This window comes from Pseudarthrobacter sp. W1I19, from assembly GCF_030817835.1.
Taxonomy (GTDB): Bacteria; Actinomycetota; Actinomycetes; order Actinomycetales; family Micrococcaceae; genus Arthrobacter.
In genome coordinates, this window is the sequence record NZ_JAUSZR010000001.1 from 4014509 (window position 1) to 4240387 (window position 225879).

Sequence of the window (225879 nt, forward strand, 5' to 3'; positions counted from 1 at the left end):
GCCGGGCTGTAGCCGCCTTCCATCACGGCGGAGGTCAGCAGGCCAGTGGTGGTGACGATGGCGACGGTGGCCGAACCCTGCGCTGCACGAAGTGCCAGGGAGATCACGAAGCCCAGCGCGATGATGGGCAGGCCGAGGTGGTCCAGGGTCTGGGACAGGGCCGCGCCGATACCGGAGGTACGCAGGACTTCGCCGAATACGCCGCCGGCGGCAACCACCATCAGGATGGAGGCGATGGGAGGCAGCGCGCCTTCGAAGATTTCACCGGTCTCCTTCAGCGACCAGTTGCGGCGGACCGCCAGCAGGAAGAAGGACAGTGCGACGGCGACGAGGAGGGCAAAGAACGGGTTGCCAACGAATGCCGCCAGGCCGTACCAGGAGTTGTCCTTGGGGATGGTGAGTGTGCCCAGGGTGCCGATAAGGATCTGCACAATGGGAGCGGCAATAAGGAAGATAATCAGGCCCGGACGCGGCGGTGCGATGGCAGCGGCACCGGGACCGTCGTGGCCCACCTTCACCAGCGAGTCGGAACCGAATTCCTCAACCTGTGCCTTGACGGACGGGAGGAGCTCGTAGTCCTTGCGGTTCATGATGCTGGCAACCCAGTAGGACAGGAAGCCCAGCGGAACGCAGATGGCCAGGGAGATGAGGGTGATGAGTCCGATGTCGGCGCCGAAAACGCCGGCGCCTGCCACGATGCCGGGGTGCGGCGGGACGGCGACGTGGATGGAGAGCATAATGCCGGCCATGGGCAGGCCGAACTTGACGGGGTGCACGTTGGCGATCTTGGCGAAGGCGTACACGATGGGGACCAGCACGATGATTCCGACTTCGAAGAACACCGGAATGGCTACCAGGAAGCCGACGGCGGTGAGGGCCACGGCCACACGCTTGGCGCCGAGCTTCTCGGTGAAGTGGGCTGCGAGCGACTGGACTCCGCCGGACACTTCGATCATCCGGCCCAGGACGGCACCGAGGGCAATCAGGAGTGCCACTTTGCCCATGGTGCTGCCCACGCCGTTGGCCACAACGGTGAAGACGTCCTTGAGCGGGATCTGCGCGGCGACGGCAACCATGATGCTGACCGTGAGCAGGGCAACGAAAGCCTGGATCTTAAAGCGGATGATCAGCACCAGCAGCACGGCGATGCCGAGGGCTGCGATGGTCAGCAGCAGCGGGGTTCCGAGTTCCACGGCGGGTTTGATGGACGGGGCATCAGCCACCCGCGCTATGAGCGGGCTCATGAGGTGGTTCATGACAGGTGTCTCCTTTGACGAGCCAGTCTTCCAGAAGACGGGCGATCAGGCGCTGGTTTTTTCTTAGGGGGAACGCTGGGAGGTACGGCGACGGCGGAAGGGGGACCGCCGTCGTCGTACGTTTCGGGGGAGGTTGCTTACTGCTTGGTGCGCTTGGTGGGGGCGACCACCTTGATGACTGCGGAGTCGTCGGCGGCGGCGAGGCCCTGGGCCTGGCCCAGGAGGTAGAGCTGCTCCGCGGCTGCGGCAACCGGGGCGGCCAGGCCTGCGGCGCGGGTGGCCTTGCCCACGATGCCCATGTCCTTGACGAAGATGTCCAGGCGGGACAGGACCTCGGCGCCTTCCTCGTTGTAGGCCTCGAGGATGCGGGGACCGCGGTTGGAGAGCATAAACGAACCGGCGGCACCGGCTTCAAGGGCGGCGAGCGTCTTGGCCTGGTCCAGCCCCAGCGCGTCGGCGAGGGCCATGGCCTCGGCGGCGGCGGCGATGTGCACGCCGCAGAGCAGCTGGTTGACGGTCTTCAGGGCCTGGCCGTCGCCGGGCTTGTCGCCCACCACGGTCAGGGTGGAAGCCAGGAGTTCCAGCGCGGGGGCTGCCTTTTCGCAGGCTTCGGGGGAAGCGCCGACGACGATGAGCAGGTCGCCTTCACCGGCGCGCTTGGGGCCGCCGGACAGCGGGGCGTCCACGAGCTCGACGCCGTATTCGGCCAGCTTGGCGACGGTGGCGGGGATGGCTTCGGTGCCTACGGTGCTGCCCAGGATCACGACGGCGCCCGGCTCCAGCACGGAGGCTACGCCGTTCTCGCCGAAGAGGACGTCGTTGAGCTGCTCGCCGTTGCGGACGGCCAGGAGCACGGCGTCGGCACCCTTGGCGGCTTCGCGGGCGGTGCTGAACGTGGCGATGCCGGCTTCTTCAGCGAGCTTGAGGCGGGGCTCGGCGATGTCGAAGCCGTGGACGGTCAGCTGGGACGCGAGGCGGGTGGCCATGGGCAGGCCCATGGCGCCGAGGCCCAGGACGGTGACGGTGTAGTTGCTGGTCATGGTGTTCTCCATTGAATTTTTGCGGGACTGGTGTTGGCGGTGACTGAGCTGCGTCGAAATCCAGGTTTCGACAAGCTCAACCACCGGGGGTTTCGACAAGCTCAACCACCGGTTAGAAGGTGTTGCTGAGTTTGCGGGTGACGTCGGCGAGGGACTGGTCGTCGCCCACGTTGCCGGCGAAAACGATGTACGGGATGCCCCTGGCGGGGCCGTCCACCGGCTCCCAGAGCGAAACGATGCCCGGCAGCATGGGGCCGCGGACGATCGCGTGGCGGATTTCCAGGCCGTGGGCAGCCACATCCGAGGACGTGATGCCGCCCTTGGCGATGACGAACCGCGGCGGGAAGGTCTTCAACGTCCGGTTCACCACGGCGACGACGGCGGCAGACACCGTGCGTGCCATCCGCAGGCTTTCGGCGGGGTCGTCGGTCTTGATCAGCAGGCGGCTGGTGTGGACGATGACGTCTCCGGCGCGGAGGGCGTCGACGACGGTGTCCACGGTCTGGTCCAGGTAGGCGTCGGCAGCGGATTCGGTTTCGGCGGAGAGGAGTTTCTCGACGTCGATCTCCACGATGCGGGCGGCGCTGTGCTGTTCGGTGAGGGCTTTGAGCTGGCGGGTGGTGACCCCCACATGGGACCCGACGACGATCAAGCCGCCGGCTTCGGATGGGGTGTTCCCGGCGTAGGCTTCAGCGCCGCTGAGTTCGGTCCGGATCTCCTGGCCGATGCGCGCGCGGCCGAACGGCGGGCCAACACGGTAGAGCAGCTTCTTTCCCCGGCGCTCAGCTTCTTCCAGGCCGAGAGACAAGGCACGGAGGTCGTTTTCGGTGACGATATCGGCCACGATGGGGGTTGAATCCGTGGCGGCTTCGATGGCGTCGGCGATGGCGTTGGCGCTGGTCTGTGCACCGTCGGCAGGATCCTGGGCGGCTGCTCCGGCGCGGATGGTGTTGAGGTCCAGGACGATCACGGATCCGGCGGCGAAGCGTCCCTGGGACTTCTCCTGGACGTAGTCGGCCATCACGGAGGTGGTGAAGCCGAAGGTGGCGTCCTTCGCGAATTCGGTCTCGGACACCGGGGTGAGGGTGCCTGCTGCCTCGCCGGTGCCGCGCATGTAGTGGACGCCGCCGATGGTGACCCGTCCGGCGTCGGGGAAGGCTGGAACCAGGACCACGCCGTCGGTCTTTTCCCCGCTGGCCTGGGCCACGGTGGCGGCGATGACGTCCGGCTCCAGGGGGTAGTGGCCGCGCAGGGTGGAATCGCTGCGGCTGACGAAGCCGAGGCGGAGCTGGGCGGGTGACCCAGCGGCGGCGAGGGCGTTTCGGACCACTTCCTCGTTGCGGGCCGCTGCTTCTGCGGGGTCCAGGCTGCGGGTGTTGGTCAGGACGTAGACGGCGGGTTTGGACTGGCCGAAGGCCCAGATGAAGTCATCGACGTCCCAGCGGGTGAGCACGGGCAGGTCTGCCACGGACTGGGTTCCGGTGGGGTCGTCGTCGAGCACTACCAGGACCCGCGGTGTCTCTGCGTTGGAGGCGGCCACGGCGTCAGCCACGGTCGCGGCGGGAATCCGGACCTCGGCCGGATAGGCGGCCAGAACGTCTGCTTCAAGCTTCACGGTGCACTCCCTTGTGTATGGGTCCTCGGAACCTGGTGGAACTGTAAGATGTCTGACATCTTGCATTTGAATGCTAGTGTGGCACAGGACATAAAGACGCGCAAGTAGACTTGTCTGACATATCCGCAATGGCAGTAATGGGGGCAGCAGCATGGCAAGGAAGTCGCTGGTAGGCCAGGTGGCAGATGAGCTCCTGGACCGCATCATTGCAGGCGAATTTCCGCCGGGATCACTCGCCCCCGGAGAGCATGAACTCAGCGCCCGGCACGAAGTCAGCCGCATGACCGTCCGCGAAGCCATGAAAACCCTCGAGGCGCAGCACATCCTCAGCGTGGAGCGCGGCCGCGGCACGTTCGTCAACCCGCTCAACCGGTGGGCCTCCCTGGAAGCGGTGCTGCGCGCAGCGTCAGAGGGCAAAAACGAAGCCGAAGCCTCCGTCCAGCTCATCGAACTCCGGCGGATGCTGGAGACGGGCGCCTGCGAACTGGCGGCGGGACGGATCAGCGACAGCGACATCCAGACGCTCTTCGGCCATGTGGCCGCCATGCGCGCCGCCCACGAGGTGAACGATGTTGCCGCCTTCGTGGAAGCTGACCTGGCTTTTCACGACCTGATCCTGCATGCCTCAGAGAATGTTTTTGTGGCCGTTTTGTTCGAGCCGCTTCATCGCGTGCTGGAGAAGCGGCGCACGGAAACTTCGGCCGTGCCCCAGATCCAGGAGCACGCCATCGGGCATCACCAGAACATCGCTGAAGCCCTCGAATCCCGGGACCCCGCACGCTCCCGCGAAGCGATGGACGCGCACATGCAGCAGACCCTGAACGACCTCAAGAACCTGGTGTTCGAGGCCAAGTAGCCCCGGCGCCAGGGTCAGTCCGCCGGTGGGGCCGTGGTTCCGCGGACCACCAGTTCAGTTGCCACTTCCAGGGCCGTCGGCGTTCCGGAGGCAGACTGGTCCTGCTGTTCTGTCAGCATCCCCACCGCCATCGAGGCCAACTGCGCCAAGGGCTGCCGTACCGTAGTGAGGGGTGGCGACGTCAGGGCGGCCTGGGAAATATCGTCAAAACCCACAATGCTGAGGTCCTGCGGGACACGCAGCGAGCGCTGCGCCGCAGCGTTCATCACACCAAGGGCCTGAAGGTCACTTCCGGTGAAGATCGCGGTGGGCGGTTGGGCCAGGTCCAGCAATTCCCCACCGAGCCGCATCCCCGATTCGGTGCTGAAATCGCCGTCCTGTACCAGCTCAGGCAGTACTGGCAGCCCGGCCTCGTGCAGCGCAGCAGCATAGGCGGCATAACGTGCGCGGCCATGTCCGGGACTGTGCTTGCGGCCGGTAATGATGCCGATCCGCCGGTGGCCCTGCCCCAGCAGGTGGCCAACTGCCGCCAGGGCGCCCGAGAACGACGCCGGGCTGACGCTGGGGATGGCGAGTCCTTCCGCACCCTCGGGGTCGATGGCGACGGCGGGAATCTTCAGGGTCCGCACCACACTAACCAGGCGGGAGCCCTTCCGCGGAGCCAGCAGGAGCACGCCGTCGAGCCGGTTCACGGACGGCTCCCGCAGCTTGCGCCACCGCTCCGGCGTTACGTGCCCGGCACGGGCATAGGCCACCGCATATCCCAGCCGATCGGCTGCCGCTTCCACGCCTTCCATCAGTTCCAGCACCCAGGGTGAATCGAAGTTGTTGACCACCAGCTGCAGGAAGCCCGGCTGGGCGGGCGCCGCCGCGCGCTTGGAGTAGTCCAGCTCCTCCAGGGCCTGCTGCACCCTGGCACGGGTAGCTTCGGAAACGTGGGTCCGGCCGTTGAGCACCTTGGAAACGGTGGGCACCGATACACCTGCCGCGGCCGCGACGTCAGCGATCTTGGGACGCGGAGTGGCGGTCACGGGGGCAGTCCTCATGTGGTTGCGGCGGCAAGTTGCGGAGCAGTGGTGCGGCGGGCGGGCGAGACATCCACGCGCACGGGTCCCACGATAACATTTCCGCTTTCCTCCGAACCCAGTGGAGACGTGGCGAAAAGGCCCAGTTCGGCGCCTATCCACTGGCCCTTGACCACATCGAAGTCCCAGCCCTGGACCTCCCACGGCTTCCCGGGTCCGGAACGCCAGGCGAAAGTGGCGCGGGGGGCTCCGTCGGTGCGGATCTGCAGCTCTATCCGGGGGCCCGGCAACGCAATCCTTCGGCCCAGCCGCTGCTCGTGCGGACCCTCACCTCCGGTGCCATCGCCGAGGACATAGCCTTCATCTGTCCTGATGATGCCGAGCCAGGCGTACTTCAGGCCGAGCACCACCACTCCTGCCCGGGTCCCCACCGGCACATCCTGCAACTCCAGGGAGGTAGTGAAGGTGGACGGTGTGCCCGGCAGGATCTGTCCCAGCACGTTGGGCAACTCCTGCAGGTTCACCGGATCATTGGCCTTCGGCTTCAGGACAAGGTGCCCTCCCCCGCACTGGTGCGCCCAGTCCTCCTGCGGATTCGCCTGCCAGTGCCATTGCGGCCCCAGCCGTGGCGAGGAGAAGTCGTCACTGGCGGGAGGCGACACATCCTGGGCAAAAGTACCCAAGGGGTAGGTGTGGGCGGGCACCGGGGTGCCGGGTCCGCCGTCGGGATTCCGCTCCCCCATCCAGGGCCAGCCGTCCTCGGTCCACCCCATGGGCTGCAGGTGCACTACGCGGCCGTATGGCCCGCGGTCCTGGAAATGCAGGAACCAGTCCTCGCCGCGGGGACTGGTGACCCACGCGCCCTGGTGCGGGCCGTTCACCTCGCTGCTCCCCTGCTCCAGGACACGCCGCTCCTCATAAGGCCCGAACGGGGACCGGGAGCGGAACACTGACTGCCAGCCGGTCGCCACGCCGCCGGCCGGCGCAAAGATCCAGTACCAGCTGCCGCGCTTGTAGAACTTCGGCCCCTCCAGTGTGGTGTAACCCGGCAGGTCCGCCCCGTTGATCACGTGGGTTCCGTTGTCCAGGAGCCTGCCGGCTTCCGGGCTCATGCGGTGGACCGTGAGCCGGTTCTTGACTCCGATCCGGCTCTGCGCCCAGCCATGCACCAGGTAAGCCTGGCCGTCATCGTCCCAGAGCGGGCAGGGATCGATGAGCCCGCGGCCGGGGTAGAGCAGGTGCGGCTCGGTCCACGGGCCCTCCGCCTTTTCCGCGCTCAGGACGAAGATGCCGTGGTCCGGATCAGGATAGAAGATCCAGAAGCGCCCGTTGTGGTGGCGCAGCGCCGGGGCCCACACGCCGCTGCCGTGCCGGACGAGTGAATAGTGGCTGGCCTGCGGCAATTGGGTCAGCGCATGGCCGATGTGCTCCCAGTCCACCAGGTTCCGGGAGCGCAGGACCGGCAGCCCGGGCACGCGGTTAAAGCTGGAGGCAATGAGGTAGTAGACACCGTTGACCTGCACGGCGTCGGGGTCCGGCCAGTCGGCGTTGAGGATGGGATTGCGGTAGACGGGGGTGGGGATCCGGGTGGTCATGGTGTCCTGTCGGGAGAGCCGGGGTTGATGAGGGGGTGCTGGTCCAGGAGTTCCAGGGCACGCGCGGCCGTGGACACGGGCCCGTCATGGATGACGGCGTGCAGCGCCAGTTTCAGCGGGTTGCGGTGGTCCACAACGGCGGGTTTGGCCCACGCCACCGCCGGTCCGGCGCCAAGGTAGCCCTCCGCCCGAACGAACCACGGCAGGATCTGGCCTGCCTCCTGAGCCAGGAGCACCGTCACGGGTGCGCCGTCGATGACCAGGCTGATGGACAACCAGCGCGATCCGGAACCGTGGGCGGCGCCTCCGCCGCTCCCTGCCTCGGACAGGACCAGCGCCTCGCCCGCACTCTCCGGAAAGCGCCAGAAGATGCCGCCGTAGCCGGCACCTTTCCTGCCTTTGACGGCCGACGACGACACTTCCAGCCGCTGTACGTCCACCGCCGGGACAATCACCGAGGACAACGAAAGGGCCCAAGTTGCGGCTCCGGTGTTGCGGAAATACCGGATGCGGCGTTGTTCAACGGCTAGTTCCCGGCCGTCCTCGGCGAGCCACGAGACCCGGCCTGATTCCTCCACGCCTTCCGCAGGCTGTGTGCACTGCCAGCCCTTCGGCATTTGTGTTCCGTGGTTAGGCAAAAGCATCGGGCCGCCGGCGGCGGTGTAGGTGGAACCGCCCCAAAAGTTGGTGCCGTTCACATCGGAAAAGGCAACGGAGAGCCCCAGGTGATGCGGGTGGTCTGAGGGTTCGGCGTCGGTGACAACCACACCCGCCCGTGAGCGCAGCGGATGAAGATAAGGCCGCAGGGCAGTGTTGTGCGTGGCAAGAGGATGCTTTTGGGGCGCAACGCCACGTGCCGCTGCAGGGGTATCGATGGGAATGGCCAAGCGGACCTCCAGTGAGGGGCAGTTCCAGGATGTGGGCATCAGCATACGCAGATCAGAAATAAATCGGCAAGCACGAGAGAAAGTTTCTGTCCCGCGATGTCGCCCCAGTTTCCAAAAACGTGTTGACAGTCACACTATTCTCTTGCTAGAAATCGTTTACTGAGTTTTGCTTTGTGGGCAGCATCGCTTGGACGTGTAGCCGTTCCCGCAGTCACAGGGAGCGACTTTCTTCCAGAAACTTTCCGGACATCCAGCACAGAAACCACTACCTGGCGGTGGTGGAAAACCCTTTAGAGAGGCGTCATTCAATGATGAAGACAGTTGGCACACCGATCTCCCGCAGGCTGGTTTTGGGCGCAGCCATCACTGCTGCCGGACTGGCCTTGAGCGGTTGCGGAGGAGGTGCGGCCCCCGCGGCCGGCGGAGATGTGGAGCTCAACTTCGTGTTCTGGGGTGATGCCAACCGGGCCAAGGTGACGGAGGAGGCGCTGCGGATCTTCGAGGAGAAGAACCCCGGAATCAAAGTGAAAACCGAGTACCAGGACAGCGGTCCCTATGCGGACAAGCTGGCTACCCGCTTCGCCGGCGGAAACCCGCCGGACGTGCTGGCCATGGCAAACCGCAGCCTCCTGGAGTACGCCCAGCGCGGCACCCTGGCGGACTTGAAGAACCTTAAGGAACTCAATCTCGGTAAAGTGCCGGACACGGTGCTGAGCCGTGGCGAAGTGGACGGCAAGCTCTACGGCCTCGCCACCGGCGTCACCACCATTGGCATGGTGGTCAACAAGACCATCACCGACCAGGCCGGCGTCACCATCCCCGACGACAAGACGTGGAGCTGGGAAGACTACGCGAAGTTCGCCACCGAGGTGACGCAAAAGACCGGCGGAAAGGTCTATGGTGCCGGTTACGACGTGTCCACCGAGACCGGGCCCATCATGCTTGCCAGGCAGCGCGGCGAGGATTTCTACACCAAGGACAACAAGCTGGGCGTCAGCGAGGAGACCATCCGCGACTGGTTCCAGTACAGCGTTGACCTGCGCAAGGCTGGGGGCTACCCGCCGGCCGGCTTCTTCGAACAGATTGGCGGCTCCCCCGCGCAGTCCTACCTGGCCAAGGGCACGGTGGCCTCACAGATCATCCCCATCAACAACTACAAGGGCTACAACGACGCTGTTGATGGAGACGTGGTGCTGCTGCGTATCCCCGGTGAGACCTCCGGCGAGCGCCGCGGCTACTCCGCCGACCCCACCATGCTGTGGTCCATTGCCGCCAAATCCAAGCATCCCAAGGAGGCTGCCAAGCTCCTGGACTTCCTGACGAACGACGCCGACGGCGCCGCCCACACATTGACGCAGCGCGGTGTTCCGGTGAATCCCGAGGTTGCTGAATCCATCACCTCCAAACTCAGCGAGGACGACAAGAAGTTTGTTGACCTGATGGCCGACATCCAGAAGGACGATCTCGCCCCCGCCTACGTGTACCCCAAGGGTGCCAGCGTTGTGGCGGACACCCTCAAGCAGCTTGCCACCGAGGTGGAATTCGGCCGTGTAACCCCTGCTGATGCAGCGAAGACCTTCCTTGAGAAGAGCAATGCAGCCATCAATAAGTAGGCGCACTGGCCTCTTTTCACAGTCCGAAGCCGCCACATCCACCACCGGCACCTCCGACGATAGGAGCCTGGCGCCATGTCAGTGCTGACCAAACAAGCCCCCGGCGCGGCCCCCACCTTGGCCGCGCGGGGCGGGAAACCCGGCCGGGCACGCCTCAAGCGCAAGAACCAGCGTTCGGGCTACCTCTTCCTGCTGCCATGGTTCATCGGCATGCTGTTCACCATCATCCCGTTCTTCGCTTCGCTCTACCTGGCGTTTACCGACTACAACCTCTTCACGGAGCCGAACTTTGTGGGCCTGGCCAACTTCCAGGCCATGTTCGAGGATCCGCGCCTCCTGCAGTCCCTGAAGGTCACTTTCATCTACACCTTCGTGTCAGTTCCCATCTCGCTGGCCGTTGCCCTGCTGATAGCCCTGGTGCTGAACCGTGGCCTCCAGGGCCTGGCGATCTACCGCTCCGTGTACTACCTGCCGTCCCTGCTGGGCGGGAGTGTGGCGATTGTGATGCTGTGGCGCTACATCTTCGGCAACGAAGGCATCGTCAACGGTTTCCTGCGCCTCCTGGGAATCCAGGGCCCGGCCTGGGTCACCGACCCGGAATTCGCCCTGGGGACCCTGATCGTCCTGAACGTGTGGACCTTCGGCTCGCCGATGGTGATTTTCCTGGCCGGGCTCCGGCAGGTCCCCACCATGTACTACGAGGCCGCTGCCATTGACGGCGCATCGCGGTGGCGCCAGTTCCGCAGCATCACCCTGCCGCTGATCAGCCCCATCATCTTCTTCAACCTCATCATGCAGCTGATCGGGTCTTTCCAGACCTTCACCCAGGGCTATGTGATGAGCGGCGGCACCGGCGGGCCGGCGGATTCCACCCTGTTCTACAACCTGTACCTGTACCAAAAGGGCTTTACGGAGTTCGAGATGGGCTATGCCTCCGCCATGGCGTGGCTGCTCCTGATGATCATCGCGGTTTTTACTGCCATCAACTTCATCGCATCCAAGTTCTGGGTCTTCTACGACAATTAAGGCACCGCTATGGCTCTCCTCGAACTACCTCTCAAAAACAAGCAGAAGAAGGAAGCACCTGCAGAGGATGCTTTGACGGGCACCACAGGCACCCGCTTCTCCCGGCACCTCATCCTGTGCCTGGTTGGCCTGGTGATGCTCTACCCTCTGCTGTGGCTGATCTCGAGCTCGTTCAAGCCCAGCAATGACATCTTCCGGCAGCTTGGGCTGTGGCCTGAAAACTGGGACTTCAGCAACTACGCCCAGGGCTGGACCGCCCTGGACCAGCCCTTCCATGTCTACCTGATCAACTCACTGATCGTGGTGGTGTTCTCGATCGTGGGCAACATCTTCTCCTGTGCCCTGGCTGCCTACGCCTTCGCCCGGATGGAGTTCACCGGCCGGAAGCTGTTCTTCGCGCTGATGCTGGGAACCCTCATGCTCCCCGGCCACGTGCTCCTGGTGCCGCAGTACATCATCTTTTCGCAGCTCGGCTGGCTGGACACCTACCTGCCGCTGATCGTTCCCAACTTCATGGCCACCAACGCCTTCTTTATCTTCCTGATGGTCCAGTTCATGAAGGCGCTGCCCAAGGAACTCGACGACGCAGCGCAAATCGATGGCTGCGGCCCATTCCGGACCTTCCTGCGAGTCATCCTGCCGCTCTGCGTACCGGCGATGGCCACCACCGCCATCTTCACGTTCATCTCCACCTGGAACGAGTTCTTTGGTCCCCTGCTGTACATCCAGAACCAAGACCTTTATACAGTTCCCCTGGCGCTGCGGGCCTTTATGGACTCCGAAGGCCAGAGCATGTGGGGACCCATGTTCGCCATGTCAGTGGTGTCCATCGCCCCGATCATCGGCTTCTTCATCGCCGGGCAGAAGTACCTCATTAACGGCATCGCCACCACCGGCCTGAAGTAGCACAGGTCTGAAGTAATGCAGGCCTCAAGCAGCGCAGCCTGAAGTACTGCAGGCCTGCAGCGGCGCCGTCCGAACCGGGAACGGACTGAACCACAGACCGGGAACCATCTCCGCACGCATCATCAGCACATCAACCATCCCTCATTGAACGTGCCCGGGCCGGAGGCTGCCCGCGCACAAAAACAAAGGAGTTTTTGTATGAGTTTGCGACGCCTTCTCGGCGCGGCCACCGCCGTCGCCCTCCTGGGAAGCCTGACGGCGGTTCCAGCCGCCACCGCTGCCCCGCCCAATACCCTGCAACAACCAGGTGCCATCCCCGCAACTCCCGCACCGGCCGCTGACGCCGCCACGGAGGCGATGTGGAAGCAGACCCCGGACGGCTTCGCTGCGCTGCCCGGCTACGGCCTGGCCGGAACCACCGGCGGGCAGTCGGGGCGGATTGTCACCGCGTCCACCATCCAGGAGCTACAGGACTTTGCCGCGGCGCCCGAACCGCTGGTCATCTTCATCAGCGGCAGCCTGAAAGCCACGGATTACATCAAGATCCCGGTGGCCGCGAACAAGAGCTTCATCGGCACCGGCGCGGGCGCGGAGGTGGTGAACGCCGGCTTCAAGCTCATCAACACCTCCAACGTCATCTTCCGGAACTTCACCATCCGCGACGCCTATATTCCAGGCGACTGGGACGGCAAAACCCCGCAAAACGACCGCGACGGCATCCAGATCGACACCACGCACCACGTCTGGGTGGACCACATGAAGATCCAGCGAATGGGCGACGGCCTGATCGACACCCGCAAGGACTCGGACCTGGTCACCTACTCCTGGAACGTGTTCGCGGACAACAACAAGGCCCTGGGCGTGGGCTGGACAGCCAACGCCGTAACCCGTATGACCATCCACCACAACTGGATACGCAACACCACACAGCGGAACTTCAGCCTCGACAACACCGCTGCAGCGCACGTCTACAACAACTACCTGCAGGACATCGGCCAGTACGGCATGATGGGCCGCAATGCCGCCAAGGTGGTCCTGGAAGCCAACAGCTTCAGCGCCGTCCAGGACCCGATTGTGGCCAAGGATCCTGCCACCGAGGTGGTCAACCGGGACAACGTCTTCAACGGCACCCGCGGCCGCAAGGACAGCGTGGGGACCGCCTTTGACCCATCGCAGAACTACAGCTACCAAAAAGATGACGCTGGCCGCGTACCGGAAATTGTTGCCGCCGGCGCAGGCCCGCGGGAGAACAACGCCCCAAACAACACCACCAACATCACCGTTGCCCTTGATGGAACCGGCGACTTTGGCAGCCTGCAGGCCGCGATCGGCTCCATCCCCAGCGGCAGCACCCTCCCCCGCACCATCACCGTCAAACCCGGCACCTACCGGGAATCGGTGAACATCTGGGCGGACCGTCCGAACCTGACCCTGCAGGGCGCAACAGCCAACCCGGCCGACGTCGTCATCAGCTACGACCTGCCGGCCAACGGCGCGAAGTTCTTTGGCGGCACCTGGGGCGCGGGCGGCAGCGCCACCCTTAACGTCCTCGCCGAGGGCACCACCATCCGGAACCTCACCGTGGAAAACGCTTATGACGAGGCCGCCAACGGAGGAAGCCAGGCGCTCGCCGTTCGGACTGTGGCGGACCGGGTAACGTTCGACGGCACCCGCTTCCTGGGCAACCAGGACACCTACCTGGCGGACACCACCGGCCGCGACGCCACTGCCCGCACCTATCTCAGGAACTGCTATATCGAGGGCGACGTGGACTTCATTTACGGCCGGGGAACGGCGGTCCTGGACAGCTGCACCATCCATTCCCTGGACCGCGGCAGCGACACCAACAACGGCTACATCGTGGCCCCGAGCACCAAGAACTCCAACCCGTACGGCATCCTGATCGCCAACAGCACCCTGACCTCCGATGCCGCCCCGGGCACCGTCAGCCTCGGGCGCCCCTGGTTCGCCAGCAGCGATCCGGACGCCCACCCGATGGCCGTCATCCGGGACTCCGTCCTGGGCAGCCACATCGCGGTCCGCGGCTGGGCCGACATGAGCGGGCATGCCTGGACCGAGGGCAGGTTTGCCGAATTCAACAACACCGGCCCGGGCGCTTACGTCAATGAATTCCACCCGCATCTCAGCCCGGAAGGGTCCGCCAAGTTCACCGTGGAAACCTTCCTCGGCGACTGGACCCCGGCGGGACGTGGTTGAGATGGCTGAAGCATCGGGAATGAGCGTCCGACGGCGGAGCCTCCTTGCGGCGGGCCTGGCAGGTGGCGCTGTGGTCGCGTCCGGCCTGCTGGGCCCGGCAGCCAGGGCCGGGGGGCCCGTGGGACTGGACGCCGCCGTCGGCTCCAACGGCTTTGCCGAAGCCGGGCTTCCAGTGGGCCAGGCTCTTGGCGGTAACGCCTGGGCCGGAGCACCGACGGGCTATGCCGGCGTCGCAGCCCATGGCCGCGAAGGCGCTACCGGCGGGACAGGAGGGGCTCTGGTCCACGCATTTACCCCGGACCAGCTCCGCACCTATGCCAAGAGCCCTGACCCGCTGGTGGTGATCCTGCACGGCGAACTGGCCTTCCCTCATTATGAAAAGCTGACGGTGACATCCAACAAGTCCTTCCTGGGGGCTGGCGTTGGAACTGCAGTGGTGAATGCCGGGTTCAAACTGGTGTACGTCTCCAACGTGGTGTTCCGGAACTTCACCGTGCGGGATTCCTACATCCCGGGTGATTTCGAGGGAAAACGCCCCGATAATGACCGGGACGGGATCCAGATGGACACCTCCACGCACGTCTGGGTGGACCACATGCACTTCACCCGGCTGGGCGACGGCCTGGTGGACATCCGGAAGGACTGCGACAACGTCACCCTGTCCTGGAACGTTTTCTCAGATCACAACAAGGCGCTGGGCGAAGGATGGACCTCCAACGTGGTCACCCGGCTCACCCTGCACCACAACTGGATCCGGAACACCCACCAGCGCAACGCCAGCCTGGACAACACCGCGGCGTCCCATGTTTACAACAACTACCTGGAGGACATCTCCAGCTACGGGATGCTGGGGCGCAACGCGGCCCTGCTGGTGGTGGAGGGCAACTACTTCCGGGACGTCCGGAACCCGCTCCATCACCAGGGGACGGGCGGTGAACTGGTGGCGCGGGACAACATCTTTGAAGCATGCACCGGCAACACCGGCCAGGAACGCGGGCCCGCCTTTGATCCATCGGCGGCGTATTCCTACGAGCTCGCGCCAACACCGGCTGTGCCGTCACTCGTCCGCAGCTTCGGCGGTCCGCTGGGCGGGACGGCACCCGCGGCCGCACGCGTCATCACCGTGGCCCTGGACGGCAGCGGGGATTACGCAAGCATCCGGGCGGCCGTGGGGGCGATCCCTTCCAACAACGCCGGTCCGGTTACGGTGCTGGTCCAGCCAGGCACCTACCGAGAGCCCGCCGTGATTTGGGGCGACAGGCGCAACGTCACCTTGGCGGGGGCCACCGGAAATGCCGCCGACGTGGTGCTGACCAACAGCGAGGGCGTCACCCTGCTCGTGGCCGCTGACCAAACCACAGTCAAGGACCTGACGGTCACATCGGACACCCCGCAGGGCGGCAACGTCCTGCGCACCACCGGCAGTAACGTGTCCTACTCCAACGTCACGGTTCTCAACGGAACATCTGGATAAGGGCTGGCCAACGTTCTTGAACTGCTACTAGTCTTCAAGAACGGCCCGCAACCGGGAGCCCCAAGGCAATCACGAGGAGCGAAGTTGTCCAACCACACGTACAGCATTTCTGAAATTGTCGGCACGTCGGATCAGGGAGTGGACGACGCCGTCCGCAACGGTATCGCCAAGGCCTCCCAGACACTGCGCAACCTTGACTGGTTCGAAGTGAAAGAAATCCGGGGGCACCTGGAAGACGGCAAGATCGCTGACTGGCAGGTGACCATCAAGCTCGGCTTCCGGCTCGAAGAACAGTAATTTCGAAGACAACTGACCCGCAGTAAACGTCGCGAAACCCGAAACACGGACGTTATCTGCGGGTCAGTTGGGGTTAAGCAGGACCTAGTTAGCCGAGACAGTGCCCGCTGTCCGCCGCCGCCACACGGTGGGGACGCCGTCGAACGCTGGAAACACGTGGCCTTCGAAGAAGGACAGCACGGTGTGCGGATCGTGGTCGGGGCTCCAGAGACCGGACACGGGGCAGTGTGAGCCGGTGGCGGTGGAGGGAGTGCCGGCGGGCGAGGCCTGGCGTTCCTTGAGCAGTGCGATGCGTTTCATCGTTGAGACCATCCTTGGGTAAGCAGTTCGTGCTTCCAGCCTAGGAAGGCGGCAACAGCTTCCCAATGGGCTCCTGGCCAGAATCAGCGTGCGGAGCTGGCCAAATGTACAGCGACGTTTTACTCGCCGGTTTCCACAACGGCGGCCGGAGCCTCCGCCGTCGGAAACTGCGGCTGCCCGTTGCCGGCGTCGGCGTCGGCTCCAAGGCTGCCCAGCAAGGCGAGGGCATCCGACGACGGCGAGCCGGGCCGGGCGGAATAGATCCGAAGCGTCTGGTCGGGATCGTCCGGGAGGACGAGGCTTTCAAAGTTCAGTTCGAGGTCCCCGACAGCGGGGTGGTGCAGGCGTACTGTCCCGGCGGACCGGCTGGCCACGCGGTGGCCCGCCCACCATTGCCGGAAGTGTTCGCTGTTGACCGCCAGTTCACCCACCAGCTGGTTGGCCTGCGGGTCATTCGGGTGCCGGCCAACATCGAGGCGGAGCGCTCCTGCGGCCTCTGCGGCCACCGCCTTCCAGTCGCGGAACAGGTCCCGGGCGGCGGGGTCGAGAATGAGCCAGCGGGTGAGATTCCTTTCCGCCGCCGGCAGCGCCGGGAACTCCGTGAAGAGCAGGAAGGCCAGCCGGTTCCCGGCCAGTACATCGCTGCGGCGCCCCAGCACCATGGCCCCCACGCCGCCCACAGCTTCCAGCAGATGGCGCAGCGCAGGGCGGACGGCCTGCGCCGGTTGCCCGCCCGCCCGCGGTGCCGCGGCGCAGTTCTCCAGCAGGTCCATCATGTGCGCGTGCTCGCTGCTGCTGAGCCGGAGTGCCCGGGACACGGCGTCCAGTACCGTGCGTGAAGGGTGGATGTTCCGGCCTTGCTCCAGGCGGACGTAGTAGTCCGTGCTGACTCCCGCCAGCCGGGCCACCTCCTCGCGCCGCAGTCCCGGCACCCTCCGGGCACCGGATGCGGTCCCCGCACCGATGTCCTCCGGGCTCAGCCGGGACCGCATGGCTTTGAGGAATTTTCCGAACTCGGCGCTTTGACCCATGCAGACCATTGTGACCCGCGCAGTCCACCAGGTTCTACCGCCGGCCACCCGCTTTCCACAACGAAGGTAGGACTGGCAGTCCTAGGAAAAACAAGATCAGCCTTGCTTACTGACATGGCGGCTAAAAGTGCATAGGCTCAATAGCGAGCCAGGCGGAAACCGCTTTCTCATGGTCGAGTCCACGGCACCCACCCAGAATCTTTCAAGGAGCCCCTATGTCAGAGCTGACACTGAACAACGGCATCACCGTCCCCCAACTTGGTTTCGGTGTTTTCCAGGTGCCGCCGGAAGACACCCAGCGGGCCGTCGAGGACGCCCTCGAAGCGGGGTACCGCCACATCGATACAGCCGCCGCCTACCGCAACGAAGCAGGCGTAGGGGCTGCCATCGCGGCCGCCGGTATCCCGCGCGATGACATCTTCATCACCACCAAACTTCGGAACGGCGAACAGGACCGGGCGCAGGCGGCATTCCAGAACAGCCGCAAAGCCCTCGGCCTGGATTACGTGGACCTGTACCTTATCCACTGGCCGGTCCCGTCCCAAGGGCTGTATGTTCAGGCCTGGAAGGAAATGGAGCGGTTGTACGAAAACAACGAGATCCGTGCCATTGGGGTATCCAACTTCCTCGCCGAACACCTGGACAAGCTGCTGGAGTCCGCAGAGATCACTCCGGCCGTCAACCAGATCGAACTCCACCCCAGCTACCAGCAGGCGGAATTGGCGGACAAGTGCAGGAACCTGGGCATCGCCGTCGAGGCTTACAGTCCCCTGGGCCGGGGCGCGGACCTGAACGGCAATGCCGTGACCAGCATCGCCAATGCCCACAACGCCACCACCGCCCAGGTGGTCCTCGCCTGGCACCTGGCCGCCGGGAACATTGTGATCCCGAAGTCCAGCCAGGCCTCCCGGATCCGGGAAAACTTCGCCGCCTCAGGCCTCACCCTTTCCAGCGAGGAGATCGCGGCGATCACCGCCCTGGAGTCCGGAGCACGCCTTGGCTCCGATCCCGCCGTCGCCTCCTTCACCCAGCTGTAGCAGCACTCAACCCAAAGGATCCAACCATGCAGTACACCCACCTTGGCCGCTCAGGCCTGAAGGTCTCCCGGCTCTGCCTGGGCACCATGAACTTTGGGCCGCAGACCGAGGAGGCCAATGCCCACAGCATCATGGACTCCGCGCACGGGAACGGCATCAACTTCTTCGATACCGCCAACGTGTACGGCGGCGCCGGGCACCGTGGCTGGACCGAAGAAATCATCGGCCGCTGGTTCGCCAAGGGCGGCGAGCGCCGCGAGCACACCGTCCTGGCTACCAAGCTTTACGGAACCATGACGGACCGGCCCAACGAATCAAAGCTGTCCGCGCTGAACATCCGCCGCGCCCTGGATGCGAGCCTGAAGCGCCTGCAGACGGACTACATCGACATCTACCAGTTCCACCACATCGACCGGGACACACCCTGGGACGAGATCTGGCAGGCCATCGAGGTCGCCGTGCAACAGGGGAAGATCCTGTACTCCGGGAGCAGCAACTTCGCGGGGTGGCACATCGCCCAGGCCCAGGAAGCTGCCCGGCGGCGGAACTACACCGGACTTGTCAGCGAGCAATCCATCTACAACCTGTTCATGCGGCAGGTTGAGCTCGAGGTCATCCCGGCCGCCCAGCAGTACGGACTGGGACTCATCCCCTGGTCCCCACTCCAGGGCGGACTGCTGGGCGGCGTCCTGAAGAAGGAGCAGCAGGGCGTCCGGCGGAGCGAGGGGCGCGCCGCCGAAACGCTCAAGAAGCACCGGGACCAGATCCAGCAGTACGAGGATTTTGCCGACGAGCTGGGCCAGGAACCCGGCGACATCGCCCTCGCCTGGCTGCTGCACCAGCCCGCCGTCACCGCACCCATTGTGGGGCCGCGGACCCAGGAACAGCTCGACACCGCAATCCGGGCCCTGGACGTCACTCTCGACGCCGATGCCCTCAAGCGGCTCGATGACATCTTCCCCGGGCACAAGACGGCGCCGGAAGACTACGCGTGGTGAACCCACTCGTTCACGAGGCCTATACTGTGGCGCCGAAAAGCATCCTTTTCATTGGCGGCACCGGGGTCATCAGCGCGGCGGCGGCACAACGCGCCGCCGCGCTGGGCCACCGGCTGACAATCCTCAACCGGGGCCAGTCCACCAGGCCGGTCCCGGAAGGGGTGGAGACCCTGTCCGCGGACGTCCGCGACGCTTCAGCGGTCCGGGAGTCCTTGGCGGGCCGGGAGTTCGACGCCGTTGCGGACTTCATCACTTACACCCCTGAGCAAGCCAAGGCCAGCCTGGACCTGTTCGCCGGCCGCACCAGACAGTACGTTTTCATCAGTTCCGCATCCGCCTACCAGAAGCCGCCAACCCGGTTGCCGATCAGGGAGTCCACGCCGCTCAAGAATCCGTTCTGGCAGTATTCGCGGGACAAGATCGCCTGCGAGGAGCTGCTCTTCCAGGCCTATCGCGAGCAGGACTTTCCGCTCACGGTGATTCGGCCGTCCCACACCTATGACCGCACCAAGATCGCCATGGTGGGCGGCTGGACGGACATCCACCGAATGCGTGCCGGACTGCCGGTCATGGTGCATGGCGACGGCACCTCGCTCTGGACACTGACCCACAGCCGGGACTTCGCCAAGGCGTTCGTGGGGCTGCTGGGACGCCCGCAGGCAGTGGGCGAAAGCTACACCATCACCTCGGACGAGTACCTGCCCTGGAACCAGATCTACCAGCTGTTCGCCCGGGCGGCAGGGGTTCCGGAACCGGAACTGGTCCACGTCGCCTCGGAGACCATCGCCGCCCACAGCGACGAGCTGGGCCCGAACCTGCTGGGCGACCGCTCCCACTCGGTCATTTTCGACAACACCAAAATCAAATCCCTGGTGCCCGACTACTGCGCAACCATCCCCTTTGCTGACGGCGCGCAGGAGATCGTGGACTGGTACGACGCCAACCCTGATCTCCAGGTGGTGGACCGGAAATTTATGGACCTTAGCGACCGGTTGACCGGCTGGGCCCGCGGCGGAGCCTGAGCTGCCCGGAGCCCCGCCGGGTCGCGAGTCCCGCCAGTCATTTCTACAACGTTCTAAATACCGTCTTTTGCGTTGTCCCGCAAGGGCTTGTTTTCTTCGTACACCTCACACTAGGTTACTGGGGAAGCGTTTTCCCATCCGAGATTTGAAAGGATTCACTGATGAATCCGAGCCGTACCCCCGCGCGCGTCCTGTCCGTCGCCGCCGTCGGAATTGCCCTCACGTTCGGCTGCCTCACAGCCCCGGCCTCCGCCGTCGGCCCCTCTCCCAAGCCAGGCACGCCCGGCATCCAGCTGGACCACCTGGACCGCGGCCTGGTGGCCGCCAAGACATCAGAAGGAGTGTTCCTCAGCTGGCGCCTGCTCGGCCACGAAGCCACCGGCTCCTCCGCCACGGGCGTCACCGGCACGGACTTCAATGTCTACCGGGACGGCCAGAAGCTGGCAACCGTCACGGACAGCACCAATTTCCAGGACACGGCCGGAACCGCAACGTCCGAGTACCAGGTGCGTGCCGTCGTCGGCGGCGTTGAACTGGACCGCAGCGCCACCGCCACGTCCTGGGGCGGCAACTTCAAGGACATTCCGCTGAAGAAGCCGGCCGACGGCGTCACGCCCGCCGGCCAGGCCTACACGTACGCCGCCAACGATGCCTCCATCGGCGACGTGGACGGCGACGGCCAGTACGAGTTCGTCGTCAAATGGGACCCGAACAACTCCAAGGACGTCTCGCAGGTGGGCTACACCGGCAACACCTACGTGGACACCTACAAAGCTGACGGCACCCTGCTCCACCGGATCGACCTGGGCGTCAACATCCGCTCCGGCGCGCACTATACCCAGTTGCTGGTCAACGATTTCGACGGCGACGGCCGGGCCGAGATGATGATGAAAACCGCCCCCGGGACCAAGAGCACCAACTTCAACGCCGACGGCAGTGTCGCCTCAGAGAACTTCATTTCACTGCTGCAGCAGGACATCAACGCCGGCTACTCAAACTCGGATGACTACCGGATGAGCGCCGCAGACTACTACCAGCACATGGTCAAGACGTTCCAGGGCTGGACCGAGCACCCCGAAGTCAAGGCCGGACACTGGCCCGCCACGCTCGAGGAAGCGTTCGGTATCTCGAAGAAGTACCAGTACCCGCTGTCCCAGGCAGACGCCGAGGCCTTGACTGACTACTTCATGGACGTCTATGCCCCGTCCCGCAGCGCCCGCAACAACCTGCGCGCCTTCGAAGGCTTCATCGTCTCCGGCCCCGAGTACCTCACCGTGTTCGAGGGTGCCACGGGCAAGGAGCTGAAGACGGTTGCCTACGAGCCGGGCCGGCACGACGACGGACTCATGTGGGGCGACTACGCCATGGCCCGCATCGAGCCGGGCAACCGCGTGGACCGCTTCCTGGCCGGGGTCGCCTACCTGGACGGCAAGAAGCCGGCCGCGGTTTTCGCCCGAGGCTACTACACGCGCAGCACGCTCGCCGCCTACACCTGGGACGGGTCAGATCTCGCGCCCGTGTGGAATGTGGATTCAGGCTGGACGCCCATGACCAACCCGTTCAACGATTCCCCGCACGGCCGCGACGGCACCGATCCCGAGCTCGGCAAGTTCACAACCCAGGGCTTCCATTCTTTGAGCGCCTCTGATGTGGACGGCGACGGCAAGCAGGAGATCGTCTACGGCTCGGCCACAATCGACGACGACGGGTCCCTGCTGTACAGCTCGTTCGACACCCTGCCGGCCGGCAGCGCCGTACCCGGCGAAGAGGCGCGCCTGGGCCACGGCGACGCCATGCACGTCACCGACATCGACCCGGCCCGTCCCGGCAAGGAAATTTTCACCGTCCACGAAGGTGCCACCTACGCGCCCTACGGCTACGCCATGCGTGACGCCGCCACCGGTGACGTCCTCTTCGGTGCCTACTCCGGCAAGGACACCGGCCGCGGCATGATCGGTGACGTGGATCCCACCGTTCCCGGCATTGAGAACTGGGCCATCGGCATGCAGTCCGCCGACGGCGACAAGCTTTCCACGTCCACTCCGGGCACCAACATGAGCATCAAATGGGCTGCGGACATGACCACGCAAATTGTCAACGGCGCCGGGGACCAGACGCCCACCATCGATGACTGGAAGCGCGGCAGGCTCCTCACCGCAACGGACACCCGTACCAACAACGGCACCAAGGGCACACCAAGCCTGGTGGCGGATGTAGTGGGCGACTGGCGCGAGGAACTGCTGGTGCGGACGGCGGACAGCTCCGCGCTGCGGATGTACCTCAGCACCGAGGTAACCAACCACAAGCTCTACACGCTGATGCATGACCCCCAGTACCGCGCAGAGGTTGCCCGGCAGAACACCGCCTACAACCAGCCCGCCTACACGGACTTCTACTTCGCCTCGGACATGGATTTCGGCAATGTTCCCCTGCGCGCGGCCTGGCTGCCCGGCAGCGTGAAGGCACTGCAGCATGTGCTGGAGGACCTGGTGGAGTCTGGAGACGTGGCGGGGCCTGTGGGCAGCCAGCTGGCTGCCAGCGTGCAGCAGGCAGCGAAAGCAGTGGAAGACGGCGATGCCGGCAAGGCAGCACAGGCGCTGAAGCGTTTCGTGGATTTCCTCGGCCAGCAGAAGGGCCCTGACAAGGTGTCCGACACCGCCCGCGTATCCCTGACGTACAACGCAGAAAATATTCTGCGGGCCTTCGAGGGGTAGGACGGCCGGATAGGGGAGAGACTGTTGCAATGACACTTGCACCGCTGATCAAACTCAACGACGGTAACTCCATCCCCCAACTGGGCCTTGGCACCTGGCCGCTGGACGACGATCAGGCGGCCACCGCCGTCGTACAAGCCCTGGAAACCGGGTACCGGCACATCGATACTGCCGCGAAATACGGCAACGAGCGCGGCGTCGGGAACGGTGTCCGGGCCAGCGGTGTGGACCGCGGGGACCTGTTCATCACCACCAAGCTGGACGGCCAGTACCAGGGCAACGACCGCGCCGTTGAGGGGCTGGACGGTGCGCTGGAGCGGCTGGGGCTCGACTATGTTGATCTTCTCCTGATCCACTGGCCGCTCCCCCAGCGCGATGAATATGTGTCCACGTGGAAGACCTTTGAGCGGTTGCAGGCGGAGGGCAAGGTGCGTTCCATCGGCGTTTCCAACTTCAAGCGGGCCCACCTCGAGCGGCTCATGGCCGAAACGGAGGTGGTGCCGGCGGTGAACCAGATCCAGCTCAGCCCGGCTATTACCCGGGCCGCGGAGCGGGAGTTCCACGAAAAGCATGGCATCATCACGGAGTCTTACAGCCCGCTGGGTGGATCCGGGGCCAGCCTGCTTGATGCTCCCATCCTGTCCCAACTGGCCGAAAAACATGGAAAAACGCCCGGTCAACTGGTCCTGCGCTGGCATATTCAGCACGGACTTGTAACGATTCCGAAAACAGCAAATCCGGAGCGGATGGGGGAGAACCTGGACATCTTTGATTTCGCCCTGGATCCGCAGGATCTCGCGGAATTGGCCATCCTCGACGAGGGTCCGGGGGCAGGCAATGATTCCGACGTGACGGGGCACTGAAAAAGGCCTGAACTGCGCTTTTTGTTATCTTCGGGGTTGGCAAACAGATAGTAAGCATGATTACTATTGAGGCAGAAGGATGAAGTGCTTCCGGGATCCGGAGGCCTCCTTTACTTAGGAAGAGGAACGAAAAATGGGATTTATTGCATTTCTGATTCTCGGACTTATTGCTGGTGCGATCGCTAAGGCGATCCTTCCGGGCAGGCAGGGTGGCGGCTGGCTCGTCACGCTCGTCCTGGGCGTCGTTGGAGCACTCCTCGGCGGTTGGATCGGCGGAATGATCTTCGGCAGCGGACTGCAGGAGTTCTTCTCCCTGCAGACGTGGCTGCTGGCCATCGGCGGCGCACTCATCGTGCTGCTGGTCTACGGCCTGGTCACGAACCGCGGCGCGCGCCGCTAAGCGGAGCGCAAGCCAGGGAAACCGGCCTGGGGACATCATCCCTGGGCCGGTTTTCCCTTTCCCGGCTTCTGGGTTTCCTGGGCCGGAACTGAAAACCTTCTCACGGAGCAGGAGTTCATCATGAAAAACAAACTTCTTTTGGGTATCGGAATCGCCACCGGGTACGTTCTCGGATCCCGGTCGGGCCGGGCCGCCTACGACAAGCTGAAGGCGCGGGCTGCCGGTATCTGGGACAGCAAGCCTGTCCAGGACAAGGTGACGGTCGCTACCGAGGCCATCAAGGAAAAGGCCCCCGAAGTCGCGGATCAGCTCACAGAAGCGGCCCGCCGTGCAGGCACCGTGATCGGTTCTGCAATGCACCGCGACGGCTCTTCCGGCAACGGCAAGCCTTCAACGTCCGACGGCGGCACCTCAGCAGGTGCTCCTGCCGGCACTTCAAGCGGGCTTGGCACGTCGGGTACCGCCGGCACCACTGGCACGGCCTCTGCAGCAAGCACTCCGGCCTCGGCCGAGGGCCTTGATGACAGCCATATCCCTGCGCACAGCACGCACCCGGAGACGCTCAACCTGGATACCTCCAGCGGCGAAGGGCAGTCCAAAGCGTAGGTATCCGACTGCTCATGACTAGGCATATCCCCTGTGACAAGTGGCCAGCCACGCTCATGTGCTACAACTAGATGGTTTTGCTGGCCGTCGCGATCCTTGGGGGACGCGGCGGCCGGCGGCGTTTAACCCGACTGGTGTTTTCAGCTGGCGGGAGTTTTGACTGCCTGGCCCCTTCAACTGGCATCTTCACTGGTCTGCAACTTGGGCTCAAAAATGCTGCAGTTGCCGTTCGCCCCGGAGTTTTCCACATAGCATCCGTTGCAGCCACTTTTGTCAGTGCCCTTTGGCAGAGTTGACCTATGGAAGCCATTGGGGAACGGCCAGAGCAGTACGACGGTAACGTCGTGGTGCTCGAACGGGCCGGGGTTACTACCCCTGCTGCCCCTTCGGGCTTTGACGATCCCACAGCGGTCGGCTCCGGTTCCTTCACCGCTTCCAGTCCTTATGCACACGCTGACTACGACGACGGCGCCCCGCTTAGTCCCGGCTGGCCCCTCCACGCTGTACCCACCGAGCCCACGCCGGCTGATGGCGAACCGGCCGCGCCAGCGGAGACTGACTCCGCACCGACCGGACCCGCGGAGGCTGCTTCAGCACTCACCGGGACGGCGACAGGGCCGGCTCCGGCAGATTCCCTGCTTGTTGGGGAGCCGTTGGGTCTGGCGGAGCTCGGCAGGCTCGTGGCCCAGGCTGCTGCTGCCGCACCGTCGGTACTTGCCGGGGCCAGCTATGTTGAAGCCGCCAAATACGCCAGCGACGTGGAGGAAATTTCCCGGTCGGTGGAGTACCTGCAGATCCTGTCTGCCGGGACCGTGGACCGGACCCGCACCCAGGCCATCGCCGCCGCGGACGCCGCCCGCGCAGGCCGCTCCCGCACCCGCACCGGCCCCGGCACCGGCAAGGGCTGGGTCACCGGCTGGGACAATGGCGTCGAGACCCTCAACGAAGTCAAAGCCCTGAACGAAACAGACACCAGCTGGCCCGGCCAACCAGCAGCACGCCTCACCTCACCGGCCGATGACGGTTGCGCCAATGCCGCAGAGTCCCTCCGGCTCCTCTTGCGGATTGGCAAAAGCGAAGCCAACCGCCGCCTGGCCCTGGCAAAAGACATCCTGCCCGCCACCACCCTCACCGGCGACACCGTCCCCGCAGCCCGCCAGCACCTCGCCGCCGCCCTCACCCCCACACCCACCAACACCAGAACTGGGACCTCCAACACCGAAGCCAGCACCAGCACCGAGGACAGCACTGGCCCCGGCAGCGAGGACACCATGGGCATCGACGACGGAGTGCAGGGCACAGCCGCTGCCTGCCCGGCGGTCTCGTCCCGGGCAGGGACGATCATCGCCCTGACCCTGAACCGGCTCCAGCACCTCACCACACCCGAGAAACTGGCCCTGATCGAAGAAAACCTCACCACCACCGCGGCCACAGCGGACCCGGACTTCTTGGCCCGCGTCGCCCGCCGCTGGGCCGACACCATCGACGCCGACGGCACCGAACCCAGCGAAGAAGCCCTCCGCCACACCCAAGGCGCCTTCATCCGCAAACCCCGCCACGGCCTGCACCACCTCGAAATCTTCGCCACCACCGACCAATACGAACACCTCCTCACCGTCATGAACACCGCCACCAACCGCCGCACCACCACACCCATGCACGGCACACTCACGGCAGCCGCCTCAGCGACCGGTGCCGCCCTGGCAGCGACCACGGAAACCAAGGTTGATGGCACCGGCACAACGGGCAGCCAGGAGCACGCCAGTCAGCACGGATCAGACCAGGACGGGGTTTGGAACGAGACCAACGCCGGCCCGGACCTGGACCGCCGCACCCGCCCGCAAAAACAACTCGACGGACTCGTCAGCGCCGCCAAAACAGCCCTGGCCACCGAAGCCCTGCCCACCACAGGCGGCAACCGCCCCCAAATCATCGCCACCATCAACTACCAAGACCTCCTCCCCCACCACACCAGCGCCACCAACACCCCCACAGGCACAGAAACAAGCACCGGCACCAACGCCCCGGCCAGCACCCCGCCAGGTCCCGGCACCAACGCCCCGACCAGCACGGACACCACGACAGGCACCGGCACGGGGAACTTTGTCTTCACCGGGCCCGTCGCCGCCGCCACCCTGCGAAAAATCGCCTGCGACGCCGACATCATCCCCGCACTCCTCGGCACCCACGGCGAACTCCTGGACCTCGGCCGCAAAACCCGGCTCTTCACCCCAGCCCAACGCACCGCCCTCACCACCCGCGACCAAGGCTGCGCCTTCCCCAACTGCACCATCCCCGCCCCCTGGTGCGAAGCCCACCACATCACCTACTGGTCCCACGGCGGCCCCACCAACATCGACAACGGAGTCCTCCTCTGCAGCGGCCACCACCACCTCATCCACAAAGAACAATGGACCATCACCACCACCAACAACACCCCCTGGTTCACACCCCCAAAACACCTCGACCCCCACCAAAAACCCCAACAAAACACCTACTTCAAACCACCCCCACCACCCCGCGAATAAACCACGCGGAGGAACCCGCGGTCCTCCGAGCGGCAACAAAAGAGGCGCCGAAAGCGGTGCACTACTGGGAGCGGAAAGTGCCAACCACTACAGTTCCATCCAGCTCCTCAGAGTGGACAGTCCCCGCGGCCAGACCCGCCGCGGCCATGACGGAGGCAGTTCCTGCTGCCTGGCGCTCACTGGTTTCAATGGCGAGAAGACCGGTGGAATCCAACCACTCCGAGGCTTCGCCGATGATCCGGCGGTGGAGGCTCAAGCCGTCCGGGCCGCCGTCGAGCGAGATCCTCGGCTCGTAGATCCTGGCCTCGGGCGGCATGGTCGGCAGCACGTCCGTGGGCACGTATGGAGCATTCACTACAATGAGCTGCACCTGTCCCCTGAACCGGGAGGGAAGCGCGGCGTAAAGATCCCCTTGATGAACCTGCCCGCCTACCGGCGCAAGGTTGCGGCGTGCGCACGCCACCGCAACGGAGTCAATGTCGGCGGCATGAAGTTCCTTCACCGGCACCTGGGAGGCAACCGCAATACCAACAGCTCCGGATCCACAACAAAGATCGATTACAACGCCAGCCTCCCCACCCATAGCGAGGCGTTGCTTCAGCAGGGCCACGGCCTCAGAAACAAGCAGTTCGGTGCGCCGGCGCGGGACAAAGACACCTGGCTCAACGGCAATGCGCAGTCCGCTGAAACCCGCCCAGCCAAGAATGTATTCAAGCGGCTCACCGGAAACACGGCGGCCAATCCATTCGGCGAGCTCATCGCGGTCGGGCGTCCCGGACAACAGCAGCTGAGCTTCTTCTTCGGCGAAAACGCAACCCGCCGACCTCAGCACGGTGACAATGTCGGCAAAAAGGGGACGAGCAGGTAATGCCGGACGCGGCATGGGAACGCCTTTCGGTGGGCCTGCAGGCACTCGCGTGTCTTCCAGCGGCCTATCCGAACTGGCCGTAGCGGCCCGGGCGGCACACGAAGGGAGCACCCGAAACTGTTGAAGCAGGAATGGGCCTCACCTCCTTTTGCCATGGCTGAAATCCAATGCTAAACCGTAGTTCCCTTGAATGCGGTCACTTTGTTGGCAGGATGGAGCCATGACTTCCCCCGCCCATCACCCCATCATCTGGACCGGCGCCTACACCCCCGACGGCGGCGGCCGCGCAGAAGGGATCGGAGCCTTGTCCGCCCACCCGGACGGGACGTTGGAATGGCTGGGCACGGCAACCAAGGCGGATTCGCCGTCGTTCGTTGCTGTCCACCCCGAGCTGCCCGTGGTGTACTCGGTGGCCGAGCAGCGCAAAATGGTGCAGGCCTTCCGGCGAACAGGCGAGTTCAGGCTTGAGCCCCTGGGCGACCCGCAACCCGCCGGAGAAGCGACCTGCCACGTGGCAGTGGACCCCCAGGGGCGCTTCCTCACCGCCACGTGCTGGGGCGACGGTCAAGTACTTCTCTACGAACTGGATTCCGACGGCGGCATCACGGCCCGATTTCCCGCGCCCGCTTCAGCGGATCCACACTCCGCCCAGACCCCGGGTGAGCCCCGGCAGAGCCGCGCCCACGCCAGCCTCATGTTGCAGGACGGCCGGATCATGACAACCGACCTCGGTCACGACACCCTCCGCATCTGGAACTACCTGCCGGGATCAGGGCTGGAAGCAGACCACGAGGTCGCGCTCCCCTTCGGCTGCGGACCCCGCCACCTGGTTCAGCACGCCAGCGGCAACGTCTTTGTGGTTTCCGAATACTCCATCGAGGTTTTTGTGGTCCGGCCTGAGGCAGGGACATTTGAACTCGTTTTCCGGGGCCCGGCGACCTCCGGCGGCAGCAAGTTGGATGACTCCGCAGCGGAGATCTGCCTCGACGGGCAGGGAAAGCACGCATACGTGGGCGTCCGTGGTTCCAACCTGGTAAGCGTGCTGGACGTCGCTGCCGAAGGGACGGAGCTGCTGCCCGTCCAGGACTTCCCCAGCGGAGGGAATTGGCCGCGCCACCACATCGTGAGAGGTAAATGGCTCCATGTTGCTCACGAACGGTCGGACAACATCGCCACATTCGAGCTGAACCCAGCCAGCGGTCTCCCCGGTCCCTTGATCCACGATCTGCAAACCCCGTCACCCACTGCCCTCGTGCCTTCTCCAGGACTATAAGGCCAGCAGACAAGATCCCGCCCGCCAACATCAAAGAACAGGTGCCGAGGCTTTTCCTAAACGCTGGAGTTATTCGGTGCAAGCGCTTACAGTTGTGACGTGGTTCACAGGTCAAGCCGGCCTTGTTGACCCGTCGGTCTCATGCCAAATCCCTTGCCCCGGCAAGCCTGTACAGCAGCGCAGCTACCAGGAAAGGTCTCTTCCTTGAAATTCCGCACCCTCCAAGGCGCATCCCCATGCGCCAGAACAAGCAGCTCCTCAACCGCCACACCTCATCACACAGGCAGCCGTCCCATGAACGGCGGCGCCCGGACTCCAAGCACAGCCAGAACCACAACACGCACGGCGGCTGCCCTGGTGGCCGCGATGGTTGCAATTTCTGCCTCGGTTCTTCCCGCCCAAGCCGCCCCGGGCAACAATGACCCCGGCGGGAATGGCCAAGGCAACAAAAACCCGGGATCGGCGTCGGCGCACAGCCTGCGCGCGCCAGTCACGGACGAGAACTTCTACTTCGTCATGGCTGACCGCTTCAGCAATGGGAGCACCACAAACGACGACGGCGGACTGGGCAGCGATCCCTTGGTGTCAGGTTTCGATCCCACCAAGAAAGGCTTCTACAACGGCGGCGACCTTACGGGCCTACTGGACAAGATCGACTACATCCAAGGCTTGGGCACTACCTCCATCTGGCTGACCCCCAGCTTCAAGAACAAGGCAGTGCAGCCCGAGGACAAGTCGGCCGGCTACCACGGCTACTGGGTCACGGACTTCACCCAGATCGACCCCCACCTGGGCACCAACGAGGAGCTCAAGGCACTGATTGACGAAGCCCACAGCCGCGGCATGAAGGTGTACTTCGACATCATCACCAACCACACGGCTGATGTCATTGGCTACGAGGGAGCCGCGCGCAAGGGATACACCTCCAAGGATGCAGTGCCCTACAAGACGGCCGACGGTCAGGAGTTCGATGACCGCGACTACGCGGGGACCAAGACCTTCCCCAAGCTCGATGCGGCCACCTCGTTCCCCTATATACCCGTCCTGGAACCAGGCGAAGAGCACCTGAAAGTTCCGGGCTGGCTGAACGATCCCACGCTGTACCACAACCGCGGCGACACTACTTTCGTGGGCGAGGACTCCTTCTACGGTGACTTCTTCGGCCTGGATGACCTCTTCACGGAGCATCCCAAGGTGGTAGACGGGATGAAGGACATCTACAAAGCCTGGATCGGCGACTTTGGCGTGGACGGCTTCCGGATCGACACCATGAAGCACGTCAACAACGAGTTCTGGCAGGAATTCGGCCCGGACGTGCTTAACTACGCCAAAGAACAGGGCAAGGACGAATTCTTTATGTTCGGCGAAGTCTTCGACACCACCAAGAGCTTCACCTCGCAGTTCACCACCCGAAACAGCATGCAGGCAGTGCTGGACTTCCCGTTCCAGGACGCAGCGCGCAACTTCGCCTCCAAGGGCCAGGACGCCACCGCGCTGGAAACGTTCTTCGCCGGTGACGACTGGTACACCGATGCCGATTCGAACGTCTACCAGCTCCCCACTTTCCTGGGCAACCACGACATGGGCCGCATCGGCAGCTTCATCGCCGCAGACAATCCCGGTTCAACGGATGCCGAGCAAGTGGCCCGCGACCAGCTCGCCCACGAACTGATGTACTTCTCCCGCGGCAACCCGGTGATCTACTACGGCGACGAACAGGGCTTCACCGGCCCGGGCGGGGACCAGGATGCCCGGCAGACGCTCTTTGCAAGCCAGGTGCCGGAGTATCTCGACGATGACCTGCTGGGCACGGATGCCACGCACGCTACGGACAACTTCAACCCCGGGCACCCGCTGTATGCCAAGATCAGCCAGCTCGCAGGGCTGACCAAGGAGCACCCGGCACTGCGCGACGGCGCCCACCAGCACAGGTACGCTTCGGACGGTCCCGGCATCTACGCCTTCTCCCGTACCGATGCCGAGGACCAGCGCGAGTACGTGGTTGCCCTGAACAACAGCGAGCAGCCGCAGACCGCGGAGGTGCCCACCTACATCGCCAAGCGCACCTACACCAGGATCTACGGTGAAGGCGCGGACGAGGCCAAGACCTCGGCAGAGGGCAAGCTCACTGTCAGCGTTCCCCCGCTTTCCGCCGTGGTTTACCAGTCCTCCGGCCGGATTCCGCACTCCAAGGCGGCGCCCGCCGTCGTCCTCCAGGAGCCGGCCCCGGCCCAAGGTGACAACGGGCGGATTCAAGTGACGGCCGACGTCGACGGTTCCTCGTTCTACGAGGTCACCTTCGAGGCCAGGACAGCGGGTGGCGGGTGGAAGCCCATCGGCACGGACGACACCGCGCCGTACCGGGTGTTCCATGACGTGGCGGCCTTGGACGCCCGCTCGTCGGTGGAGTACCGCGCCACTGTTCTGGACAACGGTGGGCACACCGCAACCTCACAGAGCCGCGCAGCAACCGTTCCCGCACCGGTCCTCACGCTCCAGAAGCCCGTTGAGGGCAGCAGCGTGAAGGGCTCCGTGGAGCTCAGTGCCACGGCGGACCCGGAAAAGGCGAGCCACGTGGTGTCCTTTGAACGCAGCGTTGCTGGCGGTGATTGGACTGCGGTAGGTTCAGACGACTCCTCGCCGGTGTACTCGGTGAAGGATGACGTCTCGGGCCTCGGGGACGGAACCCAAGTGCGGTACCGCGCCACCATGGCCGGCCCGGGTTTCAACGTCTCCAGCGAAGTCCGGACCGTCACCGTCGGCCAGGCGCCGCAGCCGGATTCGGTCACAGTGGCAGGTTCCCTGAACCAGCTAATGGGCTGCGAAGAATGGGCGCCCACGTGCACCCAGGCCATGATGACTCTGGATCCGGCGGACAACATCTGGCGCCTCACGGTTGAGCTTCCCGCGGGAAAGTACGAGTACAAGGCCGCGCTCAACGGCAAGTGGGATGTGAACTATGGAGCTGACGGCGCCTTCAATGGACCGAACATCGTGCTGGACCACCCTGGCGGGCCGGTCACGTTCCGCTACGACAACAGTACCCACGTGCTCAGCGCAGTGTACGGGTCGCAGCAGCCGCAGGCCGTGTCGGTGGCCGGGAGCCTGGGGGCTGAGCTGGGCTGCAGCGCCGACTGGTTGCCTGAATGCGACCAGGCACAGCTGGCACTGGATAAGGCCGACCTCGTGTGGAAGCTGACCGTGCCGGATCTTCCGGCGGGCAGCTACGAGTTCAAGGCGGCGCTGGACCGGTCCTGGAACGTCAACTATGGCGCCAACGGCGTGCCGAACGGCGGCAACATTCCGTTTACGCACGACGGCGGCCCAGTCACCTTCCGTTACGACCACTTCACGCACCTGATCACGGCGGGGTAATAACAGCGTGGGCCCACATCCGCGGGTTCCCTGGCCGAGCTTGAGGCATGGGCGCGGGTGGTGGGCCCACGTCCGCGGGTTCCCTGGCCGTGGGCCCACATCGGCGAGGGACCCGGCCTGAGCTTGCGAAGGCTGGGAGCCGGTGGGGCCTTGCGAGGTTAGGCTGCAGATGGGGATTTGTGGCCGTTCCGAGCCATCGGATTGGGCTAAAAGTGACCTCGCGTTGTTGCTGGAGGATGGCTTTCCGGCAGGCCGTCAACCCTTGACGGCGTGCCCCATGCTCGTGACGAGCCGCCGCACCGCATCCTCTGCCGTTGGTGGAGGGCCAAAGACTTCGGCCTGCCGGGTTGTGTCGGCAACGTACTTGCCGGTCTGGAACCAGCCCATCATGGCGGCCAGATCCTTCGCCATCGGGTTGACCGGTGCCATCAGCGCACCCGCTGCCCGCACCACGCCAACGGGAACAGTCTGGACGCGGATCTCCTCACCGGTCAGCCGCTCCGCGATGTCGGCGAACTCCTGCATGGAGATGGGCCTGTCCCAGCCGATATCGATCCGCTGGCCCTCCACGCCCGGAGCATCAACGGCGTCTGCGAGGTACCCGGCCAGATCCGAAGTGAGGACAAAGGTCAGCGGGATTCCCGGCGAGCCAAACCATCTGACCTTGTGCTTGGTGATGGGGTCACCGCCAAACCGGGTCACCTGGTCCAGGAAAGCGCCGGGACGCAGTGCCACAAACGGGACGCCCAGGGCCTGCAGCCTGTCCTCCATCAGCCGTTTGTGCCAAAAATGCGGCACCTCCGGCGTCTGGTCGCAGGTGAGGATGCTGGTGAGGACAAACCTGCCGATCCCGGCACGCTTGGCAGCATCAGCGAGGTTCGAGTTGCCCACCGTGTCGATCTCCGGGTTGTCGCCCTTCCGGTGCCTGGTATAGCCGGCGGCAGAAGTGATCACCGCATCGGCGCCGGTCATCGCGCGGGCCAACGAGTCCGCGTCCATCATGTCCCCGCGTGCAATTTCCACCCCGGAAGATTCCAGCCGTGAGGCATCCGAGCCCGGCCGGACGAGTGCACGCACCTGCTTCCCCCGGTTCAGCAACTCTGTGACCACCTGGCCGCCCACCATGCCGGTGCCGCCTACAACGAGTACTGGCCCTTCACCCATCGTCCTCTCCTGACTGTTGACCCTGGCTGTATACCCAGGCAAAACCCGGGCAGCACGACTGGCTCCCTAGCCGCGCAGGGCTCCCTCCACCGCCGACAGCAGCGAGTTGAAACGCGCGTTGGCGGGAAGGTCATCCAGGAAAACGGGATGACCGTCCGGTCCCGCCAGCGGAACCTGCCAGTTCGGGTACAGGGCTTCAGTGGTGCCCGGCTGGTTCTGGACCCGCCGCTCGCCCACGGCATCCACCAGGGCAACACCAAGCAACACAGACGGCGCCTGGGCCAGCAGCAAGTGCAGTGCCTCGATGGTCCTCTCTTCACGTCCGGCCGCTCCCCCGGGCCCGTCCTCGGGCAGGTACCCGCGCTCCCGGAGCAGGGCAAACATTTTCTCCAGCGAGGCGTTATGCTCGGCCCGCTCCTCCGCTTCCGGACGCTCCAGCAGGCCCAGGCCGCTGCGCAAGGCCACGTGGTCTCCGGCGAGGTAGCCGGCAGTGGGCGGGAGGTCGTGGGTGTTGACGCTGGCGAGCGCCTGCATGCGGTACTTTTCCGGCGCAAGGGGCGAATCGCCGTCGTACTCAAACCACAGGATGGAGGTGCCCAGGATGCCGCGGGCGGCAAGGTAATCCCGGACCCACGGCTCGAAGGTCCCCAGGTCCTCCCCGATCACCACGGCCCCGGCACGCTGCGCCTCGAGGGCAAGGATGCCTATCAATGCCTCGTGGTCGTATTTCACGTACGCGCCATCGCCGGGAGCGTTTCCGGCCGGGATCCACCACAGCCGGAAAAGGCCCAGAATATGGTCCACCCGGACACCGCCGGCGTGGCGCAGCACGGTGGCCAGCATGTTCCGGAACGGAATGTAGCCGGCCTCCGCCAGCCGAGCGGGGTGCCAAGGCGGCTGGCCCCAGTCCTGGCCCTGCTGGTTGTACATGTCCGGGGGCGCGCCCACGCTGGTTCCCGGTGCCAGGACGTCGTGGAGTGTCCAGGCGTCGGCGCTGCTATGGTCCACGCCCACGGCGAGGTCATGGACCACACCGAGGCGCATGCCGGACCGGAGCGCGGCCCGCTGGGCTTCTTCGAGCTGTTCGTCGCAGATCCACTGGAGCCAGCGGTGGAACCCGATCCGGTCCGCCAGCCGTTCCCGCAGTGCTTCAGTCTGGGGTGTGCCCAGTGCACGGGCGGGATCGGACCAGAACGGGTCCCCGGCCGGCAGGTCCTCGCGGATGGCGGACCACAGGGCAAAGTCGTCCAGGCCCTTGCCGGAAATCCGGCAGAACTCGTCGAAGGCGGCCTGCCGGGCTGGCGGCCGGCGCGCATGGTAGAGCAGCTCGAGTGCTTGGAGCTTCGCGGCGTAGACGGCGTCGCGGTCCAGCCGGTTGCCATCTTTGTTCAGCCCGGCCACCTCTTCGTGGAGCTTCTCGACCGTGGCGCGCTTGCGCGGCTTGAGATAGGCCACTTCGGGGATGGCCTCGATGCGGATGTACAGCGGGTTGAAGAACCGACGGGTGGACGGCGAATACGGCGACGGCTGCACGGGTGGAACCGGCTCGGCAGCGTGCAAGGGGTTGACCAGTACATAGTCCGCCCCGCGGGTGCCGCTAAGGGCGGCCAGGTCAGCCAGGTCCGAGAAGTCGCCGATGCCCCAGGACCGCTTGGAGCGCACGGAATAGAGCTGGGTAGCCAGTCCCCAGCCCCGGCGCTCCTCCAAGGGAGCTGCGGTGGTCAGCCGTGCGGGCACCACTACCAGCGTGGCGGACGCGCTGGCACCTTCGGATTCTGCATGCAGGGTGTGCCATCCCAGCGGCAAATCCTGCGGAAGGGCGAAGGTCGCCCGTCCGGTAGCAACGCCGTCGATATCCCGCGGCTGGACCCAAAGGTCCTGCTGGACGCCAACCCGGGACCCGGCACCGCCCTCAAGGGCGATGGTCAGCTGTGCTGTGGCGCCGTCGCGCACGTGCACCGGAACCTGCGCAGGCTCGCCCTGCTGGATTACGACGGCGGGCGGCAGCATGCGCCGCCAGGGCGCCAGTTCGGCTTCCGCCAGTGCCGCCTGGATGAGCTGGTTGGTGTCCGCCCGCACCCCGAGGGAGCCGAGGACCTTGATTAAGGTGTCTTCGGCGACGGAGTGCGGCAGCCCGTCCCAACCTTGGAAAGACGTTCCCACCCCGTGCGCATCAGCCAATTGCTGGAGGAGGTGCGGGTCCACGGGCTCCCTGGCAGCAGCCTCATAGACTCCTCCATCTGCAGCGGGCGGTAAGCCCGGCGTGTCCGCGGGCGCGGGCAATGGTGGGAAGTGCTGCTGGTCTGAAGCCGTCATTCGTGTCCGCCTCGTCTGGTGTGATGTGGCCCGAACTTACAGTGCTGCCTGTTGCACCGGGCGTTTGCACCCCGCGCACAACCGTTGGTTCAGATTATTGCAGGCGGCCGCACAGGTGAAACCCAGGCTGGTTTTGTCGCTTGGAGAGGCCGCTTCAGGGCTCGAAGTGAGTGGTGACCGTGCCCGAGCTGACCTGGTTCAGGATGTCCCCGGCGAGATCACGCAGTTTCCGGTTGCGGTGGCTTGAAGCCTTGGTGAGGACGGCCATCGCTTCTTCCTGGGAGCACCTGTTTTGCGCCATCACCACACCACAGGCCAAATTGATAACGGTGCGGTGTTCCAGGGCTGCTGTGAGGTCCTCCGCCAGGTTCTGGGCATCAGCGATCCTCAGGGCCAGCCGCACCGCCCGTCCCGCCAGTTCGGCAAAACCTTCTGCCCGGCGCACCACGGCGTGCGTGAAAAGGCCCGGTTCGGAAGCGAAGAAGTTCAGTGCCGCCGCATGGCTGTTGTCCAGCGCGAGGGGAACTCCCAGCACGCTGGCGCAGCCATTGTCCTTCAGGAGCTTCTGGTATTGAGGCCAGCGGGTGTCTGTTGCCACGTCCGGGAGGACTACCGGCTTCATGATTTCCAGGGCTGTCAGGCACGGCCCCTGCCCCAGTTCCTGCTCGAGCTTGTCCAGCAGAGTTGCGCGCGGGCTGCTTCCGGCGACGGTGGCACTGCGCTTGCGCTGCCGGAGCGTCACGCCGCATTCAATGAGTGAACCTGCGGTCTCCCCCAGGGTCGAGGCGGCGAGGACGGACAGGTCGCCAAGGAACGCGCTCACGTTGGCGCTGCCGATAATCATGTCGTGCAGCTTGACGAACTGCTCGTCGCTGCTGGGAGTGTCCATCCCTCAATATAAGCGACTTCCGCTCCTTCCGGCGCTCCATAAAACGTCACACCCGGACCGGTGCGTTACTCCAAAAGTCGAAAAGCGAAGCTCTAAGGCGGAATTCTGCAGCAGCACCGCCGATCTGTGTAGCCTCGTGACGATAAAAGGGCACGTGTCAAAAGCTGCATGCCAAAGAAACTGTGAGGAGACCGGAAAATGAGCCTCAGTGAACTGCGGGTGTTCGGGCGGTCAGGCACGCCGATCAGTCCGCTGACCCTGGGCACCATGAACTTCGGCGAGGGAACCGGCGGCCCGCCCGGTGCCCCCACCGGGGCCGAGGAGAGCATCCGGATCATCCACTCCGCGCTGGATGCCGGCATCACCGCCATCGACACCGCCGACGTCTACTCGCAGGGAGAGTCGGAGCAGGTTGTGGGGCGGGCACTGCGCGGCCGCCGGGACGACGTCTTCCTGGCCACCAAGTTCCATGGCCAGATGAGCCCCAATCCTGCCCATTCCGGCAACTCCCGGCGCTGGATCACGCAGGCCGTCGAAGGCAGCCTACGACGGCTGCAGACTGACCGGATCGACCTGTACCAGGCGCACCGGCCGGACTACAACACCGATGTCCTGGAGACGATCACCACCCTCAATGACCTGATCAGGCAGGGAAAGATCCTCTACTACGGCACCTCGGTATTCACCCCGGCGCAGCTGGTGGAGGCCCAGTGGCTCGCCACCACCAACCACCTCATCCCGCCGCTCGGCAACCAGGTTCCCTACTCCATGCTGGTGCGCGCCAACGAACGCGACGTCTTCCCGATCACCCAGCAGTACGGGCTCGGCGTGCTGGCCTACGGTCCGCTGGCAGGCGGCTGGCTGTCAGGCAGCTTTGTGCTGGAGTCCGGCACAGCACCGACCCGGGTGCATTCACTGCCCGGCCGCTACGACATTTCCGGTCCGTCCAGCGAGCGGAAGCTCCTTGCCGCCGATGCCCTGGCGCGGCTGGCCGACAAGCTGGAGCTGTCGCTGGTGGATCTCTCCATCGGCTTCGCGCTGACGCACCCGGCCATCAGCAGCGTGATCATCGGGCCGCGCAGCGAGGAGCACCTGGCCGCCTACCTGAAGGCCGCGGACGTCCAGCTCGGCGAGTCCGTCCTTGATGCAATTGACGACGTTGTGCCCCCGGGCACCAACTTCGTGGAACGGGACGCGGGCGCCATCGTCCCGTCGATTGAGTTCGCAGAATTACGACGGCGTTAGTCCAGTCCCGCCTTCGGCCCGCCTGAGCTGAGGCCCGCCTGAGCGCGAGCCCGCACTGCCGGCGATCCCCGTGGTGGAACACCTGATGCCGGCATCCCGGCCCGCCGCACCTGTCCCCACTGCAGGGGTAAGGGTGCTGGAAGATTCCCTTTTCTACGACGCTACCGGACGACCTCCACCGGCCGCCCGGCCTCGCCCTTGACGGAAGGGGGCAAGGCTCCTACGGTCAATATCGAGAGTCCAGAAGTGTGATTTCAAGGCCGTCCAATGCCAATGTCCGAAGAGGAGCGGCGGCTCCTCAAGGAGCTGGAGCTCCGGCTGATAGCCGACGACCCGCACCTGGCGATGGAGTTGCTGTCCGGGTACCCGTCGCGCCGGTTCAGGTCAGGTGTCTACTACGGTTCAGCCGCGGGTTTGCTCGGCCTTGTCCTCTTTATCGCGGGTGTCAGCGGGCAGATCATCGGAATTGCCATCAGCGGAATCCTTCTGATGGCTCTGGGCACCTACCTCGCGGTGCGGAAGCCCAGGCCCCATCGCGGGGGCCGGCATGGACGGGCGGGGTAGCGCGGACGGAAGAGGTAGCCGTTCGCCATCTTCGTGATCCCCCTGCCCGGACGCACGTGGCAGCAGGAAAACCAGCCCGGCCAGGACGGCGGCCGCCCCAGCCCAGCCCGCGGCCGGGAGGCGCTCCCCCACCACCAGCACGGCCAGCACCGCTGCAACCACTGTTTCAACCAGGGAGAGGCCGGTGGCGGTGCTCGCGCGGATCCGGGCCAGGCCCCACCCGAACAGGATGTACCCGGCAAACATCGGGACAATGGCCATGTAGGCTCCAACGCCGACGTTCGTCCAGGATTCGACCAGTGGGCGTCCGGTCAGGAGGAGGACCGGCATCAGGAGCACCCCGCCCACTCCGAAAACCGCGCCCATGGCGGCCCGTGCCGACAGTCCGCCACCGATAAGGCGATGCGCCGCCCACGAATAGAGGGCGTACGTCACGCCCGCAACCAGGCCCAAAACGATACCCGCGGGCGTCGCCCAGGAATCCAGAGCGGATTCCGTGCCGGCGCCGCTCGCGCCATCAGCACCGCCGGGCCTGTGTCCGGCAACCGATAACAGCCCCGCGCCCGCGACGCCGAGCAGTGCTCCGGCCAGCCACCGGCGCGTGAGCGGCTTCTTGTCGGCAAACCGCTCGATGACCGCTGCGGCCACGGGAGCCGAGCCAATGGAAACCACGGTTCCCACTGCGACGCCGGCAAGATGCATGGAGGTATAAAACGCCAGGGGATAGACACCAACGGCCAGCGCACCCAACGACACCAGCGGCCATTGCTCCAACAGCAGCCGCCATTGCCCACGGATGGGCCTGGCTGCATAGGCTGCCTGCAGCAGACCGCCCACACCCATGGCCACGGCACCAATGGCCAGCGGGCTCACTGCCGGAGCAAAGGTAGCCGCTGTTCCCGTAGTCCCCCACAGCACCGACGCGGCCAGCACAAAAACGGCACCCCAGCGTGCCCCGGGCAGGCGGTCAGGCCCGGTCAGGCTGTGGGGCCCGGACAGGCTCGTCCCCGAAAGCACTCGGCTGTTCCGCCCACGCCCGCCGCTGGGTCCGATCTGCCGGGCAGAGCGTCCGGTGGAACCCGTCACAGCTCGTCCAGCATCTGCGCGGCAATCGTTCGGCCCTGCAGAAGCCGCGCATCTCCGCCTTCGAGTCCCGCCCGTACCATGGCGCCTTCCACCAGGAAGGCAAAGTGGGCGACAAGATCCGGATGGCGTTTGTCCTGCTCCGGCAGAAGCTCTCCCACGTGCCTGGCCAGGAGTGCCTCAACTTCTTCCTTGTGGTGCCGGACCGCCAGCCGCCCCGGGCTTCCAGCGGGCAGTTCTGCCGCCGCGTTAAGCAATCCGCAGCCGCGGAACCCATGCTCATAGGCGAAGTTTGCGTGATCCACATAGGCGTCAAAGACGGCCAGGACCCGTTCACGGGGCCCGGAAGCGGCGTCAACACGCGCCCGGTACAGGGCGAGCCACTCTTCGTGCCGGGCTTCGAGGTAGGCGGCCACCAGGTCCTGCTTGGAGGCGAAGTTGTTGTACAGGCTCTTTTTCGCCACACCAGCCTCGGCCGTGATGGTGTCGATTCCCGTGGCACCGACACCTTGGGCATAGAAGAGCCGCGCGGCGGCCTCGAGCAACAGTGCACGGGCACGCCTTTTTGATGACAGGGGTACGTCAACCGGGGACACCGCAGCTCCTTGAACCAGGGGTAGGTAGGCCAGTCTACCTACCCCTGGCTGCCGAGCACGATACCTCCCCGGGATTCGTGATGGAACGGACCAGTCAGGCGTAACCTGAAGGCGACTTCGGCGCTGAGGAGACGGCAATGGGTTCAATGGATGGGCGCGTGGCCCTTGTTACCGGTGCCGCGGGCGGGCTGGGGAAGGCGGTAGCGGCCGGGCTGGCGCGTGAAGGCGGCGCGATCGTCGTCGTCGGACGCTCCATTGCCAGGGCGGAGGAAGCCATGGCAGGCATCCGCAGCCAAGTGCCGGACGCCAGGCTCGAACCACTGGCGTGTGACCTGTCCGTCCAGTCCTCCATCCGCTTGGCGGCGGCAGAGGTCCTCTCCCGGCACGAACGGCTGGACGTGCTGGTCAACGCTGCGGGCGTGTTCCGGAAGGAACGCCAAGTGACTCCTGACGGGCTCGAGCTGACCTTCGCCACCAATGTGATGGCCTATTTCCTGCTGACCACCCTGCTGCTTGACGCACTGAAGCGCAGCGGAGTCGGCGGCGCTCCCGGAGGCGGGCGCATCGTGAACGTGGCATCGAGGTACGGCAGCACCAGACTGAACTTCGACGACCTCCAAACCGCCAACGGCAAGTACAGCTACCTCCGCTCCACGCCGCCCACCATGCTGGCCAGGGTCCTCCTCACCCAGGAATTTGCCGAACGGCTCCGTGGCACGGGCGTGGTGGCAAACGCTGTGCACCCCGGACTGGTCAAAAATACTGGCCTGCTGCAGGACGTGGGCGGCCCGTTCCGCTGGATCACCAATGCCATCGGCGCCCCTGCCGAAAAGGCTGCTGACACCCCAATCTGGCTTGCCAGCGCACCCGAACCCGCCGAGGTTTCTGGAAAGCTGTGGGCCAAAAGGAAGGAACTTCCGACGCCGGGGATGGGCTCGGACCCTGAAGCCCGGAGGCGCTTGTGGGAGGAGTGCAGCCTGCTGGCAAAACTCTCCTGACTTTCAACCCATCCATCCTGGAGGTGGCTCCGAACGATAGGACGAAGAAGTCTTTTGGGAGCGGACGGAGTAATGGACGAGCAGGACCAGCAGTCACTGACCGGCGGGGTTATCCAGGAACACAACCTTGATCTCGCCCAGCTGTGGCTCGATTACATCGCCCTGGGCGGCAACGCCACACAACAGGACATCAAGGACTACACCGCGGGACGCACCAGCCTTCCGGCGAAGGAACGCGACGTCCTGTCCCAGGCTGTCAACGAGCATCCGGATCCGGAAGGCCGGCCTCGTGAACTGCTGGCGATGGCCCCTTACAGCAACTCTCCGCTCACCGTGCCGCGCAGGGATTCCTCCGGCCCGCAATCCTGCATGTAGGCGAGCCCGGGCCCACTCTGGCCGCTGGGTTCCAGTCGGGCCGCCGGGTTCGGGCTGGCCTTTGGGTTCGGGGCTCTAGGCTGCAGCGCGGGAGTTGAGGGTGTCCCGAATACCGTTCAACGCCGGGTCCCGCAGCGACATAAACGCCGGTTTCAGGAGCGGCTGGATGATCTTGGCAGGCCCTTTGATGCTGAACTCGGCCGTGTACTTGACCACGGACCCGCCAGCCGCGGGGCTGACGTCGATGGAGTCGAATGCAGTCACCGTTTTGTTCTCACCGCGGAGCTTGATGTGGGTCTCCGTCAGTTCGATGACCTCATACTCCAGGGACTGCCGTTTGCCCCGGAACTCGGACTCGGCGTGGTACCGGTGGCCCACAGCCACCGGACCAGGCGTGAGTTTGTCCATGACCGGAGTGCTGGGATCCCACTCACTGGTGTTTTCGAACTCCCGCATGTAGGCGAAGGCCTGCTCCGCGGGCAATTTTGTTTCCACACTTCCGGTGACTGTGATCATCACCCCAGTGTAGGAACCCCATCTCCGGAAGCCCACCCCTGTCAGCGACGCGGCGCACAGAGTTGGGCGGCTGCCATCTTAAAGCACAACTTTCCATCCAACTCCTGGGGCCTGATCCACACTTCGAAACCCTCGGCGGCAGTAAAGAGGGTCCTGCCGCCGCCGGCGTCTGCCGCGATCCACAAGGCAGAGGAATCCTCCATGGCGTCATCCACCACGCCGGTCCGGACACACTGGAAATCCTTGCGGATCTCCACCGGCGTCCCAATCAACCGGCGCCAGTCATGATAGCGGTACGGCTTCACAGCGCTGTTCCTACGCCAGGCAGGACTGTTAGTGGAGGTGGCTTCCGCCATTAATGTCGATCGTGGTGCCCGTCAGGTAGGCGGAGTCCTCGGAGGACAGGAAGGTGATCACGGCTGCCACTTCCTCAGTGCTGGCGTTGCGTCCAAGCGGGATGCCGGCGTTGATGGCCGCCTCCTGCTCCTCGGTGCTGCCTACACGAATGTTGGTGTCCACCGCGCCGGGGGTGATGGCGTTGACGGTGACGCCGGTGGTGCCGAGTTCCCGGGCAAGGGCCTTGGTGAAGCCGAGGATAGCTGCCTTGGCTGAAGAGTAGGGAACTTTGCCGAAAACGCCGCCGCCGCGCTGGGCGGACACCGAGGACATGTTCACGATCCGGCCCCAGCCGTTCTCGATCATGTCCGGCAGGAAAGCCTTGGTGACCAGGTAGGTGCCGGTGGCGTTGACGTCCATCACCTTGTGCCACAACTCCAGCGTGGTCTCGAGGAACGGAACGGGCGAGGTGATGCCCGCGATGTTGGCGAGGGCACCGACGGGCGGCAGGTTGCCCGCGGCAACCTCGGCGGCGACAGCTGCCTGGGCAGCGGTGACGGATGCTTCGTTTGCGACGTCGATTTCATGGCCGAAGGCGGGGACGTTGAATTCGTTGCCGATCTCGGCGGCGACCTTGGCGGACTTCTCGCCGTCGAGGTCCAGGATCACCACCGCCCAGCCCTGGTTGGCGTAGCGGCGGGCGGTAGTGAGCCCGATGCCCCGGTCCGAAGTTGCCCCGGTGAGGACGGCGGTGCGCTGAATAGTGGTCATCATTACTCCTTGGACGTGCTGGTGGCGGTAAGCGGTACTCGGTCAAGGAGCCACATTGGTCCTTGCCCGGCACTCTCTTGCTCAAGTGATGGGGAACACACTACGGCTCTTAGTGTTAACAGTCAACCTTCGAAGTCGACTGTTGACATACGGGCATGATGGAAGTCACACTTAGGGATATCATTTGTTAACAGTCGACAGCGGCGGATTCCTCCAGCTGCTTTTCGAAAGGGAACCACTATGAGCAAAGATGCTCTGACCATGCGCGGTCCGGTCCACGGAACCAAGGACGCCAGGCGCGTAGCCGTCGGCTCCGGGGTGGGCGCGGTGATCGAGACGTATGACTTCATCGGTTTCGGCACCGCCGCTGCGCTGTACTTCGGAACTGCCTTCTTCCCCGGAAGCGATCCCGTGACGGGCACCCTCGCTTCCTTCGCCACCCTGGGCGTCGGCTTCGCGGCCCGCCCGCTCGGCGGCATCATCGGGGGCCATCTTGGTGACAAGGTGGGCCGCAAGCCCGTCCTGGTGGCCTCGCTCATCCTGATGGGCCTGGCAACCTTCGCCATCGGCCTGCTGCCCACCTACGCCGCCGTTGGGCTGCTGGCTCCGGCGCTGCTGGTCTTCGTCCGGATCGTCCAGGGCCTGGCCTTCGGCGCCGAATGGGGCGGCGCCATCCTGATGAGCTACGAGCACGCACCCTGGAAGTCCAAAGGCAAGTACACCGGCATCGTGCAGGCCGGCTTCCCGGTGGGCCTGCTGCTGGCCAACCTGACCTTCCTGGTCAGCGTGAACCTGGGCGGCGAGCTCGCCTGGCGCGTTCCCTTCCTGGCGAGCATCGTGCTCGTAGCTGTCGGCCTGATCATCCGGTCCAAGGTTCCCGAATCCCCTGTCTTCGATGAGGTCAAGGACAGCGGCGACATCGTGAAGTCCCCCATCGTTGAGGTCATCAAGACTGACTGGCGCAACATCGTCAAGGGCATCGGCCTCCGCATTGCCGAGACCGCCGGCTACGCCGTGTCCATCACGTACATGATTTCCTACCTGCACACTGAAAAGCTCGCGGACAAGACCCAGACCCTCGTCGCCCTCTGCATCGCCTCGGCCATAGGCATCATCGCCACTATGGCCTGGGCCCGCCTGACGGACCGCATAGGCCGCCGGCCCCTGTACATCTGGTCCACCGCCTTCGCCGCACTGTTCGCGATTCCGATGTTCCTGCTGGTCAACACGGGCCTGTTCATCGCCATCATCATCACCATCGTGATCTCCTACGCGGTCTGCCAGAACTCCCTCGCCGGAGCCCAGGGCGCCTGGTTCCCGGAGCTCTTCCAGGCAAAGACCCGTGCGTCCGGTGCCAGCCTGGCCTACCAGATCTCCGCTATGGTCTCCGGCTTCACCCCGTTCATCACCACCCTGCTGTTCGTCAGCTTCGGCTGGATGGGCCCGGCACTGCTCTTCGGCACGTACGCCCTGATCGGGCTCTGGGCCGCGGTGGCCACCCGGGAAACCTGGGGCAAGCGGGAGCGCGAACTGGCTGACGCAGCCACCAAAAGCACCCCCAACACGGTAAGCGTCTAATGACGGTCGTACACGACACGAACACGGAGCAAGCAATGCCAACAAACACTGTCCAGGACCGGGCGACAGCGGCCGGCGCACCCGGGAACGGAGCGGCGCATGGCCCGGTAACCCAAGAGCGCATCGCAAAGATCAGCGCGGCTGCCTACCGGATCCGGCATCACGCACTGAACATGGGCGAGGTCCAGGGCCAGGGCTATGTGGGCCAGGCGCTGGGAGCGGCTGACATGCTCGCCACGGTCTATGGTGACCAGCTGAACTTCCGTGCCGAGGATCCACACTGGGAGGCCCGCGACCGGTTCCTGCTCTCCACCGGGCACTACGCGATCGGCCACTACGCCGCGCTGGCAGAGGCCGGGATCGTGCCGGTCGAAGAGCTCGAGACCTATGGCTCGGACGATTCCCGGCTGCCGATGTCCGGGATGTCCACCTACACCCCCGGCATGGAAATTTCCGGCGGTTCCCTGGGCCACGGCCTGACCATCGCCGTCGGCATGGCCCTGGGCCTGCGCTACCAGGGCTCCGCTGCCCGAGTGTTCAACTTCCTCTCCGACGGCGAACTGGACGAAGGCTCCACCTGGGAGGCCGCCATGGGTGCGCACCACCACCAGCTGGGCAACCTCACCGCGATGGTGGACATCAACGCCCTGCAGGCTGACGGCAAAACCGACACCGTGCTCCGCACCGAACCGGTGACCGAAAAGTGGGAATCGTTCGGCTGGTACACCCAGCGCGTGGACGGGAACGACGTCGGCGCGCTGCTGGCAGCGTTCGACAACGCAGCCGCCCAGGCCGCCGCCGTCGGACGCCCCTCCGTAATCCTGTGCGACACGAAGGTGGGCCGCGGCGTGCCGCTGCTGGAGGAACGCGAAAAGGCGCACTTCATGCGCATCGAAGAGAACGAATGGCAGACCTGCCGCGAGCAGCTCACCGCCGGCTACGAAGGAAAGGCTTCAGCATGAGCACCACCACCAAGGCCGGTTCGGCACAAGCAGCTACTACGACAGCCGCGAAGCCGAAGCTGAAGACCTCGGCCATGATCGCGTCCTTCGCCGATCCCGGCCAGAAAACCAGCTCCGCGCCGTTCGGGCACGCACTGGTCAAAGCCGCGCAGGAAAACGACAAAATCGTCGGGCTCACCGCGGACCTGGGCAAGTACACCGACATGCACATCTTCGCCAAGGCCTTCCCGGAACGGTTCTTCCAGATGGGCATGGCCGAGCAGCTGCTCTTCGGCGCCGCCGCCGGGCTGGCCGAGACCGGGCTGGTGCCGTTCGCATCCACCTACTCCGTGTTCGCCGCCCGCCGCGCCTACGACTTCCTCTGCCTGGACGCGGCCGAGCCAAACCTGAACGTCAACATCGTCGGCGGGCTGCCCGGCCTCACCACCGGGTACGGCCCCAGCCACCAAGCCACCGAGGACATGGCGATCTTCCGCGGCATGCCCAACCTGACCATCGTTGACCCCTGCGACTCGATCGACATCGAACAGGCAGTCCCCCAACTCGCAGCGTCGGACGGACCCACCTACCTGCGCCTGCTGCGCGGCAACGTCCCCACCGTCCTGGACGAGTACGACTACACGTTCGAACTCGGCAAGGCCAAGGTCCTGCGCGGCGGCAACGACGTCGTGTTCATCTCCTCCGGCCTGATGACCATGCGGGCCCTGCAGGCAGCCAAGGCGCTGGCGGCACACAACGTCGACGTCGCCGTCGTCCACACCCCTACCATCAAACCGTTCGACGCCGAAACCGTCCTCGCCGAAATCAACACCGACCGGCTGGCCGTCACCCTGGAAAACCACTCCGTAGTGGGCGGCCTGTTCGAAACCGTCGCCTCCGCCGTCGTCACCGCCGGGGTAGGAAAGCGGGTGGTCCCCGTGGCGCTGCCGGACCAGTTCCTGGACGCCGGGGCGCTGCCCACACTGCATGACCGCTACGGCCTTGCCGTGGACCGCATCGTGGCGAAGGTACTGGCCGAGCTGTCATAAGCGAAGACCCGGACAGACTTTAGCTAACGCAGAAAGCACGGCACCGGCTTCAGCGGGCGCCGTGCTTTCTGCCGTACCATCGAGTTAGGACTGTAAACAGTCAACTTACAACATTGAGGACAGAGGCCATGGCAGGAGTGACAGCACCGTTGCTGGGACTGCAGAAGAAAAGCCTGCGCGAGCAGGCGCTGTCGGCGCTGAGGACCGCTATCACCAGCGGCGAGCTGGCGCCCGGCCGGCACCTGGTGGAAACCGAGCTGTCCGAGATGCTGCAAATCAGCCGGGGAACACTCCGCGAGGCCCTGCGTCAGCTCGAACAGGAGGGCCTGCTGTCTGCCGGGCCCCGCGGCCGGCTCTCCGTCCGGCACCTGGACGAAAAAGAGATTCGGGACATTTTCGCTGTCCGGGCGGCCCTTGAATCCTTGGCGGCGCGCACACTATGCGAGCTCCCGGACCGCGCTCACGTGATCCAGACCCTGCATCAGACTATTGACGTAATGGAGGCGGCCCAGGACGCGTCATTGGAGGAACGGATCGAGTCCGACATGGAATTCCATCGCACTCTCTGCCGGCTGACCGGCAATGAAACCCTTCTTCACTCCTGGGAGTCGCTTGAAGGCTCCATCCGGATGTCCATCATGTTCGGCGGCCTGGAAAAGGGCGTCAAGAATATGAGCGTAGACCGTCACCGCGAGATCGTGGCGGCCATCGAAACCGGCGACGCGTCCCTCTCGCGCAAGACCATCCGGGAGCACATGGACAGTGCCGCCGCGAACCTGGTGGCCTAGTACCCCCCGTCCGGGAATCCCTTTGAGTTGCTGACCGTTAACTGAATGTGCGGAAGAGTCCGCGCCTTCAGACGAGGGATTGAATGAACGCGAAGTTTGTATCAGTTGAAGACGACGCCGGGAAGGTCACCCGATACGCCCGCCATACAAACGGTGGCGGCCTCATCGCCCCCGGCGCAACAGTGGCCGACAGTGCACGCATCGGTCCGATGACCTATGTGGAGTACGGGGCCAGGATCGGCTCGGGCTGCCGCATCGGGCACGGCAGCTGGATTGACCGCGACGCGACCATCGGTGACCGCACGGTCATCGGTGATGGGGTGCGGATCGGCCGCGGCACGGTAGTGGGAAGCCGGGTGCACATCGGGAGCCATTCGAGGATTGGCTCCGGTGTCCTGATCGAGCACGGCGTGCACCTGCACGCCGACACAACAGTTCCCGACGGCGGGCACGTCCCGTTGAGTGCCCGGACGTACGCCCCGGACCAGGCGAAGCACCGGCCGCACCGGAAGAGCAAAGGCCGGATGGCGGCCTGAGCCGCGCTGCAACAGTTGGAGCTTGCGTCTGCCCGGGCAGGGGCGCGCCCCTCCGGCAGCCTCTTTCCTACGGCTTGAAACGGTCAGCCAGCCGCGCCTTTACTGCCGCACCACCCCACACGGCGAGCAGGAGCGCCACGAGCAGCAGGCCGGCGTCGCCCAGGTCGATGGATCCCAGCCAAGCCGTCACAGGATCCTCCAACGCAAAGGCTGCGTTGAGGAAGCCGCCCAGCGTGATCGCCGCGATGAACAAGGCGGATATAGCAGAGATGCCCGTGACCAGGGCATTGAAGCCGAGTTTGCGCTGCGGGTCGGTGAGGGCCGAGCGGTACATCCGCATCATGGCCAGCCCGTTCAGAGAATCGCACAGCGTCATGGCGGCCGTGAACGCGAGCGGCAGCGCCAGCAAGGCGAACGGCGGCACCCCGGCCAGGGACGCCGCCGTCGTCATCATCAGCAGGCCGATGGTGGTGGCGGTGTCAAAGCCCAACCCGAACAGGAAGCCGATCACGTAAACGTTCCGCGGCCGCCGCACCCGGGACAGCGGCCGGGCGAGAAGCCGCGCCACCAGTCCCTGCGGTTCGAGGTCCCGCGGATCTACGGCGCCACCGCTGCGGGAGCGGCGATAGGCACGTGCGGAGCGAGCAAAGGCCGATCCGTTGAACAGGCCAATCACCAGCAAGAACAGCCCGGAAACGCCGCTGCCGATCAGGCCAAGGACCAGGTTGCCGGTGGAGCCGTCCTGCATGACCTCCCCGACCATGGCCGCGCCCGCAATCACCAGCACACCGGCGAGCGTCACCACGGAGCTGTGGCCCAGGCTGAAGGCGAACCCGACACTCACAGGGTCCTGCCGGTCGGCCACAAACTTGCGGGTGGAGTTGTCGATCGCGGCGAGGTGGTCCCAGTCGTAGCTGTGCTTCACGCCGGCGAGATAGGCAGTCAGGACCAGCCCCCAAGTGAGGGCCTGCGCGCCGGGACTGCCTGCGCTTCCTGGGGTGCCGGTATTGCCTGCGAGCAAAAGTACGACGGCGGCGGCATGCAAGCCGGCGACCGCACCGAACATGCACAACAGGCGGGTCCGCAGCGGCAGGGCGTCCCGCTCACGGTAGAACGCGGCGATGTTCGTCATCAGTGCTTCCTCAGGTTCAGCGGTTCTTGCCCGTACCACCGCTTCCGAAGCAGGGCTGTGCAGGCGCCGAGCAGGCTGTTCAGTTCGCCCGTGCTGTTCGAGAGCGAGCGCAGCACCAGCCCGGTGGTTCCCGCCGCGCTGCGGGTGAGTGAGATACCGGTTAAGGCATCGTTTTCCGAGGTCACGCTGTGCAGGTCATCGGCGAGCGCCTGGTCCACTCGCGGGTCGATAACAACCAGCGATCCGAGGTGGCTGTACCCCTCCATAAACCCCAGCCCGGTGACATCCCCCGACGGCGGCCGGATCAGGAGGTTGTCGAGTGCCAGCAGCTGGGTGCCACCATCTGTTTCGACGTGGATCTCGTTCCGCAGCCGCACTTCCTCATATCGGAAAGCGGCTCCGTCGGGGGACCATCCCGGGGTTACCACTTCAGCCATCACCAGGGACGACGACGGCCGGACAGTAATGTGCGTCCGTTGCCGGTAGCTGGCCTCCCGGTAGGCAATCAGCTGGTCAGGCACAAGCTCCAGCCGCGCCCCCTCCCCCAGCCGGACAGCCATCCGCTGCTCAGCAAAAGACCCCGGAGTCCGATAAACCTTCGTCGCCGACTGGGTGGTGAGAACTAGTTCCGCCCTTGCTTGCACCTCGACATCCAGCAGAAAAAGATCCGCCCCGAGATAAGCCCCGCCAGGATTCACCACGACATAACAAACCTGACCAGAGTCATCGAGGTAGTGCGGCCGCAAGACTCTCAAGGCGCCTTGATGAAACTGCCGGGACGCAATGGAATGCTCCCCACGCTCACTGATGACGAGCTCAAGCCGACCCATCGAGGTTTCGACAGGCTCAACCACCGGTGATTGAGCCTGTCGAAATCCCGCCGTCGTGGTCATGACGCGAGGTCAAGCATCAGGACGTCGTGGCGTATCCAGTCGATGACCTTTTCCAGCCCTTCGTCGGTCTTGAGGTTAGTGAAGCAGAAGGGTTTGTTGCCCCTGAATTCCCGCGAATCCCGTTCCATCACATTTAGGTCCGCCCCAACATGGGGCGCGAGGTCGGTTTTGTTGATGATGAAGAGGTCGGACTTGATCATGCCCTGGCCGGCTTTGCGGGGGATTTTTTCGCCTTGGGCCACGTCGATGATGTAGATGGAGAAGTCCACGAGCTCGGGGCTGAAGGTGGCGGAGAGGTTGTCGCCGCCGGATTCGACGAAGATGACCTGCAGGTCGGGGTGCCGGGCTTTGAGTTCCTCGATGGCGGCGGTGTTCATGGAGGTGTCTTCGCGGATGGCGGTGTGCGGGCAGCCGCCGGTTTCGACGCCAATGATCCTGTCCACAGGGAGTATGCCGTTGGCGGCGAGGATTTTGGCGTCCTCGATGGTGTAGATGTCGTTGGTGATGGCGGCCATGGAGATTTCAGCGCTCATGTGCCGGGTAAGGCGCTCCACGAGTTGGGTTTTGCCTGCTCCAACGGGTCCGCCGATGCCGATCTTGATGGGTTCGCTCATTGTTTCCTCCTTGAATCCAAAAACACGGTCAGCTCATGAACATCCGGGCACGTTGGCGTTCGTGCCGCATTTGCGAAATCTCGAGTCCCGGGCTGACGGCGCCGAAGTCGTCCGGCGTCAGGTGCGGGATCCGCACGGCCGCGGCAGCGACGTCGTCGGCCGCTTGCCGAAGCAGCCGCTGCCCGGCGTTCTGGCCCAAGGGGATGGCGCGGACGGCGTTCTGCGTCAGGGAGGTGGCGGCGGCGAAAAGGTAGGCGACGAGCGCCTCCTGCAGCGGCACGCCCAGTGAACGGGCGACGACGGCGAACGCCAGCGGCTGGTGCCCCGCCGCCCGGCCAATGGTCACCAGGTCTCGGTACAGCCCCAGCTCAGCAGAAGGAAAGACCTCCGCCCCAATCTCCAACAACCGAAGCCCCATCTTGACGGAAGCCTCCCGAACCTGCCGGGGCAATAAAGAAGCAGAGAGCAGCGAATCAAGTTCAAGAACATCAGCCCCCTCATAAAGAAACCGAATGGCCAATCCGTCAGAATAGGTCAACTGCTGCGAGATAAAAGCAGACAACCACCGCCCAAAACCAGCCTCATCACGAACCACCCCGGCATCGATATAGGACTCAAACCCAAGCGAGTGAGCAAAAGCCCCAGTAGGCAAAGCGGAATCGACAAGTTGCTGCAGCGCAAGCTGATAACTCATCTAAGGCACCTCAACGGAAGGCGACCTTTTGAATCGGCGGAGGCGGGAGATAGGGGCCGCGGCGTGGCGGGCACCGCGGAGCGGGCACGGCCCCTATCTCCCGCCGAAGCCCCCAAGGCGCAAACGGTGAAACGAGCCGAAGGCGATGAATTAGTGCGAGTGTTCAGCATGGCGGAAAGGAACAGGCATGACGCGTTCCTGCCGGGAGTAAGTCACACCCACATGGATGAGGTAGTCCTCGACGGTGTGGTCGTAGGCGCACACCATGACGTCCGCTTCATATTCGGACGAGGAGTCGAAGAACTGGGCCTGGAGGTGCCGGTTGCCGAGGGAGTGGGCCACGATACCCATTTCGTGGATGCCCCGGGGTGCGATCACGAGCACGTCGGTGGGCAGCACGGACACCACGATCATGTTGGTTTCTTCGATGTGCAGGATGTCGCCGTCGCGCAGGTCTCCCGAGCTGGAGGGCAGGCGGATGCCGATCTCCTTGCCGTGGTCGGTGGTGGCGCGCTGGATGCGCTTGACCAGCTGGGCGCTGGGGAGGACCACTTTTTCCTGGTGCAGGGCGGCGTAGGTGTGCGGGTCCGGGAGTTCGTGAAGGTTGCCGAGGACTTTTTCGATGATCATGAGGGGCTCCGAAGTTGTAAGACGAAGGTCTAGAACAGGAAGTAACGCTGGGCCATGGGAAGGACGTCGGACGGCTCGCAGGTGACATCCTCGCCGTCCACCGTCACCTGGTAGGTTTCCGGGTCCACCTGGATGTCCGGTGTGGCGTCGTTGTACTTGAGGTCCGCCTTAGTGAGGGTGCGGATGCCCGAGACCGGCCGGATGACCTTTTCCAGCCCCAACTCATGGGGAACGCCGGCGTCGATCGCTGCCTGGGACAGGAAGGTGATGGAGCACTGCTGGACGGCTTTGCCGAACGCGCCGAACATCGGGCGCATAATGCGTGGCTGCGGGGTGGGGATGGAGGCGTTGGCGTCGCCCATGAGTGCGTAGGCGATCTGGCCGCCTTTGAGCACCAGCTCCGGTTTGACGCCGAAGAAGGCCGGGTCCCACAGCACCAGGTCCGCGAATTTGCCCACTTCCACCGAGCCCACGGAGTCCGCGATGCCCTGCGCGATGGCCGGGTTGATGGTGTACTTGGCCACATAGCGCTTGAGCCGGAAGTTGTCGCTGCCCGCACTGCCGTGAAGGCCGGCAGCATCGTCCCCCCGCGGGTCTTCCAATACCCCCCGCTGCTTCTTCATCTTGTCCGCCACCTGCCACGTGCGGGTGATCACCTCGCCCACCCGGCCCATCGCCTGGGAGTCCGAGGAGGTGATCGAGAAGATGCCCAGGTCCTGCAGGACGTCCTCGGCAGCGATGGTTTCGGCCCGGATCCGGGAATCTGCGAAGGCAACGTCCTCGGGGATGTCCGGGTTGAGGTGGTGGCACACCATCAGCATGTCCAGGTGCTCTTCGATGGTGTTGCGCGTGTACGGCAGGGTGGGGTTGGTGGAGGCCGGCAGGACGTTCGGCATCCCGGCGATCTTGATGATGTCCGGGGCGTGTCCGCCACCGGCACCTTCGGTGTGGAAGGTGTGGATGACCCGGCCGTTGATGGCGCGGATGGTGTCCTCCACGAAGCCGCACTCGTTCAGTGTGTCCGTGTGGATGGCCACCTGGACGTCGAACTCGTCCGCCACCGTGAGGGACATGTCGATGGAGGAGGTGGTGGACCCCCAGTCCTCGTGGACCTTGAGCCCGATGGCACCGGCGCGGATCTGCTCGGCCAGGGGTTCGACGGCGGAGGCATGGCCCTTGCCGAACAGTCCGATGTTCATGGGGAATCCCTCGGCCGCCTGCAGCATCCGCTGGATGTGCCACTTTCCGGGGGTCACGGTGGTGGCCTTGGTGCCTTCGGCCGGGCCGGTTCCGCCGCCGATCATGGTGGTGATACCGCTGGTAAGGGCCGTGGGGACCTGGTCCGGAGAGATGAAGTGGATATGGGTGTCCACGCCGCCGGCCGTGAGGATCTTGCGTTCGCCCGCGATGATCTCTGTGCTGGCGCCGATCACAATGTCCACACCATCGGTGATCTGGGGGTTGCCGGCCTTGCCGATCTTGAAGATATGCCCGTCTCTGAGGGCCACGTCAGCCTTATAGATGCCGGTGTAGTCAAGGATCACCGCGTTGGTGATCACGGTGTCGGGGATGGCGCCGCCCTGGCCGTCGTCGTCCCTGACCGCCTGGCCGTTCTGGCCCATGCCGTCGCGGATCACCTTGCCGCCGCCGAACACCACTTCCTCGCCGTAGACAGTGAGGTCCTTCTCGATCTCCAGGAACAGGTCGGTGTCTGCCAGGCGGATCGCATCGCCCGTCGTCGGGCCGTAGAGATCGGCATACTGCCGCCGGGGAATCTCGAAGCTCACTGAGTATCCTTCTCTCCGTGGCCGGGCCGGGCCAGTTTGCCGTTGACAGCGTTACTGAGCCCGTACACCTCACGCCTGCCGGCGAATTCGATCAACCGCACGTTCCGCGAGTCCCCGGGTTCGAACCTGGCGGCGGTTCCGGCGGGAATGTCGAGCCGCCGGCCGTAGGCTGCTTCCCGGTCAAAAGCCAGGGCAGCGTTGGCCTCGGCAAAATGGAAGTGCGAGCCCACCTGGACGGGCCGGTCGCCGGTGTTGGTGACGGCGACGTCGATCGCCTCCCGGCCGGCATTAGCCGTCACAGGCTCCGGCCGAAGGATGTACTCTCCTGGAATCATGGCCTGCCCCTTCACCGGATGGGATCGTGGATGGTGACGAGCTTGGTGCCGTCAGGGAAGGTCGCCTCGATCTGCACGTCGTGGATCATCTCCGGCACGCCCTCCATGACGTCTTCCCTGCCGAGCAGGGTGGTGCCGTAGCTCATGAGGTCGGCAACGGTGCGCCCGTCCCGGGCACCCTCGATCAGTTCGTAGCTGATGATGGCCACGGCTTCCGGATAGTTGAGCTTGAGTCCGCGGGCCTGGCGGCGGCGCGCCAGATCGGCGGCCACCACAATCAGGAGTTTTTCCTGCTCACGTGGCATCAGATGCATGGGGGTCCCTTCAGCGGCCAGCGGACGGCGTGGACCCAGAATAGGTTGCGGACGTTTCAGCCACGTTTCGGCGGGGTAATCCCGTCTCTCCGGCACCGGGCCTGCACCGGCTCCCCGGCTGCGCGCTGAATTTCCCCAGGTTTCGGCTCAGGGAAGGCGAGGACGACGGCGATTCGCCGGGACACGCCGTCGTCCGTCCTTAAAGGCGGGGAAACTCAGCGCCTCAGGCCGGGGAGGTGAGCGGCCTTAAGGCTGGGAGACCGGCGGACTAGCTTGCCTCTTTGAGCCGGGCGAGGATCTCGTCCGTTGACTGGACGGGCTGGCGGTAGGTGGTGGACAGGATGCGCAGCATGTCCGCCGCGTCCTGGCTGTCCTCGGAGGCCATGGCTTCCTTTGCATACGTGACCCGGATGTTGTGGGCGAAGGCGTCCGCCCCCGTCTGGGCGATGCAGTTGTGGGTGGAGACGCCGGCGAGCACCACTTCGTCGGCACCCCAGTTGCGGAGGCGGGACAGCAGGTTGGTGCCCACAAAAGCACTGTCCCGCGTCTTGTTCAGCTGGGGCAAGCCATCGATGGCCAGCCCGGGCACAGCCTCTGCCTGCTTGCTGCCGCGAAAGATAAAGCCCTGGTCGTCGTCGAGCATGTTCAATGTCCAGGTGGATTTGTCGCGTTCGTGTTCGGTGCCCACCATCAGCGCCTTGTGCCCGCTGGCTTTGAAAGCCTCAAGCAGCCTGTTGCAGCACGCCACCAACTGCTCCTGCTGCGCTGCCAGTTCCGGCGCCTCGAAGTACGCGTTCTGCATGTCGATGACAAGAAGGGCAATCATGCACGGCACCTTTCCTCGTTTTGCTTGTTCCGGGAAACGTACCCTGCCGGCGGCCGGGTGAAACTCAGGCGGGGAAACCAGCGGCGCGTAAAGCCCTAGGGCGCAGATTCCCTGATCTGCAGCTGGTACCCGGCTTCCATATGCACGCCCTGGTCCGCTGATTCCCGGCCTTCAATCCGGTCGATCAGCAGGGCGATGGACCGCTCGGCGATCTCGGCCATGCCGGGTGCAACTGTTGTCAGCGAGGGCGAGGCAAACCGGGCTTCGTCAATGTCGTCAAAGCCGGCGACGGCCACCTGCTCCGGGACTTTGATGCCGCGGATGAGCAGCTCGTGCATGGCCCCCAGGGCCAAGGCGTCGTTCAGCCCAAACACCGCATCTAATTCGACCCCCTGGTCCAGGAGCCCGGCCACTGCCGCCGCGCCCCCGTCCCGGCGCCACTCACACGGTGTCACCAGCGCCGGATCAAAGGGAATCCCGGCTGTGTCCAGCGCCCGCCGGTAGCCGTTGAGGCGAAGCCCTGGAGTCCCGCCGGACTCCTCCGGGCGGGCGCCAATGACGGCTATCCGACGGCGGCCGGCCGCCGCCAGGTGCGCGGTCAGGGCCGCAGCCGCTTCCTCGTTCTTCATGGTGACCAGATCAAACCTTGGATCCAGGATGTGTTCACCTAGCATCACCAGCGGCTTTTTGCCCAGCCGCCCGGCAATGGCATCAGCCTCCATCACCAAAGGGGTGAACAACAGGCCGTCGGTGAGCTGCCGGAACGGCCCTTGCAGGGCATTCAGTTCCGCGTCCGCCGTGGCATCGGACTGCTCCACGAGGACCCGGTACCCGCGCTGCGCTGCGGCCTTCATCAGCCTTGACGCCAGTTCCGCGTAGTAGGGGGCGGAGAGGTCGGACAGCACCAGGCCCAGCATGCGGGTCTTCCCGGAGCGGAGGCTGCGCGCCGTCAGGTTGGCCTCGTAGCCCAGCTCGGCGATGGCGTCCTGGACCCGCTGTTTGGTGGCGGGACGGATGAACTCGTAGTCATTGAGGACGTTGGAGACCGTCTTCAGCGACACCCCCGCCGCCCTCGCAACATCGTTCATGGTGACCGCCATCGTGGCTCCTTCGTGTGGTTCCGCCTGTTCCTGCAATACATCGTTGCAGAAGAAGCCGTATCGGTAGGAACCCGCCGTCGTGCCTGGGGCAAAGCAGCCCAGTTAGTCCTTCGCCTTGGCCGCCTTCGCTGCAGCCTTGGCCGCCTGCTTGCTGGCGCGCACCTTCACCAGGGACTCGGGATCAACGATGTCCGCGACCGAGAGATACGAGCCTTCCTCGCCGTAGTGCCCGGCAGCCTCCCGCCAGCCCGGCGCCTGGAGGCCCCGCTGCTTGCCCAGCAAGGCAAGGAAAATTTTGGCCTTTTGCTCACCGAAACCGGGCAGTGCTTTGAGCCGGCGTAGGACCTCGGCGCCGTCAGGATCTCCCTTGGTCCAGATCGCGGTGGCGTCGCCGTCCCACTCGCTCTGCACGGCTTCCGCGAGGGCCTGGACCCGCGCCGCCATGGAGCCTGGGAAGCGGTGGACAGCAGGGCGTTCCTTGAACATCTCCACGAAGGCCTGCGGCTCCTGGGACGTGATGTCCTCCGGCGCGATGGAACCGATCCGGGTCCGGATCTTCTCAGGGCCCGCAAACGCCGATTCCATGGTCACCTGCTGGTCCAGGAGCATGCCCGTCAGCAGCGCAAAGGCGTCCTCACTCAACAACTTGTCCGCGGCGGGATCCCCCGTGATGTGCAGTTCCATGCTGTCCATCCTCCCAGAGGAGTGCCGCCGTCGTCATGCGTCCCCTACTCGCTGGAGTTTTTGTCCGGATACGCAGCTTTTCCGCCATTTATGTCGGCGTACCTGGACAAAACTCCGCTGCCGATTATTCCCCCACCGCGAGCCGGATCATGGACCAGGACACTGCCGGGAGGGTGGCAGTGAGGCGGCCGCCGTCGGCCTTCACCGAGACGTTCTCCGCCGGCAGGACGGACGTTGAATCATCGGCGCTGGCCTGCCAGTACGGATCCTTGTTCGCGTAGGTGAGCGCCTCCACCACGCGCACATCGCCCAGGCCGGACACCACGGCGTCCAGGCCAAGCGCGTCCGTGGCCGAGCGGTTGACGGCGAACACCACTGCCTCGCCCTTCTCTGCGTCATAGGTTGCGACAGCGGACACTGCCGCAAAACCGGCCGTCTTGCCGCCACTGACAAGCGGGGATTCGACGGCGAGCTGCAGCACGGTCCCGGACGCGTGGCGGGAGGTAAGTGCGAACGGGTGGAACGTGGTCTGCTTCCAGGAGCGGCCTCCGGGCTCGGTCATGATGGGGGCGATCACGTTGACCAACTGCGCCAGGCTCGCCGAGTGGACGCGGTCCGTGTTCTTGAGCAGCGTCACCAGGAGATCACCGACGACGACGGCGTCCGCCACCGTGTAGGTGTCCTCGAGCAGGACGGGGGCCACCGGCCAGTCCTTGCCCGAGGGAACCTTGGACTCGTCGCGGCTCATGTGCCAGACGTTCCACTCGTCGAAGGAGATGTTGACCTGTTTGGTGGACTTCTTCACCGACTTCACGTGGTCTATGTGGCTCACGATGTCGTGGATGAAAGCTTCCATCCGGTGGCCGGCGGAGAGGTGTTCCTGGAGGTCGCCGAAGTCCTCGAAGTACTGGTGCGCCGAGATCAGGTCCACCAGTTCGTAGGTTTCGGAGAGGACCACCCGCTCCCATTCACCGAACGTGCTCATGGTGGGGCCGGAGCTGCCGCACGCCACGAGTTCCAGGTCAGGGTCGATCATGCGCATGCCGCGGGCGGTGTCCGCTGCCAGGCGGCCGTACTCGAGCGCGTTTTTGTGGCCGATCTGCCAGGGCCCGTCCATCTCGTTGCCCAGGCACCACATCTTGATGCCGTAGCCGTTCTCCGCCCCGTTGGCCTTGCGCCGGTCAGACAAGGCTGTGGCGCCGTCGATGTTGCAGTACTCCAACAGGTCCAGCGCCTCCTGGGTGCCGCGGGTGCCAAGGTTCACCGCCATCATGGTTTCGACGCCGGCCTTCGCCGACCACTTGGCGAACTCGTCAACGCCCACCAGGTTGGGGTCGGTGGAGTGCCAGGCGAGATCCAGCCGGACGGGACGCTGGTCCGCCGGACCCACGCCGTCCTCCCAGCGGTATCCCGAGACGAAGTTGCCGCCCGGATAGCGCACCGTTGACACGCCGAGTTCCCGCGTCAGCTCCAGTACGTCGCCGCGGAACCCGTCCTCGTCCGCCGTGGGATGTTCCGGCTCGAAGATGCCGGTGTAGACACAGCGCCCCAGGTGCTCCACGAAGGCGCCGAAGGTGCGGCGGCGGACGGGCCCCACGGTAAGAGCAGGGTCCATGGTTATTGTTGCGGCTTGGATTCCTGGTGCGGCGGCTCCGGCCGCCGGCGATTCCGATCCGGCGGGTCCAGTGAGTCCGGATGCCGCGGCGGGAGTGGTGGATTCGGTGGGTGTCACGAAAACGTCCTCGTTTCGATAAATTTACAACGTTATAGAAACCATTGTTGATGGTTGCCGAATGGGAGTCAAGCAACATTCGGGCGGCCGTCCCCGGCCGCATCGGCTGAGACCATCCCGGGTTGCACGCCGCCCACCTGCGGAAACGCCGGCACCAGGCCGTCGGTGCAAAAACCAAGTAGTACCTAATCTCAAAAACGGGTACCGGTTACGCATTCACCGCGTACGGCGACGCAATTAGGTTTTTCTCAGAGACAAGACGGGTTCTGGCTCGCGGTACTTGGCTCACGAGGGGGTGTGAGACTGGCAATGCATGCACAATACGCAAACTCCGATTTCCCGGGTCGACGGACCCGGGCACTAAGCGGGGCCGGCGACGAGGAGGTCTTCGAGACCAAGGCCTCTCCCCCAGCCGTCGCCGGCCCTCTGGTTTCCCAGCAGGGCCCCCGCCACCGCCCCCACGGGCCCGCCGTATATGGAAGTCCGGCACTCGGGCGTGCTCCACACGGCAACCCCGCAGCTGGAAACGCCGAGTCCGGTGATTCACGGCAACGCAGGCCGGCCGGCCCGCAGAGCGGGGCGCAGAACGCAATCCTGCTGGACCTGGTGACCGGCGCCGAAACGCTGCGCGACTCCCTGGAACTGCTGGCAACCGCATCAGCCCGGGCGGTTGTGGGCACGGCAGGCCTGGTGATCGAAACCGGGGTGGTGGTCCGGCAGGCGAAGCGGGCCCCGGTCATCACCGGAACGTCCGCCGAGGTCATCCGGCTCCTGGAATGGGAACAGGAGTCAGGCGAAGGCCCGGTCTGTGACGTCCTTGCCGGCGGACATCCCGTGGCGGTATTGCAGCGGAGCGGCGACTTCCGCTGGCCCCGGTATTGCCAGGAGTTACAGGCAGCCAACCTTGGCAGCGTCCTGGGCATGCGGCTCCGGGTGGACAAGGACAGCGGGACAACCACTGACGGCAGCATCCCGGGACGTGAGACCACCGCCGCGCTCTCGTTCTTCGCCCAGGACGCCAAGGCATTTCCGCTGCAGGTCATTTCCGAGGCGCGCTCCTTCGCCGGCCTTGCCGCGAAAAGCCTTCAGATGGCCCTGGACCTCCACAACGCCCGGTCAACCGCATCGGACTTGCGGTTCGCGCTGGACAGCCGCACGTCCATCAACGTTGCCTGCGGCGTGATCATGGCCCAGAACAGGTGTTCCTACCATGAAGCTTTTTCGATCCTTGCCCGTGCCTCCAGCCACCGGAATATCAAGGTGCGCCGGGTGGCGGAGGACATCCTCGAGCGGTTGCCCGAGGGTCCTCCGCAGGCGCACTTCGGCCACTAGGTCAGATGCCGCCGGCCAGCTTGTAGTAGGCGGCGTTCCAGTTCAGGTCCTTCTTGAACTGGCGGATGGTGGTTCCCTCGTCGATCGTGAGCAGCTCGGTTTTGGCGATCTCCGCGAAGTCCTCGAACACGTCCATGCCCACTTGGGTCGACAGAACGGTGTGGTGTGCGGCGCCGGCTGTGAGCCAGGCGGCAGCGGATGTGGCGAAGTCGGGCTTGGGCTGCCACAGCGCACGGGCCACGGGCAGGTTGGGCAGCGGCTGGTCCAGCGGGACCACGTCGACGGCATTGGCCACCAGGCGGAACCTGTCCCGCATGTCCGAAAGGGCGACGACAACGCCCGGGGAGGCATCGGCGTCGAACACCAGGCGCACGGGGTCTTCCTTGCCGCCGATGCCCAGCGGGTGGATTTCCAGGCGCGGCTTGCCAGCGGTCAGCGAAGGGCAGACCTCGAGCATGTGTGCCCCGAGGATCTTCTCCGCGCCCGGTTCCAGGTGGTAGGTGTAGTCCTCCATCAGGGAAGCGCCGCCGGGCAGTCCGGCGCCCATCACCTTGGCCGCGCGGACCAGGATGGCGGTCTTCCAGTCGCCCTCGGCGCCGAAGCCGTACCCGGCGGCCATGAGCCGCTGCACGGCAAGGCCGGGCAGCTGGCGGAGGGCGCCGAGGTCTTCGAAGGAGGTGGTGAAAGCGGCGGAGCCGTTGGCTTCAAGGAAGCTGCGCAGGCCGAGCTCGATCCTCGCCCCGTACCGCAACGAATCGTGTCGGACCCCGCCCGCGCGCAGCTCCGGCACCACATCGTAAAGGTCCTCATACTCCGCCACGAGCGTGTCGACGTCGGCCTCCGCAGCGCCGTGCACGGCGTCGGCGAGCTCGTTCACGGACCATGTGTTGACCGCGACGCCGAACCGCAGCTCCGCCTCGGTCTTGTCGCCTTCGGTGACGGCAACGTTGCGCATGTTGTCACCGAAGCGGGTCAGCTTCAGGGTCCGCACGGCGGCCCAGCCGGCCGCGGCACGCTGCCAGGAACCTACCTGCCGGGCCACTTCCGGGTTGGAGACGTGCCCGACGACGGTCTTCCGGGCGATGCCCAGCCGGGACTGGATGTAGCCGAATTCGCGGTCGCCGTGGGCTGCCTGGTTCAGGTTCATAAAGTCGAAGTCGATGTCTGCCCACGGCAGGTCCCGGTTGGCCTGCGTGTGCAGGTGCAGGAGCGGCTTGCGGAGCAGGTCCAGGCCCTGGATCCACATCTTCGCCGGGCTGAACGTGTGCATCCAGGCAGTGACGCCGATGACCGAATCGTCGGAGTTGGCCTCCAGCGCCGTACGGCGGATCGCGTCCGACTCGGTCAGGACCGGCTTCCAGACAATCTTTACCGGGACGGCGGAGCTGGCGTTGAGCTGGTTGGCGATTTCCTGCGACTGCGCGGCCACCTGCTTGAGGACGTCCTCGCCGTACAGGTGCTGGCTGCCGGTGAGGAACCAGACCTCATAGCCGTCAAGGGATGTGTTTGCTGCAGTGCTCATGGGTTCTCCTTGGGAGTAAGTCTTTGTGGGTGCTGCTTGGATCGGCGGCGCTGAATTACTGCCCGTAGACGTTCTGGTAGCGGGCGTAAAGGGAATCGATGTGGCCCTGGTCGATGGCTATGGGCTCGCCGAGCTGCCGGGCGATGTGGACAGTACGGGCCACTTCCTCGCACATCACCGCAGCCTTCACCGCGGACTTGGCGTCCTTGCCGATGGTGAACGGGCCGTGGTTCTGCATCAGCACCGCCGGGGAGTTCGAGTTTTTCAGCGTCTCCACGATGCCGTGCCCGATCGAATCATCACCGATCAGCGCGAACGGTCCCACCGGGATGGATCCGCCGAATTCGTCGCTCATCATGGTCAGGACGCACGGGATGGACTCGCCGCGGGCCGCCCACGCGGTGGCGTAGGTGGAGTGCGTATGCACTACACCGCCCACCTCCGGCATGTGCCGGTACACATACGCATGGGCAGCAGTATCCGACGACGGCGAAAGCGCCGGGTTGCCCCACTCACCTGTCGCATCTCCCGGCACAGGCACCCCGTACAGGTCCGTGACCACCATCTGCTCCGGCGTCAGATCCTGGTAGGAGACGCCCGAGGGCTTGATGACCATCAGTTCGTGACCGGGGACCCGGGCGGAGACGTTGCCCGCGGTCCACACCACCAGTTCATACCGGGTCAGTTCGGCGTGCAGGGCGCAGACTTCTTCCCTGACGCGGGCGATGATGTCCAGGATTCCGGTGCTCATGCGGACACCTCCACCGCAGCCTCAACAGCGGCGGCCTGCTGGCCTGAAGTTCCCACCCGGGAACCGGCGGCTCCGCCGAGGGAACCGGCAGCCTTGCGCTGGATGGCCTTGAGCCGGTGCATTACGTCGTTGCTTCCCCGGCCAAAGTAGTCATGCAGGGTCCTGTATTCCTGGAACAGTTCCTCGTAGGAGGACACGTTTTCAGGAATCGGCGTGTACACCTCCCCCGGCTCCGCCCCCATGGCGGCGGCTCCCTCCCGGATATCCGCATACTTTCCGGCCGCCACGGCAGCGTGGATGGCCGAGCCCAGGGCCGGGCCCTGCTCGGAGCCGATGGTGGACAGCTGCAATCCCGTGACGTCAGCGTAGATCTGCATCAGGAGCCGGTTCTTGAGCAGGCCGCCGGCCACGATGAATTCCTTGACCGGAACGCCGGAGCTGCGGAAGGCGTCCACGATAGTGCGGGTACCGAATGCCGTGGCTTCGAGCAGGGCGCGGTAGGTGTCTTCGGGCCGGGTGGCCAGGGTCTGCCCCACCACGATCCCGGACAGCTCGTGGTCCACCAGCACAGAGCGGTTGCCCGAGTGCCAGTCCAAAGCGATCAGGCCGTGCTCGCCAATCGCCTGCCGGCAGGCCAGCTCAGTAAGGTATTCGTGGATGCCAAGGCCCGCTGCTTCGGCGGCGTGGTGGTATTCGGGCGGCACACCGTACTTGGTGAACCAGCCGAAGATGTCGCCCACGCCGGACTGGCCGGCCTCGTAGCCCCAGAGTCCGTCCACGATGCCGCCGTCCACCACCCCGCACATGCCCGGCACTTCATGCAGTTCATTGCCGTTCATCACGTGGCAGGTGGAGGTGCCCATGATCGCCACCAGCTGGCCGGGCTCCACCGCTCGCGCAGCCGGAGCGGTCACGTGAGCGTCCACGTTGCCTACCGCAACGGCGATACCCTCGGGCAGACCAGTCCAGGCGGCAGCCTCTGCGGTGAGGTACCCGGCGGCGTCGCCGAGGCGGCCAATGGTGTGTTCCAGTTTCGCGCTGACAAAGTCCCTGAACGCAGGATTCAAGGCAGCCAGGAATTCCTCGGACGGGTAGCGCCCGTCCTGGTAAATCCCCTTGTAACCGGCAGTGCAGGCATTGCGGACATACCGGCCGCACAGCTGCCAGACGATCCAGTCCGCAGCCTCCACCCAGTGATCCATCGCGGCGTAGGCTTCGGGGTCTTCCTCCAGCAGCTGCAGCCCCTTGGCGAACTCCCACTCAGAAGAAATCAAACCGCCGTACCTGGGCAGCCACTGTTCGCCGCGTTCCGCAGCCAGCCTGTTGATTCGGTCGGCCTGGCCCTGCGCGGCGTGGTGGCGCCATAGCTTCACGTAGGCGTGTGGCCGGTTTTCGAATCCGGGCACCTCGTTCAGCGGTGTTCCGTCCGCTTTGGCCGGCACCATGGTGCAGGCCGTGAAGTCCGTGGCAATTCCGACGACGGCTGCCGGGTCAATCCCTGCCTGCGCCACAGCTGCCGGTACGGCAAAACGCAGGACGTCCCGGTAGTCGTTGGGCACCTGGAGTGCCCATTCCCCCGGGAGCCGGACAGTCTGTCCGTCGGCGCCCCGGCCCGCGACGTCTTCCGGGAGTGCATCCGTAACCACTGCATGGGGGTACTCGTACACGCCGCTGCCCAGCTCCTTGCCATCCCGTACCCGGACCACCACGGCCCGGCCGGAAAGCGTCCCGTAATCCACGCCGATGACGTAGCTGTCCGTGTCCACTCTGACGTCCATAAAAGTTCCTCCAATAGCTGCCGCAGCTTCGCGGCTCTTCAATTGTGAGCGCTAACAACAATGAAGTCAATGCCGCAAAAGGCAGTGTTGTAAAGGGATTTGCTACAAGTATCGCCACGTAAGCTGTGGGACGACTGCCATTTGGGGTAGGGACAGCATGGACTTTCACACCGGATGCCCACGGCAGGAGGGGAGCTTGTGGCCAGCGTGCAACCGAAGGATCGTTCTCAGTCCACCGCGTGGCTGGCGGGTCCGCTCTCCACGGGCTTCGGCCTGGCAGCACACTTGGCAGCCGGCGGTCCGGCACCCTCGCTCATCATCCTTGCAGCCCTGGGAGCGCTGCTCGGAATGGCTGCAGCGATGATGGGGCGTTTCAGCTTGCCCGGCTTGGCCGTGCTGCTCGCGTGCGCGGTGGCCCAGCAACTGCTCCATCTGGGGTTTGCGGCGTTTTCCGGCGGCTCCGGAGAAAGAGTTGCCGGGCACGGTCACGGTGGCAGTGTGCAGGACGTCCCGTTCCCCCCGCAGGATCCGCGATCGGGGGCCGAGGCTGCACCGACGGCCGCGTATTCGCCACACCTGATGCTCCACGCGCACGTGGCTGCGGCGCTTCTAACCTATGCCGTTATGTACTACTGGCCCGGGCTTGTCCGCTGGTCCCGCCGCCTCCACGCATCCCGGTCGAAATCCCCCGTTGTTTAGAGGTTTCGCCGGATAAGGCTCACGCCGAGGCTGGATTCAAAAGAAGTGCCGGCCAATGCGGGATCAGGACCGCCAGAACCGGGCCAACGCGGCAATATCCGCCGGTGTGGTCCGGCAGCAGCCGCCCACCATCCGCGCGCCGCGTTCCTGCCAGGCCTGGACTCCTTCCACAAGGCTGGCCGGCGGCCGTCCTTGACCGGCGGCTTCACCGGAAGCTGCGGCCGGCCCCCAGGTCTTGGTGGTGGCGTTGTAGGTTTCTCCGGAGTTGGGATATACGATAAACGGTTTGCGGGTGGCCCGCCCCAGGGCATCCAGTGCCGGAGTGACAAGCTCCAGCGGCACGCAGTTCACCCCAACGGCGGCGACGCGCGGCTCCTCGTTGCATAGCTCCGCCACCCGTTCGAGGGCAGTGCCGTCACTGATGTGCGCGCCATCCCGGAGCGTGAACGTAAGCCAGGATTCGACGTCGAACTCGGCAACCAGTTCCAGCAGCGCCGCAGCTTCAGGCAGCGAGGGCAATGTTTCGCAGGCAAGGACATCGGCTCCCGCGTCCACGAGGGCCGCGATCCGCGGCCGGTGGAACGCCTTAAAATCCTTCCGGCTCAGGGTGTAGTCGCCACGGTATTCGGACCCGTCGGCGAGGTAGGCGCCGTACGGTCCAACAGACCCGGCCACCAGCAGCGGTCCGGCCTCCGGGTTTGCGGCCAGGTGCTCGCGGCGGGCTTCGTCTGCCAGGCGGACGCTCAGGGCAACCCGCTCCAGGGCTTCGACTTCGGAAATCCCCCGGCGTGCGAACCCCAGCGGCGTTGCCTGGTAGCTGGCGGTGATGGCAACCCGCGCCCCCGCCCGGAAGTAGTCAAGGTGGACCCGCCTGACGAGTTCGGGCTGCTCCAGCAGGACTTTAGCGGACCACAATGGGTCCTCCAGATCGCAGCCATGTGCTTCAAGTTCGGTGGCCAGGGCACCGTCCAGGACCAGGTTCTCTCCGGCATCAAGCAGGCGGGACAGAACGTTGTTGCGGGGCATGGTGTCAGGCAGGGGCATCACTTCAGGCTACAGCGAAGGGGGGCGCATCAGGAGCGCGGTGCTGCCGTACTCTCCCGGGGTACCAACTGCGGGGTGACCACCGTGGAACTGACCGGCGCGCCCGCTTCGATCTCCTTCAGCATGGCATCCATGCAGCGTCGGCCCAGCTCTTCGAAGTCCTGGCGCACAGTGGTGAGGGGCGGGGTGAAGAAGCCCGACTCAGGTTGGTCGTCGAACCCCACCACGGAGACGTCGTCGGGCACCCGCACGCCGGCCTCATTAAACGCGCGCAGCACGCCGAGGGCCATTTGGTCGTTGCCCACGAACAGGGCTGTTGCAGTGCGCTCCGCTGCCAGCCGCCGCCCGATCGCGTAGCCGCTTTCGGCGCTCCAGTCACCTTCCAGCAGCAGGTCGTCCTCCAGACCTGCATGCTGCAGCGCCGCACGCCAGCCCTCGGCCCGGAGGGCGCCATCGATCCAGTCCGCCGGCCCGGCAACGTGGCCGATCCTGCGGTGCCCGAGGTCGATGAGATGGCCGACGGCGATCCCGGCGCCGCGTTCCTGATCCACCATCACGCCGCTGACGGCGTCGTTGCCCGCAGAGCCGACGGCCACCACCGGGACGCCGGGGTTGAACTCCTCAAGGATCTGCAGCGTTTCGGTGTGCGGCACCAGGACGGCGATCCCGTCCACGGACTGGTCCATGAAGTGCCGGAGGGCGTCGAATATGGCGTCCCGGCCGATGGAACGCAGCGCTGCGATACTGACGAAGTAGCCGGCATCCCGCGCGGCACGCTCGACGCCGAGCATGGTGTTGGCCGGGCCGTACTGTGAAAGCTCGCTGCCCAGCACCCCGATGGTCTGCGAGCGCCGGGTCACCAGGCTGCGTGCCGCAGTGTTGCGGCGGTAGCCCAGTTGCGCGATGGCCGCCTCCACCTTTTCGCGCGTCGCTTTGCTGACGTTGGGGTGGCCATTGACCACCCGGGAAACGGTCTGGTGGGAAACACCAGCAAGTTCAGCCACGTCCTCAAGGCGCGGCAGCCGCCCGGTGTTGCTTCTAGTCATGTCCCCATTGTGCCCGTTTAGCCGGGAAGCCACGCGCCCCACGAAAAATCCCCCGGCGGCCTCGAAAGGCTGCCGGGGGATTCCCGCTCTTATCAAAGAGTGGGCCCTGTGGGGCTCGAACCCACGACCCACGGATTAAAAGTCCGATGCTCTACCAACTGAGCTAAAGGCCCCTGCCGGGCTGTGTGGGCACCGAAGTGCCAGCCTGCCCGGCCCAATCCATTTCTGGACATTTAATACTCTAACCCATGGTTCCGGCCCCGTTGAACGCAAGCCGGGACCCGCCGTCGGGCGCGTGCGCAAAGGGTTCTGATGCTCGATTTACGGCAGGGCACAGGAGTAGCGTGGGTGGCATGAGCGAGCAACCAGGTCCCAGTCCTTACGGCGGCGCCAACCGGCACCACAAGCCCAAGCCTTTCGCCCCCGTGGACTTCGAGCCTTTTGCCGGCGGCGCGGATCCGGCACGCGTGTCCGAGGCGGCCCACCTCGCCGCCCAGGCTCTGGTCCGGCACGGCCGCGACAGCGACGATCCCGCCGTGACCGAGCGGCTGGTCAGGCTGGCCGACGAGCAGGGCCTGGAGGCCATCGCGGAGATGTGGGCGGAGAGCCCCGCACGGTCGCTTCCGGGTGCACTCTGGCGCCTCTATGCGTTGCGGGCGGCCACAGTGCAGGACCCGGAGCGCATCTCCGTGTACTTCCGCGCCGGAAAGGACACAGCCCAGGTTTCCAACGTCGTGGCCGGCGCGGCCGAGCCTCCCGGAGCAGACGAGATGAAGACGATGGCGGACGCCATCCTGTCCGGGGCGTTCGACGGCGAGTTCGACGTCGCGCTGGAACGTTCCGCAGCGTTCTGCCGCGTGGTGGCGCTCGGCCAGGCCACCCTTGCCGACGGTGCCGAGCACGGCAACGAGGCCCATGCCAGCAAGCTCACCCGCAACTCCAACCAGCTGGTGAAAACCGCCGAGGACCTCGAGCACGCTGCCAACGCGTGGCGGCTGGGCGAACTGGACTGACAGGGCCGGCCTTGTGCCCCGGAACCCGCGATCTGTCAATGTTGACTTGGGCCAACCAACGTAGAACACTGAAACTGGTGCCGAGCCGCGAAACCCCCGGGCTTCAACATTCAGCCGCCTAGAGCGGCCTACCGCCGAGAGGCGTATCCGGTTCGGCACCATTTTTATGCCCGCTTACGGCCGGGCTGGTGTTTGTTGGCCGCCTGCTGTCAGCACGTTTCAACCCTCCTTTTACAGGCCGGTAGAGTTAGCGTTGGTTGCGCCGGGGTCACGTCACACGGCAGGCAACTCCCGTCCTGAACTACTCCCGGAGACCGGTAACTACGTGAAACTGCGCCTTTTTCCCCAGGAGCCCGCCGGGCTGAACCTCTTATCGCAAATGGCGCAGCAGATTGTCCTCGGCAGCGCCACCCTCGCCGAAATCCTCGGTGTCCCCGCAGCGGAACACGGCAGGCTCGTGGAGGACATGCACAACCACGAGGCACGGTCCGCCGAACTGCATTTCGCCCTCCTGACGCACATGCGCACCAGCTTTGTTAACCCGCTGCCGCGCGAGGACATGTACGCCCTCTCGCGCTACCTCAACGAGGCCATCGAGAAACTGGATGCCGCCGCGGAACTCGTGGCCCTTTACCGGCTGGAGCGGCTGCCCAAACGGGCCGCGGACCAGTTGGAGATCATCAGCCGGCAGGCCGAGCTCACCGTGGATGCCATGCGGCGGCTCGATAACCTGGACGACCTCGAGGATTACTGGATCGAAATCCTCCGCCTGGCCAAACGTGCCGAACGGACCCACCGGGTGTGGGTGGCGGACATGATCAGCGATATGAAGTGGGCGCAATACTCCCTCAACCGCGACATCGCCAACCAACTCGTGGAAGTCACCAAGGACATGCGGCGCATCGCCACCCAGGTAGGCAGCATCATCGTCAAGGAATCCTGAGGTGACGGCAGTCGTCTTCGGCGCAGTGGTCCTCCTGGCCGCCGTGTTCGCCTTCGTCAACGGGTTCCGTGACGTCTCCACCTCCGTGGCCCTTGCCGTCCGCACCCGGGCACTCACGCCCAGCGTGGCGGTGCTGCTGGCAGCCTTCTTCAACTTCATCGGCGCATTGCTCAGCGCGGGCCTGGCGGTGGCCGTCAGCCAGGCGTGGATCAGCCTCCCTTCCGGGACGGACGGACTCAGCATCCTCCTGGCCGGCCTGGCCAGCGCCATCGCCTGGGGAGTCTTCCTGTGGTGGCGGGGCATCCCGGCCTCCACCACCCACGCCCTGGTGGGCGGCCTTGCCGGGGCCGGACTCGCCAGCCTCGCCGTGGGCGGGCCGGGTGTGGGCGGCGTGGACAACTCCCTGTTGTTCCAGGTCATCCTGCCCCTGGTGCTGTCACCCCTGGTGGCCTACAGCGGCGCTTTTATGCTGGTCTACCCCGCCACCTGGGCCGCACGGCACACGCAGCCCAACGTGGTGAACCAGCGGTTCCGCCGCAGCCAGTCCATTGCGGCGGGGGCGGTGGCGTTCGGCCACGGCCTGCAGGACGGGCAGCGGATCAGCGCCGTCCTCCTCCTTGCCCTGCTGGCGGCCGGCTATTCGGACGGCGGCAGCATCCCCGTGTGGGTTGCACTGCTTTCCGCGGTGATGATCGCGGCCGGCACGATGTTCGGCGGCTGGCGGATCTCGCACACCATCGGCCATAAAATCACCAGGATCGACCCGCTGCGCGGCTCGGTAGCCCAGATTTCCAGCGCCGTGATGCTTTTTGTGGGTGCCATCGGCCTGCACTGGCCCCTGTCCACCACACACACCGTCACCTCGGCGGTGTTGGGCGCGGGAGAGAACCAGCATTTCTCGGTCACCAACCGGAAGCTGGTGATCCGCATCGTGGGGCTCTGGATCCTCACCCCGCTGGCCACAGCCGCCCTCGCCTTCGTGCTTGCGCTGGCTCTTTCCCCGCTGCCGGGGTAAGCCGCGCGGACGGGGTCCGCCGGTTCAAAGCCGGGGACCACGCCGTCGTCCGCTGCTGCCCTGCCGTATTAGACCTGTACAGCCGGAAGCTGGTGACGTAAATTCAAAAGTAGGTCCCCAGCGCAGCTGCCGGGCCTGCCATCCGCAGCCGGGTGCAGGGCTGGGATGGTTCCGCTGCAGCATGTCGGCGGGTTGGCTGCACAGCGTGGAAAAGACCAGGCGTCATGTCTACCCCGGCTCCCCGCCACAACCTCCCTCAGCCACGCCAGATGCAGTGCGAGCTTTGCGGAACGCAACAGCAGCTGACCATCCACGCGATCATTGCGATGGGTGCAGCCAACGGCGACCTGGTCACCGTCTCCTATACGTGCAACGAATGCCGCCGGTTCCAGGAGCACCTCGCGTATGCGGCCGACGTCGCTGCGGCGCTTGGCCAGGTGCGGTGGATGGCAAAGGTCATTTTGTTCGGTGACGAGTACATCCATTGCGGATTTGCCATGGAGGAAGCCGAGTTCGAGATAGAGCGCCTGTGCTACCGGAGCAACACCGGCGGGGCACTCAACACCGTCTCGCTGCCCACCAGGGTGCTGCGCTGCCGGTGCGGCTTCCAGCTGGAAGTCCCCGAGTAGGCGGACAGTCCCCGATCAGGAGTACGACGGCGGCACCCGCCAGGCAGGTGCCGCGGGCCCTCCGCCAGGTGCGGCACGCCCGGGTTTATCCGAAGCGGCCGGAGACGTAGTCTTCCGTGGCCTTCTGCGTGGGGTTGCTGAAGATGGTGTGCGTGTTGCCGATTTCGATGAGCTTGCCGGGCTTGCCGGTGCCCGCGATGTTGAAGAACGCGGTGCGGTCCGAAACGCGGGCCGCCTGCTGCATGTTGTGGGTCACGATCACCACCATGTACTGGTCCTTGAGCTCGTTGATGAGGTCTTCAATGGCCAGGGTGGAGATGGGGTCCAGCGCGGAGCACGGCTCGTCCATCAGGATCACCTGCGGCTCCACGGCGATGGCCCGCGCGATGCAGAGGCGCTGCTGCTGGCCGCCGGAAAGGCCCGAACCCGGCTTGTCCAGGCGGTCCTTGACCTCGTTCCAGAGGTTGGCACCCTTCAGTGAGCGCTCCACCAGGACGTCTGCCTCGCCCTTGGAGATCTTCTTGTTGTTCAGCTTCACGCCCGCCAGCACGTTGTCCCGGATGGACATGGTGGGGAACGGGTTGGGCCGCTGGAACACCATGCCAATCTGCGAGCGGACGGTAACAGGGTCCACGCCCGGGCCGTACAGGTTGTCGCCGTCGAGGAGCACTTCGCCCTCCACCCGGGCGCCGGGAAGTACCTCGTGCATGCGGTTCAGGGTCCGCAGGAAGGTGGACTTGCCGCAGCCGGACGGACCGATGAATGCGGTGACGGACTTGGCCTCGATGTTGATGGTGACGTCTTCCACGGCGAGGAAATCGCCGTAGTACACGTTCAGGTCCTTGACGTCGATGCGCTTAGACATGGTGTTCCTTCACTAACTGGGGATGAATTGAAGTCTAGGTTCCGGCCGGAAGCGGCGTTAGGTGCCGCGTGCCGGGAACCGCGGTCAGCGGCCTGTCTTGGGGGCGAAGACCCGGGCGATCAGCCGGGCGCCCAGGTTGAGGATCATCACCAGGATGATCAGCACCAGGGCAGCGCCCCAGGCCCGCTGCGAGGACGGGTCCGGGTTGGCCGGTGAGGTTGGGTTCAGGATCTGGGTGTAAATGAACGTGGGCAGCGAGGCCATCCAGCCGCTGAACACGTTGGAGTTGATGCTGGTGGCGAAGCCGGCGGTGACCAGGATGGGCGCCGTCTCGCCGATAACGCGGGCGATGGCCAGGGTGACGCCCGAAGCGATGCCTGAGATCGCCGTCGGAATCACCACCTTGACGATGGTCCGCCATTTGCGCACGCCCAGCGCGTACGCCGCTTCACGCAGTTCGTTGGGCACGATCTTCAGCATTTCCTCGCTGGAACGCACCACCACGGGGATCATCAGGACCGAAAGCGCGACGGCGGCCACGGCACCTGTCTTGGTTCCCGGCCCCACCACCGCGAAGAAGAAGGCGGCGGCGAAGAGGCCGGCCACGATGGAGGGGATACCGGTCATAACGTCAACGAAGAAGGTGATGGCGCGGGCGAGCCGGCCGTCCTGGCCATATTCCACCAGATAGATCGCGGTCAGCAATCCCACGGGAACCGAGATGATGGTGGCGAGCAGCGTGATCTGGATGGTGCCGAGGAGGGCGTGGTAGATGCCGCCCAGTACGGGTGCGCCTTCTTCGACGGCCTGCCTGTCGTACAAGCCGGTGACGCCGTTCATGGAGGTGCCCAGGAAACCCGGGGTGATCAGCCCCGGCACGCCGTTCACCAGCACAGTCCAGATCACCGAGACAAGCGGGAGCAGCGCAACCAGGAATGACCCCACCACCAGGCAGGTGGCCAGTTTGTCCTTGGCCCTGCGGGATCCTTCAACGGCTGCACTCCAGGACACCAGCCCAATGGCGAACAGGATCGCGGAGACCACGCCCCAGCCGAACGCGTTAAAGCCCACCAGCGCGAGGACCGCTGCGCCGAGAATCAGTGCTGCGGCAAGGACCACGTAGGGCGCGTACTTGGGCAGCTGGCCCTTGGTGAGCGCCGAGCGTTTGCTGCGGACGGGAGTAAGTGTGGAGGTCATTTAGTTGGCTCCCGAGAATTCTTTGTGCCGGGTGATGATCCAGCGCGCGATCATGTTCACGGCCAGGGTGATGATGAACAGGACCAGGCCGGCCGCGATGAGCGTGCTGACCTTGAGTCCGCTGGCCTCGGGGAAGTTCAGGGCGATCTCCGCGGCAATGGTCTGGTTGCCGGACTGGATCAGGCTGGCCGTCAGGGCTCCGGAGGACAGCACGAGGGCCACTGCCATGGTTTCTCCGAGCGCGCGGCCGAGCCCGAGCATAACGGCACTGATGATGCCGGGCCGCGCAAAGGGCAGGACGGACATCTTGATCATCTCCCAGCGGGTGGCACCGAGTGCGAGCGCGGCTTCCTCGTGCAGTTTGGGGGTCTGCAGGAAAATTTCGCGGGACAGCGAGGTGATGATGGGCAGCACCATCACGGCCAGGACGACGCCGGCGGTAAGGATCGTTTTGCCGGTGGCGGAGGCGGGCCCTTGGAAGATCGGCAGCCAGCCCATGTTCTGGGCGAGCCAGTTGTAGGCTGGGGAGATTTGCCCGGCCAGGAATGCTGCACCCCACGCACCGTAGACCACCGAGGGGATTGCGGCGAGCAGGTCCACCACATACCCCAGGCCGGCGGCGAGTCCGCGGGGGGCGAAGTGGGAGATAAACAGGGCAACGCCGATGGCGATGGGTGTGGCAATCACCAGCGCAATAACAGCTGCGATAAGCGTGCCGATCACGATGGGCCAGATGTAGGCGAAGAAGCCTGCACCGCCCTGGATCTCGGCCGCAGGTGCTGTCAGCGCCGGGATGGCCTGGACCACCAGGAAGAGCGCGACGCCGAAGAGGACGGCGAGAATAAGGCAGCCGGCAGCGAGCGCGGCACCCGAGAAGATTTTGTCCCCGGCGCGGCCGGCGCCCTGGGTGCTGGTCAGGGGGGTGGCGGTCATTCGACGGCCCTTCGATCGTGGAGGTTATTCAAAGACTGGAAGAACGTGCATCCAATGCCAAGTTCCCCGCACTGCCTGCCGGCAGGCGGGGAACCCGGATTCGGTGCGCTGATTAGGACTTGACCTTGACGGACTCGATTGCCGTCTTTGCCTTCTCGGCGAGGGTGGAGGAGAGCGGAGCGGACTTCGCGGAATCCGCAGCCGTCTCCTGGCCTTCCTCGGACACTACGTAGTTCTCGAAGGCCTTGATCAGGTCAACCGTCTCCTGCTTGTCATACGTGCTGCAAACGACGTGGTAGGAAACCAGGACCACGGGGTAGGCGCCGGAGGCGTTGGTCTTGCGGTCCAGCTTGATGGCACCGTCGTTGGCGGAGCGGCCTTCAACGGGCTTGCCGGCTTCAACTGCCTTGGCGGCGGCCTCGGCGGAGATCTTCACGAAGTCTTCGCCCACCTTGATGGAGGCGGTGCCGAGCTTGCCGCCCACCGCGGAGTCGTCAGCGTAGGTCACGGCACCGGGGGTGTCGGTGACGGTCTTGACCACGCCGGAGGTGCCCTTGGCGTTCTCACCCTGCAGGCTTGCAGGCCAGACGCCGGCGGCCTTGTCCGTCCAGATCTCAGAGGCTGCCGACGCCAGGTAGTCGGTGAAGTTGGTGGTGGTGCCGGAGTCGTCCGAGCGGTTCACCGGGGTGACCTTGAGGTCCGGCAGGGTGACGCCGTCGTTCAGGGCTGCGATGGCGGGATCGTTCCAGGTGGTGATCTGGCCGCGGAAGATCTTGGCCACGGTGGCTGCGTCCAGCTTCAGCTCGGTGATGCCGGGAAGATTGAAGGCTACGGCAATCGGGGAGATGTAGACCGGGATGTTGACGGCACCCTCGGGGCCGCACTTGGCCTTGGAGGCTTCAAGTTCTTCGTCCTTGAGATACGCGTCCGAACCGGCAAACTGTGCCGAGCCGTCGATGATGGCCTTGCGGCCCGCGCCGGAGCCGTCCGGCGAGTACTGCACGGTGGCGCCCGGGTTTGCCGAGGCGAAGCCGGCCTTCCACGCGTCCATGGCCGCGGTGGTGGAGGATGCGCCGATGCCGGTGAGGGTGCCGGTGACTTTGGCGCCGGCAGAAGTCTGGTTTCCTGCAGGTGCAGTGCCCGTTGCGTTGTCTGAACCGCAGGCAGAGAGCGCGAGTGCGCCGGCTGCGATAACAGCGATTGCGGCGTGGCGGCCGAAGCGGAGTGCCTTCACTAGATGTACCCCTTCCAGGGTTATTCAGGTGCGGGCAGGGACGGAGGGCCCTGCAGCGCGATGCGTACGTTCTGTACCTTCATCGAAGCTATGGGCTGCAGGTAACGGGATGGGCTGACCAAAGTGAACGGAACATTAACGACGGCGGGATATTTGCTGACAAGTGCCGGGTTCCCATTGCGCAGATCACATCTCCGGCCGTAGTGCGCGGCAGCAAAAATAAAACACGGGCAACAAATAGACTGGACGTCATGGCTTCGGCAGCAGGACTCTCAGCGGGCAGGCGTTTCCTGCACGGCCGTATCCGCACCGGGTTGATCCGGAGCCGGAATTCGCTGATTCCCGCCATCCAGATGACGCTGTGCGCAGTGGGCGCCTATGCCTTCGCCGAGTACGTGCTGGGCCATTCCGGGCCCCTGTTCGCCGCAACCTCCTCCCTCATCGCCCTGGGCTTCTCTCGCGAACCGCGGTTGCGGCGTGTGGTGGAGGTGGGACTGGGCTGCACCATCGGCATCGCAGTGGGCGACCTGCTCCTGCACTGGCTGGGCAGCGGAATCTGGCAGGCCGCCGTCGTGCTTCTCTTCTCCATCCTGCTGGCCCGCTTCCTGGACAGCGGCACCATCTTTACCACGCAACTTGGACTCCAGTCGTTGCTGGTGGTGCTGCTGCCGGCGCCGGCTGGCGGGCCCTTTACCCGGAGTATTGACGCTGTGGTGGGCGGCCTGTGCGCGCTGCTGGTAACCATCCTGATCCCTAAGGATCCGCGCCGGGAACCGCGCAAGGACGTCCAGAAGCTGCTGCATGAACTGGCGGAGGTGCTGCGCGAGTGTGCCGACGCCCTGGTCAACAGCGACTCCACCCAGGCATGGCACGCGCTCATCCGGGGCCGGAACTGCCAGCCGCTGGTGGACGCGATGCGCCAGTCCCTGCGCTCGTCCGGGGAGGTGGCCAGGCTTGCGCCCGCCTACCGGCGGCACCGTGAGGAGCTGGACCAGCTGAAAGTGTCACTGGACTTTATTGACCTGGCCCTGCGGAACAGCCGCGTTTTCGCCCGCCGGCTCACCAGTGCCATCAATCACGCGGCGCTCTCGGACGAGGCGACGGAGAACATTGCGGAGGTGCTGCAGGAGACCGGTGCGGCCATCGATGAGTTGTCGCTGGGCTTGGCGGAAACGCACGACGGCGTCCGCCGCGCCCACCTGCGTACGGCCCGCCGGGACCTGAGCGAGATTGCCCTGCGGCTGCACCCGAAGCTGCTTGAAGTGCAGCGGCTCGAAGGCGAAACGGTGGTAATGCTGTACCGGCCCCTGATGGTGGACCTCCTTGAGGCCACAGGGATGGACGCACGCGAGGCCCGGGACGTACTCCCGGCGCTTTAGCTCCGGTGGTTGAGCTCGCCGAACTAAACGTCGTTGGGGTAGTGCAGCCCCAGTTGCTGCCGTGCTTCGTCCAGCAGCTGCATCATCTGCACGGTTTCGGCCCAGGGCATCAGCGGACTCTCCCGGAGACCGGCGCGGATGCAACGTGCAGTTTCGCGCAGTTCGTGGATGAAGCCCTCGGTCGCCTCAGGAAATTCCTCAACCCGGATGCGGCCGTCCAGGCCGCAGATTTCCAGGCTTTTCGGGCTGTACAGCGGGGAACCAGTCCTGATCCAGCCGGCGGTCCCGCTGAGTGTTGCCATGCCGGGGCCGGCAGCCGAGAGTGAGGAGGTCAGCTGGGCTGCGGCGCCTTCCGGATATTCGAGCGTGAGCGTGTTCTGCACGTCCACACCGTCCTTGTTCAGGTGGCCCGTAGCGGTGAGCCGGGTAGGGTAACCGAGGGCAGCCACGGCCCAGGTCAGCGGGTACACCGCGAGATCCAGGAGGGCGCCGCCGCCGGCAGCCGGATCCCACAGCCTGTCGGCGGGATCGTACACAGCCGGAAAGCCCAGGTCCGCCTGGACCCAGCGGACGGTGCCGATCGCCCCGTTGCCGGCCAGCTCAAGCGCGCGGCGGGTAGCCGGCAGGAAGCGGGTCCACACCGCCTCCATCAGGAAAAGTCCCCGTTCCCCCGCCAGCGCGGTCAGTCCGCGGGCCTCGCGGGCGTTGATGGTGAGGGGCTTTTCGCACAGGACATGTTTGCCGGCGTCGAGGGCGGCACGGGCAACTTCGAAGTGCTGGGCGTGCGGCGTGGCCACGTACACCACGTCCACCAGGGGATCGGCGAACAGTTGCTCATAACCCGTCCCGGCGGAATTGTCGTAATAGCTGGCTTCGAAACCGTGCTCTTCAGCAAAGCCGCGGGCAGAACCGGCGCTTCGCGAACTCACCGCATACAGCGCGGCATCCTCAAGGCAGGCGAGGTCGCGGGTTACGCGGTGGGCGATCCTGCCGGTGGCCACAACACCCCACCGCAGGGGGCGCCCATTGTGGTCGGAACCTTCCTCCCCGGTGCCCATCAGGCGGACCCGCGGACCACGAGTGACGTGGGAATCTGTGTCACCCGGTCCGGGTCCTTCCCCTCAATCAGGTTCACCAGGATTTCCGCCATTTTCTTTCCCATTTCGATAATTGGGTGATGCACCGTGGTGAGCTGCGGGTCCACGGAAACGGCGAACGAATCGTCGTCGAACCCCACCACGGCGACGTCCTGGGGTATCCGGAGTCCGCGTTCCTGCAGGGCCGTATAGGCACCGGCGGCCATTTGGTCATTGGCGACGAACAGTCCGTCCACCGGCCGCCCGCTGCCCAGCAGGCGCCGCATCGCTTTGGCTCCGGAGGCGAGGGTGAAGTCCCCGTACTCCACCAAGGAATCATCCAGTCCGGCTTCCGCCAGGGCTTTTCGCCAGCCGTTGACGCGGTCAATGCCCGGCGGCATGTCCTGGGGGCCTGCGATGGTGGCGATGTTGCTCCGTCCCCGTTCGATCAGCAGCCGGGTTGCCCCTGCGGCTGCGGCCTCGTTGTCAACATCCACGTAGTAGCTGCCGCTTTCGCGCAGGGGCCGGCCGGCGAAGACCATGGGGATGTAGTCGCCCAGGTGGGTCCAGGACGTGTCCCCGGCATGGTGGGACACCACCAGGGCCCCTGCCACGCTGCCGCCAAGCAGGAAAGCCCGGGTCTTTTCCGGCTTGGCCTCGGAAGCAATCACCATGTTCAGGGTGTAGTCCGTGTCTGCCAAATACAGGGCCACACCCTGCACCACTGAGGCAAAGAACGGATCCGCGAAGACCTTGGACGTGGACTCCGGCACGATAAGGGTCACGGAGTTGGGCTTCCTGCTGGCCAGGGTACGGGCAGCCCGGTTGGGTGTGTAGTTCACGGCGAGAATGGCCTGCCGTACTTTGGCAGCGATGTCCTCATCCACGCTTGGCACATCATTAACCACCCGCGAGACGGTGGCGCGGGAAACGCCGGCCAGCGCTGCCACCATTTCAAGGGTGGGCGCCGGCCTGCTTGCGCTGGGGTCTTGCTTCACAATCTTCGCTCCGTGATCTAGCTGGCACTGGGCCGGGGATTTCAGTTTAGGCGGGCAGGGACACGGCGGGTCGCGGAACCTTCCGCTTCGCCGCGGCGATCAATCCGGCGTAGGCCTTCCCGCTGTCCTTGATGGTGCGTTCGAAGCTGCCGTAATCCACCCGGACAATCCCGAAACGTTTTCCATACCCCCACGACCATTCGAAGTTGTCCAGCAGGGACCAGACGAAGTAGCCGCGGATGTCCGCACCCTGGTCTATGGCTTCGCCGACGGCGGCCACGTGGTCCAGGATGAAGCTGGTCCGCTCCTCGTCGTGCACTGCGCCGCCGGCGTCCACCGTGTCCTCGTAGGCGGCGCCGTTCTCGGTGATGTACAGCGGCGGCAAGGACGGATACTCCTCGCCCAGCCGGACCAGCAGCTTGCGCAGGCCCTCCGGGTTCACTTCCCAGCCCATTGCTGTCCTCGGCAGCCCCCGGCTGGGGAACGCGATGTCCTCGGAGCCGATCCAGGGTGAGGCGCTGGGACGTTCGGCTCCGCCGGAGTGGCCGTCACTCCCGGCGGCGTCGGCGTGGCCGCTGATGAGGTCATCGTGGTAGTGGTTCACGCCCAGGAAGTCCAGGGGCGCGCTGATGATTTCGAGATCGCCCGGACGGATCACATCCTGCAGGCCGAAGGGTGCCAGGTCCCGCAACGAATCCTCCGGGTAGCTTCCCCGCAGGATGGGGTCCAGGAAAATCCGGTTCTGCAGGGAGTCGAACCGCCGCGCGGCGTCGAGGTCCACCGGGTCCTGGCTGTCCCGCGGGATGGAATTGCTCAGGTTAAGGGTGATGCCTAACTGCTCAGCTCCACGGCTTCGCAGCGCTTTGACGGCCAGCCCGTGGGCCAGGTGCTGGTGGTGCACGGCGGCGATGGCAGCCGCGGGCTCCTGGCGGCCGGGCGCGTGGACCCCCGCCCCGTAGCCCAGCAGTGATGAACAGAAGGGTTCATTGAACGTGGTCCAGTGGCGGACCCGGTCCCCCAGCGCCGAATACACGTCGTTTGCGTACTCAACGAACCGGTACGCGGTGTCCCGGTTGGCCCACCCGCCCTTCTCCTCAAGTGCTTGCGGCAGGTCCCAGTGGTAGAGGGTGAGCCAGGGCAGGATGCCTGCTTCGAGCAGCTCATCCACCAGCCGGGAGTAGAAGTCCAGCCCCTCGCGGTTCGCGGTCCTGTCTCCTGGACGGACCCGCGCCCAGCTGGTGGAGAACCGGTAGGAATCCAATCCCAGTTCCCTCATCAGCCGGACGTCCTGCGGCATCCGGTGATAGTGGTCCACCGCCTGCTCGAGGGTGTCACCACTGGCAATGGCGCCGGGGATCCTGGCGAAGTGGTCCCAAATGGAATCTTCCTTGCCGCCTTGGTGGCCGGCGCCCTCTACCTGGGCGGCCGCCGTCGCCGATCCCCAGAGGAATCCCTCGGGCCATTGCCGCTCGTACGTTGTGTGCTGCATCAGCCCTTCACTGCTCCTTGCATGATTCCTGAGATAAGTTGTTTTCCTGCCAGGACAAAGAGCACCAGCAGCGGGAGGGTGGCCAGCACCGCGCCGGCGAGGACCACGGAGTAGTCCACGTAGCGCGCAGACTGCAGCTGGCTGAGCGCCGTCTGCAAAGTGGGGTTGCCGGCGTCGAGCACCAGCAGGGGCCAGAGGAAATCGGTCCAGGCCGTCATAAACGTGAAAAGGCCGAGGATGGCCATGGCGGGCCGCGCGGCCGGGATGGCGACGTGCCGGAAGGTGGAAATCATGCTGGCCCCGTCCATCCTGGCGGACTCGATCAATTCGTCCGGGATGACGTCCACCAGGTACTGCCGCATAAAGAAGACGCCGAACGCCGTCACCAGGGTGGGCACCACCACGGCGCCGATTTCGCCTGTCCAGCCCAGGGTGCGCATCACCATAAAGAGCGGAATGATGCCCAGCTGCGTGGGGATGGCCATGGTGGCCACCACCACCAGCATGAGCCCGTTCCGGCCCTTGAAGCGGAGCTTTGCGAAGGCGTAGCCGGCCAGGGTGGAGAAGCCCACCACCGAAACGGTAATGATGCAGGAAATCAGCACGCTGTTGCCCAGGGCGAGCCAAAAGGGAATGGTGTCGAAGACTTCGCCCACGTTGGTCCAGAAGTTTCCGCCTGGGAGCAATGGCGGCCAGGTCTCACTCAGGGCCTCATTGGACCGGCTGCCGATCACGGCGGACCACCACAGCGGGTAGGCCGAGGACAGCAGGAACGCCAGGAGCAGGCCGTAGGTCAGGAACCCGGGCCTTTCTCCGGAACCGAGGAAGCGCTTGCCCGGTCGGGTGGAGGGGCGCGGCGCAGGTATTCCGGAAGTGCGGGATTCAGTGGGTGCGGGGGCTGCCTCTTCGATGGTGCTCATCGCGTGGTCCTTTCGGCGCGTCGCCGGGCAGCCCGGGAGGGTTTGGCGGCGTCTGCGGTGGCGATCCGCCGGGAGATGAGGTAGTTGACCAGACCGAACAGCACGATGATCAGAAAAAGGAGCCAGGCGATGGTGGATGCCTTGCCGAAGTTCTGGCGTTGGAAGGCCATTTCCCAGAGGTACAGCACGGTGGTCTGGAATTGCCGCTGGGATCCGCCGGCGGTGGCGGGATCGAACAGGCGCGGCTCGGTGAAGATCTGCAGCCCCCCGATGGTGGACGTAATGACCACAAACACCATGGTGGGCCGGATGCTGGGCAGGGTGATGCTGAAGAACCGGCGTACCGCTCCGGCCCCGTCCAGGGCGGCGGACTCGTAGAGGTCGCGGGGAACGGCCTGCATGGCGGCAAGCAGGATCAGCGCGTTGTAGCCGGTCCAGCGCCAGTTCACCATGGTGGCGATGGCGATGTGGCTGGGCAGGGTTTCGCTTTTCCACATCACGGGGTCCAGGCCGAAATTGCCCAGGACGTTGTTGATCAGGCCGTACTGTTCACCGAACATGTTGGTGAAGATCATGGCCACTGCCACCGGCGTCACGATGTAGGGCAGGAGGACGCTCATCCGCCAGAAGGTCCTGGCCCGGAGGTTCTGGTCAAGCATCGCGGCCAGGAAGAGCGCGATGGCGAGCTGCGGGATGGCGGAGAGCAGGAAGATGCTCACCGTGTTGAACAGGGAGTTCCAGAAGAAGCGGTCCTGCAGGACTTCCACGAAGTTTTGCAGCCCAATGAAGTCCCCCTGGCCCTTGAGCAGGTGCCAGTCGAAGAGGCTCACCACGAAGGTGTAGACCAGCGGAAAGAGCCCCACGAGGGCGAAGAGGATAAAGAACGGGGCGACGTACAGGTAGGGCGATGCTTTGACGTCGAAGACGTTCAGCCGCTGCTTCCAGGTGGGTTTTGGTTTGATGGCCGCGGGTTTGGCGGCGCGGTTCAGGGTGGTTGTCATGGGCTCTTGCCCTCCATCGGGGGGCCTCCCTTCCGGAAGGCCCCGCAGCGGGTGGTGCTAGTTGTTTACGACCAGGTCGTTGAGGAGGGTCAGCGCTTCGGACCAGGCCTTGTCAGCATTGGCCGAGCCGCCGTCGAGCATTTTCAGGGCCGGGCCAAACACGTTCTCCTGGATGACGGAATCGTCGGGCCCCTTGAACTGGGCCACCACTCCCTTAGCGCGGTTGGCGAGGATAACGCCGGTGGGGGCGTTGTTGAACAGCACGTTGGGGGTGGCGTCCGCTACGAGCTTCTCCTGTGCCTTGAGGGTGCTGGGGAAGTTATTGGCAGCGGCCGACTGCTTGACCTGCTGCTCAGGCGCGGTCAGCCAGGCGGCGAGCTTGGCAGCTTCTGCCGGGTGTTTGGAGGTCTTGGGCACGGAGAGGAAAGCGCCGCCCCAGTTGGAGGCCCCGCCCGGGAAGACATCGGCGAAGTCCCAGCCACTGTCCGCGCCGCCGCCTGCTGATTCAAGCTGGCCCTTGATAGTGCCCAGCATCCAGCCGGGGCAGACGAAGGTGGCGAAGGAGCCGTCAGTGAACGCCTTGCCGGTGCCCCAGTCAAACTGGGTCTGGTTGGCGGACAGACCGGCCGCCGTTCCGGCCGCCAGCAACTCGAATTTGGCTTTCATCTCCGCGTTGCCGTCAATGTTCAGCTTTCCGTCCTTGGTGTAGTACCCCTCCTCCATCTGGTTGACCATGGAGTTCCAGACGAAGCCGGACTGGTCATACCAGGCCTTGCCGGTGGCCGCTTTGTACTGCTCGCCGAGCTTGAAATAGGTCTCCCAGGTGGCGTCCTCGCCGCCGAACAGCTTCGCTACCGATTCGCGGTCCTTCGGCAGGCCGGCAGCCTCAAACAGTTTGCCGTTGTAGCAGAGGCCCTGCGGTCCGATGTCTGTCCCGTATCCGATGACGCGGCCGTCCGGATCGGTGCCCTGCTTGAACTTCCAGTCGACCCAGTTGTCCTTGATGTCCGCTGCCCCGTGCTCGTTCAGGTCCACGAACTGGTCCGAGACTTCCATGATGGATCCGAGCCAGCCTTCCTCGATGGCCACCACGTCGCTGAGGCCTGAGCCGGCAGCAAGTTTCGTGAACGCGTCGGTGCGGGCGTTGGCTCCGCGGTCGATGTTCGTGGCCTTGATCTTGATTCCGGGGTTGGCCTGCTCGTATTCACCGTAGAGATCGTCGTAACCGAAGGTTCCGAAGGTGGTGACCGTGAGTTCCACGGGGTTGTCTGCGCTTGCTGCCTGTTCTTTGCTGCTGCTGCAGCCGGTGGCCATGAGGGCCAGTGCCGCTGCGCCCGCAATTGCGGCCGCGGTATGTCGTGCGAATTTCAAGGTCACTCCTTTGTGGGGGAACTACCGGCGCTGAGAGAGCGCTCTCTGGCAAGTTCCTCAACTGTAGAGGTGGCGCAGATCACTGTCAAGAGAGCGCTCTCTCGCCATCCCTTTTTCGCGAGTCGGCTGGGCCCACGCCCGCAGGCAGCCAGCGCGGCCGGGCGAGGTAAGCATGTGGATGGGATTGTCCGTGGCCGCCATTAGGGTTGAACGCATGGCAACAAAGACTTCCCGGGCGTCCAAGGCGCCCGCCTACAAGTGCGCCGAGTGCGGCTGGACCACCGTCAAGTGGGTGGGGCGCTGCGGTGAGTGCCAGGCGTGGGGCACCGTTGAGGAAACGGGCGCCGCGGTCGCGCGTACGACGGCGGCCGCAACAGTCCTCGAGCCGGCCCGCCGGATTGCCGAGGTGGACGCCACCACGGCTGCTTTCCTGCCCACAGGCGTCGATGAACTGGACCGTGTGCTGGGCGGCGGCCTGGTACCGGGCGCGGTCATCCTGCTGGCAGGCGAACCCGGCGTCGGAAAGTCCACGCTGCTCCTGGACGTCGCTGCGAAATTCGCACGCACCGCCCAGGACGTGCTGTATGTGACCGGTGAGGAGTCCGCCGCGCAGGTGAAGCTGCGCGCGGAGCGGATCGACGCCGTCGCGGAATCCCTGTACCTGTCCGCCGAAACGGACTTGGGCCAGGCCCTGGGGCAGGTGGAAAAGATCGAGCCGCGGCTCCTGATCGTGGACTCGGTCCAGACCCTCAGCAGCGCCGACGTTGACGGCAGCGCGGGCGGCGTCTCGCAGGTGCGGGAGGTAGCGGCGTCCATCATCGCGGCGGCAAAACGGCGGAACATGACCACCTTGCTGGTGGGCCACGTGACCAAGGACGGTTCCATCGCCGGGCCCCGGCTGCTGGAGCACCTGGTGGATGTGGTGTGCCAGTTCGAGGGCGAACGGCATTCGCGCCTGCGGCTGCTCCGCGCCGTTAAGAACCGCTACGGGCCTACCGACGATGTGGGCTGCTTCGACCTGAACGAGAACGGCATCGAAGGCCTCGCCGATCCCAGCGGGCTGTTTGTCAGCCGCACCAAGGAACCGGTCTCGGGCACCTGCATCACCGTGACTATGGAGGGCCGGCGTCCGCTGCTGGCGGAGGTGCAGTCGCTGCTGGCCGAGAGCCCCAACTCACAGCCGCGCCGGGCCACCAGCGGGCTGGACAGTTCCCGGGTCTCCATGCTCCTGGCCGTGCTGCAGCAGCGCGCGGGGACACTGCTGCACAAGGACGACTCCTATGTGGCCACGGTGGGCGGGGTGAAGCTCAGCGAGCCCGCCACGGATCTTGCGGTCGCCCTTGCCGTCGCGTCGGCCAAGGCCCGCAAACCCCTCCCGATCCGTTTGATTGCCTTCGGCGAAGTCGGGCTGGCCGGCGAAGTCCGCCCGGTTCCGGGCATCAACCAGCGGATCCAGGAGGCCCACCGCCTCGGGTTTACCCATGCCGTCGTCCCGGCAAGCCATGCCGGCCCTGGCCCCGTCCCTGCGGGTTTTTCGGTCCGGGAAGTGGAACACCTGACGGAGGCCCTGAGCCTGTTGATCGGCTAGCGCCTGCCGATTGGCAGGCCCGTTGGCCCCGTCTGGCGTGTTCAGTGCTGGCCGTGCTGCGGCAATGCGTCGGGGTCGTCCCGGTGGGAGTTAAGGAGCCAGCCGGAAACGTCGCTGCGCAGCACCAGCAACGGACCGCCGGTGGCACTGACATTTCCGTTGGGCACGTAATAGCCGCGGCCGGAACCAGGACCCCCGGCCGCGCGGTCCAGTGCATCAACCAGATGGCGCGGGAGGTGGCCCTGCGGACCAAGGCTGCGAAGCTCATCAAGTTCTTCCGGCGTAAGCCGTCCCAAAACCTCAGCAATATTGGCCATGACCGGTCCCTTCGAGGAAAGTGCCTGAAGGAATAACCTAAAGCAGGGCCGTGAACTGCCGGTTAACGCTGGACGACGAATTCGCTTCTTTTCAAATGCTGCTGGAATGGAGGACACATGCCGGTCCGAAGCGCAGGAATCCTCCTGTACAGGCTGGGCACAACGCCCGGGCCTGACGCCGGTCAAGAGCCAGGCAGCACACCCGGTGTTTCCGACGAGCTGCAGGTGTGGATTGCCCACATGGGCGGCCCGTTCTGGATCCGCAAGGACGCGCACGCCTGGTCCATTCCCAAAGGCGAGTACACGGAGGACGAGGATCCGCTGGCGGCCGCCCTTCGGGAGTTCGCCGAGGAAATGGGAACTCCCGCACCCGCTGCTGACTACGAACACCTCGGCGAATTCCGCCAGCCCTCCGGCAAAATCATCACCGTGTACGCGGCCGAGCAGGACTTCCAGCCGGAACGCATCCAGAGCAATACCTTCCCAATGGAATGGCCCAAGGGTTCAGGCCGGATCCAGCACTTTCCCGAAATCGACGACGCCCGCTGGTTCGCGGAGCCGGAGGCAAGGCTCAAGCTGGTGAAAGGCCAGGTCCAGGTCCTGGACGCCCTCGCCGTACGTGTTCACGCCCGGTCGTGAACGTGGCACCGGAGTCCGCCTCCTGTCCCCCAGACGGCGGAAGACCGGGAATCCTGTGGGATCCCCCGGCCTTGCCTGCTGGTGCCGCGCCAGATGTTGCGTCCTTCAGGCTGACGCACGGATTAGCCCCGCCATGGGGTTGGCTGATGCAATCTTGACCACGGTCACGTCGTCGCCGCAGCACAGCATGGTCCTGCCGGCTCCATCGTCCCGGATCATCCAGAAGACGCTGCTGTCGGCGGCGATCATGTCGATGGCACCCGACATGGTTTCCCCACCCGCCGAGCGCACCTCCACATGGTCACTCCTGCACAGCCTGGACCAGTCATGGACCGGCACAGCTGCAGGCACCGGGCCGGGGCGGTCGGCATTATGTTTGTACATGGCGCCTTCCGTCACCTGACTCAGAAGTGCCCGCCGTCGGCCTTGACGGCCAGGACGGGACGGTCCGCCTGCATCAGGATCTGCTGGGCGTGGCTGCCCAGGATGAACTTGCCCACCTGGGTGCGGTGCCGCAGCCCGATAACAATGAGCGAAGCATCGACCTCCTTGGCAACCTCCAGGAACTCGTCGGCCAGGTCGTGCTGGTATGGCGGCTGGATGACGGTTGCCGTCACTCCGTCTTTAGCAGCCCTCCGGGCGGCTTGGGCAAGTACGTCCTCGGTGGCCACTGACTTATCCACCAGTGCGCCCTGCCGGGCGGAGTTCACGATGAACAGGTCCTGCTGACGGAGCTTCGCTTCCGCGATGCCCGCGGCGAGCGCCGCCTCCCCGGCCGGGGTGGGCACAAAACCGACGATGATGCTCATACCTTTTCCTTCACGTTGTGGGTGGTTCCGTTGTTGGCGGAGCCGGCGGACGCCGTCGTTGCTTTGCGCTTGGCGAGCAGGCTGCGAATGCCCGGCAGCACGGCCACCAGGACAAAGACCACCAGCAGCGTGGCTGAGATGGGACGTCCGAGGAATCCTGTCGGATCACCGCCGAAGACCAGCAGCGAGCGGCGCATGGAGCTCTCCAGGAGTTCGCCGAGGACGAAGGCCAGCACCAGCGGGCCCGGTTCGAAGCCGAACTTCTTCATGAGGTAGCCGATGATGCCGAAGACCACCACAAGCGTCACATCGAACATGCTGTTGTTGATGGTGTAGGCACCCAGGAGGGTAATGAGGGCGGTGACGGGAGCCAGGATGGCGGCCCGTACGCGGAGGATCTTCACGAAGATTCCCACGAGCGGCAGGCTCATGATCAGCAGCAGGATGTTGCCGATGTACATGGAGTTCACCACGCCCCAGAACAGGTCCGGGTTCTGCTCCACCAGCTGCGGGCCGGGCGTGACGCCCTGGATCAGCAGCGCGCCGAACATCAGCGCCATGGTGGCGTTCGCCGGTATGCCGAGGGTCAGGAGCGGGATGAAGGACGATGTGGCCGCAGCGTTGTTTGCGGTTTCCGGTCCGGCGACGCCCTCCGGGGCCCCTTTGCCGAACCGCTCGGGCTGCTTGGCCCGCTTCTTTTCCATCGCGTAGGACGCCATGGAGGCAATCGTTGCGCCGCCACCGGGGAGGATTCCCAGGAAGAAGCCCAGCACGGAACCGCGGCCGATGGCACCGGACGCCTGCTTGAGGTCCTTGCGGGACGGCCACACGTTCGTGACTTTCGACGGCGCCTTGGCGGCCCTGTGCCGTTCCTCAAGGTTATAGAGGATTTCGCCGAGGCCGAATATGCCCATGGCGATCGGCACGAAGTCGATGCCGTCGGCGAGTTGCAGGCTGCCGAACGTAAAGCGGCTTTCGCCGGTAAATATGTCCCGGCCAACCGTGGCCAGGAGCAGTCCGAGCGCCGCGGCAATCAGGGCCTTGGCCTTTGAACCGCTGCTGATGGTTGCCACGAGGAGGATGCCCAGCATGGCCAGCGCGGTGTATTCCGGCGGCCCGAAGTCCAGGGCGAAGCTCGCCACAATGGGTGCCAGGAACGTCAGGCCGATAATGGCCGCGGTGCCGCCGACGAAGGAGCCGATGGAGGCCAGGCCCAGTGCAGTACCGGCCCTGCCCTGCTTCGCCATCTGATACCCGTCGAACACGGTAACCACGGAGGACGCTTCGCCGGGAAGCCTCAGCAGGACGGAGGTAATGGTCCCGCCGTACTGCGCCCCGTAAAAGATGCCGGCCAGCATGATGATGGCGGTGACGGGTTCTACGTTGTAGGTCAGCGGAAGCAGGATGGCGATGGTTGCCGCGGGCCCCAGTCCGGGCAGCACGCCGATCAGCATGCCGATCACAACGCCGATCAGGCAGTAAAGGAGGTTGGTCGGCTCCAGGACAACCGCGAATCCGTTGATAACGGGATTTAGAAAATCCACGGGAGGTCTCCTAGAAGAGGTGGGGTATGGAGGTGTGGAGCGCGAGTACGAAGATGCCGTAGAAGGCAATAACGACGCTCGCACTCACTACGAGGGTTGAACGCCAGGTTTCGCCGCCAAGGAAGCGCATCCAGATGATGCACAGCACCAGGGCCGGCAACTCAAAACCGATCAGCGGCATCAGCGCCACCATGGCGGCGAGCGTCACCAGGCCGGTCAGCGGTGCAGCGGACATGCGCGTGAACTTCTCGGCATCCCGGTTGTGCCGCCCGGCAATCAGCTGGAACAGACCGAGGGCTGTCATAACGCAGCTGATGATGAACGGCCACAGGCCGGGCTGTGGCTTGTCCGGAGTGCCAAGCCCCATAGCCACGGAGAGGACGGCTGCAGCGACGCCGACACCAAGAACCACCAGCGATGATGCAGCGTTCGCGAGGGCGCCGGCTGCGGGGGGCTTTTCTTCCTCCCATTGTGCTGCCAGCTGCTCGGGCGTCAGGTCATCCAGGACTTCAACGGGAAAGGCATGGGGAGCGCCCCCGCCGGAGGCAGCAGCACTGCTGCCTCCGGCGGATCCTGCGGGTGTTTCTTTCACATGGATCACTTATTTCCGCTCAGGCTGATGTCGTACTTCTCCACCAGTTCCTTGTACTTCGCTGCGTAACCCTTCCAATCCGTAACAACTTCCTCGCCGGAGATTTCCTTCGGGGTCAGCGAGTTCTTCTTGTTGAACTCCTTGTAGGCGTCAGACTTGAACGACTCATGGAACGCGGCCAGCAGCTTGTCCTTGACCTCCTGCGGGGTACCCTTCGGGGCCGCCACTGCGCGATACTGGGCAACCGGAACGTCGTAGCCGGCTTCCTTTGCCGTCGGCGTATCGGGCAGGAAGCTGGTGCGCTCTTCCGAGAAGACCAGAAGCGGGCTCACCTTTCCGGCCTGGATCTGCGGCATGGCTTCACCGAGCTGGATGGTGGCGAGTTCCACCTGGTTCCCGAGGACCGCGGTCAGTGCGGGCTTGCCGCTGTCGAAGGGGATATCGGTGCCTTTGACGTCAGCCTGCTTGAAAAGCACGGTCTGGGCCAGTTGGCTGCCCGTGCCGACGCCGGTGGTGCCGAATGTGACGTTGCGTCCTGCTGCGGTGACATCCTGGAAGGTCTTGAATCCTGACTCGGCGCTGGCCACGAGCACATAGTCGTCCTGCGACAGGCCGGTAATGATGTCCAGGTCGTCAATGTTCACGGATTCATCGGCGCTGACCGCCAGCGGGGTAATGGTGATCAGTGATGCGTTGAGCAGGACCAGTTCCTGGCCGTCGGCGGGCTTGCCTGCCACTTCCTTGGTAGCCAGGGCACCGTTCGCCCCGGGCTTGTTGACGACGGGCATCGGCTGGCCGAGGGTCTTGGACGCGCCTTCAGCGAGGGCGCGGGCAATCAGGTCTGTACTGCCGCCGGCAGCCTGCCCCACCGAAAGATTAACGGGACCGGTGGGGTACTTGCCTGAATCTGCCGTGCTGCCGCCGGCGACGTTGCCGCATGCCGTCAGCGCCAACAGCGTGACGGCGGAGGCCGCTCCGAGAATCGTGCGGCGTGTGGGGAAGTGCTTCATTGGAACTCCTAGTTTGCACGGGGGGTTGGGGGCCCGGATCATCTGTGAAGCGGGTCACCCCGTTCTCGCTTTGTCGAGTGTAGGGAGCGGTTATGATGCTTGTCTAAGCCCAAAACAGCATCACCTGATACCCGGAAGGCATCATGTTTACTTTCGACCAGCTGGCCGGATTCATCGCCGTTGCTGAGGAGCTGCACTTCGGCCGGGCAGCCGAACGGCTGAACATGACCCAGCCGCCGCTGAGCCGGCAGATCCAGAAACTGGAGAAAATTATCGGCGCAGAACTCCTGGAGCGGGACAACCGGAAAGTCCAGCTGACATCCGCCGGCCAGACCTTCCTGGACGAGGCACGCCGCCTGATGGCACTGGCAGAACGTGCGCCGATGACAGCGCGGCGGATTGCGTCCGGACGCTCCGGCGTCCTTCGCGTTGGCTTTACCGCGGCCAGCGGCTTCAGCATTCTGGGGCCGCTGCTGGAGGAACTCGCCGGCATCATCCCGGACGTGGACATCGACCTGCAGGAACTGGTGACCGGCGATCAGCTCAACGGCCTGTTGACCGGCGAGCTGGACCTTGGCCTGGCCCGGCCGCCTTTTGATAAGGAAACCTTCGATTCCCACCTGTTGTACCGGGAGTCCCTGGTACTTGCCGCTCCCAGCGGCCACCCCCTGACCCTGCTGGGCCGGGATATCCTCCCTGAGGACTTCGAGGATGAACCGCTGATCATGCACTCGCCCACCCAGGCTCGGTATTTCTACGACCTCGTGGTGCGAATGCTGCCCATCCGCCACACCAACGTGGTGCACACCGTCAGCCAGATCCTGACCATGGTGTCGCTGGTATCGGCCAACCGGGGCCTGGCTTTCGTGCCGCACTCGGCCACCCTGCTGGGGATCAAGGGAGTGGAGTTCCTGCCGCTGGCAGTGGGCGACGGCGAACAGGTGGAACTGCACGCCATCTGGAACCGCAGGATCACCAACCCGGCGCTGGCGCGTCTCCTGCGGGACCTGGAGTTCGCAATGGAGTAACTCCAGGCATTTGCAACTGTCATGCCCGGAAGGTATCAAAACATATAAAATTGCACTTAGACAGGCATCAGCCGCGCTCCTAGTCTGGAAAGGAACCATCAGCCTGCCGCCCGCGGCGCACACATCAAAGGACCACATCGTGGCAAAGTACTCACCCCAGGAACTTGCGGACACTCTCAAGGAAGGCCTGCTGTCCTTCCCCGTCACCTCGTTCGACGCCGAGCTGCAGTTCGATGAGGAGAACTACCGCAAGCACCTGGCGTGGCAGGCCAGCTTCCCGGTGGCGGGCCTGTTCGCGGCCGGCGGCACCGGCGAAGGCTTTTCGTTGACTCCTGCTGAGTCCGAGCGCGTAGTCCGGACCGCCGTCGACGAAGTTGGCAGCCAGGTTCCGGTCCTCGCCTCTGCCGGTGGATCCACCGCCCAGGCCATCGAAAACGCCAAGGCAGCTGAGGCAGCCGGCGCCGACGGAATCCTGCTCCTCCCCCCGTACCTCACCGAGGCTGACCAGGCCGGACTGGTGGACCACGTGAGCGCCATCTGCAGCGCAACGTCCCTGGGCGTCATCATCTACAACCGGGCCAACGCCATCTACAAGGACACCACCGTTGCCACACTGGCCGACCGCCACGAAAACCTGATCGGCTTCAAGGACGGTGTTGGCGACCTCGAGCACGATGCCCGTGTCTACGCCAAGCTCGGCGACCGGCTCTTCTACCTCGGCGGACTGCCCACCGCCGAAACCTTCGCCCTGCCGCTGCTGCAGCTGGGCATGAGCACCTACTCCAGCGCCATGTACAACTTCGTTCCTCAGTTCGCCCTGGACTTCTACCAGGACGTCCGCAACAACGACCGCGTGGCCGTTAATAAGAAGCTCAACGAGTTCGTGATTCCCTACCTGGACATCCGTGACCGCGTGAAAGGCTACTCGGTGTCCATCGTCAAGGGTGGGCTGGACGCCATCGGCCGTTCCGCAGGTCCTGTGCGCCCACCGCTGCAGAATCTCGCAGAGCAGGACCTTGCGGACCTGAAAGCCCTGATCGCCACCGTTTCCTAGCCGTCACCGCAGACACAGGAGAAAAAGCACATGACCCTCACTGGACATTCACTTATTGCCGGGCAACCTGTCGCCGGCGAAGGCAAGACCACCTTCGGCCTGAACCCGGCCACCAACCAGGCCCTGGAACCCACTTACACGCTGCTCACCGAGGACCAGCTCACGGCAGCCACCGCAGCCGCAGCCGAAGCCTTCCCCTCCTTCTCCACCCTGGACCCCGAGACCCACGCCGGCTTCCTCGAAGCCATCGCGGACAACATCGAAGCCATCGGCGAGGAACTCATCATCCGCGCCAGCCAGGAAACCGGGCTGCCCGCAGCCCGGCTCCAGGGCGAGCGTGCCCGCACCACCGGCCAGCTGCGCCTCTTCGCCGCCGTCGTCCGGCAGGGCGACTTCCGCGGCGTCCGCATCGACCCCGCCATCCCGGACCGCACTCCCCTGCCCCGCGCCGACATCCGCCAGCGCCAGATGCCGCTCGGCCCCGTCGCCGTGTTCGGCGCCAGCAACTTCCCGCTGGCCTTCTCGACGGCGGGCGGCGACACCGCCTCGGCCCTCGCCGCCGGCTGCCCCGTCGTCTTCAAAGCACACAACGCCCATCCCGGCACCAGCGAACTCGTCGGACAGGCACTCGTGAAGGCCGTCAAGGACAACGGCCTGCACCCCGGCGTGTTCTCCCTGGTCTACGGACCCGGCGCCAGCATCGGCCAGGCCCTCGTGGCCGACCCCAACATCAAGGCCGTCGGCTTCACCGGCTCCCAGGCCGCAGGCACCGCCCTGATGCGCACCGCCGCCAACCGCCCCGAACCCATCCCGGTCTACGCCGAAATGTCGTCCCTGAACCCGGTCTTCGTCTTCGAAGGCGCGCTCAAAGGTGACGTTGACGCCCTGGCCCGGCAGTACGTCGCCGCCGTCACAGGCAGCTCCGGCCAGCTCTGCACCTCCCCCGGCCTGCTCTTCGCCCCCGCAGGCGAGGCAGGAGACAAACTCGCCGCCGCCGTCGGCCGCGCCGTCTCCGCCTGCGCCGGGCAGACCATGCTGACTGGAGGCATCGCCAACTCCTGGAACAAGGGCACCCAAAACCTCGGCGGCGCTGAAGGTGTCCAGCTCATCGGCCAGGGCTCCCCCGGCCCCACCGAAAACGCACCAGCCCCGGCAATCTTCGGCACCGGCGTCACCGAATTCACCACCAACCCAGTGCTGCACGAGGAAATCTTCGGCGCCGCATCCCTCGTGATCCGCTACAGCTCGGTAGAGGACCTCCTCCAGGCCACCCGCCGCATCGAAGGCCAGCTCACCGCCTCCCTGCAACTCACCGAAGAGGACTACCCGACGGCGGCACGCCTCCTGCCCGTCCTCGAACAGAAAGTCGGCCGCATCATCGTCAACGGCTGGCCCACCGGCGTCGAAGTAGGCCACGCCATGGTCCACGGCGGCCCCTTCCCCGCCACCTCCGACTCCCGCACCACCTCCGTCGGCACCCTCGCCATCAACCGCTTCCTCCGCCCCGTCGCCTACCAAAACCTCCCCCAGGAACTCCTCCCGGAAGCCCTCCAGGACACCAACCCCTGGCACCTGAACCGGCGGATCGACGGCGAAACAGTCGCCGCTGCGCAGAAGGCCGAGGTGGGAGCATGAGCAACCAGCCCATCATTGCCGCCGTTGAAGTAGTGCCGGTGGCGGGCCACGACAGCATGCTGATGAACCTCAGCGGTGCGCACGGCCCCTTCTTCACCCGCAACGTAGTGATCATTACCGACTCCGACGGCCGCACCGGCCTCGGTGAGGTTCCCGGCGGTGAGAAGATCCGGACCACCATCGAGGAAGCCGGCGCCCTGATCAACGGCAAGCCGGTGGCCCGCTACCGCTCGCTGCTGCGCGAGGTTGCGTCCGAGTTCGCCGACCGCGACGCCGGCGGCCGCGGCCTGCAGACTTTCGACCTGCGCACCACGGTCCACGCGGTAACGGCGGTGGAATCAGCTCTGCTGGACCTCCACGGCCAGTTCCTCGGTGTTCCCGTGGGTGAGCTGCTCGGCGACGGGCAGCAGCGAACCTCTGTGCCGATGCTGGGCTACCTGTTCTTCGTCGGCGACCACGCCCGCACGGACCTGCCCTACCTCGTGGAGGATGCCCCGGCTGACCGCTGGGAGAAGCTCCGCCGCCAGGAGGCAATGACTCCGGACGCCGTCGTCGCGCTGGCAGAAGCGGCACAGGAGCGCTATGGCTTCAGCGACTTCAAGCTCAAGGGCGGCGTGCTGTCCGGGGATGATGAAGTGGACGTTGTGACCGCCCTGGCCAAGCGTTTCCCTGAAGCCCGGGTGACCCTGGACCCCAACGGCGGCTGGCTCCTGGATGAAGCCATCCGGCTGGGCAAGCGGATGAAGGGCGTCGTTGCCTACGCCGAGGACCCATGCGGTGCCGAGGGCCGGTTCTCCGGCCGCGAGGTGATGGCTGAATTCCGCCGGGCCACCGGGCTGAAGACGGCCACCAACATGATCGCCACAGACTGGCGCGAGATGTCGCACGCCATCCGCAGCAACGCCGTCGACATTCCACTGGCCGATCCCCACTTTTGGACCATGCACGGCTCGGTCCGGGTGGCCCAGATGTGCCACGAGTTCGGCCTCACCTGGGGTTCGCACTCGAACAACCACTTCGACATCTCGCTGGCCATGTTCACCCACACCGGCGCAGCAGCCCCCGGCGAGATCACCGCGCTGGACACGCACTGGATCTGGCAGGACGGCCAGGGTCTCACCAAGGAACCGCTGCAGATCAAGGGCGGTGCGATCGAGGTTCCCGACGCTCCAGGCCTGGGCATCGACCTGGACCGCGAAGCCCTGGACAAGGCACACCAGCTGTACCTGGAGCACGGCCTCGACGCCCGCGACGACAGCATCGGCATGCAGTACTACATCGACGGCTGGTCGTTCGACCCCAAGCGGCCCTGCCTCGTTCGTTAGAGGCTGCCCGAAAGCTGCCGTTCGATAGAAGCTGTCCGGTAAAGTAGTGGGGTCCGCTGTGACGGGCCCCACTGCTTTCCAGTGCCCCGCAGCCGGCCTGCGTTACCCAACCCCCAAAGGAAACATTCAATGATGTCTGTGGACAATGCTGTCGCGGACGTGGCCTCGGCCACGAAAAAGTTCTTCAAGCGCGTGCTGCCCATCATGCTGGTCATGCTGGTGTGCAACCAGCTGAACCGGTCAAACATCGGCTACGCGCAGGACCACCTCCAGGCTGACGTTGGCATCGGCGCCGCCGCCTATGGTTTTGGTGCCGGGCTGTTCTTTATCGCCTACGCCATTTTTGAACTTCCCAGCAACGTGATGATGGAGAAGTACGGCGCCAAGGTCTGGCTGGCACGAATCATGGTCAGCTGGGGCATCGTTTCCTTCCTGATGGCGTTCGTGCAGAACGAAACCATGTTCTACGTCCTGCGCTTCCTGCTCGGCGCTGCTGAAGCCGGGTTCTTCCCCGCCGTCATCTTCTACTTCGCCCGCTGGGTGCCGGCCGGGCAGCGCGGAAAGGCAACCGCGATCTTCATCGCCGGTTCATCCATCGCCGCGGCCATTTCCGGACCCATCGCCGGGATGCTGCTCAGCCTGCACGGCGCGCTGGGCCTGCGCGGCTGGCAGTGGCTGTTCGGCTTCGAAGGCGCCCTGTCAGTAGTTGTGGGCATCACGGTGTTCTTCCTCCTGGACGCCAAAATCAGCGATGCCAAGTGGCTCACCGCCACCGAAAAGGACGCCCTGTCCCACGCCATCGCCGCTGAGGACGCCCAGCACACCACTGCCGGCGGCGGAAAGATCAACCGCTGGAAGATGCTCCTGAACCCGCAGATCCTGCTGCTCTGTGGCATCTACTTCTCGGTGCAGCTTTCCATCTACGCCAACACGTTCTGGCTCCCCAGCATTATCAAGCAGATCCCCGGCACCACAGACCTCACTGTCGGCTTCCTGTCTTCGATTCCGTGGATCTGCGCGGTGTTCGCCATGTACTTCGCCGCCAAGTGGCAGGACAAGGCCAAGTCCAAGCGCCCCCTGCTGGTGGCCGCACTCCTGGTCGCCGCTATCGGCACGTTCGCAGCCGCCGTCGCCTCCCCTGTGATGGCGCTGGTGTTCCTGGCCGTCGCCGCCATGGGCTTCAAGAGCGCTTCGCCGCTGTTCTGGACCATCCCGCAGTCCGGGCTGCATCCGCTGGTACTGGCTCCGGCCATCGCCATCATCAACTCGCTGGGTAACCTGGGCGGTTTCGCGGCGCCGTTCGGGTTCGGCATCATCAAGGAGCAGACCGGAAGCGTTATCCCCGGCCTGTTCGCCCTGGCCGCCGCGTCCACTATCGCCGCCGGCCTGGTGTATTTCCTGAAGGAACGCCGCAGCGAAACGGAGCCGGCCGCCGAGGCCGGGGACCGCAGCGTGAAGTCGGCGGTCCCTAGCCGGGCGTAGGTGAGCGATTGCGCCTCAATCGCCGGAACGGTGCCGGGAGGCTGTAGCGTTCAGGCGTCACCGCACCGTTCCGGCGTCCCGGGCAGAAACCGGCCCCGGCGATTGCGGCTACGAGCCCGTGATCACCAGGGCAACGCTGTGCCCGCCGAAACCGAAGGCGTTCACCAGCCCGGCGGAGGGAGTACCCGGCTGGAGATGGCGGACGTCTTCGGTGACGACGTTCAGCTCCACCTCGGGGTCCAATGCCTCCACGTTGAGGGTCCCCGGCAGCATTCCGGTCCGCAGGGCCTCCACCACCACAACGGCAGCCAGGGCTCCGGCGCCGCCCAGCAGATGGCCCGTATGCCCCTTGGTGGAGGTCACCGGGATGCCGGCACCGAAAATCGCGTTGATGGCCTGGCCCTCGAGCCGGTCGCCCACCGGGGTGGACGTGGCATGGGCGTGCACAAAACCGATGTCTTCCGCTTGCAGCCCGGCGGATTCGAGTGCCTTCTGCATCACGCGCCGCTGCATGGCAGGATCGGCGGCCACAATGTCGTTTGCGTCGGAGGTCACCGCTCCCCCGGCCACTGCCCCCAGCACCGCTGCCCCGCGGGCTCGGGCGTGAGCTTCGCTCTCGAGTACCACCACGCCGGCCCCCTCCGCGAGCACAAAGCCGTCCCGGCCGCCGTCGAACGGCCGGGACGCGCGCTGCGGATCATCATTGCGGGTGGACAGCGCCCGGATCTGCGAGAAGCCGGTGACCACAAGGTCGTTCACGGAGGCGTCCACGCCGCCTGCTATCACGACGTCGGCAGCACCGGAGCGGATCATCTCGGCTGCCTGGACAATCGCCTCAGCCCCGGAGGCGCAGGCGCTGACGGGAGTCCGCGCGCCGCCGCGGGCGCCGAGATCGATGGACACCCAGGCGGCCGGGCCGTTCAGCATCAGGCGGGTGAGGGTGTGCGGGGAAACCTTGCGCGGGCCTGATGCCGCGAGCGTCCGGTCCTGTTCCAGGGTGGAGCCCAGCCCGCCGTAAGCCGAGCCGATCACCACGGCAAATCGCTCCGGGTCAACATCGGGGGCGCCGGCCTGCTTCCAGGCTTCCCGGGCCGCGATCAGTGCCAGCTGGCCGCACCGGTCCATGCGCTTCATCTCGCGGGTGCTCAGGTGTTCATTGAGGTCCGCAGTGACCTGGCCGGCCATTTTCACCGGCAGCTGTTCCGCCCACTCGGCTTCGAGCGGCGCAATCCCGGACTTGCCCGCCACCAGCGCGGCCCAGGTTTCAGGCACTGATGCGCCGAGCGGGTTGATGGTGCCGACGCCGGTGACCAGCGCGCGCGGTTGGGTTGCGCTGGATTGAAGTGCGTTCACGGTGCCTACTTTGCCGGGTTGTGGGTACCGATGGGCACCAGGGTGAGGTCGGGATGGTTCTTTTCGATGCGGCGCAGCGCCCAGACGTCGTTGAACAATGCGAGGTACTTGCCGTCGGACCGCAACAGCACCTCGGCGCCCGGCACGTTGGCCAGCGCCGGCATGGCATCCGCCGTTGAAATCCTCGCCAGCGAGTAGGGCAGGCGTTCCAGCCGCATGGGCGCACTGAAGTCGTGCGCCATCCGGTCCTCCACCACCTCGAACTGCATGGGGCCGACGGCGGCGAGCACCGGTGCCTGGTCGCCGCGGAGGTCGGAGCGGAGCAGCTGGATAACGCCTTCGTGTTCGAGCTGTTCGATGCCGCGGCGGAACTGCTTGAATTTGCTGGGGTCCTTGGAGCGTGCCACCTGGAAGTGCTCCGGGGCAAAGAGCGGGATGGCGGGGTATTCCACGGGTTCGTCAAGGAACAGGCTGTCGCCCACGCGCAAGGATGATGCGTTGACCAGGCCCACCACGTCCCCGGGATAGGCCTCGTCAATGACCTCGCGTTCGCGGCCGAACACCTGCTGGGCGTACTTGGTGGCGAAGGACTTACCGGTGCGGGTCTGCGTGACCACCATGCCCCGCTCGAAGACGCCGGAGCACACGCGGATGAAGGCCACATGGTCGCGGTGGGCCTTGTTCATGCCGGCCTGGACCTTGAAGACGAAGCCGGAGAACGGAGACTCAACCGGCCGTGGATTTCCCTCTATGTCCGGCCGGGCAGCCGCCGGCGGAGCGAAGTCCACCAGCGCGTCCAGCAGCTCCTTGACGCCGAAGTTGAGCGCGGCGGAGCTGAACAGGATAGGGGTGGCCTTGCCGGCGTGGAAGGCTTCGACGTCGAACTCAAGGTTGGATTCGATGACCAGGCCGGCCTCGTCCACCGCGTCGGACCAGTTGCTGCCCTGGGTTTCAGCTGCCTCTTCCGGGGTGAAGTATTCGGTGATGGCGATCTGGGCGCCGGCGTTGTTGCGTTTGAACTGGGCGAAACGGTCATTGCGCAGGTCCCAGACGCCACGGAAATCGCCGGAGATGCCCACGGCCCAGGTCAGCGGCATCGGCTGCAGGCCGGTGCGTTCGGTGATTTCATCCATGAGCGCCAGCGCATCCAGGCCCGGCCGGTCCCACTTGTTGATCACGGTGATGATGGGCAGGTTTCGCTGTTTGCAGACTTCGAACAGCTTCATGGTCTGCGTTTCCAGGCCCTTGGCGGCGTCCACCAGCATCACAGCGCAGTCGACGGCGGCCAGCACGCGGTAGGTGTCCTCTGAGAAGTCCGCGTGGCCAGGGGTGTCCAGCAGGTTGATGACGGTGTCCCGGTAGGAGAACTGCAGCGCCGCGGAGCTGATGGAGATGCCCCGGTCCTTTTCCATCTGCATCCAGTCCGAGACGGTTTCCTTGCGGTTGGCCTTGCCGCTGGAGGCGCCTGCTGTGCCAATCACCTTCGCGTGCAGGGCCAGCGCTTCGGTCAGCGTCGACTTGCCGGCGTCGGGGTGGGAAATGACAGCAAAGGTCCTGCGACGGCCCGCCTCTTTGTGAATCTCCGAGATCCGGGCGGGGGTGAGGACATCTTGGGACACGGTGCTACTTTCGCTGCGGGTGGGACTGCCCGGGCGCTTTTCGGACACTGTGCGCCGGGGCGCTGCGGCCCGGGCCGGGAAACGGACTGGCGGAAAGCCAAGTTCCAGTTTATCGCAGCGCGGCAAATCGCCGGGGGTCCGCTTAACGCCGCGGAAACCAGTGGTTCAAAGCCTCGAAATGAGTGCCCGCTACCGTGACCGCATGATGACTCCCAGCGACGCCTCCATGTCCCTCCGCACCGCCATATCCCGCTGGGAAAGGAACTGATCAGTTATGCACGGTGTCTCTTTCCCGGGCAACCTCTTTTTTGATCCCCTTGCCTCAGGGCTGGTGGCGCCCGCCCCATCTGCGCATAGCCGCGGCAATGAGTCGGAAGATGGTGCAGCCGCGCCGCCACGTCGGCGTGGAACGGAGACGGCCGCCGAGCAAAAAGCACTTCGCGCCGCATCCCTGGTTAAAGTCAGCAGGGAGCTGGAGCGGATGGTGCGGGAGCGGGCGCGCTAACGCTTCGCCGCGGTATTCTTGACCCCAGTGACACTTCATTTTTCTCTGTGACCCAGAGCCCTAACAGCGGTTTCGGCCTGCTCCTCCTCGAAGGAGCGGTGATTGTGTGCGCCCGCCCGGGGAACTCCAGTTCCCCCAAAGACCGGCCACATCGAATCCCTACGCCTGGAAGATCACATGCCCAAACCTTCATCGCATTACCCCCAAACCCCCTATAAGACGCCGTCTTCGGCCGCCCCTGACCGGCAAGCGCTCCATCCTGACTGCGCCAACTGTTTTGCCCTTTGCTGTACGGCCTTCGGGTTCACCAGGTCTGCCGACTTTGCCGTCGACAAAGCGGCAGGAACCCCGTGCACCAACCTCGCCGCAGACTTTTCCTGCACCATCCACCACAGCCTGCGGGCCCGGGGGTTCAAAGGCTGCACGGTGTTTGACTGCTTTGGTGCAGGTCAGCGGGTGTCGCAGGATCTCTTCGGCGGAGAAAGCTGGCTGGAGCGGCCGGTCACCAAGGGGAAAATGTTTTCAGCCTTCAAAGCTGCCAGGCAACTGCACGAGATGCTCTGGTACCTGGCGGAGGCACAGGTGCGTACCTTTGATCCGGAGGCCTCGCGCCGTGCGGCAATCCTCCGCAGCATTATCGAAAAGGCGGTCGGCGGCGATCCGGACGGGCTGTTGTCATTGGACGTCCAGGAGCTGCACGCCGAAGTAAGGTCGCTGCTGATAACCGTCAGTGAAGAAGTCCGCGCGTCCTACTTCGCCGCCGAGGATGACCACCTGGGCCCGGATCTTAGGCCCGGGGCAGATCTTATCGGCAAGGACTTGCGGTCCCGCCGGTTGTGCGGGGCGGACCTCAGGGGCAGCTACCTCATTGCAGCGGACCTTCGCGGCAGTGATCTGACCGCCGTGGACCTGCTGGGCGCGGACCTCAGAAACGCCAGGCTTGAGGGCGCCGACCTGTCACGGGCCCTGTTCCTGACCCAACCGCAAATCAATGCTGCACAGGGGAATATCCGGACGCTTTTGCCCCCTGATGTTGCCAGCCCTTCACACTGGGGCCCCTAGAAGGACCGTCCTTGCAGGGGGCCGGGAGGCGTTTACCCATCCGCGAAATGCCCACCCGGCCGCCCGCCGTCGAACCCATTTTCTGCCTGTTGGCACCGCCCCCTAACGGGGCACTTTAGGGCTTGCCCGTGCGGAAGTTGCCGGTTCTTACCCCTATCATTGAGCTTGCGGGAGAATGAGCATTTTTTGATCCTGCCGGCGGAGCATCAAACCGGCATTCCTGCGGGCGTCCGGCCCGCACCTTTGAAGGGACACACTTAAATGGCGCGGAGCCCCGAAGAATCTCTCAGGGCAACCCTGGCCAGAGTGGCACCCGGAACTCCCCTCCGCGACGGGCTGGAGCGGATCCTGCGGGGCCGGACCGGTGCGTTGATCGTGCTGGGCATGGACAGGACCATCGAATCCATCTGCTCCGGCGGCTTCGACATTGGCATCGACTTCTCCCCCACCCGGCTCCGTGAGCTTGCCAAGATGGATGGCGCCATCATCTGCGACAAAGACGCCGGCAACATCCTCCGCGCGGCCGTCCAGCTCGTCCCCGATTCCAGCATCGAAACCCAGGAGTCCGGTACCCGCCACCGAACTGCCGAACGCGTGGCAATCCAGACGGGCGTGCCCGTTATCTCGGTCAGCCAGTCCATGCAGATCATCGCCCTGTACGTGAACGGCCTGCGGCACGTCCTGGAGGGATCTGAAAAGGTCCTGGCCCGCGCCAACCAGGCCCTCGCCACCCTTGAGCGCTACCGCTCCCGCCTGGACCAGGTCACCAGTTCGCTGTCCGCACTGGAGATCGAAGCGATGGTCACGGTCCGGGATGTCGCCGTCACCCTCCAGCGCCAGGAAATGGTCCGCCGCATCTCGGAGGAAATTTCACAGTACGTCCTGGAACTTGGCGAGGACGGCCGGCTCCTGTCGCTCCAGCTCGATGAGCTCACGGTGGGCCGCGGCCCCGGAAGCGATGTGATCATCCGCGATTACGCCAGCCCCACCGCCTCTGCCGATGACATCGAAAAAGCGGTCAACGAACTGGTGAACCTGGGTCCCACGGAGCTGATCGACCTGGGCAAGATCTCAAGCATCGTGGGGTTTGCCGGCGGCGAAGCGAACCTGGACGCCGTGGTGCAACCTCGGGGCTACCGCCTGCTTTCGGGTCTCAAAGCGGTTCCGAAAGCCGTTGCGGACCGCTTGGTGGACCACTTCGGCGGCCTGCAGTTCCTCATGGCCGCCACCATCGACGATCTGATGACGGTGGACGGCATCGGGGACCAGCGCGCCCGGACTGTACGCGAAGGCCTCAGCCGGATGGCGGAAGCAAGCCTGCTGGACCGTTTCCTCTAAATCCATCGACTGCCGGGTAACTGCCGTTTTGAGCGGCCAAAAGCGCAGTAACGGAGCAGTTTTGCGAAAGAAATCCGTCAGTTCAGCTGGAAAACAGCCTTAGGGCTGGCTTTCGAGCCCAGCTTCGCCGTGAAGATGTAATACGCGCCGCCGCCTCCGGGCTTGGACTCCACGGGCTGGCAACCTTCGACGGAGCGGTTGCGGGACCAGGGGAAGTTGGCGGTTTCGCTGGCCCCCGGTGCAATGGTCTTCACCAGGTCCTCGCTCTTCGCCTGGCAGTCCCTGGACGAGAAAATCCGGTCGGCGCCGCTGGTCACCAGGAATTCCATCTGTGAGGTTCCGATATTCACCTCGCACGGCACGGTGCCGCCGTTCGTCACCTTGAGCGTCAGCATCGGGTTTTCCCCGGGGCCGTAGGCGGCTTTGTCCGTCGACGCCGAGACGGTCACCAGGTTCTGGTTGCAGGTCGGGGTGGGTGAGGGCGTGGCGGTGGGTGCCGGAGCAGAGGCCGACGGCGACGCCTGGCCGGAGGGGTCAGTGGACGCGGATGCGCCGGCGCCCGGGTCGGTTGATGATGCCTGTTCCGACCCGCCGCTGAAGGCGCCGGCGAGGGAGAATCCGCCCACCACCAGTGCGATCACCAGCAGCAAGGCCGCACCCAGGAACAGCCGGCGCCGGCGGTACACGGCAGGGCTCGGCTTGCGGACCATGCTGGATCCGGATGCCGTTGTCCTGCCACGTGATGAATTGCCTTGCCCGCCCATCCTCCTAGGCTAGAGAACGGCCGCCGCTCTGCCCTGCCACCACGCCGCCGGCAGGGCCATCGCTCTGGTCACATCCAGCCAGGCGGCAGGGCCATATCCCGTTTCGGGCTCCGGAAACTGATCCATTACAGTGTTGGGATCGATACTGAAGCCTTAACCACCGCCGCGCCTGCCCGTTTGCCTTCGGAGCCGGAACTGCAGGAGTTGCATACCCGGATCAACGCGTGGTTCGCCGTTATTGCCCGCGACCTGCCCTGGCGCGAGCCCGCCTGTTCTCCATGGGGTGTGCTGGTCAGTGAGATCATGCTGCAGCAGACCCCCGTGGTCCGGGTGCTGCCCGTCTGGCGTGAATGGCTGCAGCGTTGGCCCACCCCGGCCGGGCTGGCAGGCGAGCCCGCGGGCGAGGCTGTGCGTTCCTGGGGCCGGCTGGGTTACCCGCGCAGGGCCCTGCGGCTGCACGCGGCAGCAGTTGCCATCGTCGAAGAGCACGGCGGCAAGGTTCCGGACAACTACGCCGACCTGCTGGCGTTGCCGGGAGTGGGCAGTTACACGGCCGCGGCGGTGGCGGCCTTCGCCTACGGGCGCCGCGAAACCGTAGTGGACACCAACATCCGGCGGGTACACGCCAGGATGGTCTCCGGGGTGGCGCTACCCGCTCCGGCGCTGACCGCCGCGGAGATGCGGCTCGCGGCCCAGCTCCTTCCGGACGACGACGGCACATCAGTGCGCTGGAACGCTGCGGTTATGGAGCTGGGGGCGCTCGTCTGCACAGCCCGCGCACCCAAATGCGGTGACTGCCCCGTCCGGGACTCCTGTGCCTGGCGCGCTGCAGGTGAGCCGCCGCCGTCGTACATCCCCAAGGGACAGGCGTGGCACGGCACCGACCGCCAGGTCCGCGGAGCCGTGATGGCCGTGCTGCGCGTGGCCGAGGGGCCGGTGCCGGCGGAGATGTTCCAGCGGGAGCCGACGGACCTGGGCTTTGCGCCGGAGGGGATCGGGGTGCCCCTGGCAGCCCTGCACAGGCTCAATTCCGCCCCGGAGCAGCTGGAGCGGGCGCTGGCGGGGCTGCTTGCCGACGGCCTGGCCGAAGTGCAGCACGGCGGGTACCGGCTCCCCGGTTAGACCCTGCAGAGGGGGCCACCATAACGATGTTTGCATCACTTCAACCCTGACCACAGGCAGGCACGGTGCCCGGCTTTACGCTGAAGTATGGGCAAGCGCGGGCTGCTTTTGGCGCTGATGACGACGGCGGGACTCGCCACTGCGTGTGGGCCGGGCCCTGGCGCGGTCCCCTGTCCGGCCATCGCCCAGGCCACAGCTCTTTCGGTCACAGTCGCGGCGGACTATGCGCCGCAGGTGGAGAAACTGCACGTCAAGGCCTGCCAGGACGGGCAGTGCAAGGAAGAAGACATGGAGCTACGCCCCGGCAGTGCATCGATCGACCAGGGCTGCACGCCGGAGGGGGTCTGCTCGGCCACTGCATCCCCGGACGGGACAAAGATCGCCACGCTGTTCCTGGAGAGCCTGACCGAATCCCCCATGTCTGTCACCGCAACGGCTGCCGCATCGGACGGATCACCCCTGCCCGTGCGGTCCCTGGATTTCCGCCCGCGCGGCGACTACCCGTTTGGCGAGCAGTGCGGCCGGTTCATATCTGCGTCCGTGCTCCTTGACGCCGCCGGGCTGCGGGAACAGCCCTGATACTGGAACTAGAGCTGAAACAGGGCTGGCTGGCTGAAGTCCTCCCCGGATGAAGCTTCGGGACAGGCTCCCGCCGCTCCTTCCGGCAGCCATTCAAAGCCAAGGTCGGCGAGGAGTTCCTCAACGGATGTCTGCCCCTCGAGGACTTCAATGTTGGAGGTGTTGTCTTCGAGGTCGGGCCGTTCCATGGCATCGAGCATATTCGCAGCAGTCCGCTCCGGCGCTGCGAACACACCGCCCGGCCATCATTCGGATTCGTGCAGGCACCCCGGATGGGCTTACGGCTCGCCGAAGCCGGCCTGCACCAGCCCGCCGACGTAGTTCACGGCGCGCTCGGCGTCCGCACCCCAGGCTTCGACATGCAGCACTGATCCCTTACCCGCCGCCAGTGTCATCAGTGCTGTCATGGAGGTGGCGTCCACGCCGTTGACCTGGACTTCCGCGTCCAGGGACGACAGGCCGCCGGCGATCTTGGCCGCCGGCCGCGCATGCATCCCTGCCTGGTTGATGAGCTCAAAGTCCCCGGTAAAGTCGGGCCCGGAACCGGTGACGGAACCTTCCGCCACCTCCTGGATCCCAGGGCTTTCCGGGTGCCGGGCGGGACCAAGGACGGACTCTGCTGCCCGCTTGACACCCTGTGCATCGGCGCCACCCTGGGCTGCCACAGCAGCGGCCACCAGCCCTTCCACCAGGGGCGCGTCCGCCAGCAGTACACCTGCGGGATTGTCCACGAATTCCAGTGCAGATTCCGCGGTCATCACGGCTGATCCCAGATCGGTGAGGATCACCGCACCACCGCCGTTGGGCACCTGGTCAAGGGCGGCCATGACCTTCTCCAGGCTGGTGCCGATCCGGCCGTCAGTGGTGCCGCCCGCTGGCAGGATAACGACGTCAGGCGCCATTTGCGCCGCAAGTTCCGTGGCGCCGTCGGCAATCTTTTCACTATGGGACACCACCACGATGCTGACGGTCACGCAGCCGCCTTCGCCGCGGCACGCATGATCAGGGCGCTGGAAGCCGCGCCGGGATCGCGGTGCCCGGCGCTCCGCTCCCCCAGGTAACTGGCCCGCCCCTTCCGCGCCACCAGTGGGTCAGTAGCCACCGCCCCCGCCTCCGCCGCCTCGGCGGCAGCCACCAGGACGGTCAAAGGATCAGTGCTGCCGTTTCCGGCTGCCTTGCCTGCCGCTTCGGCCGCCGGCGTCCAGGCGTCCACCATGGTTTTGTCCCCCGGCTCCGCTTTTCCACGGGCCACAATCCCGTCCCGCGCTGCGGTGAGGGCACCGGCCCAGGCGGCAGGATCGATCTCGGCGGCGTCACCCAGGGACGTGGCAGCGCGCAGGAACGCAGTGCCGTACAGCGGACCGGCGGCCCCGCCCACTTTGGACATCAGTGTCAACGCCGTGAGCTTCAGTGCGGCGCCCGGGGTTTCCGGCGGTGACTCGGACAGTTTGTCCAGGACGGCCTGGAAACCACGGTCCATGTTTTCGCCATGATCCGAATCTCCGATGGCCCGGTCCAGCTCGATCAGCTCCACCCGGTGCTCCGCCATGGCCTGCGCGCACAGCGTCAGCCACTTCACCGTCCAGTTCACATCCAGCACCATGGCTACAGGCCCCAGCGTAGAGCCGCCGTGTGCACAGGCGCGTCCCACAGTTCGGTGAGCTCATCGTCCAGCTTCAGTATTGAGATGGAGCAGCCCTGCATCTCCAGGGAGGTGATGTAGTTGCCCACCAGGGAGCGCTCGACGGCAGCGCCCTGGTCCGCGAGCACCTTTGCGGCCCGCCGGTACACGATGTACAGCTCGCTCAACGGCGTGCCACCCATACCGTTGACGAAGAGCAGCACCTTGTCCCCAGAGGTGATGCCGAGATCGGACAACACGGGCTCCAGCAGCCGGTCCGTGATGCCGTCGGCGTTCTCCATGGGGATCCGGTGCCTGCCGGGCTCGCCGTGGATCCCTATGCCAATCTCGATTTCCTCCTCGGCCAGGTCGAAGCTGGGCTTGCCCGCGTGGGGAACGGTGCAGGACGTCAGGGCCACGCCCATGGTGCGGACGTTGCTGTTGACCCGTTCGCCAATGGCGGCCACCGAGTCGAGATCATCGCCGCGTTCGGCGGCGGCCCCGGCAATCTTCTCCACCAGCACCGTTCCGCCCACCCCGCGGCGGCCGGCCGTGTACAGGGAGTCCTCGACTGCCACGTCGTCGTTGACCAGGACCGTGCGGACATTCACACCCTCGGCTTCCGAGAGTTCCGCCGCGGTTTCGAAGTTCAGGACGTCGCCGGTGTAGTTCTTCACGATATGGACGACGCCGGCACCCGAGTCGACGGCGAGCGTCGCGGGAAGGATCTGGTCCGGCGTGGGCGAGGTGAACACCGCCCCCGGCACAGCGGCGTCGAGCATTCCCCGGCCCACAAACCCGGCGTGAAGCGGCTCGTGGCCACTGCCGCCGCCGGAGACCAGGCCAACTTTCCCATTGGCCGGCGCGTCATTGCGCGTGACGAAAATGGGGTCTGGATTGACGGTCACGAGTTCTGGATGTGCCTGGCCAAATCCCTGCAGCGATTCTTCAACTACCGATCTTGGGTCGTTGATGAGCTTTTTCATGGCGTTGCTCCCGGGCATGGTTCCTGGAGGATGACAGTCTGACCCTACTACCGGCGCATTGCGGGGCGGTAGGGTCCGGATTCTCCCAGACGCAGAAAAGGGACAGCCCCCAATGACCGTCCCTTTCCCTGGGCCCCCCAACCCGGCCGGAGCCAGTTTATCCATCAAATCGACTAAAACCAAGCAGGTCAGATGCCCCAAAGGGTATTCTTGGTGCCAGGAGAGCAGGGACGGCCAGCGCTTGGACAGGCTTTCGGCGGAGCGGTCTTCGTCAGAGAAACTTGATCATGCGGGTGTTGCCAAGGGTGTTCGGCTTTACCCGCGCAAGATCGAGGAATTCCGCCACGCCTTCGTCATGGGACCGCAGCAACTCTGAGTACACCATGGGGTCCACGGCGGATTGATCTGCCATTACTTCGAAACCGTGGCGCTTGAAGAAGTCCACCTCAAAGGTGAGGCAAAAGACGCGTGCCACACCCAAGGCACGGGCTTCCTCAAGCAGGCTCTCCACCAGCACGTGGCCAACGCCCTTACCGCGCCAGTCTTCGGAAGCAGCCAGAGTCCTTACCTCGGCCAGGTCTTCCCACATCACATGGAGCGCTCCGCAACCGATCACGTCGCCGCTGTCCGCCTCGGCGATGCGGAACTCCTGCAGGCTCTCGTAGTATGCCACCGTCTCCTTGGCCATCAGAATCCGTTGCTCTGCCAGCGGCGCAACTAGTTTCTTGATCGCAGACACATCACTGGTGCGGGCAGGGCGGATATGGAAGGACTCGGTCACAGAGCAATCCTAGTTCCCGCGGTTGCCTACACGACTCAGCTCTCCGATTTCGTCATACGGCGGCTGAGATGAAGTTTTGCTTGCCCTCAACTGCGAGAAGCGGGGCAGATAGCGAAGAGTTAGGAGCTCACATCCGGCAGCGTTTGCGGACGCGGACTGCGAACAACCAATGTTGCGGATGTTACCCACATCACCCTAGAGGTGCTGCCGCCCGACCCCGGAGGAAAAATGGCCACAGGCTCCCCCACGCTGACCGATGAACCATTGGCACAACATGAGAAACAGGGCCTTAGGCGGTCCATGGAGGCCCGCCACCTGGTGATGATTGCCATGGGAGGTGTCATTGGGTCCGGCCTGTTCCTCAGTTCGGGTTACACCATCGCGCAGGCGGGGCCCCTCGGAGCAATCATCGCTTACCTGCTCGGCGCCGTGGTGGTCTATATGGTGATGGCCTGCCTGGGCGAACTGGCGGTTGCCTACCCCGTGTCCGGTGCGTTCCACATTTACGCAGCCAGGTCGATAGGTCCAGCTACCGGTTTCGCCACCGCCTGGCTTTACTGGCTCTGCTGGGCGGTTGCCCTGGGCTCGGAATTCACCGCGGCCGGCCTTCTGATGCAACGCTGGTTTCCGGAGGTGGATGTTTGGATTTGGTGCCTCGTTTTTGCGGCCGTGCTGTTCACGCTGAACGCGATCTCTTCCCGGGTCTTTGGTGAATCGGAGTTCTGGTTCGCGCTGATTAAGGTCGCAGCCGTCATCGGGCTGATTGTCCTGGGCGGCGCAGCACTGCTCGGCTTTCATCCGCTGGCCGAAAATGGCTATCCGTTCCTTGGGGAAAACCTCAATACGCCCCAAGGCCTGTTCCCCAACGGAATTACGGGCGTCCTGATTACCACGCTTGCGGTCTTCTATGCATTCTCAGGGTCGGAACTCATTGGCGTGGCGGCTGGAGAAACGGCCAACCCGGCCGTCAATATTCCAAAGGCGATGCGAACCACCGTTATCCGCCTGATGATTTTCTTTGTTGGGGCCATCGCTGTTATCGCCGGTACGGTGCCCTACGAGGAAACGTCGCTGGAGCAAAGTCCCTTTGTCACCGTCTTTGCCCAGCTTGGCATTCCCTACGCGGCCGACATCATGAATTTCGTTATCATCACAGCCCTTTTGTCCGCCGGGAACTGCGGCCTGTTTTCCTGCGCGCGGATGCTCTTTTCGCTGGCCGATGAAGGCCACGCTCCAAAGGCCCTGCAGAATCTCACAAAGCGCGGCATTCCCTTGCTTGCCCTGTGTGTAAGCATGCTGGGCGGCCTGGCTTCGCTGATCAGCAGCGTGGTGGCACCGACCACGGTCTACCTGGTCCTGGTCTCCGTTGCCGGGTTCGCCACGGTTGGCGTCTGGATGTCCATCACGGCGGCGCATTTCTTCCACCGCCGGAACTTCCTCCGAGAGGGCGGGGACACGGCGTCGCTCCCCTACCGGGCACCGCTCTTCCCGCTGCTGCCAATCGCCGCGTTTATCCTCTGCGTCATCTCCCTGATAGGAATAGGCTTCGACCCCACCCAGGCGACAGCCCTGTACTTCGGAATCCCCTTCGTAGCAGCCTGCTACGCCTACTTCCACTTCAAACACGGCCGAGGAAAGAAAGAAACGCGGAAACCTGACGTCCTGGTCAGAATGGAAGACGCCCCCTAACCCCAACTGAAGAGGCCGCAACGCCCGGGACCTAAGGTGCGCCCAGACGACTCCGGACAAGAGGCGCCGGCGTGAGTGACTTAGCGTTTGGCCCCGGGGCGACGCCAGGCAAGAGGCTCGGAGGCTGGGACATTTATGGAGCGTGCATGAGGGCCCACGCTGGCAGGGTTCCCTGGCCGAGCTTGCGAGGCTAGGGGGCCAGTGGGGATGAACGAGCAGCACGCGGTAAATGTCCCAGCCTCCGAACCGGACTCAGCAAGACAGCCGGGGTAAGCGCTGCTAGAGTCCCAGCTCGGCCGGCAGGGGCACATCCTGGTCCAGGACGTGCCGGGCCAGGAAGTGCTCTACGACCCCGTACCAGACCTTCGCGTGCTGTGGCTGTAGCACCCAGTGATTCTCGTCCGGGAAGTACAGGAACCGGTGCGGGGTCCGGCCGTCCTGGTCCGCGGCAAGCTGTGACTTGGACAGCAGCTCGTACCAGAGCCGCAGCCCTTCCCCGATGGGGACGCGGTAGTCCTTGTCGCCGTGGATCACCAGCATGGGGGTGCTGATTTTTTCGACGTGGAGATGTGGCGAGTTTTCCTTGGCCATCTCTTCGGTCATTTCCTTGAGCCAGTATTGCGATGCGTCAGTGGTGGGACCGAACTGGTCCAGGGCCCAGAGGCTTGCATGGGTCACGACGGCCTTGAACCGGTCCGTCTGGCCTGCAACCCAGTTGGCCATGTAGCCGCCGAAGGAGCCACCCATGGCGGCGGTGCGTTCCGGATCAATATCGGGCCGGCTGACGGCCGCGTCGGTGGCCGCCATCAGGTCCGTGAACGGCGTTTTACCCCAGGCACCCCAGCCGCGCTGGATGTAGTTCTGGCCATAACCCGTTGAGAGGGCCGGGTCAGGCAGGAGCACCGCGTATCCCTTGGCGGTGAGCAGCCATGGGTTCCAGCGCCAGGTCCAGGCGTTCCAGGATCCCAGCGGGCCGCCGTGGATCCACAGGAGCATCGGAACCGGGGACTCGGCGGACGCCCCGTCGGGCAGCGCCAGGTAGGCCGGCACCCGGGAACCGTCAGCCGCTGTGGCCGCGATCCGTTCAAGCCTGCCGGACCGGGCGGGACGGTCTGCAGGGGCCGGCAGGCGGGTCGTTTCCCCGGTCTGCAGGTCGATGCGCACCGCCTCTGGCGGAAACTCATAGGAACTGCGCAGGGCATACGCGTGACGCCCGTCGGGTGCGATGGCGACGTCCGTGTACGCCGCTATGTCCTGCGTCACCCGGGTGACACTCACTTCAGCGGCAGCGGCCGGGACGCTGATCCGGAAAACCGGCGACGCGCCGTCGTCGTCCGCCGTGACCAGGAGGGCGGAACTGTCCGGCAGCCAGGCTGCGGGCTTGGCCCAGCGGTCCCAGTCGTGCGCCAGGGGCGTCAGCTGGGCCGCTCCCGGCTCCAGTCCTTCAGAGACATTGAGGAGGTGCAGCTTGACCTGGGGAGCCTGGTGCGGGGTGCTGTCGCTCTCGCTGACCACCACCAGCGTGTTTCCGTCCGGGCTCACGGGGCCCGGGAAGTAGCTCATGCCCTCATGGTCCAGTAGCACGTTGGTGGTTCCGGAAGCCACGTCGACAGCCACCAGGATCGAGCGGCTGTCGGCCTTCGCCAGCGGCTTGGCGTAGCTCGTGTAGATGGTCCGCCCGTCGGGGCTGACGGCAGTTTCGGCCTCGCGCAGCCGGGGTCCCGCCTCCGGAGTGAGGTTCCTTAGTGCCAGCGGGGCGGCTGCGTCCATGGTGGCGGGCTTTCCGGGTTCCTGCTCTTTTCCAGGCTCGACGGCGAAAATCCGCGGCTGCCCCGGCCCCAGGTCCGCGTCCCAGTACCGCACCGGATATTCGCTGTGCAGGATGGCCGACACCTTGTTGTCCTTGCGCGACTTGCGGCGTTCGGCCTCGTCCTCCTCATCCGCAGAACCGGCAAGGACCTCGGCCGCCACGAAGGTGGCGTCAGCGTTCCTGGCGGTCAGCACGGAGCCCACACCGCCCGGGCGGTTGAGCACTACGCGCGCCTCACCACCGTTGGCCGGCAGAAGCCAGAGGGCGTTGACGGGGTCGCCCTCGGGGCTCTCGGGATCCGGCCGCGCTGAGGTGAAGTAGACGTCGCCGTTGGCTGCGAACGCCGCCCCGGCCTCGCCCTTGGTGCTGCGGGTAATCCGGCGGGCCTGCTTCTGCCCGGCGGGATCAAGCTCCCACAGCGCCGTCGCAAACTCGGTTCCCTTGCCATTCAGGGTGGCCACGGTAGTGACCAGCCGTGTGCCATCCGGGCTCAAAGCCAGCCCGCTAACCCGCGGGATGGAGAGGTAATGGTCGAGATCGTGAAAAGGGGTCAAAGGTCGCTCATCCGGGATCACCGGTTCCAAGTTAGCCATGCCCCCGATTCAACCCGAGTTGTGCTTCCCGTCACAACCGCCACGCTCACTTGGGCTTGTCTCCGTGGCCAGGTCCGCTTCGGCCCCGGCGCCCCGCTTTGGTGCGTTCCCGTGGTTGAGTCCGGCGCCGGAGCGAACCCAGCCACGGATGAAAGCACGGAACCATGCCAGGGGAGCTTAACAAGCGAAGGCCCCGCCTGCTCGGGGAGCTGGCGGGGCCTTCGGGTGATGCTTTAGACGCTCGGGGCGATTTCCGGGATGCGCGGCTTGGCGTTGCCCGCGAACGTGAACTTGGCGTCGTCGCCGTCGCCTTCCACGTCCACTACGACAATGTCGCCGGCGTGGATCTCGCCGAAGAGGATCTTCTCGGAAAGCTGATCCTCGATCTCCCGCTGGATGGTGCGGCGCAGCGGCCGCGCGCCCATGGCAGGATCGTAACCGCGGGTTGCCAGGAGCACCTTGGCCTTGGGCGTGAGCTCGATGCCCATGTCCTTGTCCTTGAGGCGCTTCTCCAGGCGTCCAACGAACATGTCCACGATCTCGATAATCTCGTCCTGGGTGAGCTGCGGGAATACCACAACGTCATCCACACGGTTCAGGAACTCGGGGCGGAAGTGCTGCTTGAGTTCCTCGGTGACACGGGCACGCATGCGGTTGTAGCCGGTCTGCGTGTCGGTGCCGGACTGGAAGCCGGTGGCAACACTCTTGGAGATGTCCCGGGTGCCCAGGTTGGTGGTCATGATGATCACGGTGTTCTTGAAGTCCACCACGCGGCCCTGGGAGTCGGTCAGGCGGCCGTCTTCCAGGATCTGCAGCAGCGAGTTGAAGAGGTCCGCGTGGGCCTTTTCCACTTCGTCGAACAGCACCACGGAGAACGGACGGCGCCGGACCTTTTCGGTCAGCTGGCCACCCTCTTCGTAGCCGACGTAGCCCGGAGGGGCACCGAAGAGCCGCGAGACGGTGTGCTTCTCGGAGTACTCGGACATGTCCAGCGTGATGAGGGCGTCCTCTTCACCGAACAGGAACTCCGCCAGTGCCTTGGCCAGCTCGGTCTTGCCGACGCCCGTGGGGCCGGCGAAGATGAACGAGCCGCCGGGACGCTTGGGATCCTTGAGCCCTGCACGGGTGCGGCGGATGGCCTGGGACAGTGCCTTGATGGCCTCGTCCTGGCCCACCACGCGCTTGTGCAGTTCGTCTTCCATCTTCAGCAGGCGCGAGGATTCTTCCTCGGTCAGCTTGAAGACCGGGATGCCGGTGGAGTTGGCAAGCACCTCAGCGATGAGATCCTCATCCACCTCGGAGATGTCGTCCATGCCGCCGGACTTCCAGTGGCGTTCCTTCTCAGAACGCTCGGTGATCATCTTCTGCTCCTTGTCACGGAGCGCAGCTGCACCTTCGAAGTCCTGCGCGTCAATCGCGGACTCTTTCTCCATCTTCAGCTTGGCGATGCGCTCGTCCATGGCCTTGAGCTCCGGCGGAGCGGTCATGCGGCGGATGCGCAGCCGTGCGCCTGCCTCGTCGATCAGGTCGATCGCCTTGTCCGGCAGGAAGCGGTCCGAGATGTAGCGCTCGGCGAGGCTGGCTGCAGAGGCCAGGGCGCCGTCGGTAATGGTGACGCGGTGGTGGGCCTCGTAGCGGTCACGCAGGCCCTTGAGGATCTCGATGGCATGCGCCACGGAGGGTTCCTTGACCTGGATGGGCTGGAAGCGGCGCTCCAGCGCGGCATCCTTCTCGATGTGCTTGCGGTACTCGTCAAGCGTGGTGGCACCGATGGTCTGCAGCTCACCGCGGGCCAGCATGGGCTTCAGGATGGAGGCAGCATCGATGGCACCTTCGGCGGCACCGGCACCGACAAGGGTGTGGATTTCGTCGATGAACAGGATGATGTCGCCGCGGGTGCGGATTTCCTTGAGGACCTTCTTCAGGCGCTCTTCGAAGTCACCGCGGTAGCGGGAGCCCGCAACCAGGGACCCGAGGTCCAGGGTGTAAAGCTGCTTGTCACGGATGGTCTCCGGGACGTCACCGCGGACAATCGCCTGGGCCAGGCCTTCGACGACGGCGGTTTTACCGACGCCGGGCTCACCGATCAGCACCGGGTTGTTCTTGGTACGGCGGGAGAGGACCTGCATAACGCGTTCCATCTCCTGCTCGCGTCCGATCACAGGGTCCAGCTTGTTTTCCCGGGCAGCCTGGGTCAGGTTGCGGCCGAACTGGTCCAGCACCACGGAACCTGCCGGAGCGCCTTCGGGCTGGCCCGAGCCAACGCCTGCGCCGGTGGTTTCCTTGCCCTGGTAACCCGACAGCAGCTGGATGACCTGCTGGCGGACCCGGTTGAGGTCGGCGCCGAGCTTGACCAGCACCTGGGCAGCAACGCCCTCACCCTCGCGGATGAGACCCAGCAGGATGTGCTCCGTGCCGATGTAGTTGTGGCCCAGCTGGAGGGCTTCGCGCAGCGAGAGCTCCAGCACCTTCTTGGCACGGGGGGTGAAGGGGATGTGGCCGGACGGCGCCTGCTGGCCCTGCCCGATGATCTCCTGCACCTGCTCGCGAACGCCGTCGAGCGAAATGCTCAAGGACTCAAGAGCTTTGGCGGCAACGCCCTCACCCTCATGGATAAGACCCAAGAGGATGTGTTCGGTACCGATGTAATTGTGGTTCAGCATGCGTGCCTCTTCTTGGGCAAGCACAACTACGCGACGGGCACGGTCCGTAAATCGCTCAAACATTTCGCCACACTCCTAGCTACGACGTACTTTGATGCTACGTGGCCAGCCCATACTTGTGGAGCGTGTTCGCCACGGGGGAAACCGCAGTGTTCACGGAATATTGGAAACAGGCCCTTTGGGGCGCTTCCACCACTGCGATGGGGAGGCAAAGGAGCCTGTCCGTCGAGGGAACGGAGGAGCGCGTCACCTCATCGCGCACCGTGGGTACGGCCGCCGTAACCGGGGTGCCGCGGCCGCTGCCGTCCAGGTCCCGATCCTTGATGCAAGCCGCCGGCTGAAAGGTTCCGTGGCCGTCTCCAAAAACCCCGATGGCGCCAGGAGCGGTTAGCGGCCGGTGCCGCCCATTTGAGTCCCGCAACCGAAAAAGCCCTGCTCCCAAATAGGAAGCAGGGCTTATTACGTGAGCTGCCGGCGTAACTAGGAATTGGCCTTTTGGTAGGCTTCCTGGATTTCAGCCTGAATTCGGCCGCGGCTGTTAACCGTGTAGCCGTTTTCGCGGGCCCATTGACGAATCTGGGCCGAATCGTGGCTGCGGCCACCGGTGGGCGCTTTTGCCCGGGCAGTCCGGCCGCTGCCGCCGGAAGCCTTTCGTGCTGCGCCGATAAAGCGCTCCAGTGAGGAGCGAAGTTCCGCGGCATTCGCCGCGGAAAGATCGATCTCGTAGTTGACCCCGTCAAGGCCAAACTTAACATTCTCGTCTGCGGATCCCCCATCCAGATCATCAACGAGGATGATGTTTACTTTCTGTGCCATTAAAAGACTTCCTCTTGGAAAGGTTCGGGTTTTCAGAAAAGCAGGATGTTTCCTAAAAAGTATGACTCTTTTTATGGCAACGCGTCAAAGCGCCTAATGATCCTTGGGGATAAAGGCAGGAAATTAGGGGGTTTTATCTTTTGATTCGGGGTCCGTGTGCTCCGCAGGAGTTGCCGCCTGGGCTTCGGCTTCTGCCTGGGCCCGGGCCTCCGCCTGGCGCTCGGACTTGTCCGCATTAAAGATCGCTTTCATGGCGAACCAGAAGAGCAGTCCCACCACGATGGAGGGAAGCAGGACAGCTACGTACTCCATGGTCAGTGGCCCTCGGGCTTGAGCAGCGGGAACAGGATTGTTTCGCGGATTCCGGCGCCGGTGAACAGCATGACCAGCCGGTCGATTCCGAGTCCGATGCCGCCCATGGGCGGGGCGCCGTATTCGAGTGCGCGCAGGAAGTCCTCATCCAGCTGCATTGCTTCGTCGTCGCCGGCCGCTGCGTGGCGGGACTGTTCGGTGAGCCGCTCGCGCTGGATGACGGGGTCGATCAGTTCCGAGAACGCGGTACCGCGCTCCATGCCGCCGATGATGAGGTCCCAGGCCTCGATCAGCCGGCCGTCCTTGCGGTGCGGCCGCGCCAGCGGCTGGGCGGAGGGCGGGTAGTCGTAAACGAAAGTGGGGTTCAGCAGCGTAGGCTCAACGATTTCGCCGAAGAGCTCGACCACCAGCTTCTCGGCGTCCCACTTCGGGTCCACCTTGACCTCGTGCTTCTCAGCAATCCCGCGAAGCACCTCCAGCGGAGTCTCCGGCGTGATGTCCTGCCCAACGGCGTCGGACAGTCCCGGGTACACGGACACCCAGGCCCAGTCGCCGTCGAGGTTGATCTCCCCTGCTTCGGTCTGCAGGACGCGGCCGGCACCCACGGCGTCGGCGGCGTCGAGGATGATCTCCTTGATCCGCTCAGCCATCACAAACTGGTCCGCCCACGCCTCGTAGCACTCAAGCGTGGTGAATTCCGGGCTGTGGGTGGAGTCCACGCCTTCATTGCGGAACACCCGGCCCATGTCGTAGACGCGATCGATGCCGCCCACCACGGCGCGCTTGAGGTACAGCTCAGTGGCGATGCGCAGGGTCATCTTCTGGTCGAAGGCGTTCATGTGGGTCTCGAACGGCCGCGCCAGCGCGCCGCCGTGGACCAGCTGCAGGATGGGGGTCTCCACCTCAACGTAGCTGTGCCGGAACAGCGTCTCGCGGATGGAGCGCGTGATGGCAGCGCGGGTGTAGACCATTTCGCGGGCTTCGTCGCGGACCATGAGGTCCACGTAGCGCTGGCGGACGCGGGTTTCCTCATTCAGCCCGGCGTGCAGCACCGGCAGCGGGCGCAGTGCCTTGGAGGCCATGGACCAGGAATCGGCCATGATGGACAGCTCGCCGCGGCGGGAGGAGATCACCTCACCCTTGATGAACACGTGGTCGCCGAGGTCAACGAGGGCCTTCCAGTCGGCGAGCGCTTCCTCGCCGATGTTGGCAAGGCTGAGCATGGCCTGCAGGCGGGTCCCCTTGCCGTCCGTGCCGCCTTCCTGGAGGGTTGCGAAGCAAAGCTTTCCGGTGTTGCGGACGAACACCACGCGGCCGGTGACGCCGACGATGTCGCCGGTGGTGTCATCGGCCTGGAGGTGGGCGTACTTTTCCCGGATCTCTGCGAGGGAGTGCGTCCGCTCCACACCCACCGGGTACGCCTCAACGCCGCGCTCGATCAGTTTGGCGCGCTTCTCCATGCGGATCCGCATCTGCTCGCTGGCATCCAGCGGCTCCGGGGCGTTCTTGGGCGAGGGGGTGTTTTGGGAAGTCACAATCATCAAGTTTACCGGGCATCCGGCCGGCCCGGCTGCGCGGCCTCCCAACCGGCCCTGCCTGGGATGGGGTGGTGAAAGAACAGGTCCTTTCAACGCACGACGGCGGCCGGCTGGCTTTGTACAGTTACGGCACCGAAGACGCGCCAGGCGAACGCCGCGTGGCGCTGATCGGCGGCGCCTTCCTCACCGCCCTGATCTACCGGCCGTTTTCGACGGCGCTGGCAAAGGGCCTGGGCGAGGGCTGGGCCGTGGACGTGTATGACCGGCGCGGCCGCGGCAGCTCCTCAGAGCAACCGGCAGGCTACTCGATGGCCACGGAGATAGCGGACGTCCGCACGGTCCTGGACGCCACCGGAGCGCGAAACATCCTGGGCCACAGCCTGGGTGCCTCGGTGGCACTTAATGCCGTGCAGGAGTTCACCGGCAGCCGGTATGTTCCGGACAAGCTCGCGGTGTACGACGCCGCCGTGAACATCGACGGCAGCATCGACACCGGATGGCCGGACGGTTTCGAAGATGCCGTGAACAAGGGCAAAGTGGGCCGCGCCCTCGCCCACATGAAGAAGGCAACCAAACCAGACTCGGCCCTGGCGAGGATCCCGGAGCCCGTCCTCGCCGGGCTGATGGCCGTGATGTCCGGCACCAAGGTGAACAGGATGTTCCAGGAAGTGATGCCCAGCGGTGTGGGCGAACTCCGGGCGGCCTACAACGAGGCGGATCACGCCAGGGACTTCAGCGTGCTCCCCGCCAACACCCACTTCATGGCGGGTGGCAAGAGTCCCAGATATTACAAGGCAACAGCCGAACGGCTCCATGCCGCAGTCCCCGGCAGCACCTACGAGCTCTCCCCCAAGTGCTTCCACGGCTCCATTCCGGCCGCCGTGGATGAACTGGTCACGGACATCTCCGAGTACTTCAAGGGTTAGGTTCCCGGCGCCTCTTGCCGAGTCAGCATTCCAGTGTCCATGGTGCCCGCGTTCAGGTTGCTCGGCTAGGCTCGGAACATGACGCGTGAGAACATCAGGACCCCCGACGGCGGCACTCTGGAGCTCTTTTCAACCGGTGCGGAACTGGCTTCCGCCGGTTCAGGCGTGGTGGTTGTCCCGCCGTCCCTGGTGACGGCTGCGGATTACACCAAGTTCGCGCAGAAGCTCAGCGCTGCCTTGGGCCGCCCGGTCCACACGTTCAACCGCCGGGGCCGGGGCTCGTCATCGCCCCAGCCGGAGGATTACACCCTGGACGTGGACATCCGCGACCTCGATACCGTGATGAAGCACACCTCTAGCACGGACGTCTTCGGGCACAGCTTCGGCGGGGCCGTTGCGCTCCATGCCGCCCGGACGCTGCCGGTGGAACGGCTCGCTGTCTACGATCCCGCCGTCTCTGTTAACCACAGCGTCAAGGCGGACTGGACCGCCGAGTACGAGCGGGCCATCGCGGCCGGGGACGACGACCGCGCCCTCGCCGTCCTGCAGCGCGGCCTCGAAGCCGGTGGCGCCTTCTCGTCGCGCATGCCGCTCTCCATGCTGACCCTGGCCAACAAGCTCACGGCAGGTACTTCAGAGGGCAAGCAGCAGCGCGAGATGATGCGCACCGGGGTCCGCGAAATCAAGGCAATCATTGCCGCGGACATGCCGGCCGAACCGTTCCTGGAACTGCCGCTGGAAACGCTGATCGTGGTTGGCGAAAAGAGCCCGGCGTACTTCGGGGTGGCCTGCGGCCAGATCCACGACGTCCTGTCCGGCTCCACCTACACCATCCTGCCCGGCTTCGGACACGACGGTGTCATCAAGGCCCCTGACAAGCTGATCAAGGAACTGGCGGACTTCTACGCCGGCTGAACCCCAAGTAGCTCGCAGTTGACGTCGCAAAAAGCGGTTTTCACGACGTTAACTGCGATCCAGTTGGGTCAGTGGACGGGGTTAGTGCCCGCCGTGGCCCGGGCCGGCGCCTTCCGTTTTACGCATCATGGCGGAGAGTACGACGGCGGCGAAGGCTATGACGGTTGCCGTCAGGAAGGCGGCGCTCATCCCGGCGACGAGGCCCGACGCGGCTGAGACCACGGCGAAGATGGACACCAGCAGCGCAGTGCCGGCGGCACCGGCCACCTGCTGCGTGGTGCTCATGATCGCGGACCCGTGCGAGTAGAGGTGCGGCGGAAGCGGGTTCAGGCCGGTGGTGAACGCCGGCGTGAACAGCAACGCCAGTCCGAAACTCAGCCCCACGTGCAAGGTGACGATCCACCAGACGGGCGTCCCGGCGTCGAGCATTGAGAACTGCCACAGCGCCACCACCATCAGGACTGAACCGGTGACGGTGAGCGGTAGCGGTCCTACTTTGTCGAAGAGCCGGCCGATGACCGGGCCCAGCAGGCCCATGGCCAGGCCGCCGGGAAGCAGCGCGAGGCCTGTCTCGAGGGAGCCGAGCCCGCGGATTTCCTGTAGGTACAGAGGCAGCAGGATGACGCCGCCGAACAGCGCCATCATGGCCACCACCATCAGCAGGACCGAGACGGTGAACATACGGAAGTTGAACGCGCGCAGGTCCAGCAGCGGGGCGTCGCCCTTCTGCAGGCGGAGCTGGCGGAGGACAAAGACGGCGAGGCTGGCGACACCGATGACCAGTGCGGCGATGGCTGCAACACCCGGCCCGGCCTGGCCGCCATGGCCGCCGCCGATCTGGCTGAGGCCGTAGACCAGGCCGCCGAACGCGGGGACGGTCAGGATGACCGAAAGGGCATCGAGCTTCGCCTTTTCCGTCTCGCCAACGTTGGTCAGGTACTTGGCACCGATGGCAAGGGCCGCGAGGGCCACCGGGAGGACGAACACGAACATAAAGCGCCAGGTGAAGTGCTCAAGGATCAACCCGGAAACCGTGGGGCCCATGGCCGGTGCCACGGAAATCGCGATGCTGACGTTGCCCATCACGGCGCCGCGCTTGGCCATCGGAACCAGCGTGAGGATGGTGGTCATCAGCAGGGGCAGCATGATCGCGGTGCCGCCGGCCTGGACAATGCGGGCCAGCAACAGGATCTCAAAGCCGGGCGCCACTGCGGCAAGTGCGGTACCGCCGGCGAAAAGCCCCATCGCGAGCATAAATACTGCGCGAGTGGACAGGGTCTGCAGGATGAACCCGGTGGTGGGAATGACCACGGCCATGGTGAGCATAAACCCGGTGGAGAGCCACTGGACGGTTGAGGCATCCACTTGGAGGTCCACCATGAGCCGCTGCAGGGCGACGTTCATGATGGTCTCGTTGAGGATCACCACAAACGTCGCCACCAGCAGCGTGCTGATGACTGTTACCGATTCGCGGGACATCTTCTCCGGCGCGGCGGGCGTGGTTCCTTCGGTTTGGACGGACTTGCCGCTGGCGTTCGGAGAGACTTCGGTAGACATGGGTGTTCCCTCAGGGAGTTGTTTGAAAGGTGCGCGATCAGCGTCGCTGCAGACTCCAACACTCTACCGGCTGGAGTAATTCCTCCGCACGGTATTTTTTCCTTAACCCTGAGGGAACAAATGGGGTCCTACGCCGTCTTGCCGGCGTGCTGGCCTTCGGAAATCTCCTCGACCAGTTTGCTGTTGAATGCCGGGAGATCGTCCGGGTTGCGGCTGGTGACCAGGCCCTGGTCCACTACCACTTCCTCGTCGGTCCAGTTGGCGCCGGCATTCTTCAGGTCGGTCTGGAGCGTGTGGTACGAGGTGACGTTCCGTCCGCGCACCACGCCGGCCTCGATGAGCAGCCAGGGCCCGTGGCAGATGGACGCGACCGGCTTGTGCTGCTCAAAGAAGCTCCGGGTGAAGGCCTGCGCTTCCTTGTCCACCCGGAGGTGGTCTGCGTTTACAACGCCGCCCGGCAGGACCAGGGCATCAAAGTCGGAGGCGTTCGCCTCTGCCACCGTGAGGTCGACGTCGAACGTGTCGCCCTTCTCCGTGCCGTTGAACCCCTGCAGCTTTCCGCTCTTGGGCGCCACCAGGGTGGGCTGGCCGCCGGCCTCCTTGACCGCCTGCCAGGGGCTGGTCAGCTCAATCTGCTCCACGCCGTCGGTCAGCAGGAATGCCACCTTCTTGCCTGTGATGCTATGTTCTGCCATTTTTCCTCCTCCTGTGAGCGGCACGCCGCGCGCTATTGAGGGCGCGGACTACCGCTTCGAGAGTTGTTTGCCTGACAGCTTCCAGCGTAGGAAAAGGGCAAGTGATAAGCAAGCTGACTATATTTGTTTGCATCCTGGGTAAGTGCTGGGCAGGGAGGACCGTTACGACGGCGGCCGGGCGACAAAGTGCGATGGCGGCCGGCGCCAGCGTACGATGGCGGCCCTCGCTACCTTCCCGGCCATCTTCGTCGGCCAAGTCCTGGCTGGCACGAAAATGTCAGACCCCCATTAGAAGATATTGATATGGGCGATGGGCGACGGCGAGAGCAGGACAGCAGCGATGGAGGGCATTCACGCCTCCACCGCCCGGCTTGATGCCCTGTTCCTCGAAGACGCCGTCCTGGGCACGGGCGGGGGCACCGATGTGGATATTTTGCAGCGGCAGTATGAGATCCGGTTGGAGCGGTTAGCGGTAACGAAGCAGCTGGAAGCCCAGATCGCCGCCGTCAAAGCCCGGGACGCATCCGAGGCCATCGAGATCCAGCACGCGATGATCCCGCCGGAAGCACGCGTGCATGAGCGGACTTACGCGGAGATGTCAGCGGTGGAGGAAATCGCCGGGGTCCTGACCATCAGCTCCCCCGCCGCCGGAGCGCTCGTCACCCAATCCCGGCAACTCGCCTCCCTGCCACCGGCCATGGACGCCCTCTCCGCCGGGACCATCTCCTGGCAGCACGCCAAAATCATCGCCGACGAAACCGACAGCCTCGACCCAACCGGCGCGGCCGCCCTCGTAGAGCACGTCCTGAACCCCAACCCTGCCCGCGGAGCCGCCGCCGGCGACCTGGTCCCCGGACGGTTCCGGAACAGAGTCCGGAACTGGCGCGAACGCCACCACCCAGAATCCCTGGAGAAACGCCACGCCAAGTGCGCCGCGGACCGGCGGATGGAATACACCCCGGACCGCGACGGCATGGCCTGGGTTTCCCTTTACATCCCCGCGCACCAGGGCTCAGCCATCTGGAACCGCACCACCGCCCTCGCCCGCGGCCTCCAAGGCCCCGACGAACCCCGCACCATCACCCAACTCCGCCCCGACATCGCCGCCAGCCTGCTCCTCCGCGCAGGAACCGCAATTCACCCCGGCCCGGAAACCAGCACACAAGAAAGCAACACAGGACAAAGCGGCGCGGGACAAGGCAAGCCGGGTGAAACCCACGCAGGTGCCGGCTTGGGCAACGTCCCGGCACCCAAGGTGGACGTCCTGGTGACCGTGCCGGTACTCGCCCTGTTCGGCATCAAAGACGAACCGGCAAACCTGGACGGTTACGGTCCAATCCCTGCCTCGATGGCCCGCAGGCTCGTTGCTAACGGCGCCTCCTCGTTCTACCGGGTGCTGGTGGATCCGCGGGACGGGGCGCCGCTGGAAATTGGCCGCACCAACTACCGGCTCACCAAAGCCATGAAAAAAGCCCTGCAGCTCAGGGACGGCAGATGCGCCTTCCCCGGCTGCAACAACCCGTCCCTGGACAACGAGGCAGACCACCTCACCGCGTGGCAACACGGCGGCACCACCGGAATCAGCAACCTGGCCCAGCTCTGCCCGAAACACCACCGTCTCAAACACAACAGCGGCTGGACACCAACAACGGCAACACGGAACGAACCACCCGGCTGGACCTCACCCACCGGCCGCCACTACAAAGCCGAACAGCCCGACCACCAACCACCCCAATGGCCACCCGGACTCCTGACCCGCGCAACGGAAGCACAGAGGCTCCGACCGGTCGAAGAAAGCCAATTCGAAAATGCCCTCGTAGCCTTGCTATCGGGCTAAGGTCGGCCGCAGAGATTGCCTTGGGCTGCACACCGGCACCCCGCTGGCACATTCAACTTAGCTTTAGCGGTGGTGCTCGATCAGCCAACCGGCCATCTGTTGGGCGCGCTTGGCTGCCTGCATGTCGCCCTCGGTGGCGGAGATGATGGAGCCCTTCATCAGGATGTGCCACGACCGTGCGAACTCGTCCGGACGCTGCAGCCCGGCTTCTTCAGCCAGGGCCTGGACGTGTCCCCGGATCTTCGCAAGGTAGTCGATGCTGGCCTGGCCCAGCGGGTGTGCCGGACCCATCTCCAGCAGGACGTTGATGAAGGAGCAGGCCTCGAAGTCCTCGCGCAGGAACCAGTCTCCGAAGACGTCGAAAATGGCCAACAGCTGCTCGGTGGGCGTATTTCCGCGGCGCCGGGCTTCGGAGACGATCGCCTCTACAGTCCACTGTTTGTCCCGCTGTTCGAGGAAGGCCAGGACCAGGGAGTCCTTCGAGGGGAAATGACGATAGAACGTGGCCTTTGCTACCCCGGACCGTTCAATCAGTTCATTCACGCCGACATCCCGGACGCCTCGGCGGGAGAAAAGCTCATAAGCCACCGTCATGATCCTGGCCACGGACTTGGCGGCAGCACTCTCCGGAGCGGGCGGTTCAGCAACCACAGGCGCATGAACGGCCACTGTAGGCTCGGCTGACAATGCCTGGTCAAGCGCATTGACTGCTGGATACTCCGCTTCTGGATTCATGACAATTCCAGTTTACCGCCGTGAGGGGAAGACAGACCGGTCTTTCCCGCTGTAGTGTTCCCTTACGCGCAGTGCTTACTACGCCGCAGGGGCCAGCCCACCGGCCGCTCGGATTGGTGCAAGGAGGCTCCTATGTCAGCAGAGCGGATGTTCCAAAGCGTGCCCTCGGATCCCGACCCGTGGATGAGTGGCGACACTCCGGCCGAGATCCGTCAGTTCGCCATCGAGTCACTTCGATGGCAGGCCCAAGAGATCATCGACGAGATCCTCTGCAGCCACGAACCGGGCGAAGAGCTCGCCAGGGCGAGGCTCCGCCGCTGTGTCGCCCGGAACCCGGGCCGTCCAGAACGGGCGCTCCTCGAACAGTTGATGACCAGCCGCGGCCGGCCAGGAATCTAGCGCAGATACCCCAGCAGATACTGCGGCCAGCCAGCCCCGCGGCCCGGAAAACTTCCGTGTGCGCAACGGGTTCCAGGAACACACAAGCGCTAGGAGCTCAAGCAGGGGAATGCGCTGGCGCTAGGAGCTCAGCGGCATATTGTCGATCAGCCGCACCGGGCCCACCTTCGCCGCGATGAGAGCCAAAGCCTCGCCCCGGAACGGCGTCTCCCGGCAGTTCTCCGCCAAGGGCTCAAGCGTGTCAGGATCCACCACATCGAAGTAGTCCAGCGCCACCAGGGGTCGCGACTCCACCATCGCCTGCGCAGACTCCAGGTCCAGCGGCTCCCGCGCAGCTGCCCGCTCCTCAAGCAGCCGCAGCGCCCGCGACAGCACCAGCGCAGCCTCGCGCTCGTCGTCGGACAGGAAGCGGTTGCGGCTGGAGAGCGCCAGCCCGTCGGCTGACCGGACGGTGGGCACGCCTACGATCTCCACCGGGAAATTCAGGTCCGTCACCATCCGCCGGACCAGCGCCAACTGCTGGGCGTCCTTTTGGCCGAAGTAGGCGCGGTAGGCCGGGAGGCCGCCCGGCGCCCCCTTGCTATGTGCCCCCTTACCAGCGGACAGCCCGGCGCCGGGGGTTCCGTAATGCAGCAGCTTGGCCACTACGGTGAGGGCGCCGTCGAAGTGGCCTGGCCGGGAGGCTCCTTCCCACTTCTCCCCGAGCCTTCCAGAGGTGATCCGCACCAGCGGCTCGCCGCCGGGATAGACCTCCTCCACGGACGGGGCAAAAGCCAAGTCCACGCCCTGCGCTTCCAGCAACGCGAGGTCGGCATCCAACGTCCGCGGATAGCGGTCCAGGTCGGTGGCATCACCGAACTGCAGCGGATTGACGAAGATGGTGGCCACCACTACGTCGTTCTGCCCGGCGGCGGTCCGCGCCAGGGCTGCATGACCCTCGTGGAGTGCGCCCATGGTGGGCACCAGGCCCTGGGAGGTTCCGCTTTTGTCGGTAAGGAGCCGGGCGCTCTGCGCATGCAGGTCGGCCACTGTTGTGACGAGTTTGATGGGCATCTTCAGTCTTCCTCCGGTTCCAAGGCCTTGCGCAGTTCCCCCAGCTGGTCGGGTTTCAGCAGCCCGCGCCCCTCGGCGCGGAGGGCTGTGGCGCGCGCCATCGCAAGGTAAGCAGCCAGCACATCGCCCTGCCGTCCGCCGTCGAACTCCCGCAGGGCCTCCGCGTGGGCTTTCACGGTTCCCACATCGCCCCGCGCCACCGGCCCGGTCAGGGCGGACTCCCCCGACGCCAGCGCGTTCTCCAGGGTGGCCCGCAACAACGGGCCCAGCATCCGCTCGGGCATTTCGACGCCAACATCACGCAACAGCTCGGAAGCCTGAGCCACAAGGGTCACCAGATGGTTTGAACCGTGCGCCAGGGCTGCGTGGTAAAGGGTCCGGTCGGCCTCGGCAATGGCCACTGGTTCGGCGCCCATCTCGACCACCAGCGCCTGCGCTATGGGCAGCATGGCGGCATCCGCGGTGACCCCGAACGTGCAGTCCAGCAGCCGGGTCAGGTCCAGGCTCATCCCCGTGAAAGTCATCGCAGGATGCAGCGCCAACGGGACGGCTCCGGCCGCGCGCACCGGACGCAGCACCCCCACCCCGAACCGCCCGGATGTGTGTGCAACCAGCTGGCCGGGCTGCCAGGCGCCGAGTTTGGCCAGCCCATCCACCAGGCCGGGCAAGGCGTCGTCGGGCACGGCCAGCAGCACCAGTTCCGCCCGCTCCACGATTTCCTGGATTTCCAGGACGGGCACGCCGGGCAGCAGCGTCTCCGCGCGTTCACGGCTGGCGTCCGAAACAGCTGAGACTCCGACGACGGCGTGTTCGGCTGCGCGGAGGGCCGCGCCGAGTACAGCGCCCACCTTGCCCGCACCGATGATTCCGACGCCGAGGCGCCCGGGCTTAGCCATGATGCCGGCCTTTCTGGGTTGGGATCGGGGTTTCGGCAGGCTCAACCGCCGGCTTCCGCTCAGCGACAAGCTCGGGCCCGGAGACGGGCTTACCCGGAAGGCCCGCATCACCGAGCAGGGTGCCAGGGGCCACCTGGGCCAGCCATTGTTCAGTGGTCTGCCGCTTACGGGCAAGCCTCGCCCGGGCGGACTGGGCGTCAAAAAGCGCGAGTGCCTGCTCCTCGCTTGCCTGCCGCAAGCGCGGCGTAACCGGCCCAACAGTGGTGTGCAGTACCAGGTCAGCCACGCGGAACCGGCGCGCCAGCGGGCCCTGGTGCAGTGCCAGGGACTGGGTCCGCTGGTGCGGCACCATTGTCAGCTCCCGCCACCAGCGGCCGGACCGGATCAGCAGCGCGGTGTCCGTGGCGGCAAAACCGTTCCGGCGCCACCCCAACGGCGCAAGCAGGCGGGCCCTGCGCGGCGTGGTGACGAATCCGCCGTCGGAATCCAGGCCATGGAGCCCTGCGCCGAAGACGGCGGCAGGATCCGGGGTGCCGGGATCCGGAAGCACCAGCGCAAGGATCGCCATCACGTCTTCCAGCCTGCCCACCGGCAGGAGCGTGGTCCGGGCGGATCCCTCGGCAGCGTTCTCGACGCCGCCGTACCCGGCCACATTGACCTGAATCCGGTACCAGCCCAGTGCCCGCCACAATGGAGGCTGGCCGATCCTTAATGCCTGGATCCGGCCCGGCGGAAGCGTCTGGGCCTGGGTGTCCAGCAGCCCGTAGCGGAGCCGGATGCCGTCCGGCGAGATGGCCGCAGTGAAGTTGTAGCCCTTGTTGAACAGGTTCCAGTAGCTTGCCGCCAGGCCCAGGGCAGCTGGAATCAGGTAGAAGTAGAAACCGCGGTTGTCGGTGACGGCCGAAAGAACAACGGACGCCACCCCGCCCAGCAGCACAAAGACGCTTTGCTCACTGAGCAGCAGGGAACCGATAAGGCGCGACGGCGGCACCGCCAGTACCGGGTATTCCGGCGCCTCGGGTGCCGGCTCGTCAGGGCGGGACGGGTCCACGGCCACGCCGGCGGCGCGCGCCAGGATGGTGGCGCGGAGCTGGCGGGCTTCGTCCATGGTGAGGTAGGCAAGGCGTACGGCGGATTCCCCCGCGTCGGCCACCTCGAATTTGAGCTCGGCCAGGCCGAAGATCCGCGCCAGCAGGGGCTGCTCAATGTCGATGGCCTGCACGCGGTCCAGCCGTGCCTGGCGCTGCTGCCGGAAAATGAAGCCGGTGTTCACCCGGACGTAGCCTCCGGACACCTGGTATTTAGTGAAGTACCAGGTGAGGATGAAACCCAGCACCGCGATGGCCAGCATGATGCCGCCACCGGCCAGCAGCCAAGGCGCCCGGCCGGCGAACTCGTCCTCCATGATCGGCCGTCCCTGCAGCGCCCGCTCAAAAACGTCCCGGCCGAAAAAGAAGCCGATGGCCGCCAGTGCCACCCAACCACGCACAAAAGGTGACGCCGGGTGCACACGCAGCCATTCGCCGTCGGCCGCCGTGCCAGGAACACCATCGGGAACGATGCCTGGCGCGGCATGGGGAGTTGCGCCTGGAGCGTTGCCCGGTGCAGCCCCCGGCTGAGCAGGAGGAGCGGCGCTTTCAGGGGCGGGGGCTGTGACGGGAGCGCCGGGCTCCGGACGCGCTCCCTCTGCCGTCACAGTCCAGCCAGCCTGGCTTCGCCCCGCGCCGCGAGCTGTTCGCGGAGGCGTGCCCCTTCCGCCGCTGGCAGCCCGGGGATGTGCGCGCGGGTCCCCGGCGAGGCGGTGTGAAGCTTCAAGGTGCACAGGCCCAGCCCGCGCTCAACCGGTCCCACGCCGATGTCCACGTACTGCATGCGGCCGTAGGGGACGGCCATGGTGCGCTGGAAAAAGATCCCGGTCCTGATGAGCAGGTCGTCGTCCCGTTCCGCATAGCCGATGGCGCGGACCTGCCGCGGGATCAGCACCAGCCTCCACAGCGCCAGGACCAGCGCCACGGTGGGCACCGTGATGGCCAGCCACAATGGCGGCCACTTCCACACCTTCAGGAGGACAAACAGCAGCGGCAGGGACAGCAGGAGCACCGTGATGAGGTTCGCCAGCGCCCACTCCACCAGCCGGACGGTGACGTATTTTGGTGATACGCGCTGCCAGATGATGCCCGGCGGGTCAATCGCCCCGGTATGCATATTCGCCTTCCCCTGCGGCTTCGCCGCGTACCGATCGGCCCGGCTTCCCGTCTGTGCCGTTGGTGTCGCCGTCCTCCGGCGGGATCTTGCAGAACCGCTCCACAAGGAAGCCAACCACGATCATCACCAGTCCGCCGCCCGCCATCGCCAGCGCCAGCCAGGTAATGCTTTGGTTGCTGCGCAGGCTCCAGATCCGCAGCTGGTCCAGGAAGATTCCCACGTGCCAGCCCAGCAGGACCGTCCCCGCATAAGCGCAGGCCTGCGCGAGCACCAGGGTCCGGGCCGCGAGGAGCGGATCGAGCAGTGTCTTTTTCTTGGAGCTGTTGGGTTTGTTGCTGTTGCGCCACCGCAGGATCCTGATGCCAAGGATCAGGGTGATGGCCACAATCACGCCCATGGTGGCCAGCGCGGTGGCCGGCAGGACGGGAGTGGCCATGCCGTAGCGGCTGGTCACCACCGTGGCCGACCAGCCCGCCACTGCCAAAATGACGCAGATCAGCATCAGGCGCAGCGGATTGAGGGGTTTCATCGCTCCTCCACAGCTCCTGCCGTGGGCAGGCCGTCGAAGTCGCCGAAGCCGTCGAACAGGGCAAGGTCGCCGAAATCATCAGCACGGGTGGCAAGGGCGCTGATGCGTTCACCGTTCAGCGTGGCTGCGGGTTCGATCAACGACCAGGGGTACAGGACGAAGGCGCGGGAAGCCGCGCGTGGATGCGGCAGGGTGAGGACAGGGTCATCACTGCGCAGATCGCCGTAAGTAATGATGTCGACGTCGAGCGTCCGGGGCCCCCAGCGCACCTCCCGCACGCGGTGGTGCTTGTTTTCCACCGACTGGCAGTGTTCCAGCAGCTCCTCCGGAGTGAGGCTGGCTTCGACGGTAATGACCATGTTCAGGAAGTCCGGCTGGTTCGGCGGACCGCCGACAGCCTTGGTCTGCACAATGGGCGAAACCGCGAGAAGGCGGATCTCGGGCGGGTCCACGAGGTCAGCGACGGCCTCGGTCAGGGTCTCATTACGCTCACCAAGGTTGCTGCCCAAGGCCAGCACCACCTTGGAATACCCGGAGTTCATGCGGCTTCCCCCTGCGCTGGTTTCTCCCCGTTGTCCCGGCCCGGAGTGTCCCGGCCTGCGGTGACACCGCCTGCATCCCGGCGTGCGTCATTCCTTGCCCGGTGGACGCTGACCGCCACGTCGCCGAAGGGAACCTCGATGGGTGCCTGCGGTTTATGCACGGTAATGTCCACGGCCTCAAGCCGGAATTCGCTGAGCAGGCTGTCCGCGATCCGCACGGCAAGCGCCTCGATCAGGTTCAGCGGTTCGCCGGAAATCCATTCAGTAATACGCTGCGCAACCTCGCCGTAGTGCGCGGTGTCCCGGACATCGTCAGATTCCGCGGCCTTGGCGAAGTCCAGGTGGAGCACCGCGTCCACCACAAACGGCTGGCCGTCACGGCGTTCAAAATCAAAGACTCCGTGATGGCCGACGGCGGTGACACCGGTCAGCGTAATCCTGTCCATCGCTGGGCCTACTGGCTGGTTCTTGGGGCGGCCATGCGCGCGGCAACCTTTACGGCGTCCAGGCTGGGGCCGACGTCGTGCACGCGCACTGCCCAGGCACCCCGGTACGCGCTGATGGCGGTGATGGCTGCGGTGGCGTCGTCGCGTTCCTGCGGCGCTGCGGTCTTGCCGGCAACGGTCAGGAGGGTGCCGAGGAAGCGTTTGCGGGACGCACCCACCAGGACCTTGTGGCCCAGGCTGTCCAGCTGGTCCAGGTTTTGCAGGAGTTCCCAGTTCTGGGCATCATTCTTAGCGAACCCCAGGCCTGGATCGATGATGATCTGGTCCGGGCTGACGCCGGCAGCATAAAGCTTGTCCCGCACTCCGGCCAGTTCGGCCACCACTTCGCCGGCAACGTCCTTGTACTCGGCCAGGGAGTTCATGGTGCGGGCGTCGCCGCGGCGGTGCGTGAGGATGTACGGGGCCTTGGAGGATGCCGCAAGCTCGGCCATTTCCGGTTCCATGGTGAGCCCGGAAACGTCATTGATGATGGCCGCTCCGGCGTTGAGCGCGGCCGCCGCCGTGACGGCGTGGATGGTATCGATGCTGACCAGGGCGCCGGCCTTCACCAGCGCCTCGATCACCGGAATCACGCGCCGCTGTTCTTCCTCAGGGCTGACGTCTTCCGCGCCGGGACGCGTGGATTCGCCTCCGACGTCGATGATGTCCGCTCCCGCATAGAACATCCGCAGCCCGGCGGCGATGGCGGAATCGGCCGTGGCGTGCTGGCCGCCGTCGCTGAAGGAGTCCGGCGTAACGTTCACGATGCCCATGACGAGCGTGCGGTCGGTGGGCAGGTCTTCGAAGCGGGCTGCCGGCCGCGGTTTGCGCAGGACGGGCAATGGCGAGGTTGCGGGGCCGGTTCCCGGCGCTGCAGCGAGTGAATCCATGGTCTGTTGATTACCTTCCGAGGATGAGGCTCATGGCTTCGGCACGGGTGGCCGGGTCATGAAGCTGCCCGCGGACCGCACTGGTGACGGTCTTTGCTCCGGGCTTGCGGATACCGCGCATGGACATGCACATGTGTTCGCATTCAACAACAACGATGGCGCCACGCGGCTTGAGGTGGCGGACCATCGCTTCAACGATCTCCGTGGTGAGGCGCTCCTGCACCTGGGGACGGCGGGCGTAGATATCCACGAGCCGGGCCAGCTTGCTCAGCCCGGTCACTTTGCCGTCATGCGAGGGAATGTAGCCCACGTGGGCCACACCATGGAACGGCACCAGGTGGTGCTCACAGGTGGAGTAGAACGGGATGTCCTTGACCAGCACCAGTTCTTCATGGTCCAGGTCGAAGGTGGTGGACAGGACGTCGGCGGGGTCGTGGTGAAGCCCGGCAAACACCTCGGCGTAGGCCTTGGCCACCCGCTTGGGGGTGTCCACGAGGCCGCCGCGGTCCGGGTCTTCTCCGATAGCCAGGAGGATCTCGCGGACGGCAGCCTCAATGCGCGGCCGGTCCACCTTCTGGTGCTTTGAATGGTGGGCGCCGCCCTCCGCCGGGTAGCCGGCGGAGGCGGGAACGTCGTCGTCGTCGAAGTGGGTCACGTATGAAAGCTTAGCCGCGAAGGGCGTCAGGCCCCGAGTCGGGGATGCCTCCCTGGAATGGGGCGTCTTCTGGAACACCCTGCGGATGCGGCGGCTGGGCGTCCAGCGGCTCGTCCAGGCGGGCCTGCTTGGCTTCCTCCTGGGCTTCACGCTCAGCCTGCTCCCGGCGGGACTCCACGGGCCCGGCCTTCTGCACCGGGCGGGTCTCCTTGGACAGCCACACCTCGCGGAAGTCGCGCTTGCGGATGTCACGGAAGATGTCGGCGATTTCAGCCTGGTTCAGCGTTTCGCGCTCCAGCAGCTCGAGGGCCAGGCGGTCCAGGACGTCGCGGTTCTCGGTGAGGATGGCGTAGGCCTCGTCATGGGCCTGGTCGATCAGCCGGCGCACTTCCTCGTCTACTACGTAGGCGATCTGGTCCGAGTAGTTGCGCTCGTGCCCGGCGTCGCGGCCCAGGAACGGCTCGCCGCCGCCCTGGCCCAGCCGGACGGCGCCGACGCGTTCGCTCATGCCGTACTCGGTAACCATCTTGCGGGCGGTGCCGGTGGCCTTCTCGATGTCATTGGAGGCGCCGGTGGAGGGATCGTGGAAGACGATTTCTTCGGCGACGCGGCCACCCATGGCGTAGGCCATCTGGTCCAGGAGCTCATTGCGGGTCACGGAGTACTTGTCGTTGTCCGGAACCACCATGGTGTACCCGAGGGCGCGGCCGCGGGGAAGGATGGTGATCTTGGTGACCGGGGCCGAGTTCCGCAGCGCGGCCGCCACCAGGGCGTGGCCGCCTTCGTGGTAGGCGGTGATCTTACGCTCGTGCTCCTTCATGACGCGGCTGCGCTTCTGCGGGCCTGCCATCACACGGTCGATGGCCTCGTCCAGGGCGCGGTCATCAATCAGGTTGGCATTGGAGCGGGCGGTGAGCAGGGCTGCCTCGTTCAGGACGTTGGCGAGGTCCGCACCGGTGTAGCCGGGCGTTTTCTTGGCAACGGCCTTGAGGTCCACGCCGGGCGCCATGGGCTTGCCCTTGGCGTGCACCTGGAGGATCTGGTCACGGCCGATCATATCCGGTGCGTCCACGCCGATCTGGCGGTCGAAGCGCCCGGGACGCAGCAGTGCGGGATCCAGGACGTCGGGCCGGTTCGTGGCGGCGATGAGGATGACGTTGGTCTTGACGTCGAACCCGTCCATCTCCACCAGCAGCTGGTTGAGGGTCTGCTCGCGTTCGTCGTTGCCGCCGCCGATGCCGGCACCGCGGTGGCGGCCGACGGCGTCGATCTCGTCCACGAAGATGATGGCGGGCGAGTTGGCCTTGGCCTGTTCGAAGAGGTCGCGGACGCGGGACGCGCCCACACCGACGAACATTTCAACGAAGTCCGAGCCGGAGATGGAGAAGAAGGGGACGCCAGCCTCACCGGCGACGGCGCGGGCGAGGAGGGTCTTACCGGTACCTGGAGGGCCGTACAGCAGCACGCCCTTGGGGATCTTGGCGCCAACAGCCTGGAACTTCGCGGGTTCCTGCAGGAACTCCTTGATTTCCTGCAGTTCCTCCACAGCTTCGTCGGAACCGGCCACGTCAGCAAACGTCACCTGTGGCATGTCCTTGCTGACCATCTTGGCCTTGGACTTGCCGAACTGCATGATCTTGGAGCCGCCGCCCTGCATCCGGGTCATCAGGAACCAGAACAGGGCACCGAGCAGGATGACCGGGATCAGCAGCGAGAGCAGGCCGGAGAACCAGTTGCTTTCGATCGGCTGGTCCGTGTAACCCTCGGACGGCTTGGCATCGGTGACTGCTTTAACCACGTCCTGGGCGCGGGCATCCACAAAGAAGAACTGGACGCTCTTGCCCTTATCCTGCCCGTCCAGCTGGAGGTTGTCCTTCAGCACCAGGTCAACACGGTTTTCGCCGTCGAAGATCTTTGCCTGCTCCACCTTGTCGCCAGAGAGCAGTTCGAGGCCCTTGTCTGTATCGATCCGGGCTGCACCGCCGGGAGCGAGCGTTGCAAAGGCCACCAGGAGCATCCCGATCACAACGACGATCCAGATGCCCGGGCCCTTGAAGAAGTTCTTAGCTTTCATCTGTTCGGGGGCTGGCCCCGTCCCTCCTGGTAGTGCTGCACGGCGAGTACTCTGCGCGCGTGATGGTGCTGCGTCAGCTTCTAGCTATACACCGTCCGGAGTAGATCACGCATGGTGTGGGGCAAAAGTTCCCTGTGGGCGTACTGGCGCCACCACGTCTCCGGACAGGGGCATCAGGCCTAAATTCGGGGCCCGGCGACCGAGCCGCGTGCCACCAGCGGGCAGTCAAGGAGGACTGGCTCAGGCACGGCGGCGTCCGGCAGCTGTGTCCCCTCAACCGTGTCTATCAGCCGTTGCGCGGCCCAGGCGCCCATCTCATAGTGCGGCAGCGCGACGGTGGTGAGCCCCGGGTGCAGGTTGGCAGCGATCAGTTCCTGGTCGTCAAAACCCACCACGGACAGGTCTGAGGGGATGGAGAGGCCCAGCTCGGCGGCTGCGCGGTAGGCTCCCATCGCCATCCGGTCGTTGTAGCAGAACAAGGCCGACGGCGGGTTGTCACCTTGGAGGATCCGGCGGGCTGCGTCGTAGCCGCCCTGCGCATCGGAGGAGGCGGACCGCACGGGTGCGGCGTCGCCGTCGAGCCCTGCCCGGTTGAGGGTTTCGCGGAAGCCGCGGAGCCGCCCGCGGGTGGAGGGCACATCCTCGGTGTTGTTGATGAAGCCCACGCGGAGGTGCCCCGCGGCGAGCAGTGTTTCGACGGCGGTACTCGCCCCGCCGTATTCGTCCGGGACTACGGAGGTGATTGGCTCGCCGGCGCTGACTGCATCCACGAGGACGGCCGGCACCTTGCCCAGGTTGGGCGGGGCATCCACCGTCCGGTGGTACATCGTGGCGTAGAGGATGCCGTCCACCTGCCGCTCAAGGAGCGCCTCCACGTCGGCTTCCCGGGATGCGGGGCCCGCGGTGCCAGAGGTGTTGATGACCATCAGGGTGTAACCGCGGGCGCGGGCAGCATCATCGGCACCCAGCAGGATGCGGCCGGCATGCGGCGTGGTGGCGATGTCCTCGCTGACCAGGCCGAGCATTCCGGTGCGCCGGCTCCGCAGTGCTTGCGCCAGGCGGTTCGGCCCGTAGCCCAGCTGCGTGGCCGCGGACCGTACCTTGTCCCGCGTTTCGGCGCTGACCCGTGCGTAGGAAACGTCGTTCAGGACATGGGAGACCGTGGTGACAGAAACTCCTGCGGCCAGCGCCACGTCCTTGATGCCAATGTTTTTACGCAAGATCCGGGCGGCGCAGCCTACTCGTAGACGTGCGGGGCGAGGGTACCCACGAAGTCCAGGTTGCGGTACTTCTCGGCGTAGTCCAGGCCGTAGCCCACCACGAATTCGTTGGGGATGTCGTACCCGACGTACTTGACGTCAATCTCCACCTTGGCGGCCGTGGGCTTGCGGAAGGCGGTGCAAATTTCCACGGAGGCGGTGCCGCGGGATTCCAGGTTGGTCTTCAGCCAGGAGAGCGTGAGGCCGGAGTCGATGATGTCCTCGACGATCAGCACGTCCTTGCCCATCAAGTCCGTATCCAGGTCCTTCAGGATGCGGACAACTCCCGACGACTGGGTGCCGGAGCCGTAGGAGGAGACAGCCATCCAGTCCATGGAGATGTGGCTGTGGAGTGCGCGCGCCAGGTCAGCCATCACCATCACGGCACCCTTGAGGACGCCCACAAGGAGGATCTCGCGGCCCTCGTAGTCCTTGTCGATCTGCGCAGCGAGCTCGGTGATCCGCTGCTGGATCTGCTCCTTGGTGTAGAGAACGTGCTTGAGGTCTGCCTGGACGTCGTTTGAATCCACCAATGGCTCCTGTGTAGATGCGGGGGTGCGACTATTTTGCGGGCGGTTTTTGAGGCCGGAATACTAGCTTCCCACAGCGTGCGCCTCCACGGGGAACGGAACCGGGGCTGCCCTGGGCCGCCGGAACGCCGACATCCTTCGATCCCTCCAGCTGCGCGAGGGACAACCGGTAGACGCTCACGCCGCCGGGCAGCTCCACAGGGCCGGCCGAACCCTGCCGCCGCAGCAGTGCTTCCGCGGCCAAAAGGCGCTGGTAGCTGGGCTGCTGCCCGCCGACGTCGGCCGCCGCCTTGGCGATCACGCGGAACCTGATGGCGGGTGCCAAAGCCCGCAACCCGTCCTCCGGAAGGCTCAGTTCGCGGCCGTTCCACTCCACGAGCGAGCTGAAGGTGCGTTCCGCCACATCCTCGAGGTAGTCGGCGTCCAGCTGCAGGATGGAGGCTGTCCGGGCCAGCGATTCCGCGACGCCGGGCCCCAGCTTCTCTTCAAGGTGCGGCAGGACTTCAACGCGGGTGCGCGAACGGGCGAAGGCCGGATCCGAGTTGGTGGGATCGTGCCACGGGTCCAGCTCCTCGACGGCGCAGATCTCCTCCGTGTCCGCCCGGCGGAGTCCCAGGAAGGGCCGCAGCAGCTTTCCGCGGACTGGCCGCATCCCGGCAAGCGACCGGGTTCCCGAACCCCGGGCCAGGCCCAGGAGCACCTGTTCGGCCTGGTCATCCAGCGTGTGGCCCAGCAGGATGCCATCCGCACACTGGTCCTCTGCGGCTGCTTCCAGCGCTGTGTGCCGGGCTTCACGCGCGGCGGCTTCCGGGCCAAGTCCCGTCCCGCCCACGGTCACGGTCCGGATTTCCACCGGGGCAAGGCCCAGTTCCTGCAGGACGCGGGCGGTTTTGGCCGCCACCTGGGCGGAACCTTCCTGCAGCTGGTGGTCCACCACCACGGCACCCACCGTGACGGCGTGGCCGTCCACGTGGCCACGGCGGGCGAAGTAAGCGGCCACTGCTGCCAGGGCCAGGGAGTCCGGTCCCCCGCTGCATGCCACCAGGAGGTGGCGGGGGTACCCGGCCTGGGCCAACGCGTCCTGCAGCATCTTGCGCGCAGTGCCGACGACGGGCGCCAGCCGCCCGGGCCGTCGTCGTCCGGTTTGCTGAGGTGGTTCGATGCGCTGGGATGGATCGCCGGGCCGGGCTGGCTGGCCGGGTTGGGGAACGGTGTTAATCAGAGTCCCATCCGCTCAAGCCACAGCTTGGCATCGTGGATCTCTGGCTCGGTGGGCAGGTGGTCGGCCGACTCCCACACCCGGTTGAAGCCTTCCATTCCGGCGACGTCCACCACGGCACGGACGAACCGCGCGCCGTCGGAATACTGGCGCATCTTGGCGTCCAGGCCCAGGAGGCTGCGGATGAACTTTTCGATCACGCCGCGGTCCTTGCCGCGGTCGTTGAACCGCTGCCGGATGGTCTTCACTGACGGAACAATGCTGGCATCCACGGCGTCCATCACCACGTTCGCGTGGCCTTCGAGCAGGCTCATCACGGCGGTGAGGTGCGAGATGGCGGCCTTCTCCTCGGGATCCTGCAGCAGGTCCAGGATAGCTCCACGGCCGGGTGTGTTTCCGTCGGCGGTACGGTCCTTCAGTGAACGGGCGGCGGCCGTGGCGCGCTCCATCAGCGAATCCACGTTGCCCAGCAGGTGCACGCTGAGGTCATCGATCTGCTGCAGCATGTGGTGCCGCAGCCACGGTGCGGCCGCGAACTGGACCCGGTGGGTCTGCTCATGCAGGCAGACCCAGAGGCGGAAATCCTCGGGGGTGACATTCAGTTCCCGCTCCACAGCAACAATGTTGGGAGCCACCAGGAGCAGGCGTCCACCCGACGGCGCGTTGGACCCCTCGGCGAGCGCCGCGAACGGATCGTACTGGCCCAGGACCTTGCTGGACAGAAAGGCAAGGACAGCACCGAGCTGGCTGCCGGTGATGGCGCCGCTGACACTGGCGGCGGCAGGACTCAGGGAACCGCGCCTGCTTTCGAGCATCTTTTCCATAGCGGGCTTCAGCATCACGGCAAAGCTTTGGGTGTTGGCCTTGGCCCATGAGGCACGGTCCACCACCAGCACGCTGGAATCCCGCAGGTTCCGTGCCGCTTCCAGCCCCGTGATCTCGTGGACATGCTCCACCGAAGCGTCGGCGAGCCGGCGCAGGCTGTCCACGGCATCGCCGATGGCGGCCTGATTCAGGACCGGGCCGGCCGGAGCCAGCCGAGCCGCAGTGGAGGCGGCAAGGTCCCAGTTGATCAGGGACGAGGCCTGGCTGGACAACGTTTGTGCTGACGACTCACCTGTAGTGGACTCCATAAGTCCCATCAGAACACAGCACCCTGTGGATAGTCCTTAAGTTCGCTCACCGGCGAACCACCACAGCGTCCCGAAACTTCCACAGTCCGCTCACGGGATGGCGAAAGCGGGAGCTATCCCGGCGGCCCGCAGTGGAAGCAGGAGCCCTCCCGGCACGGACGGCCCGGGCCCGCATGAGCGGCGCCGGCCAGCAACGGTTGAGCGGGGCAGGGCCGCTCCTGCAGACTGGCCGGCAGCTTTACCTGCAGCCGCAGGCCGTGAGCGCCGTGGCAGCCCGGTCCAGCGCCACCTTGTTGCCTGCGGCGCCGGGGGTGAGCCCGTTGCCGATGAAGGAGAAGACCAAGAGGCGGCCGTCGGCGTCCACCACGTAGCCGCTGAGCGCCAGCACCGTGTTCAGTGTGCCGGTCTTGGCACGGACCAGCCCTGCACCCCGGGCGGTTGACTCTTCGCCGTAGCGGGTGTCCAGCGTGCCGGTGAGGCCGGCCACGGGGAAGCCGTCCAGCGCGGCGCGCAGCCGGCTGTCTGTGCCGGCGGCGATGGCCCGCACCACCTCGGTGAACTGGCGGGCTGACACCTGGTTGTCCATCGCGAGCCCGCACACATCCACGAGCCGGATGCCGTCAACGTTGATTCCGGCGTCGGAGAGCTGCGCGCGGACGGCAGCCGTGGCGCCGTCGTTGCTCCCGGGACCGCCGGCCGCCACCGATGCCATCCGTCCCAGAACTTCGGCGAGGTAGTTGTCGGAGGCCTGCAGCATCAGGTCCACCTGTTCGGCCACCGTGGCTGACTGCGCCTCCGCGAGGATCGCCGGCTCCCCTGCTTCCCCGCCTGTTGGTGCTGAACGGGGGGAACGTTCGACGGCGGCTGCCACAGTCAGTCCCGCGGCCGCGCCTTCCGCCCGCAGCCGGGCTGCGAATTCCTCCGCCACCATGACGGCCGAATCCTGCGGACGCGGGCCGGTGGTGACAGCGGGGTCGTACCGGGCAGAGTTCAACGCCAGCGGGTACACCGGCGCCACTTCCCCGGCAGCAACATCTCCGCTTTCCCAGGCGGGGTTCAGGGCCGGGCCGGTGAACAGGGAATCGTCCACCAGCACTTTGATCTCACCCGCGGCGCCTGCGGCCTTCAGCGCTTCCACAGTCCCGGCGGCCAGCTTCGCCAGGCCGGCGTGGCCCATCGCCTGGTCCGCGTTCGACTCGCCGGCGCCGAGGAGGACGTCGCCGCCGCCCACCAGCACCACCTGCCCGGCTGCCGGGCCTTGCACCACGGACGTGGTGAAGCGGTGCTCCGGGCCAAGCGAGCGCAGGGCCGCCACAGCGGTCAGCAGTTTCAGGTTGGAGGCCGGCACCCTGCCCTCGGACCCGCCGCGGTCAAAGAGGACCTGCCCGGTGAGTGCATCCTGCACCAGTCCCGTAAAGCTCCCGCCGCCGTCGGCCTTCAACAGCGGATCCACCTGCGCGGCGACGCCGGACGCGGCCGGAATGCTGGCCGACGCGTCCAGCGGGGCAAGTCCGCGCGCGGCAGACAGTGTGGCGGGAGCCTGCTGCCATTCAGGCGCCGGTGGGGCGGGGGGAGGGGCCTCCGGGCCCACGAACCCCGGCGCTACGAGCAGGGCTGCGGGGATCATCAGGACCACCAGCAGGGCCGTCAGAACAACCAAGGGCCAAGACCGCTTAAGGGCCGGGACTGTGCCCCGGAAACTGTGGCGGACACGGTCAAGCCACGGTTCCGCGGCAGTTGGTTTGGTCATCCTGGTGCTGGTCCTCAAGTCCTGAAATTTCCCCACAAGTTCCTGATTCCAGGGCCTCTCGCTATATCCTCAATAATAGTCGGCGGCACGGACACTCCCTTTGGTGAGCGGTTAAGTGTGCCGCGAACCCCCTGCAATTGCCGAGGAGCATTCCATGAAGCATGACGTGACCATCGAGATCCCCAAGGGATCACGCGTCAAGTACGAAGTTGACCACGAGACCGGCCGCGTCCGCCTGGACCGCGTCCTCTTCACCTCCATGCAGTACCCCACGCACTACGGATACTTCGAAAACACCCTCGGCGAAGACGGCGACCCGCTGGACGCACTGGTGCTCCTGCAGGACTTCGACCTGCACCCGGGCGTCATCGTTGAGTCCCGCCCCATCGGCGTCTTCAACATGACCGACGACGGCGGCGGAGACGCCAAGATCCTCTGCGTTCCGGTAGATGCACGCTTCGACCACATCCAGGAAGTCAGCGACGTCAACGAGTTCCTGATCAAGGAAATCGAGCACTTCTTCACCCGCTACAAGGACCTGGAGCCCGGCAAATGGGTCAAGGCCGAGGGCTGGGGCGACCGCGCCGCCGCCGAAGCCGAGCTGGAAGCCTCCATCAAGCGTTACGTGCCCACCGGCCACTAGTCCCGTCCTGGTGGGTGAGCTTGTCGAAACCTTCGAAAGCGGGGTTTCGACAAGCTCAACCGCCGAATGACGAAGGCCCACGTCAAGCAATGTGGGCCTTCGTTGTGGTTAAAGTGGGAGGTGATTTCAGCACCCACCTTCACCCCACCCTGCGGTCCGGTCACCGGCTGGCACGACGGGGACGTCCTCCGGGCCACCGGCATCCCCTATGCCCGGGCCACACGCTTCCAGCCTCCCGTTCCTGTGCGGGACTGGACCGAGCCGTTTGCGGCCACTTCGCCGGCCCCGGCCTGCCCACAAGGTCCGGTGCCGTTCCTCGACGACGTCCTGGGCACCCGCTACGGCGAACTTCCGGGCAGCGAGGACTGCCAGAACCTTTCCATCACCATGCCTGCAGATCTTTCTCCCGGCGAGCGCCTGCCGGTGATGGTGTGGATCCACGGCGGTTCCTACACCACGGGTTCGGGCGACCTGGCCATCTTTGACCCCGCAGTGCTGGTGGCCGAAAACCGCGTGGTGGTGGTTTCGGTGACCTACCGGCTGGGGCTGTTCGGGTTCCTGGCCACGCGGTCGGGGCGTCCCGGAAACCTGGGCCTGCTGGACCAGCTGGAGGCCTTCCGCTGGGTGCAGCGGAACATTGCCGCCTTCGGCGGTGATCCGGGGCAGGTGACGGCGTTCGGGCAGTCCGCCGGCGGCGACGCCATCGCCCACCTCATGGCCACCCCTGAGGCGCCGCAACTGTTCAAGCGGGCCATCATCCAAAGCGCCCCGCTGGGCATCTCCCGGGGCAGGGCAAAGATGAACCACGCGATGGGCATCGCAGCCGAAGCAGTTGATGACGACACCCCGGCCATGGACGTGGTGGAGCGGGAGGACCACGTGGCGCAGATGGCCCGGAAGTTCGGAATGCTTGCCGCCATGCCCTTCGGGACGCAGTACGGGCACGCGCCCCTGCCGGAGGAATCGGACATCGAGGCCGCGTGGAACCGTTCCGCACCCGGAATAGAGGTGCTGATCGGGCACACGTCTGAGGAGGCGCGGCTGTTCCTGCCGCGCAGCCCGTACCTGAGCCGGCTGGCCGGCGTTCCGGTTGCTGGAACCGCCGCTGTCCGGGCCATTGATTGGGTGGTCACCGAGACTGTGTATGGCAGGGCTTCGCGGAAATTCGCCCGGCGCCATGCCAAGGCAGGCGGAAAAGCCCACAGCTACGTGCTGCATTGGCATGCACCGGGCAACATCTTCGGGGCCGCCCACACGATCGACCTGCCGCTCCTGTTCGGCAACCGGAACACGTGGGAAGGTGTGGGGCTGATCGCCGGGGCGGCCTGGGAGGACGTGGACGACGTCGGGCGGCAGGTGCGGAGGCTCTGGACGGCTTTCGCGCGGGGAGACACCCTCGGCGCAAAGGGTGGGGTCCCGGGCGCGCTGACGTATCAGGCGGCCTGACTGAAGAGCTAAGGTCAGGTGGCAACCAAGTTGCGGATGGCTTCCACCAGGATGTCCTGGCGCTGGAAGTAGGCGTTGTGGCCGGCGTCCTCCACTACCAGGAGGCTGGCGCCGGGCACCGTTGCGGCCACGTGCTCAGCCCCGCGGCGGATACGCGGCCTTTCCTGGTCCCCGATCAGCACCAGCAGCGGGCTGGAGATGGATTCCAGTCCTTGCTGGAACCAGTCCACATCCCCCGGATCGGCGCTCAGGAACTCTCCCTGGCTTTGCTCGAGGCTTCGCGGGTAGCGGGCGGCTTCGATGGCGGCAGCGGTGGACCGGACACGGATATAGCGGGCGTAGTCCTTGGGGTTCTGGGCGATCCACCGCTCGGTAAAGGAATTCCCCACCCCCAGCCAGATCCTCTCGTCCGCATCAAGCGAGCTGAACACCTCGAATTTCTCTGCCTGGCCGGGCTGCCCGGGCGGCGGCACCACCAGCGGCCAGCCCATTCCGCAAACCACCAGTGCTGCGGCACCGCCGGGATTCCGGACCGCCCATCGGAGGGCCGTCATCCCGCCCATGGATTGGCCCACAATCACCGGGGTCTCCAGGCCGAGGGAAGCAATGAACTGATCCAGCTCTGCAGCCCGGTCCACCAGTGGCCCCTGCCGCGGGGAGTTCGACGACCAGCCGTGATCGTAGGTGTCGTACGTCAACACCCGGAAGTCCTGCTCCAGTTCCGCGGTGATCGGCTCCCAGCACGCTGCCGCGGAGGCATGGCCATGCAGCAGCACAATTGGCTGGCCCCGGCCGGAGTCGGTGTAGTGGATGTCGTTGCCGAGCACATCGAGCCAAGGCATGGATTGATCCTTTCAGGCATTGTTGGCAGGCGGCCCACCATGCACCAGAGTTCCAGATCCAGGGGCCCCGAGTCATCAGGTGTCCAGAACGTGCCCAAGCCAGAAAGAACCGGGCCAGGCAACCGGAGGTAGAGTCTGGTTCCGTGAGAACGCTCGGAGTGGACCTTGCCGCGGCCACCAAAAAGACGGCTGTGGCAGTTATCGAGTGGGGCCAGGGGTCCGCGCGGCTGGTTCACCTCGCACTCAATGTGGCTGACCAGGACATCGTGGAGCTGTTCGGGGCCACAGACATGACCGGCATTGATTGCCCCGTCGGCTGGCCGCAGGCGTTGATCCCGTTCCTTACCGGACATCTGGAGTTCGACGGCGGCCCCGTCCTGGCATATGACGGCATTGAGGGCCGGCGCCTGCTGGCTTACCGGGACACGGACCGCTATGTCACGGCCCGGACCGGCCTGATTCCGCTCAGTGTCTCGGCGGACCGGCTCGCGCATCCGGCCATGCGCTGCGCCGTCATCCAGGCGAAGATCGCAGCCCTCCACGGTTCCCAGCCGAGGGACGGCTCCGGCAAATTGGCCGAGGTCTACCCCGCTGCTTCACTGAAGCTCTGGGGCCTGGCCGCCCGCGGCTACAAAGGACGCGGCACCACCGAAGCGGAACGCCTGTCGGTGCTGCTCGAAAGCCTGCGCGGGCAGGCGCCGTGGCTGGACTTAGCCGGCAACGAGGACCGGCTGGCCGGCTCGGACGACCTGTTTGACGCCGTCGTCGCTGGCCTCACCGCCCGCGCGGCCGCCGTCGGGCTGACCCTGCCGCCTGATGACGTGCACGCCGCAGCGGCCCGCAAGGAAGGGTGGATCCACCCGCCCACAAGCGGCCTCCCGACCCTCATCACGTAGAGTTTTTGTCCAGAAATGCAGGTTTCCGGGCCCCGGAGGTCAGCATATCTGGACAAAAATTCCAAGGGTCAGCCGAGTTTCCAGTTCCGGATCTCCTCGGGGTCCTCACCGTGGGTGCGGGTGTGCTCGCGGGCCCGGATCCGGCGGTCCTGGAGCTCCTGCCGCAGCATCGAGTGCTTCTCCGCCAGGCCGGGTACGCGGTCGATCGCGTCGATAGCCAGCTGGAAGCGGTCGATGCCGTTCAGCATGGCCATGTCGAAGGGTGTGGTGGTGGTCCCTTCCTCCTTGTAGCCGCGCACGTGCAGGCCCTCCTGGTTGGAGCGGCGGTAGGCCAGCCGGTGGATCAGCGACGGATAGCCGTGGTACGCGAAGATGATGGGCTTATCCGCGGTGAAGATCCCGTCGAAGTCCCGCGCGGGCAACCCGTGCGGGTGTTCGCTCTCGTCCTGCAGGCGCATCAGGTCAACGACATTGACCACGCGGACCTTCAGCCCTGGCGCGCCCAGCCGGAGCAGCTCCGCCGCCGCCACCGTCTCCACCGTGGGGACGTCGCCGGCGCAGGCAAGGACGACGTCGGGCTCCTCACCGGGGACCTCCGAGCCCGCAAACTCCCAAATCCCCAGCCCGCGCTGGCAGTGGGTGGCAGCGTCGTCCGGCCCCAGCCAGGTGGGTGAGGGCTGCTTGCCGCTGACCACGATGTTCACGTAATCGGTGGACGCCAGGCAGTGTTCCATCACCGACAGCAGCGTGTTCGCATCCGGCGGAAGGTACACCCTGATCACTTCGGCCTTTTTGTTCACCGCGTGATCGATGAACCCGGGATCCTGGTGCGAAAACCCGTTGTGGTCCTGCTGCCACACGTGCGAGGACAGGATGTAGTTCAGCGACGCGATGGGCTGGCGCCACGGCAGCTTCCGGTGCACCTTCAACCACTTTGCATGCTGGTTGAACATCGAATCAACGATGTGGATGAAGGCCTCGTAGCAGCTGAAGACGCCGTGCCGGCCGGTCAGGAGGTAGCCTTCCAGCCAGCCCTGGCACAGGTGCTCGCTCAGCACCTCCATCACCCTGCCGGAGCGCGCGAGGTGCTCGTCGGCGTCGTCAATCCGGTACTGCCACACCTTGTCCGTGACCTCGTAAACGTTCTGGAGCCTGTTGGACGCCGTCTCGTCCGGGCCAAACAGCCGGAACGTTTCCATGTTCAGGGCCACGACGTCCCGCATCCATGAACCCAAAGTGACCATGGGACTGACGCGCTCGGTCCCGGCCTTGGCAACCTCGACGGCGTGATCACGGTAGTCGGGCAGCTTCAGCGCGCGCCGGACCAGTCCGCCGTTGGCGTGGGGCGTGGCGCTCATCCGGAAGTCGCCGGTGGGGGCGCCCTCGGCGACGTCGGGCCGGAGCCGCCCGTCGCCGTCGAACAGTTCCTCCGGGCGGTAGGACTTCAGCCATTCCTCCAGGAGCCGCAGGTGGTCGCCATTGGTCCGGACCTCGGACAGCGGTACCTGGTGGCTCCGCCACGTCCCCTCAACCTGCAGCCCGTCCACCTCGCGCGGGCCGGTCCATCCCTTTGGCGAGCGCAGCACAATCATGGGCCAGGGCGGCGCCTCCCCCGCGGCTTGGTCTGCCGATGGCGTCCGCCGCGAGTCCTGGATGGCACGGATGTCCGTCATGCAGCTTTCCAGCGCCGCCGCGAAGTCCCGGTGGGCCTGCTCCGTGTTGTCCGGGTCCTTCACCGTGACGAAGTAGGGCTCGTGGCCGTATCCGCGCAGGAGCTGGTCGAGCTGCGCTTCGGGCATGCGTGCCAGGACCGTGGGGTTGGCGATTTTGTAGCCGTTCAGGTGCAGGATGGGCAGCACCGCGCCGTCCGAGGCGGGGTCGAGGAAGTTATGGGAGTGCCAGCTCGCGGCCAGCGGCCCGGTTTCCGCCTCGCCGTCGCCAATCACGACGGCGGCCACCAGCTGGGGATTGTCGAGGACTGCACCGTAGGCGTGGGAGAGGGAGTACCCGAGTTCGCCGCCCTCGTTGATGGAGCCGGGGGTCTCCGGGGCGGCATGGCTGGGGATGCCGCCGGGGTAGGAAAACTGGCGGAAGAGTTCCGCCAGGCCATCCTCGTCGTTCCCCACGTGGCCGTAGATTTCGGAGTACGTGCCCTCCAGCCAGGCGTTGGCGACGACGGCGGGGCCGCCATGGCCGGGACCTGCCACAAAGAGCATCTCGGCTGAGTCGCGGCGGATGATGCGGTTCAGGTGGGCGTAGATGAAGTTCAGCCCGGGCGTGGTGCCCCAGTGCCCCAGCAGCCGGGACTTGGTGTGCCCGGCCTTCAGCGGTTCGCGCAGCAGCGGGTTGGAGCGGAGGTAGATCTGGCCTACCGAAAGGTAGTTGGCGGCGCGCCACCAGCGGTCCACCAGTTCGAGTTCGTCCTGCCCCATGCTGCTGGTCATAACCATCCTCACGTCGCGGTCACCGCCCAAAGGCGGCCGTTGCTCCATCGCACCAGATGGGCCCGGATGGGGCAACCCCGCTTGCCCGGGCGAGGCTACCTGCGGGTAGGCTGTGCTTTCAGATGTTCACGCTGACAATCAACCAGACCGATAGCCGGCGCGATGGTGACCGGGTGCCGCAGCTGCTCAAGGACCTGCGGCACATTCCCGCGCGCCTGGACTTTGACCGGTCCGTGGAAGACGAAGTCCAGGGCATCGTGGAGTGCCCGCACCAGGCCGTGGAGGCGGCCCTGATCGCGCTGCGCGCCGGTTCCTGGTACGTGGGCATCGGCGTCGGGCCGGTCAACGAACCCCTGCCCAACCAGATCAAGGACGCATCCGGCCATGGCCTGGTGTATGCTCGGCGGGCCGTGGACCGGCTCCGGACCAGCAATTACAGGGTTCCGGTGGCAGTGGAGGGTCCGCTGGCCGACGTTGCCCATGACGCCGAGGCCGTCCTGCGGTTGTTGGGTCATATCGTCCGGGACAGGTCCGGTGCCGAGTGGCGGGTCCTGGACCTGCTGACTCCGGGAGTCCGCGGGCAGCAGAAGGCGGTGGCCCAGGAACTCGGGATCACTACGCAGGCGGTGAGCAAGGCGGTGGCGCGGGCGCAATGGAATGAGGAGCACGCGGCCCGGCCGGCAGCGGCCCGGTTGCTGGCCCTGATCCTCGAGGCGCGCTAAGGCAGAGTCAGCCCTGGCTGGCCGCCATTACAGGCTCTCCGTTGAAGTATTCGAGCTGCCAGCCGTCGATCGTGTGGTGATGCGCCAGGTTGAGCACGGCGTTGTCGATGCTTTTCAGTGTGCTGCCCACAGCGCGGCTGAGGCTCACGCGCAGGAGCGTCCCGTGCGCGACGACGAGAAGTCGCCGGCCGCGGTATTCCCCGGCCAGTGCCTCCAGGGCGGCCAGGCCCCGGTCTGCTGCCTCGTCCTCGCTTTCCGCGCCGCGGAAGCCGCCCGGGATGCGGAGCGCGTCCAGTTCGGGGCCAGCCTGCATCCCCTCGGCCGGCCCAAAGCTCCGCTCCGTAAGTTCGGGCATGCGGCGGACCTCGCTGAGCCCCAGCCCGGCCGCGATCACATCGGCCGTCTCGGCAGCCCGGCTCAGTGGCGAGGACACGATGGCGTCCCATTCGTAATCGGACAAAACGGCGACGGCGTCACGGGCCTGTGCCCGGCCGACGTCGTTCAGCGGGATGTCCGTGGAGCCCTGCAGGCGGCGCTCCGCATTCCAGTCAGTCTGGCCGTGGCGGATGAGGGCGAACGTCGTAAGGGTCATGCTTTCCATTCTGCCCGACGGCGGGACCTGGCCAGGAATTGCGGCCCGCCCCGGGAGCCGCACAAGTCCTCCACGCTAAAGGAGGCTGCGCAGCACGTAGGCGGCGCCGTCGTCATACACCGAGTGGGTGACCTCGTCAGCTGCCTCGATCACTTCCGCCGGAGCCTGGCCCATGGCAACTCCCCGCCCGGCCCAGGTCAGCATCTCGATATCGTTCCGTCCGTCGCCGACTGCCACCGTGAGGTGGGGTTCGATGCCGAGCCGGCCGCGCAGGTTTTCCAGGGCGCTGGCCTTGGTAACCCCCGCCGCAGCGATATCCAGCCATGCCGTCCAGCCCACCGAGTAGGTGACACCGGCGAGGCCTACGTGCTCAATGGCCTCGTTGAACTCTTCGGGCGTGTTTTCGGTGCTGAAGACCACCACGCGCACGGCGGTTGCTTCGAGCATGGTGTGGAAATCAACGCCCACAGCCTCCACACCAAAACTCGGGTCCTGGAAGCGTTCGGTGGACAGGAAGTTGCCGTCCTCGTCCTCCAGGGCATATTTGGCGGACGGAAGCCGCTCGCGGAGGGCGCGGAGGGCGGGAGCCGGATCGAAGGTGGCCTTGTGGATGACCTCGTAGCCGTTATCCAGTTCGGGGTGCAGCCGCAGGGTCACGCCGCCGTTGCAGCACACGGCGTAACCGCGGTCAATGCCGATATTTTCAATGATGGGCAGCATGGCGTTGAGCGAGCGGCCGGTGGCGATCATGACCTCGTGGCCGGCGGCTACTACTGCCTGCGCCGCTTCACGAACGGCCGGGGACATGTGCCCGTCGTGGTCCACCAGGGTGCCGTCCACGTCCAGGGCGACCATCAGCTTTTGGTCTACGTTGTTGTTTTCGTTGTCTCGCCGGTCATCGTTGCCGGCGACTGAGGTTTCAGTCAGCGTTGTCATCCATCAAGTAGAGCAGAAACCCCCAAAAAATCGCTAGGACGCGCGCCACAGAGTTATTGAACAGTTGGTTAATACCCACAGGTTGTCCACGCTGCGGGTCTTAACCTCCGCCATGGGATCTCTCTGCTCCTGGGATTGTTCGCGAAACCGAACCTTCAAGGCGCGGATTCGCGAACTGGCCTCTGATCTGTGGGCGAAGCCCGGCGGCAAGGAGCTTCCGTTTCAGCCGCTCCGGGTTCTCCACAGCCGCCCAGCCCCAACGCACGAAACGAAGGCCAAGCGCCCGGGTGCGGTCGTCGCGGAGCTTTTCCCGGTACACGGCTTCCTCCGCCGAGGCCTCACCGCGAACGGCGGCCTCGACGTACTTTGCCTTTCCATCGAACTCCCCCGCAACCCGATTCCGCGGCCACCAGCAATCAGCCCTGCCGATGAACCCGTCGGCGTCGCGGAAGACCTGCTGGAGGACCGGTTGCTCGAAGCCGAGAAATTCAAAGGCTGCCCGGCTGTAGGACTCACCAACGGACTCCGCCAGCGGGCTTGCCAGCGCTGCCACCCGTTCGGCACGGCGCTTCGCGGAGGAGTGGGGATAAGACGAAATGCCCGCCACGATCCGGGGCAAGGACCGCAGACTGGCGTCCGCAGGCAGCGTTCCCTGGCGATGCAACATCCGCGCCAATCCGTCTGCGACCACCAAAGCCTGGCCAAGGTTGCCACCAACCATCAGGTCAAGGCCGGTTTGAACAGGACTGGTGCACCGGAACTCCCCACGAACCACTGTTTCAATGGCGGGCTTCAGGCAGTAACGGAGGGGATACGACCTCAACTCCCGGACCTGTCGGGAAGTCGCATCCTCACCGAGGACTGTCAGGGGCGACCGCCGCACTCCGCTTCGCCCGGGAAGCGTTGTGGCCAGTTCCACGCACGCCGGCGTCCGCAGCGTGGGCAATCCGTTGGCCAGCGCTGCGGTCTCGCCACACAACACCGCACCTTTCACCGACCTGGACACGGCCGCCGTCGTCCACGCAAACCGCTCTGAAGGCCGGGCACTAAGCCAGTCCTTCGTCCGGACGTAGAAACCGCGGCGGATCCGGACCAGCTGTCCTGCCCGGAACTCCCTGTGAATGGCGTCTGTAGTCCCCTGCATGCGCAAGACGGCAGCGGAATCGATGAGCCCGGGCAAGATTTCCATGCCACAAGGCTGACGGGAAGCCATCCTGAAGTCAGTACCCGGGCCGGCTTATGTGGACAAGCGTGCGGGCAGGAGCCCGGACTCAGCAAGGTTCAGAAGCTTGTTCCCGGATCCGAACCTTCAAGATTCGGATCCGCGAACAAGCTTAGGACCGGTTGGGAAACCTACAGCCGAGGGCCAGCCCTGGCGGGAAACCTACAGGACCGGGAGGACCTCGAGCCCGCCCAGGTACTTCTGCATCGCCTTGGGGACGTTGACCGAGCCGTCGGCGTTCTGGTGGTGCTCCAGGAGCGCCACGATCCAGCGAGTGGTGGCCAGTGTTCCGTTCAGGGTGGCCACAGCCCGGGTGCCCTTGGTGACACCCTCGGAGTTCACTGCCCGTTCGCGGATGTTCAGGCGGCGCGCCTGGAAGGTGGTGCAGTTGGACGTGGAGGTCAGCTCGCGGTACGCGCCCTGGGTGGGAACCCACGCTTCGCAGTCGTACTTGCGGGCTGCGGACGTGCCGAGGTCGCCGGCAGCCGTATCAATAACCCGGTACGGCAGCTCGCACTTGGCCAGCATCTCCTCTTCCCAGGCCAGGAGGCGCTGGTGCTCGGCCGCAGCCTCTTCAACGGTGGTGTAGATAAACATTTCCACCTTGTTGAACTGGTGCACCCGGATGATGCCGCGGGTGTCCTTGCCGTGCGAGCCGGCCTCCCGGCGGTAGCACGAGCTCTGGCCTGCGTACCGGATGGGACCGGCAGAGAAGTCCAGGATCTCGTCCGCGTGGTACCCGGCCAGCGCCACCTCGGAGGTGCCCACCAGGTAAAGGTCGTCTTCGGCGAGACGGTAGATCTCGGCGTCGTGCTTGACGTCAAAGCCCGTACCCTGCATGGTCTCCGGACGCACCAGCGTCGGGGTGATCATGGGGATGAAACCGGCTTCGATGGCCTGGTCCATGGCCATCTGCAGCAGCGCCATCTCCAGCCGCGCACCCACGCCGCGGAGGAAGTAGAAGCGTGCACCGGACACCTTGGCGCCGCGCTCCATGTCGATGGCACCGATCAGCTCGCCGATTTCCAGGTGGTCGCGGGGCTCGAAGTCGGGGAACTCGCGGGGCGTGCCCACGGTCTTGACCACCACGTAATCGTCCTCGCCGCCTTCGGGCACACCGTCCTCGATGAGGTTGGGGATGGTGCGCAGGAGTTCCTCCTGCTTGGTCTGAGCGGCATCGGCTTCAGCGGAGGCTGCCTTCACCGAGTTGGCGAGCTCCTTGACCTCGGCCAGCAGGGCCTTCTTCTCGTCGCCCTTGGCCTGGGCCACCTTCTTGCCGAAGGCGTTCTGCTCCGCCCGGAGGTTCTCGAAGCGGATCAGCGCCGCGCGGCGTGCGGAGTCGGCGGAAATGATCGCGTCCACCACCGATTCGTCCGCGCCGCGGGCGCGCTGGCTGGCTCGGAACTTCTCCGGGTTTTCGCTGAGGTCTTTTACGTCGATCACCACATAAGGGTATCCAATCCGGCGGAGTACGACGGCGGCCGGCCAGTATGCCCGAAAGCCCACCTCCCGCCGGGATACTGTTGAGGAACCATGAGCGACCTGATTCTCTACCTGCTGATAGCGGTGGCGCTTGCCTTCGCCATCTCCAGCTGGTGGGGAGTCCGCAGGCTCAAGGCCCTGCACGTGCGCAGCGCAGTGGCCGGCGAAACACACGAGGCCGGCCTCAGCCAGCAGCGCGTGGCGGTAATACTGAACCCCATCAAGGCCCGCTCCCCCGAAGCGAGAAGTACCATCCAGCGCGCCTGCCTCACGGCCGGCTGGGACGAGCCTGTCTTTTACGAGACAACGGCGGAGGATCCAGGCTTCTCGCAGGTGCGGGCAGCGTTGGCGGACAAGCCCGACGTCGTCCTGGTGGGCGGCGGCGACGGTACTGTGCGGGTGGTGGCTGAGTCCCTCGCAGGCACGGGTGTGGCGATGGGCCTGATCCCGTTGGGTACCGGGAACCTGCTGGCGCGGAATGTGGACCTGGACGTCTACGACCTCCACGGCAACGTCCAGATTGCTCTCTTCGGCCACCAGCGCTACATCGACACCGCCCGGATGGGCATTGAGAACTCCCGGACCGGGCATTCCTCCGAACACGTATTCCTGGTGATCGCGGGACTCGGCATGGATGCTGAGGTGCTGGCCGATACCAACGCCGGCCTGAAGAAGACCTTCGGGTGGCTGGCGTATACGGAGGCGGGAATGCGCCACCTGCCCGGCCGTCGGAAGAGAATCTCCATTTCCCTGGACGGCAGCCCGGACCAGATCCGCAATGTCCGCAGCATCCTCTTTGCCAACTGCGGCCTGGTTCCGGGCGGCATCGATTTCATCCCGCAGGCCATGATCGACGACGGCATGCTGGACGTGGTGGTGATGAGTCCCCGCAGTGCCATTGGCTGGCTGCTGATGTACGTCAAGATCATGTTCAAGCACAGCGGGAAGCTGCCCATTATGACCGTCTACCGGTCCGGCAGAATCATCATCAAGTGCCCGGAACCAATGCCCACCCAGCTCGACGGGGACACGGCAGGCGAGGCCACCAAGGTCACGGTCCAGGTGGAACCGCGCTCATTGTTGATCAGGGTTAAGGGTCAGGCGTCACTGGGCTGAACCAGCGGCTGAAGCAGCCACTGAACCAGCGGGTCAGGCGTGGGCTTCCTTGTTCGCCTCTGCTGCGGCTTTAGCGGCGGCGCGGGCCTCGGACTGCTCACGGATCATGGCCTGTTCCTCTTCGAAGCGCAGGCGGTCAGCACGGTCAGCGTCGTCGCCGTCCCAGTCCTGGTTGTCGGCAGTGGGACGGGGATTGACGATCATTCCCTGGCCATCATTGTCAGTGCTGTTGCTAGTCATGACCCGCTCCCTTCGTTAGGGGCCATCCCCATTGTGGATCAAGCAAGCATACGCATTGTCCACAGCCCGCGGAAGTGGTAAAGAAGGCAATTGCCTACGCTGTGGGCGAAGCGGCGGAACCGTTTTCCGTGCGCGCAGGTTCCGGCTTCAGCCCTGACACCCATGCCCGCGCCGCCCGGAACGCCGCGTCCGAGGTGTGCGGTTCCACCACTGTCTCCTGCTGGTCCGCCCTCGAATACGAGCCGAGGAACCGGGTGGCCGGGCTGATGCGGTGGAGTCCGGCCAGGGCATCAGCCAGCCGCGCGTCACCGAGGTGGCCATCGGCGTCGATGCTGAAGAAGTAGTGGCCGAGGTACTGGCCGGTGGGGCGGGACTCGATCCGGCTGAGGTTCACGCCACGGCTCGCGAACTGGTCCAGGATCTCCATCAGGGCGCCCGGGCGGTCTTCGGGCAGCGGCACCACAACCGTCGTCTTGTCCGCGCCAGTGCGCTGGGGCAGGCTGCCCGGACTGCTGACCAGGATGAACCGTGTTACCGCATCCGGATTATCACCGATGTCCCGGGCGAGCGCGGAGAGCCCGGGCTGTTCCTCGGCCACCAGCGGGGCGCAGATCGCGGCGTCATAGGGGCAGTCCTCGGCCAGCAGCCCCACGGCAGCCGCAGCGGTGGAGGATCCTGGAACGTATTCCGCCTCAGGAAGATGGCCGTCCATCCACAGCCGGCACTGCGCCCAGGCATGGCCGTGTGTAGACACCCGCCGGATATCCTGCAGCCGCACGCCGGGCCGGGTCACCAGGACAAAGCTGATGGGCACCAGGACTTCGCGGATGATCCGCAGTTCCTGCCCGGTGGCAATGGCGTCAAGGGTGGCGGTGACACCGCCCTCCACGGAATTTTCGATCGGCACCATGGCGGCGTCGGCGGAACCTTCGCGTACTTTGTCCAGTGCGGCGTTGACGTTCGACGCCGGCACGCGCCTCGCGTGGGCAGCACCCGGCACCTGCAGCAGCGCGGCCTCCGTGAACGTGCCTTCGGGCCCAAGGAAAGCGTAGGTGACGCGGGACGCAGGCATAGGTATTCCTTTTGAAGCATATGAGCCGCCTGGGAAGCATATGAGCGCCCTGGACAGGCGGCGGAAGGGCGGGGACGCGCGCGGACGCTAGAGCACCATGGGCTTCAACCCGTTATCCGAGACCAGGGGCTTTCCGGCTTCCAGCCACTGGTCCATGCCGCCCGAGACATTGATGGCGGTGTAGCCTTGGCCGGTCAGCCACTGCGCGGCACGGAAGGACCGGCCGCCGGTCCGGCAAATGACGTAAAGATCCTGGTCCGGATCGAGTTCATCGAGCCGGGCAGGCAACTGGTCCAGGGGAATGTGGAGGGCGCCATCGGCATGGCCGGCCACCCATTCGTAGTCCTCACGGACATCAAGGACCGCGGCGTCGTCGGGGATGTCATTGACGGGGACGGAATCGAAATCGCTCATGGGAGTCCTGTCTGGCAGATCGTAGGTCAGCTTTAAGCCTAGTACCCTGTCCTAAGTCATGAGCCGGCCCCGCAACCAGGGCGGTTTCCTCCCGCCAGCACTGTCCCGGCCACAAGCAGCGCCCTGACTCCGGTCCCGCTTGCGCCGGCCCGCACCCTTGCCCGTGCGGAAGGGCCGCGGGTTAGGCTTTTGGGACCACCTTGTAGCAAGAACCCTGGGAGGATCCTTGCCGGCAGACCACCCCGCCGCTTCCACCCGCGCGGCCCTGGAGTCCGTGGAGCTGCGCGGGGATCCCTTGGAACCGGGGCACTTTGGCTGAGCTCCACGAATTTTCCGCCGTCGCGCTCCGGGACAGCCTCCGCACAGGAGAGGTTTCCTCAGCAGAGGCTACAGCCCATTTCCTGGCCCGGATTGAAGAGCAGAATCCCCTGCTGGGCGCGTTTGTCACGGTGACGGCCGAGCAAGCGATGAACAGTGCCCGCGCCGCCGACTCGCTGCACGCCCGAGCCCCTCAGGACGAGCTCCCGCTCCTGCACGGCATGCCCCTGGCTTTCAAGGACCTCACCGACGTTGCCGGCGTGGTGACCACCCACGGCAGCGCGGCCCTGGACCACAAACCCGCTGTCACTGACGGCCCCCTGGTGGCGCTGCTCAAGGAGACGGGCGTGATCTCCCTGGGCAAGACCCAGGTGCCCGAATTTGGGTTGACGGCTTACAGCGAAAACCGTGTGGCGCCGCCGTCGCGCAATCCCCACGCCCTGAGCAGGAGCTCGGGAGGATCTTCCGGCGGCAGCGCGGCGGCCGTGGCCGCCGGGCTGCTTCCCTTCGCGCCTGGCACGGACGGCGGCGGTTCCATCCGGATCCCTGCCGCGGCGTGCGGCCTCGTGGGGCTTAAACCGGGACGCGGGCTGGTGCCCGCCGGGGAAAGCCTGGGCGACCCTGCCCGGTTGGTGGTGGCCGGCCCCCTGGCGCGGAGCGCGGCTGATGCTGCACTGATGATGGATGCGCTGGTCCCGGCCGGGTCCGCGGAAGGCAGCTACCTTGCGTCGGTGGAACAGGAGCCGAGGCGGCTCCGGATCGGCATCACGCTGGACAGCCCCTGGCAGGGGACCTTCCCGTTCACTCCCGACCAGGAGTCGCTGGACGCACTCCGTGCGGGGGAAAAACTCCTGGAAGGCGCCGGCCATTCGCTCAGTGAGGCAGCCGTCCGTTACGACAACCGGTATCCCGATGCGTTCACTACCGCCTGGACGGCGGCAGTGGGTGCGGCGCGGATCAGCCCGCACCGCGAGGCCTTGCTGGCGCCACTCACCCGGACCTTCCGCCGCAGGGCCCAACAGCGAAGTCCTGCCAAGCTGAACGAGGCCCTGGCCTTCCTGCGGCAGTTTGAGCGGGACACGGTGTCGCAGTACGCACAGTGGGACCTGCTGCTGATGCCGGCACTGGCCCAGACGCCACGCCCCGTGGGCTGGTTCACGGGAACGGCGCACGGCAACACCCCTTGGCCGGCAGCACAGTGGTTCGGGGATGCCGACGGCGACTACCGGAAACAGTGCGAATTCGCGCCCTGGTCCTCGATGGTTAACGTGTGCGGCCTGCCGGCCATCAGTGTTCCTGTCCACTGGACCGGTGGCGTACCCGGCGAAGGGCTGCCGATGGGGATTCAACTGGTGGGACCCTCAGGCTCTGAGACGCTCCTGCTGCAGGTGGCCCGGCAACTGGGCTTCTAACGCTCCCCCGCTTCCATGCCTGGGGTGTTGACCTGGATCTAACGCGTGCTTCATCCGCCTGTAACCCCGGGGAAGCAGACTGGGCAGGACCAGACGGCTTCCCGTTTCGGGATGTGCCATCACTCGAAGGGGAAGTTGCCGCAATGAATGCAGAATCCTCCACCACAGCAAGCAGCGGCACAGCGCAGCCGGCGGGTGACAGGCCGGACCTCAGCAACGCCAATGTGAGGGAGGACCTGGCCACCACGGGGCGGTGCGCCGTGGTGCACCTGCCCAGCGGCTGGACCTGCCTGCTGCCGCTCCGCCACCAGGGGCCTTGCCAGTTCCATCAGCCCCAGGAGGCCGAGGACGTACTGTCCGGTGGCCATTGACCAGGCCTTCGCGCCCTCGGGTCCATTGCCAGTTTCCGCTTAGTCAAGACGCACTGTCCGTACCTCGACTCCGGGGGCGAACAGGAGGACCATTAAAGGGCAGTCACTATGAGGAGGCCTGTAATGTGCTATTCATCCAGCAAGGACTTCGGGTGGGGCATCAGGAAAGAAACTGAACGCCGGCCCGAGGCAAAGCAGGAAACCCCGGCGGAAACTCCGGAGAAGCCGGTCAAGGCGCAGGACTTTACGTTCTGGGCATTCCCCAACTGGCGCAGGACGCCAGCTCCGCGCACTCCCTCGGCTGAAAAGAGCAAAGAGAGGGTCTGACGCCTTGACGGTGCGGTAACACGGAAGGGCCTCCCGCTGGAGCCCCTTCCGTTGTGTTTGCGAGGGGCGTGTTGGGGGGTGTGTTTGCGAGGGGCGTATTTGCAACGGTTGCCTTGCGATGGGCGGGTTTGCGGAGCATGGCGGGCTGCGGCAGCACGAATGTTTTGGCGGAAGGATCAGCACAGTGAACGGACTGTATGTGCATGCGGCCACCCTGTTGATGGAAGGCGCTGCCGATCCTGCTGCTCCGGGTGCCGCCATCACTACCGCCTTATGCGGGAACTGGGAACACCCGCCCCCTTGCCCGCTGGCCGCGCACCACACCGGTTGGTCCCGGGACGGGGGCAGCGTTTTGCTGCGGATCGTCTTCGCCACCGCGCCCGCTTCCGAACCCGACGTGCGGGGGCTCATCCACAGCGCCCTGGCATCCGGCGCGTTCGACAAACCTGACGGCACCGTCTCCAGCTGGAGGCTCCTCGCAAGCGGTCCGGCGGAACTGAGCGCCCAGGAACTGGAGCACGCTGAACGTATCTCCGGAACCTAGCACTGGTTTCGCGAACCGGGATTGCCGGAACCTGAATTGCCGAAGCCGGCCCAGGCAATGCGGGGACGGGAGCGCTGGCGGTAGCGGCAGGAGCCGCCATGAACGCGAGGTGCTTCATCTAAAGCGGCCTGCACCCCCGGCTGTCGCTGACTGGCCATCCCGTTGTGCTGTTCCGCGGACTCCTATTAGGGTAGGACCATAAGTATGCTTAGTATCAGTCCATAGGAGTCCTGGGAAGGGAACCAGCATGAGCACCGGAAACTACCCGCCAGCCGGACAGCCGGAGTCCGCTGGACATTCCGTGGAGCCCAACCCGCCTGCCGAAACGCCCGCGCACCTGGATGGCACCGCACCCGGCTACGGCACAGCCGCGGGCACCGACGGCGCCCAGGCACCGGATTCAACGCCGACGACCACACCACCGCCCGCCCGCGCTGCCGCCGACCGCCCCCAGGTGACCCGCGCCGGCGTGGTGTGGGCCGCCGTCGTGGCAGCGCTGGTACTCCTGATCCTGCTGATCATCTTCATCCTGCAGAACCAGGACCTGGTGCTTGTCCGGTACTTCGGGTTTGAGGGTTCCGTCCCGTTGGGGATGGCCCTGTTTATTGCCAGCGTGTCCGGCGCCGTAGTGGTTGCCGTTGCCGGCGGTGCCCGGATTCTTCAACTCCGCAGGAACGCCCACCGCGCCCGCGCCGCCCAACGCAGGTAAGAAACCAAGGCGCTCGCGTGCCGGCACCTGGCGCCGGCGCGGCAGGCAACCCTGCCGCGTGACCGGCCAGCCCAAGTGGCGGAGCCGCCCAGATGAGCAGGCCCTGTCCAGACGAGCCGGCGCCAGCCAAATTACCTACCCGTCCCCAGGCTCCGGTACTTCGCAGAGCGGGCCGCCACCAGCTCCGGCACGGGTGTTCCCGCCACGGATGCCAGCTCGTATTCGATAGCGAGTGCCATGCGGCGGCAGAACTCCTGGGGTTCCAGGGAGGCGTCGTCGCGTTCATCCACGATGTGATCCACCAGGCCGTTGGCGTAGAGTGACGCGACATTCACGCCCTGCGCCTCTGCCATGGCCGGAGCATGCGCAGTGGTCCGGTGGACGATGGCGCTGGCCCCTTCGGGCGGCAAGGGCGAAAGCCAGCTGTGCTGCGCCGCGATGGTCCGGTCCGCCGGAAGCAATGCCAGGGCTCCTCCGCCGGCGCCCTGGCCCAGCAGCACCGAAACGGACGGCGCTTCCAGCCCGATGAGCTCATGCAGCGAGCGCGCAATCTCGCCTGCCAGCCCGCCTTCTTCCGCTTCCTGCGAGAGGGCTGCGCCGGCGGTGTCGATGACAGTGAGCAGCGGCAGGCGCAGTTCCTCAGCCAGCTTCATGCCGCGCCGGGCCTCACGCAGCGACCCCGGCCCCATCCCGGCGGCGTCCCTGCGCAGCGGGCGGGCGTGGCCCAGGACGATGCAGGACTGCCCGCCAAACCGCGCAAGGGCCAAGAGGAGCCCGGGGTCCTTCTCCCCCTGCCCCGTTCCATTCAGGGGCAGGGCATCGGAGGCGCCGTATTTAAGGAGCTGCCGCAGGTCCGGCCGGCGGGGCTGCCGGGAAATGCTGATGGAGGTCCATGCGTCGATCGGAGCGGGCCGGACGGCAAGCGTGGGCGGCGGTTCCGGCAGCGGACCGCGGCGGGCGCAGAGGATGTCCAGCGCCCTGGCCACCAGGCAGGGAAGGCCCGCGGGCTCCACCACGCCGTCGATCAGGCCCTTGCTGAACAGGTTTTCCGCCACCTGGACGTTCTCCGGGAACGCTTCGCCGTGCAGGGCTTCGTACACCCGCGGGCCCAGGAAGCCCAGGAGTGAACCCGGTTCCGCCACGTTGATGTGGCCCAGGGTTCCCCAGGAGGCCATCACGCCACCGGTGGTTGGATGGCGGAGGTAGACCAGGTAAGGCAGGCCCGCCTGGCGGTGGGCGCGCACCGCACCGGTGATCTTCACCATGGACAGGAAGGCCAGCGTTCCCTCCTGCATCCGGGTGCCGCCGGACGCGGGCCCGGCCAGCAGCGGCAGTCCCTCGGCGGTGGCCCGTTCAATGGCGGCAACGATCCTTTGCGCGGCAGCATGGCCGATCGATCCCGCCAGGAACGAAAACTCACTGACGATCACCGCCACCCGTCGTCCACGAATGAGCCCGGCACCGGTGATGACGGATTCGTCAGTCCCGCTGCGCTCCCGCGCCTTGGCCAGGTCGCGGAAGTACTCCTCGGACAGCGCGGGCTCCTGCGCAGGCGAGTCCCAGGAGACAAAGGAGCCCTCGTCCACCACGGCTGCCAGCAGCTCGGCGGCATTCAGGTGCCGCACCTTTTCAACGGTGGGCATGTCAGGACACTCCCGCGGCAACAGTCGCCAGCCCCAGCCATTCACGGATGGCCGGCCCGTCCTCATCGAGCAGCGGCGGCGCGTCGTGCCCGGTGACGGTGGTTTCCGCAGCGTCACCCGGGGCAAAGAACCTCAGCGGCGGCCCGGGCAGGCTGACCTTGCCGAGCACGGGATGGTCCACATCCACCACGAGTCCCTGCGACGCCACCTGCTCCCACGCGTACACCTCATCAAGCGAGCGCACCTTCCCGGCCGGGATCCCGGCGTCGTTCAGTTTCTGCAGCAGCTCTGCTGCTCCATACTCAGCGAAGACGCGTTCGACGGCGGCAATCACCGCTGCGCGGTTCCGCACCCTTTCGGCGTTGCTGGCAAAGCCCGGCGCCGCCGGGTCCAGGTCGAAGGCTGCCGCAAACGAGGACCACAGCTTTTCGCTGCCGACGCTGATCTGCACGCTGCCGTCCTTGCAGTTGAACAGGCCGTAGGGGGCGATGGAGGGATGGTGGTTCCCCTGCGCTTCGGGGACTTCCCCCGCCACGGTGGTGCGGGTGCCCTGGAAGGCATGGACTCCGATCAGGGATGCCAGCAGGGAGGTGCGCACGACTTGTCCGCGCCCGGTCCGCTCGCGTTCAACCAGGGCCGCCAGTACTCCAAACGCACCGTTCATGCCCGCAAGCAGGTCCGCAATGGGGACACCCACGCGCTGGGGGTCGTCCGGGCCGGATCCGGTGAGCGACATCAGTCCCGCCTCGCCCTGGAGGATCTGGTCGTAACCGCTGCGCTGCGATTCCGGCCCGTCATGGCCGAAACCAGTGATCGAGAGGATCACCAGCCGGGGGTTCAGCTCGTGCATGGCCGCGGGCGGGAAGCCGAGCCGGTCCATCACGCCGGGACGGAAGTTTTCGATCACCACGTCGGCGCGCTCCAGCAGCCCCCGCAGGACCTCCTGCCCGTCGGCGCTTTTCAGGTTCAGGCTGATGGATTCCTTGTTGCGGTTGCAGGACATGAAGTAGGTGGACTGGAGGTCATCGGCGGGGCCAACGAACGGCGGACCCCAGCCGCGGGTATCGTCCCCGGTTCCCGGGTTCTCCACCTTGATGACGCGGGCACCGAGGTCCGCCAGCATCATGCCTGCATGCGGACCCGCCAAAGCGCGGCTCAGGTCGACTACAAGGTGGCCGGACAGTGGGCCCTGTGCATTATCAGTTCTGCTCATGTGCGGGTTCCTCTTCTCGAACAGGCGGGGAAGTTTGCGCGCGGCCGGTCAGCTACAGCCATCCGGGCACCACCAGTGCCAGCCACGCCAGGACAGGCCCGGCGACGATGACGATGCCGCTGTAGCCGAGGATCCTTTTGTAGAACCGGTCCTTGTCCACGCCTTCGGGGGCGTTGGCCAGAACCAGTGCGCCGTTAGTGGAGAAGGGCGAAACGTCCACGATGGTGGCGGAAACGGCGAGCGCGCAGATGACGCCAACAGCCCCTATTTCACCGGTGGAGAGGAACGGCACCGCGAGCGGGATGAGGGCTGCCAGGATGGCCGTGGAGGAAGCGAACGCGGAAACTACCGCACCGATGAAGCAGATGAGCAGGGCCGCCAGCAGCGGCATGCCCATGCCGGCCACGCCGTTGGAGACGAACTCGATGGTTCCGGCTTCCTCCAATACGCCCACGAACGTGAGCATGCCGCAGATCAGTAGCACAGTGGACCAGCTGATCTTGTTGATGGCGCCCTTCTGGGCTGCCGGTGAGACAAGCGCCAGCACGATGGCGATGGTGATGGATACGAACCCGACGTCCACCTTGAACCCGAGGGCGATGACGGCCAGTGCGACCAGGCCGGCGATGGTGACGAGCTGCGGAATCCGTTCGGAGCGCTCTTTGGTGGCCGCCAGGCCGTCGCCCGCGGGATCCCGGGGACCGTACATGCCGGAGCCGAAGCCCTTGAACGGCACGTCGGAGCCGGCCTTGGCTCCTACGCTGACGGCCATCCTGGCCTCGGCGGCCTGCTCGACGAAGTGCCCCACCTTGGAGGACAGCAGTCCGCGGCCGCCCAGGACAACAAAGAGGACCAGCGCGATGAGGAGGTTGAAGACGAAGCTGGACAGGAACAGCGCGGTGGGGCTGAAGGCCAGGTCGGTCTTGGCGAGGATGCCGTTCACCGTGACGCCGTAGACGGCGATGGGCGAGAAGCCGCCGGCCTGGGCGCCGTGGATCACCATCATGCCCATCAGCAGCGGGCTGATCTTGTACTTCCCGGCGAAGCGGAGCGCGATGGGGGCAATGATGGCGACGGCGGCCGGAGACAGTGCGCCCACGGCCGTGATGACTGCGGTGATGGCGAACATGACCCAGGGGATGAGCGCCACACGGCTTCCCACGAGCCGGACGGCGCCACGCACGAGGAGGTCGATGGTGCCGTTGTTCTGGGCAATGGCGAACAGGTAGGTGACGCCGACGATGGTCAGGAACAGGCCGCCGGGGAAGTTGGCGAGGATTTCGTTGGTGGACATGCCCAGCACCACGCTGCCGAGAAGGAACGCGCCGACGAAGGCGAGGGCACCCATGTTGAGGGGCAGGACGGTGGCAAGCAGGAACATCGCCGCCAGGATGATGATCGACAAGACAGGAGCGGACATCGTTGGTCCTCCGTTTGGGGAAAGAAGAATGTGACGTGAGTAACTGGCTCACTGGACTAGCCTCTTAGACAGTGAGTCTATCTGTCAATAGGAGGTGCCATGTATTCTGGGAGGACCTACGACGTAGACGAGGCTTTGTGGAGAAGACAGCACGGCTTGGACTGGAGCGGGTGGCCCGCCCCCGGCTGTACGAACAGCTGGTGGAGCAGATCCTCGCGTACATCGAATCTGCCCAGCTAGGACCGGGTGATTTGCTGCCCGCAGAACGTGACCTGGCCGAGCGCCTCGGCGTTTCCCGTGCCACCCTGGCCCAGGCCCTGGTGGCCCTTGAGGTGCTTGGAGTCATCGACGTCCAGCACGGAACCGGTGCCGTGCTGGCGCGGCGGCCCAGTGTTGCATCCGTGATCAAGGGGCTGCGTGAACACCGCAGCCGGCTCCCGGAAATCGTGGAGGCCCGCAGCACGCTGGAGGTGAAACTCGCCGCCCTCGCCGCCGCCCGGCGCACGGAGGATGACCTCGCGGCAATAGATCACGCCCTGGACATGATGTCCAAGGAGATCAACGACGGCGACCGCGGCACCCACGGCGACGAACTCTTCCACCAGGCCGTCACTGGCGCCGCCCATTCCAGCGTGCTGGCGCAGCTCATGGCGTTCATCGCCGAGATGATCCTTGAGACAAGGATGGAATCGCTCGGCCAGCCCGGCCGTCCCGAACAGTCCCTGGCTTCACACCGCAAGATCGCCGATGCCATCCGCGCGCAGGATCCGGAAGGGGCGGCCGAAGCCATGCTGGCGCATATCGAGCTCGTCTCGGATGTGGAGCTGCTCCGCTGACCGCCGCCTGGTAACGACACGCCCGAGTCCGGCACCCCTGTCTCCCATGCCAGACAGTGCCCCCGGATTTCCGGTTTTCATTGCCGGCCCAACCCGGTGTGATTGAACGAACGTTTATCACAAGGAGTTGGCCATGGCCGCAGCAAGCAGTGCCGTAGAGGCACGATCAATCGAAATGATTCCGCCGGGCGAGCGCCACGGCCACCCGCGGGGGCAGTTCACGCTCTGGTTCGGCGCCAACGCCCAAATCACCGCAATCGTTGACGGTGCTCTGGCGGTGGTTTTCGGCGCCGACGCCTTCTGGGCCATTGTGGGCCTGCTGGTGGGCAACGTGGTGGGCGGCGCTGTTATGGCCCTGCACTCGGCCCAGGGACCGAAGCTGGGCCTGCCCCAGATGATCTCCAGCCGGGCGCAGTTCGGCGTTTACGGGGCCGTGATCCCGCTGGCGCTGGTGATCCTGATGTATGTGGGGTTCGCCTCCACCGGAACCGTGCTTTCCGGCCAGGCCATCAACCTGATGCTGGGCGTGGATGTTCCCGCCGTCGGCATTCTCATCTTCGGCGCCGCGACGGCCCTGCTCGCGATCCTGGGCTACAAGTACATCCATGCCCTCGGACGCATCGCCACGGTGATGGGGCTGGCCGGCTTCCTCTACCTGACCGTCGCCGTCCTCACCAAGTTCGACGTCACCCAGGTGATGATGGTCAAAGGGTTCGAATGGCCGACGTTCCTGACCGCGATCGCCCTCGGCGCCGGCTGGCAGCTGACGTTCGGCCCGTACGTGGCCGACTACTCCCGCTACCTTCCCGCCGACACCTCCGAGCGCAAGACCTTCTGGTACACGTTCGCGGGATCCGTGGGCGGTGCGCAGTGGGCCATGACCTTGGGCGCACTCGCCGGCGGGCTCTCTGCCGCAAAACTGGGCGGCGACTTCCTGAAGAACCAGGTGGGCTATATGGGCGACCTGGCCGGCGGCGGCCTGATCGCGGTCTTTATCTACCTCGTGATCGTCACGGGCAAACTCACCGTCAACTGCCTGAACGCCTACGGTGCGTTTATGTGCGGCGTGACCATCAGCACAGCGGTCAACCGTAAGGACACGGTATCCAAGACGCTGCGGATCGTCTTTATCATCGCCGTCATCGGGGCCAGCGTCCTGATCGCGCTCCTTGCGAGCAAAGACTTCCTGAACCTGTTCAAGAACTTCGTCCTGCTGCTGCTGATGGTGTTCACGCCCTGGTCCGTGATCAACCTGGTGGACTACTACAAGATCTCCCGCGACCGGCTGGACATCCCGGCCCTCTACAATCCGGACGGCCGGTATGGCCGCTGGAACATGGCCGCGCTGGTGTCCTACGGGGTGGGCGTACTGGTCCAGATCCCGTTCCTCGCGCAGGCACTCTACACGGGACCGGTCACCAAATGGCTGGGCGGAGCGGACATCTCATGGCTTGTGGGCATCGCCGTCACCCTCGCCGTCTACTACCCCTGGGCAAAGGCCACCAACCGGGCACCGGCCGAATCCATCTATCCGGACAGTGCGTACCAGGACAGCCCTGCGGAGGACACCGTTCCGCTTGCAGCCGGCGGCAAAGCCTGAAGAACTAAAGATGCCCCATCACTTTTGGTCCCTAAAAGCGCATCTTAGGGACCAAAAGTGATGGGGCATCTGGAGGTTTAGAAGGTGTAGGAGGAACTGCTGGTGGAACTGGCGATGGCCAGGCCGATGATGGCCAGCAGCCAGAACGCACCATAGCCCAGCAGGCACAGGTATCCGAGCACCAGGCCGGTGATGGACATGCCCTTGCCGGATGGCTCCCGCTTAAGCGCCAGGTGGCCTGTGACGATTGCGGCGATCTGCGGCAGCAGGATGAAGCCCATGATCACCGAAGCAATGCCGCACACCATGCTGGCGATGCTGAGCGTCTTCGGTTCTGCCGGCATGCCGTAGTAGCCGGGCTGGGCGTAGGGGCCCTGTTGGCCGTAAGGGCCGGGCTGGGCGTAAGGGCCGGGCTGGTTGTAAGCAGTCAGCTGGTTGTAAGGGCTCGGCGGCTGGTTGTAAGCGGCGTACTGACCCTGACCTTCGTAGGGGTTCTGGCCGTAGCCGCCCTGGCCATAGTTTGCCCTGCCCATACTGATCCTGCCCATACTGCGGCCGGGATGTGGTTTCCGAGCCAAACGGCGGGGCGAACCGCGGTTCAAAGCCCGATGGCGCATTGCCGTCAGGGTGCTGGGATTCAGGCCGGTGGGCGGGCTGGTCAGTCAAAGTTTTCCCCCTGGAAGTTTTGCTTCCAGCCTACCGCCGCCAGCAGGTCAGCGTCCCAGGTAGGGCAGCACGTACACGGCGAAGATGACGAAGGCAGCAAGGAGGGCCAGCCTTCCGCCTCCTGTTGTCCCGCGCTGGCGGCCCTTGGCTTTGCGGCCGCCGGTGGCCGCCTTCGGGGGATTCCCTCGTACTGCGGAACTTCCTGACCCGGCGCGGCGTGACACTGTTCGGGCTGGCACAGGGCGCGGTACCGCCGTATCCGGACCGCCTGTAGCTGACGGGGCGGGTGGCGGATCCGCCGGCCTTACCACCGTTCCGGGCCGCACGCTCCGGAAGGCCGTGATGCCAGGCTCCTGCTCGTGCGTGAGTTGCTGTCCGAGGTGTGCGTAGAGCCCCACCACCGTCTGCTGGTCCAGGACCGGAGGCAAGGCTTCGATGGCGCCCACCACCCGCTGGGCTCCCACTACGGCAACATCCGAGTTGGTCACGCCGAAGAGGTCCGGCTGGGCCGCCATACAAATCAGGGGGCGCACGGTCCGGCGATGCGGCGGCGCCAGAACGGAGGCGACGGCGGCGCATTGGGCCAGTGCCCCTTCCACCGCCTGCGTGCGTGCGTACCGGCCCTGCCACAGCACGCCAGACGCGATCCTGACTTCGCCAGTCCAGTTCTTGGCGTCCACCACCACCACGCCGCCGGGCCCCACGAGGACATGGTCGAGGTTTGCTTTCGGCCGGCCAGGCCAGTGGACGTCATGCAGCACGTACCAGCCGCGGGGCACCAATTCGCTGAGTTTCTCCGCGACCACGCGCTCACCAGCGGCGCCCGCGTCCCAGGATTTGGTGTTGCGGTCAGCCTGGTCGAGCTGGCGCTTCAACCTGGCAACGCGTTCAGCCGCCAGCCTGGACTGCTCCGCTGCCCCGTCCCCTGCCCCCATGGCCGTCCCTGCTTCCCTGCCGCACATATGACGGCGGAAGGCCGCCGTCGTCCTTTTGCTCCCGGACATTCCGCCCGATTTTTCGAACGTAACAGGGCGCGGAGGCGGCGGTATATAAGTACTTTGCGGGGCCTGTACTCAGGTTGGCTACTTGTTTTGATGACGCTGCACCGTCACAGGGCCGGACACATGGGCCGGATTTGGGCCTGGTCGTTTTGACTGCGGCTCCCTTCTGGCATGCTGGTCCCATGGCTAGCCGCGCGGGTACAGTTGCCCAACCCCAGGACCTTGTTGACATCACTGCGCTTCTTGACGCGTATTACGACATCTCGCCTGATCTGGGTGATCCCGGCCAGCGCGTGGTTTTTGGCACTTCCGGGCACCGCGGTTCGAGCCTCAAAGCGTCGTTCAACGAGAAGCACATTCTCGCCATCACCCAGGCGATTGTGGAATACCGGGCGGCGCAGGGCGTCACGGGTCCGTTGTTCCTGGCCAAGGACACCCACGCCCTGAGCGAGCCGGCACAGAACTCGGCCCTTGAGGTGCTCGCCGCCAACGGTGTGCAGGTCCTCATCGACGCCCGCCACGGCTACACCCCCACCCCCGCCCTGAGCCACGCCATCCTCACCTACAACCGGAACGCCGGTGCCGGCGCACCCCAGGCTGACGGCATCGTGGTCACGCCGAGCCACAACCCGCCGGCTGACGGCGGTTTCAAGTACAACCCTCCCCACGGCGGCCCCGCCGATTCGGACGCCACCGGCTGGATCGCCAACCGCGCGAACGAACTGCTCGAAAACGGCCTCCGCGGCGTCAAGCGCGTGGCGGTGGCCGATGCACTGGCCGCCGACACCACCGGCAAGTTCGACTTCCTCAGCAGTTATGTGGACGACCTCCCCTCGGTCCTGGACCTGGACGCCATCCGCGGAGCCGGCGTCCGGATCGGCGCCGACCCCATGGGTGGGGCATCCGTGGACTACTGGGGCGAGATCGCCGAGCGCCACCAGCTGAACCTCACCGTGGTGAACCCCACCGTGGACCCGCAATGGGCCTTTATGACCCTGGACTGGGACGAGAAGATCCGGATGGACTGCTCTTCGCCGGCCGCCATGGCCTCGCTGATCAAGCGCATGTCCGACGGCGGTGCAGGCGCGGGTGCCTCGTTTGACGTTGCCACCGGCAACGATGCAGACGCGGACCGGCACGGCATCGTCACCCCCGACGGCGGGCTGATGAACCCGAACCACTACCTCGCCGTCGCCATCGACTACCTTTACCGCAACCGCAGCGGCTGGAACCCGGGGTCCGTGGTGGGCAAGACCCTGGTGTCCTCCTCCATCATCGACCGCGTCGCAGAGAGCCTGGGACGCAAGCTCGTGGAGGTCCCGGTGGGCTTCAAGTGGTTTGTGCCCGGCCTGCTCTCCGGCGAGGGCGCGTTCGGTGGCGAGGAATCCGCCGGTGCATCCTTCAACAAAAAGGACGGCAGCGTCTGGACCACGGACAAGGACGGCATCCTGCTGGCCCTGCTCGCCTCGGAAATCACGGCGGTCACCGGCAAGTCCCCGTCGCAGCTCTACAAGGGCCTGACTGACCAGTTCGGCGCCCCCGTGTACGCCCGTATCGACGCCGCCGCCACGCGCGAGCAGAAGTCTGCACTCGGCAAACTGTCGCCGTCGGATGTTACTGCCACGGAACTGGCAGGCGAGGCCATCACCGCCAAGCTCACGGAAGCACCCGGCAACGGCGCCTCCATCGGCGGTCTGAAGGTGGTTACGGAGAACGCCTGGTTCGCCGCCCGCCCGTCCGGCACCGAGGATGTCTACAAGATCTACGCTGAGTCCTTCAAGGGCGAGGACCACCTCAAGCAGGTCCAGGCCGAAGCCAAGGCCCTGGTGGACAGCGTCATCGCCTAGGGTTCTTCGCCCCGGCTGTTTCCCCCCGGCCCCAGAGCCGGAGGACGCGCCGGACGGTACGGTCACCGTCCGGCGCCATGTCCACCAGCGCGATCCGGTCGAGAACGACGACGTCGCCCGGGTATAGCCGTTTGTCACCGTGATGTGACACGTGGGGCCGGTATCCGGACAGGGTGTGGGCGGGGGTGAGGACTTTGCCGCCCAGACTGCCGACCACCGCGACCAACTGCTCGTGAAGGGTTTGCAGGTCCGGTTGCGGTTCAATCAGGCTGACGGGAACGGAGCCGTTCCGGCCGAACCCGGCATCGCCGCCTACGGTGAGCCTGGCGCCCAGTGCTGCCCCGGCCGGCGCTTCCGCAAGTACTGCAAGGCGGTCCGCAGGGTTGGCACCATCTGTAGCGCCGACGTCGAACCTCACCAGCGTGATGTGCAGCGGCCAGTCGGAGCGCAGGAACACCAGCCCCTCCGCCACGGGCTCAACAAAGGCAACCAGGATGAGGTTCCGCACGGGCATAGCCCCAGTGTCCCACTGCTTCAGTGCCCTTAATCGAAGGATGCCCCATCACTTTTGGTTGTGATCCCAGGTGGATAGGGACCGAAAGTGATAGGGCATCCTTGTTTCGACAGGCTCAACCACCGGAGCTTAGACGGTGCGGACGACCTCGTCGTAGGAGAACTTCGGCTTGGCTTCGCCCCAGGCGTCCTCGGCGGGCTGGCCGATGTTGACCACCAGGAAGCTCTTCTGGTCGCCGGCCGGGAAGAATGCCGCGTCGATGGCGGCGAAATCGGCACCGGTCATGGGCCCGGCAGCGAAGCCGAGCGACCGGACGGCAAGGATGAAGTAGCCGGCCTGCAGGTGGGCGTTGTTGTTGCCCGTGGCGGCGGCCAGTTCGGGGTTGGCGTCGTACATGGCCTTGGGGGCGTTGTAGCCGGGGAGGAAGTTGTCCCACTGCCCTGCCCAGTCGGTGTCGTAGCTCAGGATGGCAACGAGCGGGGCGGATGCGGTCTTGGCCTTGTTCCCGTTGGCGAGTGCATCTACGAGGGTGGCGCGGGCTTCGGCGGAGCGGACGTAGGTCACGCGCAGCGGCTGCGAGTTGAAGGCAGTGGGGCCATACTTGGTCAGCTCGTAGATGGCCTGCGCCTGCTCGTCGGTCACCTCTCCAGTGAAGGAGTTGGCGGTGCGGGCCTGGGCGAAAATGGCATCGACGGCGGCCGAATCGATAACCGCTTCTTCGTGGGCAATAGTCATTGGCGTACCTTTCGCTGAACCGCCCCGCGTGCCGGGGTGGCCTGTTCGCTTTCCATACTTGCAACTTCAACTACCCGTGTCCTCTTCCCGTGACGGCGCGTGACGTTAGCCACAGCAGCATCCGGCAGCAGCCTGGCCGGCAGCGGCGGAAAGCTTGGCGGTATTCTGGAGCCAGTTGTTCTTCGCCCCTGCGGCAACCCCCTTGAAAGGCATCCGCCCATGAGCATGCTCGGAATCAAATGGAAGCTGCACGGCACCGGCAAGTCCATCAAGCCTGGCCATGTGGTAGCCCCCGATGAACGGCTTGCCTGGCCGCTGACCATCGGCGTGGGCATGCAGCACGTGGTGGCCATGTTCGGCGCCACCTTCCTGGTGCCCATCATCACCGGCATGCCGCCGGCCACCACCCTGTTCTTCTCCGGCATCGGCACATTGCTGTTCCTGGTGATCACCAAGGGCCGGGTGCCCAGCTACCTGGGCTCAAGCTTTGCGTTCATTGCCCCCATCATGGCCTCGCAGCAGCAGTTCGGTGTCCCCGGAGCCCTCGGCGGCGTGGTGCTGGCCGGCGCCGTGCTTGCCCTGGTGGGCGCGATCGTGCAGAAGTTCGGCGCAGGCTGGATCAACCGGCTCATGCCGCCCATCGTCACCGGCGCGATCGTGGCGCTGATCGGCCTCAACCTCGCCCCCGCGGCCAAAAACAATTTCGACGCCGCCCCGGTCACCGCCGTGATCACGCTGGCCACCATCATCCTGGTCAGCGTCCTGTTCCGCGGGATACTGGGCCGCCTCGGCATCCTGGTGGGCGTGGTGGTGGGCTACCTCGTGGCCATGCTCCGCGGCGAAGTCAGCTACGACAAGATGGACGCCGCCGCATGGGTGGGACTGCCCCAGTTCCAGGCCCCCGAATTCCACCTCGGCATCCTGGGCCTGTTCGTTCCCGTGGTGCTGGTGCTCGTGGCCGAGAACATCGGCCATGTGAAATCCGTGGCTGCCATGACAGGCCAGAACCTCGACGGCGTCTCCGGCCGCGCCCTGATGGCCGACGGCGCCGCCACCGTCCTGGCCGGCTTCGGCGGCGGATCCGGCACCACCACCTACGCGGAAAACATCGGCGTTATGGCCGCCACCAAGGTCTATTCGACGGCGGCCTACTGGGTGGCGGGCATCTTCGCCATCCTGCTCAGCTTCTCCCCCAAATTCGGCGAACTGATCGCTACCGTCCCGCCGGGTGTGCTGGGCGGCGCGGCCACCATGCTCTACGGCATGATCGGCATCCTGGGCGTGAAGATCTGGGTGCAGAACAAAGTGAACTTCTCCAACCCCGTGAACCTCACAACCGCCGCCGTCGCCCTGATCATCGGCATCGCGGACTACACCTGGACCATCGGCGAGCTCAAGTTCACAGGGATCGCCTTGGGCTCCGCCGCGGCGCTGGTGATCTACCACGGCATGAAGGCCATCGCCAAGGCCCGTGGAACGGTGGCGGAACCCGAAACCGAGCAGCCCGGGTTGCCTCCTGCCACCAAGGCGGCTATCAACGCTGCGGCGAAGAAGCGGGCACCCAAGAAGCGCTAGCGCTTGCTAGGCGGCGTCATGTGAGTCAGCTCCACTGCTGCCGATGCCAAAGACCGGGCCAGGCAGAGGCCGCTTAGGTGCCAGGGACTCCCCGGGACGGGGACGCAGCCTTCGCAAGACCCACGGGAACAAGTATTGCCTCGCCCAGATCAGGTCTTCGGCCCTGGCCTGGGTCCACCGATGGGACGGCACCGGCCGTGGTTGCAGGGGCTTGAGCGAATGCGGCACCGCGAGCGCGTCGAGGGCGGCAACGGCAACAACGTGATGACCCAGCGGCGAAAGGTGGAGCCGGTCCCTGTCCCACATCCGGGCGTCGTGGAGCGCCGGAAGGCACCACAGGTCCACCATCACCGCATGATGGCGGATGCCGATCGTGTGGAAGTGCTCGTTGTAGATAGCCAACCTCCCCCGGGCCTGCCCCAGTACCGGCGTACCGCCCCAGTCCGGAGCCGCGAACAACATCACCGTGGCCCCGGTTTCCGCCAGCACGCCTACCGCCTGGTCCATCTTCTCGGCCAGTTTGTCCGGGTCACCCCGCCGGAACACGATGTCATTGCCGCCGCCGGACATTGCTATCAGGTCCGGCTTCAGCGCCATGGCAGCCTCGAGCTGCGTGTCGATGATCTCCTGCAGCACCATCCCCCGCACCGCGAGGTTGGCGTAGGCGAAGTCACGCTGCCCGATGGCGAGTTCCTCCGCCGCCCGGTCAGCCCAGCCGCGGTAGCCGCCGATGCTGCGCGGTTCCGGGTCACCGATTCCTTCCGTGTAGGAGTCACCGAGGGCGACGAAGCGGTGCCAGGGGTGCCGCTGGCCGGGGGTATTTCCGCTCCAGGTTTCCTGCTGGTCGATGGTCATGCCCGCCGTCCTTTCGCCGTTGTGGAAGGGGCCTCATTCCGGGCAGCTCCTGCATCGGGCGGTTGGCCCAACTCGGCCGGAGCCAACAGGCGGAAGTCCTCAACGTCGTCGGCCATGTCCCGCCGCGGTCCCGAAGCGTCCCTAACGGGCCCTGGCACCACAACATTCAAGGCCGCACCATGAAGGTCCAGTTCGTGGTGCGAAGCCTCGCGCTGCAGGAAGCGCAGGGCGCCCTCCCGGCTGAGACCGTACTCGTCCATCAGGCTTCGCACCGCCAGGTCAACCAGCACCAGTGAGCTCTGTGCGACGGCGATTCCCGCCGCGGCCTCCGCGCGCTCTGCCACCCGGACCACCACGCGCAGGGCGCGCGCAACCTGCCGCGCATAGCTTTGTACGCGGAGAAGATCGTCGCTGGCAAAGGTGTGGGGCGAGGAGGCGTAAAGGCTAATGGCGGCGCTGGTCATGCCCTCGGAGACGATGGGCATTGACAAAAGAGACTGCACGCCGTGCCCGGCCGCGGCATTTGCGTACCCGGGCCACCGCCGGTCCCGGCCGAGATCGGACAACAGCACGAACTCGCCGCTCCGCAGGGCCTCGATGACGGGTCCGTCGGCGAAGGAACACTGTTCCAGGTCTGCCTCGCGTGCCTGCTCGCTGCTCGCTGCAAGGGTGCGTGCCTTCCCCAGGCGGAAAAGGGTGGCGGCCCAGCCGATGCCGCGCGATTCACCCTTGATGTCCCCCATAAACTCCTGGGTGACTTCCTGGAGGTAGGTTTCAACGTCCTTGCTGTCGAAAACCGGCTCCGGCGGAAGTGGGAGCGATCCCCAGCCAATCTGCCCCGCGGGTTCAGCAGCCATGTTGCACGCCTTGCTTGTAGCGCTGCGGCCCACTGCAAAACCTCGTGCTTACAGAATACGTCGATCTCCCCATTTGGCGGGAGGGGGCAGCCCAGTTCCTCGCTAGTCGACGGCGGTTTAGTCGACGGCGGGGCTGTTGCCTGCGTATGCTGCCACAGTTTCGCCCAGGACGACGTCGTAGGCTTCCACCTTTCGGTCCGTCACCGTAGTGGGGGACTCAAGGTGGACAGCCCCCGAGGGCAGAATACCGGCGGCACCATACCTCTCCATGACCTGCCACTGGGCAACCACGTCCTCCCCTGCATGATCCACAGGCAGGCTCGGCCAGAAACTGAAACCGCCGGCTTCGCGAAGTGCATCACGTTGGTAGAGCACGCACCCGCCGAGCCAGGCCACCCGGTACGGCAGCCACTCCCCCGGCCCCAGAGAAAGATCCGCACTGAGGTGGCTGAGGTTTGCGGCACTGTGCAGCGGCCAGCGCTCAAAGCCGGGGGTGCCGGGACGAACGCGTTCCGGCGTAACAGGTCCGTCCCAGACTTCAAACCCCGCCGTTTGCTCCGGCCGCCTGTCATCAAGGTAGGACAGGCCCTGCGGCGCCATGCCCACAAAGCCGCAGTCCAGCTCCTCAAGTGCCCGGTTCATCCGCTCCAAGGCACCTGGTTCCAGCCACACATCGTCGTCAAGGAAGAGGCACTTCGCCGCGTTTGACTGGTCGAGCAGGAACTGGCGGTGCTCAGCGAGCCCCCTCCGCGGCAAGTGCCGCAGCAGCGTGACGGGCCGGCCCTGGGCTTCGAGAACCCGAACCATGGCAGCGGCCGCAGGATGCTCCCAGGCGGGCGCACCGCTGGACTGGTCGCTGACCACTACGCGGAAGGATGGATTGGCCTGCCCGGCCAGGCCGGACAGTGTTACTGCCAGCTCGGCAGGGCGGTTGCACGTGGGTACCAGCACGTCCACGTCCACCCGTTCCGGCCCCTCACCGCGGCGTGCCCACTGTTCTGATGATCTCCTGCTCACAGCCCACCTCCTGGCGCCTGCATCGGCATAGTTAGTGAATGGGTTCCGTCGTGTTCTGTACCCACATCACCGGGATGTATGCGGGCACGGCAAAGGCCCCCGCCCGCTGCCGGACGGGGCAGCAGGCGGAGGCCTTCAGCGGTAGGCGCGGCGCACTCAAGCAGCCGCGACGGCCCGGTCAGCCGGCGTCGAAGCTTTCCCCGCCGTCGTCGTTCGGTGATTTCTCCCGGGGCAAATCATTGCCGGTTCCGTCCGGGATGCCCGCTGCTTCCTGCCCGGACTCAGAGGACACGGGAGCGGACCCCTTTGAGTCGTCGTTGTTCTCGTCGATTTCAGCCGCACTGGAGGGAAGGTCCACGTCGCGGGGCACGGGATCACTGCCGGCGCCGGTCTGCGGCTCGTTGGTGTCCACGCTTCCTGCCCCGCCGTTACCGGTGGTGGCCGAGCCGTTGGCAGCGCCCTGGGTTCCGCCCAGTTCCTGCTCTGCGGTGGGAGTGCCGTATCCGCCCGGATCGGTCTCCGGCTGCGCCTGCTGGTTTTCCTGCGTCATTATTCCTCCTGCTGTGCGTTGGATGGATGGTGGCCTGGACCTTGAATGAAAAACGGGCTGCTCAGAGCCCCTTTCCGCCGGTTACCGGCAGCACGGCCCCGGAAATATAGGATCCGTCTTCCGAGGCCAGCAGGACATAGGCGGCGGCGAGCTCGGCGGGCTGGCCGGCCCGTTCCAGCGGTGTGTCCTGCCCGAACTTCGGAAGCTTGTCCGGCCACTCGGTGGCCGGGATCAGCGGGGTCCAGATGGGTCCTGGAGCCACAGCGTTGACCCGGATTCCCTTGGGCCCGAGTTCCTGCGCCAATGCCTTGGTGAAGGCCACCTGCGCAGCCTTGGTCATGGCGTAGTCGATCAGGCCGGGTGACGGGTTGAAGGCCTGGATCGAGGCCGTGGTGATGATCGAGGCGCCCGGTTTGAGATGAGGTACGGCGGCCCTGGCCGTCCACAGCAGCGAGTAGAGGTTGGTTTTAAAGACCCGGTCGAATTCCTCCGTGGGCAGCGATTCAAGGCTTTCGCGGTTCTTCTGGTAGGCGGCGTTCAGCACCACTACGTCCAGGCGGCCGAACTCTGCCGCCGTTTCGTCCGCGATCCGGGTACTGAATTCCTCCTCGCGTCCGTCGCCGGCAAAAAGCAGGACCCGCCGGCCCGCCTTCCGGATCCAGTCCGCTGTGTCCTGGGCGTCCTCCTCCTCTTCAGGGAGGTAGGAGATGGCCACATCGGCCCCTTCGCGGGCGAACGCGATGGCCGCCGCCTTGCCGATGCCCGAATCTCCGCCGGTGATAAGGGCTGCCTTGCCCTGCAGCTTCCCGTGCCCCTCATAGCTGAGTTCCCCGTGGTCCGGTTTGGGATCCATGGGCGCCGTCAGGCCGGGCTGCTTCTGCTCCTGCTCCGGAAAAGGGCCTGCGTGGTAGCCGCCCCGGGGATCCTTCGGCTGGTCCGTCTGTTTGTCCGTCCCGCTCATAGTCCGCCTCCTCACTGTGTCGGTTTCAACTGTGTCGTTTTCCACTGTGTCGGTTTCAACTGTTGGTTCCGAAGGGCGTGTGCACCGGCCCTTCGAAGCTATCCCGGCCGGAGGAGTAAAGTCCACCGCTCCAGGCGAATAATCAGTAAACTTATCAAATGGCAGGCGCGGCGCAACATTGCCCCCGCTTGTGGGTAGGCAGGGAGTAGAAGGATACCCAGGCACTGGTGGGGGCTGGAGGGAGAGGCAATGTCCGACGTGGAGGACTACACAGGCCGGACCGGCCGCAACGAAACCCGCGAGGAGCAGATGGACCGCAACTGGGCGGAGCTGCTGCAGGAGTTGCGGGTGCTGCAGACCGGCGTGCAGATCCTTGCGGGATTCCTGCTGACCCTGCCGTTCCAGTCGCGCTTTGAAGAGCTTGACGACTTCCAGGTGACCCTTTACCTGGTCAACGTGGTCATCGCTGCCCTGACCACAGCGTTCATCCTCCTGCCGGTCAGCGTGCACCGGAGGCTGTTCCGGAAGCGGCTGAAGGAGACCCTGGTGTCCAGCGCCGACTTCATCACGAAGATTGCGCTTGCCGGGATAGGCCTCCTGAGCGCCGGAACCGCCGCACTGGTGTTCGACGTGACGGCCGGCCGGTCAGCCGGCCTCACCGCCGGAGGCGTACTCCTTGCCGTCCTGGTGGTCCTTCTGGTCTATGTCCCGCTGCACCTGAACAGGCGCGCCATGGCAGGACGCTAGCCTGCCCGCATAAAGCAGGTCGCAATCCCCTTGTTTTGACCCTTTGACCGTAACCCCTGAACCCGACAGGAGAACTTCATGCGAACACTCTTTAGGACTGCCCTGATGGTACTGCTGCTCATTGCCACACCGGCGCTTTCGGCCGGAGCCACCCAGGCGGCCCCAACCCCGTTCGGACACCACATCACGGCATCCCCCGGAGGGGCGTGGGCGCAGTCGGCCGCGTCTCCCACACCATCCCCCGGGGATACCGCCTCCACCGGCCCTGCCAATCCGGGCACCGGCGAATCCGCGCAAAACGAGTCCACCCGGCTCGATTACACCCCGTGGGTCATCGGCGCGGTGGTCCTGGTGGTCCTGATCCTGATCCTGATCTGGCGCCGCCGCCGCAACACCACCATCGTTTAGACGCGCGCCTTTAGCCAGCCGCTGCCGGCCTAGGCGCCCTCAAGTACCTGGCTTGTTGCCCAGGCCAGGTACTTCGCGGCGTTGGCCACGGCGTCTTCGGGACTGGAAGCCACGTCCAGCAACTGCGCGGCGGCAACCACACCATGCCCGGCGAGGTCTTCCGGGGTCACCAGGATCCGGCCGGCCACCACGATCACCGGGATGCCCCGTTCCCGCGCGGCGTCCGCGAGCGCAATCGGAGCCTTTCCGGTCAGCGACTGGCCGTCCATGGACCCTTCCCCGGTAATCACCAGATCTGCCGAGGCAAGCTGTTCCGCCAGGCCGGTCAGTCCAGCCACCAGCGCGAAGCCGCCTTCTAGTGCGGCGTCAGTGAAGGCAAGGAACGACGCCGGGAAGCCGCCGGCCGCGCCCGCGCCCTCAACGTTGACGTCCCGGCCTGTCGCCTCACGCAGGAGGGATGCCCAGTTGCGCAGCCCGGCGTCGAGCAGTTCCACGGCTTCCTCGTCGGCGCCCTTCTGCGGGGAAAAGACATGGGCAGCTCCCAGCGTTCCGTACAGCGGGTTCCGCACGTCGACGGCGATGCGGAAGGTGGCGGCGGCCAGCCGGGGGTCGAGGGCAGTGGCGTCCAGCGCCACAACGTCCGCGAGCGAGCCGCCACCGAGCGGCACAACGTTCCCGGCTGCGTCCAGCGGCTTCAGGCCCAGGGCGCGCAGGGCGCCGCTGCCGCCGTCGGTCATTGCGGATCCGCCGAGCCCGAGGACGATTTCCGTAGCCCCCGCGTCCAGGGCCGCCGCGATCAGCTGGCCGCAGCCGTAGCTGTGGGCGCGCAGTGCATTGGCGGGGGTCGGCTCCATCTCAGCAAGGCCGGAGGCCTGGGCGGTTTCAATCACAGCGGTGACCTTGCCGCCGCCGGCCTTCCTGATGGCCCAGGCCGCGCCCACCGGGGCAAGGATGGGGCCTACCACGGCGTTGATCCGCTCTTCGTAGCCGGCTGCCACCGCGGCCTCGAGGGTACCCTCGCCGCCGTCGGCAATGGGGAACTGCGTGGCGACGGCGTCCGGGTAGACGCGCAGGGCGCCCTCGGCGATGGCGGCGGCCGCTTCAGCAGCCGTAAGGGAACCCTTGAACTTGTCCGGAGCAATAAGAATGCGCATAGGCTCCATCATGCCAGCAGCCGGTGGGAAAGCGCTTGCCACGCACGTAATGCGGACGTCGCGTGGCCTGGAGAGTCCCGGCTGGGAAACACAACAGCGTCAAAGCTATTACCTGAAGTTCGCTCAACGGCGTTCAGCCGAGGGCCGCTACCCCTGCCGCCATTCGTGGCTGGTGATGTGGGACCCGCCCTGCGGGCCCATCTGCAGCATGCCGCCGTCCACAGCCCAGGAGGCGCCGGTGACGTAACTCGAGGCGGGGGAAGCCAGGAACGCGATCACCGCGGCGATTTCCCTGGCGTCGCCCGGCCGGCCCAGCGGAACACCTGGCCTGTCCTTGGTGGTGGGATCTTCGTTCTCCTGCCCTGTCATGGGGGTGGCTATTTCGCCAGGGGCCACACTGTTGGCGGTAATGCCATGCTCCGCAAGTTCCAGCGCCAGGGTCTTCATCAGCCCGCCCAGGCCGTGCTTGGAGGCGTCGTAGGCGGAGGATCCCACCCGCGGCTGGAATTCATGGACGCTGGTGACTGCCACCAGGCGCCCTCCCCTGCCGGCGTCGACCATGCGCCGGGCTGCGGCCTGCAGGCAGACGAACGCGCCGTTGAGGTTGGTGTCGAGTGTCTGCATCCATGTTTCGACATCCAGGTCCAGGAATTTTGTCCCGTCCCCGGTCCCCGCGTTGTTCACAAAGACGTCCACGCCGCCCAGTTCTTCCGCGAGTTCGTCGATGACGGCACCGGCGCCCTGGAGATCAGTGGTGTCCAGCTGCCGCACCACCGCCTTGCGGCCCAGGCCGCGGACTTCTTCGGCCGTTGCCTCGGCGCCGGCCTTGTCGGAATGCCAGGTGACGCCGATGTCCATCCCTGCTTGGGCCAAGGCAACGGCAGTGGCCTTGCCGATTCCGGAGTCTGATGCGGTGACGATGGCGGTGGTGGGGTTGAACCCTGTGGTGTCCTGCATGGTGGCTCCTCTTGGCAATCAGGTTGGCAATCAGGCGGGGCGGCTTTGGTGATCAGGCTGGGCGGCGCAGTTCCGGCGGCGAGGGGTACCCGCCGTCGTCCGTTTCCGGGATGCTGTCCGGGACTGCCATGAGCGGTACAGCAAAGGTCACCACCGGCCGGGGGTGGGCCTCATCGGCGGACCTGACCGTCAGGCTCCGGGTTCCGGGCGGCACCGAAGGGGTGAAGACCTGCAGGTTCCGCGAGCCGATGTTCGCGGACCTGCGCAGCGAGTACTCCGTGCCGAAGTGGTCCTGGAGGATGATGACAGGTTCCGGTTCGTTGTCGGAGGCCAGCTGGATGTTGACCACCAGGCCGGTGGACCAGATTTCCACTGACAGCACGGTGAAAGCGGTGGAATCCGTGACATGCCGGCCGTAGGTTGGTGGCAGCAGCATCCCGCGGAGGGAGCCTGTTGGGATAAGTTCGCGCATTGTTGTTCCTGTAGGTTATGCGCCTGCCGACGACGGGACCGCGCCGGAGGTTTTCCGGTGCAGGTCTTGTGGGGTACGGCAGGACGGATGCGGCTTAGGCGTCTTCCCGGCCGGGATTTTCCAGCCGGAAGAAATTTGATTGTTGGCCGTCGCTGCGCTGTTCCTGGTAAATGAAATTCAGCCCCCGGGAGTCGAAGGTTTCAAACCATTCCTCCCAGCTGATGTGGCGAAGCTTGTCGTTTTCGCCGCCGAAGTCGATCCGCAGCACACCGAGATGGTCGCCGTGCTCAGTGCCTTCCACAGTGGCCGGGACGCCGTCGCGATCCTCCGCCCACTGCCTGATGACTTCGTGATGCGTGGTGACCAGGCTGCGGCCCTCGCGCTCCGGCTCGTCCTCCGGTGAGGTGACCTCCTGCGAGTACTTCAGGGATTTTGATGACTCCGGGCCAGTGCGGACCTTTCCGCCATCCGGCCCTGCTCCCAGATCTTCTTCGTCCCGGTCCGCGTCGGCTTCGCGCGTCTTGTTGCCTTTATCCTGTGCCATGATGGCCATCCTTTCCCCTGGAGGTAACTAGTAAGTCTACTTACTATGGAGCCTCCCGACCAGCCTCCATGTCAAGGGCAGGGCTGGTGGCCGCTGCGCCTCCCTGCGGCCGGAAACGCTGGCGGCGCGGGCGCAGCACGGCGTAGTAACCGGGAATCCGGCTCTGGGCGGGCACGCCGGTCACCGGATTCGTCTCAATGGCAACATCGCCGTCCTCGAGGAGCTCCCAGGACTCCCCGGGCAGGATGCGGGAGCGCTCATCAGGGCCAAAATGGCCTGGCATCGGCAGTTCGCGGATGGCCCGTTCGAGGGGTGCCGGGATGTCTTTGGCTGTTGCGCCCAGATGCGAGACATAGTCAAGGGGGTTGCCCTGGAAGTTGGTTTCGGCAAGGAAGACCGTGCCGCCGTTGCCTGCCAGGACCCGAAGGTTCTTCACCAGCGCTGCCTGGTCGGCAGGGCCCAGCACGTGGAGCACACCTCGGATGAACACGTTGGCGCCGCGTTCGCCGGCGAGCCCGCGGGCGGCGTCGGGCGCTGTCATGTCCCGGGCTTCGTACCGGATGCGCCCGGCCAGGCCTGCTTGCGCTTCCGACTCGGCGCGTGCTCGCGCCACCGCATGGGCGGACACGTCCACACCGACCACCTCGCGGAAGGTACCGGCCAATGCGCGGGTGAAACTGCCGTGTCCGCAGCCCACATCAACCAGGGGAAGTTCCGCATCCAAGTGGCGCAGCAGCACGTCCCGGTAACCGAGGAACTCGTGGTCCCGGCCCGAATCCCACAAAACCTCGCCGCCCGGTCCGGTGGCGCTGATGCCTGCCCAGTATTTGTCCCACGCCAGGCGCCGGTCCTTGGGCGCAGAACGGGACAGCCGGGCAAGCTTGGGGATCATCAGGTACTTCTGCCAGGAGGAGCGCACCGATTTTGCTGGGGAGAACACAGCCCAAATATATGTCGCGCATCCGTCAACCCAGCAGTTTTCAGGCCTGGCCGCGGTGCGTCGGCTGTCCGCAAAGGGCCACGTTCCGTCACGCTGGGGCGATGTGCAGCTTCCAAGGGAGCATCCGGGGCGCGCCGCCCTACAATGTAGTCAACTGGGAGCGAAGGGGGCATTGTGGCGGCTGATTTGCCGTGGGACCCGTCTGTGCCACGCACCGCTTATGTAGCGGACCCCGACGACGGGCGTCTGGCTCTGAATGCGCGCGCACTGCGAGAAGCTGGTTACGAGGTCCGCACCGCGTGTGATGCCGACGGCCTCGCCCGTTTGCTGGCAGCAGGCGAACCTTCCGTCATTGTGGTGGACACGTCCTTATCCGCGGTCGAAGCAGAGGCGCCAGTCCTGGTGATGGTGGATCTGGACAGCCCGGCCGAACTGGCGGCCATGAAGCCTCCCGGCGTCCACGACTGCATCGCCAAACCCCCGCCGCCCAAGGAACTGGTCCACCGGGCCACGTCCCTGATCAGCCAGGTGGCCCGGCGCAGGATCGCCCGGCAGGAGGCTGAGGCCCTGCGTGAACAGCTCCGGCAGGTGTCCGCCGCCGTGCGCGGAACAAACGATCCGCAGGAGATCGCCGGCCATGTGGTCGCTGGCTTCGGGCGAACGTTCAAGGCAGACCACGTCCGGCTGACTACTTTCGAGGACGAGCGGGTTCCCCCCATCACCGCCGCATGGACCAGGCCGGGCCTTGAACCGCTGGCTGACACCGCGCTGCCGGACGAGGACTCCGCCCGGCAGACGGCCGACATGCTGTGGGCTGGGGCCGAAACGCTGAGCTCCTCTGAGGGGTCCGAAGAGGACGGGCAAACAGGCGAGCCCGGAGGCACCCCGCGCCTTGGCCCTGCCGCCTCGCTGCTGGCGGTGCCGATGGGTGAAGGCAGCTCCTCGCTGGGCATCATCTGGATCGCGATGCTGGACGAGCCGCGGCAATGGTCCCGGGCGGAGCTGGGCCTGATCCAGCACGTGGCCGGCAATGCAGCACACGGCCTGATCCAGAGCCACCTCATCAGCAGCCAGCAGCAGGTGGTCAAGCAGCTTCGGCAGCTGGACAAGGCAAAAACCGACTTCCTCGCCACGGTGAACCACGAGCTGAGGACCCCGCTGACGTCCATCATGGCCTACCTGGACATGATTCAGGAAAGCACCGAGCAGCCCGTATCGCCCGAAGTCCACCAGATGCTGGACATCGTGGTCCGCAACACCGAGCGGCTCCGGATGCTGATCGAGGACATGCTCAGCGTGTCCCGCAACGGCCTCGAAGACAATCTGATGCATCTCACCCCGGTGCGCCTGGGCCAGACGCTGGACCTGGTGGCAGGGGCGCTGCGGCCCCTGGCCCAGCTGCAGAACGTCACTATTGCGGTGGATCCTGCACCGGAGGACCCCGAGATCCTGGCTGACGAGGTGCAGCTGCAGCAGGTATTCACCAATCTGGTGTCCAACGCCATCAAATTCACGCCAAGCGGCGGCCGGATTGAGGTGGGAAGCGAGTCGCACGCGGCGGCAGACGGCACCCGCTGGGCAACCGTCAGCGTGGCCGACACCGGCATCGGCATCTCCAGCGAGGAAATCGACCACGTTTTCACCAGGTTCTACCGGGCGTCCAATGCCATGTCCGGAGCCATTCCCGGAACCGGGCTGGGGCTGGCCATTACCAAGGACATTGTGGCGCGCCACGGCGGCCGCATTGACGTGGCCTCCACCCTGGGCTCCGGCACCACCGTCACAGTGAGCCTTCCGCTGGATACTGACCGCAACCGGGCCAACTGAGCGCGGGAGGAGGAACCGATGTTCGCCGACAACGACCCCCGGCTTTCGCAACTGCTTGAAGGCATTGTGCGGCTGGCATCGGGAGACCTCAATTCACGGATAAACGTTTCTGACGCCCGCGACGAACTTGATGCCATCATTATGGGCACCAACCTCCTGGCCGAGGATCTGCAGATCATCTACGAGGAACTCGAACAGCGGGTGCAGGTGCGCACCCAACTCCTGCACGAAGCCCACCTGGAAATGCAGAAAATGGCCATGCAGGACCCCCTGACCGGCCTGGCCAACCGCTCTGCGCTCATCGACGCCTTGAGGGCCGCCATCGAGGACAGCGCGGATGAGGGGCCCGTGATCCTGCTGATGGACCTGGACGCCTTTAAGTCCATCAACGACAGCCTCGGCCACACCGCCGGCGACCAGGTACTGGTCACGGTGGGTGAACGTGTCCGCGCCGCGGTGCGGGACACGGACGTCGTCGCCCGGCTGGGCGGGGACGAGTTCGCGATCGTGATGCCGGCGGTCTCCGCGGACCAGGCCGCCATCGTTGGGCACCGCATTCTGGCGTCGCTGAATGACCCGATCGAGCTGCCGGGGCGGAGCGTGCGCTGCGGGGCCAGCATCGGGCTGAGCGTTGGCGGCGCCGGCCAGACGCCCGAGGACATGCTGATGGAGGCCGACGTCGCCATGTACGCCTCCAAGGCTGAGGGGCAGAACAGGCTGCACCGGTTTGAACCCGGGCTGCTGCTGGTCCGCAGGCTCCGCAGCCAACTGGTGGAGGACCTCCGCACCGCTATCAGGACCGACGGATTGACCCTGCACTACCAGCCGGTAGTGGAGCTGGGCTCCGGCCGGATCGAAGGCGTGGAGGCGCTGGTCCGGTGGAACCACCCCACCCGCGGGCTCATTATGCCCGACGAATTCATTCCGCTGGCCGAGGAAGCCGGGCTGATCTCCGAACTTGGGCTGTGGGTGCTGCGGGCCTCGGTGCGCCAGCTGCGGGAATGGATCGCCGGACAGTTCGTGGACCAGCGCTTCTCCGTGCGGATCAACATTTCCGCCACGGACCTGCAAAGCCTCCAGTTCATCGAGGATGTGCGGAACGTCCTGAAGGAAACCGGCGTCCGGCCCGAACAGGTGGTCCTGGAACTGACTGAAGTAGCGATCGTCAAGGGCAATGAACTGGACCGTTACTCGCTGGGCGGGCTGCGCGGCCTTGGCGTCGGGATCGAAATCGATGACTTCGGAACGGGCTATTCGTCCATCAGCTATCTGCGCCGCTTGCCGGTGGACCGGGTCAAGGTGGACCGCTCGCTGATCGACGGCCTTGGCACCGATCCAGGCCAGCCGGCACTCGTGGCGGCTGTCCTGCAACTCATCCGGGCCTGCGGCCTGGAGGCTGTCTGGGAAGGGGTCGAAACCGCGGAACAGGCGGAGATCCTCCGCGGCCTGGGCTGCCTCAGCGCCCAGGGCTATTACTTCAGCAGGCCCGTTCCACCGGAGCAGGTTCCCGATCTGTTGGCAGCCCAGCCGGAAGGCGCTAATCAGTAAGGCGAAATGTACTGCGCTTTTGTCCGCCCCGATATACGATCATCGTGCTGGGTCTAATTTTCGTCACCGTGATTTTGCGGCTTGCCAGCATTATTGGACTTTAGAAGCGGTTATAAATTGAACATCAAAGGGCCATTGGGTCATTACTTCGTCAACTGGGGGCGTAGCTAATGTCGGTTCGAGTACAGGCGTGGGGAATCATCGCCGCCGTTTTAGGGGATCCGGATCCATCCGGGGCCGCTGTCCGGCAACGCCTCAGCAAGAGCCTCGATGAAAATCCTGGCGTGCCCGAAAGGGCCTTGCTGGAGTATCTCCTGGAAACCCGCCGCAGCGACGCCAACACCGTTGAAACGCTGGACAGTGTCCGGAAAATGCGCTTGGAACCCAGCATTATTCCGCCACAGCTTGCGGAACGGATTGACGCAATCCGCAGCATGTCCCGCATCAGCGCATTGCTTGAAAGCCAAATGCTGATGACGGCGTTCCAGCCCATTTATGGGCTGGCCGACGAAACCGTAGTGGGTGTCGAGGCGTTGTCGCGCTTTGTCAGCGACGACGGCGCGGCCGCGGAATTGTGGTTCGCCGAGGCAGCAGCCGTAGGCCTGGGCGCGAACCTGGAGTTTTCCGCCCTCGGATCAGCCGCTGCCGCAGCCCGCGATCTTCCGCAGAACCTTTATGTGTCCTTGAACATTTCGCCCACGTCCTGCCTGGACCCGCGGCTGCCGGAATTGTTCGAACACATCGACCTTCCCATCAGCCGGGTGGTGCTTGAACTGACCGAATCCGTCAGTGATGAGGAGTACCCGCAGTTCATTGCCGCCATTAACCCGCTGCGCGACCAAGGCCTGCGCATCGCGGTTGATGACACCCACCCGGGGGCCGGTGCCCTGAGCCGGATGGTGCACCTGCGTCCGGATTTCCTGAAGGTTGGCCGGAACATCATTGGCGATGTGGACAACGACGGTATCCAGCGCGCCCTTGCCGGCTGCCTGGTGGACTTCGCTGAGCAGATCGGCACCACCCTGATCGCGGAGGGCATTGAGACAGTCGGCGAACTCAAGGTCCTGACGGAGCTGGGCATCAGCGCAGGCCAGGGCTACCTCCTGGGCCGGCCCTCGGTGCGGCCGCAGGACTGGGCGAGCTGGAACACCCGCCTGGACATGGACGGCCTGAAGAGCCAGCTTGTGGGCCCGGAACAGTCCGGGCCCGTTTCGCCGCCCAACGACGTGCACTGATAAACGACCTGCACCGATAAACGACGTGCACTGACTCAGGCCGGCCCGGCATGGGCCGGCCTGCTTACTCTTCGTGGCCCTGGTCGCCGCTCATCTGGTCCTCGGCCGGCGGCGTCTCGCCGGGAGGGACTCCCCCGCCGGGCTCCAGCCCTGTGACATTGCCCTCCGCGGGGTCCGGATTCGGTGAGCCTGCAGAGTCCCTGCTTCCCTGCTGACCGGCGCCTGGGTGATGCTTGCCCGGCTGGTCAGGATTGGCGGGGTCGTTTTCCGGATGGTAACTGCTCACAGTATGGTCCTTCCTGCCCGGCCGTGGCCTGTTGCCTCAGCTCTGGACTAATTGTAAGCATGCTGATAATTCTGGAAGGGTAATGCTCCGGAAGTCCACTGGGGGCGCCGGAGTGCGATGTCGGAAGGAGCAGTCACATGGGTATCGGCGACAGCATCGGCAAGGCAGCAGAGAACGCCATGGAGGATCTCGCCGGAACAAGCGATCCTGTCGAGAAACGGGATGTTCCTGACCCCGCGGATCCCAACAGCGACGTGGAGGTCCATTCCTCCCTCAGCGAGGGGTCCAACGCCATGGAAGCCGAGAAGCAGAAGGCACCCGGGCTGAAGGCCGGACCAGCGCCAGGGCCGGTATCGGAATCCCCCTTGGGCGGGGATGTTGACGATACCGACAATGACCGGGCGAACGACGACGGCGGGCTGGCAGGCAGTGCATCCGCTCCCGCAGGCGGGACGGAGTCGGGCGGCGGAGGCTCAACGGAGGGGGTCCCGGGGGTGTCGGGAGGATTGCCCGACAGCAACCCCGACGAACTCCGGGCCGATCCAACCGAAGGTGACCAGGACCCGTCCACCAGCACAGGCCGGGACCTGAAGGAATAGGCCGACAGGGAATAGCTCGCCCGGTCAGGAGTCCCGCTGTCCGTCGGGCCACTCACCGCGTTCGCGCAGCACGTCCCGGAGCAGGTCCGCACGGTCGGTGACGATCCCGTCGGCGCCCAGCTCGAGCAGGCGGCGCATCTCTGCTGGCTCGTTGATGGTCCAGACATGGACCATCAACCCCAGGGAGTGCGCGCGCCGGACAAACCCGGGGGTGACCACCTCGATCCCGCCCCTGCGCGCAGGTACCTGGAGCGCATGGACATCATGCAGGAACCGGCGCATGGCCCAGCGGAAAACAGGCGCCGGCAGCAGCCGTCCCAGCACAACGAACAAGGCCACCGGAACAACGCCGGCTGACGACGCCACAGGCCGGCTCAGCAGCTTGAGCACCGCCCGGCGCCGCCGGTCCGAAAAGCTGGTCACCAGCACCTGGTTGTGCGCCTGGTGGCGTTCGATGGCGGCGGCAAGGCTCCGGACGGAGTTCCAGTCCTTGACGTCCACGTTGAGGCGCGCACCGGGAAGCCCGGTGACCAGGTCGTCAAAGGTGGGGACGGGCTCACGGCCTCCGATCTTCGCCAGGGCCACGTCCGCCGCTGTCAGGGTGGCGATGCGGCCTGACCCGTCGGTCACCCGGTCCAAGGTCTCGTCATGGAAAACGAGCACCACCCCGTCCGCCGTGGTGTGGACATCCGTTTCCAGGTACTGGTAGCCCAGTTCGACGGCGGCGCGGAACGCCGCCATGGAATTCTCCAGCCCCTCCCGTGAAAAACCCCGGTGGGCCATAGCGACTGGCGGCTGGGGCCCGGTGCCGGAGTGGGTGAAAAATGGCAGACTCACTGTGTGAGCGTACCGGAGCGGGAGCTCCCGCAGGGCGCCGCCGTCAAGCAGCCCTAGTCTTCTTCCGGAAAAATCTCCACGCCGTCGCTGCAGTGCAGCAGCGTACGTCCGCGGCCGCCGTCGAGGTTCACCCACACCGCGGTATGGTCGCCGGTGATCGCGTCCACCAGCCCGCCGGTTTCAAAACCGGGCGCGAGGGCCACGCGGACGCGGTCGCCCTGCCGGAGCTGTTTCCAGTGCGGAGCGGGCGTTGCCTTGCGCAGCGGCGCATCAACAGGGCCTTGCTTTACAGTTCGTGCCATCGTTACCCCTTGAGCCATAAGGGGAGGTGTTGCCCCTTGCTTCCACCCTAGGAAGCAAAGGTGAACGCCAGGTGAGCGCACGCTGTGAAAAGGGCTTAGGGAAGCTGGACACCCAGCGAAGCCAGCCGGGCCTCGAGGACCTGGGCCACGCCGTCGTCGTCAAAATGGGGCGCCTGCTGCGCCGCTGCGAGGATGGCCTCCGGGTGGCCGCTGGCCATCGCGTAGCCGTGGCCGGCCCAGCGGAGCATCTCGATATCGTTGGGCATATCCCCAAAGGCCACAACGTCAGCGGCGTCAATGCCCAGCGAGGCCGCGTATTCCGCCAACGTCACCGCTTTGTTGACACCGGGAAGGCACAGCTCCAGCATCGCAACCCCCGGCGAGGAGTGCGTGACGGCCGCAAGATGGCCGACGGCGGGCCGCACCTCGGCGAGGAAGTCATCAGGGGTGCCCTCCCGGACGATCGCCAGGAACTTCACCACGGAGTCATCCGTGGCGAGGGTTTCGGCGAGCGGCGCCGGGGTGAACTCGCTGAGCAGTTCGCTGGATTCGTTCTCGATGAAGCCGGGTTCGAGGTGGAAGCCAGTCAACGTTTCGGCGGCGAACAGCGCGGCAGGGCGGAGCTCCTTGATGATCCGGCGTACCTCCAGCACGGTCCCGATGGCCAGCGTGCGGGCGGACACCAGCTTTTCGGTCTCGAGGTCCCACACCACGGCGCCGTTGGAGCAGATGACGGTGCCGGTGTGGCCCAGCTGGTCCTGCAGGGGGTGCAGCCAGCGCGGCGGGCGGCCGGTGACAAATACGAGTTCGACGCCGGCGTCGCGGCAGGCATGGAAGGCGCGGACGGTGCGGTCACTGATTTTTCCATCGTGTCCAAGGATCGTTCCGTCAATATCGCTCGCTACCAACCGCATCATGTAAGTCTACGTGGCCGTCCTTGCTGGAAGCTTGCTGAGCAGGACGGCCACATCTGGACTGACCGCGGACCTCAGGCGTCTGCAGGAACTCCTTGCTTCCGGCCGGTACCACCCAGCCGGGCCGTGACTTTCGCCGCCGCCGCGGCACAGGATTCCCCGAGCGCCTGGAGGCGGTCCTGGGACACCCGGAACCGGGGCGCCGGGATCAGCACGGCAGCCACGATCTCGCCGCGGTGGTCGAAGACGGGGGCAGCGAGTCCCACTTCGTCAATGGAGGTTTCGCCATAGTTGATGGCCCAGCCGCGCCGCGCGTCATCCTTCAACCGGACGAGGTAGGCGTCCAGGCTGGGTTCGTCCAGGCCGGGGTAGGTGATGGCGCCGCTGCTGAGGAGGGACCGGACGCGGGGTTCGGGTTCCTGGGCCAGGAAGACCTGCACTGAGGCGCTGAAGGCATCACTGTAACGGGCACCCAGCGGCGTGGTGTGCTTAATCTGGTGCCGGCTGGCGATCTGCTCCACGCAGATTGATTCGTCACCGCTCCACACCATGAGGGCGCTGGTTTCCCCGGTTTGTTCGGACAGCTCGCGGAGCACGGGGTAGGCAACGCGGCGCTCCTCCAGCTCCGCCAGCAACGGGCCTGCCACGGCAATCAGCCCGAGACCCAGCCGGAACCGGCGGGTCTCGGCGTCGCGCTCCACCAGATGCTCCTGCTCGAATGTGGCCAGGATCCTGGAGACAGTGCTTTTGTGCAGCCCGACGCGGTTGGCGATCTCGGTGACTCCGAGGAGTGGCTCGTCCGCGGTAAAGGTCCGGAGGACGGCAACCGCGTTGACGATGACGGAAGCGCCCTTGGTGTCGCCGTTGGCTGTGCTCTCGGATGCTGTTGCGCTCATGATGTAAACCATCATTCCCTAGTGGGGCCCGAAAGCGGCGCCGGCAGGTGCCGGCGCCGCTTCGGGTGTTGGTAATGCGTCAGGCTCCGATGATGTTGTACTCGGGGCCGAACGGGAACTGGGTGATGTTCTCGGCGCCGTCTTCGCCCACCACAAGGATGTCGTGTTCGCGGTAGCCGCCGGCGCCCGGCTGGCCGTCCAGGACCGTGATCATCGGTTCCATGGAAACCACCATTCCCGGTTCCAGCACGGTGTCGATGTCTTCGCGCAGTTCCAGTCCGGCTTCCCGGCCGTAGTAGTGGCTGAGGACGCCGAAGGAGTGCCCGTAGCCGAAGGTGCGGTTGGCCAGCAGGCCACGGCCGACGTAGATCTCGTTCAGCTCGGCGGCGATGTCCTTGCAGACGGCGCCGGGCTTGATGAGCTCCAGGCCGCGCTTGTGCACCTCCACGTTGATGTTCCACAGCTCCAGGGAGCGGGCATCCGGTTCACCGTAGAACAGGGTGCGCTCGAGGGCGGTGTAGTAGCCGGAGGTCATGGGGAAGCAGTTCAGGGACAGGATGTCGTGTTCCTGGATCTTGCGGGTGGTGGCCCAGTTGTGGGCGCCGTCGGTGTTGATGCCCGACTGGAACCACACCCAGGTGTCGCGGATCTCCGAGTTGGGGAAGGTCCGGGCGATCTCGTGGACCATGGCTTCGGTGCCGATCAAGGCCACCTCGTATTCCGTGATGCCGGCAGTGATGGCTTTGCGGATCGCCTCGCCGCCCAGGTCGCCGATGCGTGCACCGTGCTTGATGACTTCGATTTCCTCCGCTGACTTGATCATGCGCTGGCGCATCGCAGCCTGGGCGACGTCCACCAGGGCCGCGGACGGGAATGCCGCCTGGATCTTGTTGCGGTTGTCCAGCGGCAGGGAGTCGTCTTCGACGCCGAGCCGGCGGACGTTGATGCCGCGGGTGCGCAGCACTTCCTGGATGGCGAAGATGTAGTTGTCCCGGCGCCAGTCCGTGTAGACGATGTTGTCGCCGTAGCTGCGGCGCCACGGCATGCCGGCGTCGATGTTCGCGGTGACGGTGACGGTGTCATCCTTGGTGACCACCATGGCGTAGGACCGGCCGAAGCAAGTGAAGAGGAAGTCGGAGTAGTACTTGATGGAGTGGTAGCTGGTGAGGACGACGGCGTCGAGGTCCTTCTCCGCCATGATGCTTCGGAGGCCGGCGAGGCGCCGCTCGAACTCGGCGTCGGAGAAGGTGAGGCTGACCTTTTCGCCGTTCTTGAGGACCTTCAGGCGCTCCAGTTCAGCGACGGACGTTGCGTTCTCGGTGGTGATGGTCATCGTGGCGATGCCTTTCTGTTGATGCATTTCTTGAGGTTGTTTTGGAAGGGAAGCTATTCGTGGCGCAGGGGTTCCCGGCAGGTTTCCCTGGACAGGGCCACGGCGACGAGGGACACCAGGGCGGCAGCGACCAGATACCAGGCCGGTGCCAGGTCGTTTGCCGTGGCGGCAATCAGGAGGGTTGCCATGAACGGGGCGGTGCCGCCGAAGAGGGCGTTGGAGAGGTTGAAGCTGACGGCGAAGCCGCTGTAGCGGACCCGGGTGGGGAACATCTCGGCCAGGAAGCTGGGGAGCGTGCCGTCATTGAGGGTGAGCATGGCGCCCAGCAGGATCTGGACGAGGACCACCACCAGGAAGTTTCCCGTTCCCAGCAGGGCGAACGCCGGCACTGTCAGCAGAATGAAACTGACTGATGCGGCAATCAGTACCTTCTTCCTGCCATACCGGTCTGAGAGCATTCCCGTGAGGAAGATGAAGCCAATGTAGGTAACAAGCGCCACGGTAGTGGCCAGGAACGATTCGGTGGCGCCGAGGCCAAGCTCGGAGGACAAGTACGTGGGCATGTAGCTGAGGATCACGTAGAAGCCGACGGCGTTGAGCAGCACTGCCCCGACGGCCTGGAGCAGCTGCCGCCAGTGGTTCCGGAAGAGGCTGGAGACGGGCGCCTTGACGGCCTCGTCCTCCTTGGCCAGTTCGCGGAAGACCGGGGTGTCTTCGAGCTTGGTCCGGATGTACCGGCCAATGAGGCCCATCGGGGCCGCCAGGAGGAAGGGGAGGCGCCAGCCCCAGCTGTGCATCGCTTCGGAACTAAGAAGTGTTGTCAGCAGGCCTGCGAGCAGCGAACCGAGGAGCAGCCCGGCGGCCGTGCTGGCGGGCACGACGGCGGCGTAGAGCCCGCGCCGGTTGGTGGGGGCGTATTCCACCAGGAAGGCCGATGCTCCCGCGTATTCTCCGGAGGCGGAGAATCCCTGGACCACCCTGATGACCAGAAGCAGGACGGGAGCCCAGAGGCCGATCATGTCGTATCCGGGGATCAGGGCAATGCAGAACGTGGCCCCGGACATGATCAGGATGGACAAGGAGAGGGCTGTCCGCCTGCCCACCCGGTCTCCTATATGCCCCCAGACAAAACCGCCGAGCGGGCGTACCAGGAATGAGATCGCAAACAGGGCAAAAGTCAGGAGAAGCCCGGCCTGGGGATCAGATTGCGGGAAAAAGACTGCCGCGATGGTGACGGCCAGGTAGCCGTACACCGCGTAGTCGAACCATTCAACAAAGTTTCCAATGAAGCTGGCCGCGATAACCCGGCGGCGGGTTTCCTTGCTGACTGCGTTGTCAGCGGAGTTCAGGCCGCCCGGCTCCGCCTGCAGGCCCTGGTTCGGGGCCACGGAGGAAGTTTCGTTACTCATGTATCCACCAAAGTTGTTGTGGTTGCATTCAGCGCAACGCTGTTGCATCAGATTAGGCGTGATGTGCAGCACAGTCAATAGGCTCTTGCAGGGGGCTGGGTTCTTTTGCTCCCGCGACGGCGAACTTGCCGACGCCCTACGCAGATGCGTGGCATGATGGATGCCTGTTGCTTTACCAGCATCGACGTTGCACCAGCAGGCCTCTCTGGTCCTGGACGCCCAGCGTCAGGCGGGCGAAGCACTTGCCCGCTCCCTTGACATGCGGTGTGACGGCTGACATATTTTCGAGTACGCACTATGCGAATCATGTTGCGCATTACACAATGAGGTTCCGCTAGTAGCGGGTCGAACTATCCCTTCGGATCTGCTGCCCACCCGTTTGGGTAGCGGGCCGGAGAAGCCGTGGCTTCTAGAATTGTTAGTCGGGTCGGGATCCTCGTTCGGCCAACGAAAGGAACACAGGAATCATGGTTCACAAGGTCAAGGCAGTCATTGCCAAGGAAAAGAACGCCCCGGTGTCAGTTGAGACTATCCTGGTGCCGGATCCGGGACCGGGCGAGGCGCTGGTGGACATCCTCACCTGCGGCGTCTGCCACACCGACCTGCATTACAAGCAGGGCGGAATCAACGATGACTTCCCCTTCCTGCTGGGCCATGAAGCAACCGGTGTTGTCAGCGCGGTGGGCGACGGGGTTACCTCCATCGCCCCGGGTGACCGCGTCATCCTGAACTGGCGTGCGGTCTGCGGTGAATGCCGGGCCTGTGCGAAGGGCCAGCCGCAGTACTGCTTCAACACCGCCAACGCCACCCAGAAGATGACCCTTGAGGACGGAACCGAGCTCTCCCCCGCGCTGGGCATCGGCGCCTTCGCCGAGAAGACCCTGGTTGCCGCCGGGCAGTGCACCAAAGTGGACCCTGAAGTTGATGCCGCCGCCGTGGGCCTGCTGGGCTGCGGTGTAATGGCCGGCATCGGCGCCGCGATCAACACCGGCGAGGTCAAGCGCGGCGAGTCCGTGGCCGTGATCGGCTGCGGCGGTGTGGGCATCGCCGCGATCGCCGGGGCCAAACTGGCCGGCGCCACCACCATCATCGCCGTCGACATCGATGCCAACAAGGTCGAAATGGCCAAGTCGCTGGGCGCCACGCACGGCATCGACTCCAGCAAGGAAGACCCTATCGAAGCCATCCGCGCCCTCACGGGAGGCAACGGGGCCGACGTGGTGATTGACGCCGTCGGCCGCCCTGAAACGTACAAGCAGGCCTTCTACGCCCGCGACCTCGCCGGCCGCGTGGTCCTGGTGGGCGTCCCGACGCCGGAGATGACGCTTGAACTGCCCCTGCTGGACGTCTTCGGCCGGGGCGGCTCGCTGAAGTCCTCCTGGTACGGCGACTGCCTGCCCTCCCGCGATTTCCCCATGCTGGTGAGCCACTACAAGCAGGGCAACCTGGACCTGGACGCTTTTGTCTCCGAGCGCATCAGCATCGACCAGGTGGAGGAAGCCTTCGAGAAGATGCACGAGGGCAAGGTCCTGCGCTCCGTTGTTGAACTGCCGGCCGCGGGGGCGGCTTCCTGATGGCCGTCCGGATCGAGAACCTGGTCACCTCGGGCACTTTTTCGCTCGACGGCGGCACCTGGGACGTGGACAACAACGTCTGGATCGTGGGCAATGACGCTGAATGCGTCGTCATTGATTCCCCGCACGACGCCTCCGCAATCATCAACCAGGTGGGTGACCGGAAGGTCAAGGCCATCCTGCTGACCCACGCGCACAACGACCACATCGGTGCCGCACGCGAGGTCGCAGACGCCGTCGGCGCACCGATCTACCTCAACCCGGAGGACCTGGTGCTCTGGGAGCAGGTCTACCCGGACGCCAGGCCGGACCAGGAACTGCATGACGGCGACGTCTTTGAGGTGGCCGGGGCGACCCTCAAGGCCATCCATACACCGGGCCACTCCCCCGGTTCCACCTGTTTCCACCTGGAAAGCGAACGAACGGTCTTCACCGGCGACACGCTCTTCAACGGCGGGCCCGGTGCCACAGGGCGGTCCTACAGCGACTACCCCACCATCCTCACCTCGATCCGGGAACGGCTGCTGACGCTGCCCGGTGACACGGTGGTCCGCACCGGACACGGCGACAACACCACCATCGCCGCGGAGCAGGAAACCCTGGCGAAGGTGCCGCAGTAGCCATCGAAGTAACAGCAGTGTCCAGCAAAGGCGCACCAGGAACCTTGGTGCGCCTTTGCTGGTGCCAGAACAACGTATGCCGGTAAGGAAGTTGGAACGATGAAGTTCGGTAAGCAGCCCGCCCCCGTCGCGGACATCAACGAGGACGACCTCGAAGTCCACAAGCCCAAGACCGAGGCGGCCGGTGTCAAGGCCGTGATGGTGGCGCTGGAACGCGCCGTGGCGCAGGCCGGGGTAACCCGGACCGCGCAGTCGCTGCTGCGCTTGAACCAGCGCGGCGGCTTTGACTGCCCCGGCTGCGCCTGGCCGGAGTCGGACAAGAAGCGCAAGGCGGCCGAGTTCTGCGAGAACGGTGCCAAGGCCGTGGCCGAGGAAAACACCCTCCGCACGGTCGGCGCCGAGTTCTGGGCCAAGCACTCCATCGCCGAGCTGTCCACCAAGACCGAATACTGGCTGGGCAACCAGGGCCGGCTGAGCGAGCCCGTGGTGATCCGCGCAGGGGAAACCCACTACTCACCGATTTCCTGGGCTCATGCGTTCGAGCTGATTGGTGAGCACGTCCGGGCCAGCACGCCGGACCGGTGCGTTTTTTACACCTCAGGGCGGACCGCGAACGAGACAGCGTTCATGTATCAGCTGTACGCCCGGGCCCTTGGCACCAACAACCTGCCGGACTGCTCGAACATGTGCCACGAGTCCTCCGGCTCGGCACTGAACCCCACCATCGGCATCGGCAAGGGCACCGTCTCACTGGATGACATCCACGACGCCGAACTGATCTTTGTGGTGGGCCAGAACCCCGGCACCAACCACCCGCGGATGCTGTCCGCGCTGAAGGAGTGCAAGGACAAGGGCGGCAAAGTGGTGGCGGTCAACCCGCTGCCCGAGGCGGGCCTGTTCAACTTCAAGGACCCGCAGACCGTCTCCGGCGTCGTCGGGGGCGGCACCCCGCTGGCCGACGAGTACCTGCAGATCAAGGTAGGCGGGGATCTTGCCCTGTTCCAGGCCCTGGGCCACCTGCTCCTGGCCGAGGAGGAACGGAACCCGGGGACCGTCGTCGACCATTCCTTCATCGCCGCCCAGACCGACGGGTTCGACGCCTACCGCCAGGCCCGGGCCACGCTGGACTGGGCCGAGACCGAAAAGGCCACCGGCCTGTCCCGGGAACAGATCGAAACTGTTGCCGGGATGCTCATCAAGTCCAAGGCGTCCATCTTCTGCTGGGCCCTGGGTGTGACGCAGCAGCCGCACTCGGTGGACACCATCAAGGAAATGGTCAACGTCCTGCTCCTGCAGGGCAACTTCGGCAAGCCCGGCGCCGGCGCCTGCCCGGTCCGCGGTCACTCCAACGTCCAGGGCGACCGGACCATGGGCATCTGGGAAAAACCCAAGGAATGGCTCCTGGAAGCCCTCGACACCGAGTTCGGGATTACCTCCCCGCGGCACCACGGCTACGACGCCGTCGAAGCGATGGAAGCGTTCGAACGCGACGAGGTGGACGTGTTCGTCTCGATGGGCGGCAACTTCTCCCTGGCCTGTTCGGACACCGAGACCTTGGAGGCCGGGATGCAGCGGATCGGCCTGACCGTGCATATCTCCACCAAGCCGAACCGCTCGCACATCGTCCACGGCCGCACGTCGCTGATCCTGCCCACCCTGGGCCGGACGGACAAGGACGACAAGCACCCCAAGGGCGCCCAGTTCCTCTCCGTGGAGGACTCCATGTCCGTGGTCCATTCCACCCAGGGCAGGCTCACGCCGGTTTCGGAGCACCTGCTCGCCGAGCCGGTCATTGTGGCCCGCATGGCCGAGGCGACCTTCGGCCCGGACCACTCCGTGAACTGGAAAGCCATGGCCGAGGACTACGACGTGATCCGGGACCACATCGAACGCGTCCTGCCCGGCTTCGAGGACTTCAACGCCCGGGTCCGGACCAAAAACGGGTTCGTGCTGCCCAACCCGCCGCGCGACACCCGGTCCTTCAAAACGGACATCGGCCGCGGCCGCTTCACCGTTAGCCCGCTGGAATACCTCACCCCGCCCGAAGGGCACCTGGTGCTCCAGACCATCCGCAGCCACGACCAGTACAACACCACCTATTACGGGCTGGACGACCGCTACCGCGGCATCTCCGGCGGACGCCGCGTGATCCTCATCCACCCCGAAGACCTGGCCGAGCTCGGTTTCGAGGACCGCGACCTCGTGGACGTGGTCAGCACCTTCCGCGGGCACGACCGGACGGCGGACAAGTTCCGGCTCGTGGCCTACCCCACCGCCAAGGGCTGCGCCGCCGCGTACTTCCCCGAAGCCAACGCCTTGGTCCACAAGGAAAACGTGGCCCGCGAATCCAACACCCCCGGATTCAAAGCCATGTTCGTCCGCTTCACGCCGCACGTCGCGGAAAGCGCCGCCGAGGTAGCTGCCGGAGAGCTGGAACCGGTCACCGCAGGCTAGTTAGCCGGCGTGCCGCAACGGCCCCGCTTCCCTGTTGAACAGCAGGGAGGCGGGGCCGTTTCGTTCCCCGAGATGGCAATTAACAGCAAAGTTCCACACCGGGACTGCGGTTAAGCGCCATTTCGCGGACACGAAAAGGGTGGTTGGGCCTGCCGGTCTCAAGCAGGTCCAACCACCCTTCGCGGCGCGGGTTAGCCGCGGAGGCGCTCCATACCCGGGTCGAAGAGGGGTTCAGGCGTGACGGTGGCGGCGATGCGCTTGCCGAAGTACTCAATCTCCACGGCGTCGCCCTCGGTCACCGAAGCCGGCAGCCAGGCGTAGGCAATCGGCTTGCGGACGGTGTAGCCGTAGGCGGCGCTCGTGACGTACCCGGCGGCCGAGCCGTTCACGTACACCGGTTCCTTCCCCAGCACAATGGACGTGCCGTCGTCGACCGTCAGGCAGCGCAGCGCACGGGTGGCGGGCTCTTCCTTACGTGCCGCCAGGGCCTCGGCACCCACGAAGCCCGTCTTGTCCTTGGCCACGGAGAAGCCCAGGCCGGACTCGTACGGGTGGTGCTCGGACGTCATGTCCGTGCCCCACAGCCGGTAGCCCTTCTCAAGGCGCATGCTGTTGAACGCGCCACGTCCGGCAGCGATGATGCCGTGCTCCCGGCCCGCCTCGAACAGCAGGTCCCAGAGCTTCAGGCCGTACTCAGCGGTGGTGTAGAGCTCCCAGCCGAGTTCACCCACGTAGGACAGCCGCATGGCGGTGACGGGGATGCCGCCCACGGATATTTCCTTGGTCCGGAAGTACTTCAGGCCGTCATTGGTCAGGTCGTCGGAGCTGACCTTGCCGATCACTTCGCGGGCCAGCGGCCCCCACAGCCCGATGCAGCAAGTGCTGCCGGTGATGTCCGAAACATGCACCCACTGGGAGGGATCGGCGGCGGACTGCTTCCGTGCCTCCACCCGCAGGTAATCGAAGTCCACGTTGCTGTTGACGCCCAGCTGGAAGTCTTCCTCCGCCAGCCGAGCGACGGTCACGTCACTGCGGATGCCGCCGTCGTGCTCCAGCAGCAGGCAGTACGTCACGGCACCCGGCTTCTTGGCAATGTTGCCCGTGCTGAGCCGGTGCAGCAGCGCCTGCGCGCCCGGGCCCACCACGGACAGCCGCTTCAGCGGCGTCATGTCGAAAAGTCCGACGGCGGTACGCGTCCTCCACGCCTCGGCCGCCGAGATGGGGGACGAGAACAGGGCGGACCAGGCATCCCGCTCCGGCGTCTGCCACTCCTCCGGCAGTTCCTCGAGCAGGCCGCGGTTGGCCTCGAACCAGTGCGGCCGCTCCCAGCCGGCGGACTCCAGGAAGAACGCCCCCAGCTCCTTCTGCCGCACGTTGAACGGGCTGACACGCAGGTCCCGCGGGGATTCCCTGGGCTGCAGCGGGTGCATGACGTCGTAGATTTCCACGAAGTTCTGCTGGGACGTCTCGCTGACATACGCGTCGGAGGTCTGCACCTTCTCGAAGCGGGTCAGCTCGCAGCCGTGCAGGTCGGTGCGGGGCCGGCCTTCCACCAGCAGCTCCGCCATTGCCTTGGCCACGCCGGCCGAGTGCGTGACCCAGACGGCTTCGGCCACGAACAGGCCTTGGAGGTCCGGCGCCTCGCCCATGAGCGGGCCGCCGTCGGGGGTGAAGGAGAAGATGCCGTTGAAGCCGTCCTCGATCGCGGAACTGCGCAGCGCCGGGAGCAGGTCCTGGCTGTCCTCCCACGCGGGCAGGAAGTCTTCCAGGGTGAACTCCAGGCGGGAGGGCATGCGGTGGTCCGACATTTCCTCTGCGGCGACCTCGGGCAGGGCGGACATGTCCACCGGCATGGGGCGGTGGGCGTAGCTGCCGATGCCGATGCGGTTGCCCCACTCGCGGTAGTACAGGTCCTTGTCCTGGTAGCGCAGGATGGGCTTGCTGGCACCCTTGGGAAGCTCGTTGACGCCCTCAAGTTCGGGCAGCGGAGTGCTGACCACGTACTGGTGCGCCAGCGGCAGCAACGGTACTTCCAGGCCAACCATCTTGCCGAGCTCACGGCCCCAGAAGCCAGCACAGGAGACCACGATGTCTGCCGGGATCACACCGTCGGACGTCTCCACGCCCGTCACCTTGCCGCCCTCCTGGGCGATGCCGGTGACGGTGGTGTTGCCCTGGTACGTCACGCCGGCCTTGGTGGAGCGCTCGATCAGCAGCTGAACCGCACGGGCGGCCAGGGCCAGGCCGTCAGTGGGGATGAGCAGGCCGCCCAGGACTTCACGTCCGCCGGTGAGCTTGCCGGTGTTCAGGAGGGGGTAGATCTTTTCGCATTCGTCGGCGTCGACGATCCGGCTTTCGACTCCCCAGGAGGTCATCACGCCCATCTTGCGGTGGAGATCGGCCAGTCGTTCGGGGGTGGTGGCCAGTTCCAGGCCGCCTACCTGGTTGAAGCAGGACTCCCCGTCCTTGCTCAAAGAGAGGAACTTGTTGACCGTGTAGGTGGCGAATTCGGTCATGGTCCGTGACTGGTTGTTCTGGAACACCAGGCCCGGCGCGTGCGACGTGGAGCCGCCGGCAAGTTCCAGCGGGCCCTGTTCCACCACCGTGATGTTGGTCCAGCCGCGGGTGGCGAGTTCGTCGGCAAGGTTGGTTCCGACAATGCCGGCGCCGATAATGACAACGCGTGGTGATGCGCTCATGGGTGTTGTTTCTCCTGTTTTGCGTTGGCGTTAGCGGAAGACGACGGTGCGGGTGTTGTTGAGCAGGACCCTGTGCTGGCTGTGCCACTTAACTGCACGGGACAGTGCCTGGGATTCCGCGTCCCTGCCGACCGTGACCAGTGCATTCGGGTCCAGGCTGTGGTCCACCCGGAACACTTCCTGCTCGATGATCGGGCCCTCGTCCAGGTCTGCGGTGACGTAGTGCGCGGTGGCTCCGATGAGCTTCACGCCACGGTCGTAGGCCTGGTGGTACGGCTTGGCGCCCTTGAAACCGGGCAGGAAGGAATGGTGGATGTTGATGGCGCGGCCGCGGAGGCTGGCGCACAGGTCGTTGGACAGGACCTGCATGTAGCGTGCAAGGACCACCAGGTCCGCGTTGTACTCGGCCACCAGTTCCAGCAGGCGCGCTTCAGCTTCGGGCTTGGTAGCGGCCGTCACGGGGACGTGGATGAACGGCAGGCCGGCGGCTTCCGCCATGGGGCGAAGGTCCTCGTGGTTGGACACCACGACGGCGATCTCCGCACCCAGGCTGCCGGCGCGCCAACGGAAGATGAGGTCGTTGAGGCAGTGGCCGAACTTCGAAACCATCACCAGCAGTCGCTGGGGGCGGCCGTCGTGGATGGCGAATTCCATGTCGAACTCATCGGCGATGGCGGCGAACTCTGCGCTGAGGCCTTCCGCGGAAACTTCATTGTCTCCCGGAGTGAAGGCGGTGCGCAGGTAGAGCTTGCCGCTGATGTGGTCATCGAACTGCTGGTGTTCAACGATGTCGAAGCCGCGGTCGGCGAGGAATGCCGTGATCGCCCGTACGATTCCGGGGCGCTCCGGGCACGCAAGGGTAAGGACGTACTGTACGGTGTCGGTGCCGCGGACGCCGGCAACGTCGCCGGCCTCCACCGTCACGTTACCGGTGGGGCGGCCTTCGAGGACTGTGGTCATGGTCTACTCCTAATTCTTTGCTTGGGCTAGGGTGTCAGCGGGGGAAGCCGCGCAGCGGCCGTCGTCCGGACAGCGCTGATCACATTGATGCTTGGTAACGAGATCGAACTGGACGCCGCCGTGCTGGTCCACGCCGCTGCGAATGGCGCGCTCCACTACGGAGTCCGCCAGCCGGCGCCGGAGGGACAGAGGATCCCGGCGCAGGTCCTTGACCAGGGCGAAGCACAGCAGCAGCATGACCAGCACGAACGGCAGGGCCGCCACGATGGTGATCCGCTGCAGGCCGGAGAGCGCCTCTGAGGGTTCATCACCGCCGGCGAGCATCATCACGGCAGCTACTGCGCCGGTGAGCAGGCCCCAGAAGATGACCAGGCCGCGCTTCGGGTCGGAAGACCCGTTGGAGCTCAGGGATGCCATGATGATCGATGCGGAATCGGCTCCGGTGATGAAGAAGATGGCCACCAGGACCATGGCGAGAACCACCACTGCTGCGGTGAGCCAGGCAGGCATGGACATGTTCCGGACCAGGTCGAACAGGGCGCCGTCGAAGTCGATGGACGGTGACCCGCTGGCCATGGACACCAGGCCGGGGGTGCCCGCCTTGTCCGCTTCCTCCTGGACGTGGAAGGCCGTGCCGCCGAAGATGCCGAACCAGATGACGCTGACGATGCTGGGGACCAGCAGGACGCCGGTCACGAACTGGCGGATGGTGCGGCCGCGGCTGATGCGGGCGATGAACATGCCCACGAACGGCGTCCACGATACCCACCAGGCCCAGTAGAAGATGGTCCAGCCGGACATCCAGGTCCGGAGCGCTTCGTCGCCCACTGCTTCGGTGCGGGAGGACATCTCGGCGAGGTCCCTGGCGTAGTCACCGACTGCTGCGGGAATGAGGTTGAGGATGAACAGGGTGGGCCCGGCGAGGAAAACGATGAGCGCCAGGATCACGGCCAGGACCATGTTGATGTTGGACAGCCACTGGATGCCGCGGCTGATGCCGGAGACCGCAGAGGCCACGAAGCATGCTGTCAGGACGGCGACGATGGCCACCAGGACGGGTGTTCCCACTTCTCCGATCCAGCCGTTTGAGGTCAGGCCGCTGCCGATCTGGAGGGCGCCGAGGCCCAGGGATGCTGCCGTGCCGAAGAGCGTGGCGAAGATGGCCAGGATGTTGATGAACTTGCCCACCGGCCCTTCCACCGTCCTGATGCCGAACAGCGACGTGAAGGCAGCAGAGATCAGCTGCCGGCGGCCCAGGCGGTAGGTGCCGTAGGCCATGGCAATGCCCACGACGGCGTACATCGCCCAAGGGTGCAGGGTCCAGTGGAAGATGGAGGTCGCCATGGCCGTCTGGATGGCTGCCGGCGTCCGTCCGTCCACCGTTCCCGGCGGCGGGGAGATGTAGTGGTAGAGCGGCTCGGCCACACCGTAGAACATCAGGCCGATGCCCATGCCGGCCGCAAACATCATGGCGATCCATGAAATGGTCCGGAACTCGGGCTTCTCGCCGTCCTTGCCAAGGGGGATGTTGCCCCACTTGCCCAGGGCCAGCCAGAGGACGAAAACAACGAACAGCGAGGCCAGGACCATAAAGAGCCAGCCGGTGTATTCCATCACCCAGTTCAGGGCGGCTGTTGACGTGGCGGCCAGGCTGTCCCGGCCCAGGAAGCCCCACGCCACAAAAGCAAGGGCGAGGACTCCGGTGATGCCGAAGGTGGCCTTGTCGAGGGTGAGCTTACGGTTCCGCCGTTGTGCCACCGCCTGTTCGGCCTTGGTCTGGCGGAGTTCCTGCATGATCTGTTCGGTGTCCTCCGCGTCGTGCGAGGAAGGAGAGTTCTCGGGTGCAGGAACGAGCTGGGGCTCCTCCAGCTCGTTGGGGGGTTGGGCATCCGTGCGGATGTCGCTGTTCAAAGCCATGTCAAGTCCTTTGGTTTGAATTCATGGGCTCACGCTGTACTCCGGCGTCCCCAAACCGGGTGGAAGATCGGGGCTTCCTGGCATTCATTGATCAAGGTCAGCTTTGCTTCCATCGCGGGCGGGTGTTCCGTAAAGAACAACACGTCTCGCCATAAGCAACAGAGTGGCCCTAATCACAGTGACGTGTCAAGGTATTTCTGAAGTCTTAAGCTGTATTTCAGGGGTTCCGGCTGCGCCTTGACAACCGGACCAGGGGCTAGGCATCGATAACCAGGTCCGTCTGCGCTGTGGAGCAGCAGGGCAGGAACTTGCCTGCAGAGATTTCCCGCGCCCGGATTCCGCCCTGGTGGTTCATCTCGACCTCTCCTGCAAGCTTGACCACCTTGCAGGAGCCGCACATGCCTTCCTTGCAGTTCGCGCCGATCCTGACGCCGGCGCGCTGGGCCGCCTCGAGGATGTGTTCGGTGGGGTCGATCCGCACATTGATGCCGGTACGCATGAAGGACATGGTGAGACTGCCCGTTCCCACCGTGTTGAAGGTGGAGGCGTCAGGGGCTCCGGCTTCCGGTTCGCTGCCCGGGCTGTCGGCGGCGGGGCTGGAACCGGGCGCCTCCGGATCGCTGATTTCCAGCGGCAGCCCCGAGGCCTGCAGAGTCCCGTCGGCGTCGTAGCCAGGCTCGTAGAGCCCGAACGCTGCGGGCTGGCTTTCAAAGTAGTCCTCGGCGGAATCAGCGATTTCCTCTGCGATTTCCTCTGCAATGTCCGTTGCCAGCGCCACCTCCGCCTGGTATTCAAGGAGCGTCTGGCGGTCTCCCGAGAAGAACTCCATGTATATGGAAGTGTCATCGACGCCGACCTTTTGGAGGAGCTCGGTGGCGGTGTTCAAGTAACCCTCGGGACCGCATGCGTATACCTGCCGGCCGTTGGCATCGGGGGCCACCTCCTCGAGCATGGCCGCCGTCAGCCTTCCGCTGAGCCCTTCCCACCCCTCCGGTACGCTGCGGTCGCCCAGGGAGTAGTGGACCTTGAAGCGGGAGTCCACGGAGGCGATGTAGGCCAATTCCCGGTGGAAGGCAAAGCCTCCGGCATCCGAGCCGTGGTAGAGCACCACAACATCTGCGTGTCCGGGCAGCGAATGGATGGTCCGCACCATGGACATGATGGGCGTGATGCCTGCGCCGGCAGCGAGCAGGAGATACCGTGCCCGCCGGTCGGCGTCGGGCAGGTGGAATGCTCCTACCGGTCCGAGCATCTCAAGAACGGTGCCGGGTTTGACGTTCTCGTGCACCCAGGGCGAGACCAATCCGGTGGGGTCGCACTTGACGGTAATGCTGAACGTCCAGGGCTCGGTGGGCGAACTGGACAGCGAGTAGCTGCGGTCCACCGGTTCCTGATCCTCGCCGTTCACGGGAAACGCGACGTTCACGTACTGGCCGGCACGAAACGCCAGGGGCGCACCGTCGCAGCGCCGGAACACGAAGGTCATCATGGCGCCGGCCTCGGAAACGGTCTCGACGCATTCGGCCATGAACTCCTGCGGATGCCACGGGCCCAGCGCACGGGCTGCCCGCGCGGGCGTCTCGGGGCTTCCCATCACCCTGTTCCACGGCATCTCAAGACCGCGAATTCGCTGTGGTTCCTGGATTGCCGTTTCAGTGAGGAGTTCAATCATGCCAAGTGCTCCTGCACGCGCTGCACGTACCAGTTGATGAATGCCTCGACCTGGTATTCGCTCTTCATGTACGGACCGGGCTCGTACGCGGGACTGCCGGCACCCTGCTGGCACAGCTCCACGAACGCCTTGTCCTGCAGGTTCGTTTGCTTCCAGGTGTAGGTGAGCTTCTCCAGGTCGTAGTCGACGCCTTCCACGGCGTCGTCAGCCACCAGCCAGGTGGTGCGTACGAGGCTCTGGTGTTCGTTGATGGGGAAGACGCCGAACGTGATGACGTGGTCGCTCTGGAAGTGGAACCAGCTGTTGGGCTGCAGGTGCATCGAGCAGCGGCCAAGGCGGAAGTCCGGCAAGTCGCCCAGCAGCTTCTTGGAGAGCCTGCGCCCGTCCGCGGAGAACGATTCACCCTCTCCATCGAGTGATTCCCGCGAGATACGGATTCCCGCGATGCGCGTGTCAAGCTGCTCGACCACCTCATAGGGAAGGCCGTAGCGGCGGCAACGCTCCTCGAGGGAGGACTGGGCGTCCTTGTTCCGGTTCCACACTTCCTCAAGGTGGGGCGGAATCAGGCCCTCGGTCAGGCCCCAGGTGGGGAAGAGGGAGCAGGCCAGCTCAGGGTGGCCGTCGCAGTGGTAGCACTCACGGTTGTTCTCCATGACGAGCTTCCAGTTGCCCTCTTCGATGATGTTCTGCTGGTACGCGATTTTTGTCTTTGAGAGATCGTGGGGCGCCAGGTAGGGCTCAAAGATCTTTGCGGTTTCGTCGAAGTCCGTCGGCGGTTCATCAGCGATGCAGACGAAGATGAGCCCGGCGACCTCGCGGCCGTGGGCGCGCTTGAGGCCGAAGCAGCTCTTGTCGAACTTCGTTTCCCCCGGCGCGGAGGCATGGATCAGATTGCCCTCCGGAGAGTAGGTCCAGGAGTGGTAGCCGCAGACCAGGTTTCCGGTTGACCCGGCAGCTTCGGTGAGGACGCGGGCGCCGCGGTGGCGGCATACGTTGTGCAGGACGTTCACGGCGCCGTCGTCGTTGCGCAGCACAATCAGGGAGTAGGGCCCGTAGTCGACGGTGACGTAGTCGCCCGGCTCCGGCAGTTCGGCAGTGCTGGCGGCAAAGATCCAGTGCTGGCCGAAAATGGCCTCCATGTCGATGTTGAAGATCGACCGATCGGTGTAGAAGGGGGCATCGAGGGAGTAGCCGGTGCGCCGGAACTCAAACAACGCGCTGATTTCTGCCAGCTGCTCTGCAGGCAGGGACGCAGCGAGTTTTCCGCGTGAATTGAGGGGCACGTTCACTGAAGCAGTCATGGGTTTCCTCCCGGGAGGCATGGGTAGTGGGTGTTGCGTTGGCCATGCGTGCGCGGGTGCTACCGGCATGGTCGAAGTAGTTGTACTGATGAGATTAGGGTCACAACAGCTGCAACAAAAGCGCAAGATTTTGAAGATAACCATGCACAATGGATGCATGATCGATCCACGGCTCATAACACTTCGGGTGTTTGCCCGGTGCGGCACTGTTGGCGCCACCGCGGAACTCACAGGGTATTCTCCCTCCGCGGTCTCCGCGCAGTTGCGGGAGCTTCAGCGCGTGCTGGGAATGCAGCTGCTGACGAAGGACGGCCGGGGTGTGCGGCTGACCGCCACGGGCCGCTTTCTCGTGGAGGGCTCGGACACCCTCATCACTGAATGGGAGAGCCTGCGCGCCGCGGCCATGGAGGCCGGCGACCAGATGCAGTCCCGTTTTGGCCTCGGCGGATTCTCCACCGCGGCCGCCCAGTTGCTCGCGCCGCTGGCCGCCACCCTGCGCTCAACACGCCCCCTGCTGGAGGTGCAGGTTCTTGAGGCTGATCCGGCCCGCTGCTTCGACCTGTTGGTTGCGGAACGAATCGACCTTGCAGTCATTGTCGCCATGCAGTCCGACAGTTACGGTGAGGACGATCCGCGCTTCGAGCAAAGAGTTCTGCTCGACGATCCACTGGACGTCATCATTCCCGGTGACCATCCGCTGGCATCACGCGAAACAGCGACGCTTGAAGAACTGGCATCGGAACCCTGGATCACGGAGTCCGCCGGTTCCACCTACCATTCCCTCTTCACCGCGGCGTTCACGGCAGTCGGGGTGACACCGCGGATTGCCCATGAAGCCGTAGAATGGGAAACCCACATCGCGTTCGTGGGTGCGGGGCTGGGCGTCGGCCTGCTGCCCCGGCTGGCGCCTTTGCACGGTGCCGAAAACGTGGTTCGGCTACGCATCACCGGTAAGACGAAACCCACCCGCCGTATTATCGCCGCGGTGCGCAGGGGCAGCATCGCCTCACCCCTGATCCAGGAGTCGCTCGGCATCCTGCAGGTCAACGCCAACCGGATCCTCACCAGCCGGCTCGACGAGGACCTCTGAGCGCTGCCGGCGGGGGTGCGCCGGCTCCGCGATCAGGTCCCGATAGTCGCCAGTACAGCGCCGGCAGTCACCACGCCGCCGGCTTCCGCCCGGATATCCGTGATAGTCCCGCCTCGGTGGGCAGCCACCTGGGTTTCCATCTTCATGGCTTCAAGGACGACGACGGGGTCCCCCGCCGCCACTTCGGCGCCCGGCTGCACGAGCCACTTCACCACGGTCCCGGCCATGTCCGCCCGCAGGTCGCCGGGGTCAACGGCGCCGGAGTCGACTGCATGGGCGGGAGTGCCGCCGTCGAGCCCTTCCTCCACAGAAACGCCTTGCGGAATGCTTCCGCCAGAGCGTGCCCAGCCATCCAGCAGGTCCGCGGGAAGGCCGACGGCGAGGCGCCGGCCGTCGACGTCAACGGTGATAGTGCGCCGCGCGCCGTCCGGAACGGAGGTGCCGAACTCGGGATCCGCCCCGACAGCGTCCGCAAAGTCCGTCTCGATCCACCGGGTGTGGACGGCGAGCGCGGCCTCTGACGTGAAGTCGGGGGCCTGGACCACGGCGCGGTGGAACAGCAGGACCGTGGCCACGCCGGTGATCTCCATTTCCGCCAGGGCCCGGCGGGCCCGGCGCAGCGCCTGCTGCCGGTCAGCGCCGGTGACGATCAGCTTGGCCAGCAGGGAATCGAACTGCGGCGCCACGATGGAACCCGCACGCACCCCCGAGTCCAGCCGCACTCCCGGGCCCGTAGGCCCGCTGAAGGTGGCGATGGTTCCGGGCGAGGGCAGGAAACCCCGGCCCACGTCCTCGGCATTGAGCCGGAATTCAAAGGAGTGTCCGCGCGGCGTGGGATCGGAGGCAAACCGCAGGGGCTCGCCGGCGGCAATCCGGAACTGTTCCTGGACCAGGTCCACGCCGGTGGTCTCCTCCGTGATGGGGTGCTCCACCTGGAGGCGTGTGTTCACCTCGAGGAACGCTACGGTCCCGTCCGCGGCCACCAGGAATTCCACGGTCCCGGCACCGGAGTAGGCGGCTTCCCGGCACACGGCCTTCGCGGCGTCGTAAATCTGCCCGGTCTGCTCCCCGGTGAGGAACGGTGCCGGCGCCTCTTCCACCAGCTTCTGGTGGCGGCGCTGCAGGGAGCAGTCGCGCGTTCCCACCACCACCACATTGCCGTGCAGGTCGGCGAGCACTTGGGCTTCCACGTGCCGGGGCCGGTCCAGGTACCGTTCCACAAAGCATTCGCCGCGGCCGAAGGCCACCACCGCTTCGCGGACTGCCGAGTCGAAGGCCTCCTCAATCTGGTCCATTTCACGGACCACTTTCAGCCCGCGCCCGCCGCCGCCGAAGGCCGCCTTGATAGCCACCGGCAGGCCGTGCTCTTCGGCGAAGGCACGTGCTTCGGCAGCGGTTGCCACGGGCCCGTCGCTGCCCGCTACCAGCGGGGCGCCTGCACGGACGGCGATCTCCCGGGCCGTGATCTTGTTGCCCAGCAGCCGGATGGCTTCCGGTGACGGCCCGATCCACGTCAGGCCCGCATCCAGGACACCCTGGGCAAAGTCGGCGTTCTCGGACAGGAACCCGTAGCCCGGGTGCACTGCATCCGCACCGGACTCCGCAGCCACGCGGAGCAGCCGGGGGATGTCCAGGTAGGTTTCGGACGGCGTGTTGCCGCCCAGGCTGTAGGCCTCGGAAGCCGCGCCCACATGCAGGGCATCGGCGTCCACGTCCGCGTACACCGCCACGGGCTCCAGGCCGGCGTCCTCGCAGGCACGGGCGATGCGGACGGCGATCTCTCCGCGGTTGGCAATCAGGACCTTGCGCATATGCTGCTCACTTTGTCTGGGTAGCGTCGGGGGAAGTCTGGGTATTGGCGGGCAGTGGGTACCCGGGAGCCCAGCGGAACCTGATGCGGCCCCCGATGGGGACCTGGGCGGCGAGGTCCAGCTGGTGGTCCACCACCACGGCCACCACAGGGTAGCCGCCGGTAATGGGGTGGTCCGCGAGGAACAGCACTGGCCGCCCCTCGGGCGGAATCTGGAGGGCCCCGGCCACGGTCCCCTCGCTGGCCAGTTCCCCCTTCCGGCTCCGTTCCAGGGGCCTGCCGTCCAGGCGCATTCCCACCCGGTTGGAACGGGGCGTCACCGTCCAGTCCTGGCCGCAGAGCGATTCCAGCGCGGCGGCGTCAAACCACTCATCCCGCGGTCCCGGCACGATGTCCAGGACGGTCACTCCGGTGTCCGGATAGTCCGGCTGCACCTCAGGATTGCCCACCACGTTGGAGGAGGTGGCCTTCCCTGCCTTGAGGAACCCGCCCGAGGCCAGGGGTTCGGGGCCGATTCCGGACATGGTGTCGGTGGAACGGCTTCCCAGCACCGGTACGGTGTCCACTCCGCCCCGGACGGCGAGGTAGGTGCGGAATCCGCGCTCCGGCGCCCCGAGGGTCAGGACCTCACCGTCCAGCAGGGCAAACGCCGTGGCCATCGGCGCGTTGCGCACCCGCCGGGACCGGCCGCCGTCGTCCCCGGCCGCACTGTCCTCGGCAGTGTTGGTGCCGGCCGTGCCAGCGCCGGGAACGTCCGACGGTGGTGCAATGGTCAGTGCCACCGGCGCGCCGGTGACGGCCAGCACCTGGTCCCCCACCGCCTGCACACGGAGCCCGCCGGCCACGGTTTCCACGAGGGCGGCCGATGGCTGGTTGCCCACAATCCGGTTGGCGCGGCGCAGGGAAGAACGATCCAATGCCCCCGCTGCTGACACTCCCAGCCCGCCGTGGCCATGACGGCCCAGGTCCTGGATCAGGCTCTGGAGTCCGGGCGACAGGATCCGCAGGCCGGAAGCGGCACCGGCATCCTGGGCGCCGGCATCTGTAACGCTTTCAGCCGGGGAGGCGGGGTCCGAAACCTCCACCAGCTCCCGCACCGCCCGGAACTGCACCCGGTCCCCCGGCGCAGCCAAAGCCGGCTGCTCCCGCCCAAGATCCCACATCCGGGCGGAGGTGCGGCCGATCAGCTGCCAGCCGCCCGGCGACTGCCGCGGATACACGGCCGAGTAGTTGCCGGCAAGCGCCACCGATCCCGCCGGGACCACGGTGCGCGGTGAACTCCGCCGCGGGACTTCCAAGGACTGGTTCTCCCCCACCATGTACCCAAAGCCCGGCGCGAAGCCGCCGAAGGCCACGGTCCAGACCTGTCCCGTGTGAGCTGCCACCACTCCTTCAATCCCGAGCCCGGTCAGCCGGCCCACTTCGGCGAGGTCCTCACCGTCGTACACGGTCTCGATCTGCACCAGCTTGCCTTCGGACTGCGCCTGGCCCGTCAGGTCCAGCTCCGGCAGCCGGGCCGCGATGCGCCGCGCGGACTGGGGCGAATCTGCCCTAACCAGCACGGTTTCTGCGGCTGCCAGGACATCAACCTGGCCTGGCAACGGGTGCTCCAGGAGCACGGCCTGCAGCGCCAGCACGTCCTGGAGCCCTGCCAGTTCGGCCAGCACCGCGGTGGTGCCCACGGGCCGGACAGCGACAACCCGGGCGGCGGGGCCGGCGGTGGTGTTCGTGACTGTTTCCATGGAAAGACGGCCGCGCCGCTCAGGCGCGGCTCTCCCCTGCCTGGCCGGTGTGGAGCAGTTGGAGGTCCGCTTCCGGCTCCGGGTCGCGGCCCAGGCGCATGCCGACGATGGTGACGATGGCCGTCAAGAGCATGTAACCGGCGATCAGGTACCAGCCGCCGGACGCTGCGCCGTAGAGCGCGGTGAAAATCAGCGGAGCCACGGCGCCGCCCACCACGCCGGCAAGGGTGTAGGCCAGGGAACTGCCGGCGTAGCGGAGCCGGGCCGGGAACTGCTCGGTGATGAAGGCAGCCTGTGGGCCGTACATAAAGGCGTGCAGGGCCAGCCCGATCACCACGCCGATCGTCAGCATCACCACGGACTTGCCGGAGATCATGAGGAAGAACAGCGGAATGTAGGCGGCGGTTGCGGCGGCGGTGATGCCGTACACCCAGCGCCGGTTCACGCGGTCGGTGAGGGCGCCGGCAGCCGGAATCAGCAAGAGCTGGAAGGCGGAGCCAATGAGGATAGCCGCCAGCACGTTGCCCGTGGTCATACCCAGTTCCTTGGTGGCGTAGACGGCCACGAACACGGTGAACAGGGCGTAAAGGACATCGGGGCACACCCGTGAGAGGGCGGCCGAGACGAGGGCCCGCGGCTCGGTGGTGAAGACTTCCTTGATGGGCGCCTTGGGGCGGTCCCCTTTGGCCTGGATGGCCTTGAAGACCGGGGTCTCCTCAAGCTTGAGGCGGATGATCAGGCCGAACACCACCAGCAGGGCGGAGGCGAGGAACGCCACGCGCCAGCCCCAGGAGAGGAATGCTTCGGTGCTGAGCGAGGCGGCCAGGATGGCCAGGACGCCGTTGGCCATCAGGTTGCCGGCGGGCGGCCCGATCTGCGCCGCAGAGGACCAGAAGCCGCGCTTGTTGGGGTCGCCGAATTCGCTGGACAGCAGCACCGCACCGCCCCATTCGCCGCCGACGCCGATGCCCTGGGCCAGGCGCAGGAGCACCAGGATGGTGGGGGCCGCGGCGCCGATCACCGAGTAGTCGGGCAGCGCACCGATGAGGACGGTGGCGACGCCGATCAGCACCAGGGTGAACACCAGGACGTACTTGCGGCCGATTTTGTCGCCCAGGCGGCCGAAGATGACACCGCCGATGGGGCGTGCCAGGTAGCCCACCGCGAAGGCGGAGAAGGAGAGGAGCAGCCCCACGAACTCGTCATTCGAGGGGAAGAAGATCTTTGGGAACACCAGTGCCGAGGCGACGGAGTAGATGGCGAAGTCGTAGTACTCCAGCGACGTGCCGGTGAGGCTGGCAATGTAGGCCTTCAGCGCGCCGGCCGGCGGCTTCCTTGCCGCGGTCCTGGCTGCTTTGTTGGTGCCGGTCATGTTTCCTCCGGGGGGATGAGGGATGGTGCAGGGGGATGGAAATAGTGCGGGGCCTGGATGCGGCCGGGACTGGGTTCAGAGGAACGAGCCGATGCTGACACCGGCGTCCTCAAGTGCGGACTTCACGGCGGCCGCCATGGCTACGGCCCCCGGTGAGTCACCATGCACGCAGATGCTTTCTGCGCGGATCTTTAGGATGGATCCGTCGACGGCCCGGATGGAGCCTTCCGTGGCCATCCTTAATACATGCTCCGCCACTTCGGCAGGGTCGTGAAGGACCGCTGCGGGCTGTGAACGGGAGACAAGTGTTCCATCCGGGTTGTAGGCGCGGTCCGCGAAGGCCTCCGTAACTGCCCGCAGGCCCGCTTCCTCCGCAAGCCGCAGGACCTCGGAACCGGGGAGGCCCAGAATGGGCAGGCCCGGGTCAACAGATTTCACTGCGTCGACGACGGCCTGTGCCTGGGCGGCGTGACTGACGATGGCGTTGTAGAGGCCGCCGTGCGGCTTGACGTACTGGACACGGGCTCCCTCCGCCGCTGCGAGGGCCTGCAGGGCCCCGATCTGGTAGACGACGTCGTCGGCCAGTTCCAGGGGGCTGACATCCAGGAAACGGCGGCCGAAACCTGCCAGGTCCCGGTAGCCCACATGGGCGCCGATGGCCACGCCAGCGGCCGCCGCGTTCCGGCAGGTCCGGCGGATGACTGTGGGATCACCTGCATGGAATCCACAGGCCACGTTCGCGCTGGACACCGAACCGAACATGGCCGCGTCATCGCCCAAGGTCCAGCGGCCAAAGGACTCGCCCACATCGCTGTTGAGGTCGATGGTTGTCATTTGTGATTCCCGTCTCATTAATGGCTCCCCACTAGCATGCACTAAAAATCAGAATTGTTCAACGATCCTTCGATTCAACGATGTGGCGATCGTGTAAATTTTCCGGTATGACCTCTCCCAGCCCCACCGTCCGGCCGGCTCCTGGCCGCCTCCGGGTCGCAGTACCTTCCGTGGCCGAGCGGGTGGCGGAGGAATTACGGCGCCAACTGGCGGAGGGAACACTGTTGCCGGGAACCCGCCTCACCGAGTCCACCATCGCCGAGGACCTGGGGGTTTCCCGCAACACCGTGCGGGAGGCCTTCGCCGAACTTGCCAGCGAACGGCTGGTGGTCCGCCTCCCCAACCGCGGCGTTTTTGTGGCCGCCCTCGATGCAGGGGACATCCACGATCTCTACACGGTCCGCCGGGCCATCGAAGTCAGCGCGGTCCGCGGCGGAGGCAGCGCCGAGGACATCGCTGCGGTCCGGGCAGCCGTGGAGGAAGGCAAACGTGCCGCGGCAGCCGGCGACGACGAAGCCCTGGGGACTGCCAACCAGCATTTCCACGGTGCCGTCGTTGCGATGGCCGGCAGCCCGCGGCTGAACAGCATCATGAGCCAGGTGCTGGCGGAAATGCGCCTGTTCTTTCACAAGGCCACCATGGATGCAGATTTTTACCGGCACTACCTGCCGGATAACGAGGCGATCTGCGCTGCCCTCGAGTCCGGGGAGTTGGACCGTGCAGCCAACCTCCTGCTGGCGTACCTGGACCGCTCGGAGGAGAACCTGAGCGATGTACACGGGGCCGATGCAGGCTAAGTGCAGGGCGTCACATCACCGGCGCGGGTTATAGCCCATCCTGGCGCTGACCTGCAGCCCGGCTTGCTGGAGGCCTTCGATGAGTCCCGGCACCGTCTCCGGGTCGAAGCGGAAGGCCGGTCCGGAGATGCTGATGGCCCCGATCACCGCGCCCAGGTGATTGTAGACCGGAACGGCGACTGCCGTAAGGCCGATCTCGAACTCTTCCCGCACCACGCCGTACCCGTCGCGCGCGACGTCGAGCAGCTGGGTTTCGAGTTCCTTCCGGTTGGTGATGGTCCGCGGAGTCCGCGGCGGCAGGCCCGTTTCCTTCAGGATGCGTTCCCGCTCCTCGGCGGGCAGTGCGGCCAGCAGGACCTTTCCGCTGGAGGTGGCGTGGAGTGGCGTCAGGTTCCCCACCCAGTCATAGGTGGCCAGGGTGGACGGGCCCATCGCCTGGTCCACGTTGACGGCGTAATTGGAGCGGAGAACGGCCAGGTTGACCGTTTCCTTGAACTCCTCCGCGAGGGCCTCGAGCACGGGCCGGGCCTCGCGGACCAGGCTGAGCCTGCCCGGGATGGAGCTGGCCAGCCGGAGGATGCCAAAGCCCAGCTGGTATTTGCCGCGCTCGCTGTTCTGGTGGACCATTTCCCTGCTCACCAGCGAACCGAGCAGCCGGGAGACGGTGGATTTGTGGATGCCCATTTCCTCGGCAATATCGCTCACGCCTGCGTGGCCGTCCCGCGCCAGGATCTCCAGGACCGCGAGGGCACGGTCCACGGACTGCACGCCGCCGTGGCCCGCCTCCGCATCGGCGTCGGGTTCCCGGTCATTGTTCGAAGCCATGATCCATACTCCCGCCCGTGGCACCGTCGGGTTGGTTCCACAGTTTCGATCCTAGACCGGGAGCTGTGACGGAGCTGACATTGCGTTAAGCGCGTTAACGCAGGCCCTTGCTGTGCGCGAGCGCCATGGCTTCCGTCCGGGAGGAGGCGCCGATTTTCCGGTAGAGGTTGCGGAGGTGGAACTTCACGGTGTTCTCGCTGATGTGCAGTTTCGCGGCGATACCCCGGTTACGCTGCCCTGCGGCAAGCAGCTGCAGCACCTCGAGTTCGCGCTCCCCCAGGTTCCAGTCGGCCACCTCGGCCAGCGGGCGGGCTGGCGGGTCCAGCGGGAGGGTGACGGCGACGTCGGCACCCCAGCCGGGCATCACGTCCACGCCCATGCTGCCGTTGAGGGCTTCGACGCGCTGTACGAGGCGCGCCATGGCCGGCGCCGATGCGGACAATTCGCCGGGGCCGTCGTCGCGCACGTTGATGAGCAGGTTCACGCCGTCGCAATCCCACTGGGTCCGGACCCGGCGGACGCCCTGCTGGTCCACCATCGCCAGCACCAGTCCGCGCACAATGGCCCTCGCTGCGTGCGCAACCTCGCCGGGAAGCGCCCGGCCGTTGACCGGCGGTTCGATGAACTGCACGTCGATCCCGCTGAAGTTCATCAGCGGGCGAAGGTCCTCGCGGAGGCGCTGGAAAGCTGAGGCTACAGGCTCCTCGACGAGGTCCGTGGTCCGGTCGCTGAGTGTGCGCAGGCCCACCAGGGCTTTGGCTGCGACATCAGTTGCGGCGGTGCGGGCGGCAGTGTCGGCCAGCGCGGGGGACCTGAGCGCCGCAAGCAGGGTCTCGAGGGTGGTGGAGTGCTGGTCCACCAGTTCGGCCGTCACCCGCAGGCGTTCGGCCGAAGCGGCGCGGGATTCAACGAGGTACGACGGCGGCGCATCAGCCACCTTTTCGCGGATCCGTTCGGCCGCCAGCCGCCAGAGGTAGTTGAGCAGCCACTGCGGGTCCGGCCCAGCGTCGGAGGCTGGAATTGGCTGCGGGTCGGAGAGGACCAACAGTGCGTTGCTGGGCGACGTCATGGCGAGGATCTGCCGGATTCCGCCGCCGAAGGTGGCCTCGCCGCGCCACGTCCCGCCGTGCCCGTCGGCCAGGAGCGTGGCCCGGATGGCGTCAAGCTCTGCGATCGAGACCCGGCTGATGATGGCCTCGGCCCCGGACTTCTTCTGCGGGCGGCCGGTGCAGTCTTCGGTGAAAATCACCAGTGAACTCGATTCCCAGCAGGGATTGATGGCTTCCCGCAGCCAGTGGGCAATCTCCATCAGCGGAGCACCAGCCAGGGCGGCGACGGCTTCAAGCAAGGCGGTGTTGGGGCGATCCACCTGCCCAGCGTACGGGACTTGCGCGGAACCACCTACCCCTTTGGGTAGTGCGGACTGCCCGATCATGGCATTGGACCCACCCGCAGGACGGGCGAGCATTGAAGGGTCACAACGTCCAAGGAGGTACGCATGAGCGCTATCGCAGCAACAGACCCGGCCCAATCAGTCCTGACCGGAACGTCCCGTGCCTTTGACCAGAACCGCGCTTTGGTCCTGGATGAGATCAGCACGGTCTTCCAGCGGGTCGACCCCGAAGAGGTGGCCGCCCTGGTGACGGAGCTGAGGCTGGCCGACAGGATCTTCGTGACCGGCGCCGGCCGCAGCGGCCTGGTCCTGAAAATGGCGGCAATGCGGCTGATGCACCTCGGACTGACCGTGCACGTGGTGGGCGAGACCACAGCACCTGCCATCCGGGCCGGCGACCTGCTGCTCGCAGCATCCGGTTCCGGCACCACCGCCAGCGTGGTCAAAGCGGCGGAAACCGCCGTCGCCCAGGGTGCCCGCGTGGCCGCCTACACCACCAGCAAAGGTTCCCCGCTCGCCAACGCCGCGGCCGCCGTCGTCTTAATTCCTGCCGCGCAGAAGACGGACCACGGCTCGGCAGTGACCCGGCAGTACTCCGGCAGCCTCTTCGAGCAGGTGCTGTTCGCCTCCACCGAGGCCGTATTCCAAAGCCTGTGGGACGAGGACGCCGCGGCCCCGGAGGACCTCTGGCAGCGCCACGCAAACCTCGAGTAAGTTTCGCCCTCCTTTACCCTCCGCAACAACAACCCCTCAACCCGAAAGAAATCGAACATGAAACTGCAAGTCGCCATGGATGTCCTCACCGTCGAAGCCGCCCTTGACCTCGCCGGCAAAGTCGCCGAATACGTGGACATCATCGAACTGGGCACACCGCTGGTGAAGAACGCCGGGCTGTCCGCCGTCACCGCCGTCAAGACCGCCCACCCGGACAAGATTGTGTTCGCCGACATGAAGACCATGGACGCCGGCGAACTGGAGGCCGAGATCGCCTTCGCCGCCGGCGCGGACCTGGTTTCCGTCCTGGGCAGCGCCGACGATTCCACCATCGCCGGCGCGGTGAAGGCGGCCCAGGCCCACAACAAGGGGATTGTGGTGGACCTGATCGGTGTTGCGGACAAGGTCACCCGGGCCAAGGAAGCCCGTGCGCTGGGTGCCAAGTTCATCGAATTCCACGCCGGCCTGGATGAGCAGGCGAAGCCCGGCTACAACCTGGACGTGCTGTTGAGCGCCGGCGAAGAGGCCCGCGTCCCGTTCTCCGTAGCCGGTGGCGTCAACCTTTCCACCATTGAAGCGGTGCAGCGTGCAGGTGCTGACGTGGCCGTCGTCGGCGGTTCCATCTACAGCGCCGACGACCCCGCCGTCGCTGCGAAGGAACTGAAGGCCGCGATCATCTAACGTTGATTGAGCCTGTCGAAATCCGGGCTTTGTCGAAATCTGAGCTTGTATAAATCACGACGGCGGCCCTTACCTTTTGGTGGGGGCCGCCGTTTCGCCTTGCGGGCTATTCAAACGAACGGATTTTGATGCGGGAGAAGGTGGCGGGGCCGCCATCGGAGTACAGGGAAATCCCGGTGTCACCCTGCGCAAAATGCACCTGTTGCGAGAGCACCGTGTGGCCGCCATTGACGAACACTTCGACGCTCTGCGTATCAACGAAGATCCGCAAATGTACTGAACGTGCGGCCGGATCAATGGGTGCCGCCGCCCGCGTGTACGGGACCAGTGAGAAGCCCGCCTGGTCCGACGGCGCCCGGTCCACGTACAGCCCGTTGCCGTATTTGCCAATGTTCGTATGCCGCGTACCGTCACTTGAGCGGCCCACTGAAAGGCCGACGTTCGCGGCCGCCTCCCACGATATGTCCAGCTCCAGCTCGTACGCACGGCCGCACCACGGCAACACTGTGCTTCCGTTCACTGAGCGGTCCGGGAGGGTGGTGGTGGCCGTGGCATACTGCGTCAGGGCCCCGATCGGACTGCTGAGCAGCGAGTACCACCCGCCTTCCTGGCGCTCCAGGCGCAGTTCGCGGACGATCGAGTTCTGGCCGTTGTACCCGTCAGTGGCATCGGTGGGAACATCACGGGCGGCGTACTTCCAGTTGTTCATCCAGCCGATCGCGTACCGCCGCGTTTCAGGCGCCTCCGCCACGGGCCAGGTGACGGCGCCGTACCAGTCCCAGCCCCAGTCGAGCCATTGCGGGTTGCTGACGTCGTCCGCGAGGAACTGCTCCCCGTCCCATGTTCCAGTCCAATAGGCGTAAGTCATGGCCAGCCCGATGCTGTAGGCGTCCATGCTGGCACCGAGCACCCAGTGCCGGGTGCCGTCATTGGCTGTCATCTCGAACAGGTCCGGGCACTCGGTCCCGCCCAGGGCGTGGTTCGGGAAGTCGAAGTTGCGCTTAAGCTGCCAGTTGCGCAGGTCCGTTGACGTATAGAAGGCCGCGTACCGGGCACGGCCAATGACGCACACCCACTCGCCGCGCGCCGCGTCCCAGTGGATCTTCGGATCGCGGAACCACTCCGCATTCTCGATCTCCGCCTGCGTGGTAGCGGTCCGGCCGTCGCTGTTGAAGATCACCGGATCGGGCAGTGCGGTGAAGGTGTAGCCACCGTCGGTTGACCAGTACAGGTACTGCTCCTGGTACTTGCGGATGCCGCCCGTGGGCTGCGTGGCCAGCACCACAACGGCACCGGCGCCGAAGCCGCCAGTATTCGCAGTGTCCACAACGGCCGAGCCTGACCACACCGGGAAGTCCGTCTGCAGCGGCAGCGCCACTCCATGGTGGGTGAAGGACACTCCGTCGGCGGTGGTGGCGTGGTCCCAGCCGCCCTGGCCGTTGTTCTGCGTGGAATGCAGGTAGTAGAGGTGGCAGGCGCCATCCACATAGACCGGGCGCTGGGGGTCGCAGAGCCAGCCGGACGGCGGCGTCATATGGAAAACGGCCCGCAAGGACGCCAGGTCCCGGGAGTGGGCGGGTACGGCAGGCACGGCGCTGCTTATGAACAGTGCGAGGGCTCCTGCTCCTGTGCCCTGCAGGACATGGCGGCGGGAACTGGCATGGTTCATCATTGACTTCCTCTCGTGGGGGGCGGCTCTGCCCGAGCGCCCGGTGGTGCACCTTCGTTGGCGTCCGGTCACCCTTTTGATTAAGCGCTTAAGCACGAGAAGCTACCGCCGGAGTGACCTTCTGGTCAAGCGTTTAGGCAAAAAGCGCCGCTACTATTGGCAGCTTCCACGGCTCCCGATGCAACTTTGCTAAAACGCTTGATCATGGACGCGATCAGCGCTATCTTCGAGGTGATCAAACGCTTTAGCAGAAATGGACATCAACGCCGATGAATCACCCGATCTTCTTCCAGCCGGCCGATGCCTGGGTGGGGGACCTTATCCCCTTCCAGCACGACGGCGAGTTCTGGCTCTTCTACCTCCACGAGGTCCGTTCCGAACCTAAACCGGGAACCGCCTGGAACCTCGTCACCACCAAGGACCTGATCCAGTTCCAGGACCACGGAGTGTCCCTCCCGCATGGAACGGACGCGGACCTGGACTTCAACGCCTATACGGGCAGCATCGTGGTGGACGAATCAGGCGTCCACCACCTGTTCTACACCGGGCAGAATCCGAACAACCTGGGACCGGACGGGCTGCCCTTGCAGTTGGTCATGCACGCCACCAGCACTGACGGCATGCGCACCTGGGTGAAGCACCCGGAGCTCACGTTCGGCGCGCCCGCCGGCTACGAGTCCGGAGACTGGCGGGATCCTTTCGTTTTCCGGGATGAGGCAGCCGGCCAGTGGCGGATGTTGATCGCCGCCCGGCACGCCGACGGGCCCGAGCGGCGCCGCGGCGTTATCGCCCAGTGCACTTCTGTGGACCTGATTGTCTGGGAGTACACCGACCCGTTCTGGGACCCCCGCCGCTACATCACCCACGAATGCCCGGACGTGTTCTCCTGGGGCGACTGGTGGTACATGGTGTACTCCGAATTCTCGGAAAACTTCACCACCAGGTACCGGATGGCCAAGAGCCCTGACGGCCCCTGGACAGTGCCGCCCCAGGACTCCATCGACGGGCGCGCGTTCTACGCTTCAAAATCCGCGGAACGGGACGGCCGGCGGTTCTTCTTCGGCTGGATCGCCAGCAAAGAAGGAAATTCCGACGACGGCGCCTGGCAGTGGGCGGGCACCATGGCAGTTTTGGAGGCCCGGCAGAACTCCGACGGAACCCTGGGTTTCGGCTTCGCTGACGAACTGGTGGACAGCTTCTGGGATGAGGTGCCGCTGACCTTCAACCACGAACTCCGCGAGCGGCTCCATGTACCGGACGGCTACGCCGCCACCATCTCCAACGAGGACCTGCCCGGCCAGTTCTACGCGAAGGCAGTGCTGGACATCGAACCTGGCACCACCGAGTGCGGAATACTGCTTCGAGCCAGCCCGGACGGAGACCACTCCTACAGCCTGCGCCTGGAGCCGAAACGCGGACGGTTGGTCTTCGACCGGTGGCCCCGCGCCATCACCGGCGACGCGCAGTGGCATGTTTCCGGCGATGTCCCGTTCGAGCTGGAGCTCGAGCGCCCCTGCGACCTCACTCCGGGAGAACACACCCTGGAAGTGGTGGTCGAGGGGGATCTGTGCGTCGCCGTCATAGACCGGCAGGTGGCACTCAGCACCAGGATCTACAACCTTCCGTCCGGGCGGATTGGCGTGTTCGCCGGCGAAGGCTCAGCCACCGTCACAGATTTTGAAGTACGCAAGCGCACCAGCAACTAAATCCTGTCCCTCCTCGAAACCCTCCGTTCCAGTCAAGGAAGATTGCCGCAATGAAAAATATGCTCCGCGCAGCCGCCGCCGCAGCTGTCACCGTCCTCGCCCTGACCGCCTGTGGCGGCGGCAGTTCCACCGATCCCTCCAATGTCAGTCCGGCAGGCGAGGTCAAACCCCGCGAAATCTCGTGGCTGCTGTCCCGCCCGGCCGATGGCGCCGTCATCAACATCATGACCAAACTTGCCGATGACTATGCCAAGGACCACCCGGGCTTCAAGCTGAACCTCATCACCACCCCGGACCGGCCGTCCTACATCCAGAAGCTCGAGACCCTGGCCGCCGCCAATAAGCTGCCCGAGCTGTTCGATACCGACGCCACACCTTTCGCGCAGCAGCTGGCCAAGCAAGGCAAGATGGTGGACGCCGAGAAGCTGCTGAAGACGCTGGACCTCTACGACGACTACCGCCCCGGCGCACTGGACTACCAGCGGTTCGACGACGGGTCCCTCTTTATGATTCCGTTCCAGTTCGAACTGGAATTCATCTGGTACAACAAGGCCCTCCTGGAGAAGGCCGGGGTGGCCGTTCCGAAGTCGCTGGATGACATCCCCGTCATGTGCACCTCCCTCCGCAAGGCCGGGATTACCCCCATCGCCATCGACGGCCAGGACCAGTGGCCGCTGGAGCGCTACGTCGCATACCAGCCGTTCAGGGAAGCCGGGCCGGACTTTGTCCAGAAGCTGAAGAAGGGCGAAGCCAAGTTCTCCGATGCCGCCGGGCAGAAGACCGTGAACTGGATGGCGGAGCTGGGCAAGGCAAAGTGCTTCCAGGAAGGCTTCTCCGCCCAGGGCTACTCCGACGCGCAGAACCAGTTCACCTCCGGCCAGGCCGCAATGTACAACATCGGAACCTGGGAACTGCCCAGCCTGGCCACCGACAAACTAAACCCGGCGGTCCGCGACGATATCGACTTCTTCACCCTGCCCACCACGGAGGGATCGGTGACGTCGGCAAACGAGTTCGTCTCGCCGTCGGGCATTGGCATGGCCGTCAACGCCAAGACCTACGATCCGCTGGTGAGTGACTTCCTGAAGTTCGCCCTGCAGAAGTACCCCGCGGAATATGCGGCCACCGGCGCGCTCTCCCCCACCACCAACGTCGAAACCACCGTCCCGGCCAACGCCACCCCGCTCTACCGCAAGGCACTGGACCAGGCCAAGGACCTGGGCTCAAAGCAGGCCATGCCATGGGATACCCAGCTTGATCCCACCACGAACGGCCGGCTGCAGCAGGAGCTCGTCCTGCTGGTGCAGGGCAACATCACGCCCGGGCAGTTCACGGAGACCATGGACAACACCGTCGAGCAGAACGCCCCGAAGTTCTTCAAGTAGGCACTGTTCTTCAAGTAACCACAGCTTTTTCTAGCAACCACTGCGGCGGGGGACCCTCCTGGTCCCCCGCCCGAAAGGCCCGCCATGCAATCCAACAGGATGCTTCCCAACAGGTCACGGACTTCGGTCCTGGTCTTCCTGCTCCCGCCCCTGCTGCTCTACGGCGCAGCGGTACTCTTCCCGATCCTCCAGTCGCTGTTCCTCAGCTTTTTCTCCTGGAACGGCATCAGCGACATGGAATTCGTGGGGCTGGACAACTATGTCCGGATGTTTGTTGCCGACGACATCTTCTGGCGCGCGTTCCTGAACGCCCTCCTCTACCTGGCCATCTGCCTGGTCCTGCAGCTGGGCGGCGCCCTGCTGGTGGCCAGCCTGCTCACCTCCCTCAGCCGGGGACGCGAGCTCATCAAGACCCTCTACCTGCTGCCCGCGATCATCTCCACCGTGGCCATCGCCTTCCTGTTCGTCAGGATCTACTCCATCGACCCGGTGGGCCTGCTTAACCAGCTGCTGCACTGGATCGGGCTGGGCAGCCTGGAGCGGCCATGGCTCTCGGACGTCAGCACCGTGCTCGCCGCAGTCTCGGCACCGGAAGGCTGGCGCTTCACCGGGCTGTACATGCTCATCATCTACGCAGCCCTGATTGCCGTGCCGAAGGAACTTGAGGAAGCCGCTGTCCTGGACGGCGCTTCCCGCTGGACCCTGTTCACCAAAATCCGCTTCCCGTACATCCGGCCGGTCTGGATCACCACCACCATCATGGCCACCACCTACGGCCTGCGCGGCTTCGACATCCCCTACCTAATGACCAACGGCGGGCCGGGACAATCCTCCGAACTGCTGACCACCTACATGTACAAGACCGCATTCACCAGCACGGACTTCGGCTACGCCAGCACCATCTCGGTCTTCATCGTCGTTGAGTGCCTCGTCGCCGTCGGCCTCATCCTGTTCCTGCTCAAGCGGAAGGCAGAGTCATGACCATCCAGGCACCCCCAGCCAGCCCACCCGCAGTGGTTCCGCCGCGTCCGGCAGTCTCCCGCCGCCGTCGTAAGCCCAACCTGTTCCGGACGCTCTCCCGCGTGCTGATCATGCTCATTGTGATTGTCCAGGTCTATCCACTCGCGTGGCTGTTCCTGACCAGCCTGCGCACCGAGCACGACTTTGCCACGGGCGACCCCTTTGCCCTGCCCAGCTCCCTCACGTGGGAAAACTACGCCAGGGCCTTCGAAACCGGGGACCTGGGCCGGAACATCCTCAACAGCTTCATCGTCACCATGGGCGCCAACATCCTGATCGTCCTGTTCGGCATGATGGCGGCGTACGCCATCCAGGTGCTGGGGTTCCGGCTCAGCAAACTGGTCCGCGGACTGTTCCTGATCGGCATCATCGTCCCGGTGCAGATCGCCCTGGTCCCGCTGTTCATCGACTACTCGGCGGTGAACCTGCTGGACACCTACCAGTCGATGATCATCCCGCTTGCCGGGTTCTCGCTGCCCATGTCCGTGTATCTGTTCTCGTCGTTCTTTGAATACATTCCCCGCGAAACCTACGAGGCAGCTTCACTGGACGGCGCCGGCCCCTACCGGATCTTCGGGCTGATCACCCTGCCGCTGTCACTGAACACGGTAGTGACGGTGGTGCTGGTCAACAGCATCTTCATCTGGAACGACTTCATCTTCGCCAACACCTTTGTGCTGTCCGAGGACCTGAAGACCATTCCGCTGGGCCTGCAAAACTACATCGGCGCCATGGGCAAGGTGGACTGGACGGCAACGTTCGCGGCTGTGTGCGTCACCATCACCCCGCTGCTGCTGGTGTTCCTGGTGCTCAACAAGGCCATGATCCAGGGGCTGGAGAGCGGGGCGACGAAGGGATGAGAGCGCCAACAGATGGATATACTCCTGACGGAGGGCAGATGAGTTCAATGGAGAATAGTTCAGGGGAGGCGGCGCCTGCTGCCCGCTCCCGGCGGACCCCGGAACGCGCCCATCCTGTCACCCTGCGGGAGGTTGCCGAAGCTGCCGGCGTTTCCACGGCCACCGTCTCACTGGTGGTCAACAAGAAAAAAAGCGCCCGGATCGCCGAAGAGACCCGGCAGCGCGTCAAGGATGCCATCCGGACCCTCGGCTACCGGCCGAATGCCATGGCCAAGACCTTGGTCAGCGGAACCTCACGGTTCATCGGGCTGGTGGCCGACGGCGTTGCCACCACCCCCTTTGCCGGCCAGATCATCCATGGCGCCCAGGATGAGGCATGGAAGCACGGCTACGCCCTCCTGATCGCCAACACCGAGGGCAACGGCGAGCTGGAGCAGGACGCCATCCAGATGATGCTCGAGTACAAAGTGCGCGGCATCCTCTACTCCACCTGGTTCCACCGGCAGACCGAAATCCCCGCACCGCTGCGGGAAGCGGACTTCGTCCTGGTGAACTGCTTTTCCCATGAGCCGGGAGCCCGGGCCGTGGTTCCGGACGAGGTCCAGGGCGGACGCTCAGCCACGGAGATCCTGCTGCGGCACGGCCACCGGCGGATTGCCTTCATCAACGCCACCATTCCCGCCCCGGCCAAGGACGGCCGGCTCCAGGGGTACCGCGAGGCACTTGAGGAAGCGGGGGTTCCGTTCGATCCCGAGCTGGTGATGGAAGCGTATCCGGACCAGGAAGGCGGATACGGGGCCACCGGGGCGCTCCTCCAGCGTGAGGTCACGGCGGTGTACTGCTACAACGACCGGATGGCGATGGGCCTTTACGACGGTCTACGGGAACGCGGCTTGTCGATTCCTGACGACATCGCCGTGGTGGGATTCGACAACCAGGAAGTCATCGCCGCGCACCTGCGGCCCCCGCTGTCCACGGTGTCCCTGCCCCACTACGAACTGGGCGCGGCGGGGGTGCGGATGCTGCTGGAGCTCGAGGGGGCACCAGAGATGGCGGCCGACGGTGTGGCGAAGATGCATTGTCCCGCAGTGGAACGGACGTCAGTCAAGGCCCAGGCGCGGGCCTGACCTGGTTTCGATACAGCAACGCGGGGTCACTTATAGCCCGTCCGAGCCCGGAAGATGGGCCGGATGTGACCCCGCGTTGGATAGAAAGTACGACGACGGGGTCGCGGCGTCATGTCGACGCACTGATCACCCGGTTCCGCCCCGCGAGCACACCCGTCATGGCGAGGACCGCCATGATCCCCGCGGTGACCAGGAGCGGAAGCGTCCAATCTCCGCTCAGATCGCGAAGCCCGCCGAACATCACCGGCCCAACGGCAGCGAGGCCATAACCAATGGACTGGGCCATGCCGGACAACGATGCCGCCTGCGGATGGTTCACGGTCCGGAGGCTGAACAGCGACAGGGCAATGACAATGAGGCTTCCGCATCCGAGTGCCCCCAGAACAACCCACATCAGAATAAGGTCCGGCGCGATCGCCAGGCCCAGGAACGTCACAACCATCACCGCTCCGCTGGCGAAGGAAACAAGCCGCTGGTCCGAGCCGCGGTGAAGAATTCCGCCTGCCCCGAGGCTCGCGAAAACGCTGACGAGCAGGAAAACGGACAGATGGATTCCGGCGGTAGCGGCCGGCACGCCGCGACTTTGTTCGATGGTTGGCAGCCAGGCCATCAGGACGTAGAAGGCGATCGACTGAAGTCCCATGAAGATGGTCACCTGCCAGCCCAAGGCTGATGCCCAAGGCGACCGGTAGGAGACCGCCGGCCTGGCGGCGTTCACAGCGCCGGAGCTGTGCCGGCGGAGCCATGGCAGGAGCACCGCCATGGCGATGAAGGCAAGTCCCACCCAGATACCGAGGGCAAGCCGCCATCCCGCGGGGGAGGTTTGCGCCACGGGCACGACGACGGCGGCGCCTATGGCGGCGACGGCGGCCTGGGTGGCGGTGTAGCTCCCGGTCAATTTACTGACCCTCATGGGAAAGTCGCGCTTGACGAGGGAGGGCAACAGGACATTGAGGAACGCGATGGCCAGACCGATCACTGCCGTGCCCGCCCAGATCAGGCCGGGCACAGGCAGGGAGCGGAGCACGATGCCCGAGGCCAGGATCAGCAGGGACATCCACAGCGCACGGTCGAGGCCCAGGCGGGAAGCGAAGGCGGGCGCCACGGGTGAGAAGGCTGCGAAAGCAATGAGCGGAAGCCCCGTCAGGAACCCTGCTGCAGCACTTGTCAGGTCAAGATCGCCGCTGATGTTGGCGAGCACCGGACCCACGCTGACAAAGGACACCCGAAGGTTGACGGCGATGAGCAAAACGCCGATGAAGGCGAAGCCGAACCTGACGGCGTGGTCTTGTGCGTTCCGGGTGGCAGCGGGCCTGGCGCGCATTCCATCCTTTCAAGGGCGGGAGAGCGTCCCGGTTTATTCGGCGTTAGCTGAGAGAGCGTCCCGGGGCGGGCTAGAGAATCTTCCGGATGGTTTCCTCGAAGCTGGTGACGTGGTGCAAGGCCAGCTCCCCTGCCTTGTCCGCGTCGCCGTCGGCCACCGCCTTGAGCAGGTCCACGTGCTCGGTAATGTGGCCGGTCACGGAGGGCACCTTGTCCAGCACCACGCACCAGATTCGGGTGGCGAGGTTGTCGTAGCGGATCAGCGTGTCTTCCAGGTGCGGGTTGGCTGCGGCCTTGTAGATCAGCCGGTGCACCATCAGGTCGTAGCGCATCAGGTCGCGTGATTCGCCGGCGCCGGGATCGATGCTTGCAATGGCATCGGCCACCTGCAGCAGTTCCCGGCGCATGCTTTCGCTGGCCCTGTCCGCCGCGCGGCGCGCCGCGAGTGGCTCCAGCAGCTCCCGGATCTCGGACACGTCAGCCAGCTCCGTAAAGTCCACGTTGGTGGCAAAAGTCCCCCGGCGGGGATATGAAATCACCAGATGGTCCACCTCAAGCCGCTTGATCGCTTCGCGCACGGGAGTACGGCCAAAGCCGAGCTCGGCGGCCAGCTGGCCGTCATTGATCGGCTCACCGGGACGGATTTCCAGCATGATCAGCTTGTCGCGCAGCTGCCGGTAAGCGGCCTCCGCCTGCGACGGCGCTTCCTCCTCCGCCGGTGTCAGGGCAAGAAGTGCATTCAAGGGGCTGCTCCGTTCTTCGATACCCGCCGAATCCGAACTCGTAGCTTTCAGCCGCTTTCGGTCCAGCTATTGACTCTGCTGTGATCGCAATCATACCATTGACCTCACACTGATATATCAGTCATTGAACAAGTGGTATTTCAA

The 225879-nt window shown here is 65.5% G+C and carries 210 protein-coding genes, 1 tRNA gene and 1 pseudogene (1 of these 212 running past the window's edge); 83 read left to right on the top strand and 129 right to left on the bottom strand.

Going from position 1 to position 225879, the window contains the following annotated elements:
• The 3 genes from QF038_RS18555 to QF038_RS18565 all read right to left on the bottom strand — a co-directional run.
• Window positions 1–1256, bottom strand: partial view of a GntP family transporter gene (locus QF038_RS18555; RefSeq protein WP_307612080.1) — the 5' portion only. The gene continues 211 nt to the left of window position 1, outside the view; 1256 of the gene's 1467 nt are visible here — the first part of the coding sequence; its start codon is at window positions 1254–1256; its stop codon lies off the left edge, out of view.
• A gap of 137 nt (window positions 1257–1393) precedes the next feature.
• Window positions 1394–2296 carry an NAD(P)-dependent oxidoreductase gene (locus tag QF038_RS18560; protein ID WP_307612082.1) on the bottom strand — a complete coding sequence of 301 codons (903 nt, stop codon included), beginning with the start codon at window positions 2294–2296 and terminating at the stop codon, window positions 1394–1396.
• Window positions 2297–2408: 112 nt separating this feature from the next.
• A complete protein-coding gene (locus QF038_RS18565) occupies window positions 2409–3911 on the bottom strand; it encodes a four-carbon acid sugar kinase family protein (protein ID WP_307612084.1) in 1503 nt (500 codons plus the stop codon).
• Window positions 3912–4062: 151 nt separating this feature from the next.
• Here QF038_RS18565 and QF038_RS18570 point away from each other — a divergent pair, with 151 nt between their 5' ends.
• Window positions 4063–4767, top strand: coding sequence for a FadR/GntR family transcriptional regulator (locus QF038_RS18570; RefSeq protein ID WP_307612086.1), 705 nt, complete (start codon window positions 4063–4065; stop codon window positions 4765–4767).
• A 14-nt stretch (window positions 4768–4781) separates the two neighbouring features.
• Here QF038_RS18570 and QF038_RS18575 read toward each other — a convergent pair whose 3' ends face one another.
• Genes QF038_RS18575 through QF038_RS18585 form a run of 3 tightly spaced genes read right to left on the bottom strand, consistent with a single transcriptional unit; the run spans window position 4782 to window position 8319 of the window.
• Window positions 4782–5798 carry a LacI family DNA-binding transcriptional regulator gene (locus QF038_RS18575; RefSeq protein WP_307612088.1) on the bottom strand — a complete coding sequence of 339 codons (1017 nt, stop codon included), beginning with the start codon at window positions 5796–5798 and terminating at the stop codon, window positions 4782–4784.
• An 11-nt stretch (window positions 5799–5809) separates the two neighbouring features.
• Window positions 5810–7387 carry a glycoside hydrolase 43 family protein gene (locus tag QF038_RS18580; protein ID WP_307612090.1) on the bottom strand — a complete coding sequence of 526 codons (1578 nt, stop codon included), beginning with the start codon at window positions 7385–7387 and terminating at the stop codon, window positions 5810–5812.
• On the bottom strand, window positions 7384–8319 hold the full coding sequence (locus QF038_RS18585; protein ID WP_307612093.1) for a DUF6807 family protein: 936 nt from the start codon (window positions 8317–8319) through the stop codon (window positions 7384–7386). Before QF038_RS18585 ends, QF038_RS18580 begins: the two co-directional genes overlap by 4 nt.
• Window positions 8320–8582: 263 nt before the next feature.
• Between QF038_RS18585 and QF038_RS18590 the strand changes: the two genes are divergently transcribed.
• The 6 genes from QF038_RS18590 to QF038_RS18615 all read left to right on the top strand — a co-directional run bounded on the left by QF038_RS18590 (window position 8583) and on the right by QF038_RS18615 (window position 15807).
• Complete coding sequence (locus QF038_RS18590) at window positions 8583–9887, top strand: ABC transporter substrate-binding protein (RefSeq protein WP_307612095.1); 1305 nt, start codon at window positions 8583–8585, stop codon at window positions 9885–9887.
• Window positions 9888–9962: 75 nt separating this feature from the next.
• Window positions 9963–10913, top strand: coding sequence for a carbohydrate ABC transporter permease (locus tag QF038_RS18595; RefSeq protein ID WP_307612098.1), 951 nt, complete (start codon window positions 9963–9965; stop codon window positions 10911–10913).
• A gap of 9 nt (window positions 10914–10922) precedes the next feature.
• On the top strand, window positions 10923–11819 hold the full coding sequence (locus tag QF038_RS18600; RefSeq protein WP_050056629.1) for a carbohydrate ABC transporter permease: 897 nt from the start codon (window positions 10923–10925) through the stop codon (window positions 11817–11819).
• Between the two features lie 198 nt (window positions 11820–12017).
• Window positions 12018–14036, top strand: coding sequence for a pectinesterase family protein (locus tag QF038_RS18605; RefSeq protein ID WP_307612099.1), 2019 nt, complete (start codon window positions 12018–12020; stop codon window positions 14034–14036).
• Window positions 14037–14055: 19 nt separating this feature from the next.
• Window positions 14056–15510 carry a pectinesterase family protein gene (locus QF038_RS18610; RefSeq protein WP_307612101.1) on the top strand — a complete coding sequence of 485 codons (1455 nt, stop codon included), beginning with the start codon at window positions 14056–14058 and terminating at the stop codon, window positions 15508–15510.
• 84 nt (window positions 15511–15594) lie between these two features.
• Window positions 15595–15807, top strand: coding sequence for a dodecin (locus QF038_RS18615; protein ID WP_307612103.1), 213 nt, complete (start codon window positions 15595–15597; stop codon window positions 15805–15807).
• Window positions 15808–15891: 84 nt separating this feature from the next.
• Here QF038_RS18615 and QF038_RS18620 read toward each other — a convergent pair whose 3' ends face one another.
• Together QF038_RS18620 and QF038_RS18625 are read right to left on the bottom strand one after the other, a co-directional pair.
• Window positions 15892–16107: a hypothetical protein gene (locus QF038_RS18620; RefSeq protein WP_307612105.1), complete on the bottom strand. Its 216-nt coding sequence runs from the start codon at window positions 16105–16107 to the stop codon at window positions 15892–15894.
• A gap of 119 nt (window positions 16108–16226) precedes the next feature.
• Window positions 16227–17138 carry a helix-turn-helix domain-containing protein gene (locus QF038_RS18625; protein ID WP_307612108.1) on the bottom strand — a complete coding sequence of 304 codons (912 nt, stop codon included), beginning with the start codon at window positions 17136–17138 and terminating at the stop codon, window positions 16227–16229.
• Window positions 17139–17353: 215 nt separating this feature from the next.
• Between QF038_RS18625 and QF038_RS18630 the strand changes: the two genes are divergently transcribed.
• From QF038_RS18630 to QF038_RS18665, 8 genes are all read left to right on the top strand, one after another.
• Window positions 17354–18175: an aldo/keto reductase gene (locus QF038_RS18630; protein ID WP_307612110.1), complete on the top strand. Its 822-nt coding sequence runs from the start codon at window positions 17354–17356 to the stop codon at window positions 18173–18175.
• Window positions 18176–18201: 26 nt separating this feature from the next.
• On the top strand, window positions 18202–19173 hold the full coding sequence (locus QF038_RS18635) for an aldo/keto reductase (protein WP_307612112.1): 972 nt from the start codon (window positions 18202–18204) through the stop codon (window positions 19171–19173).
• Entirely contained in the window at window positions 19167–20195 is a 1029-nt protein-coding gene (locus tag QF038_RS18640; RefSeq protein WP_307612114.1) for an SDR family oxidoreductase, read from the top strand. Before QF038_RS18635 ends, QF038_RS18640 begins: the two co-directional genes overlap by 7 nt.
• Window positions 20196–20356: 161 nt before the next feature.
• Complete coding sequence (locus tag QF038_RS18645; RefSeq protein ID WP_307612116.1) at window positions 20357–22909, top strand: rhamnogalacturonan lyase; 2553 nt, start codon at window positions 20357–20359, stop codon at window positions 22907–22909.
• Window positions 22910–22938: 29 nt separating this feature from the next.
• Window positions 22939–23772 (top strand): aldo/keto reductase, encoded by an 834-nt coding sequence (locus QF038_RS18650; RefSeq protein WP_307612117.1) that lies wholly within the window; start codon window positions 22939–22941, stop codon window positions 23770–23772.
• 133 nt (window positions 23773–23905) lie between these two features.
• Entirely contained in the window at window positions 23906–24172 is a 267-nt protein-coding gene (locus tag QF038_RS18655; RefSeq protein ID WP_091423653.1) for a GlsB/YeaQ/YmgE family stress response membrane protein, read from the top strand.
• A gap of 120 nt (window positions 24173–24292) precedes the next feature.
• On the top strand, window positions 24293–24778 hold the full coding sequence (locus tag QF038_RS18660) for a hypothetical protein (RefSeq protein WP_307612119.1): 486 nt from the start codon (window positions 24293–24295) through the stop codon (window positions 24776–24778).
• A 299-nt stretch (window positions 24779–25077) separates the two neighbouring features.
• Window positions 25078–27306: a DUF222 domain-containing protein gene (locus tag QF038_RS18665; RefSeq protein ID WP_307612121.1), complete on the top strand. Its 2229-nt coding sequence runs from the start codon at window positions 25078–25080 to the stop codon at window positions 27304–27306.
• 61 nt (window positions 27307–27367) lie between these two features.
• Here the strand turns inward: QF038_RS18665 and QF038_RS18670 are convergent, their stop codons facing one another.
• Window positions 27368–28189: a putative protein N(5)-glutamine methyltransferase gene (locus QF038_RS18670; RefSeq protein ID WP_307612123.1), complete on the bottom strand. Its 822-nt coding sequence runs from the start codon at window positions 28187–28189 to the stop codon at window positions 27368–27370.
• A 205-nt stretch (window positions 28190–28394) separates the two neighbouring features.
• Between QF038_RS18670 and QF038_RS18675 the strand changes: the two genes are divergently transcribed.
• Window positions 28395–29447, top strand: coding sequence for a beta-propeller fold lactonase family protein (locus QF038_RS18675; RefSeq protein WP_307612125.1), 1053 nt, complete (start codon window positions 28395–28397; stop codon window positions 29445–29447).
• 366 nt (window positions 29448–29813) lie between these two features.
• Window positions 29814–32822: an alpha-amylase family glycosyl hydrolase gene (locus tag QF038_RS18680; RefSeq protein ID WP_307612127.1), complete on the top strand. Its 3009-nt coding sequence runs from the start codon at window positions 29814–29816 to the stop codon at window positions 32820–32822.
• Between the two features lie 255 nt (window positions 32823–33077).
• Here QF038_RS18680 and QF038_RS18685 read toward each other — a convergent pair whose 3' ends face one another.
• The 3 genes from QF038_RS18685 to QF038_RS18695 form a co-directional block, all read right to left on the bottom strand.
• A complete protein-coding gene (locus QF038_RS18685) occupies window positions 33078–33986 on the bottom strand; it encodes an SDR family oxidoreductase (protein WP_307612129.1) in 909 nt (302 codons plus the stop codon).
• 66 nt (window positions 33987–34052) lie between these two features.
• Entirely contained in the window at window positions 34053–36302 is a 2250-nt protein-coding gene (gene malQ / locus QF038_RS18690) for a 4-alpha-glucanotransferase (RefSeq protein WP_307612131.1), read from the bottom strand.
• A 154-nt stretch (window positions 36303–36456) separates the two neighbouring features.
• Window positions 36457–37191 carry a GAF and ANTAR domain-containing protein gene (locus QF038_RS18695; RefSeq protein ID WP_307612132.1) on the bottom strand — a complete coding sequence of 245 codons (735 nt, stop codon included), beginning with the start codon at window positions 37189–37191 and terminating at the stop codon, window positions 36457–36459.
• A 198-nt stretch (window positions 37192–37389) separates the two neighbouring features.
• On the opposite strand from QF038_RS18695, the gene QF038_RS18700 reads away from it, so the two are divergent.
• A complete protein-coding gene (locus QF038_RS18700; RefSeq protein WP_307612134.1) occupies window positions 37390–38436 on the top strand; it encodes an aldo/keto reductase in 1047 nt (348 codons plus the stop codon).
• A gap of 273 nt (window positions 38437–38709) precedes the next feature.
• Window positions 38710–38883, top strand: a pseudogene (locus QF038_RS18705) (DUF3040 domain-containing protein); the annotation flags it as partial.
• On the opposite strand, the gene QF038_RS18710 reads toward QF038_RS18705, so the two are convergent.
• Window positions 38839–40017: a DMT family transporter gene (locus tag QF038_RS18710; RefSeq protein ID WP_307612136.1), complete on the bottom strand. Its 1179-nt coding sequence runs from the start codon at window positions 40015–40017 to the stop codon at window positions 38839–38841. The pseudogene QF038_RS18705 and the gene QF038_RS18710 overlap by 45 nt on opposite strands.
• A gap of 65 nt (window positions 40018–40082) precedes the next feature.
• Window positions 40083–40679, bottom strand: a complete 597-nt coding sequence (locus QF038_RS18715; protein WP_307612138.1) for a TetR/AcrR family transcriptional regulator — start codon at window positions 40677–40679, stop codon at window positions 40083–40085.
• A 137-nt stretch (window positions 40680–40816) separates the two neighbouring features.
• Here QF038_RS18715 and QF038_RS18720 point away from each other — a divergent pair, with 137 nt between their 5' ends.
• Window positions 40817–41677, top strand: a complete 861-nt coding sequence (locus tag QF038_RS18720; protein WP_307612139.1) for an SDR family NAD(P)-dependent oxidoreductase — start codon at window positions 40817–40819, stop codon at window positions 41675–41677.
• A gap of 72 nt (window positions 41678–41749) precedes the next feature.
• Entirely contained in the window at window positions 41750–42052 is a 303-nt protein-coding gene (locus tag QF038_RS18725) for a hypothetical protein (RefSeq protein WP_307612141.1), read from the top strand.
• Between the two features lie 75 nt (window positions 42053–42127).
• Here QF038_RS18725 and QF038_RS18730 read toward each other — a convergent pair whose 3' ends face one another.
• Genes QF038_RS18730 through QF038_RS18740 form a run of 3 tightly spaced genes read right to left on the bottom strand, consistent with a single transcriptional unit; the run spans window position 42128 to window position 43675 of the window.
• Window positions 42128–42568: an SRPBCC family protein gene (locus QF038_RS18730; RefSeq protein ID WP_307612143.1), complete on the bottom strand. Its 441-nt coding sequence runs from the start codon at window positions 42566–42568 to the stop codon at window positions 42128–42130.
• A gap of 41 nt (window positions 42569–42609) precedes the next feature.
• A complete protein-coding gene (locus QF038_RS18735) occupies window positions 42610–42873 on the bottom strand; it encodes a hypothetical protein (RefSeq protein ID WP_307612145.1) in 264 nt (87 codons plus the stop codon).
• 28 nt (window positions 42874–42901) lie between these two features.
• Entirely contained in the window at window positions 42902–43675 is a 774-nt protein-coding gene (locus tag QF038_RS18740; RefSeq protein WP_307612147.1) for an SDR family NAD(P)-dependent oxidoreductase, read from the bottom strand.
• A 240-nt stretch (window positions 43676–43915) separates the two neighbouring features.
• Between QF038_RS18740 and QF038_RS18745 the strand changes: the two genes are divergently transcribed.
• The 5 genes from QF038_RS18745 to QF038_RS18765 all read left to right on the top strand — a co-directional run bounded on the left by QF038_RS18745 (window position 43916) and on the right by QF038_RS18765 (window position 48567).
• The gene (locus QF038_RS18745; protein WP_307612149.1) at window positions 43916–45253 is read left to right on the top strand and encodes an MFS transporter; all 1338 of its coding nucleotides are present in this window, start codon (window positions 43916–43918) and stop codon (window positions 45251–45253) included.
• 35 nt (window positions 45254–45288) lie between these two features.
• Window positions 45289–46215, top strand: coding sequence for a transketolase (locus tag QF038_RS18750; RefSeq protein ID WP_307612151.1), 927 nt, complete (start codon window positions 45289–45291; stop codon window positions 46213–46215).
• Complete coding sequence (locus tag QF038_RS18755) at window positions 46212–47243, top strand: transketolase family protein (RefSeq protein ID WP_307612154.1); 1032 nt, start codon at window positions 46212–46214, stop codon at window positions 47241–47243. The genes QF038_RS18750 and QF038_RS18755 overlap by 4 nt, the downstream gene beginning before the upstream one ends.
• 128 nt (window positions 47244–47371) lie before the next feature.
• On the top strand, window positions 47372–48031 hold the full coding sequence (locus tag QF038_RS18760; protein WP_050056657.1) for a GntR family transcriptional regulator: 660 nt from the start codon (window positions 47372–47374) through the stop codon (window positions 48029–48031).
• An 83-nt stretch (window positions 48032–48114) separates the two neighbouring features.
• The gene (locus QF038_RS18765; protein WP_307612158.1) at window positions 48115–48567 is read left to right on the top strand and encodes a transferase; all 453 of its coding nucleotides are present in this window, start codon (window positions 48115–48117) and stop codon (window positions 48565–48567) included.
• Between the two features lie 67 nt (window positions 48568–48634).
• On the opposite strand, the gene QF038_RS18770 is transcribed toward QF038_RS18765, so the two are convergent.
• The 12 genes from QF038_RS18770 to QF038_RS18825 all read right to left on the bottom strand — a co-directional run bounded on the left by QF038_RS18770 (window position 48635) and on the right by QF038_RS18825 (window position 59191).
• Window positions 48635–49699 carry a HoxN/HupN/NixA family nickel/cobalt transporter gene (locus QF038_RS18770; RefSeq protein WP_307612160.1) on the bottom strand — a complete coding sequence of 355 codons (1065 nt, stop codon included), beginning with the start codon at window positions 49697–49699 and terminating at the stop codon, window positions 48635–48637.
• On the bottom strand, window positions 49699–50508 hold the full coding sequence (locus tag QF038_RS18775; RefSeq protein ID WP_307613527.1) for an urease accessory protein UreD: 810 nt from the start codon (window positions 50506–50508) through the stop codon (window positions 49699–49701). Before QF038_RS18775 ends, QF038_RS18770 begins: the two co-directional genes overlap by 1 nt.
• A gap of 80 nt (window positions 50509–50588) precedes the next feature.
• Complete coding sequence (ureG, locus tag QF038_RS18780) at window positions 50589–51206, bottom strand: urease accessory protein UreG (RefSeq protein WP_307612162.1); 618 nt, start codon at window positions 51204–51206, stop codon at window positions 50589–50591.
• Window positions 51207–51234: 28 nt separating this feature from the next.
• Complete coding sequence (locus QF038_RS18785) at window positions 51235–51900, bottom strand: urease accessory protein UreF (RefSeq protein WP_307612164.1); 666 nt, start codon at window positions 51898–51900, stop codon at window positions 51235–51237.
• Between the two features lie 150 nt (window positions 51901–52050).
• The gene (ureE, locus tag QF038_RS18790) at window positions 52051–52530 is read right to left on the bottom strand and encodes an urease accessory protein UreE (protein WP_307612166.1); all 480 of its coding nucleotides are present in this window, start codon (window positions 52528–52530) and stop codon (window positions 52051–52053) included.
• A 29-nt stretch (window positions 52531–52559) separates the two neighbouring features.
• Window positions 52560–54317: an urease subunit alpha gene (ureC, locus tag QF038_RS18795; RefSeq protein ID WP_307612169.1), complete on the bottom strand. Its 1758-nt coding sequence runs from the start codon at window positions 54315–54317 to the stop codon at window positions 52560–52562.
• Window positions 54314–54652 carry an urease subunit beta gene (locus tag QF038_RS18800; protein WP_307612172.1) on the bottom strand — a complete coding sequence of 113 codons (339 nt, stop codon included), beginning with the start codon at window positions 54650–54652 and terminating at the stop codon, window positions 54314–54316. The genes ureC and QF038_RS18800 overlap by 4 nt, the downstream gene beginning before the upstream one ends.
• An 11-nt stretch (window positions 54653–54663) precedes the next feature.
• On the bottom strand, window positions 54664–54966 hold the full coding sequence (locus QF038_RS18805; protein ID WP_307612174.1) for an urease subunit gamma: 303 nt from the start codon (window positions 54964–54966) through the stop codon (window positions 54664–54666).
• Window positions 54967–55234: 268 nt separating this feature from the next.
• On the bottom strand, window positions 55235–55792 hold the full coding sequence (locus QF038_RS18810; RefSeq protein WP_307612176.1) for a cysteine hydrolase family protein: 558 nt from the start codon (window positions 55790–55792) through the stop codon (window positions 55235–55237).
• A gap of 95 nt (window positions 55793–55887) precedes the next feature.
• The gene (locus QF038_RS18815; RefSeq protein ID WP_307612179.1) at window positions 55888–56892 is read right to left on the bottom strand and encodes a LacI family DNA-binding transcriptional regulator; all 1005 of its coding nucleotides are present in this window, start codon (window positions 56890–56892) and stop codon (window positions 55888–55890) included.
• Between the two features lie 102 nt (window positions 56893–56994).
• A complete protein-coding gene (locus QF038_RS18820) occupies window positions 56995–57585 on the bottom strand; it encodes an HhH-GPD-type base excision DNA repair protein (RefSeq protein ID WP_307612181.1) in 591 nt (196 codons plus the stop codon).
• 115 nt (window positions 57586–57700) lie between these two features.
• On the bottom strand, window positions 57701–59191 hold the full coding sequence (locus QF038_RS18825) for an alpha-N-arabinofuranosidase (RefSeq protein ID WP_307613528.1): 1491 nt from the start codon (window positions 59189–59191) through the stop codon (window positions 57701–57703).
• Window positions 59192–59617: 426 nt separating this feature from the next.
• Here QF038_RS18825 and QF038_RS18830 point away from each other — a divergent pair, with 426 nt between their 5' ends.
• Complete coding sequence (locus QF038_RS18830; RefSeq protein ID WP_307612183.1) at window positions 59618–60640, top strand: ANTAR domain-containing protein; 1023 nt, start codon at window positions 59618–59620, stop codon at window positions 60638–60640.
• A 1-nt stretch (window position 60641) separates the two neighbouring features.
• On the opposite strand, the gene araA is transcribed toward QF038_RS18830, so the two are convergent.
• From araA to araB, 3 genes are read right to left on the bottom strand one after another with little or no spacing between them, the layout of a single operon-like run.
• Window positions 60642–62162, bottom strand: a complete 1521-nt coding sequence (araA, locus tag QF038_RS18835; protein ID WP_307612185.1) for an L-arabinose isomerase — start codon at window positions 62160–62162, stop codon at window positions 60642–60644.
• Window positions 62163–62217: 55 nt separating this feature from the next.
• On the bottom strand, window positions 62218–62913 hold the full coding sequence (locus QF038_RS18840) for an L-ribulose-5-phosphate 4-epimerase (RefSeq protein ID WP_307612187.1): 696 nt from the start codon (window positions 62911–62913) through the stop codon (window positions 62218–62220).
• The gene (gene araB / locus QF038_RS18845) at window positions 62910–64691 is read right to left on the bottom strand and encodes a ribulokinase (RefSeq protein WP_307612189.1); all 1782 of its coding nucleotides are present in this window, start codon (window positions 64689–64691) and stop codon (window positions 62910–62912) included. The genes QF038_RS18840 and araB overlap by 4 nt, the downstream gene beginning before the upstream one ends.
• A 198-nt stretch (window positions 64692–64889) precedes the next feature.
• On the opposite strand from araB, the gene QF038_RS18850 reads away from it, so the two are divergent.
• Window positions 64890–65390, top strand: a complete 501-nt coding sequence (locus QF038_RS18850) for a hypothetical protein (RefSeq protein WP_307612191.1) — start codon at window positions 64890–64892, stop codon at window positions 65388–65390.
• Between the two features lie 63 nt (window positions 65391–65453).
• On the opposite strand, the gene mmuM is transcribed toward QF038_RS18850, so the two are convergent.
• The 3 genes from mmuM to QF038_RS18865 all read right to left on the bottom strand — a co-directional run bounded on the left by mmuM (window position 65454) and on the right by QF038_RS18865 (window position 67653).
• The gene (gene mmuM / locus QF038_RS18855; RefSeq protein WP_307613529.1) at window positions 65454–66416 is read right to left on the bottom strand and encodes a homocysteine S-methyltransferase; all 963 of its coding nucleotides are present in this window, start codon (window positions 66414–66416) and stop codon (window positions 65454–65456) included.
• Between the two features lie 47 nt (window positions 66417–66463).
• Window positions 66464–67480, bottom strand: a complete 1017-nt coding sequence (locus tag QF038_RS18860; RefSeq protein WP_307612193.1) for a LacI family DNA-binding transcriptional regulator — start codon at window positions 67478–67480, stop codon at window positions 66464–66466.
• Between the two features lie 100 nt (window positions 67481–67580).
• A tRNA-Lys gene (locus QF038_RS18865) sits at window positions 67581–67653 on the bottom strand.
• A gap of 180 nt (window positions 67654–67833) precedes the next feature.
• On the opposite strand from QF038_RS18865, the gene QF038_RS18870 reads away from it, so the two are divergent.
• The 4 genes from QF038_RS18870 to QF038_RS18885 all read left to right on the top strand — a co-directional run bounded on the left by QF038_RS18870 (window position 67834) and on the right by QF038_RS18885 (window position 71080).
• Window positions 67834–68493, top strand: a complete 660-nt coding sequence (locus tag QF038_RS18870) for a hypothetical protein (RefSeq protein ID WP_091420424.1) — start codon at window positions 67834–67836, stop codon at window positions 68491–68493.
• Between the two features lie 325 nt (window positions 68494–68818).
• The gene (locus QF038_RS18875) at window positions 68819–69436 is read left to right on the top strand and encodes a DUF47 domain-containing protein (RefSeq protein WP_307612195.1); all 618 of its coding nucleotides are present in this window, start codon (window positions 68819–68821) and stop codon (window positions 69434–69436) included.
• A gap of 1 nt (window position 69437) precedes the next feature.
• Entirely contained in the window at window positions 69438–70451 is a 1014-nt protein-coding gene (locus QF038_RS18880; protein ID WP_307612197.1) for an inorganic phosphate transporter, read from the top strand.
• Window positions 70452–70720: 269 nt separating this feature from the next.
• A complete protein-coding gene (locus tag QF038_RS18885) occupies window positions 70721–71080 on the top strand; it encodes a hypothetical protein (RefSeq protein WP_307612199.1) in 360 nt (119 codons plus the stop codon).
• An 85-nt stretch (window positions 71081–71165) separates the two neighbouring features.
• Here the strand turns inward: QF038_RS18885 and pstB are convergent, their stop codons facing one another.
• The 4 genes from pstB to pstS all read right to left on the bottom strand — a co-directional run bounded on the left by pstB (window position 71166) and on the right by pstS (window position 75309).
• Window positions 71166–71945: a phosphate ABC transporter ATP-binding protein PstB gene (gene pstB / locus QF038_RS18890; protein WP_307612201.1), complete on the bottom strand. Its 780-nt coding sequence runs from the start codon at window positions 71943–71945 to the stop codon at window positions 71166–71168.
• A gap of 84 nt (window positions 71946–72029) precedes the next feature.
• A complete protein-coding gene (gene pstA / locus QF038_RS18895; RefSeq protein ID WP_307612203.1) occupies window positions 72030–73142 on the bottom strand; it encodes a phosphate ABC transporter permease PstA in 1113 nt (370 codons plus the stop codon).
• The gene (gene pstC / locus QF038_RS18900; protein WP_307612205.1) at window positions 73143–74075 is read right to left on the bottom strand and encodes a phosphate ABC transporter permease subunit PstC; all 933 of its coding nucleotides are present in this window, start codon (window positions 74073–74075) and stop codon (window positions 73143–73145) included. It lies immediately after the preceding gene.
• Between the two features lie 112 nt (window positions 74076–74187).
• A complete protein-coding gene (gene pstS, locus QF038_RS18905) occupies window positions 74188–75309 on the bottom strand; it encodes a phosphate ABC transporter substrate-binding protein PstS (protein ID WP_307612207.1) in 1122 nt (373 codons plus the stop codon).
• A gap of 251 nt (window positions 75310–75560) precedes the next feature.
• On the opposite strand from pstS, the gene QF038_RS18910 reads away from it, so the two are divergent.
• Window positions 75561–76688, top strand: coding sequence for an aromatic acid exporter family protein (locus QF038_RS18910; protein WP_307612209.1), 1128 nt, complete (start codon window positions 75561–75563; stop codon window positions 76686–76688).
• A 23-nt stretch (window positions 76689–76711) separates the two neighbouring features.
• On the opposite strand, the gene QF038_RS18915 is transcribed toward QF038_RS18910, so the two are convergent.
• Genes QF038_RS18915 through QF038_RS18940 form a run of 6 tightly spaced genes read right to left on the bottom strand, consistent with a single transcriptional unit; the run spans window position 76712 to window position 83486 of the window.
• The gene (locus QF038_RS18915) at window positions 76712–77746 is read right to left on the bottom strand and encodes a Gfo/Idh/MocA family protein (RefSeq protein WP_307612211.1); all 1035 of its coding nucleotides are present in this window, start codon (window positions 77744–77746) and stop codon (window positions 76712–76714) included.
• Window positions 77746–78762, bottom strand: coding sequence for a LacI family DNA-binding transcriptional regulator (locus QF038_RS18920; RefSeq protein ID WP_307612213.1), 1017 nt, complete (start codon window positions 78760–78762; stop codon window positions 77746–77748). The genes QF038_RS18915 and QF038_RS18920 overlap by 1 nt, the downstream gene beginning before the upstream one ends.
• A gap of 46 nt (window positions 78763–78808) precedes the next feature.
• Window positions 78809–80251 (bottom strand): GH1 family beta-glucosidase, encoded by a 1443-nt coding sequence (locus QF038_RS18925; RefSeq protein ID WP_307612215.1) that lies wholly within the window; start codon window positions 80249–80251, stop codon window positions 78809–78811.
• Complete coding sequence (locus QF038_RS18930; RefSeq protein ID WP_307612217.1) at window positions 80251–81171, bottom strand: carbohydrate ABC transporter permease; 921 nt, start codon at window positions 81169–81171, stop codon at window positions 80251–80253. Before QF038_RS18930 ends, QF038_RS18925 begins: the two co-directional genes overlap by 1 nt.
• Window positions 81168–82172, bottom strand: a complete 1005-nt coding sequence (locus tag QF038_RS18935; RefSeq protein WP_307612219.1) for a carbohydrate ABC transporter permease — start codon at window positions 82170–82172, stop codon at window positions 81168–81170. Before QF038_RS18935 ends, QF038_RS18930 begins: the two co-directional genes overlap by 4 nt.
• Window positions 82173–82229: 57 nt before the next feature.
• Complete coding sequence (locus QF038_RS18940; protein ID WP_373461662.1) at window positions 82230–83486, bottom strand: extracellular solute-binding protein; 1257 nt, start codon at window positions 83484–83486, stop codon at window positions 82230–82232.
• A gap of 271 nt (window positions 83487–83757) precedes the next feature.
• Between QF038_RS18940 and radA the strand changes: the two genes are divergently transcribed.
• Window positions 83758–85131, top strand: coding sequence for a DNA repair protein RadA (radA, locus tag QF038_RS18945; RefSeq protein ID WP_307612223.1), 1374 nt, complete (start codon window positions 83758–83760; stop codon window positions 85129–85131).
• Between the two features lie 41 nt (window positions 85132–85172).
• Here the strand turns inward: radA and QF038_RS18950 are convergent, their stop codons facing one another.
• Window positions 85173–85448 (bottom strand): hypothetical protein, encoded by a 276-nt coding sequence (locus QF038_RS18950; RefSeq protein WP_307612225.1) that lies wholly within the window; start codon window positions 85446–85448, stop codon window positions 85173–85175.
• Window positions 85449–85565: 117 nt separating this feature from the next.
• Between QF038_RS18950 and QF038_RS18955 the strand changes: the two genes are divergently transcribed.
• Window positions 85566–86087: an NUDIX domain-containing protein gene (locus QF038_RS18955; protein WP_307612227.1), complete on the top strand. Its 522-nt coding sequence runs from the start codon at window positions 85566–85568 to the stop codon at window positions 86085–86087.
• A 105-nt stretch (window positions 86088–86192) separates the two neighbouring features.
• Here the strand turns inward: QF038_RS18955 and QF038_RS18960 are convergent, their stop codons facing one another.
• Genes QF038_RS18960 through QF038_RS18980 form a run of 5 tightly spaced genes read right to left on the bottom strand, consistent with a single transcriptional unit; the run spans window position 86193 to window position 90042 of the window.
• Window positions 86193–86471: a hypothetical protein gene (locus tag QF038_RS18960; protein WP_307612229.1), complete on the bottom strand. Its 279-nt coding sequence runs from the start codon at window positions 86469–86471 to the stop codon at window positions 86193–86195.
• 20 nt (window positions 86472–86491) lie between these two features.
• Window positions 86492–86896, bottom strand: coding sequence for a universal stress protein (locus tag QF038_RS18965; protein WP_307612231.1), 405 nt, complete (start codon window positions 86894–86896; stop codon window positions 86492–86494).
• Window positions 86893–88440 carry a tripartite tricarboxylate transporter permease gene (locus QF038_RS18970; protein WP_307612233.1) on the bottom strand — a complete coding sequence of 516 codons (1548 nt, stop codon included), beginning with the start codon at window positions 88438–88440 and terminating at the stop codon, window positions 86893–86895. Before QF038_RS18970 ends, QF038_RS18965 begins: the two co-directional genes overlap by 4 nt.
• A 10-nt stretch (window positions 88441–88450) precedes the next feature.
• Window positions 88451–89032 (bottom strand): tripartite tricarboxylate transporter TctB family protein, encoded by a 582-nt coding sequence (locus QF038_RS18975; protein WP_307612235.1) that lies wholly within the window; start codon window positions 89030–89032, stop codon window positions 88451–88453.
• Between the two features lie 5 nt (window positions 89033–89037).
• Entirely contained in the window at window positions 89038–90042 is a 1005-nt protein-coding gene (locus tag QF038_RS18980; RefSeq protein WP_307612237.1) for a tripartite tricarboxylate transporter substrate binding protein, read from the bottom strand.
• A 143-nt stretch (window positions 90043–90185) separates the two neighbouring features.
• On the opposite strand from QF038_RS18980, the gene QF038_RS18985 reads away from it, so the two are divergent.
• The 5 genes from QF038_RS18985 to QF038_RS19005 all read left to right on the top strand — a co-directional run bounded on the left by QF038_RS18985 (window position 90186) and on the right by QF038_RS19005 (window position 96566).
• Complete coding sequence (locus tag QF038_RS18985) at window positions 90186–91070, top strand: LysR family transcriptional regulator (protein WP_307612240.1); 885 nt, start codon at window positions 90186–90188, stop codon at window positions 91068–91070.
• Window positions 91071–91209: 139 nt separating this feature from the next.
• Window positions 91210–92124, top strand: a complete 915-nt coding sequence (gene kdgD, locus QF038_RS18990; RefSeq protein ID WP_307612241.1) for a 5-dehydro-4-deoxyglucarate dehydratase — start codon at window positions 91210–91212, stop codon at window positions 92122–92124.
• Between the two features lie 30 nt (window positions 92125–92154).
• On the top strand, window positions 92155–93759 hold the full coding sequence (locus QF038_RS18995; RefSeq protein WP_307612243.1) for an aldehyde dehydrogenase (NADP(+)): 1605 nt from the start codon (window positions 92155–92157) through the stop codon (window positions 93757–93759).
• Window positions 93756–95084, top strand: a complete 1329-nt coding sequence (locus tag QF038_RS19000; RefSeq protein WP_307612245.1) for an enolase C-terminal domain-like protein — start codon at window positions 93756–93758, stop codon at window positions 95082–95084. Before QF038_RS18995 ends, QF038_RS19000 begins: the two co-directional genes overlap by 4 nt.
• 129 nt (window positions 95085–95213) lie before the next feature.
• Entirely contained in the window at window positions 95214–96566 is a 1353-nt protein-coding gene (locus QF038_RS19005) for an MFS transporter (RefSeq protein ID WP_307612247.1), read from the top strand.
• A gap of 108 nt (window positions 96567–96674) precedes the next feature.
• Here the strand turns inward: QF038_RS19005 and QF038_RS19010 are convergent, their stop codons facing one another.
• Together QF038_RS19010 and QF038_RS19015 are read right to left on the bottom strand one after the other, a co-directional pair.
• Window positions 96675–97919 (bottom strand): beta-ketoacyl synthase, encoded by a 1245-nt coding sequence (locus QF038_RS19010; protein WP_307612248.1) that lies wholly within the window; start codon window positions 97917–97919, stop codon window positions 96675–96677.
• 5 nt (window positions 97920–97924) lie between these two features.
• Window positions 97925–99538: a peptide chain release factor 3 gene (locus tag QF038_RS19015; protein WP_307612250.1), complete on the bottom strand. Its 1614-nt coding sequence runs from the start codon at window positions 99536–99538 to the stop codon at window positions 97925–97927.
• Window positions 99539–99812: 274 nt separating this feature from the next.
• Between QF038_RS19015 and QF038_RS19020 the strand changes: the two genes are divergently transcribed.
• The 3 genes from QF038_RS19020 to disA all read left to right on the top strand — a co-directional run bounded on the left by QF038_RS19020 (window position 99813) and on the right by disA (window position 102443).
• Complete coding sequence (locus QF038_RS19020) at window positions 99813–100043, top strand: hypothetical protein (protein ID WP_307612252.1); 231 nt, start codon at window positions 99813–99815, stop codon at window positions 100041–100043.
• A 177-nt stretch (window positions 100044–100220) separates the two neighbouring features.
• Entirely contained in the window at window positions 100221–101105 is an 885-nt protein-coding gene (locus tag QF038_RS19025; RefSeq protein ID WP_307612255.1) for a pentapeptide repeat-containing protein, read from the top strand.
• A gap of 261 nt (window positions 101106–101366) precedes the next feature.
• Entirely contained in the window at window positions 101367–102443 is a 1077-nt protein-coding gene (gene disA, locus QF038_RS19030; RefSeq protein WP_307612257.1) for a DNA integrity scanning diadenylate cyclase DisA, read from the top strand.
• Window positions 102444–102520: 77 nt separating this feature from the next.
• On the opposite strand, the gene QF038_RS19035 is transcribed toward disA, so the two are convergent.
• The gene (locus tag QF038_RS19035; protein ID WP_307612259.1) at window positions 102521–103207 is read right to left on the bottom strand and encodes a hypothetical protein; all 687 of its coding nucleotides are present in this window, start codon (window positions 103205–103207) and stop codon (window positions 102521–102523) included.
• Window positions 103208–103384: 177 nt separating this feature from the next.
• On the opposite strand from QF038_RS19035, the gene QF038_RS19040 reads away from it, so the two are divergent.
• Both QF038_RS19040 and QF038_RS19045 read left to right on the top strand, forming a co-directional pair.
• Window positions 103385–104329, top strand: a complete 945-nt coding sequence (locus tag QF038_RS19040) for an A/G-specific adenine glycosylase (RefSeq protein WP_373461597.1) — start codon at window positions 103385–103387, stop codon at window positions 104327–104329.
• Between the two features lie 87 nt (window positions 104330–104416).
• A complete protein-coding gene (locus QF038_RS19045) occupies window positions 104417–104908 on the top strand; it encodes a hypothetical protein (protein WP_307612261.1) in 492 nt (163 codons plus the stop codon).
• 8 nt (window positions 104909–104916) lie between these two features.
• Here the strand turns inward: QF038_RS19045 and QF038_RS19050 are convergent, their stop codons facing one another.
• The 5 genes from QF038_RS19050 to QF038_RS19070 form a co-directional block, all read right to left on the bottom strand.
• Window positions 104917–105096 (bottom strand): hypothetical protein, encoded by a 180-nt coding sequence (locus tag QF038_RS19050; RefSeq protein ID WP_307612263.1) that lies wholly within the window; start codon window positions 105094–105096, stop codon window positions 104917–104919.
• 90 nt (window positions 105097–105186) lie between these two features.
• Complete coding sequence (gene dhaM, locus QF038_RS19055; protein WP_307612265.1) at window positions 105187–105882, bottom strand: dihydroxyacetone kinase phosphoryl donor subunit DhaM; 696 nt, start codon at window positions 105880–105882, stop codon at window positions 105187–105189.
• Window positions 105879–106511 carry a dihydroxyacetone kinase subunit DhaL gene (dhaL, locus tag QF038_RS19060; RefSeq protein WP_307612267.1) on the bottom strand — a complete coding sequence of 211 codons (633 nt, stop codon included), beginning with the start codon at window positions 106509–106511 and terminating at the stop codon, window positions 105879–105881. Before dhaL ends, dhaM begins: the two co-directional genes overlap by 4 nt.
• Before the next feature lie 2 nt (window positions 106512–106513).
• Window positions 106514–107515, bottom strand: coding sequence for a dihydroxyacetone kinase subunit DhaK (dhaK, locus tag QF038_RS19065; RefSeq protein ID WP_307613531.1), 1002 nt, complete (start codon window positions 107513–107515; stop codon window positions 106514–106516).
• Between the two features lie 271 nt (window positions 107516–107786).
• Window positions 107787–108296: an amino-acid N-acetyltransferase gene (locus tag QF038_RS19070; protein WP_307612270.1), complete on the bottom strand. Its 510-nt coding sequence runs from the start codon at window positions 108294–108296 to the stop codon at window positions 107787–107789.
• Window positions 108297–108524: 228 nt separating this feature from the next.
• On the opposite strand from QF038_RS19070, the gene QF038_RS19075 reads away from it, so the two are divergent.
• Entirely contained in the window at window positions 108525–109985 is a 1461-nt protein-coding gene (locus QF038_RS19075) for an amino acid permease (RefSeq protein WP_307612271.1), read from the top strand.
• A gap of 279 nt (window positions 109986–110264) precedes the next feature.
• Here QF038_RS19075 and QF038_RS19080 read toward each other — a convergent pair whose 3' ends face one another.
• The 5 genes from QF038_RS19080 to lysS form a co-directional block, all read right to left on the bottom strand.
• Window positions 110265–112388, bottom strand: coding sequence for an alpha/beta fold hydrolase (locus QF038_RS19080; protein WP_307612275.1), 2124 nt, complete (start codon window positions 112386–112388; stop codon window positions 110265–110267).
• Between the two features lie 233 nt (window positions 112389–112621).
• Window positions 112622–115114, bottom strand: a complete 2493-nt coding sequence (locus tag QF038_RS19085) for an ATP-dependent Clp protease ATP-binding subunit (protein WP_307612277.1) — start codon at window positions 115112–115114, stop codon at window positions 112622–112624.
• A 417-nt stretch (window positions 115115–115531) separates the two neighbouring features.
• Complete coding sequence (locus tag QF038_RS19090) at window positions 115532–115867, bottom strand: Lsr2 family protein (protein WP_091420354.1); 336 nt, start codon at window positions 115865–115867, stop codon at window positions 115532–115534.
• A gap of 123 nt (window positions 115868–115990) precedes the next feature.
• The gene (locus tag QF038_RS19095; protein ID WP_307612280.1) at window positions 115991–116179 is read right to left on the bottom strand and encodes a hypothetical protein; all 189 of its coding nucleotides are present in this window, start codon (window positions 116177–116179) and stop codon (window positions 115991–115993) included.
• A gap of 2 nt (window positions 116180–116181) precedes the next feature.
• Window positions 116182–117720: a lysine--tRNA ligase gene (lysS, locus tag QF038_RS19100; RefSeq protein WP_307612281.1), complete on the bottom strand. Its 1539-nt coding sequence runs from the start codon at window positions 117718–117720 to the stop codon at window positions 116182–116184.
• Between the two features lie 68 nt (window positions 117721–117788).
• Here lysS and QF038_RS19105 point away from each other — a divergent pair, with 68 nt between their 5' ends.
• Window positions 117789–118643 (top strand): alpha/beta fold hydrolase, encoded by an 855-nt coding sequence (locus QF038_RS19105; protein WP_307612283.1) that lies wholly within the window; start codon window positions 117789–117791, stop codon window positions 118641–118643.
• Window positions 118644–118721: 78 nt separating this feature from the next.
• Window positions 118722–119558: an alpha/beta fold hydrolase gene (locus QF038_RS19110; protein WP_307612286.1), complete on the top strand. Its 837-nt coding sequence runs from the start codon at window positions 118722–118724 to the stop codon at window positions 119556–119558.
• An 81-nt stretch (window positions 119559–119639) separates the two neighbouring features.
• Here the strand turns inward: QF038_RS19110 and QF038_RS19115 are convergent, their stop codons facing one another.
• Together QF038_RS19115 and QF038_RS19120 are read right to left on the bottom strand one after the other, a co-directional pair.
• Window positions 119640–121115, bottom strand: coding sequence for a DHA2 family efflux MFS transporter permease subunit (locus tag QF038_RS19115; RefSeq protein WP_307612288.1), 1476 nt, complete (start codon window positions 121113–121115; stop codon window positions 119640–119642).
• Window positions 121116–121243: 128 nt separating this feature from the next.
• Entirely contained in the window at window positions 121244–121810 is a 567-nt protein-coding gene (locus tag QF038_RS19120) for a type 1 glutamine amidotransferase domain-containing protein (RefSeq protein ID WP_307612290.1), read from the bottom strand.
• A 340-nt stretch (window positions 121811–122150) separates the two neighbouring features.
• Here QF038_RS19120 and QF038_RS19125 point away from each other — a divergent pair, with 340 nt between their 5' ends.
• Window positions 122151–123647: an HNH endonuclease signature motif containing protein gene (locus tag QF038_RS19125; protein ID WP_307612293.1), complete on the top strand. Its 1497-nt coding sequence runs from the start codon at window positions 122151–122153 to the stop codon at window positions 123645–123647.
• Window positions 123648–123710: 63 nt separating this feature from the next.
• Here QF038_RS19125 and QF038_RS19130 read toward each other — a convergent pair whose 3' ends face one another.
• Entirely contained in the window at window positions 123711–124241 is a 531-nt protein-coding gene (locus tag QF038_RS19130; RefSeq protein WP_307613532.1) for a TetR/AcrR family transcriptional regulator, read from the bottom strand.
• A 273-nt stretch (window positions 124242–124514) separates the two neighbouring features.
• Here QF038_RS19130 and QF038_RS19135 point away from each other — a divergent pair, with 273 nt between their 5' ends.
• Window positions 124515–124781, top strand: a complete 267-nt coding sequence (locus QF038_RS19135) for a hypothetical protein (protein ID WP_307612294.1) — start codon at window positions 124515–124517, stop codon at window positions 124779–124781.
• A 120-nt stretch (window positions 124782–124901) separates the two neighbouring features.
• On the opposite strand, the gene QF038_RS19140 is transcribed toward QF038_RS19135, so the two are convergent.
• From QF038_RS19140 to dacB, 15 genes are all read right to left on the bottom strand, one after another.
• Window positions 124902–125834: a pantoate--beta-alanine ligase gene (locus QF038_RS19140; RefSeq protein WP_307612296.1), complete on the bottom strand. Its 933-nt coding sequence runs from the start codon at window positions 125832–125834 to the stop codon at window positions 124902–124904.
• Window positions 125835–125836: 2 nt separating this feature from the next.
• Window positions 125837–126730, bottom strand: a complete 894-nt coding sequence (locus tag QF038_RS19145; RefSeq protein ID WP_307612298.1) for a Rossmann-like and DUF2520 domain-containing protein — start codon at window positions 126728–126730, stop codon at window positions 125837–125839.
• Window positions 126723–128291 (bottom strand): PH domain-containing protein, encoded by a 1569-nt coding sequence (locus QF038_RS19150; protein ID WP_307613533.1) that lies wholly within the window; start codon window positions 128289–128291, stop codon window positions 126723–126725. Before QF038_RS19150 ends, QF038_RS19145 begins: the two co-directional genes overlap by 8 nt.
• Window positions 128292–128422: 131 nt before the next feature.
• Window positions 128423–128935, bottom strand: a complete 513-nt coding sequence (locus tag QF038_RS19155; protein ID WP_307612300.1) for a PH domain-containing protein — start codon at window positions 128933–128935, stop codon at window positions 128423–128425.
• A complete protein-coding gene (locus QF038_RS19160) occupies window positions 128916–129464 on the bottom strand; it encodes a DUF3180 domain-containing protein (RefSeq protein ID WP_307612303.1) in 549 nt (182 codons plus the stop codon). Before QF038_RS19160 ends, QF038_RS19155 begins: the two co-directional genes overlap by 20 nt.
• Entirely contained in the window at window positions 129461–130006 is a 546-nt protein-coding gene (folK, locus tag QF038_RS19165) for a 2-amino-4-hydroxy-6-hydroxymethyldihydropteridine diphosphokinase (RefSeq protein WP_307612306.1), read from the bottom strand. Before folK ends, QF038_RS19160 begins: the two co-directional genes overlap by 4 nt.
• On the bottom strand, window positions 130003–130452 hold the full coding sequence (gene folB, locus QF038_RS19170) for a dihydroneopterin aldolase (protein ID WP_307612308.1): 450 nt from the start codon (window positions 130450–130452) through the stop codon (window positions 130003–130005). Before folB ends, folK begins: the two co-directional genes overlap by 4 nt.
• Window positions 130453–130460: 8 nt before the next feature.
• On the bottom strand, window positions 130461–131381 hold the full coding sequence (folP, locus tag QF038_RS19175; protein WP_307612310.1) for a dihydropteroate synthase: 921 nt from the start codon (window positions 131379–131381) through the stop codon (window positions 130461–130463).
• Window positions 131382–131391: 10 nt separating this feature from the next.
• A complete protein-coding gene (gene folE / locus QF038_RS19180; protein ID WP_307612312.1) occupies window positions 131392–132036 on the bottom strand; it encodes a GTP cyclohydrolase I FolE in 645 nt (214 codons plus the stop codon).
• A gap of 10 nt (window positions 132037–132046) precedes the next feature.
• On the bottom strand, window positions 132047–134110 hold the full coding sequence (gene ftsH / locus QF038_RS19185; RefSeq protein WP_307612314.1) for an ATP-dependent zinc metalloprotease FtsH: 2064 nt from the start codon (window positions 134108–134110) through the stop codon (window positions 132047–132049).
• Window positions 134111–134289: 179 nt separating this feature from the next.
• On the bottom strand, window positions 134290–135333 hold the full coding sequence (locus tag QF038_RS19190; RefSeq protein ID WP_307613534.1) for a LacI family DNA-binding transcriptional regulator: 1044 nt from the start codon (window positions 135331–135333) through the stop codon (window positions 134290–134292).
• A 14-nt stretch (window positions 135334–135347) separates the two neighbouring features.
• The gene (gene hpt, locus QF038_RS19195) at window positions 135348–135899 is read right to left on the bottom strand and encodes a hypoxanthine phosphoribosyltransferase (RefSeq protein WP_018770260.1); all 552 of its coding nucleotides are present in this window, start codon (window positions 135897–135899) and stop codon (window positions 135348–135350) included.
• Between the two features lie 31 nt (window positions 135900–135930).
• Complete coding sequence (tilS, locus tag QF038_RS19200; protein ID WP_307612317.1) at window positions 135931–136989, bottom strand: tRNA lysidine(34) synthetase TilS; 1059 nt, start codon at window positions 136987–136989, stop codon at window positions 135931–135933.
• Between the two features lie 128 nt (window positions 136990–137117).
• Entirely contained in the window at window positions 137118–138251 is a 1134-nt protein-coding gene (locus tag QF038_RS19205; RefSeq protein ID WP_307612319.1) for a zinc-dependent metalloprotease, read from the bottom strand.
• A gap of 238 nt (window positions 138252–138489) precedes the next feature.
• The gene (gene dacB / locus QF038_RS19210) at window positions 138490–140001 is read right to left on the bottom strand and encodes a D-alanyl-D-alanine carboxypeptidase/D-alanyl-D-alanine-endopeptidase (protein WP_307612321.1); all 1512 of its coding nucleotides are present in this window, start codon (window positions 139999–140001) and stop codon (window positions 138490–138492) included.
• 154 nt (window positions 140002–140155) lie between these two features.
• Between dacB and QF038_RS19215 the strand changes: the two genes are divergently transcribed.
• Both QF038_RS19215 and QF038_RS19220 read left to right on the top strand, forming a co-directional pair.
• Entirely contained in the window at window positions 140156–140644 is a 489-nt protein-coding gene (locus tag QF038_RS19215) for an inorganic diphosphatase (RefSeq protein WP_018762663.1), read from the top strand.
• 120 nt (window positions 140645–140764) lie between these two features.
• A complete protein-coding gene (locus QF038_RS19220) occupies window positions 140765–142090 on the top strand; it encodes a carboxylesterase family protein (protein WP_307612323.1) in 1326 nt (441 codons plus the stop codon).
• Window positions 142091–142104: 14 nt separating this feature from the next.
• Here QF038_RS19220 and QF038_RS19225 read toward each other — a convergent pair whose 3' ends face one another.
• Window positions 142105–142932, bottom strand: coding sequence for an alpha/beta fold hydrolase (locus QF038_RS19225; protein ID WP_307612325.1), 828 nt, complete (start codon window positions 142930–142932; stop codon window positions 142105–142107).
• Between the two features lie 143 nt (window positions 142933–143075).
• Between QF038_RS19225 and QF038_RS19230 the strand changes: the two genes are divergently transcribed.
• Window positions 143076–143828, top strand: a complete 753-nt coding sequence (locus QF038_RS19230; protein ID WP_307612327.1) for a DUF429 domain-containing protein — start codon at window positions 143076–143078, stop codon at window positions 143826–143828.
• A 68-nt stretch (window positions 143829–143896) separates the two neighbouring features.
• On the opposite strand, the gene QF038_RS19235 is transcribed toward QF038_RS19230, so the two are convergent.
• Window positions 143897–146272: a phosphoketolase gene (locus QF038_RS19235; RefSeq protein ID WP_307612329.1), complete on the bottom strand. Its 2376-nt coding sequence runs from the start codon at window positions 146270–146272 to the stop codon at window positions 143897–143899.
• A gap of 122 nt (window positions 146273–146394) precedes the next feature.
• Between QF038_RS19235 and QF038_RS19240 the strand changes: the two genes are divergently transcribed.
• On the top strand, window positions 146395–146994 hold the full coding sequence (locus tag QF038_RS19240; protein WP_307612330.1) for a hypothetical protein: 600 nt from the start codon (window positions 146395–146397) through the stop codon (window positions 146992–146994).
• A gap of 7 nt (window positions 146995–147001) precedes the next feature.
• Here QF038_RS19240 and QF038_RS19245 read toward each other — a convergent pair whose 3' ends face one another.
• The 3 genes from QF038_RS19245 to QF038_RS19255 all read right to left on the bottom strand — a co-directional run bounded on the left by QF038_RS19245 (window position 147002) and on the right by QF038_RS19255 (window position 149189).
• Window positions 147002–147586: a histidine phosphatase family protein gene (locus tag QF038_RS19245; RefSeq protein WP_307612331.1), complete on the bottom strand. Its 585-nt coding sequence runs from the start codon at window positions 147584–147586 to the stop codon at window positions 147002–147004.
• A gap of 75 nt (window positions 147587–147661) precedes the next feature.
• Window positions 147662–148522: an HAD family hydrolase gene (locus tag QF038_RS19250; RefSeq protein ID WP_307612332.1), complete on the bottom strand. Its 861-nt coding sequence runs from the start codon at window positions 148520–148522 to the stop codon at window positions 147662–147664.
• A 100-nt stretch (window positions 148523–148622) separates the two neighbouring features.
• Window positions 148623–149189, bottom strand: a complete 567-nt coding sequence (locus tag QF038_RS19255; RefSeq protein ID WP_307612334.1) for a hypothetical protein — start codon at window positions 149187–149189, stop codon at window positions 148623–148625.
• A gap of 238 nt (window positions 149190–149427) precedes the next feature.
• Here QF038_RS19255 and QF038_RS19260 point away from each other — a divergent pair, with 238 nt between their 5' ends.
• Entirely contained in the window at window positions 149428–149595 is a 168-nt protein-coding gene (locus QF038_RS19260) for a hypothetical protein (RefSeq protein ID WP_307612336.1), read from the top strand.
• Window positions 149596–149906: 311 nt separating this feature from the next.
• Here QF038_RS19260 and serS read toward each other — a convergent pair whose 3' ends face one another.
• A complete protein-coding gene (gene serS, locus QF038_RS19265; protein ID WP_307612338.1) occupies window positions 149907–151187 on the bottom strand; it encodes a serine--tRNA ligase in 1281 nt (426 codons plus the stop codon).
• 90 nt (window positions 151188–151277) lie between these two features.
• Between serS and QF038_RS19270 the strand changes: the two genes are divergently transcribed.
• Window positions 151278–152342, top strand: coding sequence for a diacylglycerol kinase family protein (locus QF038_RS19270; RefSeq protein WP_307612340.1), 1065 nt, complete (start codon window positions 151278–151280; stop codon window positions 152340–152342).
• A 33-nt stretch (window positions 152343–152375) separates the two neighbouring features.
• Here the strand turns inward: QF038_RS19270 and QF038_RS19275 are convergent, their stop codons facing one another.
• The 3 genes from QF038_RS19275 to QF038_RS19285 form a co-directional block, all read right to left on the bottom strand.
• Complete coding sequence (locus QF038_RS19275; protein WP_091420301.1) at window positions 152376–152582, bottom strand: hypothetical protein; 207 nt, start codon at window positions 152580–152582, stop codon at window positions 152376–152378.
• Window positions 152583–152676: 94 nt separating this feature from the next.
• Window positions 152677–153654: a prephenate dehydratase gene (pheA, locus tag QF038_RS19280; RefSeq protein WP_307612343.1), complete on the bottom strand. Its 978-nt coding sequence runs from the start codon at window positions 153652–153654 to the stop codon at window positions 152677–152679.
• Between the two features lie 87 nt (window positions 153655–153741).
• Window positions 153742–154068, bottom strand: a complete 327-nt coding sequence (locus tag QF038_RS19285; protein WP_307612345.1) for a rhodanese-like domain-containing protein — start codon at window positions 154066–154068, stop codon at window positions 153742–153744.
• Between the two features lie 311 nt (window positions 154069–154379).
• Between QF038_RS19285 and QF038_RS19290 the strand changes: the two genes are divergently transcribed.
• The 5 genes from QF038_RS19290 to QF038_RS19310 all read left to right on the top strand — a co-directional run bounded on the left by QF038_RS19290 (window position 154380) and on the right by QF038_RS19310 (window position 157749).
• Window positions 154380–155798 (top strand): amidase, encoded by a 1419-nt coding sequence (locus tag QF038_RS19290; RefSeq protein ID WP_307612346.1) that lies wholly within the window; start codon window positions 154380–154382, stop codon window positions 155796–155798.
• Between the two features lie 143 nt (window positions 155799–155941).
• Complete coding sequence (locus QF038_RS19295) at window positions 155942–156169, top strand: hypothetical protein (RefSeq protein WP_307612348.1); 228 nt, start codon at window positions 155942–155944, stop codon at window positions 156167–156169.
• 123 nt (window positions 156170–156292) lie between these two features.
• Entirely contained in the window at window positions 156293–156496 is a 204-nt protein-coding gene (locus QF038_RS19300) for a hypothetical protein (protein ID WP_307612350.1), read from the top strand.
• Between the two features lie 184 nt (window positions 156497–156680).
• Window positions 156681–157040 (top strand): hypothetical protein, encoded by a 360-nt coding sequence (locus QF038_RS19305; RefSeq protein WP_307612351.1) that lies wholly within the window; start codon window positions 156681–156683, stop codon window positions 157038–157040.
• 247 nt (window positions 157041–157287) lie between these two features.
• The gene (locus QF038_RS19310) at window positions 157288–157749 is read left to right on the top strand and encodes a lipopolysaccharide assembly protein LapA domain-containing protein (RefSeq protein WP_307612353.1); all 462 of its coding nucleotides are present in this window, start codon (window positions 157288–157290) and stop codon (window positions 157747–157749) included.
• A 131-nt stretch (window positions 157750–157880) separates the two neighbouring features.
• Here the strand turns inward: QF038_RS19310 and QF038_RS19315 are convergent, their stop codons facing one another.
• From QF038_RS19315 to QF038_RS19325, 3 genes are read right to left on the bottom strand one after another with little or no spacing between them, the layout of a single operon-like run.
• Window positions 157881–159392, bottom strand: a complete 1512-nt coding sequence (locus QF038_RS19315; protein ID WP_307612356.1) for a carboxyl transferase domain-containing protein — start codon at window positions 159390–159392, stop codon at window positions 157881–157883.
• A gap of 1 nt (window position 159393) precedes the next feature.
• A complete protein-coding gene (locus QF038_RS19320) occupies window positions 159394–160605 on the bottom strand; it encodes a CaiB/BaiF CoA-transferase family protein (protein WP_307612358.1) in 1212 nt (403 codons plus the stop codon).
• Between the two features lie 52 nt (window positions 160606–160657).
• Window positions 160658–162025, bottom strand: a complete 1368-nt coding sequence (locus tag QF038_RS19325; RefSeq protein WP_307612359.1) for an SLC13 family permease — start codon at window positions 162023–162025, stop codon at window positions 160658–160660.
• Between the two features lie 137 nt (window positions 162026–162162).
• Here QF038_RS19325 and QF038_RS19330 point away from each other — a divergent pair, with 137 nt between their 5' ends.
• Together QF038_RS19330 and QF038_RS19335 are read left to right on the top strand one after the other, a co-directional pair.
• The gene (locus QF038_RS19330; protein ID WP_307612361.1) at window positions 162163–162861 is read left to right on the top strand and encodes a FadR/GntR family transcriptional regulator; all 699 of its coding nucleotides are present in this window, start codon (window positions 162163–162165) and stop codon (window positions 162859–162861) included.
• Window positions 162862–162994: 133 nt separating this feature from the next.
• The gene (locus tag QF038_RS19335; protein ID WP_307612364.1) at window positions 162995–164461 is read left to right on the top strand and encodes a cytosine permease; all 1467 of its coding nucleotides are present in this window, start codon (window positions 162995–162997) and stop codon (window positions 164459–164461) included.
• A gap of 77 nt (window positions 164462–164538) precedes the next feature.
• On the opposite strand, the gene QF038_RS19340 is transcribed toward QF038_RS19335, so the two are convergent.
• The gene (locus tag QF038_RS19340; RefSeq protein ID WP_307612366.1) at window positions 164539–164994 is read right to left on the bottom strand and encodes a DUF4190 domain-containing protein; all 456 of its coding nucleotides are present in this window, start codon (window positions 164992–164994) and stop codon (window positions 164539–164541) included.
• A 180-nt stretch (window positions 164995–165174) separates the two neighbouring features.
• Window positions 165175–166062, bottom strand: coding sequence for a nuclease-related domain-containing protein (locus QF038_RS19345; RefSeq protein ID WP_373461663.1), 888 nt, complete (start codon window positions 166060–166062; stop codon window positions 165175–165177).
• A 248-nt stretch (window positions 166063–166310) separates the two neighbouring features.
• Here QF038_RS19345 and pgm point away from each other — a divergent pair, with 248 nt between their 5' ends.
• Entirely contained in the window at window positions 166311–167975 is a 1665-nt protein-coding gene (gene pgm, locus QF038_RS19350) for a phosphoglucomutase (alpha-D-glucose-1,6-bisphosphate-dependent) (protein WP_307612371.1), read from the top strand.
• Here pgm and QF038_RS19355 read toward each other — a convergent pair.
• Both QF038_RS19355 and QF038_RS19360 read right to left on the bottom strand, forming a co-directional pair.
• Window positions 167965–168489: a 2'-5' RNA ligase family protein gene (locus QF038_RS19355; protein ID WP_307612374.1), complete on the bottom strand. Its 525-nt coding sequence runs from the start codon at window positions 168487–168489 to the stop codon at window positions 167965–167967. The genes pgm and QF038_RS19355 overlap by 11 nt on opposite strands.
• 129 nt (window positions 168490–168618) lie before the next feature.
• The gene (locus QF038_RS19360; protein WP_091420281.1) at window positions 168619–169224 is read right to left on the bottom strand and encodes a malonic semialdehyde reductase; all 606 of its coding nucleotides are present in this window, start codon (window positions 169222–169224) and stop codon (window positions 168619–168621) included.
• A 219-nt stretch (window positions 169225–169443) separates the two neighbouring features.
• Between QF038_RS19360 and QF038_RS19365 the strand changes: the two genes are divergently transcribed.
• Window positions 169444–170799, top strand: a complete 1356-nt coding sequence (locus tag QF038_RS19365) for a uracil-xanthine permease family protein (RefSeq protein ID WP_307612377.1) — start codon at window positions 169444–169446, stop codon at window positions 170797–170799.
• Between the two features lie 6 nt (window positions 170800–170805).
• Here QF038_RS19365 and QF038_RS19370 read toward each other — a convergent pair whose 3' ends face one another.
• The 5 genes from QF038_RS19370 to QF038_RS19390 all read right to left on the bottom strand — a co-directional run bounded on the left by QF038_RS19370 (window position 170806) and on the right by QF038_RS19390 (window position 175039).
• Window positions 170806–171654: an SGNH/GDSL hydrolase family protein gene (locus QF038_RS19370; protein WP_307612379.1), complete on the bottom strand. Its 849-nt coding sequence runs from the start codon at window positions 171652–171654 to the stop codon at window positions 170806–170808.
• Window positions 171651–172511: a GAF domain-containing protein gene (locus tag QF038_RS19375; protein WP_307612381.1), complete on the bottom strand. Its 861-nt coding sequence runs from the start codon at window positions 172509–172511 to the stop codon at window positions 171651–171653. Before QF038_RS19375 ends, QF038_RS19370 begins: the two co-directional genes overlap by 4 nt.
• Before the next feature lie 117 nt (window positions 172512–172628).
• A complete protein-coding gene (locus QF038_RS19380) occupies window positions 172629–173528 on the bottom strand; it encodes a glycosyltransferase family A protein (RefSeq protein WP_307612383.1) in 900 nt (299 codons plus the stop codon).
• A 178-nt stretch (window positions 173529–173706) separates the two neighbouring features.
• Entirely contained in the window at window positions 173707–174078 is a 372-nt protein-coding gene (locus tag QF038_RS19385; RefSeq protein ID WP_307612385.1) for a hypothetical protein, read from the bottom strand.
• 61 nt (window positions 174079–174139) lie between these two features.
• Window positions 174140–175039, bottom strand: a complete 900-nt coding sequence (locus tag QF038_RS19390) for an SDR family oxidoreductase (RefSeq protein WP_307612387.1) — start codon at window positions 175037–175039, stop codon at window positions 174140–174142.
• A 249-nt stretch (window positions 175040–175288) separates the two neighbouring features.
• Here QF038_RS19390 and QF038_RS19395 point away from each other — a divergent pair, with 249 nt between their 5' ends.
• Both QF038_RS19395 and QF038_RS19400 read left to right on the top strand, forming a co-directional pair.
• Complete coding sequence (locus QF038_RS19395) at window positions 175289–175786, top strand: DUF6328 family protein (protein ID WP_307612389.1); 498 nt, start codon at window positions 175289–175291, stop codon at window positions 175784–175786.
• A 78-nt stretch (window positions 175787–175864) separates the two neighbouring features.
• The gene (locus tag QF038_RS19400) at window positions 175865–176194 is read left to right on the top strand and encodes a LuxR family transcriptional regulator (RefSeq protein ID WP_307612391.1); all 330 of its coding nucleotides are present in this window, start codon (window positions 175865–175867) and stop codon (window positions 176192–176194) included.
• A 29-nt stretch (window positions 176195–176223) separates the two neighbouring features.
• Here the strand turns inward: QF038_RS19400 and QF038_RS19405 are convergent, their stop codons facing one another.
• The 5 genes from QF038_RS19405 to QF038_RS19425 form a co-directional block, all read right to left on the bottom strand.
• Window positions 176224–177348, bottom strand: coding sequence for a glycerate kinase (locus tag QF038_RS19405; protein WP_307612393.1), 1125 nt, complete (start codon window positions 177346–177348; stop codon window positions 176224–176226).
• A 147-nt stretch (window positions 177349–177495) separates the two neighbouring features.
• Window positions 177496–178305 (bottom strand): SDR family oxidoreductase, encoded by an 810-nt coding sequence (locus QF038_RS19410; RefSeq protein WP_307612395.1) that lies wholly within the window; start codon window positions 178303–178305, stop codon window positions 177496–177498.
• Between the two features lie 52 nt (window positions 178306–178357).
• Complete coding sequence (locus tag QF038_RS19415; RefSeq protein ID WP_307612398.1) at window positions 178358–178777, bottom strand: hypothetical protein; 420 nt, start codon at window positions 178775–178777, stop codon at window positions 178358–178360.
• 94 nt (window positions 178778–178871) lie between these two features.
• Window positions 178872–179321 (bottom strand): hypothetical protein, encoded by a 450-nt coding sequence (locus tag QF038_RS19420; protein WP_307612400.1) that lies wholly within the window; start codon window positions 179319–179321, stop codon window positions 178872–178874.
• A 43-nt stretch (window positions 179322–179364) separates the two neighbouring features.
• Window positions 179365–180213: a class I SAM-dependent methyltransferase gene (locus tag QF038_RS19425; RefSeq protein WP_307613535.1), complete on the bottom strand. Its 849-nt coding sequence runs from the start codon at window positions 180211–180213 to the stop codon at window positions 179365–179367.
• A 252-nt stretch (window positions 180214–180465) separates the two neighbouring features.
• Between QF038_RS19425 and QF038_RS19430 the strand changes: the two genes are divergently transcribed.
• The 3 genes from QF038_RS19430 (at window position 180466) to QF038_RS19440 (ending at window position 184871) form a co-directional block, all read left to right on the top strand.
• Complete coding sequence (locus QF038_RS19430) at window positions 180466–182088, top strand: ATP-binding protein (protein WP_307612402.1); 1623 nt, start codon at window positions 180466–180468, stop codon at window positions 182086–182088.
• An 18-nt stretch (window positions 182089–182106) separates the two neighbouring features.
• Complete coding sequence (locus QF038_RS19435) at window positions 182107–183636, top strand: bifunctional diguanylate cyclase/phosphodiesterase (protein ID WP_307612404.1); 1530 nt, start codon at window positions 182107–182109, stop codon at window positions 183634–183636.
• 170 nt (window positions 183637–183806) lie between these two features.
• Entirely contained in the window at window positions 183807–184871 is a 1065-nt protein-coding gene (locus tag QF038_RS19440) for an EAL domain-containing protein (protein WP_307612406.1), read from the top strand.
• Between the two features lie 64 nt (window positions 184872–184935).
• Here the strand turns inward: QF038_RS19440 and QF038_RS19445 are convergent, their stop codons facing one another.
• Entirely contained in the window at window positions 184936–185157 is a 222-nt protein-coding gene (locus QF038_RS19445; protein ID WP_307612407.1) for a DUF6480 family protein, read from the bottom strand.
• A gap of 137 nt (window positions 185158–185294) precedes the next feature.
• Between QF038_RS19445 and QF038_RS19450 the strand changes: the two genes are divergently transcribed.
• Window positions 185295–185756, top strand: coding sequence for a hypothetical protein (locus QF038_RS19450; RefSeq protein ID WP_307612409.1), 462 nt, complete (start codon window positions 185295–185297; stop codon window positions 185754–185756).
• Window positions 185757–185780: 24 nt separating this feature from the next.
• Here the strand turns inward: QF038_RS19450 and QF038_RS19455 are convergent, their stop codons facing one another.
• The 6 genes from QF038_RS19455 to QF038_RS19480 form a co-directional block, all read right to left on the bottom strand.
• Entirely contained in the window at window positions 185781–186593 is an 813-nt protein-coding gene (locus tag QF038_RS19455; RefSeq protein ID WP_373461599.1) for a glycerophosphodiester phosphodiesterase, read from the bottom strand.
• A 53-nt stretch (window positions 186594–186646) separates the two neighbouring features.
• Window positions 186647–186895: a hypothetical protein gene (locus tag QF038_RS19460; protein ID WP_307612411.1), complete on the bottom strand. Its 249-nt coding sequence runs from the start codon at window positions 186893–186895 to the stop codon at window positions 186647–186649.
• 95 nt (window positions 186896–186990) lie between these two features.
• A complete protein-coding gene (locus tag QF038_RS19465) occupies window positions 186991–187809 on the bottom strand; it encodes an HAD family hydrolase (protein ID WP_307612412.1) in 819 nt (272 codons plus the stop codon).
• Between the two features lie 74 nt (window positions 187810–187883).
• Entirely contained in the window at window positions 187884–188705 is an 822-nt protein-coding gene (locus QF038_RS19470) for an IclR family transcriptional regulator (RefSeq protein ID WP_307612414.1), read from the bottom strand.
• Window positions 188706–188784: 79 nt separating this feature from the next.
• The gene (locus QF038_RS19475; RefSeq protein WP_307613537.1) at window positions 188785–190038 is read right to left on the bottom strand and encodes an aminopeptidase P family protein; all 1254 of its coding nucleotides are present in this window, start codon (window positions 190036–190038) and stop codon (window positions 188785–188787) included.
• 53 nt (window positions 190039–190091) lie between these two features.
• The gene (locus QF038_RS19480) at window positions 190092–191447 is read right to left on the bottom strand and encodes an MFS transporter (protein WP_307612416.1); all 1356 of its coding nucleotides are present in this window, start codon (window positions 191445–191447) and stop codon (window positions 190092–190094) included.
• A gap of 467 nt (window positions 191448–191914) precedes the next feature.
• Between QF038_RS19480 and QF038_RS19485 the strand changes: the two genes are divergently transcribed.
• From QF038_RS19485 to QF038_RS19495, 3 genes are all read left to right on the top strand, one after another.
• Window positions 191915–193021, top strand: a complete 1107-nt coding sequence (locus QF038_RS19485) for an S-(hydroxymethyl)mycothiol dehydrogenase (protein ID WP_307612418.1) — start codon at window positions 191915–191917, stop codon at window positions 193019–193021.
• Entirely contained in the window at window positions 193021–193641 is a 621-nt protein-coding gene (locus QF038_RS19490; RefSeq protein ID WP_307612420.1) for an MBL fold metallo-hydrolase, read from the top strand. Before QF038_RS19485 ends, QF038_RS19490 begins: the two co-directional genes overlap by 1 nt.
• A 99-nt stretch (window positions 193642–193740) precedes the next feature.
• Complete coding sequence (locus QF038_RS19495; protein ID WP_307612422.1) at window positions 193741–196095, top strand: FdhF/YdeP family oxidoreductase; 2355 nt, start codon at window positions 193741–193743, stop codon at window positions 196093–196095.
• A 191-nt stretch (window positions 196096–196286) separates the two neighbouring features.
• On the opposite strand, the gene QF038_RS19500 is transcribed toward QF038_RS19495, so the two are convergent.
• The 5 genes from QF038_RS19500 to QF038_RS19520 all read right to left on the bottom strand — a co-directional run bounded on the left by QF038_RS19500 (window position 196287) and on the right by QF038_RS19520 (window position 204644).
• Window positions 196287–198794 carry an FAD-dependent oxidoreductase gene (locus QF038_RS19500; RefSeq protein ID WP_307612423.1) on the bottom strand — a complete coding sequence of 836 codons (2508 nt, stop codon included), beginning with the start codon at window positions 198792–198794 and terminating at the stop codon, window positions 196287–196289.
• Between the two features lie 30 nt (window positions 198795–198824).
• Complete coding sequence (gene purU, locus QF038_RS19505; RefSeq protein WP_307612425.1) at window positions 198825–199754, bottom strand: formyltetrahydrofolate deformylase; 930 nt, start codon at window positions 199752–199754, stop codon at window positions 198825–198827.
• 9 nt (window positions 199755–199763) lie between these two features.
• A complete protein-coding gene (locus QF038_RS19510) occupies window positions 199764–201671 on the bottom strand; it encodes a BCCT family transporter (protein ID WP_307612427.1) in 1908 nt (635 codons plus the stop codon).
• Between the two features lie 256 nt (window positions 201672–201927).
• Window positions 201928–203343 (bottom strand): ferredoxin reductase, encoded by a 1416-nt coding sequence (locus QF038_RS19515; RefSeq protein WP_307612429.1) that lies wholly within the window; start codon window positions 203341–203343, stop codon window positions 201928–201930.
• On the bottom strand, window positions 203340–204644 hold the full coding sequence (locus tag QF038_RS19520; protein ID WP_307612431.1) for an aromatic ring-hydroxylating dioxygenase subunit alpha: 1305 nt from the start codon (window positions 204642–204644) through the stop codon (window positions 203340–203342). The genes QF038_RS19515 and QF038_RS19520 overlap by 4 nt, the downstream gene beginning before the upstream one ends.
• Before the next feature lie 157 nt (window positions 204645–204801).
• On the opposite strand from QF038_RS19520, the gene QF038_RS19525 reads away from it, so the two are divergent.
• A complete protein-coding gene (locus tag QF038_RS19525) occupies window positions 204802–205734 on the top strand; it encodes a LysR family transcriptional regulator (protein ID WP_307612432.1) in 933 nt (310 codons plus the stop codon).
• 32 nt (window positions 205735–205766) lie between these two features.
• On the opposite strand, the gene QF038_RS19530 is transcribed toward QF038_RS19525, so the two are convergent.
• From QF038_RS19530 to QF038_RS19545, 4 genes are all read right to left on the bottom strand, one after another.
• Window positions 205767–207545 (bottom strand): biotin carboxylase N-terminal domain-containing protein, encoded by a 1779-nt coding sequence (locus QF038_RS19530; protein WP_307612435.1) that lies wholly within the window; start codon window positions 207543–207545, stop codon window positions 205767–205769.
• 7 nt (window positions 207546–207552) lie between these two features.
• Window positions 207553–209286, bottom strand: coding sequence for a carboxyltransferase domain-containing protein (locus tag QF038_RS19535; RefSeq protein ID WP_307612437.1), 1734 nt, complete (start codon window positions 209284–209286; stop codon window positions 207553–207555).
• A gap of 19 nt (window positions 209287–209305) precedes the next feature.
• On the bottom strand, window positions 209306–210658 hold the full coding sequence (locus QF038_RS19540; protein WP_307612439.1) for an MFS transporter: 1353 nt from the start codon (window positions 210656–210658) through the stop codon (window positions 209306–209308).
• 75 nt (window positions 210659–210733) lie between these two features.
• A complete protein-coding gene (locus QF038_RS19545; RefSeq protein WP_307612440.1) occupies window positions 210734–211492 on the bottom strand; it encodes a LamB/YcsF family protein in 759 nt (252 codons plus the stop codon).
• Between the two features lie 107 nt (window positions 211493–211599).
• Here QF038_RS19545 and QF038_RS19550 point away from each other — a divergent pair, with 107 nt between their 5' ends.
• On the top strand, window positions 211600–212289 hold the full coding sequence (locus tag QF038_RS19550; RefSeq protein WP_307612443.1) for a GntR family transcriptional regulator: 690 nt from the start codon (window positions 211600–211602) through the stop codon (window positions 212287–212289).
• 15 nt (window positions 212290–212304) lie between these two features.
• On the opposite strand, the gene QF038_RS19555 is transcribed toward QF038_RS19550, so the two are convergent.
• Both QF038_RS19555 and QF038_RS19560 read right to left on the bottom strand, forming a co-directional pair.
• A complete protein-coding gene (locus tag QF038_RS19555) occupies window positions 212305–213114 on the bottom strand; it encodes an IclR family transcriptional regulator (RefSeq protein ID WP_307612445.1) in 810 nt (269 codons plus the stop codon).
• A gap of 94 nt (window positions 213115–213208) precedes the next feature.
• Window positions 213209–214423, bottom strand: coding sequence for a response regulator transcription factor family protein (locus tag QF038_RS19560; RefSeq protein ID WP_307613538.1), 1215 nt, complete (start codon window positions 214421–214423; stop codon window positions 213209–213211).
• 189 nt (window positions 214424–214612) lie between these two features.
• Between QF038_RS19560 and hxlB the strand changes: the two genes are divergently transcribed.
• Both hxlB and hxlA read left to right on the top strand, forming a co-directional pair.
• Window positions 214613–215221: a 6-phospho-3-hexuloisomerase gene (gene hxlB, locus QF038_RS19565; RefSeq protein WP_307612447.1), complete on the top strand. Its 609-nt coding sequence runs from the start codon at window positions 214613–214615 to the stop codon at window positions 215219–215221.
• 57 nt (window positions 215222–215278) lie between these two features.
• Entirely contained in the window at window positions 215279–215902 is a 624-nt protein-coding gene (gene hxlA, locus QF038_RS19570) for a 3-hexulose-6-phosphate synthase (protein ID WP_307612448.1), read from the top strand.
• A 106-nt stretch (window positions 215903–216008) separates the two neighbouring features.
• On the opposite strand, the gene QF038_RS19575 is transcribed toward hxlA, so the two are convergent.
• The gene (locus QF038_RS19575) at window positions 216009–217571 is read right to left on the bottom strand and encodes a glycoside hydrolase family 32 protein (RefSeq protein WP_307613539.1); all 1563 of its coding nucleotides are present in this window, start codon (window positions 217569–217571) and stop codon (window positions 216009–216011) included.
• A 269-nt stretch (window positions 217572–217840) separates the two neighbouring features.
• Here QF038_RS19575 and QF038_RS19580 point away from each other — a divergent pair, with 269 nt between their 5' ends.
• From QF038_RS19580 to QF038_RS19600, 5 genes are all read left to right on the top strand, one after another.
• Complete coding sequence (locus tag QF038_RS19580) at window positions 217841–219277, top strand: GH32 C-terminal domain-containing protein (RefSeq protein WP_307612451.1); 1437 nt, start codon at window positions 217841–217843, stop codon at window positions 219275–219277.
• A 50-nt stretch (window positions 219278–219327) separates the two neighbouring features.
• On the top strand, window positions 219328–220662 hold the full coding sequence (locus tag QF038_RS19585; RefSeq protein ID WP_307612453.1) for an ABC transporter substrate-binding protein: 1335 nt from the start codon (window positions 219328–219330) through the stop codon (window positions 220660–220662).
• Between the two features lie 99 nt (window positions 220663–220761).
• A complete protein-coding gene (locus tag QF038_RS19590) occupies window positions 220762–221643 on the top strand; it encodes a carbohydrate ABC transporter permease (protein WP_307613540.1) in 882 nt (293 codons plus the stop codon).
• Entirely contained in the window at window positions 221640–222542 is a 903-nt protein-coding gene (locus QF038_RS19595; RefSeq protein ID WP_091419227.1) for a carbohydrate ABC transporter permease, read from the top strand. Before QF038_RS19590 ends, QF038_RS19595 begins: the two co-directional genes overlap by 4 nt.
• Window positions 222543–222580: 38 nt before the next feature.
• Entirely contained in the window at window positions 222581–223669 is a 1089-nt protein-coding gene (locus QF038_RS19600; RefSeq protein WP_307612457.1) for a LacI family DNA-binding transcriptional regulator, read from the top strand.
• A 109-nt stretch (window positions 223670–223778) separates the two neighbouring features.
• Here the strand turns inward: QF038_RS19600 and QF038_RS19605 are convergent, their stop codons facing one another.
• A complete protein-coding gene (locus QF038_RS19605; RefSeq protein WP_307612460.1) occupies window positions 223779–224993 on the bottom strand; it encodes an MFS transporter in 1215 nt (404 codons plus the stop codon).
• A 70-nt stretch (window positions 224994–225063) separates the two neighbouring features.
• Window positions 225064–225735 (bottom strand): GntR family transcriptional regulator, encoded by a 672-nt coding sequence (locus QF038_RS19610; protein WP_307612463.1) that lies wholly within the window; start codon window positions 225733–225735, stop codon window positions 225064–225066.
• Window positions 225736–225879: the final 144 nt, after the last annotated feature.

Excerpts from the sequence above, each read along its gene's own strand:
- QF038_RS18560 (WP_307612082.1), bottom strand. The coding sequence starts at position 2,296 with ATGACCAGCAACTACACCGTCACCGTCCTGGGCCTCGGCGCCATGGGC.
- QF038_RS18570 (WP_307612086.1), top strand. The coding sequence starts at position 4,063 with ATGGCAAGGAAGTCGCTGGTAGGCCAGGTGGCAGATGAGCTCCTGGAC.
- QF038_RS18580 (WP_307612090.1), bottom strand. The coding sequence starts at position 7,387 with ATGACCACCCGGATCCCCACCCCCGTCTACCGCAATCCCATCCTCAAC.
- QF038_RS18585 (WP_307612093.1), bottom strand. The coding sequence starts at position 8,319 with ATGCTGATGCCCACATCCTGGAACTGCCCCTCACTGGAGGTCCGCTTG.
- QF038_RS18590 (WP_307612095.1), top strand. The coding sequence starts at position 8,583 with ATGATGAAGACAGTTGGCACACCGATCTCCCGCAGGCTGGTTTTGGGC.
- QF038_RS18595 (WP_307612098.1), top strand. The coding sequence starts at position 9,963 with ATGTCAGTGCTGACCAAACAAGCCCCCGGCGCGGCCCCCACCTTGGCC.
- QF038_RS18600 (WP_050056629.1), top strand. The coding sequence starts at position 10,923 with ATGGCTCTCCTCGAACTACCTCTCAAAAACAAGCAGAAGAAGGAAGCA.
- QF038_RS18605 (WP_307612099.1), top strand. The coding sequence starts at position 12,018 with ATGAGTTTGCGACGCCTTCTCGGCGCGGCCACCGCCGTCGCCCTCCTG.
- QF038_RS18610 (WP_307612101.1), top strand. The coding sequence starts at position 14,056 with ATGAGCGTCCGACGGCGGAGCCTCCTTGCGGCGGGCCTGGCAGGTGGC.
- QF038_RS18620 (WP_307612105.1), bottom strand. The coding sequence starts at position 16,107 with ATGAAACGCATCGCACTGCTCAAGGAACGCCAGGCCTCGCCCGCCGGC.
- QF038_RS18625 (WP_307612108.1), bottom strand. The coding sequence starts at position 17,138 with ATGGGTCAAAGCGCCGAGTTCGGAAAATTCCTCAAAGCCATGCGGTCC.
- QF038_RS18630 (WP_307612110.1), top strand. The coding sequence starts at position 17,354 with ATGTCAGAGCTGACACTGAACAACGGCATCACCGTCCCCCAACTTGGT.
- QF038_RS18635 (WP_307612112.1), top strand. The coding sequence starts at position 18,202 with ATGCAGTACACCCACCTTGGCCGCTCAGGCCTGAAGGTCTCCCGGCTC.
- QF038_RS18645 (WP_307612116.1), top strand. The coding sequence starts at position 20,357 with ATGAATCCGAGCCGTACCCCCGCGCGCGTCCTGTCCGTCGCCGCCGTC.
- QF038_RS18650 (WP_307612117.1), top strand. The coding sequence starts at position 22,939 with ATGACACTTGCACCGCTGATCAAACTCAACGACGGTAACTCCATCCCC.
- QF038_RS18655 (WP_091423653.1), top strand. The coding sequence starts at position 23,906 with ATGGGATTTATTGCATTTCTGATTCTCGGACTTATTGCTGGTGCGATC.
- QF038_RS18660 (WP_307612119.1), top strand. The coding sequence starts at position 24,293 with ATGAAAAACAAACTTCTTTTGGGTATCGGAATCGCCACCGGGTACGTT.
- QF038_RS18665 (WP_307612121.1), top strand. The coding sequence starts at position 25,078 with ATGGAAGCCATTGGGGAACGGCCAGAGCAGTACGACGGTAACGTCGTG.
- QF038_RS18670 (WP_307612123.1), bottom strand. The coding sequence starts at position 28,189 with ATGCCGCGTCCGGCATTACCTGCTCGTCCCCTTTTTGCCGACATTGTC.
- QF038_RS18675 (WP_307612125.1), top strand. The coding sequence starts at position 28,395 with ATGACTTCCCCCGCCCATCACCCCATCATCTGGACCGGCGCCTACACC.
- QF038_RS18680 (WP_307612127.1), top strand. The coding sequence starts at position 29,814 with ATGGTTGCAATTTCTGCCTCGGTTCTTCCCGCCCAAGCCGCCCCGGGC.
- QF038_RS18685 (WP_307612129.1), bottom strand. The coding sequence starts at position 33,986 with ATGGGTGAAGGGCCAGTACTCGTTGTAGGCGGCACCGGCATGGTGGGC.
- malQ (WP_307612131.1), bottom strand. The coding sequence starts at position 36,302 with ATGACGGCTTCAGACCAGCAGCACTTCCCACCATTGCCCGCGCCCGCG.
- QF038_RS18695 (WP_307612132.1), bottom strand. The coding sequence starts at position 37,191 with ATGGACACTCCCAGCAGCGACGAGCAGTTCGTCAAGCTGCACGACATG.
- QF038_RS18700 (WP_307612134.1), top strand. The coding sequence starts at position 37,390 with ATGAGCCTCAGTGAACTGCGGGTGTTCGGGCGGTCAGGCACGCCGATC.
- QF038_RS18720 (WP_307612139.1), top strand. The coding sequence starts at position 40,817 with ATGGGTTCAATGGATGGGCGCGTGGCCCTTGTTACCGGTGCCGCGGGC.
- QF038_RS18725 (WP_307612141.1), top strand. The coding sequence starts at position 41,750 with ATGGACGAGCAGGACCAGCAGTCACTGACCGGCGGGGTTATCCAGGAA.
- QF038_RS18730 (WP_307612143.1), bottom strand. The coding sequence starts at position 42,568 with ATGATCACAGTCACCGGAAGTGTGGAAACAAAATTGCCCGCGGAGCAG.
- QF038_RS18740 (WP_307612147.1), bottom strand. The coding sequence starts at position 43,675 with ATGACCACTATTCAGCGCACCGCCGTCCTCACCGGGGCAACTTCGGAC.
- QF038_RS18745 (WP_307612149.1), top strand. The coding sequence starts at position 43,916 with ATGAGCAAAGATGCTCTGACCATGCGCGGTCCGGTCCACGGAACCAAG.
- QF038_RS18750 (WP_307612151.1), top strand. The coding sequence starts at position 45,289 with ATGCCAACAAACACTGTCCAGGACCGGGCGACAGCGGCCGGCGCACCC.
- QF038_RS18755 (WP_307612154.1), top strand. The coding sequence starts at position 46,212 with ATGAGCACCACCACCAAGGCCGGTTCGGCACAAGCAGCTACTACGACA.
- QF038_RS18760 (WP_050056657.1), top strand. The coding sequence starts at position 47,372 with ATGGCAGGAGTGACAGCACCGTTGCTGGGACTGCAGAAGAAAAGCCTG.
- QF038_RS18765 (WP_307612158.1), top strand. The coding sequence starts at position 48,115 with ATGAACGCGAAGTTTGTATCAGTTGAAGACGACGCCGGGAAGGTCACC.
- QF038_RS18770 (WP_307612160.1), bottom strand. The coding sequence starts at position 49,699 with ATGACGAACATCGCCGCGTTCTACCGTGAGCGGGACGCCCTGCCGCTG.
- ureG (WP_307612162.1), bottom strand. The coding sequence starts at position 51,206 with ATGAGCGAACCCATCAAGATCGGCATCGGCGGACCCGTTGGAGCAGGC.
- QF038_RS18785 (WP_307612164.1), bottom strand. The coding sequence starts at position 51,900 with ATGAGTTATCAGCTTGCGCTGCAGCAACTTGTCGATTCCGCTTTGCCT.
- ureE (WP_307612166.1), bottom strand. The coding sequence starts at position 52,530 with ATGATCATCGAAAAAGTCCTCGGCAACCTTCACGAACTCCCGGACCCG.
- QF038_RS18800 (WP_307612172.1), bottom strand. The coding sequence starts at position 54,652 with ATGATTCCAGGAGAGTACATCCTTCGGCCGGAGCCTGTGACGGCTAAT.
- QF038_RS18805 (WP_307612174.1), bottom strand. The coding sequence starts at position 54,966 with ATGCATCTGATGCCACGTGAGCAGGAAAAACTCCTGATTGTGGTGGCC.
- QF038_RS18810 (WP_307612176.1), bottom strand. The coding sequence starts at position 55,792 with ATGATTGCCCTTCTTGTCATCGACATGCAGAACGCGTACTTCGAGGCG.
- QF038_RS18815 (WP_307612179.1), bottom strand. The coding sequence starts at position 56,892 with ATGGCGGTCACCATGAACGATGTTGCGAGGGCGGCGGGGGTGTCGCTG.
- QF038_RS18820 (WP_307612181.1), bottom strand. The coding sequence starts at position 57,585 with ATGGACAGCATGGAACTGCACATCACGGGGGATCCCGCCGCGGACAAG.
- QF038_RS18825 (WP_307613528.1), bottom strand. The coding sequence starts at position 59,191 with ATGGACCCTGCTCTTACCGTGGGGCCCGTCCGCCGCCGCACCTTCGGC.
- QF038_RS18830 (WP_307612183.1), top strand. The coding sequence starts at position 59,618 with ATGCATGCACAATACGCAAACTCCGATTTCCCGGGTCGACGGACCCGG.
- araA (WP_307612185.1), bottom strand. The coding sequence starts at position 62,162 with ATGAGCACTGCAGCAAACACATCCCTTGACGGCTATGAGGTCTGGTTC.
- QF038_RS18840 (WP_307612187.1), bottom strand. The coding sequence starts at position 62,913 with ATGAGCACCGGAATCCTGGACATCATCGCCCGCGTCAGGGAAGAAGTC.
- araB (WP_307612189.1), bottom strand. The coding sequence starts at position 64,691 with ATGGACGTCAGAGTGGACACGGACAGCTACGTCATCGGCGTGGATTAC.
- mmuM (WP_307613529.1), bottom strand. The coding sequence starts at position 66,416 with ATGCCCCGCAACAACGTTCTGTCCCGCCTGCTTGATGCCGGAGAGAAC.
- QF038_RS18860 (WP_307612193.1), bottom strand. The coding sequence starts at position 67,480 with ATGACTAGAAGCAACACCGGGCGGCTGCCGCGCCTTGAGGACGTGGCT.
- QF038_RS18870 (WP_091420424.1), top strand. The coding sequence starts at position 67,834 with ATGAGCGAGCAACCAGGTCCCAGTCCTTACGGCGGCGCCAACCGGCAC.
- QF038_RS18885 (WP_307612199.1), top strand. The coding sequence starts at position 70,721 with ATGCAGTGCGAGCTTTGCGGAACGCAACAGCAGCTGACCATCCACGCG.
- pstB (WP_307612201.1), bottom strand. The coding sequence starts at position 71,945 with ATGTCTAAGCGCATCGACGTCAAGGACCTGAACGTGTACTACGGCGAT.
- pstA (WP_307612203.1), bottom strand. The coding sequence starts at position 73,142 with ATGACCTCCACACTTACTCCCGTCCGCAGCAAACGCTCGGCGCTCACC.
- pstC (WP_307612205.1), bottom strand. The coding sequence starts at position 74,075 with ATGACCGCCACCCCCCTGACCAGCACCCAGGGCGCCGGCCGCGCCGGG.
- QF038_RS18910 (WP_307612209.1), top strand. The coding sequence starts at position 75,561 with ATGGCTTCGGCAGCAGGACTCTCAGCGGGCAGGCGTTTCCTGCACGGC.
- QF038_RS18915 (WP_307612211.1), bottom strand. The coding sequence starts at position 77,746 with ATGGGCACCGGGGAGGAAGGTTCCGACCACAATGGGCGCCCCCTGCGG.
- QF038_RS18925 (WP_307612215.1), bottom strand. The coding sequence starts at position 80,251 with ATGCAGCACACAACGTACGAGCGGCAATGGCCCGAGGGATTCCTCTGG.
- QF038_RS18930 (WP_307612217.1), bottom strand. The coding sequence starts at position 81,171 with ATGAGCACCATCGAAGAGGCAGCCCCCGCACCCACTGAATCCCGCACT.
- QF038_RS18935 (WP_307612219.1), bottom strand. The coding sequence starts at position 82,172 with ATGACAACCACCCTGAACCGCGCCGCCAAACCCGCGGCCATCAAACCA.
- QF038_RS18940 (WP_373461662.1), bottom strand. The coding sequence starts at position 83,486 with ATGGCCACCGGCTGCAGCAGCAGCAAAGAACAGGCAGCAAGCGCAGAC.
- radA (WP_307612223.1), top strand. The coding sequence starts at position 83,758 with ATGGCAACAAAGACTTCCCGGGCGTCCAAGGCGCCCGCCTACAAGTGC.
- QF038_RS18950 (WP_307612225.1), bottom strand. The coding sequence starts at position 85,448 with ATGGCCAATATTGCTGAGGTTTTGGGACGGCTTACGCCGGAAGAACTT.
- QF038_RS18955 (WP_307612227.1), top strand. The coding sequence starts at position 85,566 with ATGCCGGTCCGAAGCGCAGGAATCCTCCTGTACAGGCTGGGCACAACG.
- QF038_RS18960 (WP_307612229.1), bottom strand. The coding sequence starts at position 86,471 with ATGTACAAACATAATGCCGACCGCCCCGGCCCGGTGCCTGCAGCTGTG.
- QF038_RS18965 (WP_307612231.1), bottom strand. The coding sequence starts at position 86,896 with ATGAGCATCATCGTCGGTTTTGTGCCCACCCCGGCCGGGGAGGCGGCG.
- QF038_RS18980 (WP_307612237.1), bottom strand. The coding sequence starts at position 90,042 with ATGAAGCACTTCCCCACACGCCGCACGATTCTCGGAGCGGCCTCCGCC.
- QF038_RS18985 (WP_307612240.1), top strand. The coding sequence starts at position 90,186 with ATGTTTACTTTCGACCAGCTGGCCGGATTCATCGCCGTTGCTGAGGAG.
- QF038_RS18995 (WP_307612243.1), top strand. The coding sequence starts at position 92,155 with ATGACCCTCACTGGACATTCACTTATTGCCGGGCAACCTGTCGCCGGC.
- QF038_RS19000 (WP_307612245.1), top strand. The coding sequence starts at position 93,756 with ATGAGCAACCAGCCCATCATTGCCGCCGTTGAAGTAGTGCCGGTGGCG.
- QF038_RS19005 (WP_307612247.1), top strand. The coding sequence starts at position 95,214 with ATGATGTCTGTGGACAATGCTGTCGCGGACGTGGCCTCGGCCACGAAA.
- QF038_RS19020 (WP_307612252.1), top strand. The coding sequence starts at position 99,813 with ATGCACGGTGTCTCTTTCCCGGGCAACCTCTTTTTTGATCCCCTTGCC.
- QF038_RS19025 (WP_307612255.1), top strand. The coding sequence starts at position 100,221 with ATGCCCAAACCTTCATCGCATTACCCCCAAACCCCCTATAAGACGCCG.
- disA (WP_307612257.1), top strand. The coding sequence starts at position 101,367 with ATGGCGCGGAGCCCCGAAGAATCTCTCAGGGCAACCCTGGCCAGAGTG.
- QF038_RS19035 (WP_307612259.1), bottom strand. The coding sequence starts at position 103,207 with ATGGGCGGGCAAGGCAATTCATCACGTGGCAGGACAACGGCATCCGGA.
- QF038_RS19045 (WP_307612261.1), top strand. The coding sequence starts at position 104,417 with ATGGGCAAGCGCGGGCTGCTTTTGGCGCTGATGACGACGGCGGGACTC.
- QF038_RS19050 (WP_307612263.1), bottom strand. The coding sequence starts at position 105,096 with ATGGAACGGCCCGACCTCGAAGACAACACCTCCAACATTGAAGTCCTC.
- dhaL (WP_307612267.1), bottom strand. The coding sequence starts at position 106,511 with ATGGTGCTGGATGTGAACTGGACGGTGAAGTGGCTGACGCTGTGCGCG.
- dhaK (WP_307613531.1), bottom strand. The coding sequence starts at position 107,515 with ATGAAAAAGCTCATCAACGACCCAAGATCGGTAGTTGAAGAATCGCTG.
- QF038_RS19075 (WP_307612271.1), top strand. The coding sequence starts at position 108,525 with ATGGCCACAGGCTCCCCCACGCTGACCGATGAACCATTGGCACAACAT.
- QF038_RS19080 (WP_307612275.1), bottom strand. The coding sequence starts at position 112,388 with ATGGCTAACTTGGAACCGGTGATCCCGGATGAGCGACCTTTGACCCCT.
- QF038_RS19085 (WP_307612277.1), bottom strand. The coding sequence starts at position 115,114 with ATGTTTGAGCGATTTACGGACCGTGCCCGTCGCGTAGTTGTGCTTGCC.
- QF038_RS19090 (WP_091420354.1), bottom strand. The coding sequence starts at position 115,867 with ATGGCACAGAAAGTAAACATCATCCTCGTTGATGATCTGGATGGGGGA.
- QF038_RS19095 (WP_307612280.1), bottom strand. The coding sequence starts at position 116,179 with ATGGAGTACGTAGCTGTCCTGCTTCCCTCCATCGTGGTGGGACTGCTC.
- lysS (WP_307612281.1), bottom strand. The coding sequence starts at position 117,720 with ATGATTGTGACTTCCCAAAACACCCCCTCGCCCAAGAACGCCCCGGAG.
- QF038_RS19110 (WP_307612286.1), top strand. The coding sequence starts at position 118,722 with ATGACGCGTGAGAACATCAGGACCCCCGACGGCGGCACTCTGGAGCTC.
- QF038_RS19115 (WP_307612288.1), bottom strand. The coding sequence starts at position 121,115 with ATGTCTACCGAAGTCTCTCCGAACGCCAGCGGCAAGTCCGTCCAAACC.
- QF038_RS19120 (WP_307612290.1), bottom strand. The coding sequence starts at position 121,810 with ATGGCAGAACATAGCATCACAGGCAAGAAGGTGGCATTCCTGCTGACC.
- QF038_RS19125 (WP_307612293.1), top strand. The coding sequence starts at position 122,151 with ATGGAGGGCATTCACGCCTCCACCGCCCGGCTTGATGCCCTGTTCCTC.
- QF038_RS19130 (WP_307613532.1), bottom strand. The coding sequence starts at position 124,241 with ATGACGGTGGCTTATGAGCTTTTCTCCCGCCGAGGCGTCCGGGATGTC.
- QF038_RS19135 (WP_307612294.1), top strand. The coding sequence starts at position 124,515 with ATGTCAGCAGAGCGGATGTTCCAAAGCGTGCCCTCGGATCCCGACCCG.
- QF038_RS19140 (WP_307612296.1), bottom strand. The coding sequence starts at position 125,834 with ATGCCCATCAAACTCGTCACAACAGTGGCCGACCTGCATGCGCAGAGC.
- QF038_RS19145 (WP_307612298.1), bottom strand. The coding sequence starts at position 126,730 with ATGGCTAAGCCCGGGCGCCTCGGCGTCGGAATCATCGGTGCGGGCAAG.
- QF038_RS19155 (WP_307612300.1), bottom strand. The coding sequence starts at position 128,935 with ATGCATACCGGGGCGATTGACCCGCCGGGCATCATCTGGCAGCGCGTA.
- QF038_RS19160 (WP_307612303.1), bottom strand. The coding sequence starts at position 129,464 with ATGAAACCCCTCAATCCGCTGCGCCTGATGCTGATCTGCGTCATTTTG.
- folK (WP_307612306.1), bottom strand. The coding sequence starts at position 130,006 with ATGAACTCCGGGTATTCCAAGGTGGTGCTGGCCTTGGGCAGCAACCTT.
- folB (WP_307612308.1), bottom strand. The coding sequence starts at position 130,452 with ATGGACAGGATTACGCTGACCGGTGTCACCGCCGTCGGCCATCACGGA.
- folP (WP_307612310.1), bottom strand. The coding sequence starts at position 131,381 with ATGGATTCACTCGCTGCAGCGCCGGGAACCGGCCCCGCAACCTCGCCA.
- ftsH (WP_307612314.1), bottom strand. The coding sequence starts at position 134,110 with ATGAAAGCTAAGAACTTCTTCAAGGGCCCGGGCATCTGGATCGTCGTT.
- tilS (WP_307612317.1), bottom strand. The coding sequence starts at position 136,989 with ATGCTGCAGGACGCGTTGGCCCAGGCCGGGTACCCCCGCCACCTCCTG.
- QF038_RS19205 (WP_307612319.1), bottom strand. The coding sequence starts at position 138,251 with ATGGAGTCCACTACAGGTGAGTCGTCAGCACAAACGTTGTCCAGCCAG.
- dacB (WP_307612321.1), bottom strand. The coding sequence starts at position 140,001 with ATGACCAAACCAACTGCCGCGGAACCGTGGCTTGACCGTGTCCGCCAC.
- QF038_RS19215 (WP_018762663.1), top strand. The coding sequence starts at position 140,156 with ATGAAGCATGACGTGACCATCGAGATCCCCAAGGGATCACGCGTCAAG.
- QF038_RS19225 (WP_307612325.1), bottom strand. The coding sequence starts at position 142,932 with ATGCCTTGGCTCGATGTGCTCGGCAACGACATCCACTACACCGACTCC.
- QF038_RS19235 (WP_307612329.1), bottom strand. The coding sequence starts at position 146,272 with ATGACCAGCAGCATGGGGCAGGACGAACTCGAACTGGTGGACCGCTGG.
- QF038_RS19240 (WP_307612330.1), top strand. The coding sequence starts at position 146,395 with ATGTTCACGCTGACAATCAACCAGACCGATAGCCGGCGCGATGGTGAC.
- QF038_RS19245 (WP_307612331.1), bottom strand. The coding sequence starts at position 147,586 with ATGACCCTTACGACGTTCGCCCTCATCCGCCACGGCCAGACTGACTGG.
- QF038_RS19250 (WP_307612332.1), bottom strand. The coding sequence starts at position 148,522 with ATGACAACGCTGACTGAAACCTCAGTCGCCGGCAACGATGACCGGCGA.
- QF038_RS19255 (WP_307612334.1), bottom strand. The coding sequence starts at position 149,189 with ATGTTGCATCGCCAGGGAACGCTGCCTGCGGACGCCAGTCTGCGGTCC.
- QF038_RS19270 (WP_307612340.1), top strand. The coding sequence starts at position 151,278 with ATGAGCGACCTGATTCTCTACCTGCTGATAGCGGTGGCGCTTGCCTTC.
- QF038_RS19275 (WP_091420301.1), bottom strand. The coding sequence starts at position 152,582 with ATGACTAGCAACAGCACTGACAATGATGGCCAGGGAATGATCGTCAAT.
- pheA (WP_307612343.1), bottom strand. The coding sequence starts at position 153,654 with ATGCCTGCGTCCCGCGTCACCTACGCTTTCCTTGGGCCCGAAGGCACG.
- QF038_RS19285 (WP_307612345.1), bottom strand. The coding sequence starts at position 154,068 with ATGAGCGATTTCGATTCCGTCCCCGTCAATGACATCCCCGACGACGCC.
- QF038_RS19295 (WP_307612348.1), top strand. The coding sequence starts at position 155,942 with ATGAATGCAGAATCCTCCACCACAGCAAGCAGCGGCACAGCGCAGCCG.
- QF038_RS19300 (WP_307612350.1), top strand. The coding sequence starts at position 156,293 with ATGTGCTATTCATCCAGCAAGGACTTCGGGTGGGGCATCAGGAAAGAA.
- QF038_RS19310 (WP_307612353.1), top strand. The coding sequence starts at position 157,288 with ATGAGCACCGGAAACTACCCGCCAGCCGGACAGCCGGAGTCCGCTGGA.
- QF038_RS19315 (WP_307612356.1), bottom strand. The coding sequence starts at position 159,392 with ATGCCCACCGTTGAAAAGGTGCGGCACCTGAATGCCGCCGAGCTGCTG.
- QF038_RS19320 (WP_307612358.1), bottom strand. The coding sequence starts at position 160,605 with ATGAGCAGAACTGATAATGCACAGGGCCCACTGTCCGGCCACCTTGTA.
- QF038_RS19325 (WP_307612359.1), bottom strand. The coding sequence starts at position 162,025 with ATGTCCGCTCCTGTCTTGTCGATCATCATCCTGGCGGCGATGTTCCTG.
- QF038_RS19335 (WP_307612364.1), top strand. The coding sequence starts at position 162,995 with ATGGCCGCAGCAAGCAGTGCCGTAGAGGCACGATCAATCGAAATGATT.
- QF038_RS19340 (WP_307612366.1), bottom strand. The coding sequence starts at position 164,994 with ATGGGCAGGGCAAACTATGGCCAGGGCGGCTACGGCCAGAACCCCTAC.
- QF038_RS19345 (WP_373461663.1), bottom strand. The coding sequence starts at position 166,062 with ATGGGGGCAGGGGACGGGGCAGCGGAGCAGTCCAGGCTGGCGGCTGAA.
- pgm (WP_307612371.1), top strand. The coding sequence starts at position 166,311 with ATGGCTAGCCGCGCGGGTACAGTTGCCCAACCCCAGGACCTTGTTGAC.
- QF038_RS19355 (WP_307612374.1), bottom strand. The coding sequence starts at position 168,489 with ATGCCCGTGCGGAACCTCATCCTGGTTGCCTTTGTTGAGCCCGTGGCG.
- QF038_RS19360 (WP_091420281.1), bottom strand. The coding sequence starts at position 169,224 with ATGACTATTGCCCACGAAGAAGCGGTTATCGATTCGGCCGCCGTCGAT.
- QF038_RS19365 (WP_307612377.1), top strand. The coding sequence starts at position 169,444 with ATGAGCATGCTCGGAATCAAATGGAAGCTGCACGGCACCGGCAAGTCC.
- QF038_RS19370 (WP_307612379.1), bottom strand. The coding sequence starts at position 171,654 with ATGACCATCGACCAGCAGGAAACCTGGAGCGGAAATACCCCCGGCCAG.
- QF038_RS19375 (WP_307612381.1), bottom strand. The coding sequence starts at position 172,511 with ATGGCTGCTGAACCCGCGGGGCAGATTGGCTGGGGATCGCTCCCACTT.
- QF038_RS19385 (WP_307612385.1), bottom strand. The coding sequence starts at position 174,078 with ATGACGCAGGAAAACCAGCAGGCGCAGCCGGAGACCGATCCGGGCGGA.
- QF038_RS19390 (WP_307612387.1), bottom strand. The coding sequence starts at position 175,039 with ATGAGCGGGACGGACAAACAGACGGACCAGCCGAAGGATCCCCGGGGC.
- QF038_RS19395 (WP_307612389.1), top strand. The coding sequence starts at position 175,289 with ATGTCCGACGTGGAGGACTACACAGGCCGGACCGGCCGCAACGAAACC.
- QF038_RS19400 (WP_307612391.1), top strand. The coding sequence starts at position 175,865 with ATGCGAACACTCTTTAGGACTGCCCTGATGGTACTGCTGCTCATTGCC.
- QF038_RS19405 (WP_307612393.1), bottom strand. The coding sequence starts at position 177,348 with ATGCGCATTCTTATTGCTCCGGACAAGTTCAAGGGTTCCCTTACGGCT.
- QF038_RS19410 (WP_307612395.1), bottom strand. The coding sequence starts at position 178,305 with ATGCAGGACACCACAGGGTTCAACCCCACCACCGCCATCGTCACCGCA.
- QF038_RS19415 (WP_307612398.1), bottom strand. The coding sequence starts at position 178,777 with ATGCGCGAACTTATCCCAACAGGCTCCCTCCGCGGGATGCTGCTGCCA.
- QF038_RS19420 (WP_307612400.1), bottom strand. The coding sequence starts at position 179,321 with ATGGCACAGGATAAAGGCAACAAGACGCGCGAAGCCGACGCGGACCGG.
- QF038_RS19425 (WP_307613535.1), bottom strand. The coding sequence starts at position 180,213 with ATGATCCCCAAGCTTGCCCGGCTGTCCCGTTCTGCGCCCAAGGACCGG.
- QF038_RS19435 (WP_307612404.1), top strand. The coding sequence starts at position 182,107 with ATGTTCGCCGACAACGACCCCCGGCTTTCGCAACTGCTTGAAGGCATT.
- QF038_RS19440 (WP_307612406.1), top strand. The coding sequence starts at position 183,807 with ATGTCGGTTCGAGTACAGGCGTGGGGAATCATCGCCGCCGTTTTAGGG.
- QF038_RS19450 (WP_307612409.1), top strand. The coding sequence starts at position 185,295 with ATGGGTATCGGCGACAGCATCGGCAAGGCAGCAGAGAACGCCATGGAG.
- QF038_RS19460 (WP_307612411.1), bottom strand. The coding sequence starts at position 186,895 with ATGGCACGAACTGTAAAGCAAGGCCCTGTTGATGCGCCGCTGCGCAAG.
- QF038_RS19465 (WP_307612412.1), bottom strand. The coding sequence starts at position 187,809 with ATGCGGTTGGTAGCGAGCGATATTGACGGAACGATCCTTGGACACGAT.
- QF038_RS19470 (WP_307612414.1), bottom strand. The coding sequence starts at position 188,705 with ATGAGCGCAACAGCATCCGAGAGCACAGCCAACGGCGACACCAAGGGC.
- QF038_RS19475 (WP_307613537.1), bottom strand. The coding sequence starts at position 190,038 with ATGACCATCACCACCGAGAACGCAACGTCCGTCGCTGAACTGGAGCGC.
- QF038_RS19480 (WP_307612416.1), bottom strand. The coding sequence starts at position 191,447 with ATGAGTAACGAAACTTCCTCCGTGGCCCCGAACCAGGGCCTGCAGGCG.
- QF038_RS19485 (WP_307612418.1), top strand. The coding sequence starts at position 191,915 with ATGGTTCACAAGGTCAAGGCAGTCATTGCCAAGGAAAAGAACGCCCCG.
- QF038_RS19490 (WP_307612420.1), top strand. The coding sequence starts at position 193,021 with ATGGCCGTCCGGATCGAGAACCTGGTCACCTCGGGCACTTTTTCGCTC.
- QF038_RS19495 (WP_307612422.1), top strand. The coding sequence starts at position 193,741 with ATGAAGTTCGGTAAGCAGCCCGCCCCCGTCGCGGACATCAACGAGGAC.
- QF038_RS19500 (WP_307612423.1), bottom strand. The coding sequence starts at position 198,794 with ATGAGCGCATCACCACGCGTTGTCATTATCGGCGCCGGCATTGTCGGA.
- purU (WP_307612425.1), bottom strand. The coding sequence starts at position 199,754 with ATGACCACAGTCCTCGAAGGCCGCCCCACCGGTAACGTGACGGTGGAG.
- QF038_RS19510 (WP_307612427.1), bottom strand. The coding sequence starts at position 201,671 with ATGGCTTTGAACAGCGACATCCGCACGGATGCCCAACCCCCCAACGAG.
- QF038_RS19515 (WP_307612429.1), bottom strand. The coding sequence starts at position 203,343 with ATGATTGAACTCCTCACTGAAACGGCAATCCAGGAACCACAGCGAATT.
- QF038_RS19520 (WP_307612431.1), bottom strand. The coding sequence starts at position 204,644 with ATGACTGCTTCAGTGAACGTGCCCCTCAATTCACGCGGAAAACTCGCT.
- QF038_RS19525 (WP_307612432.1), top strand. The coding sequence starts at position 204,802 with ATGATCGATCCACGGCTCATAACACTTCGGGTGTTTGCCCGGTGCGGC.
- QF038_RS19530 (WP_307612435.1), bottom strand. The coding sequence starts at position 207,545 with ATGCGCAAGGTCCTGATTGCCAACCGCGGAGAGATCGCCGTCCGCATC.
- QF038_RS19535 (WP_307612437.1), bottom strand. The coding sequence starts at position 209,286 with ATGGAAACAGTCACGAACACCACCGCCGGCCCCGCCGCCCGGGTTGTC.
- QF038_RS19540 (WP_307612439.1), bottom strand. The coding sequence starts at position 210,658 with ATGACCGGCACCAACAAAGCAGCCAGGACCGCGGCAAGGAAGCCGCCG.
- QF038_RS19545 (WP_307612440.1), bottom strand. The coding sequence starts at position 211,492 with ATGACAACCATCGACCTCAACAGCGATGTGGGCGAGTCCTTTGGCCGC.
- QF038_RS19550 (WP_307612443.1), top strand. The coding sequence starts at position 211,600 with ATGACCTCTCCCAGCCCCACCGTCCGGCCGGCTCCTGGCCGCCTCCGG.
- QF038_RS19555 (WP_307612445.1), bottom strand. The coding sequence starts at position 213,114 with ATGGCTTCGAACAATGACCGGGAACCCGACGCCGATGCGGAGGCGGGC.
- QF038_RS19560 (WP_307613538.1), bottom strand. The coding sequence starts at position 214,423 with ATGGAGATTGCCCACTGGCTGCGGGAAGCCATCAATCCCTGCTGGGAA.
- hxlB (WP_307612447.1), top strand. The coding sequence starts at position 214,613 with ATGAGCGCTATCGCAGCAACAGACCCGGCCCAATCAGTCCTGACCGGA.
- hxlA (WP_307612448.1), top strand. The coding sequence starts at position 215,279 with ATGAAACTGCAAGTCGCCATGGATGTCCTCACCGTCGAAGCCGCCCTT.
- QF038_RS19575 (WP_307613539.1), bottom strand. The coding sequence starts at position 217,571 with ATGAACCATGCCAGTTCCCGCCGCCATGTCCTGCAGGGCACAGGAGCA.
- QF038_RS19580 (WP_307612451.1), top strand. The coding sequence starts at position 217,841 with ATGAATCACCCGATCTTCTTCCAGCCGGCCGATGCCTGGGTGGGGGAC.
- QF038_RS19585 (WP_307612453.1), top strand. The coding sequence starts at position 219,328 with ATGAAAAATATGCTCCGCGCAGCCGCCGCCGCAGCTGTCACCGTCCTC.
- QF038_RS19590 (WP_307613540.1), top strand. The coding sequence starts at position 220,762 with ATGCTTCCCAACAGGTCACGGACTTCGGTCCTGGTCTTCCTGCTCCCG.
- QF038_RS19595 (WP_091419227.1), top strand. The coding sequence starts at position 221,640 with ATGACCATCCAGGCACCCCCAGCCAGCCCACCCGCAGTGGTTCCGCCG.
- QF038_RS19600 (WP_307612457.1), top strand. The coding sequence starts at position 222,581 with ATGAGTTCAATGGAGAATAGTTCAGGGGAGGCGGCGCCTGCTGCCCGC.
- QF038_RS19605 (WP_307612460.1), bottom strand. The coding sequence starts at position 224,993 with ATGCGCGCCAGGCCCGCTGCCACCCGGAACGCACAAGACCACGCCGTC.